The sequence below is a fragment of the Massilibacterium senegalense genome, from assembly GCF_001375675.1.
In the GTDB taxonomy this organism is placed as follows: Bacteria; Bacillota; Bacilli; order Bacillales; family Massilibacteriaceae; genus Massilibacterium; species Massilibacterium senegalense.
Map to the genome: position 1 here is coordinate 122,159 of NZ_LN831786.1, position 230,686 is coordinate 352,844.

The following is a 230,686-nucleotide window of genomic DNA, read 5'->3' on the forward strand; positions in this document are numbered from 1 at the left end:
GTACGAATTATATTCATGCGTTGCAAGCGATGCACCATTTACGTGTGACGGATGAAGACGTCATACTTCACGTTTTACCAATGTTTCATGTAAACGGTTGGGGTTCTCCTTTTTACTATACAGCAAACGGCGCAACTCACGTTTGTTTACGAAAAGCATCAGCTGAACTTATTTTTGAAAAAATCATCAATCATAAAGTAACAGTGATGCATATGGCACCAACTGTTTTAAATAGTTTATTACAACATCACGAAAAGCATCAGCAGCAAATCGAACAAAATGTGCGGGTCGTAATCGCAGGTTCTGCTCCGCCTCCTTCTTTTGTAACGAGAGTGGAAGAAGAATTAGGATGGGAATTTATTCAAGTGTACGGAATGACGGAAACAGCACCAATCATTACGATTTCGCGAGTGCGCTCTACACAAGCAGATCGTTCGAAAGAAGAAAAAGCAAAAATTAAAGCAAAAGCAGGTCATCCAGGCATTACTTCTCTCGTAAAAGTAGTCAATGATTTTGGCGAAGAGGTAGCACACAACGGGAAAGAAGTTGGAGAAGTAATTACACGAAGCAATTGTGTCATGGAAGGATATTGGAAAAACCCTGAAGCGACGATGGAAACAATTCGAAATGGCTGGTTGCATACAGGAGATATGGCTACGATTGATGAAGATGGTAATCTTGATATTGTCGACCGGAAAAAAGATGTGATTATTAGTGGAGGAGAAAATATTTCTTCCATTGAAGTAGAAGGGGTATTATATGAGCATCCGTCCATTTTAGAGGCGGCAGTAGTAGCGGTTCCACATGAAAAGTGGGGAGAAACACCTCATGCGGTTGTAGTGCTTCGGGAAGGTCACTTATTAACAGAAGAAGAAGTAATTGCTTTTTCACGAACGAAGCTAGCTCATTTTAAAGCACCTACATCTGTTACCTTTGTGAATGAATTACCAAAAACAGCGTCCGGAAAAATTCAAAAAGTTCATTTGCGTAATGAATTTTGGAGTAAAAGGGGTCGCCGTGTAAATTAAGTAAATAGAAAAAAGTCGTATCAAATGTGCTTGATACGACTTTTTTTTGTAAAGAGTCGAAAAAAATGAACGTTTTCTCTTTTAGGAACGTTTAAGATAGTGAAGTAGTTGAAAAGGGGGCAAGCGATTGGTACATAATGTGCACGTATGGAAAGTATTTTTGACACCGAGAAAAGAAATTCGTCAAATCCATCAAGCAGATGAAGTAAAAGGATATGTAAGTCGTTTCATCGGTCTTGTGTTATGGGTTAGTTTGTTAGCGGCAGTTAATTTTTACTTAGTGTTATGGAGTACGAATACTACACAAGCTGAGTTGGATGCAATGGGATTTGGGGATATTAATGTACATGAGACTATTTTATTTTTGTCTTTTGTTTTTATGATTATATCAATCGTAGCTAGTCTTTTTGTTTTTGGGCTTTTTTTTCTAACATTGTTTGTTTTTTTTAGAGAAATCAAGACCGTGTATAGTTTCATTATTATTCTTTTCGCACTAACTATTTCAAGTGTGCAATTATTATTTGAAATCCCACTCATTCTTTTATTTGATTACAATCCGCTAGATTACACCGTGTACAGTACATCTGTCATTACTAGGCAGTTTACAGATTCCATAGGAATTAATATATTTGCTAATTATTTTTCTATTTTTACCATTTGGGAAGCTGTTATTTTATTTTTTGGATTACGAGAATTTTCAACGAAACGTACAGGAACGATTATTGTTTTTATTATTGTGATGTATGTTTCTGTCTTTTTTATGATGACGCAATTAGATTTAATGACAATGAAAGCATAAAATGGAGGGAAAAAAATGAAAAAGAAAAAATGGTTGTGGATTACAATTGGGGTTGTTGTATTTATTGTAATTGTAGGATTAGTTGCTACAAAAGCGATGCGTGGTGGAAATACGGCCGCAGGCGATATTAGTCATGTTGAAGTAGCAAAGGTAAAAAATGAAGATGTGTCTGAATCTATTTTAGTAACGGGTGTCGTGGTACCAGAAGATGAACAAAAAGTATATTTAGATCCAGAAAAGGGCGATATTAAGGAATTTAAGGTGCAATTAAACCAAACGGTATCGGCGGGAGATCCACTGTTTGTCTATGACGGAAAAGCTGCTCAATCCGAATTAAACCAAGCAGTGCGCTCAAAAGAACTATTACAATCACAGAATAAATCAGAGCAAGATCAAATCAATCAAATTGCGAGCCAAATTACGCAAACAAAAAATGAAGGACAACCACAAGAAATCATCAATGAATTAATGAACCAAAAGCGTGAAATAGAACGCCAACATCAACAAACAAAAAATGAAATTACAACGACTCAAGAGCAAATTAATGTAGCAAATAGTAAAGTTGCAGACTTAACAGTAAAAAGTAAAATCGATGGAGTAGTTGTAAAAATAACGAAAGATGTAGCAAAAACAGACGGAGCAGGGCAAGAACCAGTTATTCATATCGTTTCGAATAAACCTTTTAAAGTAAAAGGAACTGTATCAGAATCTGATACAACTAGAATTCAACCAGAGCAATTCGTAGAGATTACAACAAAATCACAAAAAGATAAAAAGTGGAATGGAAAAGTAGAATCGATTTCTCAGTTTCCAGAAGAATCAGGAGAGCAAATGACAGAAGGACAAGGAGCAACCAAATATCCATTTACAGTAGCGATGACGGATGATACATCAGAATTACGGCAAGGTTTCCACGTTACGATGAATGTAAAAGTAAATGGAAAACAAAAAGTACTTGCTATTCCAAGCGAATCGATTTTATATGAAGAAGAGGAACAATTTGTTTTTGTTGAGAAAAATAAAAAGTTGGAAAAACGTGCTATAAAATCCGGAGTGATGGGCGACAAATTTGTAGAAATAATCAAGGGGGTTAAAGAAGGGGAACGCGTAGTAATGAACCCAGCGCCAGAAATGTCCGATGGAATGGAAGTGAAGACGGTTGATGAAGTTAAGTAATATTACGAAGGTGTATAAAAATGGACCGTTAGAAGTTCCAGTTCTCCATGGTATTGATTTATCCATTGACGACGGAGAATTTCTCGCTATTATGGGACCATCTGGGTCCGGGAAATCAACGCTAATGAATATCATTGGATTTTTAGATACACCAACAGCTGGAACGTATGTACTAGATGAAAAAGAGATTACGGCTGAATCGGAAAATACGTTAGCAAAGTTACGTAATGAACATATAGGTTTTGTGTTTCAGCAGTTCCATTTGCTTCCCAAATTAACAGCGTTACAAAACGTAGAATTACCGCTTACGTATGCAGGAGTGAGTAAAAGTGAGCGTGTGGAGCGAGCAAAGGAAATGTTGGAAAAAGTAGGGCTACGTGAGCGGATGAATCATTTACCGAATCAATTATCTGGTGGACAAAAGCAACGTGTTGCGATTGCGAGAGCGATGGTCAACCAGCCATCCATCATTTTGGCAGATGAACCGACTGGGGCGCTAGATACGAAAACTAGTGCACAAATTATGGACCTTTTTACTGCTTTAAATGAAGAAGGGAAGACGATTGTGATCGTTACCCATGAATATGAAATTGCCGAATATGCAAAACGAATTGTCGTGATTCGAGACGGAAAAGTCACAGAAGATAGGAGGAATGACGAATGAACATATGGGAAAGTTTTAAAATGTCGTTATCCTCTATTTTAAGCCATAAATTACGCTCTTTTTTAACGATGTTAGGGATTATTATAGGTGTTGGTTCTGTCATTATCGTTGTTGCATTAGGACAAGGTGCAGAAAATGAAATCAAAGAATCTGTCGTTGTAAATGGAAAAAATGTAGTCGATCTTCAATTTACACAAGAAGAATCAGAAGATTCTTTTGGAGGAATGTATGTAGAAATGCCCACACTAACACAAGATGAAATTAATCTTTTAAAGAAGGGTCCACTTGTGAAAAATGTTTTCGGTTCAAATGATATGTGGGGAGAAGCTACCTTTCAAGAAAATAAAATGGACGTGCAAGCTCTTGGGATTACACCCGGATATATGGAAGCACAAAATGTGCAAATGATTTACGGACGTCCATTAACAGAAAAAGATCTTACAAGTACGAACAGAACAGTAATCATCGATGAATATACACAAGAAAAATTATTTAAAAATGAAGAAGAAGTGCTCGGACAAGTCATCGAATTAATGGGAGAACCATTTCGCGTGGTAGGTGTATATAAATCGATTGTTCCTGAAACATTTCGTTTTAACCAAGGACAATTTTTAATGAGTAACGAATTATTATCAGCAGTGTATAATATTCCTGAAATTAATACATTATCTATACAAGCGAAAAATCCAGATGATATGATGACTGCTGGTCAACAAGCTGCTGATCTTTTAAATCGAACAAAAGAAATCGAAGGTGGGTATTTCGAACCGTTTGATATGGGTGAAATTGAAGCAGGTATTCAAAGTGTTACACGGACAATGACGATGCTTATTGGAGGAATTGCAGGTATTTCTTTACTAGTAGGTGGAATTGGTGTCATGAATATTATGCTCGTTTCCGTTACAGAACGGACACGAGAAATCGGGTTGCGTAAAGCACTCGGAGCAACGCGTGGAAAGATTTTATTACAATTTTTAATTGAATCTGCCACCTTAACAACAATTGGTGGAATAATCGGTATTCTTTTTGCTGCAGGAGTTTGTGCACTTATTGCCATTTTTGCTCCGTTTACACCGGTAATTTCCATCCCGGTCATTATCGTTGGTGTATTATTTTCGATGTTCGTTGGAATTGTTTTTGGTGTTATTCCAGCCAATAAAGCTGCAAAATTAAATCCAATTGATGCTCTTCGTTATGAATAAACGAAAAGAAGCTACGATTCTATTAGTAAACAGTTCTTCTTGTGAAGGATGTTTACTAAGGAGGAGGTAGCTTCTTTTTTGATTAGATTGGTAGCAAATTTTTCATGTTCGTAACAAAGACTTGTGTTCCATTTTGTTTTGGTGAAAAGTAGCTAACGATTAAATGTTGTTCTCGTTTCATTTCTTTTGTTTCTAAATAATGAGATAAATCAAATGGAAGAACTTCAATCATCGTATGTTTATGCAATTCTTTTTCGGTTAAATGTAAATTTTCGAACGCTTTTCCTAATAAGGCTGGTTGTTCTGCTAATTGTCGTAAAATATTACTTTGTTCATGTCTTGTTAAGCTAAATGTCCACCATGGTTTTCGTGGTTTGTAGTTTTGACGTATGAAATAATCATATTTCATTAACCCTATTACAAGGTCAAGGTTTGCAAATGACTCGTTATTTAAAAAAGCAAGTAGTCTTGTAAATAAATCCTCTAATTGATGCCCAATTTTTGCCCAACCTTGCTTCTCCCAATATGCTCCGAATGATTGGAAGAAATCAAATGCTGTGTCAAATCCGAATTCGGTTAAATACAAAATGGTTTCATCCATTCTGTGATCATTCCAATATTTTTCTAACACATCTTCTACTTGTTTAATTTTAATAATATCAGCAAAAGATAGGACGTTATTCCCTAATATTTCATAAGGTGCATGGTTCATAAATGTGTAATCATGGTCTTTTGACCGAAGTCGTAAGCCAGTCCCACGTAGCATTTTTAAAAAGCCAAGTTGTAATTCTTCTGGATAAAAGGCAAATACATCATTAAATGTTTTTCTGAAACTTGTATAATCTTCTTCCGGTAAACCGGCAATTAAATCAAGGTGTTGGGTAATTTTACCACCTTCTTTCACCATATTTACTGTCCGAGCTAACTTTGTAAAGTTTTGTTTTCGGTGAACAAGTTCATTCGTATGATCATTGGTAGATTGTACTCCGATTTCAAAGCGAATTAATCCAGCTGGTGCGTGTGTATTTAAATAATCTAGGACTTCAGGACGCATAATATCTGCTGTAATTTCAAATTGAAAAACGACACCAGGACGATGATTTTCAATAATGAATTGAAACATTTCAAGCGCATAATCTCGTTTAATGTTAAACGTTCGGTCGACGAATTTAATCGTTTTTGCACCGTGGTCCATTAAAAATAATAGTTCTTCTTTCATCCGTTCTTTATCAAAGTACCGTACCCCAACTTCAATAGAAGATAAGCAAAACTGACAACTAAACGGACAACCACGACTCGTTTCAATATATTGGATTCTTTTTGGGATAGCCGTTACATCTTCTTCAAATCGAAACGGGGAAGGAATGGTGTTTAAATCTAATTTTTCTTGTGGGGGGCGCATGATCACATTTTCACCGTCGCGGTAATAGATTCCGTTTACTTTTTGCATATTTTTTTCCGTCTGTATTTCCGTTAGTAAATCTTTAAACGTTTTTTCCCCTTCTCCAACAACGATATAGTCAACTTCTGGAATACGTTTCATCCAATCATCGCTATCATAAGAAACTTCCGGTCCTCCTAGAATAATGGTAAGCTCTGGTTTTATTTTTTTTAACATTTCTATGATTGGAATCGTTTGTTCAATGTTCCATATGTAACAACTAAAGCCGATTACATCTGGATTTTTATTGTATAAATCCGATACGATATTCATCACGGGGTCTTTAATTGTATATTCAGCCATTTCTACGTCAAATTCAGGAGCTGCGTAAGCTTTTAAATAACGAAGCGCCAAACAAGTGTGGATATATTTGGCATTTAATGTCGTAACGACCGTTTTCATTTTAAATAAGTCCTTTCTATGATTATTTTTTGCTATCATTGTATCATAATAGTGAAAAACATTGACGGATGCAAACATTTGTTTGTCATCTATTTTTAAAGGAGGAAAAGAATGAAATTATTAACAGTGCAATATAAAGGAGAAACCATCATTGGTGCGTTAGTTGAGGAACACGTGATTGATTTACAAAAATCTAGCGAAATAGTACACTGTGCGTTTCCTTATGACACGTTATTAGAAGGAATAGAAGCGGGAGCTGTTTTTATTAAGCATGTTACTCAATTGCTAAAAGAAGTGGAAGCAAAAGGTGGAGTGACATATCCTGTGTCAGCTATTACCTTTTTAGCTCCTATACCGAAGTGGAAGAAAAATATGATGTGTGTCGGAAAAAATTATGCACTTCATGCGATTGAACTAGGAAGTAAAGACGACATTCCAGAACATATTATGATGTTTACAAAAGCGCCGACCGCTGTCAATGCGCATAATGCAGTCGTACCATTACATGAAAATGTGACGAACATGTTAGATTATGAAGGAGAATTAGCGGTTATCATCGGAAAAACAGTACGGAACGTGTCAGAAGCGGAAGCAATGGACGCTGTCTTTGGGTATACTATCGTAAATGACTTAACAGCAAGAGATTTACAACAACGTCATAAACAATTTTTTATCGGAAAAAGTTTAGATGGAACGGCACCAATGGGACCAGTGATTGTAACAAAAGATGAAATAAAAGACCCACATCATCTCTCGATTCAAACAAAAGTAAACGGGGAGCTTCGTCAAGATGCGAATACGGGACAATTTATTTTTTCGATTCCAACTATCATTTCCACATTATCTAAAGGAATGACATTAGAACCAGGGGATATTATCGCAACTGGAACGCCTGCTGGAGTTGGAAAAGGAATGAATCCTCCTGTGTTCTTACAAGAAGGAGATGTTATAGAAGTGATAATAGAAGGGATTGGAACGTTACGTAACGAAGTGAAATAAAGCGCTCTCATGAATAGTAAGAAAAAATTCCACATCATAGAAATAAGAGTAGGGATGTGCAATAATCCCCACTGATGGGAGATTTCTTTATCTACTATTTAAATCATGATAATATAGAAAAGACGAAAAGGAGGATGATAACATGTTACATGGTCACGTTACAGGTTGGGCATTATTAATCATTTTATTTATTGTCGCTGGTATTTTAGCGAAAAAAGGAAATGAAAAAGGAACAAAAGTTGTGCAAATGATTATGCGTGTGCTCTATTTAGTCGTTATCGCAACAGGAGTTGGAATTATTTTTTCAGCTAATTACGGTAGCTTAATAGCTCCATTAACGACAAAAATTGTGTTAGCGATTGTTTTAATCGGCTTAATGGAAATGACAATTCCAAAAATGAAACGCGGGGAAAATACCGGTTTATTCTGGGTATTATCATTTGTTATTTTTGGGGTCATTTTATATTTAGGATACAACGTCTTACCTTTAACATTTTAATAAAAGACAGCACCATCGAAACACGTTTGGTGCTGTCTTTTATTCAATATTTTACCATTTTAGTATAAAAAAAGAACCAGAGCAGTCCTCTGGCCTTGCCTCATAAAAGAGTCAAATCAAGGGTTTGATATTTGAGAAAATAGAAGAGTTCACTTATACAGACGTATAAGTTGATAAAAAGGTTTCCATTTCATCATAAAAAAGAAACAAATTTTTTTCAACTAATATGACAAAGATTATTTTAAAATTTACAAAAAATATAAAAATGCAATGAAATATTCGAAAATAGTGTGTAGTTGTAAAAAAAAATGGGTAAATAATAGAGAGAAAAATTCATAAGACGAGATGACCTAATAATAAAAATAAAAGGACGGAACACACCGTTGGTCGTTTTATTTCGGGTAATAGATTTACTTCGAAAAAAACGAACCGTATTTTTTTCTATTTTGCCGAAAGAATATGGTAAAATAAAAATATCTTTTTTAACTAAAATATAGGGGTGTGAATGTACGTTGGATGATTTGCCACTGAGTTTGTTTATAATGATGATTGGTGTGTTTGTTTTATTTGCTACTTTTTTTTCAATCGTTGAAGTTGCGATTACACACGCAAATCGTATTCGAATCAGAAATAGGGATGAAAAAGGAAAGTTTAATGAAAAAGCAAATTGGATAATGGAACATCAAGATGTGACCAATATGGCTATCGTAATGCTAAAAACAATCTGTAATACGATTGCTACTACATTATTTGTATTTTTTATGTTGCAACTTTTTTTCCACACAAAAGCATTTATTTTTAGTTTGATTTTTGCGGTATTTATGGTGTTAGTATTTACCGAGTTCATTCCTAAAATAATGGTTAAAAATCATGCGGAAACGATTGTATTAAAAACGAGTACACTAATCTACTGGATGACACAATTCATGCGGCCGATGCTTCTACCGTTTATACGAATAAATGAACGAATGAGAGCACAAAAAGATCCGAATCCTTCTGTGACAGAAGAAGAATTGAAAGAAATGATTGATATGAGTGAAGAAGAAGGAATCATTAACGAACAAGAAAAAGAACTTGTCCAAAGTGCGTTAGAATTTAATGACATCATTGTACAAGAAATTATTAAACCACGGATTGATGTTGTAGCAATCGATGCAAACCAATCTGTTGAAGAAATAAAAGAAGTGTTTTTAAAAGAACGTTTTTCCCGTTTACCTGTGTATGAAGGGGATATTGACCATATTATTGGGGTATTATCAGAACGAGACTTTTTTTCCGCCATTATTCAACAAAAAGAAGTGGATATTCGTTCGCTTTTAATGCAGCCACTTTTTGTTGTCGGTTCACAAAAAATTTCTGTATTACTGCCAGAACTTCAAAGACGTAAAACGCACATGGCAATTGTGATTGATGAATTTGGTGGAACGGAAGGTATTGTCACAATGGAAGACATCCTCGAGCAGTTAGTAGGAGATATTTGGGATGAACATGATGAAACGATAAAAGTGATGACACAATTAAACGAGAATCATTATTTGTTTTTTGCGGATTTTCCAATTGATGATTTTAAACAAGTGTTACAAGTAGAAATTCCAGAGGGAAACTATCATACGTTAGGTGGTTTCATTGTTGAAATGTTAGAGCATATTCCTTTGCAAGGAGAACAATTGCACTTCGGTCCTTTATTTATCACCGTGACAGAAGTTGAAAAACGAAGAATCCGTAAAGTAAGAGTAGAAGTGCAAAAAGAACAGGTTTCTAACGAACAAATGATAGGGAATCCTTCTTTGATAAGTGAGCCTGCAAACGGATAAAATCGTTTGTAGGCTTTTATTATGTGAGCCCAGCATGGGCGATAACTCGGTGGTGAAAGTCCACTACAGGCTTGGCAGTAGGAACTGTTAGCCAATAGCAAGGGAGTCCACCGTGAGGTGGACTCTGAAGGAAACTGGAGGTAAATTCTCAGAAACTATATATAAGGCTGCAGTGGGACGGACGAGTCTGCATATCAAGATAAAGTCCACTACTGCCTGAATCCCATACAGTAAATATAGCAGTTACATGAGAAGAAGGTTATCGCTCTTACCCTGGGAGGCAAAACATGCTCGTTTGAAACAAGATTTATCGTGAGAAGTCAGCAGAGGTCATAGTAGTTTCCACTGGAAATGAAGGAATGAACAATCTTAAATCTTGGAAAACAAGGGGTGTAAGCATCTCGCCTAAGCACAGAATACATCGTGGTATGAACCAAAAGATAGGCTACCTATGAAGAATAGGTTGGAAACCAAAAGGTACATAGGAGTGCGTAGAGATGCAGACATGGATATGAAAAAAAAGATGGTATCAACAATATCAATCTAATCAATAAAGTTATCGCAAACGAGAATCTTTATAGTAACAAAGGTGCTCACGGGATAGATGGAATTACCGTATATCAATTGAAATCACATATGAAAAAGCACTTTTAACCTCTCAGACAGAAACTTATGGGGGGACTTACGAGCCTCAGCCTGTTAAAAGTGTTGCTATTACAAAGTCAGATGGTTCCAGATATCTAGGGATACGATGTGTGTTGGAGAGAGTGGTACAGCAAGCCATTCTCCAAGTAATTGAACCAATCATAGACCCATACTTTTCTGAGAATAGCTTTGGCTTTCGCAAAGGAAGGAATGCCCATCAAGCGATAACAAAAAAAACTCGCAAAGTGGGGATTAAAAGACATTTCCCAACTTTATGAGTTAGGATACTTAAAAGGTTGAACCGCCGTATACGGAACCGTACGTATGGTGGTGTGAGAGGTTGGGGATTATACATGATGAAAGATCCTATCATGATTTTAGCGATAACAATGGGATTATTTTTACTTATGCCGCCGATTGTTAAAAGATTCAAAATGCCAGATTTAATTGGATATTTAATCGCAGGTATTATTATTGGTCCCCATGGCTTTGGACTAATTGATCGAGATCAAACGATTATCTTATTAGGAACAGTAGGATTATTATTGATTATGTTTTTAGCAGGTCTTGAAATTGACTTAGATGGGTTTGCACGTTATAAAAATCGTAGTATTTTATTTGGGTTAACGTCGAATGTTATTCCGTTTATTTTAGGGATTCTTTCGGGTATTATTTTTGGATATAGTATCGCTGCTTCGATCCTACTGGGGGCTATTTTAGCTTCGCATACGCTGTTAGGATACCCAATTGCAAGTAGGTTAGGCATAGTGAAAAATAAAGCCATTACGATGGCTGTTGGAGGAACGATTATTACAGATGTCATAGCTTTGGTCGTGTTAGCAATTGTAGCCGGGGCATCTAAGGGAGAATTTTCGTTTTTCTTTCTTTTTAAATTGTTAGTAAATTTAGCGATTGTTGCATTAATTATTTTAAAAGGGATTCCGATTATCGCTCGTTCTTTTTTTAGAAATGTAAGCGAGGAAGGAGTCGTTCAATTTATTTTTGTGATGAGTACGTTATTTGCTTCGGCACTTCTTGCAGAAATTGCCGGAGTAGAAGCCATTATTGGTGCTTTATTTGCTGGCCTTGCTTTAAATCGATTTATTGTGGAACATGGAACATTAATGAACCGAATAAACTTTACGTCCAATGCTATTTTTGTTCCATTCTTCTTACTTTCTGTTGGGATGCTCGTTGATTTACCCTCTTTAATTGGTAGCATGGAATCGATTTTGTTAGCAGCAGTGTTCATTATTTTTGTTGCTATTGGTAAATCGATACCTGCTATTTTAACAGGAAAAATTTATCATTATACGAAAAACGAAATTATTATGATTTTTGGACTTTCGATTTCGCATGCGTCTGCTACACTTGCCGCTACATTAGTTGGGTACGAAATTGGGATATTAGATCAAACTATGGTAAATGCGATTATTTTAATGATTTTATTTACTTGTATTATCGGTCCATATTATGTAGAAAAATCAGGGCGAGAAATTGCTACGCATGAAGGACAAGTGCCGTATGCTGAAAATGAACGTCCACAACGAATTTTAATTCCAATCGCCAACCCGAAAAATATGGAAGCACTTTTAGACTTTTCAATGATTTTAAGAAGAGAACATTCTACCGAATCGCTTTATCCACTGACGATTGTAAGAGAAGACTTGACGTCCAATGTACCACAAGTGGCGCAAGCGGAAAAAATGCTCGGTCATGCTGTATTATATGCAGCGGGAGCAGAAGTGCCAGTTCGAGTGTTAACAAGGATTGATCAAAGTGTGTCAAATGGGATTTTACGTGCCATTGCCGAAGAACAAATTTCAACGGTAGTTGTTGGATGGAATCCGAAAATGACAGGAAAAGATAAAATTTTTGGTTCGATTCTTGACCAGCTTTTAGATCAAACGTATCATCCTATTTTTGTTACCAACCTTGTGAAACCATTAAATACAACACGACGTGTGGTAATGATTATCCCGAAAAATAGTTTATTGAAACGTTCATTTAAAGCTACAATGAAACGGTTAAAAACAATTGTTAGTCGTTTAGGAGCAACGTTGCACTTAATTATTTTGCGTGATGAGAAAAATCTTCCTTTATATAAAGAAATAATGGATGAATTAGAACCGAAACCCATAACAACATATGAGTTTGTTGAAAGTTACGAAAAGTTGTATGAAGAAGTATTTCCTAATATTAAAGAAAATGATTTAACGATTCTTTTGAGTGCGAGAAAAGGGACCACAGCTTACCGACCACAACTAGAAGAAATACCAAGTCAATTAGCAGAGAAAGTTTCCGAAAACTTCGTTATTTTTTATCCGAAAGAAGAAGAAAATATCGATGAACGAGGAACAACTGGAACAGAATTACCGAAAGAAATTTTATTACCGCGTGATTTTACCTGAAAAAAGAATGACAGCCTTACTCCTAAATGGAGTAAGGCTGTTTGTTTTTATTATTCTTTCACACAAATAAAAGTAAAATTTGTTGATTTTTAAGGAGTTTTGACGCATTTTTTAGAAAATCAATGATTTTTTTTGAGTGTTCATGTTAGAATAAAAACAACTAGTTTTGTTTCGTGAGTTAGGAGAGACAGTATATGACAGAAGAAAAAATAATGTCCCCTTCAAGTATAGAAAGAATTTCTACATTTTTAGATGACCACATTTTCTATTTTCTAGAAGAATGGTTAAAGGTTTCGAAAATTATAAAAGACGATCCCTTTTATGAAGAAGTGAAAAAAAATGGGATTATGACAGTCCGTCTTGTCATTAAATCTTTAACAGGTTCTTATACAAACGTAGTGGAAAAATTAATGAAAAAAGTAGCGAATGAACGGATTCAAGCTAATGTTAATATTAGTGAGTTTGTTTACAATATTAACGTTGGTCGAAAAATTGTGATTGATAAAGTGTTAAGCGAAGATAGTTTTTCGTTTGATGAAAAAATATACACTATTTTGGTAACGAATCGGTTATTTGATGATTATGCGTACCTAGCTGTTCGGGAATATACAAAAATTAAAGATCAAATTATTTTAAATAAAAGTTTGTTTATCCAAGAAATGCATCAAGATCGTTTATCTTTACTTGGACAACTATCGGCTGGATTTGCCCATGAATTCCGTAATCCTTTAACAGCTGTGAAAGGATTTGTTCAGTTGCTTGAGCAACAAGTAACAGACGAAACAACCGAAAAATATTTTGAAATCATTAACCGAGAACTAGATAAGCTACAGGGGAAAATTAATCAATTTTTATATTTTTCAAAAATAGAAGGAATTACGGAAGAAAAGAAAAGTTTTCAATTAGAACCAGCCATTAAGGAAATGATTGATTTACTTTACCCGCGAATTGTAGAAGAAAAAATTGTTGTAACAAAACAAATGGAACAAGACCTTTATGTATGCGGTGTAGAAGAACAATTAAAACAAGTGATTTTAAATATTTTAAACAATGCAGTAGATGAATTGAAAATGACAAAAAAGCAAGAAAAGAATATTCATATTACGGCAACATCGAAAGACGAATGCGTGGAATTGTGCATTTCTAATAATGGCCCTCAGATTCCGCAACATATTATTGACAACATTTTCTCTCCTTTTGTCAGTACAAAACAATTAGGGACTGGAATTGGTTTATCGGTATGTAAAAAAATTATTGATTTACATGACGGACGAGTGGAAGTGTATTCTTCGGAAGAAAAAACGGGTTTTTTGATTCAATTACCGAGATGTCGTGAACATGAAAAATAGAGGGTGCATCACATGCCCCTCTATTTTGTTTTATTTAAAAAGAATAAAGCAATGGTACCTGGACCTGAATGTGCACCAATGGCACAACCGACATAGTAGACAATACATTCTTTAATCGGGAAATGTTGCTCGATATAAGATTTTAGTTCTTCCACACCTTCCATATCATCCCCGTGACTAATGGCGATCGTTTGATTTTCTAATTGAACGCCACGCTCTACCATTACATCCGCCATCCGCTTTAATACTTTTTTTCGACCGCGAATTTTTTCAAGTGGAACTAAAGATCCATCTTCTACATGTAAAAGTGGCTTGATTTTTAACAAGCTACCTACAAAAGCAGAAGTACGACTTACCCGGCCACCGCGTAATAAATATTCCAAATCATCTACGGTAAATAAATGTTCCATATGACTAGTATAAAAATGTGCAGCTTCAATCACTTCTTCATCGCTTTTTCCATTTTTTTGTTCATTAGCTGTTAAGTAAACGGCTAATCCTTGTCCTAAGGATGCACATTTAGAATCCACCATTTCACATTTGAAATCAGGATATTCTTCAACTATTTCGTTTTTCATTAGTTGCGCAGTTTGATACGTTCCTGACAGTTTGGATGAAAATGTTATATATAGGCAATCTTTCTTTTGTTTTGCATATTTCTCGAAAGTTTCCTTTAATAGTAGTGGGGGAACTTGTGATGTTTTAGCAACAGCTCCTTCTCGCATAGCTTCATATAGTTTTTTTGGATGCAACGTTTTCCCGTCTTCATATTGGTGATTATTTAGATCTACCATAAGCGGTAACACATCAATTTCATATTGTTCTATAATATGAGGTGGTAAGTCACAACCTGTGTCTGTAATTATTTGGAGTGCCATATACACACAACCTTTCATCTTTTACTTACTTATACAGTTTAGAAATTCCCGAGATAAAAATCAATGAAACTTTTACAATCATTTTACTTTTCCCTCCTTTGGTTATGCTAATAATAGGGAAAAGGGTAAAAAGGGGCGATACAGATGTTTGAAAAGTTTATAAAAATGGTAGTGATTATTTTAGGCGCGCTCTTAAATGCAGTAGCGTTAAATTTTTTTTTAATTCCAGCGAACGTCTATGCAAGTGGTTTTACAGGGATTGCCCAATTGTTAACAAATTTTCTTCCCTTATCCACAGGAATTCTGTTAGCACTTTTAAATATTCCAGTCGTTATTTTAGCGTGGGTACGAGTAGGGCGTTTTTTTACGATTTTTAGTATTATTAGCATTTTTTTGCTATCTCTATTTTTAGAAGTTATTCCGGTTGAAGCCATTTCAGGTAATGTTTTATTGAATGCTGTGTTTGGTGGTGTAATCGGTGCAATCGGTACTGGGCTAACATTAAAGTACGGAGCTTCTACAGGTGGATTAGATATTATAGCGATGGTATTATCCCGGATTAGTAACCAATCGGTTGGGAATTACTTTTTTATTTTAAATGGGTTAATCGTTTCTGTAACAGGAGTTTTATTTGGATGGGAATTAGCGTTATATACGTTAGTAACATTGTATGTTTCCTCTAGGGTCATTGATGCCATTCATACGAGTAATGTGAAGTTAACTGCCATGATTATGACGAAACATGGAGATGAATTAGTGAGCGCTATTCAGCAAAAGTTAATACGAGGGATTACAGTTGTTCCTGCTACAGGTGGATATACAAAAGAAAATTTAGAAATGCTTGTCATGGTATTAACTCGTTATGAATTATATTATTTAGAAAAGATTATTAAAGAAGTGGATGAAAATGCGTTTGTAAACATCGTACAAACAACAAAAGTGTATGGTTTTTTCAGAAAAGATTTCGAATAAGAAAGGCGTTGAATGAGTGAAAAAACAGTTGTTATTGCTAATTTGTTTTTGTGGTATTTTGTTTAGCTTTGGATGTGCTTCGACTATTCCAGAAGTAAAAACAGAAGAAAAATGGATGGATGAAAAAGAGAATGCACAAAAAGAATTAGTAGAAGGATTTCCGGTACGAGTAACGGCAAAAGAGCAAGCGGATCAAACGATAAAATTGAAAGTATCTGTTACAAATCAAACAAAACAAGATGCAACATTTATTTTTTTAACAGAGAACTTATATTATTTTCAAGTGAAAACAGAAGTTGGAGACGTTTTGTATGATAGTATTGGAAGGAATAAAGAAAATAATTATGTGCGAGAATTAAAAGTGAAGCAAGGAGAAGCATTAGCTTTTGAAGCAATGTGGGATGGAACGGTAAATGGTGCTAAAATATCCAATGGTACGTATGAAGTGACAGGTGGAATATTAGTAAATAAAACAGAAAATATAGAAATAGATGAAAATGGATTATTTGACACGGTTCCTTTAGAAGTAACTACGCATTAATCATAAAAAATCGCCTTAACTCTAGGAAGAGAGAGGCGTTTTTTTGTTTAGAAAGCTACTTATAAAGACATGACTTCTTCTAAATAATGAGCAATGCCATTTTCCATATTTGTTTTTGTAATGTCGTTCGCTACTTCTTTTAGTTCATCAATTGCATTTCCCATTGCAATTCCATGACCAGCATATGTTAACATTTCGATATCATTATCTTCATCTCCAAAGGCAATGATGCGTTCTCTTGGAATTTGGTAGTAATTCGCGATTTTTTCAAGTCCGACGGCTTTGTTCATGCCGGCTTTCACGATTTCAATCATGTTCCAAGGAGGTGCCCATGTGCGATGATTAATCACTTCGGCATGTGCTTCTTTTAATTTTTCGTTAATCGTTCCCATTTGTTCATCTTTTGGCTGAATTAATAAAGAGGTTGGTGAGACGTTCATAATATTTTTTAAATCTCCTGTGTAAATAGAAGGATTTCCTTTGGAAAAGACATCAACAATTGTTCGATCGGGGTGGCGTAAATAAACTTGGTCTTTTACTTCGGCTAAGTAGTTAGGGACAGAATAATGGTCGCAAATTTCAAATACATCTTTTGCAATGGGAAGATCAACAGGTGTGTGATAGGTTCCGAAACTTCCAGTTGGATCGTGCGTAAATGCACCGTTAAAGTTCACAATTGGTGTTTTTAACCCAAGTTCGTGATAGTACGTCGCACTCGCTCGGTAAGGACGACCGGTAGCAATGACAACGATATTTCCTTCGTTTTGAAGGCGATGGATCACATTTTTTGTTTTTGTTGAAATTGTTTTATCATCTTGGAGAAGCGTACCATCTAAATCTAAAGCAATGAGATAAGGATTTGGATTATGCATACAATTCACCTTTTTATCTTTTTTTTTTGAATACTTATATTGTATCAATCGAATGTAAGTATTATGTTAAGTATATTCAAATTTAATGTAAAAAAGACTAGGTTACCACACCCCAGTCTTTTTATTTCTTCCTTATTTGTTAACAAATCCGTACACAGCAAACACTCCAGTACCAATGACTGCTGCTAAAAATAAAATCATTGTTAAGTAAAAGGTAGCTCTGCGCATAAAATACCTCCTCAAATTCCCTCTCTAGTAAATATTATAGGTATAATGACATTTGTTTTAAATTATATCATAAGGGTATCTTTTTTAAAATGTTAAATTTGTGCTTTTTGGTTTCAAATAAAGTACGATAAGAATAATCAAACTATTATGAGGTGAAGAGTAAATGATTGGAATTTTCCATGAATGGGTACACGACATTCCGGTTTTACATATTGTAAAGGGAACAAAGAAAGACGAACAACTTCCGACTGTTATATTTATACACGGTTTTACAAGTGCAAAAGAACATAATTTGCATTATGCTTATTACTTGGCAGAAAAAGGCTTTCGTGTATTATTACCAGAAGCAAAATTTCATGGAGAGCGTGCGGAAGAAGTGCCTTACGCAACATTCCTTCTTTCGTTTTGGGAAATTGTGATTCAAAATATTCAAGATGTAAAGACCATTAAGGAACATTATGAAGAAAAAGGATATATAGATCCGAATCGTATCGGGGTTGCTGGAACGTCAATGGGGGCGATTACGACACTTGGAGCTTTAACGCAATATGACTGGGTTAAAGCGGCCGTTTCGTTAATGGGAGCTCCTGCATATGTAGCGTTAGCAGAAGCGCAAGTCGAGGCAATGAAGCATCATTATGCAGATCATTTTGACAATATTGATATAGATGAACAATTAGGGCGTTTAAAAAAATATGATTTATCGATACATATGCATGCATTGCAAAAACGTCCGCTTTTGTTTTGGCACGGAAAACAAGATACCGTCGTTCCGTTTCAAAATGCATATATTTTTTATGAAGAAGCAAAATCGCATTACGGTGGAGATATAGAAAAGTTGCAATTTATTGCAGATGAAAAAGCGGGGCATAAAGTTTCACGTCAAGGGGTATTACAAACAGTAGCATGGTTTGAAAGATTTTTATAAACAACGATTAAACATATAGAAGGAGTAATACAGAAGCATGACACCTGAAGAAAAAGAAACAATAAAAGGTCATATGATGTCCCAATTAGAATATGTCATGGATCCGGAATTAGGAGTGGATATTGTCAATCTTGGATTAGTGTACGATGTGGACGTTTCCGACGACGGCGTAGCTTTAGTCACAATGACATTAACGTCGATGGGATGCCCAAGTGTGGGTGACATTATCGCTCAACTAAAGGTACATCTAGAAGTTATCCCAGGAGTGGAAAAAGCAGAAGCAAATATTGTTTGGAGCCCACCTTGGACAAAAGATAAAATGAGTCGTTATGCAAAAATTGCATTAGGGGTTCATGAATAAATGAAAGTAAAAGAAGATTCGTAGTATAGGAATCTTCTTTTTTTATTTTAAAAAGTGAAAATAATTGAAATTGTAATAAAATAATATTTATACTATTGATTTTATTTTTATTCATCTTTATAATGTTACTTAATTATTCCATTACAAAGGGGACGACTTAAAAATGAAAGTAGGAATTATCGGAGCAACAGGATACGGAGGAGTAGAATTAATTCGTATTCTTTATTTACATCCAAATGTTTCATCGTTTTCTGTATATTCTTCGTCGATGGAAGGAAAAAAAATAGATGAAAGCTATCCGCATTTTTACGGAATGCCATTAACGTTACAACCAATTGACCCGGAAAAAATCGCAAAAGATGTAGACGTTGTTTTTTGTGCTACTCCATCTGGTGTATCTGCTAAAATTGTACCGGAATTAATCAAGGCGGGTGTGCCAGTGATTGATTTATCAGGAGATTTTCGTTTAAAAGATCGTACACAGTATAAAGAATGGTATAAAAAAGACCCAGTACCACAAAATTATTTAGATAAAGCAATTTATGGATTAACAGAGTGGGTAGAAGAAGATTTGAAAGGTGTACGTTTTATTTCGAATCCTGGCTGTTTCCCAACTGCAACGTTATTAGGGTTAGGGCCACTTTTGAAAAATGATTTAATCGATGTCGATTCTATTATTATTGATGCAAAAACCGGAGTAAGTGGTGCTGGTCGTTCATTAACCATCAAATCACATTTCGGAGAAACAAATGAAAATTTAGCGGTATATAAATTAAATCATCATCAGCACATCCCAGAAATCGAGCAAATGTTACGTCGTTGGAATCCGGATGTGACACCCATTACGTTTAGTACGCATTTAGTTCCAATGACTAGAGGAATTATGGTAACAACATACGCAAAAGCAAAAAAAGCACTAACAGAAAAACAATTACGTGCCATTTATAAAGAAAAATATGATCATCATTATTTCGTTGGTATTCGACCGGAAGGAGTATTTCCAACGACAAAAGAAGTGTATGGCTCAAACTTCTGTGATATTGGGGTTACATATGATGAACGTACAGGAAGAATTACAGTCGTATCTGTCATTGATAATTTAATGAAAGGTGCTGCTGGTCAGGCCGTTCAAAACTTTAATCTGATGTTTGGATTTGATGAAAAAGCAGGGCTTGATTTTATGCCTATTTATCCATAAATTGTTCGGAAAGGATCGTTAGAAATGACAACATCAAAGATAAAAAAACTAGAAAAAGGAACTATCACATCTCCTAAGGGATTTTCAGCAAGTGGAACACATATTGGACTAAAAAAGAAAAAATTAGATTTAGCCGTTCTTTATAGTGAAGCACCAGCTACGGCAGCTGCTGTCTATACATTAAATCAAGTGCAAGCAGCTCCTATTGCAGTGACAAAAGAAGCGATTGCAAAAGAAGAAAAGATTCAAGCTGTTGTTATTAATAGTGGAAATGCGAATGCTTGTACAGGTACACAAGGAATAAAAGATGCAAAAGAAATGCAACAATTGACGGCGGAATTATTTCACATTCCTAGTCATTATGTGGCGGTTTCTTCGACAGGTGTCATTGGTCAATTAATGCCGATGGACGTAGTGCAAAAAGGAATACAAAACGTAACGTTACAAGAAGAAGATGGAGGAAAAAACTTTGCTACGGCTATTTTAACGACAGACACATATACCAAAACATCTGCATATCAACTAGAATTAAATGGAGAAACGATTACTATCGCAGGTGTATGTAAAGGATCAGGGATGATTCATCCAAACATGGCAACGATGCTTGCATTCATTACAACGGATGCGAACATTGAAGCTGCGGCTTTAAAAAAGGCGCTTAGTGAAGTAACGAATCAAACGTTTAACTGTATTACCGTAGATGGAGAAACATCTACAAATGACATGGTATTAGTGTTAGCAAATGGATTAGCATCCACACATACTTTAACGGAAACAGATGAAAACTATTCATTGTTCGTAGAAGCATTACGATTAGTAAGTGAAGATTTAGCGAAAAAAATTGCTCGTGACGGTGAAGGAGCAACAAAACTAATCGAAGTAACCGTAAAAGGTGCTAAAACAAACAAAGAAGCAGGAATTATTGCGAAAAAAATTGCTGGTTCTGATTTAGTGAAAACAGCTGTTTATGGAAAAGATGCTAACTGGGGAAGAATTATTTGTGCAATTGGTCATAGTGAACAACCGATTAATCCGGATACTGTCGATATCGCGATTGGACCGATTAACATGTTAGCACAATCACAGCCGGTTGTATTTGATGAAGAAAAAGCTTCTGAATATTTTGAGAAAAATGAAAAGATTGAAATTTTTGTCGACTTACATGTTGGAGACGGAAGTCAAAAAGCTTGGGGATGCGATTTGACTTATGATTACGTTAAAATCAACGCAAGTTATCGTACATGATGAAAGGTGAAGAAAGAAAATGAATAAAATGATCGTTGTAAAATGTGGTGGAAGTACATTAGATGAGCTTTCACCTTCCTTTTTCAAAGGAATCCATCTATTAAAAGAACAAGGGTACCAACCAATTATCGTCCATGGTGGAGGTCCGGCTATTAAAAGAATGTTAGATACGCTACACATTCACTCAAAATTTATTAATGGGCTTCGCAAAACAACAAAAGAAATGATGGACGTTGTAGAGATGGTACTCGGTGGGAAAGTGAATACATCACTTGTGTTTCAATTACAACAAGCAGGTTCTAAGGCGATTGGATTAAGTGGAGTGGATGGGTTTCTTTTAGAAACGGAAGCAAAAAACATGGGATTATTTGGGTACGTTGGGGAAGTAAAAAAAGTTCATACTCGCGTCATTACCGACGTAATTGAAGCAGGGTATATCCCAGTCATCGCGCCAATAGGCATTAATAAAAATGGGGAACGTTTTAATATTAATGCAGATAGTGCAGCAAGTGCCGTAGCGAACGCATTAAAAGCACAGAGACTTATTTTTGTGACAGATGTACCAGGGATTTTAAAAGATGGAATGTTACTAGAAGAATTAACAGAACAAGAAGTAAAAAGTTTAATAGAAGACGAAACGATTACAGGTGGAATGATTCCAAAAGTAGAAGCTGCTTTACGTAGTTTAGAAGAAGACGTACAAGAAGTAATGATTGTAGATGGAAAGCAAACGAACAGTGTACAAGACGGACAATTATCAGGAACAAAAATTAAAAAAGTAATGGAGGTTATTTAACGTGAGTGCATTATTCCCAACATATAACCGGTGGAATATTGAAGTAAGCCATGCGAAAGGTACAAAATTGTATGATACAGACGGAAAGGAATATTTAGATTTTGTTAGTGGGATTGCAGTTTGTAATTTAGGACACTGTCATCCAAAAGTAACAAAAGCAGTTGAAGAACAACTGCATAAAATTTGGCATGCATCTAACTTATTTCATGTGCCAATTCAAGAAGAAGTTGCACAACTACTCGTACAAAATAGTGCTGGTGACTATGTATTTTTCTGTAATAGTGGAGCAGAAGCGAATGAAGCTGCAATTAAATTAGCTCGTAAACATACACAAAAAACAAAAATTATTACCTTCTATCAATCATTTCACGGTCGAACATTTGCGACAATGGCTGCAACAGGTCAAGAAAAGATTCAAAAAGGGTTCGGACCGCTATTAGAGAAATTTGAATATTTGCCATATAACGATATCGAAGCACTTCAAAATGCTGATTTATCAGATGTAGCGGCTATTATGTTAGAAGTGATTCAAGGAGAAGGTGGCGTTCATCCAGCAACCGAATCCTTTATCGAGCAAGTGAAAGAAGTTTGTGAGAACAATGATTGTTTATTAATGGTGGATGAAGTACAAACAGGAATCGGACGGACAGGAAAACCATTTGCACATCAACATTTCGGGATAGAACCAGACATTTTTACAACCGCAAAAGGGCTTGGAAATGGTCTTCCGGTAGGAGCGATGATTGGGAAAGCTCATTTAAAAGAAGCATTTGGAGCAGGAAGCCACGGATCGACTTTTGGTGGAAACCCCGTTGCAATGGCAGCAGCAAAAGCAACGTTAGAAGAAATTTTTCAGCCAGCATTTTTACAAGATGTAGAAGAAAAAGGACATTTTTTTAAAGAACAACTACAAACAGCACTTGTATCTTCTAGTAGAGTAAAAGAAGTTCGTGGAAAAGGACTTATTTTAGGTATTGAATGTGAAGATGCAGTGGGTGATGTTATTTTACAACTACAAAAAGAAGGGTTGCTCGTATTAGTAGCAGGACCAAATGTTATCCGGTTATTGCCACCATTAATTGTTTCAAAAGAAGAAATTGAAATTGCTGTAAAAAAACTTGCAAATGTTTTAAAATAACGAGATAATATACGAAAGAGAGCATAAAAATACACTCTAAAAAATAAATCTTCCTTCGGCGGCTTTTTTACGATCACCGCTACGAATGATAAGGCCTTTTTAGCCTAATGATACCCTCCACTGAACGATGTAAATCATATCTATGAATGGAAAGTGGGGGGTATTATTGACGGAAGATAAGAATAAATATACAGATTATTAATGGGGAGTGGAAAGATGAAAGGATTTTTATCATTAGCATCAGGAGAAACGTTTGAGGGAACCATCCATCACTTAAAAGAAGAGCAAACGGGTGAATTAGTCGTTTATACAGGTATGAGTGGGTTCCAAGAAGTGATGACGAATCCTGCTTATGCAGGTAAATTGGTCGTTTTTTCATATCCTTTCATCGGACGATGCGGGATTAATGAAGTAAGCGGTGAAAGCGATGAGATTCAAGTAGATGGCGTTATTATGCACGAAGTAAGTGAAAATGCATACCATTATGAAGCAACGAAAACAGTGCGCGATTATTTAGAAGAAAATCAAATTCCATATATGACAAATGTAGATACACGCTCTATCGTCAAAACAATGACCAAAACAGGGGTTCAAACGGCATCAATGAGTGAAAGGAAAAATCCACCGCTCATACAAAAAGAAAAGAAGCATTTTTCCACACCATATACGCAAATTGGGGATGGTTCTATTCATCTAGCGGTTATTGATTTTGGTATTTCCCGTTCGTCTTTACAACTTTTACAACAAGAAAACGTGACGTTAACATTTGTAAAAGCAAACAATGCCCTACAAACAATTCAACGTTTACCAATTGATGGTGTTATGTTTACGAACGGAAGTAGCGAAAGAATACATCCTACCATTCAAAAAGAAGAAATCAAACAGTTGGTGCAAGCGTATCCGACTTTAGCGTTAGGATTAGGGCTACAAGTCATTCTTGAAGCATTCGGCAGTTCGTTTCATCCGCTTCCTTTTGGGCACTTCGGAAATAATTACCCGATGATTGATGAAAAAACAGAAAAAGTGTATATAACATCTCAACACCATTTATACACGTTAGATGAATCAACATTACCAGAATCATTTACGGTACGTTTTCGAAATGGAAACGATCAATCGATAGAAGGGGTAGAGCATGATATGTATTCTTTTCTAGGATTACAATGTCCTATTCAGTCATCTATCCTTTCTGTGATTCAATCATTTATTTTATCGTTACAGGCGAAAGAGGAGGAATGACACGATGCCAAAAGATAATCGGATACAATCTGTCCTTGTGATTGGAAGTGGCCCTATCGTAATCGGGCAAGCAGCAGAGTTTGATTATGCGGGAACGCAAGCATGTATGACATTAAAAGAAGAAGGAATTCGTGTCATTTTAATTAATAATAATCCGGCAACAATCATGACAGACGACACATTTAGTGATGTTGTGTATTTTGAACCGTTGACGGTTGAAAATATTGAAAAAATTATTCAAAAAGAGCGTCCTGATGGTCTATTAGCATCTTTAGGCGGACAGACAGGATTAAATTTAGCATTAGCACTAGATAAGCAAGGTATTTTAGATAAATATGGCGTGCGTTTATTAGGAACGTCGATTGAGGCCATTATTAAAGGGGAAGACCGTGAAGTGTTTCGTTCGTTAATGTATGAATTGAATGAACCAGTTCCGGAAAGTGAAATTGTCTCATCTGTAGAAGAAGCAGTAGCTTTTAGTGAACGGGTTGGGTTCCCTATTATTATTCGACCGGCGTACACGCTAGGTGGTTCTGGCGGTGGAATCGTGTATTCGAAAGATGAGTTGATGGCAACCGTAAAATTCGGTTTAGAATTAAGTCCGATTCATCAATGTTTAATTGAAATGAGCATCGCTGGATATAAAGAAATTGAATATGAAATGATGCGAGATGCAAACGATACGTGTATTGCGATTTGTAATATGGAAAACGTCGATCCAGTAGGAGTACATACAGGTGATTCCATCGTTGTAGCTCCGACCATGACGTTAACACACGAAGAAAATAAGATGCTTCATGAAGCATCCGTCAAAATTATTCGAGCATTGGGGATTATTGGTGGATGTAATATCCAATTTGCTCTTCATCCAGAAAGTAAACAATATTATTTAATTGAAGTAAATCCTCGTGTTAGCCGTTCGAGTGCGTTAGCTTCGAAAGCAACCGGTTATCCAATTGCAAAAATGACAACAAAATTAGCGCTTGGCTATCGATTAGATGAAGTCGTAAACCCTGTAACAGGTTATACGTATGCTGCTTTTGAACCAGCGATTGATTATATTGTGGTCAAGTTTCCACGCTTCCCATTTGATAAATTCCGAGAAGCAGACCGAACACTCGGTACGCAAATGAAAGCTACCGGTGAAGTGATGGCTATTGGGTCTAATTTAACGGGAGCATTTCAAAAAGCAATCCGTTCTTTAGAACTAAAAACCGAGAGTTTTTATTTAAAAGAATTGCAAGATTGGTCGTATGAAGCACTTTGGACAGCGGTAAAACATATTGATGATCGTCGTTTCTTTGCCATTTTAGAATTGTTAAAACGAGGCGAAACAACTGGAAATATTCATCAAGAAACGAAAATTAATTATTTATATTTAGATGCGTTGCATCACCTTGTTCAATTAGAAACAGAAATTCAGACGAAAGACTGGCAAACGATTTCAAAAGAAGTATTTCAGTCGTATAAAGAAAATGGATTTACTGATGTGCAATTAGCAAACTTATGGGGAGTAACGGAGCAAGAAGTGACAAAAAAACGAAAATCTCTCGGCATTATCCCTTCCTATAAAATGGTGGACACTTGTGCGGGAGAATTTACAGCAGAAACACCTTATTTTTACTCTACTTGGAGTGGAGAAAATGAAGCGATTCCAAGTAATAAGAAAAAAGTAGTGATTTTAGGAAGCGGTCCGATCCGTATCGGGCAAGGAATTGAATTTGATTATTGTTCTGTTCATGGCGTTTTTGCGTTAAAACAAGCAGGATATGAAACCATTATGATTAATAATAATCCAGAAACCGTAAGTACGGATTACGTGATTAGCGACCGATTATATTTTGAACCATTAACGATTGAAGATGTGATGGCGATTATTGCATTAGAACAGCCAGAAGGCGTCATCGTTCAATTTGGTGGTCAAACCGCTATTTCTTTAGCAGAACAATTAGAAAAGCGTGGAGTAGCATTATTTGGAACAAAAAGTGCGACCATTGATATGTTAGAAGACCGAGATTTATTTTATCAATTTTTAAATAAAATCAATTTGCCGCATATTCCAGGAAAAATCGGATTAGATGAACAAGATGTATTCATAAAAGCAGAAGAAATCGGGTATCCAGTACTTGTCCGTCCATCGTTTGTAATTGGTGGGCAAGGAATGGCAGTATTAAAAGATGCAGCTGCGATAAAAAATTATTTGCATAAGCAACAGCATGATGGATTATTCCCTATCTTAATTGATGCATATTATCCTGGAAAAGAAATCGAAGTAGATTGTATTACCGACGGACAAACGATTCATATTCCAGCGCTTATTGAACACATTGAACGTGCTGGGGTGCATTCTGGGGACAGTATGGCGTTTATTCCAGCGCAAACATTAACAGAAAAAGAGAAACGAAAAGTATATGCTTACACGAAAAAAATTGCACACAACATGGATTTTAAAGGCTTATTTAATATTCAATTCGTCATTTATCAAGAGGAATTATACGTATTAGAAATTAATCCACGGGCATCAAGAACGGTTCCTGTCCTTAGTAAAATAACCGGCCAACCACTTGTAAAATGGGCCATCAATTGTTTATTAAATAGACCATTACAACCAGTAGAACAAGTTGAATGTAACATGATTACTGTAAAAGCGCCCATTTTTTCTACCTTAAAATTAAAAGGGCTCGATCCATTGCTTGGACCAGAAATGAAATCTACTGGGGAATTAATGGCGATGGCCAAAACGAAAGAAGAAGCATTGCATAAAGTATTTTCTTGGAGCGAGCAACAAAAGCTATCCCTTTATGAAAAAAGCGGGGAATTGTTGATTGATCCAACATCAATAGAAACAGCGCAACTGAAAGAAATAATCGAGGTATGTATAAAAGCACATATTACACCAGTAGTGACGGAATCAATTGCGTTAGAAATACCGGTAAAACGGGTAGAATCTTTTGTACAATGGGTAAATAGCGAGCAGGCATTAGCAGTCTTTAGTATTGCAAATACGGAGTCTAGTAAAAAGCAACGTGTAAAAGCCCTAAGTTTAAATAAGTCTGTCTTTACAGAATGGCCAACGTTACTAGCAGCCATCACTGGCGCACGTGTACAGCATCAAACGGTTACACCAATTCAAGAATGGTTAAATGAATCAAAGAAAGAAGTGATTAAACAATGAGTTATGTAGAAAAAGCGAAAAAAATTGGATTAACAAATAAAGATTGTTTAGCGATGACAGATTTATCGAAAGAACAAATTATTCAACTTGTAGAATTAGCAATAGACTTAAAAAAAATCAAGGCTTCTGGGGAAGTAATAGAGCCTTTAAAAGGGAAAACATTAGGCATGATTTTTGAAAAATCATCAACAAGAACGCGTGTTTCTTTCGAAGCAGGTATGACGCAATTAGGTGGCCATGCACTATTTTTAAGTTCGAATGATTTACAAATTGGTCGCGGTGAAACGATTGCTGATACAGCACACGTATTAAGTGAATTTATTGATGCGATTATGATTCGTACATTTAAACACGAAACAGTGGAAGAAATAGCAGAACACGCTTCTATTCCTGTTATTAACGGCTTAACAGACCTTTCACATCCTTGCCAAGTGTTAGCTGATTTACAAACCATTTATGAACATAAAGGAACGTTTGAAAATATAACACTTGCATACGTAGGAGACGGCAATAATAATATGGCGAACTCGTTGTTAGTAGGTGCTGCAAAAGTGGGGATAAATTGCACGATTGTAACGCATCCAAAATATGAGCCAGAAGCATTTGTGCTTGAAACTGCTCAAGCGATTGCAGCAGAAACAGGCGCTGTGTTAAAAGTGGTAAATGACCCTGTAGAAGGCGTAAAAGATGCTGATTTTATTTATACAGACGTGTGGACGAGTATGGGCTTTGAAGACGAAGCAAAAGTTCGTTTAGAAAAATTAATGCCATATCAAGTGAATACGGAATTAGTATCGCATGCAAAAGACGATTATTTATTTTTACACTGCTTGCCAGCTCATCGCGGCGAAGAAGTAACGGCGGATGTAATTGATGACGAAAAACATTCAGTTGTGTTCCAAGAAGCAGGAAACCGTCTACATGCACAAAAAGCATTGTTATTAGCGTTACTAGCGTAAATAAAATAAAAACGACCATTCCACTCGAAAAGAGGGAAATGGTCGTTTTTTTATGTGTATTATAAGAAAATAAGAACGAGCGGACCCACGATAAAACAATAGATTGCAAAATATTTCAAATTACCACGTTCCATAATCCCCATAAACCATTTTAATGAGAAGTAAGAAGCGATTAAAGAAGCGACAAATGCGATAAGATAAGGAATAGCTAATGTACTTAATTGAGGGTCTGTGATCATATCTTTTCCTTCTAAAATCATCGCCCCCACGCTAACAGGGATATAGAGTAAAAATGAAAAGCGAAGCGCTGTTTCTTGTTTCATTCCTAGTGCCATTGAAGCAACGATTGTCGCACCAGAACGGCTAATACCTGGAATTAATGCGATTGCTTGGGCAAATCCGACAATAATAGCATCTTTGACGGATAAATTTTGGTCGCCTTTTCGTCCACGTAAGTTTCGAATGAGCCACAACGCAAGTCCCGTAATCATTAAGGTTACTCCAATAATGTGAATACCTTTTAGTTTTCCTGAAATAAAATCATTGAATAATAACCCAATCACAGCTGCTGGAATCGTAGCAATAATTAAATATACAATGAACATAAAATCAGCTTTCGTTTCTTCTGTACGTTTTTTATTCATGAAATGATTCCAACCATTGATGATTAATCGAAGTAGATCACTTCGATAAATAATTAAAATAGCAATAAGAGACGCTGTATTAACGAGCACTTCAAAGCTCAGTCCTGGATTTTCGATTTGAAAAATCTCTTGGGCAATGACTAAATGCCCGCTAGAAGAAATCGGAATCGGTTCTGTAAAACCTTGTAATAGACCTAAAAATAAGTAAATCAAAATATTCTCTAACATATGTACCTCCTTGAATAACCAATCACACTATCTATATTACTTGTTATATAGTAAAAGTTTAAGGGGGTTTTTGTAAAAAAGTAAGGAGTTTTCCTTTAATCATGGAAGGGAAAAGAAAGATGAAAGGAATAAATGAAGGTAAAAGAAAGTCAAAAATAGGTGAAAAACAAAGAAAATAATAGATATTAAGAGTATAAGAGAGGTAAAATTATTTTTTGACCAATTTTGACTATTGATAAAACCATACGTTTTTTTCATAATAATGATACAAGGTCAAAGATGGTCAAAGGAGGGGGAAACGTGGAGTTTCAAGATTATTACGCTATCTTAGGTGTTTCGAAACAGGCAACGACACAAGAAATTAAAAAAGCATACCGAAAATTAGCGAAAAAATATCATCCTGATTTGAACAAAGAACCAGGTGCAAGTGAAAAGTTTAAACAAATAAACGAAGCATATGAAGTGTTAAGCGATGAAGAGAAACGGAAACGGTACGACGAATTAGGAGATAATTGGGGAAATTACCAAGGATACAACTCCTCTCCTTTTGGCAATTCGTATCGGACATATTCAACGGGAGATTCATCGTTTAGTGATTTTTTTGATACATTTTTTAAAGATGTTTTTTCCAGTAGTCAAACAAACCCTTTTGAAGAATTTGAATCACGCTCTTCTTATCAAGAAAACTTAGCAGATGAGCAATTAACTTTATTTCTCACACTTGAACAAGTGTATCGCGGCGATAAAGTGATGGTTCGGATGCCAAATGGGGAACGTTTACATGTTAAGATTCCAAAGGGAATCAAGGAAGGGAAAAAAATTCGTATTCCAAACAAAGGAACACGTGGACAAGATGTCTATTTAAAAATTGTGTATCAACCACATCCATACTTTCAAGTAGACGGTGACAATTTAACCGCTCATTTAGTCATTGCTCCGCATCAAGCAGCTTTAGGAGCACAAGGATCTGTTCCATTGCTAAATGGACAAAGTATCGAAGTAAAAATACCAAAAGGAACGCGAACAAACCAAAAGTTACGGATTCGCAATAAAGGGTTAACAGAAAAAGGACATCTCTTTTTACAAATCATCATTGATATTCCGACACCATTAACCAAAAAAGAAGTAGCATTATACGAACAGTTACAACAGGAACGTTCGTTTACGCCATATTTAAAATCATAAGGGGGTTTCCCAAATGGATATGAATAAATTAACGCAAAAATCGCAACAAGCTGTGTTAGAAGCACAAAATAACGCAATCAAATATAAAAACCAAGAAGTCGATGTTGATCATTTGCTGTATGCCATTGTTTCACAAACGGATGGGCTAGGTGCTCATATTTTTTCGAAATTAACGATTGATACGGAAGTATTTTTACGTGAAGTAGATACGATTATTCAGAAAAAACCACAAGTAGATGGTCCGGGGGCATCTGGTAATATTTATATTACTTCTACTATGCAACGATTATTTGTCAAAGCGGAAGAAGAAATGAAAGAAATGCAAGACGAATATATTTCGATTGAGCATTTATTGCTAGCATATACAGATCTTTCATTACCTTCTTCGATCAAGCAGTTGTTTGGCGCGTATCAATTAACAAAAAAACGTTTATTAACGGTAATAAAAGAAATCAGGGGGGCACAACGCGTGGTAACAGATAACCCAGAAGCAACATACGAGGTATTAGAAAAATATGGACGAGACTTAGTGAAAGAAGTAGAATCAGGAAAAGTAGATCCTGTTATTGGGCGGGATAGTGAAATTCGCCGTGTTATTCGAATTTTATCAAGAAAAACAAAAAATAACCCGGTGTTAATCGGAGAACCAGGGGTTGGGAAAACAGCAATTGTAGAAGGACTTGCATGGCGTATCGTACGAAAAGACGTTCCAGAAGGATTGAAAGATAAAACAATCTTTTCTTTAGATATGGGTGCACTTGTGGCAGGAGCTAAATTCCGTGGGGAATTCGAAGAACGTTTAAAAGCTGTGCTACAAGAAGTGAAAAAAAGTGAAGGACGAATAATTTTATTTATCGATGAGCTTCATACAATTGTCGGAGCAGGAAAAGCAGAGGGTTCGATGGATGCCGGCAATATGTTAAAACCAATGCTTGCTCGTGGTGAATTGCATTGTATTGGGGCAACAACGTTAGATGAATATCGTCAATATATTGAAAAAGATCCAGCGCTAGAACGTCGTTTCCAACAAGTGCTCGTGAAAGAACCAGATGTAGAAGATACAATCTCTATTCTAAGGGGATTAAAAGAACGTTTTGAAATTCACCACGGGGTAAAAATTCACGATAACGCCTTAGTAGCAGCAACAACCCTTTCCAATCGTTACATTACAGAACGTTTTTTACCAGATAAAGCGATTGACTTAGTAGACGAAGCGTGTGCGATGATTCGGACAGAAATTGATTCGATGCCGAGTGAATTAGATGAAGTAAACCGGAAAGTGATGCAACTTGAAATTGAAGAAGCTGCTTTAAGTAAAGAAGACGACCGCGCTAGTAAAGAACGGTTAACTGTGCTTCGAAAAGAATTAGCGGACCAAAAAGAAAAATTACAAGTAATGAAAGCACAGTGGGAAAAAGAGAAACATTCGATCCAAGGAGTTCAACAATTACGTGAACAATTAGAACAAAGAAAACGTGAATTAGAACAAGCGGAAAATAAGTATGATTTAAATAAAGCAGCGGAATTACGTCACGGCATTATTCCACAATTACAACATGAATTAGAAGAAGCAGAAGCAACTATTTTAAATGGAGATACAAATCGATTATTACGAGAAGAAGTTACCGAAGAAGAAATTTCAGATATTGTTTCAAAATGGACAGGGATTCCCGTCTCCCGACTCGTAGAAGGGGAACGAGAAAAATTATTACGACTAGAAGAAATTTTACATCGCCGTGTTGTAGGGCAAGATGAAGCCATTCAATTAGTAAGCGATGCGGTACTTCGAGCTCGTGCTGGGATTAAAGATCCGAATCGACCAATTGGTTCGTTCATTTTCTTAGGGCCTACAGGGGTTGGGAAAACAGAACTTGCGAAAGCACTAGCAGAATCATTATTTGATAGCGAAGAGCATATGATTCGGATTGATATGACAGAGTATATGGAAAAACATACAGTTGCACGATTAATCGGTGCACCTCCAGGATATGTTGGATACGAAGAAGGTGGCCAATTAACAGAGGCGGTACGTCGTAGTCCGTATTCGGTTATTTTATTAGATGAAGTAGAAAAAGCACACCCAGATGTCTTTAATATTTTATTGCAAATTTTGGATGATGGGCGATTAACCGATTCACAAGGACGAGTAGTGGATTTTAAAAATACAGTGATTATTATGACATCTAACATCGGCAGTCAGTTTTTATTAGACGGTGTAACAGATGATGGGGCAATTAAAGAAGAAGCACGTACAAATGTGATGAATATGTTAAAAGGTCACTTCCGCCCAGAGTTTTTAAACCGTGTTGATGATATTGTGTTGTTTAAACCGTTAACAATCGAAGAAATAAAAGGAATTGTTTTAAAATTAACAGCACAATTAAGCGAACGATTAAAAGATCGACACATGACTTTAACCATTACAGACGAGGCGCAAAACTTTATTGCGAACGAAGGATTTGACCCTGTCTATGGTGCACGTCCATTAAAACGATTTATTCAAAGAACTATTGAAACGCAGTTAGCTCGTGAAATCATCGCTGGTCATATTACTGATGGTGCGACGATTACGGTAGAAATGAAAGAGGGGCAATTGGTTGTGCATGCATAAAGCAAATGGAGAACATCCCACTTGGGTGTTCTCCATTTGTCATTAATCAGTAATTTTTTTGTTTAAAACGCCGTCGCCTAAAATACCAACGAAAATAGTGAAGATTACTGTTAGAATTAACGCAGTATTAAAGCTATACTCGATAGGATGTTCAGCTGTTGTAGTCATATTTGCAATAACGTAAACCATCATATTGCTAAGTAAAAATGACCAAAATAAAGCCCAGAAGTATTTCATCTTTTTCACCTCATTATGTACACATATTATCTACATTCTAACATAATTTTAAAACGAATGATGCATAAAATCAATGAGATTTCTGCCGGAAGTCGCTGATTGTTTTATTTTTTACATAAATCCATGTTTTTCGTGCATGATTTGTAGTAAAAGGAGCCGTAGGTAAAAAAAGAAAAAGAAGAAGTACCATTTTTTATAATAGACAAATCATTATTTTTCTATTAAAATTAGTACCAAGTACTAATAATTGATAATAAATATTAAGGAGCGATAAAAATGAACGCAGGTATTTTAGGTATCGGTCGCTATGTAGGAGAAAAAATTTTAACAAATAAAGATTTAGAAAAACGAATAGATACATCGGATGAATGGATCCGGACAAGAACAGGGATTGAAGAACGTCGTATTGCAAATGATGATACAACAACTGCAGACATGGCTACTTTTGCTGCAGAAAAGGCATTAAAGATGTCGGGCATTAAACCAGAAGAAATTGAATTAATCGTTGTGGCTACTATTACTCCAGATTATGTATTTCCAACTGTTTCTTGTATTGTACAAGATCGTATTGGTGCAATAAATGCTGCAGCTATGGATATTAGTGCAGCATGTTCTGGTTTTATTTATGGATTATCGGTAGCAAAGCAATATATTGAAAATGGAGAATATAAGCATATCTTAGTCGTTGCTGGGGATAAATTATCGAATATCACAAATTGGGAAGACCGGAATACGGCTGTGTTGTTCGGAGATGGAGCAGGAGCTGCTGTGTTAGGACCAGTGGAAGAAGGGAAAGGTATTTTAGCTGTTGACTTAGGAGCTGATGGTAGCGGAGGAAAATATTTGCATGGTAAACCTAAAATTTGGATGAATGGACGGGAAGTATTTAAATTTGCTGTCCGCAAAATGGGAGAAGCATCAACGAAAATTATTGAAAAAGCAGGATTAACGCAAGAAGATGTGCAATTTTTAATTCCGCATCAAGCAAATATTCGCATTATGGAAGCTTCTCGTCAACGATTAAATTTGCCTGAAGAGAAAATGTCGACTACAATAACTAAATATGGTAATACTTCGGCATCTTCCATTCCAATTGCTATGGTTGAAGAATTAGAAAATGGGAAGATAAAAGATGGAGATGTAATTGTTATGGTAGGATTTGGTGGCGGATTGACTTGGGGTGCCACTATACTAAAATGGGGAAAATAAAAAGGAGAGTAACGGTTATGGAAAATAGACGTGTTGTAATTACAGGAATTGGAGCAGTTTCACCAATTGGTAACGATGCACACACAATGTGGGAAAATGCTATTAAAGGTGTATCTGGTATTGACATTGTTTCACGCGTAAATCCAGAAGACTTTCCAGCAAAAGTAGCAGCTGAAGTAAGAGATGTAAAGATGGAGGAATTTTTAGATCGAAAAGAATTAAATCGGATGGATCGTTTTACACAATTTGGGGTAATTGCGAGTAAAATGGCTGTAGCAGATGCTAACTTAACGATTACAGAAGAAAATGCTTCGCGTGTTGGGGTATGGGTAGGATCTGGTATTGGTGGATTAGAAACATATGAACAACAGCATCTTCAGTTTTTAAAACGTGGATATCGACGTGTAAGTCCTTTTTTTGTTCCAATGATGATTCCAGATATGGCAGCAGGACAAATTTCGATTGCTTTAGGAGCAAAAGGACCAAACTCTTGTACAGTTACTGCTTGTGCTACAGGGACAAATTCAATTGGAGATGCATTTGAAGCCGTTCGGCGCGGGGATGCGGATATTATGATTGCGGGTGGAACGGAAGCACCAATTACAAATATGGCATTTTCAGGATTTTCCACAGCAAAAGCATTAACATTTAACGATGACCCTACAACAGCAAGTCGTCCATTTGATAAAAATAGAGACGGATTTGTGATGGGAGAAGGTGCTGGAATCGTCGTATTAGAAACGTTAGAATCGGCAAAAGCCCGCAGCGCCCATATTTATGCAGAAGTGATTGGATACGGTTCAACTGGAGATGCGTATCATATTACAGCACCAGCACCAGATGGAGAAGGTGCTGCACGTGCGATGAAAATGGCCATCGATAAAGCTGGGATTGCCCCATCCGAAGTCAATTATATTAATGCACATGGTACAAGTACACCGTATAACGATAAATTTGAAACACAAGCGATTAAAACGGTATTTGGTGATCATGCATATAAATTAGCGGTTAGTTCCACAAAATCAATGACAGGTCATCTACTAGGAGCCGCTGGTGGGGTAGAAACGATTTTCTCCGTAAAAGCATTAGAAGAAGGAATCTTACCACCAACGATTAACTATCAAGAAAAAGACGAGGATTGTGATCTTGATTATGTTCCAAATGAAGCGCGTTCAACAGAAATTCAAGTTGCCATGAGCAATTCATTAGGATTTGGTGGCCATAACGCTACGTTACTATTTAGAAAATATAACGGGTAAAAGAAACAGAAGGATTTCCCTTCTGTTTTTTTTTGTTCAATTTTACAAAACTACGACATATATATGAACAACAATGGCTTGACCAATAGGTGATGATTGCGATGATTCGTTTTCTTCTTTTGTTAGTAGGATTTTATATTAGTGTGAGCAGTGCAATAAGTATTTTGGCGTATTTAAGTGTAGCGAGTGCACAAAACAATTTGTCGTTTTTCTTTTATGAGTTTATTAAACGGAAAGATACGTATTTATTTTCCATCGGGTTTTTTACGATTTTTTTATCGCTTTGGTCGATGTTTCCAAAAAAGTGAGAGGTAATTTTTTCTCTTTTTAGAATAAAATAATAAACGAATGCCTATACTGATTGCTAAATAAAAAAAGTGAGGGGTATGTCCATGTTTTTTATGCATGATGTTTGGGTGAATTGGTGTGAAGGAGAAGAAAATGGATACAACATCCATTCCTTTCATGAGTGGAGAAAAAGTGACACGATTGAATTGTTAGAAAAAGTTCCTTTGCTGCATCTTTCAGACGATCTATACATGTATATTGAAAATCAGCTGTATGATTTACCTCAAGAATTATTAAATGATGTGAGCAATCAAGCCATTTTACGAAAAAATCATGAGCGGTTACCATTAGAAAATGCGTTTATTGCAACAGATGGAAAAAATGTATTGGCAGTCGATACGATTGGGTATATGACGCCTATGAAAAAAAGCCGGTTAATTCCAAGACAAGAACAGTTAGCGTTAGAAATTGTTCATGGTACATCTATCAAAAAGTACGCAGTACCAAAAGGATATGAGGAAAAAGAATTTCACATTTTATCTCCACATCCAAAATATATGATTGGGTTAACGCGAAAAGAAAAACAACTAAAACAATTACTATTTATGCAACTAGATCATTTATATGCAGCACGCAATGAAGCGGAAGTGAAATATTGGTACACAGAATGGTCACCAGAAAAGTATGAAATCATTCAGAAAATGACGTTTGAATCAGCATGGAAAGGATTATATGCAGAAGTACAAGAAAATTGGTCAACAAAACATGAATATTTATGTGAACGACTTGCGAAAAATCAAGCCTATTTTGAACAAGTGTATATGCAAGAAACAGAGTCAAAAGATGTCTCTTTTTTATAAGAGACATCTTTTGTATGTGGATTACTTTATTTTTTTCTGTTTCGAGAAAGCCCCATTGCCCGTTCGACTTTACGTAATGTTTTAAGAGCTACTTTATTTGCTTGTTCTGCTCCAGCATCTAAAATATCATCTAACTTGGTGGAGTCGATATAGTCATAATAACGGTCTTGAAGTGGTTGTAATACTTCTACTACTGATTGTGCAACGTCTGTTTTAAATTCACCGTATCCTTTATTCGCATATTCTTCTTCTATTTGTTGTAATGATTTTCCGCTGCAAAGAGAATAAATGCTCATTAAGTTAGATACACCAGGCTTATTTTCTTTGTCAAAACGAATCAATCCATCGGAATCCGTTTGTGCCCGTTTAATTTTTCGTTCAATCGTTTTTGCATCATCGAGTAAAGAAATAAATCCATTTTGGTTTTCATCCGATTTACTCATTTTTTTCATCGGTTCTTGTAGGGACATAATCCGTGCCCCAACCTTAGGAATCGATACTTCTGGAATTGTAAATACTTCCCGATAACGGTTATTAAAACGTTCTGCTAAATCACGTGTTAGTTCTAAATGTTGTTTTTGGTCTTCTCCAACAGGTACAAGATCGGCCTGATAGAGCAAAATATCAGCTGCCATTAATGGTGGATAGGTAAGTAGCCCCGCAGAAACTGCTTCTTTTCCATTTGACTTATCTTTAAATTGTGTCATTCTTTCTAGTTCCCCGATATACGAAATACATTGTAAAATCCATCCTAGTTGTGCGTGCGCGGGAACTTCTGATTGAATGAATAACGTTGATTTAGTTGGATCGATGCCTGCTGCTAAATAAAGGGAAGCTAAGGAACGAATGTTTTTTCGTAAGGTAATCGGATCTTGTGGAACGGTAATCGCATGTTGGTTGACCACGCAAAAGTAACAATCATTATCGTCTTGTAAATCAACAAAATGTTTTAATGCTCCTAAATAATTTCCAAGTGTTAATGTTCCACTCGGTTGAATGCCAGAAAAAATAACAGTCATTTTTTTCACTCCTTCGAATAATTAAACATAAAAAAAGCGACTCTTTTCCCTAAAAAGGGACGAAAGAATCGCGGTACCACCCTAGTTATTCTATCGAAATAGAATCGCTCAGTCCGTACAAACATACGGTGTTCTGTGTAACGGGAGAACAAAAACCCGTCATTTCCTACTGGACATGTTCAGAAATGAATGCTCCAAAGCCCATTCCATACTATTTGCTTACTTGTTTGCACCACCCACAAGCTCTCTAAAAAGAAAATAGCATGTACTTTTCTTTATCATCGCAACATGAATTCACTTTTGCTTCTGGAAAAAGAATAACACAAACCGTGATATTACGCAAAAAAAAAAATCAGAGGTTATCTTTTTGTGTAAAAGATTTTTATTTGCCATACAATTTCAAGTAAAATCCATAGTGTACAATGAATGAAAATTATTTTTAAATAATTAATGCTTTAAAGTAATAAAATTTTAAAATATACTAAGCGATATACTTATATGGATAAATAAAATATTAGAAAAAATTTTCTAATTAATCATAAATGTTTTGATTTTTAGAAAATATAGAATATAAGCGTTTTTATTGTTTGATTTTCTCCTTCATGCTATCATCATTAAATACCCTATATAGTAAATTGATAAATATCATCATGATCAAAAAATTAAAAAAATGAAATTTTTTTAATTTTTAAATATAACGTCCAATTTTTTTAGTTGGATAAATGAATTTTTCTGATATAATATAAAATGTTATAAAACGCATACAAGCTGTTGTATAAAAGAAGTTTGGAATAGCAATTTCTTTTTTCTCTCCATAAATTTTCAGAATCTTCTATATTACGTATGTTATTACTTTTAGGGGGTGATGATTGAAGGAAGAGGGTTGCTATAATTCCAACTATGAATTGAAAAAATGAAGGGGGCAATATGATGAAAAAAAGTTTAACAGTATTAGTTGCTTTAGTAATGTCACTAAGTTTAGTACTAGCAGCATGTGGCGGCGGTTCTAAAACGAGTGAAGACAGTAAAGTTCTTCGTTTAAATCTTGGATCTGAACCACCAACACTCCATCCTGGTTTAGCGAATGATAATATCGCACATACCATATTAACACAAACATTTGAAGGATTAACACGTATCGGGAAAGATGGAAAACCTCACAACGCAATAGCAGAAAAAATAGAAAAATCAGATGATGCAACAAAATATACAATTACATTACGTAAAGATGCAAAATGGTCGAATGGAGACCCTGTTACTGCAAAAGACTTCGAATATGCATGGGAATGGGTACTTACTCCTGAAAACGAAGCAAAATATGCCTATCAATTGTATTACATTAAAAACGGGGAAAAATATTATAACGGGGAAGTCGGCAAAGAAGAAGTTGGAATAAAAGCAACAGATGACTATACGTTAGAAGTAGAGCTTGAACAATCAACACCATTCTTTGAAGAATTATTAGCTTTCTATACTTATTATCCAATAAACAGTAAAATTGCAGAGAAAAATCCGAAATGGGCAAGTGATGCTGGTAAAAACTACACATCAAATGGACCATTTGTATTAGATACTTGGAAACATAGCGATCAATTAATTCTTAAAAAGAATGAAAGCTACTTTGATAAAGATAAAGTAAAATTAGATGAAATTAACTTTACAATGATTGGCGATGCAAATACAGAATTAAACAAATTTAACTCTGGTGAAATCGATTGGGCAGGTACGCCTAACGGTAACTCCATTCCATCAGAAGCAATTAAAAGTTTAGACAAAGAAGGTAAATTGAATATCAAACCAATCGCTGGTGTGTATTGGTTAAAATTCAACACAGAAGTAAAACCGTTTAACAACAAAAAAGTTCGTCAAGCATTAGGCTATGCAATCAATCGGCAAGATATTATCGACAACGTTCTTCAAGGTGGACAACAACCAGCAATGGCAAACGTACCGCCAACCATGATTAAAGATAGTGAAAAAGGTTACTTTAAAGATGGCGATGTAAAAAAAGCAAAACAATTGCTTGAAGAAGGATTAAAAGAAGAAGGATTTACAGGTGTCGATGATCCCAACTTACCAACATTTGAACTTGCATTTAATTCAGAAGGCGACCATAAAAAATTAATGCAAGCAATCCAAGATGTTTGGAGTAAAGAATTAGGCATTAAAACCGAACTTAAAAATGAAGAATGGAAAGTATATATCGAAAAACTACATTCTGGTAACTATCAAATCGGTCGTATGGGATGGGTTGGAGACTTTAACGATCCAATTAACTTCTTAGACCAATTTAAAGAAAAGGAAGGCGGAAATAACGATACGAAATGGGAGAACGAAGAATTTAAATCGTTACTTGATCAATCACAAACAGAACTTGACCACGGAAAACGTTTAGCTTTATTAAAACAAGCTGATCAAATTATTACAGATGAAATGCCAATCGTTCCACTTTATTTCTATACAAATGTATATGTAAAAAATGATAAATTGGATGGTTATTTCCTTACTGGTTTAGGTGCTATTGATTTAAAAGAAGCATATTTTAAAAAATAATGGAATCTAGGAATGAAGTAAGGTATATAGGCGGATATCGTCTATATACCTTATCTTCTGAATAGGATGTAGGAGGTGAAGCTGGTGGCGAAATATATAGGAAAACGACTTTTTTATATTTTCATTTCTTTATGGTTAATTATTTCGATCACCTTTTTTATGATGCGAGCTGCGCCGGGAAGCCCACTTTCTGATGAGAAAAAGTTGCCACCAAAAATTGAAGCGCAGTTAGCAGAACAATACGGATTAAATGATCCGTGGTATGAGCAATATGCAACATACTTAACAAACATTTTAAAGTGGGACTTTGGTACATCGATGAAATATCAAGATCAAAGTGTGAATGATATGATCAATCAAGGTTTCCCCGTTTCTTTAGTATTAGGGTTAGAATCTATCTTTCTAGCAGTTGCAATTGGGATTATTTTAGGAGTAATAGCTGCACTTCGTCATAATAAATGGCAAGATTATATGGCAATGATGATCGCGGTTTTAGGAATTTCGGTACCTAGCTTCATAATTGCTTCGGTGTTACAGTATATTTTCTCGATTCAATTACAATGGACGCCAGTTGCAGGTTGGGATACATTTGCACATACGATTTTACCTGCCATTGCATTAAGTGCTGCGCCGTTAGCTTTTATCGCACGGTTAATGCGTTCTACAATGTTAGAAGTAATGAATCAAGATTATATGAAAACAGCAAAAGCAAAAGGATTATCAGGTCGGGTTATTGTGTATAAACATGGACTGCGCAATGCGTTATTACCAGTTGTTTCTTTTATGGGACCATTAGTAGCAGGGATTTTAACTGGAAGTTTTGTAATTGAAAAAATCTTCGGTATTCCTGGGCTTGGGCAATCGTTCGTAACAAGTATTACGAATCGTGACTATACAACAATTATGGGTGTTACTGTCTTTTATAGTATTTTATTATTATTATCTATTTTAATCGTGGACTTAATTTATGGACTGATTGATCCGCGTATTAAAATTGCAGATAGGAAGGAGAATTAAGGATGGCACAACAACTAGATAAAAAACTGTTTGAGCCTTTGGATACATCACTAGAACAATCCGAACCTTTATCACGACCAAGCTTGTCCTTTTGGAAAGATGCTTGGCGTCGCTTTCGAAAAAATAAGTTAGCAATGTTTGGAGTTGTTCTCCTTGTTTTTCTTTCTATTTTTGCAATTTTTGGTCCGCTAATGACCCCGTATGATTATCATACGAATGATTTAGCAAAAGTAAATGAAACGCCGTCTGGAGAACATTGGTTTGGGACGGATGATTTAGGGCGTGACATATTTGAACGTGTTTGGTACGGGGCACGAATTTCATTATTTATCGGAATTACAGCTGCGCTAATTGATTTAGTCATTGGTGTTCTTTGGGGAGGCATTGCTGGTTATTACGGAAAACGTGTCGATGAAGTGATGATGCGAATTGCTGACGTATTAGCAGCAGTACCTTATTTATTAATGGTTATTTTATTATTAGTTGCGCTTGGACAAGGATTATTTACGATGATTCTTGCGATGACCCTTACCGGTTGGATTAACATGGCACGTATCGTTCGTGGACAAGTGATGCAATTAAAATCACAAGAATTTGTATTAGCAGCGAAAAGTTTAGGTGCTAGCACAAAACGAATTATGTTTAAACATTTAATTCCCAACATGATGGGGCCTATTTTAGTAACCTTAACATTAACGATTCCAAATGCTATTTTTACGGAAGCATTTTTAAGTTATTTAGGATTAGGGGTAAAAGCACCGCTAGCTAGTTGGGGGACAATGGCAAGTGACGGTGTACCAGCTTTAACATATTATCCATGGCGTTTACTATTCCCAGCTATTTTTATTTCTGTTGCAATTTTTGCATTCAATGTTATTGGGGACGGATTACGTGATGCACTTGATCCAAAATTACGTAAATAGGGGTGAAAGGCATGGAGAAATTATTAGAAATAAAAGATTTGGAAATTTCATTTCATACGTATGCAGGGGAAGTAAAGGCGGTTCGTGGTGTGAATTTTCATGTCAATAAAGGAGAAGCAGTAGCCATCGTTGGGGAATCTGGATGCGGGAAATCCGTAACGGCACAATCTATTATGAAACTAATTCCAATTCCACCAGGGGAATATAAAAATGGATTGATTGAATTTTGTGGAGAAGATTTAGTACAAAAATCAGAAGCAGAAATGCAAGGAATCCGCGGAAAAGAAATTAGTATGATTTTCCAAGACCCAATGACTAGTTTAAATCCTACGATGAAAATTGGGATGCAAATTGTGGAAGGATTAGTGAAGCACCAAGGATTATCTAAAAATGAGGCACATACAAAAGCAATTGAAATGCTACGGTTAGTAGGCATTCCGAATCCAGAAAAACGTGCGTTACAATATCCGCATGAATTTAGTGGAGGAATGCGACAACGGGCGATGATTGCCATTGCGTTAGCTTGTGATCCGAAGTTGTTAATTGCCGATGAGCCAACAACGGCATTAGACGTTACGATTCAAGCGCAAATCTTAGATTTAATGAAAGAATTAAAAGAAAAAACTGGTACATCGATTATTATGATTACTCATGATTTAGGGGTAGTGGCACAAATGTGTGACCGAGTAGTAGTGATGTATGCAGGAAAAGTGGTCGAATCAGGAACGTTAAAAGAAATTTTCAAACAACCAAAGCATCCATATACAAAAGGATTACTAGATTCTGTACCTCGATTAGATTTACAACATGACGAACCGTTGCAACCAATTTTAGGTGCACCACCTGATTTAGTAGCTCCGCCAAAAGGATGTGGCTTCTGTAATCGCTGTAAATACGCATTAAAGGTATGTAAAGACCATGACCCAGAGCTACAAGTAGTGGGAGAAAATAATCATCAAGCAGCATGTTGGTTACATCATCAAGATGCAGAACCGTATTTGAAAAAGTTTTTAGCAGATAAATCGTTCTAGAAAGGAGGGATGTTTCATGAGTGGACAAAAAGAGAAGTTAGTAGAAATTAAACATTTAAAGAAATATTTTAATACTGGTGGCGGAACGTTAAAAGCAGTCGATGATATTTCATTTGATATTTTTAAAGGAGAAACATTAGGCGTTGTTGGAGAGTCAGGATGCGGGAAATCAACAGCTGGCCGTACGATTCTTCGCCTATATGAGCCCACCGATGGAGAAGTACGATTTGAAGGAAAAAATATTTACGATATATCTACAAAAGAGCTCAAATCATTACGTCGGGATATACAAATGATTTTCCAAGACCCTTATGCTTCTTTAAACCCCCGGATGACGATAGAAGACATTATTGGGGAAGCGTTAGATATTCATGGCTTAGCAAAAGGAGCAAAACGGAAAGAAAGAATTGCGGAATTATTAGAGCTAGTTGGTCTAAACCCAAGTTATATGACAAGATTTGCCCATGAGTTTAGTGGTGGACAAAGACAACGGATTGGGATTGCTCGAGCATTAGCGGTAGAGCCTAAATTTATCATTGCGGATGAACCAATTTCTGCATTAGACGTTTCAGTTCAAGCGCAAGTTGTGAATTTACTAAAAGAATTGCAAGAAAAAATGGGACTAACATATCTATTTATTGCCCACGATTTATCGATGGTGAAGTATATTAGCGACCGTGTAGCGGTAATGTATTTAGGAAAAGTAGTAGAAATTACGACGAGTGATAAGCTATATGAAGATCCATTACATCCTTATACAAAGGCGTTATTATCCGCTATTCCAATTCCTGATCCAGAAATTGAAAAACAACGGGAACGAATTGTGTTAGAAGGGGACGTGCCAAGTCCGATTGACCCACCAAGCGGATGCCGATTTAGAACGAGATGTGCATTTGCAACCGAAAAATGTGCACAAGAAGAACCTGTTTTTAAAGAAGTAAAAGAAGGACATTTTACAGCTTGTCATTTATACGATGAATAAAAAAATGCTTAATCACCATAAAACTTGGGTGGTTAAGCATTTTTTCTTTCTTTTGTAAAAAGTTTTTTACGAGTTTGGTATGCGTTTCTTTTTTACTAATTGAATAACATGAATAATGTATACAACAATTGTTGCTCCAAGAATTCCCTTTAGTACGATATCGTTTTGGTACACATCAAAAAAGTTTAAAAGGGAAAATACAATTAATAAAATAGCTAAAATAGATAGTAATATACGAATAAACATTAGTTCCTCCTACAAGTTAGAATCCCTTTGGGAAGTATTCTTTCCAGCGGTTATCTACCAATTTTACAATATCTTCTCGTGGTTCGACAGCATCTGGATAAAAGGGTTTCATTCTCGCGTCAATGACGATTGGACCTTGATAACGGATATTATTTCGGACGATTTCTCTTTGTGCATATAAATCGTAAGACGGGTCAAAGCGCGTAAATGTAGACCATAAAAATGATTGTTGGGACATCACAATATCCGCATCATCGACTAAAAAGACAAGTTGAAAATCTTTCAATTGTTCTTGTGAATGGTCGACAAGTGCTTGAGCGAATTCAGGTTCATCTTCAAAAGAAGGACCACTAATACATAAACACCCCCCGCAGTAAGGACGAATTTTATCGACATGTCGAATATCTCCGCTGTTATAACTGTATGTGAGTTTACGCACTGGTTCCCCTAAACCAGTCATAATCGCTTTACTTCCTACATTAAACTTACGACCTGTATAATCTAATGTATCCATGGAAGTGTCGTTTAAAATTAATAAGTCACGCTCTGGAATAAAACGTTCTAACGTCGCTTCAAGTAACTCTTTAAAGTTATATAAATTCACCACTTTACTTGTTACAATTAAAAATTTCGTTAAGGTAAGTTGTCCTTCACCCATAATGCGAAGTGCATACGATAGTCCTTCTTTATAATAACTTTCCCGAACTACCGCTCCAGCTAATGCATGAAATCCACTTTCTCCGTATGTCCATAAACTATGCACACCGTTTAGTACCACAGGGAAAATAGGTCCCATTAAACGTTGCAAATATTCCCCGATAAAATAGTCTTCTTGGCGTGGTTTTCCGACAACTGTTGCAGGGTAAATAGCATCTTTTCGTTTCCACATATGTTGTAATTGATATACTGGGAAGTCATGTTGTAACGAATAATAACCAAAGTGATCGCCAAATGGGCCTTCTGGTTCCCGAACGTGCGGAGGAACGTATCCACCAAAAGCAAATTCGGCTTCTGCAATTAACGGATGTGGATATCCTTTTACACGTGTTAAATGTACTTTATCTTGCATCAGAAGGGATGTAAATAATAATTCCGGCACTTGTTCTGGAAGCGGAGCAATCGCTGAAATCGTTAAAGCTGGTGGTCCGCCAATCGTTAATGTTACAGGTAATTTTTCATTTCGTTGCTCTGCTAAATAATGGTGATAGCCGCCACCTTTATGAATTTGCCAATGGATACCTGTTTTTGCAGGTTCCCGAACTTCGATTCGATACATCCCGACATTTTGCTCTCCTGTTTCAGGATTTTCCGTATACACAAGCGGAAGTGTAATAAAAGGATTGCTGTCTAGATGGTAGCTAGTTAATGCAGGGAGTTGCGTAATATCTACTTTTTTCGTATGTTTTTGTAAAATTGGTGCTTTTGATTTTGAAACTTCTTTTGTACCTAAAGATAGTACTTGTTTGATTATATCTCTTCTTTTCCATAAAGAAGGAAGTTGTGGCGGCATGAGTTCATCAAGCATATGTACTAAATTTTGAACGAGTTGTTCGGGCTTTGGACCAAATGTCAAATCAACGCGACGTTCTGTACCGAAAAGATTCGTTACAACCGGAATGTCGCTGCCTTCTACATTCGTAAATAATATTGCTGGTCCACCTTCATCGATGACGCGACGATGAATTTCAGGAATTTCTAAATACGGTGAAACTGGTGCTGATATTTCAATAATCTCATTTTCTTTTTTTAATGTTTCCAAAAACGATCGTAAGTTTGTATGCATGAAGACACCTCATTATAAGTATTCTCTTCTTCATTATAAAGAATGTAGAAGAAAAATGCATAGAAAATCCCTTTGCTTTTGCAAAGGGTAAAATGTTTCGTATCTTTTGTCCGTCAATGAGGGAAGGAAGAAAATCTTCACTGACGGAAGATTTCTTTATTGTTTTTTTCCACCAACCGGCTTCCAACCCACTTGTGTTGCTTCAGACTGATGTACTTGATACATTTTTCGTTTTCCACTAAATAAATATCCGATTCCTGTACCAATCGGTCCCATAAAAGCAGAAATACCAATTAATACAACTGCAAAAAGAATAAGGTCAATAATGTAGCTTGCCATACGAAAACCTCCTTGAAATAATAGTGTATTATGAATGAACCAACAGCACTTAGAACAGAAAAAAGGAAAAAAGAAGAAACTATTCATTCAATTCCGATTGGTACAACTTATCATAAACGAATAAAAATTCCATAAGTAGAAGTTTCATGTTGATGAAAAAAGAATACATTATAAGTTGTACATTACTCTTATTGTAAGCGATTTCTTTTGAAAAAGAAAGGTGATTTAGTAGCAAATAGTAGGGGAAAGGCAAAGAGAAGGCAAGTATGCTATAATATTCGTACAAGATGAGTAAAAGAAAAGAGGTTTTAATGTGAGTTGGTATGACTTACTAAATAGTTATTTTCCTGCTGAAGAAATGAAAGATAAACGTCATTTTGAAGTGCTGTTACACGAAAAAGGTGATATTTATAAAAAATTAGAAAAAGATGATTACGTTGTGCTATATGCTGAGTTTCCTGATTTTTTATTTATTGACTATTTAATCATAAAAGAACAAGCTCGTGGAAAAGGATTAGGGAAAACAATTATTAATAAATTTAAAAAATACGGAAAGCCAATATTGATTGAAGTAGAGCCACCGACAGAAGAAAATCCAGATACGTTAAAACGGATGCGTTTTTATACTCGCCATCATTTTGAAACGGTGCCTTCTATTCAATATTATTTACGTTCTCCATATTCACCGCAAAAACAATATATGAATATTATGTATTGGGCACCTGAAAAGTATTCCGATCAATTCATTTATGACAAAATGAGAAAAATGTATCAAGAAATTTATCAATATAAAGATCAAGAAATTTACGGAAGTGGCTTTGATGATGTGAAAGATGTATTTACGTTTACGTATAACACCAATTCTTTGTCATTTATGAATACAGACAAGGACAGATAGTTTGTCTAATGTATGATAGGATAACAAATCGATTCGTGCTATACTAAAATGAAAGAATGATTCTTGGTTGGAGATAATGGTATCTATTTCATTCTGTGAGGATGATGATGTATGAAAGGTAGACAAAAAAAGAAAAAAAAGAGAGCACGTTTAAAAGAACTTATTCAGAAACAATTAAAACAATTAAATCCAGTACCAAATCGAGAACCGAATTCACCAGCAAATATGAAATATGAACACGAGTGAGAGCTACAATAAGGTAGCTCTTTTTGTTTGTGCAAAAGTTGTACAAGGGAACGATAGAAAAAATTCAATTTTTTGTTATTCTCTGAACATAAAGGGGTAAATATAAACGAATAACTATCTAGATACCGAACGGGTGCTTTCTTATTTTTTTCAATTGAAAGGGATTACATTGAGAAAAAGAACAAATGTGATTTTAAATGAAAGCCTTATCATGAAAAGAAAGGCAGGTGTAACAACCTATTTACCTACCCTTTACAAAAATTATTAATTTAAAAAAATTATAAAAAAGGGTACACTATTTTTAGGTTATGGTTTATAATAATAAATAGATAAAGAAAACAAATTTCTTTACTTTTGGGAGGAGCTGAATCCTTTATGGTTACTTTATATACATCACCTAGTTGTACATCTTGTAGAAAGGCAAAAGCTTGGTTAGAAGAACATGAGATTTCTTTTGCAGAGCGAAATATTTTTTCAGAGCCTTTAACGATGGAAGAAGTGAAACAAATTTTACGGATGACAGAGGATGGAACAGATGAAATTATTTCTACTCGTTCGAAAGCATTTCAAGAGTTAAATGTTAATTTAGATACGATGCCACTTCAAGATCTTTATAATGTGATTATTGAAAATCCAGGTTTGCTTCGTAGACCAATTATTATCGATGAAAAACGTTTACAAGTTGGTTATAATGAAGATGAAATTCGTCGTTTCTTACCAAGAAAAGTACGTACATTCCAATTACTTGAAGCACAAAAAATGGTTAACTAATAAAGAGGAACCTCCAGTAACGGAGGTTTTTTTCGTATCTAAAATAAGAAAAGGTTCCTACTTTTCTTAGTAGAAACCTTTCTCTTATGCTGTTTTATTTTGTTTATCATTCACATATTTTCCGATGACAATAATTAATACAATGATTAATAAGTTGAAAAACCAATGATAGGAATCGTATGGTTCGAGATATGGATGAATTTTTTCATCATTCCACATCATTTTAGAAGCGGTAAAACCTAAAATAGCAGAACCGATATAAATAATAATTGGAAAACGCTCCATCCATTTTAAAATAATTTTACTACCCCAGACGATAATTGGTACAGATACGAGTAATCCAATAACGACTAAGTAAATATTTCCGTTTGCAGCACCAGCGATGGCTAACACGTTATCTAACGCCATGACGACATCCGCTAATACAATAGTTCGAATGGCTTGTCCTAAGCTTTTTGCTGCTTTAATGTCACCGTGTTCACTTTTCTTCTCCACGAGTAAACTGTATGCAATATAAACAAGAAATAAACCACCGATAAATTGTAAGTACGGAATCATTAATAAATAAACGGCTACTACTGTTAGTAAAATCCGAATCACAATGGCTAACCCTGTTCCGATAAAAATTGCTTTATTGCGTTGTTTTTCTGGAAGATTACGGCTTGCAAGTGCAATAACAACAGCGTTATCGCCACCAAGTAGAATATCTAACGCAATGATCACTAATAATCCTGTAATAAATTCCATGAAAATAAATGCCTCCTCACACATTAGCGATTCGCTATATGTATATTCTATTATGAAAGGATAAAGGGGATAGTTCAATAAAAAAATCAATATTTCAAAAAAATAGACGCTTTTTTATTTCCATTCTCCGTATATTTATCATAAAATAAGAATACAATCAATTTTATTTAAATTGGTTGCAATATTATGATGGTAAGATATAATTTTGTACACCATCATGTAGATTAGTTAGGAAGATGCCCTTCCTTTCTAGTGAAAAAGAAGGGAGTTGTCGAAATGGATATTGAAAGAGTGAATGAATTTACAATTAAGTTTTTTATCTCTTATAAAGATATTGAAGCTAGAGGATATACGCGTGATGAAATTTGGTATAATCGCGAACGTGGGGAAGACTTATTTTGGGAATTGATGGATGAAGCCAATCATTCACAGGAATTTCCACTCGAAGGCCCACTATGGATTCAAGTACAAGCACTAAATTCTGGTTTAGAAATTGTCGTGACAAAAGCGCAATTTTCAAAAGATGGAGATAAATTAAAAATCCCTAATGGTGATCAAAAAGCGCTTGAGATTTCGGTTGATGAAGATAAAATTGAATCATTATTAGATAAACATTTTAAACGAAAAGAAGAAATAGATGATGATGACGAGTTTAACGATTATTTAGAAGATGACGGGCCAACAACAGATACGGATTATGTGTTAGTATTTGACGATTTTGAAAATGTTATTTCTCTCAGTCATGGAGTAGCATCTTCGACGATGTTTGATACCACATTATATGCCTTTGAAGATAAATACTATTTGTACGTTGTATTTAAAGATTATACGACACAAACCGAGCAAAAAAATACACTCAGTCAATTTTTGGAATACGGAAAACAAACAGATGTCACAATTTATCGCTTAGAGGAATATGGAAAATTCATTGTGACAGATGCTTTGGCACAATTGAAAACAATGTTTAACAAAAGAGGTTGACTCCAAGAAGGGGTCACCTTTTTTTATCCCTCATTAACAAGCAGGGAGCCCCTCGTTTCAAAATGTTAAGGTAGGTCTGTAAAACGGTAAGTGGGAATCAAACTGACCGAATCTAGCTTCTAACGACTTCTACTATAAATAAAAGCCCTACAGAAGCAAAAAAAACGTTTCTTCGGGTCTTCACCTTATAGCTCCGTCGTTGAACGAGCACCCTCCGTTTTTTTTGCCAGTCCAGCTCCGGGCGCTAGTGGCTCGCGTCATAAGATGACGGTCCCATGAGGAAAAAAAGCCTCATTCTACCATCCATCTTATGCCTGTCGCCACTGAACGAGCGCCCTTCGCTTTTTTTTGCAGGAAAGTTATTTTTTTTGTTGAAATGATATGAAACGACAAAAAGATAGGTGATGCGATTGTTTTGGGCAGTTGATCAAGATGGTAATCCCGTTATTTTATCGAAACGTGTCTCAAAGCGAATCTTGGATAGAATCATTCATGGTAAGCAATTTTTTTGTCCTGTTTGTCGACAAGAAGTCATCCTACGAAAAGGAACGATGCGTCCATATCATTTCGCCCATCGCAAAAAAACGACGTGTGCCGATCAAATAGGAGAATCCATGTATCATTTTTATGGAAAAAAACGTCTTCATGAGCTATTTAACACTTCTTATCTGTGTCAATTAGAACCCCGTTTATCTTCGATTAATCAAATCCCTGATGTTCTCATTCAAACAAACACTCATACTATCGCATTAGAATATCAATGTGCAGATTTACATGCCGAAACATGGAAATTACGCACAAATGGATTCAAAACGGTTCAGCTGCAACCATTTTGGATTTTAGGTGGTAATCGAATGAACCGTCTATCTAAACATACGATTCGAATGAAGCAATTAGAATGGTTATCTTTAAGGAAAAAACATACGTCTCCTTATCTGTTATTTTATTGCCCCATTTCTCGATTATTTTGTATTGTTTCTATTATTTCCCCTTTTTACACGTCTACTTGCCTTGTTTCTTTTACTTTTATAAAAGAAAAAGAATTTTCTTTTCACCTGTTGCAACAACTGAGACCACAATTCTCTGCTTCTCACCATAAAGAATGGCAAAAGCTTAAAAAAAATTGGCGCTTGAAATCTATTCATTATCAAAGTATCGAACAGTCGTATGTTCATCAATTATTTCTTCAAGCTTCTACCACGCTCCAGTTTACCCCGTCCTTTTGTGGAATTCCTTTACCTACGAATGTATCTATTCAAACAGCTCCTATCCTATGGCAATCTTGGCTATTTATAAAATTTTTATCTCATCCGAAACCAGATGTTTGGGTGATGCGTGCACAAGTAATTCGGGAGTTTAACAAACTAGTGTCCAATCGTATTTTTCGTATTCGCTTTGAAAAAGAGCATAGTCAACGGGCGATTATTGGCTATTTAAATTATTTGAAAAAAAAAGGAGTTATCATTCAGAGAGAAGAACAAGTTTTTCAAACGCTACCGTCTATTCTTTGGCCAAAATCATTGGATCAATTGTTAAAAATGGATAATTTATTTTGAAAGCGATACAATAGTATCACTAAATCATTTGAGGAGGGGTAATATGCAAAAATCATTACCAAAACGACAAGAAGTAGAAGAAAAATATAAATGGCGGTTAGAAGACATTTTTTCATCAGATGACGATTGGGAAAAAGAATTTGAAGCAATCCAACAATTTATCCCACAAGTAGAACAATTTCAACAAAAATTAGGAGAATCTGCTGAGACGTTATATCGTGCATTACAAACAAAAGATGAACTTTCGATGCGACTTGGCAAATTATATGTGTATTCCCATATGCGTAATGACGAAGATACAGGGAACAATTACTACCAAGCATTGCATGATCGTGCGGCATTACTTGCAACAGAAATCAGTAGTAAATTAAGTTTCTTTCTACCAGAATTATTAGCGATTCCAGAAGAAACGTTGGCTACATATGTAGAAAGTCACGAAGGATTACAATTATATCGTCAAGCTTTTAAGGAAATCAATGAACAAAGACCGCACGTGTTAGAAGCAAAACAAGAAAAAATCTTAGCAGAAGCAGGAGATGTGATTCGTTCTTCTAGTAATACGTTTGGAATGTTAAATAATGCAGATCTTACATTCCCGACCATTAAAGATGTGGACGGGGAAGAAGTAGAGGTGACACACGGTCGCTATACTCGATTAATGGAAAGCGAAGACCGTCGTGTACGCCATGATGCGTTTAAAGCAATGTATGACACATATGGAGCGTTTAAAAATACGTTTTCTAGCACGTTAAGCGGAACTATAAAAAAAGATAACTTTTATGCAAAAGTACGGAAATATCATTCTGCACGCCATGCTGCATTATCCAATAATCATATTCCAGAAAAAGTGTACGATCAATTAATCGAAGTCATTCATGAACGAATGGATTTAATGTATCGTTATGTGGCGCTTCGTAAAAAAGCATTAGGGCTAGATGAACTGCATATGTATGATTTATATACACCGATGGTAAAAGAAGTGGAGTATAAAGTAACATACGAAGAAGCGAAAGAGATTATTTTAAAAGGATTACACCCACTAGGGGAAGAATACCGTCAAATTTTAACCGAAGCATTTGAAAACGGTTGGATAGACGTTGTTGAGAATGTAGGGAAACGAAGTGGTGCTTATTCTTCTGGCACATACGGAACAAACCCATATATTTTACTAAACTGGCAAGATAATGTAAATAATTTATTTACGTTGGCACATGAATTAGGGCATTCTGTTCATAGCTATTATACGAGAAAATTCCAGCCGTATCCGTACGGAGATTATAGTATTTTTGTTGCCGAAGTAGCATCGACATGTAACGAAGCGCTTTTAAATGACTACTTATTAAAAACAGAAACAGATAAAAAGAAAAAATTATATTTATTAAACCACTATTTAGAAACATTTAGAGCGACTGTTTATCGGCAAACAATGTTTGCAGAGTTTGAGCATTTGATGCATGAACAAGCGGCAAATGGTACACCGTTAACAGCTGAAAAGTTAACAGAGATGTACTACGATTTAAATAAATCGTATTTTGGAAAAGATATTGTGATTGACAAAGAAATTGGTTTAGAATGGGCACGTATTCCGCATTTTTATTACAATTATTACGTATACCAATATGCGACAGGTTTTAGCGCAGCTACGGCTTTATCAAATCAAATTTTAACAGAAGGAGAACCGGCTGTTCACCGTTATATTAATCACTTCTTAAAAGCGGGTAGTTCGGATTATCCGATTGAAGTGTTAAAACGAGCTGGCGTCGATATGACAGCAAAAGAACCGATTCAACAAGCACTTGATGTGTTTGAACAACGATTAAATGAAATGGAACAGCTTTTAGGACAATGAAAATAAAACAGGGAAATTTATTGTCCCTGTTTTATTTATGTCTTTGAAAACGATACCGTTCATTATAACAGGTTATTAGAAATAAGAGGGACAAGAAGAATAAAAAACCATTTATTAATTTTGGACCCATATTCATTAAGGAGATAAAATAAAAAGAAAAACTAGTACACACAAAAATAACACTTAACACAAATAGAAAACGAATCATCATACCCTCCTTTCCTTATTAACCCTATGTATGAAGGAAAAGAATATGAATAATTTGTGAAAACTTATACAAGTCCCTTGTAAAATGATAACACAGTTGATACAATTAAATCGTGAAAGATTTCACAAAGCAGTGCCCCTTTATAAAAGCGTAATCTTTCTCCCATACCCCTTGTCGAAAAAAATAGATGAAGCGACAAAAAAAGATAGGACGATGATTCGTCCTATCTTTTTTTGTGTTACGATTTTTCTATTCTTCGTATGGAAGTGTTTTTTAAATAACGCCAAAAAACACCGTGCACACTTTCAATCCGTTGTACGAGTTGTTGTAGTTGCATTTGTTTCATAATCCGTTCTACTTCTTGTTGTTGGAGATTAAAAATAGTACTGATTTCTTTCATGCTAACAATTTCAAAATGTTGTACAAACTGAAGTAAATGACCGACAGGACGTTTTTTAATTGGCTCCCCAATCATTTCTTCTAAAATTTGTGTGTAAATCTCGTACGCATATTGACCGGGTATTTTAATTCCTTCTTCTTCTATATTTGCATTAAATAAAATAATGGTTGGATATTGATCTACTTCCATTTCAAAATTGAAACGAACATCACATTGAAATGCTTTATGTGCACTTTGAGAGTAAACGTCTCGTTCAAATTCTCTAAAATCTAAATTTACTTCTTTCGCACATTGATAGATGAGTTCAGACGTTAGTGATACATTGTTTAAAAAGAGGTGTTCGCGCAACTTTTGTAAATATCGTATCCCAACTCGTTTTCCTTGTAATTCTGCTGCTTTAATCGCAATAAAGGCTAAATAAGGTGGTTCGATGATTGGAGGGTGGTATAATTCCCCATCACATTGTATACTGTTACGGCTAATGGTTTTAGAAAAGGAATGAAAAGTTCCTTTATTATTTTGTGTGCCATGTACACGTTGTTTATAAGCATTCCATGATTCTAAACGTCCTCCAATGACGTAGCGAATCATAAAATAATGCCCATATTCCATGTACAATTTTTTGATAATTGGTTCAAACGCCCAACTTTCATAGCTGAGCGGATCGATAAAAAGATATATTTCAATGGGCTTATTGACATGCTGATAGGAATCTTTTTCGTGATCTGGCCCGCAAAACCCCTTCTGTCCATCACAATTTGCCTCAGACTGAAAAGATTTCAATGCTATTCCCCTTTCTGTATATCGGTCTCTTGATAGGTGTTAATCATATGATGAGCGACTTTTTCAAGATGTCCATAGAAGAAAGTTTTCATTGGCTCCTCTAATTTTACTTCTTCCATTGCTTCTCGCATACAAGAAAGCCATGCAGTTGCACGCTTTGGAGTTATTTCAAATGGGAGATGACGAGCACGTAACATTGGATGCCCATGTTCTTCTGAATAAATAGGAGGCCCCCCTAAAAATTGCGTTAAAAATTGATTTTGTTTTCTAGCTGTTTCGGTTAAGTCATCTGGAAAAATTGGTTTTAAATCCGGATGCATATGGACCCTTTTATAAAAGGCGTTTACTAACTCCCATAATTTCTCTTTTCCAATCATTTCGTAAGGCGTCTTCTGTTCCATTTTCAAACTCCTTTATTCTCTAAACTAAAATGTAGTTTTATTGTAACTAAGTTCATACATTCCCGCAAACATTCTGTTTTCTTGTAACCAATAGAAAAAACTACCGAGAAGGTATCGATAGTTTTTATAACGAACGTAAAGTAGTTAAAATTTTTGTAATGTAATTTTGTGTTTCTTTAAAAGGTGGAATGCCACCATATTTTTTTACATTGCCAGGACCAGCATTATAAGCAGCAAGAGCTAACTCCATATTTCCTTGAAAACGGTCTAGCATTTGTCGTAAATATTTCGTTCCCGCTTCAATATTTTGTTTCGGATCAAAAGGATCTGTCACACCTAAACTCCGTGCTGTTGCCGGCATTAACTGCATGAGACCAGAAGCACCACTTCCACTTTTTGCAAAAGGATTAAAGTTTGATTCTTGTTTAATGACGGATTTAATGAGATTCACATCGACTCCAAACTTACTACTTGCTTCTTTAATGAAAGCATCAAAAGGGCTCGATAACGCACCAGATGAAGCAGTGGCTACTGGTGGTTGCTTTGCTTTTATTTGACTTACGCTAGCAGGGAAGGATGAAAGAAGTGTTGACTTGCTAGGGTCTAAGAAAGCAAATTGGTATAACCCTTGTTTTGCTAATACAGGTGCAGAAGGTTTCTGTTGATTCAGAATATCATTTAGTTGTTCTTTTAGTAGAGTAGAAAATAACGATTTCCCATCTCCTTCGGCTAACGGGGAAGGGGGAGGGGATGATTGATTTAATTGTTGTAAAGCTGTTAATTCATAAAAATAGTTCATGAGATCAACTCGCATAAATTATAACTCCTTTTTGTTCTGTTCGGTAATCCGCATTTTTTCTTCAAAAAACCGTTGGATTTTATTTTTCGTCGTTCGTTTCGGTATGTTAAATTGCGACAATAAGTCTAAAAAGATAGATTCCCCTTTTTGAAAATCAGAAACCTCATATTCGACCTCATAATCTTCACATTGTAGGTATGTACTTACATCTAAGACGAGCAGTCCGTCTTTAAAAGGAATGTGCGCTCTTTTCGTTGACAGTTCTCCTAATAGGACAAGCGGATTTTGTTGAGTGATTGGAAAAATACCTTTTTTCACTGATCCTTCTGGCAGCTTGCCTTCTACACGTAGCGTTTGTGCTTCTTGTTCGTTTAGGAGTTGGTGTGTTTCTAACAGTCCTTCTTTATATGGTTCTTTTAATGTCAACACCTGTTTTCCATGTTTTCGGCGAATTCGTAGTGCACATGTATGGTCTTTTAAATGAAATTGTCTTGTATCAAAATAAGCGTTTTGTTGAATGAAAAAATCCTTTCCCGTTAATTGGAAATGGTGAAGGAGCTTGTAAAATTCCGTTTTCGTTAGTAAATTTTTAAATTCAATTTCATATTCTTGCATCGTTTCCCCATATTTCTTTATTTTCTTCTTCTTATTATGACAAAACAAAGAAAACTCTACAAGGTAAATTATGAAAAGTGATATCCGCAAAAGACAAAATTATGTGATAAACTATAGGTGTAGAAGAGATAGTAAAAAAACAATCATGAGCGGAATAGATTGTTGAACGTGGTCTTTTTAATCGTAAAAAGCTTAAAGGTGTCATGCCCAAAAAAGTGGGGATATCATTTGAGCTTATTAAGTAATATGGTCGGTGGTGAGGAAAATGGAAAATTGGGATGTGTTTTTAGCTCCATATAAGCAAGCAGTGAATGAATTAAAAATCAAGTTAAAAGGAATTAGGGAACAATATGAACAAGTCGCCCAACATTCACCGATAGAATTTGTTACTGGTCGAGTGAAACCAGTGAATAGTATTATTGCAAAAGCAACGCGAAAAGGAATTTCACTTGAACAGATCGAAACTTCTATTCAAGATATTGCTGGTATTCGAGTAATGTGTCAATTTGTAGAAGATATTCAAATGGTATTACATTTACTTCGTAACCGGAATGATTTTCGAATTGTCGAAGAAAGGGATTATGTCAATCGGACAAAACCAAGTGGATATCGTTCCTATCATGTTGTCATTGAATATCCAGTGCAAACGATTGCAGGAGAAAAAATTATTTTATCTGAAATTCAAATTCGAACATTGGCGATGAACTTTTGGGCAACGATTGAACATTCTCTCCGGTATAAATACCATGATAAAATTCCAACGGATATACAAGAACGCTTATTAAGGGCAAGTGAAGCGGCTTTTCAATTAGATGAAGAAATGTCGCAAATTCGCGAGGAGATTCGGGAAGCGCAAGAAGCATTCCACCGAAAAAGTGAAGAAAAACACACGACAAAATAAAGAGGTGCAAAAAGATGAAATTTGCTACTACATCTCGAGGAGATGAACTTTCAAATTCATTACAAGAAAAAATTCGAACATATTTGTTAGAATTCGAATTAGAGCATGATGAAGAACAACCGGATATTGTGATTTCGGTTGGGGGAGACGGAACGCTTCTCCATGCTTTTCATAAATACCAACATCGTTTAGAAGAAACTGCATTCGTTGGGATACATACTGGACATTTAGGTTTCTATGCAGACTGGGTACCAAGTGAAGTAGAAAAACTAGTCATTCATATTGCCAAAACACCATTTCGAATTGTGGAATACCCCTTATTAGAAGTAACGGTACGTCATTTTGATGGAGAAAAATCAGCACAATACTTAGCGTTAAACGAATGTACGGTAAAAAGTATGGAAGGCTCGTTAGTGATGGATGTGGAGATTAAAGGGGAGCCATTTGAAACATTCCGCGGAGACGGTCTTTGTATTTCTACCCCATCTGGAAGTACAGCTTATAATAAGGCGCTGGGGGGAGCTATTTTACACCCAAGTTTAGAATCTATTCAAATTTCGGAAATGGCATCGATTAATAACCGTGTATTCCGTACGATTGGTTCGCCTTTAGTGTTACCAAAACATCATACGTGTTTATTAAAGCCAGTGAATGATGTAGATTTTAAAATTACGATTGATCATTTGTTTTTAGTGCATAAAAAAGTGAAATCTATTCAGTGCCGAGTAGCAGAACAAAAAGTTCGCTTTGCTCGTTTTCGCCCATTTCCGTTTTGGAAACGTGTGCGTGAATCATTCATCGTGGAATAAGGCGGGATGAAACGTGGCTTTTCAATTAACATGGAAAGTAGAAAAAGAGCAAAAGGGAATGCTACTTCGTGATTATTTACGAACAGAAAAACAAATTTCTAGGCGACTATTGACCGATATCAAATTTTCAGGTGGAGCGATTTTTTGTAATCAACAAGAAGTAAACGTTCGTTATCTCCTTCAAGAAGGAGATATGATTACCATTGTTTTTCCGAATGAAATAAAAAGCGGTATGATGCAAAGTACGGAAATGGACTTGTCGATTTTATATGAGGATGAAGCGCTTATCGTTGTCGATAAACCTGCTGGAATGCCAACGATTCCATCAAGACTTCATCCCTCTCATTCATTAGCAAATGGACTGTTATTTTATTATGAAACAAAAAGAATCCCATCGACGATTCATATTGTGAATCGATTAGATCGGGATACAACTGGTCTCGTGTTAATAGCAAAACATCGCTTTATTCATTCTATTTTATCGGAACAACAAAAAAACAATGAACTTCAACGAACGTACGAAGCATTTGTGGAAGGAAATGTAACAAAAGACAATGGAACGATCGACTTACCAATCGCAAGAAAAGAATCTAGTATTATCGAGCGTACGGTTGATCCTTCTGGTCGACGGGCCATTACGCATTTTCAAGTCGTCAAACGATATGATGATTTTACCCATATGCGCTTTTCACTCGAAACAGGACGAACCCATCAAATTCGCGTGCATATGCAAGCGGTTGGTCATCCGCTTTTGGGAGACGAACTGTATGGCGGAAAAACAACGTATATGAAGCGTCAAGCGTTACATAGTCAGGGAGCGACATTGATTCATCCATTAACGCAACAAAAAATGACGTTCGTTGCGCCGTTGCCGGAAGATATGCAACAAATGATAAAAAACAGGTAATGCTTTTTTTACGCATTACCTGTTTTTTATTCTAACGTTCGTAACTTTTTTTGTACGAGTGGCATCGAAGACGGAACAGAGACGAGTGTCTTTTCTGGATAACGTAATGCTGTTAATTTCCCGCCAAACACACAACCTGTATCAATGTTGTACGTGTTATTTATCACATAAGGTTCTAGCATAGGTGTATGACCATAGACAATGGTTCGTTTTCCAGTATACTGTTTTGCCCAATTTCTACGAACAGGGTTTCCTTTTTCATCAAATTTTCCTGTAATATCCCCATAAAAAACAAATGTTTCTACTCGTTTATCGTACCGACCAATCCATTCTTCCCGAATACCTGCATGACAGACAATTAACTGATCTTCATCTAATCGTAAGTATAAGGGAGCTTGTTCGTATAAAGACATAAATGTACGGTGTATTGTTTGTTGTTCTATTTCCGGTAACGCCTTGTATTCTGCAACCGTTGTTTCTAGACCGTGTGTTTGTTTGACGTTCCGTCCGCGGAAGAATCGATACAATTTATTGCAATGATTTCCTGGAACATATTTTGCAACGTTTTGACGGACCATGTTCGATACAAGGGTGATCATCTTTAATGAATCTGGGCCGCGGTCTGTAATGTCACCAACAAATACAACCGTTCGATTTTCTGGATGAGTTGGCACTTCTTTTGATATATCGTATCCTAATTTGTTTAACAAATGAAGACATTCATCATAGCACCCATGAACATCCCCGATAATATCATAAGACATAATGGTCACACCCTTTAATCAAACATAAATTTTCGGGTTCTCGATCGAACATTTAATACTAGTCCGATAGCTAACATTGAAGTAAGCAAAGAAGACCCACCGTAACTTAAAAATGGAAGTGGTATTCCAGTTATCGGTAATAATTGTATACCCATTCCGATGTTTTCAAAAATTTGGAATGTAATCATTCCGACAATACCAGCAGATAAGTAACTACCAAAAGGGTCATTACTTTCAATTGCAATGTGAATCATGCGATAAATTAAAATGAAAAATAACGAAATAACCAAACTAGCTCCGATAAAGCCAAATTCTTCGGCAATCACACCAAAAATAAAGTCTGTATGTGCTTCTGGTAACCCAACAATTCCAGCTTCATAACCTCGTCCATATAAGCCACCTGACCCGACAGCTTGCAATGATTTTACGAGTTGAAACCCGATTGTTCCTTCGTATTCGTATGGATCAAACCAGCTAATAATCCGATTTGATTGGTATTTTTCCAATGGAAAAAATTGTGGAAAAACAAAATAGATATAGGTAAGCACTGCAATGAATAAAATTGCGGATAATACCATCGTTATAATGATCTTCCAATTCACTCCAGACACCAAAATAAGTGTGAAAATAATCGCTACTAACACTAATGTTGTTCCTAAATCTGGTTGTTTTAAAATTAGTGCAAGTGGTAAGAGAGAAGCTAGTGCAATTTTCCCTACTAATAACAAGTCTTCCCGAATCGTTCGAATCGGATACGTTTCATTATGTTTTGCAATAATATGACTTAACGTAATAATTAAAAATAATTTCATTAATTCTGACGGTTGAAATTCACCGAAGCCAGGGATATTATACCAACTTGTAGCCCCTTTTCTCGTTACCGTTCCCGGCACACCTAGTGAAAGTCCGAGTAACAGGGCAACTCCAATTCCATAAATGTACCATGTTACGTGTCGCAAGCGGTCATAATCGATAATCATTACCGCGACAATTCCTAACGCACCAACTGCATACCACATAATTTGTTTAATGTGGAAATTAGCTGTTTTAAAGTGAGCAGGTAATGGTGCACTATAAATAGCAACCGCGCTGATAATCATCAGTAAAATTAAAACGAACACAATTGTATAATCAATTTTACTTCGTTGTTGATTTTTATCCATTGATTTATCTACCTCATTTAAAATGAACTGTATATAAAAAACACTATTCTTATCTTAGCAAAAAATGAGAGCGTATGGGAATAATTTAATGTTTCGTTCATAAGAAATATTTCTTCCAATTGTTTTATCATGTTACAATAAGGAAAGTCCATGATAGATATTCGTATTATATTTTAGGAAACGGGGGGGAGACGAACGTGGAAAAAGGAAAGGATTATAAATTAGCCACTATTTTTTACACGATTCGAAAAGCGGTTCAAACAGAAGATATCGATACGTTTCGTAGGGAATTTACGAATCTTCATCCGTATGAACAAGCCACCTTTTTTGTCACTCAAAATGAAGAATTACGTCGGATTATCTATTCTTTTTTGTCTCCCGATGAAATGTCTAGTATTTTTGAAAATCTCGAAAAAGAAGAACAAACCGACTTTATTACTGAAATGTATCCTAGCTATGCAGCGATGATGTTATCAAACATGTTCGTTGATGATGCTGTCGATGTATTAAATGAACTTCCTTCTGAACAAATTGCTAGTTTTTTAGCGCTTATGGATAAAGAAACGGCAGATGAAATTAAATCACTTCTTCATTATGAAGAAAAAACAGCCGGAAGTATTATGACGACGGAGTATGTAGAAGTTAAAGACCATTTAACCATTGGTGAAGCAATCCAAGTGTTAAAAAAAGAAGCAAAAGAAGCGGAAACGATTTACTATATTTTTATTACTGATGCTAATCAAAAATTATCGGGAATTATTTCGCTTAGAGAATTGATTGTAGCCCCGGATGATGGATATGTAAAAGATTATATGGTAGACCGAGTCGTTTCCGTATATGTGGAAGAAAACCAAGAAGAAGTAGCTAAAAAAATGAGTGATTATGACTTTGTAGCTCTTCCGGTTGTCGATCATCAAAATCATTTATTAGGGATTATTACCGTTGATGATATTATCGACGTATTAGAAGAAGAGGCTTCCGATGATTATTCGAAATTAGCCGGGGTAACGGATATGGAGACAAATCCAAGCGCTTGGCAGGCAGCAAAAAAACGATTACCATGGCTTATCGTATTGCTGTTTATGGGAATGGCGACAGCTAGTTTAATTAGTGTATTTGAGGATACGTTAACTAAAATCTCTATTTTGGCGATGTTTATTCCATTAATTGCAGGGATGGCTGGTAATACAGGGACGCAAGCATTAGCTGTAAGTGTTCGCGGAATTGCTACGGGGGAATTAGATAAACAAAGTCATTTTTCAATGCTAGTAAAAGAAGCAGGTACTGGTCTTCTAATTGGTGGCGTATGTGGAAGTTTAGTAACAGCTATCGTATTTATTTGGAAACAGCAATTCTTTTTAGGGTTATTAATTGGGTTTTCGTTATTTTGTACGTTAATCGTCGCTACGATTGCAGGAGCCTTTATTCCACTTGTGATGGAAAAATTGAATGTGGACCCAGCAGTAGCAAGTGGCCCGTTTATTTCTACTATCAATGATTTAATTAGTATTTTAATTTATTTTGGAATGGCAACTGTATTTATGGAATATTTATTATGAAAATATCTGCAAAAGGAAGAGTGTATCCCTCTTCCTTTTTTTTGTGTTAAAAAAGAATTCTCCATGATAGATGGAAAAAAGAAGTGCGTCTTATTTTTTTGTATGTTATAATTATATGACCAGGTACTAATAATAAGTAATAATCTTTCTGAGGAGGAACCGAAATGACAGATTTATTAAAAGATAAAACGATTGTCGTTATGGGAGTAGCAAATAAACGTAGTATTGCATGGGGGATTGCCCGTTCTTTAAGTGATGCAGGTGCTCGTTTAATTTTTACATATGCAGGGGAACGTTTAGAAAAAAATGTTCGTGATTTAGCAGCTACATTAGATCGAGATGATTCGATTATTTTACCGTGTGATATTACGAATGATGAAGAGATGAAAGAAACATTCCAAAAAATCAAAGAAGAAGTAGGCGTTATTCACGGCTTAGCACATTGTATTGCGTTTGCAAAAAAAGAGGAATTGGAAGGAGAATATTTAAATACAACTCGCGATGGCTTTTTATTAGCACAAAATATTAGTAGTTACTCATTAACAGCAGTTGTAAAAGAAGCTCGACCACTAATGACAGAAGGTGGCAGCATTGTTTCGATGACATATTTAGGTGGAGAACGTGTCGTTGAAAACTATAACGTAATGGGTGTAGCAAAAGCATCACTTGACGCAAGTGTTCGTTACTTAGCAGCTGATTTGGGAAAACAAGGAATTCGTGTCAATGCAATTTCTGCAGGTCCAATTCGTACACTAGCCGCAAAGGGAATTTCAGGATTCAATTCCATTTTAAATGAAATTGAAAAAAAAGCACCGCTTCGTAAAAATACAACACCAGAAGAAGTCGGAGATACAGCGTTATTTTTAATGAGCCACTTATCACGTGGTATTACGGGAGAAATCATTCACGTAGATAATGGATTTAACATTTTAGGATAATGCATGTGCATGATAAAGAAATCTTTCATTAGTGTGGTGCTAGTAGTGATGAATAGGTTTTTAAAAATTGGCATAGTCTAAATGCTTTAGGCTATGCCTTTTACCTTGCTTTCTACATCCATTTATTTCCACTTCAGGTGGACGCTTTCCGCGGGCATGGCTTGAGCCTCCTCGGAAGAAGTTCACTTCCTGCGGGGTCTCAAGACTCATGCTTTTCCCGCTGGAGTCGCCACCTTACGTTCCAATCAACTAGGTTACATCTACTTACTTGGTATGGTTTCAATTGCTCCTATACAGTTGTAGTAAATTTTAATGCGTTGCTCTTGTTTTCCATTTACCTTTTCAGCTTGATAAACAATAATTTTATCGACAAACTCTCGTATTAATTCAGGACTGATTGTACTGATTTCCGTATGCCCTTTCACTAATTGTAGAAATTGTTTTGTGTTGATGATGTTTTCTCTCGCTTTATTTAACTCAGCCTGTAATTGATGCATTTTAACTTTTAATTCAGATTGCTCTGCCTCATAACCTTCAGATATTTTATGGAAGCTGCCATCAGATATTTTACCGAATACATTATCTTCATACAGTTTTTCAATAATCGTATCGAGTGATTTCATTCTTGCTTTCACTTCCTCAAATGTTCGTTCATCTTTCCGTTGTTTTTGAGATAAGTCACGTTCAAATTGCTGAAGAACAACTTGTGTAAATTCTTCTTCGTGATTTCTCGCAAAAGCTGTAATGCGTTTTAAATCTTCCAGTAACAGTTGTTCTACGACTTCATTTCGAATGCGATGTGAAGTACACATTCCTTTTTGTTTTCGGTAGGTTGCACAGACAAAGTATTCTAAGTGCTTAGGAATTCGCTTCCCGCGTACTTGATAAAGTTTTGCTCCGCAATCTGCACAAAACATCATCCCAGATAATACACTCATCGGTCCCAGTTTTGCTGGTCTCCGTTTTCCTTCTCGTATCTTTTGCACGACTTTCCATGTTTCTTCATCAATGATTGCTTCATGGGTATTTTTGAATACTACCCAATCTTCAGGGTCATTCCATATCTTCTTATTCGTTTTATAGGATTGTTTGCGTGTTTTAAAGTTTATCGTATGCCCTAAATATTCCTGTTTTTCTAAAATGTTTGCAACTGATCGTCCTTGCCAGGCAAAGGGATTACTTGGTTTTCGTGCAGCAATATTAATGCCTTTATTCCGAAAGTGAACACTTGGCACGATAATTTCTTTTTTCTTAAGTTCCCTTGCAATTTGCGTTGGACCAAGTCCAGAAATACACAGTTTGAAAATTAAGCGAACAACTTTCGCTGCTTCTTCATCGACAATCCATTTCGTATTATCATCGGGATGTTTTAAATACCCGTAAGGTGCAGTTGTAGATAAAGATTTGCCTGATTGTCCTTTTGATTGAAAGCTTGCTCTAATCTTCTTACTTGTGTCTTTGGCATACCATTTATTGATTATATTTAAGAATGGTGTGAAATCACTGTCTTGCTGATTGGTGCTGTCGATTCCGTTATTAATGGCAATAAATCTTACGTCTGCTTCAGGAAATACAACTTCTGTATAATAACCAACTTTCAAATAATCTCTCCCGAATCGTGACATATCTTTAATAATGACAGTATCGACAACACCTGCTTGTACATCAGCAATCATACGATTAAAGTCGGGACGATCAAATGTTGTTCCACTAAAGCCATCATCGACATAAAACTGCGTCGGATAAAACCCATTTTCTTCTGCATATTTCTGTAAGATAGCCTTTTGATTCACAATACTATTTGAATCACCCGCAAGTTCATCATCTCTTGATAATCTACAATAAAGTGCTGTTACCTTTTCTGAATCAGTACGAATCGCTGAATAATGATTGATTGGTTGTTTCATCATGGACTGTCTAAACATTTTTACCTTCCTTTCCGACAGTCTTCAAGCGGTTTCGTACTGTGTATATTACCGTACTACCTTGAAGAAGTCGACTTATTCTCGCTATAATTAACACAATATAAAGCTTGATGTGATGCTTGTTTAGCATCGTTTTCTATGCGCCTTTTCAGTTTTTGAAAAACGGTTTCTCTTGCTGTATCACTTTCTTTTACTTCTATTAAATACGTGATTTTATCAATCTTCTTTTCTATGAATCGAATAGGTGGTTTTTCTACCATAATATTTGCTCCTTTTTTCGCTGAGTAAATTCACTCCACTAAGCCCAATATTGGACTAAGCGAATAGTATTGATGCACAGACCCCAAAAGTGGGGTCAGCAATAGTTGTTTATTTTATCTGTAATAGTTGAATGGCGTCTGGATGAATCAGCTGTCCATCTACTCGTTCATGCGCTAGATATCCAAATTCATTTGTTCGGCTATATAATTCCGTTAAAGCTTTCATAGCGATTGGTTGACGTTCAACTACCCAAAAGTATGACAAGTCACCAAACAGAATGGCTTTCTTTCCTGTCTCCACCGTTGGCATATAAGCTGAAATGTGTACAGGCTTACCGAAGATGGTATTATTACTATCGTTGAAAAGAGGAAGTCCATTTTCGTCTTTTAACTTGCGCAAGTTCATGGCTGTTTCATCGCTCATGATAAACACAGATTTTTTACGATAGTGTACATCTACACTAAAATATAAATCGACCAAATCGTCATAACTAATTGTTCCAGCGTCATTTGTAGTAACAGATGCATCCTTTTGTAAAAGACCTTGCGGCTCTGTCAGACCATTTCCATTTAAGAACTTATTTTCTTCTGCTCGTCCGAATCGTTTCGCAAAGTCCGTGCATAAATATTTCTCTAAATCGAATTGCGTGTCTAGAATAAATGACTTTTTCAGTCTTGTAATATTAGCAAATTTAAAGGTATTGATTTTAAAGGGGTGAATCGTGTCATTATTTTCTGAGATACTTTCACCTTCCGCAACAATTTCTGCTTCACCCGTTGAAGTGACCGCATGAATGACACCATCTTGACTTTCTGTTTGAATAACTGTTTCTAATTGACGAAAGATGTTTTCTTCTTTCATTGTTTCATTGACTTATTTTAGTGATGGTGACGGTAAAGCTGAACTTCCATTTTCAGTGATAGATGCTAACACACTTCAATCGTTTTCTTTTCCTTTCATGGCATTCCAAAAGTTTGTGTATATTTCATTTTCTAATGTAAACATAGTTTATTTTCCTCCTAATAATTTTAATTATTTATTTGATAGGGATAAGCAACAGATAAGTATGCCTTTATCGGAAGGGTGTCGATTAAAACGACACCCATATACCCACCCCACCTATATACCCTGTTTGAAATCGCGACTTTTTGTATGACGTTCCTCGCCCGTTGTAGACGAACCATTTCTTTCGTTCAGGAATATAGCGGGCAACCGACTTGTAGTAGTCAGCAAACAGATTACTATTACCAATATCTGTACAAGTGTAATGATTGTTTTTAAATGGTTGCATGGCTTGAAGTCGTTCGAGTTCATCTTCTGTAAAATCATCTTGCGCTGAACTAATGCCATATGGTTTATAAGTTGTAAACACATTTCGTCTTGCGGTTTCTAAGGTGATTTGACCGTAAGTTGTACCACTCTGTTTACGATCCCATTTATCCCGCATTAAACCACTCTGGCGAAAAAGTCTGTCCATCTGCTTAATATCTCGACCACACCAAAAAGCTAAAATACTAGCAAGTGATAAATCGACTTCACTTCGTGATTCATAATCGGAAATATCACCATTCCACAGCTTTTTAAATTTCTCACCATTTGATGAGTTGCTCGCCTTTTAAATGACCGATTCTTCCGATAAATACGACACCGCTTTATCTAAATCATTTTGAGTCACGATCGACGGACGTTTCATAAAGGTTTCTAAAAACTGTGGTAATGTATCCGTCATATCTTCTAGCTTTTCATCTTGAAACACATCGCCTGTCAGTGTTAGAAAATGTTTTGTCACCCCAGCAATATAGACTTCAATATCAAGTTTTCGGTTATTGATATAGTAGGTGGCTGTATCGTACGTATAATTAGATGCTTTAAAGTAAATATGAAGGCCTCTTCCAGATGGACTTTTCTCGATATAGCAGTTTGAAAAATAATCGATCACATTTTGTGCAATTTCATTTAACTCACCCACTTCATTTACACAATCATCTAAGTCAATTGCGCAAATGACATGGCTGACGATAAAACCAATCCCATCATATTGATGCATGACTTTTACCGCTTCATGATAAGAACAAAAGGTGCTTAAATCATTCGGTCTAGCATAACTTCCTGTCCTAGCGTTATATGGTGCTTTTGTTTTCTTTCCATTTCGTCTTTCTTCTTTCCAGCAACAAAATATATCGTGCTGTTTCATTTCCACTGGAATGTTTTCAATGTCACTCACAGAAAATATACACCTCCTTTGGCAGCAAATTTTTAAAGCTATTCAGTTGTCAAAGAACAAAGAGAGAGAATATCAATCTGTGTATTTGTTTTATGTGCTTTTCACTTATGAACAGTTACAACAATTTTCACAGTTGTATTCAGCCCCTCACCTATATGCGAAAAATCCGACTGATTCGAACCCCTTATAATAAAAAATGGTTGAATTTATCTTTAAGAAATAAAAGATGAGGAATAACTCTCTTACTCATAAGCGAATAAAAGTCTAAAACCGAACCTTTTACTATGAAACAAGTGAAAATATCACGATTAAATGATAAAATAGAAATGTCATTTATCTTTGAGGGAGGAATGTTAAATGGCTGTTTCCTATAAAAAATTTTTTCATTTACTAGTGGATAGAAATATTTCAAATAGTGAATTACAAAAGATGGCTGGTTTTTCAGGAAATATAATGACTCGAATGAAACGAGAGCAGTACATTTCATTAGAAAGTGTTGAAAAGATATGTAACGTTTTAGATTGTAAAATGGATGATATTCTAGAATTTACATCCGATAAATAGAAAGGATGAAATAAAGAAATGATTAAGGATACATGGGAAAAGAATGAAAATGCAACGACAAACAAAAAAGAAATAACTGTATTAAAAGAACATTTTCCAGCTTGTTTTAAAGAAGATGGATCGTTTGATTTAGAAAGATTTAAAGAATATTTAAGCGAAGATATTAATGTAGTAAATGAAGGTTATGAATTGAAATTTCTTGGGAAAAATTATGCGAGGTTACTAGTAACATTAGAAACCGAAACAGTCATTGTGCCTAATGAAGAACATAATCAAAAAGAAGAAAATAAAGATAGTGAAAACATATATATTACTGGAGATAATTTAGATGGATTAAAGCATTTATTAAAATCTTATGCTGGTAAGGTGAAGTGTATATACATTGACCCGCCATATAACACGGGATCAGATGGCTTTGTTTATAATGACAACTTTAATTTTACAATTGAAGATTTAACTGAAAAATTAAGTATAGGTGAGGAACAGGCAAAAAGGATTTTAGATTTAACAAAACGAGGCTCAGCTTCACATTCTGCTTGGTTAATGTTTATGTATCCTAGATTACAACTTGCTAGAGATTTATTGTCTAATGATGGTGTGATTTTTATTTCGATTGATGATAATGAATTATCAAACTTAAAACTTTTAAGTGATGATATTTTTGGCGAGGAGCATTTTATTGCACAGATTACAACCTTGAATAATCCTAGGGGACGATCTCAAGATAAATACTTTGCAACCAATCATGAATACATTCTAGTATATTCAAAAACAGAATTACCTAATAGGGCTTTATCTATTGCAAAAGAAAACAATCAAATTGAAAAAGAATACCCTGAAATTGATCATGAAAATAGAAGGTATAGATTAATTGAATTAAGGAATACCCATAGAGAGTTCGGCAAACATAATCGTTCAAATTTATACTATCCAATTTATTATAATAAAAAAGAAGATTTGATATCCTTGAAAGAGAAAGAGGGCTTTTTCCCAATTTTCCCTAATTGGAATGATGGATTTGAGGGTTGTTGGACATGGGATATAAAAAAAGCAGAGAAAGATTTGGAACACTTGCAAGTTAAGGAGGTTAACGGGGCGTGGAAAGTTTATAGAAAAAACTATGGTAAGGGTTCCATGAAAATGCTTAAAACAATCTTTGATGATAAATCATTTTATACAGATAAAGGTCAAGCTGCAGTATCAAAATTATTTAATACTAAATTAAAAGTATTCGAATTTCCAAAAGCTGTAGAATTAATTAAGCAGGTTATAAAAACCTGCTGTAAAGAAAATAATGATATAGTTTTGGATTTCTTCTCTGGTTCAGGAACAGCGGCACATGCATTATTAGAACTAAATGTAGAGGATAAAATTAATAGAAATTTTATTATGGTTCAATTGCCCGAAAAAATTAATAAAGGCAGTGTTGGTTATAATGAAGGTTTTTCAACAATTGATGAAATTGGTCGAGAACGTATTATTAAAGCTGCAAACAAAATTAAGGAAGAAAATCCCGACACTAACATTGATTTAGGGTTTAAACATATTACTTTAAAAGAGCCTACAAACGAAACTGTAAATAAATTGGTAGAATTTAATCCGGATGAAAATAAATTATTTTCCGATAAAACATTGCTAGACGAATTTGGTGTTCCAACAGTTATCACCACATGGTTAAACAATGATGGTTATGGGTTGACGACTGAAGCAGAAAAATTGGTATTTGCAGGTTATGACACGTATTACAAAGATAAGCATTTATATTTAGTCCACCCTGAATTACCAAATGAATCCATTGAAGAAATTGTTGTAAAATATGAAACAGATGGGAACTTTAATCCAGAAAATATTGTGTTATTTGGCTACAGTTTTACATGGACAGAACTAGAATCACTGAAAACAAACTTAAAGCGCCTACAAGATACAGAGAAAAATTTACGTATTAATTTTGATGTACGTTATTAAAAAGAGGGATATCATTGGAACTAATATTACAACGTAATTTGCCTCATCAACAGAAAGCAGTTGATGCTGTAAATGCTGTTTTTAATGGTGTTCAAATTGAGCCTCCTAAGCAGTATTTTGAAAACCCATCAATCAATTTAACAGATGAGAAAATTAAACATAATATCACAAATATTCAAGCTGATTTACCAACTGAATATCGTGGCTTTACACCTCCGACTAACCATTTAAGTATAGATATTAAGATGGAAACAGGAACAGGTAAAACCTATGTTTATACACACATGATGTATGAACTGCATAAAAGATATGGCATTAATAAATTTATTATTGCAGTACCTTCCTTGGCAATAAAGGCTGGGACTGCTCATTTTCTTCAAGATGAATATGTGAAAAAACATTTCACCGATGTATGTGGATATGGAACGGAAATAGAAGTTGGTGTGCTAGAGTCTCTAAAAAGTTGTAAAAAAGGAAGAACATACTTTCCTAGTGTTGTAAGCGATTTTGTTCGGGGTTCTTCACAAAACACAAAGAAAATTCATGTATTACTTGTTAATATGCAACTACTAGCAGTTCGTAAAAACGGTCTTCTTAGTCGTGATGATTATGATTACGGTGCAGAAGGATTTTATCGTCCGTTTGATGCCTTAAAAGCTACAAAACCGTTTGTCATTATTGATGAACCACATCGTTTCTCACGTGATCAGAAGGCATATCAGGTTATTGAGGAAGAAATACAACCACAAAGTATTATTCGTTTTGGAGCTACATATTCCGACATTACAAGTGGTCGTGGAAAGAACAAAACTACGAGAAAAGATTATCAAAATTTATTATATGATTTAAACGCATGCTATTCTTTTAATTTAAATTTAATTAAAGGTGTTGCAAAAGAGCATTTTGAACCAATCTCTAAACAAGCAGAAAAAGTTAAAATAACAACGATAAAAAGAAATGACTATGTAAACTTTCAATATAAAAAGAAAGATGAACCGAATAAAACATTTACACTTAAAAAGGATGATTCACTCTCCGTTATCCATCAAGCATTTGAAGGAATTACGATTGATGCAATCGAAGGATCATTTGTCGTATTTTCCAATGGAATAGAGAAACAAACAGGCGAAGAGCTTGATGTGGATATTTATATGACTTCATACCAAGAACAAATGATGCGCTTAGCATTAGAAAGACATTTTGAAACTGAGCGAGAAAATTTTACAGAACGTAACTTTAAAATAAAAACATTAGCATTATTTTTCATTGATGATATTGCTTCATACCGGGATAGTGAAGATGGTAAAGTTCCTTATTTGAAAAACACATTTGAACAATTATTAAAAGAACGAATTGAAAAGGAACTATCTACACTAACAGAATATGAATCGGAATATAAAGAATATCTAGAAGCCAGTTTAGTAGATATTAGTGCATGTCATGCGGGGTATTTTTCACAAGATAACAGTGATTTAGACGAAGATATTGCAAATGAAGTTGAAACAATATTACATGGCAAGAAACAATTATTATCGTTTAAGAAAAAAGACGGTACACCAAACACATTACGATTCTTATTTTCAAAATGGACCTTAAAAGAAGGATGGGACAACCCTAACGTATTTACAATCGCTAAACTACGTTCAAGTGGTAGTGAAAATAGTAAACTTCAAGAAGTAGGACGTGGACTCAGACTCCCAGTTGATGAACATGGTAACCGAATTTCAAATGAGGAATTTCAACTTAATTACATAGTTGATTTTACTGAGGCAGACTTTGCAGAACGACTTGTTGAACAAATTAATGGGGAAATTCCACAAGCTGCAGTCATTACAGAAGAACAACTTGCTAAAGTTGCATCTAAACTTGGCATAACTTCCGATGATTTATTTGATATTTTATATGATAAAAAGTATATCGATCGCAAAATGAATATTAATATAGAAACACGAGATGAGTTCTTTGCTGAATTCCCGGATTTTGAACTGGGCTTATCATCAGGAAAAGTTAAAGATAGAAATAAAAACAAACCAAAACCAGTTAGAATTCGTAAAGGTGCTTATAATGAAATACGTGAGTTATGGGAAAAAATAAATCAACGTTACCTACTCTTTTATGATAGAGATTTAGATAAAGATATGAAGGATGTTGTTTTGTCCATCTTGGAAGAACCAGGTGTGTTTACAGATGTTGTAATGACAAGCTCACGTGAAATTATTCAAAGTGATGGAACGTCCATGACCATTGCAGATAAAACAGGTTTACAATATGTTGTTTCTAGAACGATTCCGTATAATGAATTTTTATTAAGAATTATGAGAGGTACAAATATTCCAATTGAAACGATGCATCAGTCGATGTGTGAATACGTTGAAAAAAATGGGGACATTGATTCGAAATATATAAATGAAAGTTCTGTTAGTGTCATTATTCAAAAGTTTAACGAATGGAAGAACACAAATTTACAAGGACGTTTCCATTATGCTAAAAGTGAAACACCAGTTACATCAACAGCACTTTCATACGAAGATGGAAGTCCACGAGAAACAATCTCACAAGGTAGAATTGGAACAAAAATTGCTCCTGGTACACCGAGCGATAAATATTTGTATGACGCTTTTGCTTATGATTCACCGCTGGAACAGAAGAATATTTCTACTGATATAGAAGAAGTAATTGTGTACGGAAAAATACCAAGAAATAGTATCGCAATTCCAACGATTACAGGTGGAATGTATAGCCCTGACTTTATGTATGTTGTAAGACGAGCAACAGGTGAAAAAGAATTAAATATAGTCGTTGAAACAAAAGATGTTGAAGATAAGACCAATATACGTGGCACAGAAAATGCAAAAATAGAATGTGCAAAGGTATTTTTCAATGTGTTATCTGAAGATGGTTATAAAGTTTACTTCCATGATCAATTAAACAATAAACAAATGGCGCAGATAATTAAAGAGGTTTTGCGGGATAACAATGACTAAGGTATTAACAATAATATTTAAAGACCAGATTTATCAATCAAATATCTAAAAAATTAGGGGGAAGGCATGAAAACTATACCTATCACAATTAGAGATATGAAATATCCACAAATGATTGATATGAACAATACATTGCATTCATTTATAAAAGAACACAAAAATAATCTTTCATTTACTTTTGATTTTAATAATTTGAAATGGATTGACCCATCGGGTGCAGTTATTTTTTTGGAAACGATTAAAAATTTAGAAGAAGAAAATATTAAACTAGAATATATTGACTTAGATTTGACATCTTCCCCTGTACAATACGGTTTGAACATAGAAATATTCCAAGAGTTGGGGATTTCGGAATTAGGTAGTAATGAAGAAGGGTTGACTTATTTAGCGCCAAAAAAAGTTTATAAAAATGAAGTTTATGATTATATAAAAAATCATGACTATAGTATGGAAAACTTTTTTGATATCCTATCAGAAAAAATCACTAATAAAGTTATTAGGCAGTCAAATATGACGAATGATAAATTAACAAGTCTTTTCAGTTATGTTGTTAGAGAATTAATAAGAAACATATTTGATCATTCTAAAAGTGAATATTTTTACTATGGTTCACAATACTTACCAAACAAAAAGATTGTAGAACTGGTAATATCGGATAGAGGTGTTGGTTTAAAAAATACAATTCCATTTGATACAGAAGAAAAATGGCTTGATTTAGATACTACTGAAAATGCAATACAAAAGGCATTTACACCAGGAGTAACCGCTGCAAGTAATCACAGCTATGCACCACAGGATTATTGGAATTCAGGATTTGGGTTGGCTATGGTAAAAAGTCTTGTATCAGCAGCAGATGGTACTCTTAGCATAGCTACATCTGATAAAGCCATTACCTATAATTAAACTGAAGAATGGTATGATTGTTATATAAAGGGTACAATTTTAAGATTAAGAGTTGACTTGGACAAACTAATTCTAGTAGATTTTGATAAACAGTTAAACAAGGTTACTAAAGAAGCGCAATTGTTAAATGAGAATTTTATTCCTTCAAGAAAGTCTCAAATATTATAAATGTAGGTTAAAAAGCCGAGTAACGAACATATATCATTCGTTACTCGGTTTTCATCTCCGCTTAAAGCCTGTCATTCCGCTACTTAACTGTTTTTTAGCGCTACTTCCTCATTTTGAAGTGGCGGTCTTTCTGTACGTTAATGATGGATAAATAGGCTTTACATAGAGAAAAGACGGACAAGGTTCTTTGTTTAGAGAATGAGCCATCACGTCTGATCCTCTATGTAAGCCTATTTTTTTTGAGTGCTATTAAGTAGGCTAATTATTTTATTACTGTTCTCATACTAGATAATAACCGGTTTTAGTAGAATGATTTTTCTTGCATTTGTTCCTCAGGCATTTAAACGGGTTCATTATATTTTTCTCCATACAGTCATTCTTTTGGAAGCATAAAAGGGTACCAGATCCATCAGACATATAATATCCGATGGCCCTTCTAGTATTCATTATTTTGTTAAACTTCTAGTGTTTTTTTCTATTCAGGTCCCATTCATTTTAGGAGAATGTCGCTTTTTTCCCATGCAAAAGCATCAAAATAATCAGCTTGTACTTCAAAATACTCTAAAAATCAGAACGTCTTATGATGAAGGTACATTTTTTCTCAAATAAAAGATGATTTTTTCCATTCATACCGCCCATAGTCTTAATAAAAAGTTAACTTAAAAGGAAGTAGTAATCTTCTACTATTCTATTATCCACCATAATAATAGTACTAATATAATATGAAAAATAAATTATAAATTTACTATTTTTAAAAATTCAAAAAAATAATAGTGATAAAAATACCATGATTAAATACCTATTTTTCTTGAGGGAAGAAAAAACAACTAGAAACAAAGATACTAAAAACCTCCTCATATAGTAAATTCTATAGAGAAAAAGACTTGTTTTTAACTAGAAATATTGTTAAATATAACCTTTCGTGTATAATGAATCATGAGCTCAAAAAGAAGGAGGTGTTACAGGATGAAAGTAGTTAAAAAAGGTGAACAAGTTCGTTCTCAATCTTGCACAGCGAATATTTTCATGTAATGTTTTACCCATTAACGAAAGCCTATGTTTTTTCATAGGCTTTCCCTTATTTATGATTTTTTCCTGTATTTCTATGAAATGTATAACAAGAAAAAACATTCATAGTATAACGAAATAGACGGGAGTGAAAGAATTTGGGTAACAACCAATTTGTTGTTCATACTTCAGTAGAAATTTATAGTGAAAAAGAAAAAGTGATTCACTTTTTACTTGGAAATCAAAATCGACATATTACCTATGAATATGATCCAGCGTTTTTACAACTAGCTTTATTTTTATCCAAACCTCATACAGTGCAAGAAACGGTAGAGGAATTACAAAAACAACATTTTCATGTCAATGAAGAAGAGGTTAAGCAAGCTATTTTTTTATTATTTAGTGATTCGATTTTAAAAATAGTTAATTCAGACAATAACGCAGCTACAATGTCTACTATTTACAACCGACAACTTGATTTTTTTGAAGAGTTTACAGATGGACAGAAAAGTGCGACACAATTTCAACAAAGACTTCATGATGCAAAGGTTGTTATTTTGGGATTAGGTGGAATTGGGTCGTGGATTGCTTACTCTCTTGTTCAATCCGGAGTCAGACAACTTACGCTAGTGGATGGAGATAGGGTAGAAGAAAGTAATTTAACGCGGCAAGCTGGATATCGTGTACAAGATATTGGACGATTAAAAGTAGATGCATTAGCAGACTTTCTACAACAAATAAACCCAACCATATCGCTTCAAACACATGCTATTCATTGTAAGGAGACTACTGATTTTATTAGCATTTGTGAAGGGAAAGATTTAATCATTAGTTGTATGGATGAACCAAATTCTGTAATACCTGGTCGTTGGATTCATCAAGTGGGGCATACATTACATATTCCGCATATGATTAGTGGTGGATACCGTGGTCATTTAGGGTTGATTGGACCTACCATTATTCCTGGTAAATCCGTTTGTTATGAATGTATCGTAAAAGCAATTGAAGAGGAATACCGAGATTGGAAACTTCTAAAACCAGCGGGAAAAGTAGGAACAATCGGTGCATTGTCAGCGGTAATTGCCAATCTACATGCATTTGAAGCTATTCGCGTGTTAACTCATATTTCTGAGCCAGCGATGCTGAATAAAAAAGGAGAATTTGACTTTTTACATAATCAATTTGTATTACGGGAATACAAGGCACAACAAAATTGTCCGTATTGCCGGAAAAAGGGTGACGAAAATGAATAAAGAGATGACAAGGTATTTAGAAGGATTTTTTAATGTATTAGCACCACTTGAAGTACATGAAACATTTAAAAATATGGCATTGCTACCGCCAACGCAACTTTTTTCTTTTATGAAGGCCGTGCGTACAAAAGAAATGGAACAACTGTTAGAAACTGATTTTTGGAAACATCATCGACAAATTATTCAACAAAACGTATCTTTTGTCCAAGCAGAATCACTTTTTACGGAGCATGAGATAGATGATTTGATGAAATATTTATTTGTCGATTGTAACATTTGGGTTCTTTTTTTAGCTATCCAAATACAAAATGAATCATTTGTTCAAAATCACCTTTCGTTCCATCATGAAGAACGAGTAATAAAAGCACTCGAAGAAGGAAATGGTGTCATATTAGGCCAATTACATTGGGGCCCTTTTCAATTGTTGGCACCAGCTATGTTATATAAAGGATACTCGGTGTTTCAATTTTTCGGCGAAAAAAATGCAGAAAAATTAATGAGAAATTTAGTTTCCGTTTATTTTCCTGAAGAACAAAGCAAAGCATTTAAAACAGTAACCGTACCGGAAAATGGATTTTTGTTTAAGGCAATTAAAGCATTAAAACGTAATGAACTCGTTTCTATTCCGCTCGAAGTAAGTGGTTCTGATATAAAACCGAAGCAAGTTGTCTCTTTTTTAGGAGAAAAAGTGTATGCACCAGAGGGAGCGTGTGCAATGGCGCACCTTTCAAAAGCACCTATTATCATGGTACGAGTGGAAAGCGAAGAAGATCATCTTCATATTTATTTTGATCCTCCAGTGTATGTAGGGCAAAAAAGTGAAATAGAAGAGAAAAATAAATTTCTTTTTGCGAAAGCAGAGGCATATGTGAAGGAAAAGCCGGAACAATGGCGAGGGTGGTCCTTTTTAGAGCAAATGCTTGTAAAAAAGTGAAATAGGCTTTTATCGTCGTGACATTTATTCCTTACTTTCATAGTATGTAGTGAACCGAAACTCTATGAAAGAAAGAAGGGAAACAGTCATGTCTTGTTCAAACTGTCATCAATCGATCAAAAAAGCGACGAATAGTTTACAAGAAGAGTGTATTCGTGTGCAAAAAGTGTATGATTGGGTAACAGACGCGCTTTCCGTTACTCGGGAAGTTCGATTTACAAGCCAACAATTAGAAGCAATTCGCAATGCGATGAATGATCCAAATCGTCGACCGCTTCGTTTTGTTTGTCAGACACAACAAGTGCGGGAAACATTTCGGATAGAAGAAGGAGTCGCATGCCAAAACCAAGGAACAACGTGTGACCAAGTCGGAGAAAAACAAACGGTAACGGTGCCTGTTGGCGGGAAGTTAGTAGAAGCACAATTAGTCGATTTAGTGTTTAAAACAGACGTTGTCTTAAAAGTGCTCGATCGTTTAGGAAATGTTGTGACGAGTATTCCGTTAAATGTTACTGCTTTTCAGTCGTTCGTTCTTTGTTATCCGGATGGAACCGATTTATTTTGTAAAGTAACGAAAGTCATTTGTCGTATTCCGAGTGGTACGGTTTTAGTGAATAATCCGGTTTCAGAATCGATTCAATTAGAAGTTATTTTCTGTGTCGATATCCAAGTAGAAGCGGAAGTAAAATTAGAAGTGTTAGCTAAATTCTGTGCACCTCGTGAAAATGATATTGAAGTACCAATTGTAACAGAAGTATGTCCAGAACCAGAGTTTCCACCACAATGTCCAGCCATTTTCCCGCGTCCAAATTGTGATTGCCAAGCAAGTGGAAATGTCACTGGCCAAACATCGCAACAAGCAACAGAAATTGGCATCGCATCTGTTGACTTTGATATTTGTCCAAATTGCCATATTAAAAATAGCCGTTTACTCTTTACATTTAAAGATGAAGATTTTTCAGATGGAGCAAAAGATTTTACATTCCAAGCAACATCGTTTGATCAAAGCACTTTAAAATGTGAAAAATCACAAGGTGGCTTACGATTAACAGTCAGTGGAACAGGGGAATTTACAAACGGAAAATTAGCGAATTTTACGCTAACACTTTGGGAACGAAAAGGTGGCGGCGGTCAACAATTCGAAATTACACTTACACGTTTTCATGCGCAACAAAATCCAATCTTCACAACTGGGCGAGTGAATGTGACGTCAGGTTCCTTTACAATAGAAGATTGTGTTACTTTTGAAGATATCAAATTAAAGAAATCACCGTAAGAAGCAGGGAGTGCCTTGCTTCTTTTTTGTTTTCTTCTTTCATATGAATGAAGAAAAAGGAAGGTGAAGAAAATGAGTGAACAAATAGAAGAATTGTATGAGACGTTAAAAGAAAAAAAGGATTATTATCAACAAAAGGCGTTAAAGCTAGAACGAAAACTGTTGTTTGCAGAAGAACGAATAAAAGAAATAGAACACAACGAACAAAGATTCGCTCAATTTTTACAACGAGAAAAAAAATTGCAATTAGAAATAAAAGCATTGCAAGAAAAAATGAAAGAACCACGAACGGAACCAGCCAAGTTTGAACAGTACGAATCGTTATTAAAGCGGATGGGAGAAGAACTAAACGAAAAAGAATCGAAATTAGAATTTTATAGAAGAAAAATTCAAACGTTGCAAGAACAAGTCCAGCAAAAAACGTTAATTCAAACAAAACGGTTGCATCAAAAGGATGAATTCCCGGTCCGGAGTTATTTTGATTACACGATTATTTTACGAAAAGCGCCAATTATAAAGGGAAATTTTTATTTGGAAAATGATGGAGAGACAGTTATTCAAAATCCGATTATTTGTTTTCGCATGCAACCAGGCCATATTTTTTCTTTACGTGGGAAGCAACTTATTTATGAAAAAAATACCGTGGACGCAAAAGATGGGCAATGGCTTATCGTACCGTCCGAAGAAGGAAAAGAAGGGGAGCGCTGGTTGATGCCGCTTTACACGTTACAATTAGCACCCAAAATGCACGTCTCCATAGATGATGTTGAAATCACGATTCCACAAGAAGCAGATGGATTTATTCAAATAGAAGCGTTTGTGTTCGATGAACAGCAAAAAATAGCAAGGAAGGCAGAAAACCAAATTCGCTTATCGATTCCGTGATAATGACCTAGACACTTTTTAAATCACGGCATACATTATAGTGAGGATAGAAAGAAACAAAGGAGTGTGAACGATGACAAACGAAAAAAAGTCACGTGAAATTCATGTCGATCAATTAGTCATTCATGCAAAAGAAGTTCGTCTTGTTGATGCAGAAGGAAGAGAGTGGAATCGTCCGAGATCCCCGTTTGGTATGTTTTCACCACCACCAGTAGAGGAAGAAATGGCTACGCGCGAAGAACAGCAACAAGCAGAAGGAAAAGAAGATAACGATGAACGCCCTCGTCCTCCATTTTCATGGATTTAAAATAGAGCCTTTTTTAGGCTCTATTTTTTCAATTGGGAGATAAACAAGCTTCGTTGTGCTGCTTCTGTTTGATAATGGGACAGCACCGATAAAAATAGTTTTGTCCGGGCACGAGTCATTGCAACATAGAGCAATCGACGTTCTTCTTCGATAAACGAAGCATCTTTGTCTTTTTTATATAGGTCTAAGGCAAAATCATGCGGAAGCAGGCCTTGATTGACACCGAGCACGAACACTTCATCAAATTCTAACCCTTTTGATTGATGAATCGATAACACATGGACATTCGATGGTTCGTTTTTTAACATTTTTTCGCGAATGATTAATTCCTCTAGATAATCTAACCATTCTCGAATAGATGTAAAAGGTCGGAACGCAACATGTAACTGTTTTAAATCATCTTTTGCTCCGTCAAATCGATTGTTCTCATCGCTACGTTTTTTTATGTAATCGTTTAACCCTACATCATGTTCGAGATACACGAGTGCTCGTTTTGGTGTGATGTCTTTGATTTTTGGTAATAACGTGGCGATTGTTTCTAATCGTTTTTTTTGAAATGCTGGAAGTCCTTCTGCAAATCGAAGTGCTTCAATTAACGATACATCGTGTAATACACTTTGTGCGCGAATTTCATTCACAAACGATTGTTTAATAAATAAACTTGGAAGAATTCCTTTTAATGCGGTTTCATCATCTGGATTCACAGCTAATGCAAAATAGCTACGGACAATTTTCGGAATCGGTCGATTGTAATATTGTTCCACCGTTTTCGCTGCAGCGAGCGAGCAATTGTGATGGAGCGATTGTTCGAGTAAGGCTCTTGATTGCGCATGTGTTCGACATAAAATCGCAATCGTTTTGTCCGGATGTAACCGTTTCGCTTTTTCTACATAATTTGCAATAAAAAATGCTTCCTCTTCTTCATCAAAAGGAAAAAAGAGAATTGGCCCTTTTTTCGTAGAAAACGTCGCATGTAGCTTTTTGGGCACTCGTTTATAGTTGTGTTGAATAAGACGTTTTGATGCTTCGACAATTTCGTGACTAGACCTATAATTAGTCGATAATACAATCGTTTCTAATCCAGCTACTTTTTCTTTCATTTCTAGTAAAAATGATGGGCTGCTCCCACGAAAGGAATAAATAGTCTGATCGTCATCGCCAACGACACATAGATTACTAGATGTACTTAGCAATTGGATTAATTCGTATTGTACCCAGTTAATATCTTGAAACTCATCAATCATAATATAACGAAAACGTTGTTGATAGTTTGCTAGAATAGGAAGGTTTTCACGGAAAAATTGTAAACAACCGAGCAACATATCATCAAAATCAAATAGCCCTTCGTCTCGTTTCAACGTTTCATAGGCTTGAAATAATTGCTCCGTCATTCCATTTGGCTCTGTTTTTAAGATATCATCTGGTGTTTTTCCTTGGTTTTTATAAAAACTAAACGTTTGTAACATTTCATCAAATACGATTTCTTGTTCACTAATTCCAAGTGATTTAGCTGCTTGTCTAAGAAGTACTTCTTTTTTCCATTCATGGGAAAGTAGCTTTGCCGCATCCCAGCGTATCGGTTCGTGATAACGTAAAATCCGGTAAAACACACTATGAAATGTCCCGCACACGATGCGATTCAGGATGTTAGAAGGAAATAATTGATACGATTGTAGTCGTTCTTTTAATTCTGTCGCTGCTTTTTTTGTAAAGGATATGAGCATTAATTCATTTGGATTCGTGTTCGTTTCTTGTAAAATGTATGCAACCCGAGCGGTTAATACGCGTGTTTTTCCACTTCCAGGACCAGCGGCAATTAGTAACGGTGTATCAATCGTTGTTACTCCTTTCCATTGTTCGGTATTAAGTGGATAGCCGCATGCTTTTAAATGATGATAAAGCGGATGATTTGTTGGTTGTGCTGGCTGCATATTTTCAAAAGGTTCGGTTACTTTTAATCGCTTGGCCTGGTAATATGATGGCGATGGTTCATCTGTTTCATCAGGACAATCGGACGGTACGAGATGAATGAAAGATGGAGTTTTGAAAATGGTATGAACAAACACAACTGGTTTCGAGCAAGTTGGGCATAACAGTTGATGTGTGTTTGAAGCATCGCGAAGTTTATACCAATCTTTTCTTGGAAATGTGGATAATTCAATTAGTTGCTGATGGAAATGGGCACTGAACAAGAGGTATCCCCATCCTTTCTATACATACAAAAATCTTCTGTTTTCTCTTGATGTATAGTATACTATAAAGTAGAAGGGAGGGAATAACAATGGTATATGCTCCTCCGATGATACAAGATCAATATGTGCAATACGTAAAGCGAACCGAGCGAAAAGGTCCAACTGCCTTAGAAACGACCAAAGTAAGAAAGATTACGCTTAATCCAGAGGAAGAAAGGTGGAAAAGACAAGGAATCATCCCGCTTCATCCAGCAAAGAATCTCCGAAGAAGACAAGTGATTTTTAAACGAAAAGAACGAAATGAACAAGTCGAACACATGATTCAAGAAGTGACACAAAAAGGTTTAGTCATTAATGAAGTAGTGTAGAAAGGAAGCAAACATGATTGAACAACAGACAGATTAATCCCTGTTTCTTATGTAGAAAGAGCCATAAGAAACGGGGATTATTTTTTTTGCACGTATAGTCCTTCCCCTTCTGTCCATTCCGCAAAAAGTACTTCTTTTATATTGTGAATCCCATGTACTTTTAATTGCCCATCTAACCATTCTTTCGTTAGATTTTGTTCACGAATATTTTCCCAAATAATGTCCCCATCGCTAATGAACATAACAGGTAGTACGACTTTTTCCTCTTGTGCTTGCACATCTTTTCGCGTAGCGTTTTGTTGCAGTGATTTTTTTAACACATTGACGACTCCATTCGTTTCTAACACCGCATATTCAACGTCTTTCATGGAAAACACATCTTTATCCCGGAGCAAATGTTGTAGTTGGTTTAGGTCTAACCGATTTTTCTTTAACGCTTGAAAATTCACTTGTCCTTTATAAATAACAATGGACGGTTCTCCTTCTAGCCAAGTGCGTGTTTTGCGGAGTTTTTGTGTGATGAACTCAATGGAAGCGACGAGCACTCCCCACAAAAGTACCGCATATAGTATGTACCATATATGAATATCCTTATCGTAAATGGCATTCCCAACAAGTTCCCCCAATACGAGTGCTGAAATAAAATCAAATGGGGTAATTTGGGTGATTTGCGTTTTTCCTAATGCCTTTGTGACAAGCATTAACGCAAAAAAACCAATAATTAATTCTAGTGATAAATGTAAAAATTGCATTTGACCATACCTCCCGTAGTAGTATGTGCAAATGCATAATAGTTATACAGATTTTCTCATTTCCACATGAGGAATTCCTGCATCCATGAATGTTTCTTTTGAAATGTTCGTGTATCCAAGCTTTTCGTAAAACGGCATGGCTTGTACTTGTGCATTCAATTTAAAGGTGTTATATCCTTTTTGTTGTGCTTCTTGTTCGATTGTTTCCATTAAGTGACGACCAACATTTTTCCCACGATACGATGGCAAAATACAAATTCGTTCCACCTTTGCCATCCCGTCGACAAAGCGAAGTCGTCCAGCACCGACTGGTTTGTCTCCATCATAGGTGACAAAATGAACAGCGGTTTGTTCAAATTCATCATATTCTAAATCTGTAGGAACGTGCTGTTCTTTTATAAAAACGACTTTTCGAATGAAAAAAGCATCTTCTTGTTCTTTTGGTGTTTGTACAACTTTGGTAATCATTGTTGATTCCTCCTTGTTTTTCTCATTATACAATGGTTCTTTTTAGTAGTAAATACATTAAAAGTTCGATATAATGTAAAAATTGTGTACCAATACCGCTACATATAAGGAGGGATTTTCATGCCAAAAACAAAAGTATTTATTCCAACTTCACACATTAAGTCATTAGCAATTGAATTACTAGAAGAACGAGGTGTTGAAGTAGAAGATATCGCAAAAATAGTGTACGATTTACAAAAAAAGTATAACGACATTACGATGGAGCAGTGCATTGAAAATGTTTATGCGGTATTAGATAAGCGCGAGCTTCTGTATGCATTATTAGTAGGAATTGAGTTAGATAAATTAACCGAACAAAAGAAACTATCTGAACCGTTACAAGAAATACTAGAAGCAGATGAAAGTTTATTCGGAATTGATGAAACACTCGCACTCGGTTCTGTGTTTGGATATGGTAGTATTGCTATTACAAACTATGGATATCTCGATAAAGTGAAACCACATATTATCGGAAACCTAGATACGAATGAACATCAAGTGCATACGTTTTTAGATGATCTCGTCGCAGCTATTGCATCTGGTGCTGCAGCAAGACTTGCTCATCGCACTCGTGATTCATTAGAAAACGGGTATGCCTAGAAGCATTTCTTTCATAGAAATGCTTTTTTTGTTTGAAAAATGAAAGAAAAGGGAATTTTATGTATTAGTAGAATAGGACGGAAAGGGTGAAAGCGAATGAACATTTTAGAATTAAAAATGGCAAGCGAAAATCCAAAAACTATTCAAAAGATTATGGAAAGTAAAGATATTACGATTACCCAAGTGATGTTACAGAAAGGGCAAGTAATCGAAGAACATGTACAAGATGTCACGGTTTATATTATCGTGCAACAAGGAGAAGTAGTGTTTATGATTACAGGTGAAAAAGTGGTGCTAACCGAATCGAAAATATTACAATTAAATCCACATGAACGCCATGCCGTAACAGCAGAAACAGATTGTTCATTTTTAATCGTAAAAGTGGGCGAACCGAAAAATGAAAAATTACACCCACCAGTAACAGGGAAGTAATCTCGTTTCAAAAGAAGCGAGATTTTTTTGTGGAAGAGAGAGGGTTACGTTTTTTGGCATTCAATATTATAATGAACGTATACATACGAAAAAAGGATGGTATTGACATGGTAAAAGCAGTCTTTTTTGATTTAGATGACACGTTGCTATGGGATAAACAAAGTATCCAACTAGCGTTTGATAAAACGTGTAAAGAAGCGCAAGAAAAATATGACGTAGACGCAAAAGCGTTAGAAGAGGCAGTGCGCGCAGAAGCAAGAGAATTATATGCATCATATGACACGTGGGACTTTACTCAAATGATTGGCATCAATCCATTTGAAGGGCTTTGGGGAGATTTTACGGATAAAATTAACGTTCATTTCAGAAAAATGAAAGAAATCGTTCCAACGTATCGGAAAGAAGCATGGACACGCGGGCTGAAACGATTAGGAATTGACGATGCTGCATTCGGCGCTCATTTAGGCGAACGCTTCCCAGCAAACCGAAGAGTATCTCCTTGTTTATATGACGACACATTTGCGGTACTAGATAAATTAATTGAAAAAGGATACCGTTTATTATTATTAACAAACGGTGCTCCAACGTTACAAAACGAAAAACTAGACATCACACCAGAACTAGTTCCGTATTTTGAACATATTGTTATTTCAGGAAACTTCGGTCGCGGCAAACCAGATCCAAGCATTTTCGAACATGCCTTATTTTTAATGGGACTTTCAAAAGACGAAGCAATCATGGTCGGTGATAACTTAAAAACAGACATTTTAGGATCAAACCGCATCGGCATGAAAAACGTGTGGATTAACCGTGAGAATCATGAAAAAGTAGACGGAATCGAACCTACGTATGAAGTGACTTCTCTAACGAAATTATTTGAATTGGTGGAAAAACTTTAAGTAGAAAAGCTAACGAATTATTTTTCGGTACTGCATCCCAAAAGTTAAGGTTAAATACCAACTTTTGGGATATTTTTATGAAAGAAAACTATTCGCAATTTTTTAGATGAAGCACAAAACTTAGATTATTCCGATCGTTCACCAACGTATAAAATTTTGCGTGAAGGTAGGAAGTTTGGTTGGTCGGGTTGGTTTGCAACTCAAACGTTAAGCAGTCAATTTTCGAAAGACCAACTCGCTAATTTGCAACAAGCATCCGAAAAAATTCACTTCGCACAAGTGGATTCCGAAATACCATCTACAGCAAAAAACATTGCACAATCGACCAGTGACCGAGAATATTGGGAACAAAAAATAAAGGAATTATCGCTTGGGAAATGGATTGTACAAGGACCAATCTTACATGATAATGGTGAATTGGTACACAATCACCCAGTAGTGGTCCAGATTACACCATTAGAAGAAAGAGTGAAACGATTAAAATAAACAAATATCCGTCTTGCTTATAAAGAAGTAAGACGGATATTTTTGTCCTTATGTTCACGAATAACGAGTCATCTGTTTTAGGAAAAAGGGAATTTAGTATACAAAAAGGAGAAAAAAATGAAAAACAAAGGATTGTATCTTGCACTTTGGATGATTATTGGAGCAAGTATTGGTATTTTTGTTAATCAATTTCCCGTTTTTGTAATAGGTGAGTTACTGGTCGGCATATGGTAGAAAGTATTCGTGCAAATAAAGAAGAAGGACGGCGGGTAAAAAGATAGAATAAAGTATTATCCAAACGTCCATAGGGGGGGAAGGCTTGATGAAAAAACGATTAAGCATCATCATGATGTCTGTTTTATTGATGATTAGTGTTGCGGCATGTCAATCGACAAAGGATGCATTAACAACCGATGCACCAATCGATGTACAAAAACTTTTCAACTATAAAGATTCATATGTAGGAGATAATAGTGCTGTTGGAAATATAGTAGTGCTGCTCCCTGGGAATACTTATTATGAAGGGATGGCGCTTTATACGAAACAACGACCATACGGTATAGAAGTGACGTATAGTGCCAACAGTCAAGAACAAATAGAAACATTTGCTGATTATTGGACAAGAGAACAAACGGAAAAAATCATGCTAACGAATGCGACCGTTTTTTGTACACTTATTCCAAACGTGGATGAAGTAATCATTACTATCAAACGTGAAAATGACATAGAAACACGTACGATTACTCGCAGTGAACTCGATTCTTTTTACGGAAAAAGTGTGCGGGAATATGCGGAAAATCCAGAACAGTGGGAAAAAGATATCATTAATGGTACATTATCAAACAAAGAGGACGTTCATCGCTTTTTTCAAAATACGAATGAATAACATATCTATAGAAAGGTAGGGTATCATGGCTCTTTTTGATGCATCAGCAGCAACGTATGATGATTGGTGTAAAATGGAACTAGGTTCTTTCGTTGACCAATTGGAAAAAAAGATAGTGGAGAAATTAGCTGCCCCAGTAAAAGGGGAAAAAACGTTAGACTTAGGAACCGGTACAGGCATTTATGCCTTATGGTTAGTAGAAAAAGGTTTAGATGTTACAGGTGTAGATGTTTCGATGGGAATGTTGGAAAAAGCAAAGATAAAAAATCCACAAGCGACATTTATTTGTAGCGACATTCACGCATTACCTTTTGAAGACGAGACGTTTGACTTAGTCGTATGCAACATTGTGCTTGAATTTGTGACGGATCCGAAAAAGGTAGTAGCGGAAGTATTCCGTGTGCTTAAAAAGAATGGGCGATTTGTTTGTGGATTTATCGGAAAAGAAAGTAGCTGGGGAGAGCAGTACATAAAAAAGGGAAAAGAAAAAGCAGACAGCGCTTTTGCATCTGCCACCTTTTTCACTCCAGATAGTGTGAAACAATTAACGAACGTTCCTCCTGAAAAGATAGAGTATGGATTGTATGTTGGCTCTAGTGAATTTCAAGGAAAAAGCCAGGCTGAACAAGTAGAAAAAGAAAGAGCAGAGACATGGAAAGGGCACCATGCTGGATACTTTGCTGTGAGATGGAGAAAAAAGTGAGAATAAAAGACGCATCATGCTAGGACGAATGCGCCTTTTTTCGTTTTTTCAGATGTATTTTCAATGTATCAAGTAATTCTTTTTCGAATTTGCCATTTCCGTAAAGAAACGACCATTCTTCACATAATTGATTGGCGTTATCTACTTGTTCTTCCGCTTGTTTAAAATCGGATTGCCAAGCAAATTGTAAAAAGGCTAATTTATCACGAGTCAAATCATCTCGAATAACAATCCGGCCTTTGATTGTATCCCACTCTTCTGTTTTTTGATTTAGTAAGTAGCAACTTATTAAATATAACACATCTAGATGGTTCCAAATAAAACTGCGTGTTTTTTTCGTTGGCGCCGCTTTGACAAATGGTTGTAATAATGCTTTTGCTTGTTGACTTTCTTCCTTCACGATATAGTAATAACTTAGCGCTGATGCTAAGGAAGCAGAATGGATTGTATATTGTTCGGATAAAAGAGCTTTTTCTGCTCGTTCTACTAAATTCTTTGGCCATTCGTGAATCGATGTTCTAACTGTTGCATGAATAAGGTGAGTGACGAGAAGTACTTCTTTTTTTGTTGGATCGTGTTTCAATTGATGAAGCACGCCACCATCTGGGATAAAATCTGGGCTTTCTTTCATCAAAAGGTTCATCGGTCCTACGAAAAGATTGATAAGAGAAAAAATAAAAAGAAACATCGAAGAAAAGGCAAACGCACTTATGAGAGAAATCATTCCGACGAGTATGTTTGCTAATCCTCCCCCGAGTATAAAGGAGTACACTTGTTTTTCTAAAGGTGCTCGTGTTTCGTGAATATCCGCACGTAAACTAGCAGCACCTGCTAGTTTTAATCCATGTGATTGAAACGTTATATGCCGTTTTTGTTTATCATCCTTATATATAAACAATGGGCCAAGGAGAAAAAAGTAAAACTCCATCCCTTTCCTTTTCCCAGCTATTACATGCCCTGATTCATGGACGATGATGGCTAAATAGTGGCTGATTATAAAGAAAACTACTAACAAAACAATAGAGAAAAAAGAAACGTTAAATTGAAAATAGTCTAACATCATCCAAATGCTAAAAAAGCCCAAAACGGCTCCTAAAAGCATTTGCAACATAAATTTTATAAATTTCATTAGTTGCCTCCATATGAGTTTTTTAGGATGAAACGATTTTCATTATTAAGACGATTTTGGTTGAGTAGAAGTTTCAACGGAGGGAGACTCTTTTTAGGAGTGTTTATTTTCAAGTTGACTTTTAGTACGTTCTCTTTTACAATTTACCGTATCATATAAATTTTTGATCCGCTGTTCGGTTAGCGGGAGCGGAGATGAGAATTATTTCCCGATTCATCAGCAAGTTTAAATATGGGGCATTAGCTCAGTGGGAGAGCGCTTCGTTGACATCGAAGAGGTCACTGGTTCAATCCCGGTATGCCCCACCATATTTTGCATAACTTTATCTATTAAACTTGTGAAGAGCAAGGAAGTGCTTCTACCAAGTTTTGACTAAAGCACCCCATCTATCCTGCTGTTACAAGTACAGGATAGATGGGGTGCTTTGTTATGTTTAATATATTTTGATGAGTAGAAAAAAGCGATTTTAAAACGCAATAGTGAACATATAGATATCACCTTATTATTGATTTATTTGGCTTTTATATGTTTCTCAGGTTTCTTTGGGAAATTATTTTATTTCCTATCGAATAAGTAAAGAAAATAGGAAATGATACTCCTAATCACACTAAAATAATGTAATAAATAAACGTATAATTAATCGTAACCGAACACTTTCATACACGTTATAAAGTTCTTTGTAGAGTAAAGCCACTTTCCATTATCAAAGTGGCTTTTTCTCGTTAAAACTCTCTTTCTTGATAAAATCGAAGCGAAATAAAGTATGAAATCACTAAAATCACAAAAGCAATGGGAAGCAATAATAACAGCAGCTGTGTTTCTGTACGTTCACTTAAAAAGGTTACGGTATTTTGGATAAATGTCCAGTTAGATAATTGATCTAAATTATTTACCAAAGCTGTTCCACCAAATACTAAAATGAAAAATAGAATTAAGTTTGGTGTTTTGGCTTTTAAATAGCCGTATTTAAAAATCATCGGAAAAGAGATAGCAAAAAATACGGTTATGATAAAAAGCGTGCTAATGATGCCACTTTGTGTAAAGGACATATCAAACGGAATGTGCAATAATTGGACGCCGAAATAAATGATGGCATATAAGAGTATTGCGTAAGTAGCAAATACGTAGACAGAAAGGTATTTTGCTAATACGATTGTTTGTTTTTTTATCGGTAGACTAACTAGGATGATGTCACTTTTATTTTTGTCTTCGGTTGCGCTTGCTCCTAATACGAACATATATGTGACCGTTAAAATTCCAACGATTGTCGCCCCTGGTCCCATCGGGGAAAGTGTAACGGCGAAAAAGAGCATCATGAAGATAGCTAGTGTCACAACTTTTTTTTGGATGAGTATATCTTTTTTAATGAGTGGATACATGGTTCTCTCTCCCTTTTGTAAAAAATATCATGATATCTTCTAGTGTTGGCTTTTCGATAATAACGGAATTGCCAAAGAGTTCGATGACTTCTTTTTTATGGCTACATAAGGCGAGGAATCCAAATTGGTTTTCTTTCACGCCTATGACAATATCTTCGGTTAATTCCGCTAGTTTGTCTTTGCTTCCGCGGACGATGCAGTATTCTTCGAGCAGTTCGTCTTTTGTTTTACTGATGATAATTTCTCCGTTATGAATCAACGTGATGAAGTCTGCTACTTTATCTAAGTCAGATGTAATATGTGTTGAAAAAAGGACTGATGTTTTTCCATCACTAATCACCGTTTGAAGAATATCTAACAGTTCACTTCTGACGATTGGATCTAATCCAGAAGTGGGCTCATCCATGATTAATAGTTCGGCATGATGAGATAAGGCAATGGCTAAAGAAAATTTCATTTTCATTCCTTTGGATAACTGTTTGATTGGTTTGTTTTTTGGTAAGTGGAAGTCTTGGATATATGTTTGGAATGTTTGTTCATCCCACTTGCTATAAAAAGGACGAATGATGTTTTTCATTTCTTCAATCGTTAGTTCGTCATAAAAATAGTTTTCATCGTATACAAATCCAATTCGTTCTTTAATCGGGATAGTGTGCTTTTCGTGATTTAGTCCGAAAATACGGATGTCACCGCTATCTTTTTTTATTAAATTCATGATCAATTTCATTGTCGTACTTTTCCCAGCTCCGTTTGCTCCGATGAAGCCCATAATATAGCCTTTTTTTAAGGAAAAGGATATGTTTTTTAACGAAAAATCGTCGTAATTTTTCGATACGTTGACTAGTTCTAGCATATTTTCCATGCTACTCACTCCTCATACATCAATTTTAGTAAGTCTTGCAATTCTTTTAGTGAAAGCCCCACTAGTTTGGCTGTAGCTACCGCTTCGGTTAAGTGTTCTTCGATATGTTTCATTTTTGTTTCGCGAATCATTTCTTTGTTAATAGGCGCTACGTATGAACCTTTACTAGAAATGGTGATGATAAACCCTTCTTTTTCTAATTCGTCATATGCACGCTTTGTTGTCATCACGCTAATGCCGAGTTCTTTTGCTAAATTGCGGATAGACGGAAGGGGATCCATTTCGAAAAGCTCTTCCTTTAAAATTTGTTCTTTTAATTGATGGACGATTTGTGCATAAATCGGCTCATCTGATGAATTGGAAATAATAATATTCACATTAACATCCCACCATTTGTTCTAACTGTATATGTTCAGTATATACAGTTAGAACGGTTATGTCAATATCGAAAAGAAATGGTTCTACTATTATTTATGTACATGATGCATTCATTTGGGAAACATAAGCATAGAATCACGGGGACAATTCATTATCGTTGATAAGCAACTATGGACAGGCTAGATTGATAGTGAATAAATTGGATAAGCATGATTATTAAGATGACAATTGGGGGTAAGAAAGATGCATATACGGGATTTTGAACGTTTGATTAATGGAAATACACAACCAGTAGAAGAAGTAAAAGCTTTTTGGAATGGGAGAGCACGTACGTTTTATGAAACGCAAAAAAAGAGTACGGATACGATTGGGGAAAAGGTAACTCGCTTGTTAGTAGAGAAAAACATTATCGATAGTGATACGACGATTCTAGATATTGGCGCTGGAAGTGGGAGATATACAATTCCGATGGCGATGCATGCGAAGGAAGTAACTGCGTTGGATCTGTCGGAATCGATGCTGCATTTTTTACAATATGAAGTGAAGACTTTAGGGGTATCCAATGTGAAAACCCTTCATTCTCCTTGGGTAGCAGACGTTGGTTCAAATGCTTATACGGTCACATTCGCAGCGATGTGCCCAGCGTTACAATCGGTAGAATCGCTAGAAGCAATGTCCAAGGCTTCTAGTCGTTATGGTGTGATTGTTCGGTATATTAAAACAACCGATGAAGTATTAGAGGAGTACCAAAAAGGTTCAGGAAATGACGCTTTATATAAAGGCGGTCCACACAATAGCAAAGAAACGGTGCAAGCGTATTTTAATATTTTATGGATGTTGGGATATGAACCGAAAATCGAATATGTGGATCATTATGTCGATACGGTCATTTCGAAAGAACAATTGCTCGCTAATTATTCAAAAAAAGCTACCATTCCAGCGGATGATTTACACTTGTTAAAAGAGATGATAGATAAAAAATCAAGGGAAGAGAGTATGACACTTCGCAAAATATATAAATTAGCTATTTTATATTGGGATACAAAGATAGATTAACCATCATTACGCGCGGTTTTAAAGGCTATGTGAGGTACGGATTGTTCTTGAAAAAAGACATGCCATAGTCAAAATTAGCTGTTTAAAAGCGGGATTTTTCTCTTAGAAAAAATTAAAGTTGATGAAATCGCTTATTTTTACTAAAATAAGGGGTAGACTTCAACGGAAAGAGAGTGTTCTTGATGGGACGTAAGTGGAATAACATTAAAGAAAAAAAGGCGTCAAAAGACGCGAATACTAGCCGGATTTATGCAAAATTCGGACGTGAAATTTATGTTGCAGCGAAGCAAGGGGAACCAGACCCAGAAGCCAACCAAGCGCTAAAGGTCGTATTAGAACGTGCGAAAACGTATAGTGTACCGAAAACGATTATCGAACGGGCAATTGAAAAAGCAAAAGGTGGTTCTGAAGAAAACTACGATGAACTTCGCTACGAAGGATTTGGCCCGAACGGCTCGATGATTATCGTGGATGCGTTAACGAATAACGTAAACCGTACTGCTTCTGACGTACGTGCGACATTTGGGAAAAATGGCGGAAACATGGGAGTAAGTGGTTCCGTTGCGTACATGTTTGACCATACTGCTGTGTTCGGAATCGAAGGAAAAACAGCAGAAGAAGTGTTAGAACTACTAATGGAAGCAGACATTGATCCACGTGACATTTTAGAAGAAGATGACACTGTCATTGTATATGCAGAACCAGATCAATTTCATGCGGTACAAGAAGCTTGTAAAGAAGCGGGAATTACAGAATTTACAGTAGCGGAATTAACGATGATTGCACAAAACGAGGTAACACTTCCAGAGGATGCACAAGCACAATTTGAAAAATTAATAGATGCATTAGAAGACTTAGAAGACGTGCAACAAGTGTATCACAACGTTGATTTCGGTGAATAAAAGAAAAAGCAGACTTTTTTCGAAAAGTCTGCTTTTTCTTTGTAAGAACAAATGCACCTTCAAGTTACATCTATATTTTCAATGTATCATGTTGAATATCTGAAGTTTCTATTTGAATCGTTGTATGTTCTATGTGAAATGACGTTTGGATTAGGTTAATCGCTTTTTGCAATATTTCTTGGCTATTTTCACCATCTTCTATTAAAAGATGACAGCTTAATGAATCTAATCCAGAAGTAATCGTCCAAATATGAAGGTCATGTACATTGATGACCCCATCTATTGTTTCAAGTGCTATCTTCACTTCTTCTTGATTAATCGTCATTGGAGTTCCTTCCATTAAAATATGAACGGAATGATGAATGATTCCCCAAGCGCTTTTCAAAATGAGCAGTGCGACTAAAACAGAAATGATGGGGTCTGCTACGTACCAATCGAATACGAACATCAGTACCCCAGCAACAATAGCACCAACAGACCCTAACGCATCCCCGAGTACGTGAAGATAGGCACTTCGTAAGTTGACATTATGCTTCACGTCCCCTTTATGCATTAACGACCAAGCACTTAGTACATTCGCAATTAATCCGATAAAGGCGATGAGCATCATTGATCCACTTGCGACTGTAGGGGGTTCGACAAAGCGTCCGTATGCTTCCCAGACGATAAAGCCTGCGATGACGAATAAAGTAACCCCATTAAACAATGCCGCTAAAATTTCAAAACGGTAAAAGCCGTATGTTTTATGAGGAGAAGCAGGTTTTGCTGCAAAGCCAATTGCTACTAAGCTTAATAATAAAGAGCTGGCGTCACTAAGCATATGTCCAGAATCAGATAAAAGTGCTAAACTGTTTGTGAATAATCCACCAAAAAATTCTAAAACCATGATTCCTGCAGTAATGAAGAAAGCAATGAGTAAGCCTTTTTTATTTCCATTTCTCGCTTCTTCGAAATGGCTGTGACTGTGCGTGTGTCCATGATGATCATGTCCGTGATGGTGATGGTGTCCCATAAAAAAATCCTCCTTGTATATAGTGTTAGTATAGTTCCAGCAAAAAGTGTCATAAAAATTGTCGTATTTTATTAAAATTACTATATGAACATATATTCATATATATAATAAAAGTTGTGTTTCCCTTTGTCAATAACGCCTTTGCTTAAAATGTTACGATACATTGTTTTTTTGCATAAAATGAACGGGCTAACGCATGATAAAACAGAACGATCAAAGTAGGGGAGGGAATGGTATGGATAACAATCGTCAACTTGCACCACATGAAACGCTAGAAGTACATGAATTGTTAACGTTTAAAAATGTTTGTTGTACGAAAGCTTCAGCAATGGAATCGTTTGTTCAAGATGAAGAATTAAAGAAATTGCTGCAAGCAGATGTACGAAATGGGCAAGAAGAAATAAAGGAATTAAAAGGGCTTTTATTACGAAATAAATTATCGTAAGGAGGTAGTGTGATGGCACTTTTTGAAGATAATCACGTTGGATTAAATGATCAAATGATTGCATCTGATTTACTAATTGGTGCAAAATCAGCAGTGCGTAATTACGCGATGGCGTTAACGGAATCTGTTAGCCCAGATGTGCGTGGGGTATTGAAAAAACAACTAGATACAGCGATTACAGCGCATGAAAATATTTCGACGTATATGATAAATAAAGGGTATTACCATGCTTATAATGTGAACGAACAAGTCCAACAAGATGTAGCGATGGCAAATCGAACGGTTGGAACGACAGAAAATATGTAAAAAGAACCCAAACGATGGTGTCGTTTGGGTCTTTTCATAAAGGAGAAATACATATTTCTTAGCTTTTCCCAAACAGAATGAAATGTCGGATCATATAGTGCTAGTAGAAATTTCATTATGAAAGGAAAAACACGTATTGATTCAACTAGCATTTAAAAAAATAAATAGTGAAGTGTCTTTGTATCATTAGTGTATGTTGTAGAAAGAAAAAAGTGCATAAGTATCTCTCCTTCATGATGAAATTTACTACTATTTAGAAGGAGTCGATGAAGCATGGCATGTTGTTCAAGTTTACCAGAGGGGTGTAATTCGTTAATTCAGCCACCATCTCCACCACAATTATCGACAGACTGTTTTGTTGTGCAATCTCTCGTTTGTACGAAAGAAGTACAAAAGGTTGCTGAATTACGTATTCCAGCAGCTACGTTAGGGGTTATTGTCGATATTACAGGTTCGATTACGCCGTTAATTCAGCTAGTACCAGATTTGAATAACATTGTGACGAATACGATTTTAATTAAAGACAAAGTCATTAATACCGGATTTGTTCCAGCGAATATTACAGTTGCAGGAATTGTGACACCATTTCAGGTAAACTTACCATTCCAACAAGAAACAGATTGTCCAGGTGCTTGCCCAGAAGATACGGTAACAGAAACGCCTTTCCAAGTAGAAGCGATTATTATTCAAGGGATTGCAGCATTAGGTATTGGAATTGCAGAAGTACTCGTAAAAGTCGTCATGAAAACGAACATTACGGTTACTCGTCCTGTAATTGCACAATTTGCAGATGCAACATTAAATCCAATTCAAGATGTTGTACCAAATCGTTGTGGAAATAGTGTGATGAATGCAGGGATGCAACAAAACTTAAATACGTCCACTTTGTTAGGCCAACAAGCAGAAGCAAACGAATAACTTAAAAAAAGTAGTGAGGCTATAAAAAGGCCTCACTACTTTTTTGATTAAAAAGCAATACGATTAGTCCAGTAGCTTTTTGGATCAATTGTTTTTTCGATTTTTCCTGTTTGTTTCAGCCATTGTTGTAAACGGTCATAATAATCTACAGACATCGAAAAATCATGAACAAATTGTGGTAGGGTAGCAGTTAAGATTTCACTTAAAACTGGATCGTTTGCGTCTTGTTTTGTATAATTAAAGTAAATGGATTTTACTTCCTCTTCATGTTGAGAAATATAGTCAATGGACTTTCGAATAACACGGATAAAACGTGTAAGCACTTCTTTTTGTTCTTCCAAAATGGTTGGGGAAGTAATGAAAATTAGTTGCAAGAAATCAGGCACTCCCCAATCTTTAAAAGAGAAAAAATCTACATCTAGTCCACGGTGTTTTGCTTCAATCATTTCTACATTTTGAAAAATAGCGGTTGCTACTTCTGCTTCCTCTTTTTCTAGTGCATCTGTATGATAAAAGCCATAATTAACAGGTTGGAAATCATCGTATGTACACATACCACCGTCTGCTTCTACCATCGTTTTAATAATAGCAAGACCACCTAACCCTGGTGCGCTTGGGTATTGAATTCTTTTTCCAATCATATCTTTTGGTCGACTAATTCCTTTATCTTTTCGGTACATAACCCCACCATTTGAGTGGAAAAAGCGACTAAATCCAACCACAGGTTCACCGTTTGCGCGGTCTTCAACAAGGTGTAATGGTTCCGTAATTGCCATATCCATTGTCCCTTTTTTTACTTCTTCCATAGCATCAAAATGTTTTTCAGGCTCTAGTAACGTAATTTCTAAATTTGCTTCTTTAAACCACCCTTTTTCAATTCCAATCATAAATGGAACGTGGTCAGGATTCATAAACCATTCTAATCCAATTGTTAGTTTATCCATCTGGATGCCTCCTTATATGGTATGTACTTTCTATTTACTATACAGGAAAAAAGAAAAAATAGTAATGATGCTTCTTTAGGTTTATTACTTGATGGAATGGTGAATAAATAGAAGGAGAAGGATAGAACATAACATTAGGTACAATAATGTAAAAGGATAAGCAGGAAAGACATCACTACCTCGAATAAAGAAATTGTGACAATTTATAAAACAATGGTTTTATCCGAGTTAAAGTGCTTGTTTTTATGATGAAAACGATTTATATTTATACCTGTAACCGTATTAATTATGGTTTTTACATTTTAAAGGAGGCTTTTTGATCATGGCATTTCCAGATTTATTAATTACATTAGCAGCACACGAAAGTAACGCGAACAATGTAACGATTGCGTTTACAATGGGAGCAAAGGCAGCAGAGAAAGGACATGACGTTGCTATTTTACTTCTTTCAGAAGCAGTACTTCTAGCAGAAAAAGGCTATGCAGATAAAATCGATATCGGCGCACCATTCCAAGCAATTAAAGACATTCTACCTGTTTACTTAGAAAAAGGTGGTACGATTAAAGTTTGCTCAGCATGTATGCAACATAACGGCGTATCAGCTGATAACTTAATCGACGGCGTAGAAGTAATCGGCGCAGATGATGTAGTGGATTACATTATGAACTCAACAAAAACATTACAATTAAACTAATAAAGAAAGGAAAACCTAGGAAAAACCTAGTGTTTTCCTTTTTTTTGATGCGAAATGATAACGATGATACCTGAAAACAGTTATACTGTTCATAATGATGAAAAAGACAAGAGGAGGGGACGGATGAATAAAAAAATTATTTTGCTTGTCGCATTTGCTGCATTTCTTGGACCACTTACTCAAAATATTTATGTGCCACTTCTTCCAGGCTTACAGCAACAGTTCCATACATCGACGTTATGGATCAATGCGACGTTATCGATTTATACGATGATGATGGCGATTATGCAAATGGTATATGGACCGATTGTCGATACGAAAGGCCGAAAAAAAATATTAATCGTTGGCCTGATTATTTATATCATGGCGACGATTGGGTGTATTTTATCGGATTCGATTACGATGTTCCTGTTATTTCGGGGGATGCAGGCAGTTGGAATTGCAGCAGGAACAATCGTAGGAATTACAGTTATTGGCGATTTATTTGAAGGGCCAGCGCGGGGAAAAGCGATGAGTATTTTCCAAATGCTCGTTTCACTCGGACCAGCAGTAGGACCAATTATTGGGGGATGGATTGGTCAAAGATATGGTCACTCTGTTGTATTTCTAGTGTTAGCACTTGTTGGTTCAACGATGCTATTATTAAACCTACTATTTTTAAAAGAAACAAAACCAAAACATTTACCGTCCGTTTCATTTGAATGGAAAAATTACTTACTAGCGTTCAAAAATCCAGTGAGCTTCTCGATTATCGGATTAGGTTCGTTACAATTTTTCGTTTTTCACAATTACTTAGCTTTACTAGCCCAAATCGTCCAACGACAATACGACATCACACCATCGCAAACAGGCTTCGTCTTTTTTTCATTAGCAATTATGATGGTGATCGGAACGTATATGGGCGGGGAAGTATTACGACGTTTTAACGCTAGAAAAATATTACTCGTAACGGCAACATTGCACGTATTAAGCGTGGCGTTGTTCGTCTTTACAGCACTATCTTCTTTCTGGCTCATGCTCGTGTCCCTTATTTTATTCGGACTTTGTCTCGGATTATCCGGCCCTGTTCAAACGATATTACTAATCGAACCATTTCCGAATAACCGGGCAACCGTCGTTGGAACGTATAACTTTATGCGCTTTATCGGGATGGCGTTAGGACCGATCGTTGGTAGTTTCTTATTTACAGAAACAAATATGGTATTGCCGTTTATCGTGGCGGGAGGATTATTTGCAGTATTCGTAGCTTGGATGTGGTGGTTTATGGCGAAAGTAAAAAAACAAGAAAAGAACATCGTGCAACATACAGCAGGATGAAGAAAAAACATCTATCTTTAGGACAAGCCTTTGGATAGATGTTTTTTAAAAAGATTTGAAAAGGATATTTTATGTCCATGTAAACATTTATAATATAAGATAGATAGTAGAATAGAAAAAATTAGGTGAAAGGATGAATAACATGATTACATACAATAAATTAGTACGTGATAACATCCCTACTATTATCGAAGAAGATAATAAAACTTGCCGTACAAAAATACTTACGAATGAACAGTTTGAACAGGAAGCTAAGAAAAAATTATTTGAAGAATTAGATGAATATATGAATGCCACAAATAATAAAGAGTCATTAGAAGAACTTGCGGATATTCTTGAACTGATTCACGCTTTAACTGGAGTTCACGATGCTAGTTTTGAAGAATTAGAAGCGATTCGTGTAAAGAAAAAAGAAAAGCGTGGCGGTTTTGACGATCACGTTTTTTTGATTGATGTCGATGAGTGACGTTAGGCTTGTTACCACATTTTTAAAAAGTGAACTACTAGAAGCGATTGAAAAAAGTTCAGGAATTTATTTACTCCCATCCTTTTTAATGAAGTCAGGGGTGGAATTATTATTGCCATCCCTTAAGAAAGCAGAAGAACATGGTGCGGATATTCAAATCTGTACAGGTGATTATTTATATGTGACACAACCAGATGCTTTAGCATTATTGTTAAAAGAATTAAAAAGTGCAAAGATTCGATTGTGGCAAAGTAATGGGATTTCGTTTCATCCAAAAGCATATTTATTTTCAAGTGAAAAAGAAAAGCTAGCATTTGTTGGTTCTTCTAATTTTTCTCGTTCAGCGATGACGACAGGTGTGGAGTGGAACGTAAAGGTAGAAAAGTCAAAGGATTTTTTTGCAGAAGCAGTAGATGAATTTTCAAAATTAATGTATCACGAACGAACAATTCCATTAAATGAAGAGACATTGAAAAATTACGCAAAATCATACCATCATTATCATCAAAAATATCCACAACTCGTACGACAATGGACGAAACAGGAAGAAATTGAATTAACGTTACCGACCGCGGAAGAAAAAACAATTATTTTAGATAAAAGATTGTCTTATGGTGAAATAACTCCTCGCCTAGCACAACAAGAAGCATTAGAAGAATTAGAAAAAACGTTTGATGAAGGGTATAACAAAGCAATGGTTGTGATGGCGACGGGGCTTGGGAAAACGTATTTAGCTGCTTTTTTTGCGAAACGATTTAAAAAGGTGTTGTTTGTTGCTCATCGTGAAGAAATATTAAAACAAGCGGAAACCTCTTTTTTACACGTTATGCCAAAACGAACAACAGGGTTGTATTATGGCAAAGAAAAAACTAGCAATGCTGATTGTGTTTTTGCCTCTATTTTTACGCTAGCGTTAAAAGAAAACTTAGAAGCATTTGCAAAACAAACATTTGATTTAATCATTATTGACGAATTTCATCATGCAGCAGCGGATTCGTATGAGCGTGTCATTAACTATTTTGAACCACAATTTTTATTAGGCATCACCGCAACACCGTACCGAATGGACGGAAAAGATGTTTTTGCAATTTGTGATGGAAATGTTGCGTATCAGCTTCATTTTATCGAAGCAATTCAAAAAAATTGGTTAACACCATTCCAATATTATGGCGTGTATGATGACATTGATTATTCTTCGATTCGCTGGATTGGAACAAAATATGATAGTGAACAATTATTAGATAAACAATTGCAAGAAGAACATGCACAGAAAATTTTTGATGCTTGGAAAAAATACAAACAAACTAGAACACTAGTATTCTGTTCATCCATTCGACAGGCCGACTTTTTACAAGATTATTTTCAAAAGCAAAGTGTACAAGGAGTTAGTCTCCACTCGAAAAGTATCATTTCACGTGAAGAAGCGATTCAACAATTAAAACAAGCGGAAATCGAATTGATTTTTACCGTTGACTTATTTAATGAAGGAGTAGACATACCAGAAGTAGATACCTTGTTATTTGTACGGCCAACAGAGTCATTAGCAATTTTCACGCAACAAGTTGGGCGTGGATTACGTCTTCATGATGGAAAAACACATTGTACCATTATTGATTTAATCGGTAATTATCGAAATGCAGATGTAAAATTGCAGTTATTTGATACAACTGTTCAACAAGGAACAAAAAAAGAAATAGAACCAGTTGTACCAACAAATTGCGGATTGTATTTGGACACAAAAGTCATTGATTTGCTTGGCGAATTACATAAAAAACGTCAACCACGAAAAGAAAAACTTCGTCAAGCGTTTGAGCAGTTAAAAGAAGAATTGGGCAGACGTCCAACATATTTAGAAATGCATTTAAAAGGCGAAGGAAATGCGCGGGAATTTCGTCAAGAATTTAAATCATATGTTGGATTTTTATACTGGGCGGGAGAATTAATGGAAGCCGAACAGTCGGTTTTTTTAACATATGAAAAATGGCTGCAAGAAGTCGAGAAAACATCGATGACTAAATCGTATAAAATGGTCGTGTTAAAAGCTATGCTAGAACGAGATCCAGAAAAGTGGTATGCACCGATTTCTTCTATTGAAGTTTCCCCTTTTTTCCATCAATACTACATGGAAAAAGAATATCGGAAACGGATTGATTTTTCGGATAAAGCATCGAAAAAATTATGGGATTATGATCAAGAAAAAGTGGCAAAATTAATTGAACGAATGCCGATGACTAAATGGAGTGGCAGTTCGAAAGGATTACTTCAGTTAGAAGGGAATGTTTTATCATTTTCATTTGATGTGGATGAAAAAGATAGTCGTATTTTGTTTGAATGGACGAAGGAAATATGTGATTATCGACTGGAAGAGTATTTTGAACGGAAAGAAAACAAGTAAGATGAAAAAACTTCATCGCTCTCCTTTTGATGAAATTATCTAAGTTTGTCCTATCTTAAATTCTTATTAAAGAGGTTTTCTTTTATGAATATGCACAGGAAAAGAAAATTGTATTCTATTTTTTACAGATACCCAATGGGAAGATGATGACAACTATCGTTTTATGGAAGAAGTATCAGAATACATTGGTGTAGAAATTACATATCGGATTGACGGGCGTACTCCGGAAGAAGTGTTCTATGATTATCGATTTTTAGGTAATTCCAGAATGGCAAAGTGTTCTGAAGAACTAAAAGTAAAACAAACTCTTATCTTTTTAGAAGAACTTCGTGATGAGCATAATTTAGAACCAATTTTATATTTTGGAATTGGACCGCATGAAACACATCGTTCAGATAGATTAAAAGAGTTTTATGTACACAATCCATTAGAACCAATTGAAACTCGATTCCCTATGATTGAAAAATTCGTTCCAGATGAAGAAATAAAAGATATTATTGAAAATGGTTGGAGTATTAAGTTACCGAGAATGTATGAACTTGGTTTTACCCATGCTAATTGCGGTGGAAGATGTGTTCGTGGTGGATTTGAACACTACGCGCAATTATACAAAATTTGGCCTCATCAATATCAAGAACAAGAAGAAATGGAAGAACGATTTAGAAGCCATTTCGAAAAAAATGTGTCCATTTTAAAAGCGGAAGGAAAACCATTTACATTACGGGAATATCGAGAATTAATGGAACGTGTCGGTGTAGATAATGTCATTCAAAATGGAATTACAAAATATTTACGTGTACGGGATGAAGAACGAGAAAGCATTCCATGTGTATGTACTACTTTTTAATTGAAGAGATAAAGTGAAAAAATGTCGTCGACCTCCCATCGTGCAGAAAACCCGGGACATCGACGCCATTTTATTTTTAAGCTTAAATGATGAAAAACATTGATATAATAAGTCTTTTTGCAAAAAAGTTTGAAAAATGTTGGATATTACCAGCCTTTTTGGTAGTATAAATAATATAGAAGAAATGTTATTATATCAACACTTTTTAGGGATTTGTATCGTACCTATGAGGAAAATGTTTTTTTAATATGAAGAAAATACAACTTTAACTATCTACAACTCAATAATTATTTTTCCGGAGGCTAACATGATTGGGGAAGTTTTTGTTTTTTTACGCCCCATTGCATATGTCCTACTCATTCTACTTATCTTCAATTTTACTTATTTACTGTTTTTCCAACAAAAAATGAAACCAGATATGTACATCATTACAAATTCTCTTATTCTAACAATTATCTCAGCTTTGTTGTTATTTCAAGAAGGTATCATTGTCGATGAATTAGCTTTAGACGGAGATGCTGTTACTTTTTATATCGTGGCTTTCACGGTGATTGTTTTTTTCGTAGGATTAGTCGTGTATTTATTTAAAACCAGCAAACATTAATCGTGGGTTCAACATTTTTTCTGTATATGTAGGACTGAAAAGAGGGAATAGTTGAATAGGAGGGACTTGTGTGTTCCTTTCTATTAGGTAATTATCCATGTTCTTAAGAATAGAGGAAAATTATTTTTAAAATAAATTATCGGAAAATTCTCATTATTTATGAGGTGGTGATTAGGGTGGATAAGAAAAAAGATGATTTGTTTGATCGGGCATTATTTGGTAGCCCTAGTATAATGATTGCTATTATTATTGGGATTATTGTAATTAGTTTCATCGTAAATGCATGGAAATAAGCGGACAACAAAACAATGGGTCTTACATTCTTTCAACGCATAGGAAAGGATTGCATGAACACTATGTGCATGGTAAAATACTATAAATCGTAATCATTACGATTTATAGTATTTTTTTATGAAAACACATTACTTTCTACATTATTGATATCGATAGGAGCGTGACTAAATGACGTTATTAGAAAATATGTTGACGTTTAATAAGCAGTTTGTGGAAAACAAAGAATATGAACCATATCAAACGACGAAGCTTCCGAATAAAAAGCTTGTCATTTTATCATGTATGGATACTCGTTTAGTCGAGTTGTTACCGCGTGCGTTAAATGTGCGTAATGGGGATGTGAAAATCATTAAAAATGCGGGTGCAGTTGTGTCTCATCCGTTCGGTAGTATGATGCGTAGTATTCTTGTTGCGGTGTATGAATTACAAGCAGAAGAAGTGTGCGTCATTGGGCATTACGATTGCGGGATGAGTAAAGTAAATCCGGATGCGATGATAGAATCAATGCGTGCGAGAGGAATTTCAGAAGATAAGTTACGTACGTTAGAGCAGGCAGGAATTGATGTGCCGAAATGGTTAGAAGGGTTTAATAGTGTAGAAGAGAGTGTGAAAAATAGCGTTTCAATGATTAAAAAACATCCGCTCGTTCCAAAAGATGTGCCAGTGCATGGTTTGGCGATTGATCCAAGTACGGGAAAATTAGATTTAATTGTGAACGGATATGAGCATCTTGAACAGAAAGAAAGTGTGCAAGTATGACGAAAAAAATTCCAGTAACTGTGTTAAGTGGATACTTAGGATCGGGAAAAACGACGTTATTAAATCATATCTTACAAAATCGGGAAGGACTAAAAGTGGCGGTTATTGTGAACGATATGAGCGAAGTGAATATTGACGCTGCTTTAGTGAAGCAAGGCGGGGGCTTATCTAGAACTGATGAAAAGTTAGTCGAATTATCGAATGGTTGTATTTGTTGTACGCTTCGGGAAGATTTATTAGTAGAAGTCGAACGATTAGCAACACAAGGCGATATTGATTATATCGTGATTGAATCAACAGGCATTAGTGAACCGATTCCCGTTGCGCAAACATTTTCGTATATCGATGAACAACTTGGCATTGATTTAACACAATTTTGTACGTTAGATACGATGGTGACGGTTGTAGATGCAAATCGTTTTTGGAAAGATTTTCAGTCTGGTGATTCGCTATTAGATCGAAAAGAAGCAGTTGGGGAAGACGATACGCGTGACATTGCCGATTTATTATTAGACCAAGTCGAGTTTTGTGACGTATTAATGATAAATAAATGTGATTTAGTAGAAGAAACAGAGCTAAAAAAATTAGAAAATGTGTTGCGGACGTTGCAACCAGGGGCGAAAATGATTCGATCCGTTCATGGACAAGTCGACCCACGTGAAATTTTACATACCGGTTTATTTGACTTTGACAAAGCTAGTGAATCGGCTGGTTGGCTACGGGAATTAATGGCAGGGGGACATGAAACGCACACACCGGAAACAGAAGAATACGGTATTGCTTCTTTCGTTTACGCACGAAAAAAACCATTTCATTCTGCGCGATTTGATGAATGGATTCATACGCAAATGCCAGACAATATCGTTCGGGCGAAAGGAATCGCTTGGTGTGCCACACAAAATGACGTATCGATTTTAATGTCACAAGCTGGTCCATCGGTAACGGTAGAACCGGTAGCCTATTGGGTTGCTTCGCTTCCGAAAGCAGAACAAGAAGCCATTATCAAAGAAAATCCGTATTTACTAGAGGAATGGGATGCGACATACGGGGATCGGCATACGAAGTTAGTCTTTATTGGCATTGATTTACCGCAAGAGAGTATTGTGAACGAATTAGATGCGTGTCTGTTAACGGATGCGGAAATGGAACAAGATTGGGCAACGTTTACAGACCCATTTGGTTGGGAAATTTCAAAAGCAGAGTAGGGATACGATGATTTTATCAGGGAAAACAATTCAAGCAAAAATTAATACAAACGAACTATCGATTTCACCAATCACACCGGAACAAATCCAACCAGCTTCCGTTGACTTACGGTTAGGGGACCATTTTTTAGTCATTGATGAGCATGCGAACACGCAAATTTCGTTAGAAGAAAATGCGATATACCGTGATGTAACGGTGCGTGACGGAAAAGTAGTCATTTCGCCCCACTCCTTTTTACTAGCAACGACAAAAGAAACGGTGACATTACCGAACGATTTAACAGCATTTGTCGAAGGACGAAGCTCGATTGGACGGCTCGGGTTATTTATTCAAAATGCCGGCTGGGTTGACCCAGGGTTTTCTGGACAAATTACGCTTGAGCTTTATAATGCCAACAGCGTCCCGATTACATTAATAGTTGGCAGAAGAATATGCCAGCTCGTCATTGCAAAAGTGGACCAAGAAGCAACACCGTATCAAGGAAAGTATTTACACCAAGCGGGAGCTACTCAAAGTCGGATATTTGACGATGTCGAAGTGAAACGGTCAAAATAAAACAACTAAAAAGGCTACCACACACGGTAGCCTTTTAGTACTTATTCTTTTGAAAATGTTAATTTTGCATACGCGTCGTGTAAATGAATCGATTCTTCGTTGCGACATTCGATTTGAAACCCTTTTACCCAGTCTAACTCATACAAATCCGCTGCAATTAAACGAATTAAATCTTCGACAAAGCGTGGATTTTCATACGCTTGTTCGGTTACTTTTTTCTCGTCTGGTCGTTTTAAAATCGGATGAAGCATCGCACTCGCATTTGTTTCCGCCGCATCTAATAAGTCTTTTTTAAAGTCTTCTGGCCAAGCACCTGGATACATATCGACGTTCATTGTCACAATACCGCGTTGGTTATGGGCGCTATATTCACTAATTTCTTTCGAACATGGGCAAAGTGTTGTCACCGCTACGCGTAACCCGACGCTCGTTTTCCATCCTTCTCGTTCATGATAACTCGTCGTAATCGTCGCTTGGGAATGGTTTAAGCCAACTTTTTCTGTTTTTGGTGCGAAGCGTTCATAATACCACGGAAATTGAACAGACAATGTCGCTGCTTTTTGTTCCATTTTTTCTGCTAAATCTTTCGTAAAGTTTTGCAATGTATCGACATCTAGCTTCCAATTGTTTTCATGGTACGTATGTAATAATTCTGTTAAACGACTCATATTAATGCCTTTACGGTCTTGCACAAGGCTAGTCGTTAACGTAAATGTACCGATGGTCGTTTGAGTAGTAGGAGAAAGACTAGAAGTAACTGTCACTGGGTGAGAAACGTTCGAAATCCCAACGTGGTCAATCGGAAAATAAAAGTCTTTCGGTGTATTTTGTAAATCAGCCATACATTCTTTTTCTGTCGGTTTCGTTCCAATAATTGGATCGACCGAACCGAAATGACGATGGCGTTCCTGTTTAGAAGGTAAGTGTACCTTATTTTTCATCATGTAGTCTCCTTTTTAAATCGTAATGATTACTATTTATTATAAAGACTGATAGAGGTAAATCAAGTTATTAGCATTTTAATAGTGAAAATAAGGGGGGAAAAGAAATGGATTTAAATCATCTATATCGACAAATTGTCATGGACCATGCGAAAAATCGTCGCAATCACCGCGAATTAGACCAATACACGCATAAAATGCATTATAAAAATCCAACGTGTGGTGACGTGATGACGATGTATGCACGAATGAACGATGACCGCATTGAAGCGTTAACATTTGTAGGGGATGGCTGTTTTATTAGTATGGCATCTTCTTCTATGTTTACTACGATTGCGAACGGAAAAACAATCACAGAAGTGCAAGCACTTTCAGAAAAAGTAGAAGATATGATTCGAAATGGAACAAAAATAGAAGACGAAGCGTTAGAAGAAGTCATGAGTTTAGAAAATGTCCATCAATTACCAGCACGATATAACTGTGCACTCATGCCGTATCAAGCATTTGCGAAATTATTTCGTACAAGTTCGTAACGTTGATTTTTGTGTACCAGTATGGTTAAATAAGATTATAATCGTAATCATTACGATTTATGTGAAAAAGGAGGGCCATACATGGCGAAAAAATCAAAAATCGCGAAAGAAAGACAACGGGAAGCATTAGTCGCAAAGTATGCATACCTAAGACGAGAGTTGAAAGCAAAAGGTGATTATGAAGCATTACGAAAGTTGCCGAGAGACTCTTCGCCAACCCGTTTAACAAATCGTTGCCAAGTAACAGGACGACCACGTGGAGTCATTCGGAAGTTTAAACTTTCTCGGATTGTATTTCGTGAGCTAGCGCATAAAGGGCAAATACCCGGCGTGAAAAAATCTAGTTGGTAAACGTTCATATTCATACAAAAAAACAGGTTCCTATAATAGGAGCCTGTTTTATCGTTGTAGTTCCTGGAGAAAAGTCCGAAAGGCGGCAGTTTTTATACCTTCTGTTTTATAAATAAACGATGTTGGGATGGTGCCAATGTCACTTGGAAGCAAATAGCGGGTGAGTTCGTGCTTTTTGTCTAATTGGTCCATTACGGATTTTGTTAACATGGCAATACCTAGTCCGCTTCGTACACAACCGACAATGCCTTCTAACGTATTCAATTCCATTTTACGAGTAGGAACAATCCCCCTTTTTAGTAACCACGATTCCAATACATTTCGATAAAAGCAACCGGATTTAAAAACGATGATTGTTTCGTTTTTTAAGTCGTCCCAATCTATTGTCTTATTGGCAATACAGATTAATTCTTCTTCGACAACTTTTATAGCAGACAGGGCAGGGTGCTGTGGATGTCCAGCAATAAATGCCCCTTCTAATTCATCGTTAACTACTTGCTTGATTAATGCGTTCGTATGATTTGTTTGTAACGACAAATTCACTTTTGGATATTGTTTTACGTAGGAAGATAAAATCAATGGTAATCGAACGGCCGCAGTAGTTTCCATGGAACCGATTCGTAATGTTCCGCTTGGTTCATTTGTATACATAATTTCTGTTTTAGAATCCTCGACTAATTGTAAAATTTGTTCTGCATATACAAGTAACGTTCGACCGTGTGGTGTTAACGTCACACCGCGTGGATGCCGAAAGAAAAGAGGTGTTTCATATGCTTTTTCTAACCGTTTTATTTTGGCAGTCACGTTTGATTGAACGAAATGAAGTGTTTTTGCTGCTTTCGAGATACTTCCTTCTTGGGCCACTATTTTAAACGTATATAAGTCTTCGAGATGCATCTTTTCCTCCTATCATTATTTTTGTTAGCTTCTATCAAAAACAATCACTTTTTTTTATAACTCTCTTTCTTTATACTAAAAGAAATAGTAAAAATTGTATAGGGAGGGCGAGAATATGTGGCCACAGCCGGAATGGATGAAACGACTGAATATGACGTATCCGATTATTCAAGCACCGATGGCAGGCGGAGTGACGACGACGGAATTAGTGGTAGGAGTGTCGGAGGAAGGTGGGCTTGGTAATATTGGTGCTGGATATATGTCTAGCGAAGCACTTGCGAAACAAATTCAAGAAGTGAAAAAAAGAACAACCAAACCGTTTGGTGTAAATGTATTTGTTCCAGCAACAGTCGAAGAAAATGAACAAGGAACAAAACGTGCTTTCGAACTATTACAGCCATTTCACGAGATGTTAGAAATACAACCAGTATGTCCATCTATTCCAGAGAATGCCGATGAAACATTCCTTCAACAGATAGAAGTACTAATTGCAGAAAAAGTTCCCGTTTGTTCGTTTACATTTGGAATTCCAAGTACAGACATCATGAAACAGTTACAGGAGAATGGGACAGTCGTTATCGGAACAGCAACAACAGTAGAAGAAGCAAAAAGGGTGGAGCAAAGCGGGATGGATGCCGTTGTGTTGCAAGGAAGTGAAGCGGGCGGTCATCGCGGGACTTTTTCAAAAACACCTGGGATGATTGGGTTAATGTCACTTATTCCTCAAGTGGTAGATGTTGTCCATATTCCGGTTATTGCTTCCGGTGGGATTATGGATAGTCGGGGGATTGTCGCATCTTTTGTGCTCGGTGCTACCGCCGTACAAATGGGGACGGCGTTTTTAGTGACGGAAGAAAGCGGGGCACAACAAGCGCATAAACATGCGGTGGTACAAGCAACCGAAGACGAAACGGTTATCACGAAGGCCTTTTCCGGAAAAGAAGCAAGAGGCATTGCGAATACATTTATCGAAAAAATGGCACCAATGGAAGACACTTTGCCACCATATCCGGTGCAACACCTCTTAACGACAGCCATGCGAAAAGAAGCAGCAGTGAAACAAAACCCAGCTTATTTATCACTTTGGTGTGGCCAAAGTCCACGATTAAGTAAACAACAGTCGGTTCGAGAATTGATGAAACAATTACGGATAGACGTTGATTCTTTGTTAAAGAAATAAATTAAACCAGTATCGTGTAGATACTGGTTTAATTTTTGATGTCAACACCACCGAAAACCGCCGTACAATTGATTTGCAATAATGGATCATTCGGATCTTTCGAAGTAGGAAGGTGTGTTTTATCTTCCCAAGCGCCAAAAATCGGTGTTCCCGTAATTTGAATACGTACATTTTCTGGAACGTATAGCTCGATTCCACCAAATAATACTGTTAAATGCACGACTGCACCTTCTTTTGCTACCGTTACTTGACGTAAATCAATTTCTGCTCCACCAAAAATAGCAGTAGCTGTTCCACCTTCAAAATGATTTGTTTCCGACCGTACTTTTGCGCCAGTAAAGATAGCAGTTGTATATAACGCATCTTCCGATAAAGTCGGAACTTTTGAGCGATTCATGAAAAAAGAGACGCCAATCAAAATTAAAATGATCGGGAGTAAAAAGGACATCAATGAAACATCCAATAATTCATTTGCTAATAAAAATAGTCCAATAATGATAAAAATAATAGCAGCAATTTTGGATGATCCTTTATTTGTGAGCTGCACAATCCCAATGAACACAAAAATAAGTGGCCACCACGATGCGAAAACTCCCCAAAAATCTAGGATATTCACTGCATCTAAAAAGACACCAATCCCAAGTAAAATAAATAACACGCCAACTAAATAGCGACTTTTCACTTTTTCCACATCCTTTCTAATAGGTATCCATACGTTCTACTGTTTCGTACTTACCATACTATTTCCCTTGTTCTATTTGCGTAAACTGTTTTACCTAATGTATCACGCATAATTCATAAAAAAGTTTAATTTACTAATTTTTTAATAAATTTCGTTTGCCATATTCTAAATCCAATGATTGCACCCAACATGTTGAGAATAAAGTCATCAATATCAAAACTTCCTCTTTTCGTAACCAATTGTATGATTTCGAAAACAAATAATAAGATAATTATCGAAATAGAAAATGCACTTATGTTATTTATTTTTTTGATAAAGTAATGTAGATAAATTCTCATCGGAAAAAACGGAAGAATGTTACCACCCAAGTTTTTAATTGGTATATCGATATTCATACTATCGTCAAACATTGCTTTCATATATGTATGGATTGTTTTAAATGGAACAAAATTTGAAAACCTCTTGATGTATTCGATAAAGGATACTCCTGCTAATATATATCTTCTAGAATTGATAAATAATAGCATTGCTAATGCAACTAAATAAATTACGAGCTTATGGTGAAGGTTCTTTTCATTTTTTCCTCCTCATGCCGAAATTATGGTAACATTTTACTGGTTAAGTTAGCATATTCCTATTTTGTGAAATTAAATAGTAGGAGGATAGCATAACAAAACCTTGTGCCATCTAATTGTTAGATGGCACAAGGTTTTGTGTCTTATTCTTCACGTTTCGATAAACATTGTTCACATTCCATAAAGTGTGACTCGCGGTGTTCATGTACGAAGCTTCCACACTCCGGACAAATTTTTTTCGTTTTTTGATGTTGTTCTGTTTGATTCATCGTAATCCCTCCTATTATTGATATAAAACAATAAATCATCAATCTCTAATTGTTATATAACAGTATATGCTACCGGGATGTTTTTGTACAGTATTTTTTAAGAGTTTTCAGAAAATTGTTTTTTCGGCAAAATAAATATTGATAATAGTAGTAACAGGAAGGGAGTATACGGTATCGGATTTGTCGATAATTTTAAATACCTTTTTCATTGCATCAAAATAGTGAACATAGCCAGTAATCGTTTGTACTTTTTCTTGTACAATAGCCGTGAAGACGAGTAGACGGTGATATTCTAATGCTTCTTGGACGATTTCTTCAAATTCTTGTAACTTTTGTTCATCTAATATCGGTTTTTCAACTTCCTCTTCTTCCTTCCATTTCTTTAATAATTCCACATGTTCAGGAATCATCATTCCACGCCATTTTTTCATTCCACGATCTATATACATGCTGTTCCCACCTTTTTTCTATCTATCTATATTATGAGAACAAATGTTCTTAAAATCAAGAGGATGTTCACAAAATTTCCGAAAGATTGATGGGAAAACTGGATAAAGATTGGTATAAAATAAAAGCAGGGATATTTTTGTGCGTGTGTAAGTAAGTATTATCAAATTTTCATGGAAGGGGTATACAAATGGTTATATATAATAAACTTGTTCGAGATAAGATTCCAGCAATTATTGAAAAGGACGGTTTGGTGTGTAAAACGAAACAATTAAATGAAGAGCAATTTAGAAAAGAAGTAGTATTAAAATTTTATGAAGAACTAGAAGAATACACGCGAGCACATACGGAAGAAGAAGCAAAAGAAGAACTAGCAGATGTCATGGAATTAGTGCAGACCTTAATGGAACTGCATCAAATTAACCCAGAGCAACTAGATATCATCCGACAACAAAAAAATGAAAAATGTGGATCCTTCGAACAAAAAGTATTTTTAGTAGAAGTGACAGATTAAAAAACAATAAGACTTTTCTATTTTTTTGATGACAAAAAGGTAGAAAAGTTTTTTTGTAAATAGGAAAAATAGTGACTGGAAAAATAGGAAAAAATAATGGTGAATTAGAATGTATATGGAATTAGGGGGGGCGAAGAGTAAAAACTATAGTATGTGAGTAGAGTCAAGGGTTTTGAAAAAAATATATAAAGAGAAATCATCAACGTATCAGCTTTATCAAATGCCAAATTTTTTCCTATTTATATTGCCCGGGAAAGCTCTAGATATGACACTAGAATCCATTCTCGCCAAGACTCTGTATGGGATTCTCTATTGTGGGGTGATCAATATACGACACGCTATAACTACAATTTTATTTACTACTAAATTTAACTGACATTTTGTATTCCTTTATTTTTTGGGGATATGTGACAATGAGGAAGGCGTTGACATGAAAATGAATAAATGGTTGTTTATGACCCACATGGTACACTCTCTAGGTTTTCAGTTTTGATTCAACGGCTACTTATGCCTATCTTTTTCGAGATACGTACAAGGAACATCGGTGGTCAGCTTTTGGTACAGCTCATCTTTTATCAAAGATTCATGGAAGTTTGTGGAACTATTGTCGTCCCATCAGGAACAGATAACCTCCAATATCCACGTACTATAGGTCGGGATTTACTACCTCCTGGAAACTATACGATAAATACTTCAGATCCGGTTCAAGTAAATCATGTCATCGACCTATTCTATCAGATGGGATTTGTTCCTCAAGTGAACAAAAGGATTCCGTTATTTACATATTTCATTGATAATCCATTGATTGTAATCACTACACTTTTTCTGGTCATGGGTCATCTCTGCATCGTCCTTGACTGGTTTCTTTACAATCAGGAACGTGAACGGGAATTCGGTATTCGCAGGCGTTACGGAGCCTTGTCAACTGATCTCGTCCGAGAGAATCTAATAGTTGGGATACCTGGCCTTTTGGTAGGTAGTGCTATAGGGGGAGTCCTATCAAATTTACTGATAGCAGGAATCAGTCAAACGAATATGGAGCTAACTAACTTCCAGATACTTACCAGTGCTATCATCTTATTTGCCATAGTCATCCTGACATGGTCTTTGATCCTTTATGTGGCTATTAAAACAAGGAAGGAGGTACATATTGATGCGTGAGATTTGAGCGGGGATTGTGATTGCCTGTCGGCGATGGCAGGCGATGTTAGGAATTTCAGAGATGATTGCCACAGCCTGCGTTGTACTTGCCCTGTCCTTAGAGGAGGTTGTCTCTCAGGTTGCGTAACGAAATAACAAAGTCTTGATAAAGACTTTTTAAAAAAATTGTAGCATATCCGATTTGAACTTTTCTACTAGTTTAGATTTATCCATTCTTAAAAAGAATTTTTTTGTTTTTCAGTAAGTTTATGATCACTAAAACTCTCTTAACGTTGTGTAAATTCGAATTTTCCTGATGGATCACTCTCCGCTTTTTATGTAATTTAGCTCCAAGGGACTAACGACTGTTGTATGTAATAAGGCAACTGACTACAGAGGAAAAAGTGCGCCTCTTCCGCTGGTCGCCTTATTACTCTGTCGTGAAGCGAGTCTCTTATAATGATAATCGAAATTTTATGAAGTCTTCGGGAACGGAAAAGGTGGATGCTAAGTCGTTGATAGAGCTTGTTTGAGTGAGTAAGGGAGAGAGAAAGGTAGATGGAATGAGTAAAAAGGCAGCTAATGTTTTAGCTTGTCGTTCTAATTTCATTGTCCAAAGTGGGGAAATCGTTAATTCATTGACGGAGTGGAGATAAAGATGGGAAAATTCTTCCGCTAACACAACATTCCGTTTGAACGGTGAGAAATGAGTGGAAATAAAAATCATTTGTTTACGTTTCAGTGGGATGGCAAATGCAATGGGGGGGTGAGTGGTTAGAGGATGAATCGTAATATCGTAATATTCGCATAAAATATCCATCGATAGGTCAAACGGATGGTGGATTTGAAGTGGTTGTAACAGTTTTTGTGCGAGTATATCCATTTCTTGTGAAGCAGACAAGAGGATCCTCCTTTATATAAATAGTGTTGATTATTTCTCTGTTTTAGTAGTAGAATCCTCTTTTTCTTCGATTTGTTTTTTGATGAAATCCCATACGTTAATTAATTGTTTTACTTTTTTCTCTGGATTGTCTGCTAGGTCATGAAAGAGGATAGGGTGTTTTTTCATTTCTTCAAACACGCTAAATTCTTCTGGTGTCAGGGAAATTATTTCACCAGCCACGTGTACTTCATGGTGTTGTTCTAAATAATACGGAGTAGGAGAATCTGTTAAGCCTAACAAATAGTCGGTGGAAACCTGAAAGAAACGGGCAATTTTTTGGAGTGTTTCAAAGTCTGGTTCACGTGATCCTTGTTCGTAGTTAGCAATTTGTCCGCGTGAAAAACCAAGTGCATTAGCTAATTCGTATTGGGTCAATCCTTTTTGTTTACGTAAAGAAGCGAGTCGTTTCCCGAACATAATATCCCTCCCGTTTGTTTCATGTTTTCATTATAAGAAACAAATAGTTTCTATTCCACAAAGGAAACGAATGGTTTCAAGGGGAATATTGACAGAAACGTTTTGTTTCTTTAAAATGGAAGTATCATTGAAAAGAATGGAGGCTCACTTTTGCGACGTGTAAAACTCGTTCAATTAAGGGGAAATGAAAGTCAGCGAAAGATTTCTAGTAAATTAGGGATTACACCACAAATGTTAGGTGCGATTGAGCGCGGAGAGCGAACACCATCTTTAGGATTAGCAAAAAAAATTGCCGATTATTACGACTCGTCGATTGAAGAACTTTTTTTTGATGAAAATGAAACAAATTGTGTCTAAAAATAACTGTAGTTACCCAGTGAAGGGTGCTGCAGTTATTTTTTCTGTAACTTGAATCGATAAAAACGAATCTGTTAAGATGAAAAAAAGGACGGTGACAACATCATGAACTCAATTACCACCCTGATTTTATATTTACTCATTGGTTTATGGTTTACGCTTTATTTTTTCCGTACTTTTAACCGTAATTTAGCAGAAATAAAAGAAGAGGCATTAACGAATAAGGAAATAGAAGAGCAAATCAGTGATTCTTATTATGAAGAAATAGAGGAACTAAAACAAAAATATGGGCATTATCCGTTTTTTCTTCTTTTACTTTTAGGTATGATTGGTTGGTTGCCGATTATCCTTTATGTTATGTGGAAACGACGGAATAAACAATAACGATGGAGAACATACTAGTAGTAGGTGAGAGTATGTTTCAACCATCGTTTCTTTCTTTTTTACAAGAGGTTGCTTCTTTTTCTTCCCACGTCCAACACCAAAATGCTTGGTTTCGTGGGCAACATCGTTATCATCAAACAGCATCGCTACATGCTGGATTATTTCGGATGGAAAAAAAGACACTCCAAGCGTATACGAAGTGGGAAAAAGAAGTATATCGTGAATTTTTGTATAATGGCTTACGAATTCATCAGTTATCGTCGTGGGAGTTGCTGTACGCGATGCAACATTACGGCGTAAAAACACGTTTATTAGATTGGACAGAATCCTTTCTTATTGCACTTTATTTTGTATTTGAAGGGTGGGCGTACCGTCAAAAAGAAGATGCAGTTATTTGGATGCTTGATCCATATCGGTTAAACGAAAAACATCCATTATGGAAAAAGCCTGTCTTATGCACAACCGACGATATGAAAAACTTGCTTGGAAAAGATTATCCTGATTGCATAAATGAATCGTTTACCAATAGCCTTGCACTATTTCCAGAACGTCAGCTAGAGCGAATAATCGTTCAAAAAAGTGTATTTACGCTCCAAGCAAATCAAGTTCCGTTAGAAAAAGAGTATGATGGCCAATTACTCCAACAAGGCATTTTGAAAAAAGTCGTGTTGCCATTTGAGTTAGCAGTAGATGTGGAACGGTTTTTAGTACTGTGCGGTGTCGATTCGTTTATGATTTATCCTGATTTACATGGGCTTGCACAAAAAGTAAATCAAATGAAATAAGGGCAAGAGACCATGCCAATATCCCTTTTTTGCATACGATGTAAGGAAAAGATGAAAAGGGGTGAAGAGAATGTCAGGATGTGGATTTGGAGCTAGAGGTGGATATGGAGCAGGATTTGGGGGATTTTCATTTATCGTTGTGTTGTTTATTTTGTTAGTGATCGTTGGTTGTTCTTGTCGCAGCTGGTGCTAACTAAAAAAGCTGCTCTTTTAAACGGAAATCTTTGTCAAGGGCACTATAAAAAAGAGAGTAAATAACTAGAAGATGATTCCTATATTGAATAGGGGTCATCTTTTTAAGTTCCATTGATATCGATAGTAGTGATGGTAAACCAGATCATGATTTATTTTTGCCTTTCGTTCTTTTTATCTTTTACAGGATGTATCATCCACTTCGTCTTTTAAATGATTAAAGAAAGCTTATGGAGGGGCATTATCCCAACAGTTCTCTCAAGACTTTAAAATCTTGAGACAATAAAAATCTCTAATCGAGCAAGGCGACAACAAATAATGCTGACTGTTTCGCAGAAAACAACAGCATTTATTTATAAAGGTTGTAGGAACATTTCACCAATACACAAGCGAAGGGCATGCCACACGTAGCTTGTCATTTTGTTTCACCAATGCAACCAGTCGGACGAATCTAAATATTTTAGCCCACTATAAAATTATTTTTACAAAATAGATAATAAATGGTAATTTATAAAGAGGGAGGGGGAATTGGATTTTGAAGAGAATATTTTCTATATTGGTTGCTTTTTGTGTTTTTGTAGGGATTGGTAATCATTATGTTTTTGCTGTAAGTAACTCTGTAATTTATTCAAACAATGAGGATGGTTTAAGAAATGAAAATAATCAACAGTTTGTACCATTACTTAATGAGCGGGTTGTAAACGTCTTGGAGAAAAACAATATTGATTTTCACATTGAAAATGGTTATATAATTAAACTTAATCAACCTTCTCCAGAGCTTATTGATCATGTAAATGTTCTACTTGCTAATAGTATGGATTCAGAATTTCAACAAAGAAGTATGAGGTTAGCTGCTTCTAAATATCCGACATCCTGGGTTTACATGAAACAATATGACAGAGTTACTTCTAAAAAGTTTACTAAGGCTACCAAAACAGCTTTTGTCACGGCTGTTACAGCATGGCTAACTGGAGTTACTGGTGGGGCTGCTGCTTTGGCAAGGGCAGCTGGTGCCGGATTTGGTGGTTATTATTTTGTAGAGAGTGATACTCAAAATGTCTATGTTTTTATGAAGTATTACTATAGGGAACTAGGTCCTGGAAAGGTTGGCCCAACAGGCTCTTACATGGGGAATTATGAAATCAAAAAAGTGGAGAGAGTTACTAAATCTTCAAAAGGATCTGGTGGACAGGTTAACACTAGATATAAGAAATCTACTATTGTGGAACCATTTTTCTAAAAATATTATTTTATAAAAATGAGATGGTGAGATGAAGAAGAACATATTGTTTTTTGTAGTTTTATTAATGATTACTTATTTTGTTTTAGATTTCACTTTTGTTAAGGCTAGTTTGTTTTCAATTCTTATGTTGATTATTGTTAGTTTCATTACTTTCTTTGATAAGCACAAAAGAAAGTAGAAATATAGGTTAGGAATAAACCGGAAGTTTTGTCAAGGATACTATAAAAAAAGAAAGTAAGTAACTAGAAGATGATTCCTATATGGAATAGGGGTCATCTTTTTAAGTTCCATTGATATCGGTAGTAGTGATAGTAAATCATATCATGATTTATTTTTGCCTTTCGTTCTTTTCATGTTTTAATGGAAGATTTTTTTTTCATTAAGTGTAAAGGTTAGCTTCTTATTCCCCATGTCTTGAATTTCTATGGTTACCTGTAGGTTAAACACTCTTTTTTCAAGTGTCTTAACTACAGGTACCATATTACGTTAAGTCAGCCTTTTTTCCATTCTTTTAATTCTTGCAAGGAATAAGTTGTTCTGCGCCAAACAATCCCGCCCCGATAAATCATAAGTCCAATTGCCCGAATAATCGTATAAATGAACAAAAGGGAGGAGACTGGGAATAAAATGGTCGTCCAGCGTGAAAACGGTGTAAAAAGGTTAATAATTTGTACATAAATGAACAGCATCAAGACAATACTCATTACATTAAACCAAAACGTAGCCCCGCTCGTGAACAATAATGCTAGAAAAGGAAACGTCTGCGAAATAAATACGCCAAAAATTGCAACGAACACCATGTAATACCGAAAATGAAGCCCAGCAAACATATTTTTTTCTAATCCAATTATCGCTTCTTTTAGAGAAGGGTACCATTCCACACGAATGTCCCCGATTCCTGTCACAAAACGTTGTTTCAAGCCATTTTTTTTGATTTGGATACCGATTTGTAAATCATCATCTGGTCGAAAGCGAATCTGTTCGTGGGTTCCGATTGCCTCGTATGCTTCTTTTCGAAGTAAATTAAACGCGCCAACACCCATTGCAACAGAAGAACGGTCGTCATTTGCACGATGTGGACGTTTAAAGTAATGAAAGCCAAATAAAAAGAATCCAATGAAAGCTTGCAGCATAAAAGATTTTGCTTGTAATGTTGGGGAAATCGTTACATGGTCAACATTTTCTGTTTGCAACATGGCGACGCTTCGTTTCAACACATCGGTTCGCTCGAAGATAACGTCCGCGTCGGTAAACAAAATCAATTCCCCGGAAGCTTGTTTGTATCCTTTGTATAAGGCATGGTTTTTCCCTAACCAACCTTCTGGCAATTCCTCGATAGAAAGAACGGTAATTCGCTCATCTTTTGCAGCCAGTTGTTTCATGATAGAAAGTGTGCCATCAGAAGAGCGATCGTCTACCAAAACCCATTCTACGTTTGGATAATCTTGTTTTAGTTGAGACGAAATGCTTTCGCGAATCGCTTTTTCTTCATCTTTTGCTGCAACAATAATAGATAAAGATGGATACTTGGTACGTGTTGTTTCTGGTAATGTTGGAATGTGCCGAATGCTGAACGTAGTACCAACGGCAACGACAAGCCAAAAAAGAGCGGTAATTATACTAAGAAAAAGCAACACCGTATCAATCATCATCGCCTCCCTTTTTACTCATCGTACCGACTTTTGTCAAAAAATGCGAGTAAAAAGCAAGCTGTTGATTTTGAACAGCTTGCTTTCATTTGTTTATCTATGAGCGAGGGGTGTAATAGTCTATGAGAAAAAAACGCTTCATTCCGCCACCCATCTTATGTTTGTCGCCCCATCCGCTTTTATTCTTCTACTCCGTGTCCTTGTTTTTTAATCATTGGTAAGACTTCTGGGAAGTAGGAGAAGCGGTAGTATTGCATGATTGATTCACTCCAAGTTCTTGCTTCTTGTCCGTTTGTTCGTTCGCTAATATAGTTTTTAAAACGTTCGTCGTATTCATCAATGAGTGGACGAAGGTTCGCGTTGTATGTTTCTTCGTGGCATACTGCTTCTCGTTTGAAGCGTGGCTTTAACCCTGGATTCTGGTCAGGATAACCGATAGCTAAGCCGACAATAGGAACAACGTATGCTGGTAATTGTAATAATTCAATCACATCGATTGGATTTTGGCGAATACCACCGATTGGCACGACACCAAGTCCCATTGATTCACTTGCAGCCATAGCGTTTCCTAAGGCAATCCCAACATCTGTTGCTCCAACTAATAAGCTTTCAATAGAATCAGTAATTTTTAATGGTACATCTTGTTTTTCTGCTGCTAATTTTGCACGGTAAAAGTCACTACAAAAGACGAGGAATACAGGTGCTTCTTCAATCCATGTTTGATTTCCACTGTATGCCGCTAATGTTTTTTTGCGTTCCTTATCTTTCACGACAATAACGGATACTTGTTGTCCATTAATCGATGTTGGCGCTCGTTGAATGCTATCTAAAATCGCCACTAATTGTTCTTCTTGTAACGGTGTATCTTTATACTTTCGAATAGATTGGTGGTTTGTTAACGTTTGAATCGTTTCGTTCATAAAAATTACCTCCTTCTTTTATTGCTTTTTCATTCTAACAAAAAGAAAGTAACTGAATCAAATAATGTGACTTATTATCTTGTGAAAAATTTCAATAAGTGATATCATAATAATATAATAAAGATATGCAAGTGGAGGCGGTAACATGGTAGAGAAAAAAGCGTGGAAAATGAATGGCTTCATTGGAATCGGGCTTGTATTTGGATTACTGGCAGTAGCTTTTTTGGGAGTCATGAATGAACAAGTAGTCGTGACGATTATTAGTGTGTTGGTAGCGGTTGTTCTTTTAAGTGGGATTGTCATTGTACAGCCAAATGAATCCAAAGTCGTCCTCTTTTTTGGAAAATATTTAGGAACGATTCGGGAAGAGGGCTTCTTTTTAACAGTTCCCTTTAGTGTACGAAAACATGTCTCTTTACGGGTACGAAATTTTAATAGTGCGAAATTAAAAGTAAACGATATTGATGGAAATCCGATTGAAATTGCAGCAGTGATTGTTTTTAAAGTAGTGGATACAGCGAAAGCCATGTTTGATGTTGATGATTATGATGATTTTGTAGAAATTCAAAGTGAAACAGCCCTTCGTCACGTTGGAACGAAGTATCCGTACGATGTTTATGAGGAAAATGTCATTTCGTTACGTGGAAATTCTTCAGAAGTAGTAGAAGAGTTAATTCGGGAATTACAAGAACGATTACAAGTAGCGGGTGTAGAAGTGCTTGAAGCACGATTGACACACCTTGCGTATTCAGCAGAAATTGCTAGTGCGATGTTGCAACGTCAGCAGGCGCAAGCAATTGTTGCAGCACGAAAACAAATTGTCGACGGAGCTGTTGGCATGGTGCAATCTGCCATTGAACAATTGCAAAAAGACGGTGTCATTGACTTAGATGAAGAAAGAAAAGCGCAAATGGTTTCCAATTTGCTCGTAGCTGTTGTATCCGATCGAGGAGCACAACCGGTCATTAATGCGGGGAGCTTATATTAAAAAATGGCCCAAAAAAAGAGTTTCCCACTTCGAATCGACCCTGCGTTGTACGAAGTGATTAAAAAATGGGCCGATGATGAATTTCGAAGTGTGAATGCTCACATTGAATTTGTTTTACGTGATGCAGTGAAAAAAGCTGGAAGACTCGATCGGAAAAAAAACGAAGAATAATAAAACGCTTCTTGTCCTTTGGATGGGAAGCGTTTTTTAGGTATTCGTACAAAATACCGCCAAAAAGAAAAAAAATGCTTGTTTAACAGGCAAGTGCCCACGATTTTTTGCGCCTACAGACATATGGTATTGATGAAGAGAGCTAGTTGGCTCTCACATAAAATGAATGGAGGGATTGTGATGGGCTACTATTACGGAGGCGGTTTTGCGTTAATCGTTGTATTGTTCATTTTACTAATCATTATTGGATGTTCTTGCTACCGTTACTAATGAAAGTAAAAGTGCCACCACTAGGAGGGTTTCTCCTGTGGTGGTTTGTTTACTGTTTTAAAATTGTCATAACGAATCCAGCAATCGATAAAACAAGTAAAATTACAGCATAAAAATATAAAAGACTCATTTGCTTTTTCTTTCCATATGTAAAAAATACAAGTGAGAAAATAAAGGCGATAATCGATAATTCAAACATAAACATTCTCCTTTCTATACGCAAGATGGATAATGAGTGAAAATTTGTACAAAGAATGGGTAAAAAGAACTTATTGTCCCTATTTAATTAATGGTAAAATAGAAAAAGATGATGGATGACGAAGGAGAACGCCAATGAAACAAATAAATTTAACTTGGAGACGCAATCAATTAATGCTTATTTTTATGTGGGCAATGTATATTTTAGATGTGCTTTTACACATTCAGTTATATCCACGTTTAGAGCGTTTAGATGTTATTTGGCCACCAATTGCGCCTGTATTACTTGTTATTTTAACGTATTTAGTCATAAAACGAAAATACCCAACGATTATTCCATACGCATTAACAACGACATATTATATTTATTTATTTTATTTAAATGTAGTCTCTCCCCATTACATTCATTATTTGTTTTTATTTATCGGAATTATATTTAGTACATACATAAAAGATTTACGTGTAACCATTTATTCAGGTGTTTTATCGGTTACTGGTTTGTTGTTGTTTTTTGAAAATCGTTTTTATCCATCCATTAAACAAATGGTATTTGCAGATGTTTGGTACTTCGTGTTATTTGCTGTTTTTTTAATCTTGTATTTTGTGTTAGAAATCCGAGTGATGAACGCTTTGCTTCAAGAAGCCGACCGAAGTGAGAAACAAGTAAAGAAAGAATTATTTTCGACACAACAACATTATAAATCATTTTTTAATGATACTAAAGATGCGATTGTTGTCTATGATTTAGATGGAAAAGTCATGAATGTAAATCCTGCCTTTGAACAAATGTATGGGTGGGAAAAAAAGGAAATAATCAATCGGATGATGCCTATTTTAATAGAAACGGATTATGAGGTGGTAAAAGAACGTTGGCATGCTGCGGTGCAAGGAGAAAAAGTGGCAGGATTAGAAGTGAAGCACGTGCATCGGGACGGGAAAGTGTTAGATGTTGCGATTACGATTTCTCCGATTCATTCTATCAATCAACAAATTATCGTGTTATCGGCAATTTCGCGAGATATTACTGAGCAAAAAAAGACAGAAGAATTATTAATTCGTTCGGAAAAATTAGCGATGGTAGGAGAAATGGCGGCTGGTGTTGCGCATGAAGTGAAAAATCCATTAACCGTCATTTCTGGATTTGTGCAAATGATACAACAAGATAAAACGTATGAACAATATGCAAATTACATGTTAACAGAATTACACCGAATTAATTTAATTATGAGTGAATTTTTAGTTTTAGCAAAACCACAAGCAATTAAATTTCAATCTGTGCAACTAAAAACGTTATTTGATGAATTATTTGTGTTATATGATTCTCAATATATGTATTCGAACGTCAAAATGAATGTTATAATTGAAGACAATTTACCAAATGTTCGATGTGAACCAAACCAATTAAAGCAAGTATTAATTAATTTAATGAAAAATGCGATGGAAGCGATTCAAGAAAATGGGACGATTCAAATTCAAATTTCGGCTACTGGGAAGTGGATGGAGATTCAAGTGAAAGATGATGGGTGTGGAATACCAGCACACGTTTTAAAACAAGTGTATGATCCATTCTTTACTACGAAAGATGACGGAACAGGCCTTGGATTAATGGTAACACAGCGCATTATTGATAATCATCAAGGTCATTTAGAAATTATCAGTAAAGAAAAGGTAGGGACGACGGTAAAAATATTTTTACCAATTCTAACGGATGAGACGACAGTGTGACACTGTCGTCTTTTTTTGTAAGAAAAAAATCTTCCCTTTTCAAGGAGGCTAATTACCTATGCATAACAAACAATAAGAAGAATGGAGAAACGATGAATACCATCTATTACTTTTTTATTTTTTGGTACATAAACGGACTAATTTTAGTAGGCTTTAACGTATTACCACCGTGGTTATAATGGTCGAATGCTGTGTTTTTATATATTACCGGGGATACTATTATGAATTTATATGAAGAAAATTAGGAGTAAAGCTAGGGGATTTTTACAGCATTTTCGTTCTTTGTTTATCGATGTTTAGAGAATGGTTAGGGGTCGATATGGTATTTTATTCGAAAAGTATACATATGACGATGTGCTTGGATTGAAGTTATTTAATGTTCTGTTAACTATCAGATTTGCTGGTTGGTGGTGCTTGCAACGGGTCATGCAATTCTCTAAAACTATTGTCTATCTCCATTTCCCGATCCTTGTGGCGAATCATACAACGTACTCTCACTGGAACTCTTCTATTTTTCCATACAACGAATTAGGTGGACTTGTAGCAATACAAGGGGAAATTGTCGATGATGTGACATTGCTCGAGAAATAAAAAAGTGGGACATAAAGTAACGTTGCTTAATGTGACAAGGGGTATTACGTGTTATATGTACGATTCGAATCGAGAAATATGGGAAGGACTTGCAAAAAATGTGTACAGTGGGTTGAACCTCTCTATTTTGTTTGTTGTATCGTTCCCAATTTTTTATAGTGTTAGCTTTGTATTGCCGTTGTTTTTAGCGATGTACGGGATATTTACCGGAATCTTTTTCGCTATTCACAATTTGGTTGTAGCGGCTATTCGGTGACTTAGCGTCAAAACAATACGGTTTTTCCTTTTTGTATCAGCCATTACGTTACGAAATGCAGGATTAGAAGTAATTGTTTGTGAAAAAAATGCTCATTTTGGTGGACAAATGAGACCATATTAATTAGAAAAGTATGCGTTTGATTTTGGACCCAATATGATCACAATGCCAGAAGTATTTCAGCATGTGATTGCCCCAACAGGAGAAAATACTGATGATTATTTCCAATTTAAAAAATTATCGGTTCATACCTGAAATCAATTTGCAGACGGGTGTTCTTTCTCCTTTTCTTCGAACCATGAGACGATGAAAATAGATTCGGAGCGAGCGAATAGTATGATGCGTACGTAAAAGAAGTGAAACGAATCTATGATATTTCAAAACAGCATTTTTTATCACGTGTGTTTACGAGTATAATCGATTATGCATCGCCATCTTTAGGATTAGCGATGTTCATTTGAAACGATGTACCATTTTCATCAGCGATATTTTCAAGACCATCGCGTTATGAGACATACGTTGGTTCTTCTCTATATCAGATGCCAGCCACGTTTTCGATGATTGCCCACTTAGAACTAAATGATGGTGTGTATTATACGAAAGGTGGCAACGTATCGATTGTCAAAGAATTTGAACAATTAGCGTGAAAAATGGATGTAACGTTAATGGCAGAAGCCGGAGTGACGGAGTTCATCGTTCGAGAACGATGAGTAGAAGCAGGAAAATCGCATCTGGACAAGAAATTCAGTGTGACGCGGTTTTTGTGAATGGTGATGTGTTGGGTGCCTTTCCGAAAATGGTAAACGAACAACATCGTTCCATTTTTTCAGATGCTGTGAACACATATGGACCATTGATTTCTGCTTTTGTTAGTATGGTTGGGTTATCCAAACGGTTACCTTGCTGGCAGCATCATAATGTGTTTTTTTCTGATGATTACGTGCAAGAATTTATTGACTTATTTCAAACGAAAACATTTCGTAAGAAGCCAACAATCATGTGTACAACTCAGCAGTGACCGATGAAACAAAAGCATTCGTGGATGATTTATTCATTTTAGTGAATGCTCCGAGTATTACCTGTACACAAACCGAACAATATGAGAGGTATAAAGAACTTATTTATGCAAAAGTAGCAGATGACGGTTTTAATATTCGTCCGTTTATTGTAAAAGACAAAGTAGTGGGACCAGTTCAGATTGAACAAGATTACTATGCTTATGCAGGAGCCCTGTACGGTCCTTCTAGTAATACGCGGAAAACAAGTTTTTTTATCCAAGAAATAAAAGCAACGATTTAAAAATTGTTTATTTTGTCGGCGTTTCCACCAATCTGGGAGGTGGTTCGCCAATGGTGACAACAAGCGGATTACTCATTGCAAAGCACTTTCTGGAGAAAACTCTCTAAAAATGGAGTTTTTTTATTTTGTTGAAAATGCTCTTGCCTGTTTATTTGTATTAGTGTACTATTTGGTTAATACACTAATACAAGGGAGTGAGAAGTATGGCTGCTTGGTTTCAATCAGTTAAAAAAGATGCGTATTTATTACGAAAAGAGGCAATCATTATGGCAATCATTATTGTTAGTATGTTTGGTATTGGATTTGGCTTATTACAAACAATCTCAAAAGATATTTGGATGACGTTACAATTGTTTTTTACAACGGGAGTTTTATTTGTTGCATTGTCTTCCTTTCTAGTGAGTGCGATTCAATGGGAATGGAAATATGATGATGTTTGGTTGCAACAAGAACAATCTGCTTTTTTTCTTTTATCAAGTAAGTGGATGGCTAGTTTTCTCATTTGGCTGTTGTTATTTGTAAGTACCATTTTTTTATTTTCACCGTATCTAATGACTGATTTTCCGTTAGTTTCGTTTATCGTTGGAACCATTTTTTTAAGTGTAGTCGTATCGATTGTTGTACTGTTATGTACGCTCGTATATTACTACGGAAAAAGTCGGGCGAATGTTTGGGTGGAAGTGTTAACGCTTTTCTTGTTTTTCGGTAGTCTTGTGTTGATTGCAAAGTTATTGACGTTTCCTTTCTTTTGGGAAAGGGTGCTGCAAATTCCATATGGTGCGTCTTTTACGGTTGGTCCAGAGGATGAATCGTTTCAATTATTTTTGGCTGATGTTAGCGGTGACGCACTTTTACTAATTGGTCTTTTATTAATTATGTTTGTGAAAATAGCATGTTTTTTGTTAGATAAAAAAATAGAGGTGTCATGATGAAAGAGTTTGATACACAAAAGGCGATTTATTTGCAAATTTATGAATGGATTTGCAAACAAATGATTCAAGGAACGTATCGGCATGGTGAAAAACTGCCGTCTGTCAGGGAAATGGCACTCACTTGTGGAGTGAATCCAAATACGATTCAACGTGCGTATCGGGAATTAGAAGAGCATCATCTTGCGTTTACGAAACGCGGGCAAGGAACGTTTGTAACGGAAGAAGAAAGTGAGATTATCAAAATGAAAAACGAGATGATTACGACAGAACTGAACTTATTTATTGCTCAGATGAACGAGTTAGGTGTAACCGGAGAGGAACTAATTGAGCGGGTAAAACAAGCGATGAAAGAAGGTGGAAAGTAAGATGAAGGTGGAGAATGTATCAAAATGGTATAGCAAAAAGCGAGTACTAGAAAACTGTTCGTGGACCGTTCCGATGGGAGAAATCATTGGGCTTGTTGGCAAAAATGGAGTAGGAAAAACGACTTTGCTCCAACTAATGGCTGGTTTAAAGAAGCCAAATCAAGGGACGTTGTCGATTAATGGAAAAGCGATAGACAGAACGAGTGGTGCATCAGTTCGGTACGTTTCGAAAGAATCGTCTTTTTATCCATTTATGTCAGTAGAAAAATGGATCGACTATTATCGTTTGCAACATCCGAGCTTTAACGATGCAAAGTGGATGGAACTGAAGAAATGGATACCAATCGTTAAAGGACAAAGGATGGGGCAATGTTCGAAAGGGGAACAAAAGGTGATTAATCTTGCTTTAGCATTAGCGTGCGATGTTCCGTATTTATTATTAGATGAGCCCCTTTCTGGTTTAGACCAACATATTCGTCAAGCGTGGATCAATAGTATCATTGCGATATTCGAACCTGAGAAACAAACCATTATTATCGCTACCCATGACGTACTCGAGCTTGAACCATTGTTTGATTGTTTAGTATTGTTACGAGATGGAAAAATAGAAAAAAACGTTCGCGTAGAAAAGCTGCAAAATGACGGATATACGTGCGGTACATGGCTTCGTCAAGAACTCGCTCCATTAAAAAAAGAATTGTAGAAAAATAGGTCAAAAGATTGATTTCAAAAATATGGTTGCAAATGACTGTTATGAATGTTATGATGGTGGCGAAGTTAATATCGTGTACTACTAGGGGTGTCTATGAGTATAGACTGAGATTGAAACATGTTTGACGTTTCTAAACCCTTTGGACCTGATCTGGATCATACCAGCGTAGGAAAGTAGTGTAACAATAGACAATCGTCTATTTTACATTGGCGTCTATAAGCGGGTCTCATAAAATGAGGGTCGTTTTTTTTATGTATTCGCCTGGTATCCGCGGTCTCGGTAGTAGTCACATTAAATATAGGAGGCTACATAAACATGGAAAAAGAACAAATCATTCAACCGTTTCCAAGCAGTAAAAAAGTATATGTAAAAGGTTCGCGTGAAGACATTCAAGTTCCATTTCGTGAAATTGCACTTTCACCAACGGTCAATGACCAAGGTGAGACACCAAATGAGCCAATTCGTGTCTATGATACGAGCGGTGCGTATACCGATGAAAGTTGCGAGATTAATATTTATGAAGGGTTGACAAAATTACGTGCTTCTTGGATTGAAGAACGCGGGGATGTAGAACGTTATGAAGGTCGTAAAGTACTTCCGGTTGATAACGGATTTACGACAGAAGAACATTTAAAAAACACAGAAGAATTCAAATATTCAAACGAACATCCACTTCGTGCGAAAGCAGGAAAAAATGTAACCCAAATGCATTATGCAAAAAAAGGAATGATTACACCTGAAATAGAGTATATCGCCATTCGTGAAGGGATGGATCCTGAATTTGTTCGTTCAGAAGTTGCGGCAGGACGTGCGATTATTCCAGCAAATATTAACCACCCTGAAATAGAACCGATGATTATCGGGCGTAATTTCCATACGAAAATTAATGCAAACATTGGAAACTCAGCTGTAACGTCATCTATTTTTGAAGAAGTAGAAAAAATGACATGGGCAGTACGTTGGGGCTCTGATACGATTATGGATTTATCAACAGGTAAAAATATTCATACAACACGTGAATGGATTATTCGTAACTCTCCAGTTCCTGTAGGGACAGTACCGATTTATCAAGCATTAGAAAAAGTAAACGGGGTAGCAGAAGACCTTTCGTGGGAAGTGTACCGTGATACGTTAATTGAACAGGCAGAGCAGGGTGTGGACTACTTTACCATTCATGCTGGTGTGTTAATGCGTTATATTCCGATGACAACGGCACGTACAACAGGAATTGTATCACGCGGTGGTTCGATTATGGCTGCTTGGTGTTTAGCACATCACGAAGAAAATTTCTTATACACTCACTTTGAAGATATTTGTGACATTTTAAAACAGTACGATATTTCTGTTTCACTAGGTGACGGGTTACGTCCAGGTTCTATTGCGGATGCAAACGATGAAGCGCAATTTGCAGAATTACGTACATTAGGAGAATTAACAGAAATCGCATGGAAACATGACGTACAAGTGATGATTGAAGGTCCAGGTCACGTACCTATGCATAAAATTAAAGAAAATATCGACTTAGAACGTGAAATTTGTCACGATGCACCGTTCTATACATTAGGTCCATTAACAACAGACATCGCACCAGGCTATGACCATATTACATCTGCTATTGGAGCAGCAATGATTGCTTGGCACGGCACTGCTATGCTTTGTTACGTAACACCGAAAGAACATTTAGGATTACCAAATAAACATGATGTACGCGAAGGGGTTATTGCATATAAAATCGCAGCGCATGCAGCAGACCTTGCAAAAGGATTACCAAATGCACAAGTACGCGATGACGCATTATCAAAAGCACGTTTCGAATTCCGTTGGCGCGACCAATTCAATTTAGCACTAGATCCGGAACGTGCTATTGAATACCACGATGAAACATTACCAGCAGAAGGAGCAAAAACAGCTCATTTTTGTTCGATGTGTGGACCAAAATTCTGTAGCATGAAAATTACACAAGACATTCGCAAATACGCAGATGAAAATAAAATTACCTTAGACGAAGCAATTGAAGAAGGAATGAAAGAAAAGTCAGAAGAATTCGTTAAAAAAGGAGCAAACATCTACTCGTAATAATAAAAAATGGACAAAGGCGATAGCAATCAGCTATCGCCTTTGTTGTGAAAAAATAGTGTAAAATAGACGATAAGTGGGAAAAGACGAGGGAACGCAACACTACTTGTTAAGATAAGAGAACTAGACCAAGGGGGGGTTGAACATTCAAACGGCATTTATTCCAATGAGTGACAAGCATGAATTATTTACGGTTCATTGGTCGAGCGATACGCCAAATCCAAAAGGGATTATTATTCTTTTTCACGGAATGGCAGAACATATTTTGCGTTATTCACCATTTGCGACGTTTTTAACCAAGCAAGGATATGAAGTGTATGGTCATGACCAACGAGGACATGGGCAAACAGCAAAACGGAATGGAGTATATGGTTTTTTTGCAGAAGTAGGAGGGTTTGAACGTGTCGTGCAAGACGGATATGAACGGATGAAATCAATGAAGGAAATACATCCCGGTGTACCCGTCACCATTTTTGGACATAGTATGGGGTCGTTTATTGTAAGAAGATTAATGGAACTATATAGCAAAGAGATGGATGCTGTTATCCTCTCTGGAACAGGCGGAAATCCGAAGTGGCAAGGAGATGTTGGTCGGATTATTGCAAAAAAAGAAATAAAACGAAAAGGGAAACAAACGCCAAGTCCTTTGCTAAATCAACTTTCGTTTGGTTCGTTTAACAAAAAGTTTCGTCCGAATAGGACAGATTTTGATTGGTTATCGAGTGATGATAAACAAGTGGATGTATATATGGACGATGATATGTGCGGAGGAATTTGTACGACGCAATTTTACTATGATTTATTTACTGGGATCAAACAATTGTACAAAAAGAAAGAAATTCAAAAGATTCGTCCAGATTTACCGATTTTGTTCGTTAGTGGTGCAGAAGACCCGGTTGGTAATTTTGGAAAAGGGGTACAAGAAGCGGTAGATAGTTACGTACAAAATGGCATCAATCATGTAACTGTAAAGCTATATGAACGAGCGCGACATGAACTTTTACAAGAATCGAATAAAGAACAAGTATACGCAGATATCGTTGCCTGGCTAGAAAAAAATAACCGTTGCGAGTAAGCAACGGTTATTTTTGCAATTCTGTTTCTGAAATTTGAATGCCGTAGTAAGACAAATAAGATAAGACACCGACAAGTGCAATGTATAAGAAAAAGTATGTCCATTTTGTTTTTTTATCGGTCACGTAGTACGTGCGTAACGATTCTTGATGTTTTTCGTTTTCCGTTATTTCATGAGACAATTGACGACTTAACTCAATAAAATCTTCGTAGGCAATTTGGTCACTTTTTATATAATGCAACAATTGACGTAATCGTTCTATTTTATATCTTCGTATTTCTTGAGCTACTTTTTCATTGTCTTGGAAAAATGGCCAATAAAATCTCTTTTTTAGTTGAAATTGTTCTTCGAGCGCTTTGATGTCGCGATCAATTTCTACTCCTAAATAAATCCGCAATCCACTTTCCGTAAAATATGTCCGATTTTCATCATCAATAACTTGTTGAAATGCTTCTCGTTTTAAGGTGGAAATACGGTCAATCATTTCATGGTTCACGTCATTTTGAGCAGATAATAGCTGTACTTGGTAATCTTCACGCATCCGTCCCCAAAGAGAAAAGATACCAAAAAGTAAAATGAGTAAAGCAATGGGACTGCCAGTAAAAAAGACGTATCCGATGATTAATAAAATGCCGAAAAACCAAGCCTTTGTCGATAAGACGGCGATAATTCGTCCGCCATCTAGCGGCGAAACAGGCATTAAGTTAAATAAATTAATAAATGCGCCTAAATAGATAAACATTGCCCATAACGGATCGCCAGTTTGCATATAAAGTGGAATAAACGGCAAAAAGCTGAGTAAACCAAACAAAGGACCACCATAAGCGACGAACGCTTCTGTTTTAACATCTTCTGGCCGTTTATGGGCAATGACTGCTCCCATAAATGGTAAGAAAATAGCCGGTGATGTTTTTAATCCTTTTATTTTAGCAAATAGAAGGTGCCCCATTTCATGAATAAAAATTAAATATACAATTGCAATGGCAAATTTCCAACCAAAAAGAACGGCGTATGCCCATAGAGAAACAATCATCGAGATAAAGGTTGCGCCGAATTTTGAAAATTTAAGTAAGCCAATGACCCATTTTAATTTAGATAATAGAAGAATCCCAATGGCAGTGAGTATACCAATCCCACTTTTTTTCGCCGTTTTTGTTTCATTGGTCACATTCGTTCACCTCATTCTTTTCCTTTGCTATTTATTTCGTCAACAACAATAGCAATTGCTCCGTCTCCTGTAACATTACATGCAGTTCCAAAACTATCTTGTGCAATATAAAGTGCAATCATAAGAGAGATTAATGTGCCGTTAAAGTGAAGCATGGAATCAAGTAATCCAACGGCCGCCATCACAGCACCACCAGGAATTCCAGGTGCTGCAATCATCGTTATCCCAAGCATTAAAATAAAGGGGAATAGATGTAAAAAATTAATGCTCATATCGTGTAACATCATGACTGCTAGGGAACAACTGACAAGGGTAATCGTACTACCCGATAAATGAATTGTTGCACTTAGTGGAACAACAAAATTTGCGATGCTTTCTTTTACACCATTTTTCTTCGTTTGCGCTAATGTTACGGGAATCGTCGCTGCAGAAGATTGTGTACCTAAAGCCGTAAAATAAGCAGGAAGCATCGTTTTAATTAACTGGAATGGATTTTGTTTTGAAAAAGCACCAGCTACGGAATATTGTAAAAGTAAATATAAAATATGAAGTCCAATGACAATTAAAAATACTTTTGCAAAAACAGATAAAATAATCGCAACTTCTCCTGCATAGGTCATATTGGCGAAAATCCCTAAAATATGAACAGGGAGTAAAGGAATAATCACATTTTTAATTAGTTTTCCAATAATTTCTCCAAATTCTTCTGTCACTTTTAAAAGTTGAGAATTTTTAATTGTTGCCATTCCTAATCCTAACGTAAATGATAAGAGAAGGGCTGGCATAATTCCGATAATAGGATCCAACTCCATGTTAAAAAATGGTTTCGCTAGTGATTCTTCTGGATTTTTTCCGCTAATCGCTAAGCTTCCTACTTCTAAAAAACTCGGAAAAATAGAAGTTGCAGTTAAAAACGCAAGACTTCCAGCAAGGATAGTCGATACATAAGCAACAATTGTCGTCATTCCTAACAATTTTCCAGCCCTTTGGCCAAGTTGCCCGATACCAGGTGTTACAAATCCAAGAATAATGAGTGGAACGACGAATGATAAAAATTTTCCAAAAATCTCATTAAACGTAGCTAACGTTCGTAACACCTCTTTTGGGCTAAACGAACCGATGATAATTCCTAGTACAATCGCTATGATAATAGCGGGAAGTAAACCTAATTTAAACCGTTTCATACAAACCTCCGAATTTAAAAATCTTTTTTCATCTCTTTCCAAACAGCATCAGCCACTATTTCATAGCCATTGTCATTTGGATGAAATTGATCATCTTCACTTACGACAGCTTCTTTGCTGTTTGAAAAATCATCAAAAACAGAAACGTAACGAATGTTATCGTAATCTTTTGTCGCAGATTTTGCAACTTCATTGTATGACTCAATAATGGTTCCGATTTCTGGAACTTCGCTTAACGTTTTTTCGAAAGGATTATATAATCCGATATAATAAATAGGTGCTTTTTTATTTAATGAACGAAGCTTTTTAAAAATAAGGTGTAGCTGATGATCATATTCTCTCTTTGCTTTGTCAAAATCTTTCATTTTTAACGATAGTATATTTTTTCGAACCGTTTTCATCATATCGTTCCCACCGATTGTTAACACAATAAAATTAGCATTTTTAATCGATATTTGTACTTCTTTTTCTTCTAAACGATTCATTAATTGTTCCGTTCGATTGCCGACAATGGCATAGTTATCAACCGTCACTTTTTGAACACCTGGTTGTTCGTTCAACTTTTCTTCAAGAAGCTCAACATATCCACCATTTGTTCCTTTTAGTCCAACGGTTAACGAATCGCCAACAGCAACTAGATGAACGTTTCGTTTTTCAACTTTTTTCTCTTTTGGTTCTTTCGTAGTGGTACATCCTATTAAACTAGTAAAAAGTAAAAAAATAATGATACTAATAAGCGATATTTTTTTCACTCATTCATCTTCTTTCCTAAGGATGATTAAAAAAAGATTTTTTGCAAAAGAAAGGAACGGGACGTAGGAAAATCTTAGCTGTTCCTTTTGCAAAAATCATCTTATGTGACAGAGACATACGGATTATTCGTTTCATAAAAGCGATATAAATAATGCTTTGCTTCTTCCGCGTAGTCAATGTTGATTCGTTTCGCAGTCGTGAATGTTACTGGTTCTGTTTTCGATAACAAATAAAACGAGTGTTGATTGGGATTACACAGGTCAAATCCATTCCATTCGCGCGTAATTGAGAGAGCTTGGCACAGTTTTCCTGGTCCATTCGTTAATTGTTTTTGTTTGGCAGGTGGTAGAATGTGAAAGGGTGTTTGAAATCTTGCATTGGCCATTTCATCGACTCCTTCGATTGGTTGTACGGCACGGATTAACACTGCTTCTGGTTCGTTTTCTGTTTTGGTAACAATGTTCAATAAATCATACATGCCATAAATTAAATACACGTATGCATGACCTGCTTTTCCGTACATTACTTCGGTTCGAGGCGTTCTTCTGTTACCGTATGCATGGGATGCTTTATCTGTAATACCAGTGTATGCTTCCGTTTCAACGATTTTTCCGATTCGAATGGTATCTTTCACTTGCCGAACGATGTAGGTGCCGATTAAGTCTTTTGCGACGCTAACCGTGTCACGTTCAAAAAACGAGCGTTGTAGCCGTTGCACAGTATCACTCCTTCGTTATTGCACAAACAGTAGCTTGACGAATCTGAATCAACTCATCTGGAGTTACGATAACTTGATGTCCACGTGCCCCGGCTGAAATTGATATTTTTTCTTTCATCCGTACTTCTTCACTTATATAGAGCGGATAGTCTTTTTTGCATCCGATAGGAGACACACCACCGCGAATATAGCCAGTTAACGGAAGTACTTCTTTTAACGAAACAGACTCTACTTTTTTATTATGGCTTGCTTTCGCTAATTTTTTCATATCTACTTCTAAATGACCAGGAATGCATGCTAACAATACACCCGTTTTATCGCCACGACAAACAATCGTTTTATAGAGTATGTCAATCGGCATGCCGCTTAAATCGGCAATATGTTGAGCAGAAAGATCGCTTTCATCGACTTCGTATTCTAACGTTTCGTGCGGGATATGACGTTGTTCTAAAAAACGGATGACGTTCGTTTTCGCTCCCTTTTTCACGATGGTCACTCCTTCAAGTCTTCCCATTGGTTATAAGAAATAAGGGATTCTAAAGGTAAACGTTCCCGCCAATGAGAAGTTTCGAGAATTGGTTTTTCTGGGTAATCATTAGTATACCCAAGCGATAATAAAGCGACAGGCTCAACATGAGGCGGAATGTGTAAAATATCACGCACGTCATTTTTTTTATAAAAACTAACCCAGCCCATTGCAATTCCTTCTGCATATGAGGCAAGCCACATATTTTCAATCGCACAAGCAGTCGATAAAATATCGGTTTCTGGAATGGAATTTCGTCCTAGGACGTGGGATCCACCCCTTGTTGGGTCACATGTAATACAGATGGTAACCGGTGATTCTTGGATGCCTGCAATTTTTAACGCTAAAAAGTTTTCTTTTTTCTTATCTTCATAATGAATAGCTAATGCTTTTCTTTCTTTTTCACAGGCCCATGCTAATTTGTTTTTTACGTCGTCGTTGTCGATAATAATAAAATTCCACGGTTGCATGAATCCAACAGAAGGACCGTGGTGTCCAGCTTCGATAATACGTTGAAGTGCATCTTCTGGGATGGGTTCTTGTAAAAATGTTCGAATATCGCGGCGATTTAAAATCGCTGTATATACTCCTTGTTTTTCTTCTGGATTTAACATGTTTTTTTCCTCCTTATTTGATCATTGTCAGTAAATCAAAGACGTTATCTAAAATGAAGTCTGCACGGTTTTCAAAATCAGGACGAGCTTTTTTACCAGAAAGCCCAGTTAACACAGCAGCAAATTGACACCCAACCGTTTTTGCTGCCATGTAATCAGCTAACGAATCACCGATTACAAGTACTTGTTCTTTGTTTTCAATCGGAAGCGGGTACGTAATAGCAGTCATCACTGGGGTTTCTTTCCCGAGCATTCCCTGCACGTAAGCGTAAGGTTGTGGTTTTGCTAACGGTGCATATTCAGGATATTGCCGTTCTGCATGTAATACATCCGTTGCCGTCAAAATACGGTTTTCATCAAAAAATGATAATACTCCAAGCGTTTTTAATGGTTCTAACGTCTCGATTTTCGGACGTCCTGTTCCGATACCTAAATGATATCCTTTTTCTTTTAACGTGGAAAAAAGTTCTATCATTTGTTCTTTAGAAATGATTGGAATTTCGTCTTGCAGAAACCCTTTTTTTCCTGACTCTTTCGGTTTTCCAAGGACAGACGGTTCTACATATCGATCGCCTAAGTACCATTCCTGGAACGTTTCTTGGCAAACATCCCATAGCGTACTTTGTCGTTTGAAAATAGTAGTAGAAACCGAAAGACGTTTTTGGCAAATAGTATTTAAATAAAGAAAGAGAGCTTGTTTCTCTTCGGTACTTTCTTTAAAATCATCTATAAATTGCGCATAATTTGGTTGAAAAGAGACAGATAAATCGTTGCTTTTTTCTTGTGCTTCTTTGAGAGACTCATATGTAATTTCTTTTTGTACAAGTTGTTCCACAAAGGCTGGGTCTTTTTGATGGATTTTTTCTAACAATAAAATGAGTTGATAGGAAAAAGCTAAGTAAACCATATCCCAGTTAGAATTGATTCCACGAGACTTCATGAATGATAAAACCGTATCATCATGAAAGACTTCTTTTCGAATGCGGCGAATCTGTGGTTCTTCTAAATTGACAGAAAAAAAAGCAGTTTGTTGACCTAGGTAGAGATTGCTATGGATTAGTTCCCAAACGGTTAATGCAGTTGCATCAAAATAGCGTTCTTCACTTAACAGAACACCATCAATGTCAAAAAGTAATGTTTGCCATGTCATATATATGAAACCTCCATCAATGGTTTTAGAAAAGGATAAAATGCACCTTTCATTTTATCATAATACATGATTAAAAAATTGTCTTTTCAAGAAGAGATACATTTGTCTCAAGTTAGGAATAAAATGGGTAGAAATACACATTGAAAAATGGTACGATAGTATTGGAATAAAAAGGGGGAAATAGTTGTGCTAGAATCAGTAGATTTAAGGAAAAAGCTAACAGATAAAGACGAATACAATGATATGTTGAAAGAATACCAACTGCGTTTTTTACGGATGCAACGTGAATTACAACAATCTAGTCGTTCTTTAGTAATTGTTGTAGAAGGCTGGGACGCTGGCGGAAAAGGTGGAGCAATTCGCCGTTTTACGCAACGGTTAGACCCACGTGGATTTAATGTATATGCAACCGCTGCACCAGAAGGGCATGAAAAAAATGAACACTATTTAAAACGATTTTGGAAACGGATTCCAGAACACGGAAAAATTGCGGTATTCGATCGTTCTTGGTATGGACGAGTACTAGTAGAAAGAGTAGAAGGATTTGCAACGAAAAAAGAGTGGAAACGAGCATATGAAGAAATCAATCAATTCGAAAAAGTACTTGCAGATGACGGAACAATTATCATTAAGTTTTGGTTACATATTTCCAAAGACGAGCAATTACGTCGATTTGAGGAAAGACAAAACAATCCATTTAAACGCTGGAAAATTACCGATGAGGATTGGCGAAATCGTGAAAAATGGGATGACTATGTGGAAGCAGTAGAAGAGATGTTTAAAAAAACAAGTACCGATTACGCTCCGTGGCATATTATTAGCGGTGAACATAAATGGAATGGTCGAATTGAAGTCATTAAAAGAATAGTTGAAACATTAGAGAAAGAAATGAGATAATGAAAACAGTATCCTCAAGTAGGAAGGGGATACTGTTTTTTAGGATGATAGATAGGATGTGTGGGTTTGATGGAGAGACCATTTTATAATGTATTAGAAGAAATTATTCCGACATTAGTAAATGTGATGCTCTACAGTGTTGATTTTCAAATATATTGTAGTTGCGAAGATTGTCGAATGAGAATTGTCGTCCAAACATTAAATGCACTACCACCACGATACGTGCTGAACGAAGGTCAACGTACTATTTTTATTGATTTATATAATAAATCGTATATGAGAGAAAAATTAAATCAAGAAATTATTCGTTCTATCCATAGAGTGGGAAAGAGAAAAGAAGAGTGTATGAATTGTTGTTCATGAAGTTGTTTCGTATATGAAACAACTTTTTTATTTGTACCAACTTACTTCTTCGGAAAATACTTTACAAAAAAAAGGTTATTATTTATGCTTGTTTAGCAGGTTTTTTAATTATTTTTGTAGAATAATTAGAGATATTTACAAGAAAAAAGATGTTGATTTTTTGGTAGAAAGAAGTGAGAAAAATGAAGAAACTAGGAAAAACGGTTGCGCAACTTATCGTCATATGTTTCTTTTATCAACTAGGGGTTTGGATTCAACAAGCATTTCATTTGTTTATTCCAGGTAGCATTATTGGGATGTTTTTGCTGTTTCTTTTACTTATGACAAATATTCTTCGTTTAGAATGGATAGAAGACGGAAGTCATGTATTACTACGGCATTTACCGCTGTTATTTTTGCCAGCTACGATTGGAATTATTAATTATAAATCATTAGCCTCTTTTTACGGTTTGCAACTTATTTTTATTGTTATTGTAAGCAGTATAATGGTGTTTGTTATTTCTGGGAAGACAGCACAATATTTTGCGAAAAAACAACAGAAAAGAGGAGAACAACATGTTTGATGCGATACTTATAATTATATTAACCATTTCTGTTTTTTTTATGATGGAAAAACTGTATATTCGTTTACCAAATCCTATTTTATTACCTGCATTAACGAGTACTATTTTACTTGCTAGTGTTCTCGTTATGTTTCATATTCCATATGAAACATATATGCTTGGAGGAGAATGGATTAATAAACTATTAGGTCCAGCGGTTGTTGCTTTAGCGATTCCATTATATAAACAGCGTCTAACATTAAAAAAGTACTTATTACCAATTTTGGCAGGGGTGTCACTTGGTGCTTTTGTTGGGATTCTTTCTGGAACAGGATTTGCAAAATGGATCGGAATGGATAAGGAAATGATTTATACGATTCTTCCTAAGTCGGTTACCACGCCTGTTGCAATTGAAATTGCTAGTTCTCTTGGTGGGATTCCGACACTTGCTGCAGTATTTGTCATTTTTGCTGGATTAGTGGGGGCAATAGGTGGTCCATATTTAATTCGGTTGTTTCGTATTGATGGTCCATTAGCAAAAGGGATAGGATTTGGAACGGCATCTCATGCATTTGGGACGGTTAAGGCGCTTGAACAAGGTGAATTAGAAGGAGCGATTAGTTCGGTAGCAATGACGCTTTGTGCATTAATTACTTCTGTTATAAGTTCAATAGTAATGACAGCATTAGGGTGGTAAGCTCATCTTCTTAAGAAGATGAGCTTTTTGGGCATTCCTCATATTCACAAAAGGAACAATCAGGATTATTATTAACAACCTGTACTGCATTTGTAAGGGCACAAATAATATCTGTTTTATATTGATCAGTCATCATTTGTGCTTTCACAAATGCATGACCTCTGACATTAGAAACATACTTTGGTTCAAGACGATTGAGCGCAAAAGCAAGTACATCGTTTTTACATTTTTCACATGGGAACTTTAGCCCAAGTTCGGAGATGTTTTCGTGCAAATAGTTCTTCGCTAAAATTTCCATGACATTCTTGACGTTGTTTGACATATCTGTTCTACAACTAAAAAAGATAGGTCACCTATAAAATGGGGACTTTCGTCCGCATGGAACGAATCATCTTTTTGTTAGAAGTAGATTCACCTCTCTTTCGTAAGCATATCCATTATTTTTACATAATAGTTAATTGGTTATTTCTTTCTATTATGAATCTTCCTTTTTTATATATTTCCTAAACATAATTTGTAAGTAAGGTATAAGTTTTCCGTTTTTTTATTTTTCAGAATAATAGTATTATTTCTTCTTGTTATTTATATTCTTGACAAAAGAATAGAAAACGAATAATCTTTTTATTAGTCTATTATATAACAGTATTGTTATTTTACAAAAATATAGTACATGAACGAATGAAGGGAGTAAAAAAATGTTACAACAAGAAGCGACTACGATGTGGAATAAACTTTGGAAAATGCATCGCGAAACAAAAGCGTTATTAACGTTTTTTGCAAAGCCAAAAGATGTACAAAAAAAGGTACTAGAACGTCAAGATGGAAAGAATGAAAAAGGACCAAATGGGCCATTGCCCAGCTATCAAAATCGTCAATGGATTGGTCTTATTTTAGGCCCGCTTTTATTTATTCTCACTTTATTTTTCTTCCATCCAGAAGGCATGACAAATGAAGCGCGTGGGGTATTAGCTTCTACGTTATGGATTGCTACATGGTGGATTACAGAAGCAATTCCAATTCCAGTAACTTCTTTATTGCCGATTGTTTTGTTACCGCTTACTGGCGCATTAGAAATTGGTAGTGTTACCTCTGCATACGGGGATGGAACGATTTTCTTATTTTTAGGTGGATTTATTTTAGCCATTGCAATGGAAAAATGGGGGCTTCATAAACGAATAGCTTTATCGATTATTTTATTAATTGGGACAAGCACAAAACGAATTATTTTAGGATTTATGGTGGCAACAGGATTTTTATCTATGTGGATTTCTAATACGGCAACAGCAATGATGATGATGCCAATCGGTCTTGCGATTATTTATCAAGTACGTCAAGCGATGAAATCATCAGAGAAAGAAGAAGATCAAGGTTTCGGAAAAGCAATCATGCTAGGTATTGCTTACTCTGCTTCAATCGGTGGCTTAGGTACATTAATTGGTACACCACCAAACTCTATCTTTGCTGCAACCGTGAATAAATTATACGGCATTCAAATTTCATTTGCCGAATGGATGTTATTTGGTGTTCCAATTGCTGCTTTTCTTCTTATTTTAGCATGGGTATATTTGGTGCAAATTGCTTATCCATTAAAAATGAAATCATTACCTGGTGGGCGCAAAGTAGTACAACAAGAATTACGTCAGTTAGGAAATATGTCTTTTGAAGAAAAACTAGTACTAATTGTTTTCTCTTTAACAGCAATCAGTTGGATTACACGAACATTTGTGATTCAAAAATTTATTCCAACAATCGATGATACAATCATTGCCATTATAGCTGGTATTATTTTATTCTTGTTACCAACGAAACATCAAACGAAAGTTCGTATTTTAGATTGGAACGATGCAAAAAATTTACCTTGGGGTATTTTATTATTGTTCGGTGGCGGTCTTGCGATTGCTGCTGGATTTAAAGAAACAGGATTAGCATTATGGATTGGGGAACAATTAACGGTATTAAATGGTTTACACTTATTAGTTGTATTATTTATCGTAGCAACAATTGTTTTATTCTTAACAGAGATAACATCTAATACAGCAACTGCTACAATGTTATTTCCAGTAATGGCATCACTAGCTTTAGCATTAGACGTACATCCATATGCGTTAATGATTGCAGCAGGTATTGCATCTTCTTGTGCTTTTATGTTACCAGTTGCAACACCACCAAATGCCGTTGTATTTGGTTCTGGTTACTTGAAAATCGGGGATATGGTGAAAGCAGGTTTTTGGATTAATCTGATTTGTATTCTTCTTATTCCATTAATGATTTATTACTTCTTACCAGTTGTTTGGGATATTGACTTATTCCAATTCCCGAAAAATTTCAAATAATTAAAAAGCCATCGCGTTGTAAAAGCGATGGCTTTTTACTGTGCACCCTGCATGGGCGAATACTCGGTGGTGAAAGTGAAGTTCCTAGGATCTTGTCTATCGACAACTAGAAGTGGTGTCAAGATTCGACCACATCAAAAGGCGAAGCTCACTGTAAAGCGAGAGTTGAAGAAAATAACAAAGCGGAACAGAGGGAAAAACATTAGGGCCCTTTTCGAGCAAATCAAGAAGCTCATGGCGGGGTGGATAAACTACTACGGCATGAGTGAAATGAAAGGCTTTATAAATAACTTAGACGGTTGGCTGAAACGACGAATGAGGCAATACATTTGGAAGTAGTGGAAAAATCCACAAAATAAATGTAGAAATCTCATTCAAATGGGTATCGAAAAGCAAAAAGCGTATGAATGATCAAATACCCGAAAAGGTTACTGGATGGAGAATTTCCGCCAGTTGCATCCTTCATAGGTCTTTAACAGATGAAAAGCTGGTACAACACGGATAGATGGATATAGCCGCGAAGTACCACAATCATTGAACCGCTGTACGGGTCCGTACGTACGATGGTGTGAGAGGGGCGAAAAGTTATATTTAACTTTTCCCTCTACTCGATTCGATTTATAAAAGAAGAAAGATGTTTTTTATGTTTTTGATTGGTACGGTAAAAGAAAACGATGGTAATAAATGATACAACACCACTTCCAATCATCCAGTAAAGTGATAAAAACAACATCGAAGTAATAAAAAGTCCAACAAATAATAAAGAAAAAATAAAATGAAACCACTTTTGCTGGACAAAATATTGTTGTTTTTCTTTGTGTAATAACAGTTTTTCTTCAAAGGCACGTTGTCTTTCTGGTTCTTCTACCCATTGTGTTGGAAGAGAAAGGAGTGGACGTACCGAATTTATGAGCATACTTGGAATCGAGGTGCTCGTATCTTTCTGTTCTTTTAACCATTTCATTACGATTGGTTTTCCGTACACGAGTAAATCAATTTCAGGGTCTACTAAACTTAAAACGCCCACTAATGTTGACGCAGCTCTTCCTAAAAAGGCAAATTTTGCAGGCATTTGAATGGGTTGTTCGTTGACGAATTTTTGTAAGTCTTCGAGAATAGATTCCATCATATCGAATTGTAAGCTCGAGAAGTGTTCATTAAAATAAAGGTCTGTTCCTCGTTTTAAAATCGATACTAACAATGAACGGTCACTGTTTGGAAGTAAAAAGTGAAGATCATCTAAACTATCGACAACCATTTCAAAGTTTCCAAGTGTAAAACCAGTCACTAGTTTCCGTAAGTGAACGGCATCTTGACTCGTTAATTCTCCTACCATTCCAAAATCAATTAAAACAATCGTCCCGTCTTCTTTAATTAAAATATTTCCTTGGTGCGGGTCTGCATGAAATTTTCCGTCAAAGAGTAGTTGGCTTACAAATGCTTCAAATAAATTTTTTGCCACTTCTTTTCGATTGATAGGATGTTTTTCAAAAAAACGATTATCTGAAATTTTACTTCCTTCAATCCATTCCATTACAAGAATCCGTTTAGTTGTATAATCTCGATAATATTGTGGAATTTTGATTGCATCATTAGTGTGATACTTCGCTTGAAAGTATTCCCCGTTTTCTAGTTCTTTCAAAAAGTCTAGTTCATTGCCGATAATCGTTAAAATTTCATTGTATAAAGCTGGTAAATCAGATTTTTTCCCCATAGTGGTTAGTTTTCGTGCTAAGAAAAAGACGATTTTTAATGCTTTAAAATCTGTTTGAATAATACGTTCAATATTAGGGCGTTGTACTTTTACAGCGACTTGTTCACCAGAAGATAACGTTGCTTTGTACACCTGTCCGATACTAGCAGAAGCAATAGCTGTTTCGCTTTCAAAATGAATAAATGAGTTGTATTGTTCTCCCCATTCACTTTTTAACACTTGTGGAATTTTTTCATGTGGAACAGGGGGAACTCGGTCGACTAAGTCGCCTAGTTCATCTAAAAATACTTCTGGCAATAAGTCTGCACGAGTACTTAAAAATTGCCCTAGTTTAATAAGTAAACCTTCTAATTTTAAAGCATTTCGTTTATATTCCCTTGCTTGACGAAGTAAAAGTTCATTCCACTTCTCTACGTGTGTCGGGTTCGTTAATTGGTGTCTTTTATGAAAAAAGTAAACTTGTAAAAAAAACTTTATGGACATCGAAACAATAATAAAAATACGGTAAAAAGAATTATTTTTCATGATTTCCCCTTTACTTTATGTCAATTTTAGTTTGTTTTAACATACATCTATAGAAAGGGAGATAAATAACCCCAATGGAAGATAAAAGAAATGAAAGATTGTATTTTTTAGAAAAAAGTTTCCTTTATTATAACAGGAATAAGAGGAAAATCATTGAAACTTGCTTACAGGAAAAGTCTGTTAAGAAGGTAGAGTGAAAATATGGTATAATAATGAAAACGCTTTTATTTCGAATTTAATAGGGTAGGGAGATGGTTACATGTCAATAGCGCAACAACCGATATTCTCGATACAGGATTTAATGATTGAATCAGATAAAGTGGCGCACGTTCAATTAAACAATCCGCTCGAACATGCATTATTAGTGCTTGTAAAATCGGGATATTCAGCTGTTCCAGTGTTAGATCCATCATATAGGTTGCACGGGATTATTAGTAAAACAATGATATTAGATGCATTGTTAGGAATGGAACGAATCGAATTTGAAAAATTAGATGATTTGCTAGTTTCGGATGTTATGAATGCATCGATTCCGCGTCTAACATCGCAATCATCTCTATCAAATGTATTGGAATCGGTCGTCGATTATCCGTTCGTTTGTGTAGAAGATGAAGAAAAACGATTGACCGGAATTGTCACCCGGCGCAATATTTTGTTAAAATTAAGAAATGAATGGTGGATTAGAGGGAAATGAACCTATTCGCTTTAGCGAATGGGTTTTTATATTCAATTTGGAAAAGTCGGTGATGAAATGGAGAAGGTGTTACAACAAAAAAAAGTAACAAAACGACCATTTGTTTTAATAGCAATTATGATTGCTATGTTTATGTCAGCTGTAGAGGCAACGATTGTTTCTACTGCGATGCCAAAGATAGTGGCTGAGTTGGGGAAGTTTTCCCTTTATAGTTGGGTATTTTCTTCCTATTTATTAATGCAAACCGTTACAATTTTAATTTACGGAAAACTGTCAGACTTATTTGGAAGAAAGCCTGTATTTACATTTGGAGTAATTGTGTTTATACTTGGTTCTTTATTGTGCGGATTATCGACTTCGATGGAAATGCTTATTTTATTTCGTTTTATTCAAGGCTTTGGAGCAGGTGCGGTTCAACCGATTGCAACGACTATTGTCGGGGATATGTATTCAAAAGAAGAGCGAGCAAAAATCCAAGGTTATTTATCGAGTGTATGGGGAATCTCTTCGATTTTAGGACCTGCGCTTGGTGGCTTTTTTGTCATGTATGCAAGTTGGTCGTACGTTTTCTGGCTGAACATTCCACTCGGTATTTTATCGCTAATCGGCGTTTGGTTCTTTTTCCATGAAAATATGGACAAGCAAAAACAATCGATCGATTATCTCGGTTCTGCGTTCGTTTTTATCGGAATCAGTGCTCTTATGCTTGTGTTAGTAGAAGGTGGCGTTCGATATGCATGGCTTTCGACAGAAATGCTCAGTTTAATGTCTGTTAGTATTCTGTTCTTTGTTTTGTTTATCTGGCAAGAGAAACGATCGAAAAATCCAACGATGCCTTTTGAAATGTGGCGAAATCGACTTATTTTGACGTCTAATTTAACGTCATTAACGACAGGAATGATTTTAATTGGTGTATCTAGTTACTTGCCGGCATTCGTACAAGGAGTAATGGGAAAATCGGCGTTAGTAGCTGGTTTTTCCTTAACGACGATGTCGATTGGTTGGCCAATTGCTTCTACATTAGCAGGGAAGCTCGTGTTAAAATACCATTACCGCAATGTTTCGATTGTTGGCGGAATCTTTTTAATTATCGGTGCGATTATTTTTTCTTTGTTAACGCCAGTGTTAGGTCCTTGGTGGGCAGCACTCGGTTCTTTTATTATCGGGATAGGCATGGGGCTTACATCGACGACCTTTATTATCGCAATTCAAACGACCGTCGATTGGAGTAAACGTGGCATTGCAACAGCAACGAATTTATTTATGCGTTCGTTAGGTAGTACGGTCGGTGCTGCTTTTTTAGGTGGAATTTTAAATAGCCAATTAAAACGAGAAATTGAACAAGCCGGTCTATCTACAGAACGGGTATCGGTAGATATGACGAATGTATTGCTAGATCCGATTTTGCGGGGAGAAATGAGTAGTAAGATGATTAACGTGTTAGAAAAAGGATTAACGACTGGTCTTCATACTGTTTACATGACGCTTGTTTTGTTAAGTGTCATTAGTTTTTTCTTTATTATGAAAATGCCGAAGAAAAATAGGGAATAAGAAAGGGGGGAGAAGGTGCAAGTTTCGGAATATAAAATATTACAAGTATTAGCAGAAGAAATGAATATGCGGAAAGCAGCAGAGCGACTTTATATTTCTCAACCCGCATTAAGTCAACGTTTACAAACGATTGAACGACAATGGGGCATGACGATTTTTATTCGTTCTCAAAAAGGGTTAACATTAACACCGGCAGGCGAAAAAATTATTGATTATGTAAATGAAACGTTAAAACAGAAAGAACGTGTCAAAGATGAAATTATGTCCATGCATTCAGAAGTGCATGGAACATTAAAGCTAGCCGTTGCTTCGATTATCGGGCAATATTGGCTACCGCAAGTGTTAAAAGAATACGTGCATCGATATCCGCATGTGAAAATTTCACTCGTAACAGGTTGGAGTAGCGAAATGTTGCGACACTTGCATGACGACCATTTTCACTTAGGGATGATTCGTGGGAATCCCGAGTGGAAAGGGAAGAAAGAACATTTGTTTTCAGACTCCCTTTATTTAGTGGATACAGAGATAACGTCTGTAGATCAACTGCAATCAACAACGAAGCCATTCATTATGTTCCGTAGTGACTCGACTTATTTTCAAGAAATTCAAAAATGGTGGAGAGAACAATTTGCCACAAAACCGAAACGAACTATTGTCGTAGACCAAATTGAAACATGTAAACAGATGGCGTATCACGGGATCGGCTATGCCATTTTACCGTCGATTACATTGCTTCATCAATCGGAATTACTTCATAAAATACCGATTACATTAAACAATCGCCCGGTAACGCGTGATACGTGGCTGTTAAGTTACGAAGCTGCAACGGAATTGAAACATGTTCGAGCATTTATTGATTTAGTAGACGAGTATATTCAACAACAACCGTTTGCTTTTTAAAGAGGGGATGAACCGTGGAAGTTTTTAAGTTAATCATTATTATTTTATTAATTGCCATTACTGCATTTTTTGTTGCTGCTGAGTTTTCTATTGTAAAAGTTCGGAAATCAAGAATTGAACAATTAGTAAGAGAAGGGAACAAAAAAGCAATATCGGTCCAAAAAATCGTGGATCATTTAGATAGCTATTTATCTGCTACTCAACTAGGAATTACGATGACTTCACTTGGACTAGGGTGGCTTGGACAACCAACCGTTGAATTTTACATTCGGAAAATGCTACATCCATTTTCCTTAAACGAACATGTGATGAGTACGTTAGCGTTTATTATTGCATTTTCTATTATTACATTTTTCAACGTCGTACTCGGGGAATTAGCACCAAAAACAATTGCTATTCAACGAGCGGAACAAATTGTGTTTAAAATTTCGACGCCTCTGATTATTTTTAATAAGATGATGTATCCATTTATTTGGTTATTAAACCAATCGGCATGGATGTTTACTCGTTTACTTGGATTTAAACGTCAAGAAGAGGAACAAGCATTGTCTGAAGAAGAATTACGTCATTTGCTTTCTCAAAGTTATCTTGGCGGGGAAATTAATCAATCGGAATATCAATTTGTGAATAAAATTTTTGAATTTGACAATCGGACTGCAAAAGAAGTAATGGTACCAAGAACGGAAATGGTTTGTATTGACCACTCTGTCAACGTCGAAGAAGCTTTAGAAGTGATGAAAAAAGAACGATACTCTCGATATCCTGTTATGGAAGAAGATAAAGACCATATTGTCGGTGTGATTCATTTAAAACATTTTTTACAAGAAGAAAATCTTGATTTTCAAGGTTCATTAGATGACTATATTCATCCGATTATCGTTGTTTTTGAATCGATTCATATCCATGATTTGCTCGTTCAAATGCAAAAAGAACGGATTCATATGGCAGTGTTAGTAGATGAATATGGCGGAACTGCAGGGCTTGTAACTGTAGAAGACATCATTGAAGAAATTGTTGGAGAAATTCGTGATGAGTTCGATATCGATGAACAACCGATGATTCGTCGGATTAAACCAAATGAACTCGTCTTAAATGGGAAAGTTTTAATTCAAGATGTCAATAAAGTGTTACGTATTAACATTGAATCAGATGAAATTGATACGATTGGCGGTTGGATGTTAACAGAAGACATTAATCTTGGTGTTGGGAGCTCTCTCCTTGTTGAAGGATATGAATTTCAAGTAGTGGAAATGGACGGACATACTGTGAAAAAAATAAAAGTTGTCAAACAAGCTGAATAAAGCATACTTTTTATACAAAAGGGTAAGATATATTATGGTGAGGATTTTTTCTATTGATTCATCATAAACACGAATCCATCGGTAAATCCTGCGCTTTTTTCATTTAATATTTTTATTACACACATTTATATACAATGTAGGAGGGTATTCAAATGGCAGAACGTATGGTAGGGAAACAAGCACCGACTTTTGAAATGCAAGCGGTGTTACCAAATAAAATGTTTGGTAAAGTAAGTTTGAAAGAAAACATGAAAGCTGGAAAATGGACAGTGTTATTTTTTTATCCTGCCGATTTTACTTTTGTTTGTCCCACGGAAATTGTTGGATATAACGATAAAATTGAAAAATTTGAACAGTTAAATGCAGTCGTAATCGGTGCATCAACAGATACTGTACATACACATAAAGCGTGGATTAACACACCTGTATCGGAAGGTGGGATTGGAGACTTGGCATTTCCTTTAGCAGCAGATCACACCCAAGTAGTTGCACGGAAATATGGTATTTTAATCGAAGAAGAAGGACTTGCACTTCGTGGGTTATTCATTATTAATCCAGAAGGAGAACTTCAATATTCTGTCGTCCACCATAACAACATTGGACGAAATGTAGACGAAACACTTCGCGTGTTAGAAGCACTTCAATCAGGTGGATTGTGTCCGGTAAACTGGAATCCTGGTGAAGCTTTGCTACAACCAAAGTAAATGAGTATTGTAACGAATGAATAAAAGACAAGAACTCTTTTCTTAATGAGGAGAGTTCTTTTTTGTGCGATGAATGTCATACTTTTTATGGTTAGTTGCTTGCTTTTTGATAAAATAGAATATGTACTCTCTATTTATGGTGAAAAGTAGAAAAGGCAGAATGGAAATTCCATCGAAAAAATAAACTTTTTTTTAGAAAAAAGCTAAAATATATACTATAATTTCAAGAGTATGATAACCCATAAGGGGATGGTAATTTGGATTTTGAAGTTTTTTTAGTGGCATTATTATGGCTTAGTTTATATGGATATTTGATTGTAGCGTCTATTGATTTTGGTGCGGGGATGTATTTGTATTATGGGTATACGACACATCAAAATTCCGCAGTTATTCGGCAAATACGCGCACATCTTTCTCCTATATGGGAATTATCCAATATCTTTTTTAGTATTTTTCTTTTAGGGATGGTGTTTTTATTTCCGTTAGCGACGTATCATTATAGTCGTGTGTTATTAATACCCGGAGGAATAGCATTATTATTAATCTTGTATCGGGGTATTTTTTATACGACTGGTCAAACAAAAACATATACGCCTGTTTTTACGTTCCTTTACGGCGTATCTGGGATTTTGATTCCTGTGTTATTGTCGCTTGCTTTAACGATTTCAGAAGGTGGGTTTCTTATAAAGGAGGGACATCATTTAAACATTCAATGGGTAAGCTTTTTTACGAATATGTACGCCTTATCGGTTATCGTATTAGCAGTCGTATCGGTTTTGTTTATTAGTGCTACTTATTTAACGTATTATGCATCAAAATCGAACGATGAACGTTCCTTACAAGAAGTTCGGAAGTATGCGTTGTTTTGGGGGATTCCAACTATTTTTGCCAGTTTATTTGTCTTCTTTTCCTTGCAACGTCATAACCCTTTTCATTTCGAAAAAATGATTAGTAGTGCCTGGATGTTTATTATGTCTTTTCTCTTTTTTTCTATCGCAATTACGTTATTGTTATCAAGAAAGTACTATGGTTGGGCATTTCTTTCTGTAATGGGGCAGTTTTTCTTTGCCTTTTTCGGATACGGACGGACGCATTTACCGTATTTATTATACCCTCACATGACGATTTACACGAATAAAAATGTCGCAGTACCAGCGGAAATAACATGGATTGCGCTTGGAATTATTGTCTTTTTATTTATTCCATCCGTATATTTGCTGATTCGTTATGTCTTTAAAAAGCAAAATCGATGAACGAAACAGAAATAACCACTTTAGTCTCAAGATAGTTTTTGTTAAGATAATATCATGGAAAAAAAGATAAAGGGCGTGTAGCAATTGGCGAAGAAAAAAGAGTTTGCCGTGATTGGTTTAGGTCGATTTGGTAGTAGTATATGTGAAGCGTTAGCAAATGAAGGAATGGAAGTATTAGCAATCGATACAGATGAAGATAAAATTAATGAATATGCCAATATTGTGACGCATGCAGTTGTAGCAGATGCCACGGATGAAAATGTATTAAAAAGTCTAGGGATTCGAAACTTTGATCACGTCATTGTTGCTATCGGAGATGATTTACAAGCCAGTATTTTAATCACGTTACTATTAAAAGAATTAGGCGTGAAACAAGTAACAGCAAAAGCCCAAAATGATTATCACCAAAAGGTATTAGAAAAAATTGGAGCGGACCATATCGTGCATCCAGAGCGGGATATGGGAAAACGGATTGCTCATTATGCCGTTTCCAACAGTATTTTAGATTATATCGAACTATCAGATGAGTACAGTATTGTAGAAGTTATTGCGAGCCAGCAAATGAATAACCAAACACTTATTGATTTGGATATTCGTGCAAAGTACGGAATTAATATTGTAGCCATTAAACGGGGGAACGATGTCGTTGTTTCTCCATTAGCAGAACAACGTATTCATCAAGGAGATATTTTAATCGTTATTGGGTCTGTTGCTAATATTAAAAAGCTAGAAAAACAATTAATGTTGGAAGAAACATAAAAAAACCACTGAAATCATTTTCTTGATTTCAGTGGTTTTTTGGATGAATCAAACGGCAAGAGGCTACAGACTAGTGATAGAGTAAGTCAACTACCATTTCCTTTTGAGCGCCTTATTACTCTGGCGCTAATCGAGCCGCTCTCCGCTTTTTATATTTCCATGATGATTGGTAGGATCATTGGGCGGCGTTTTGTTCGTTCGAATAAAAATGGGCCAAGTGTGTCGGTGATTTCATTTTTGATTTCAGACCATTGTGTTGTTTTGCGTTCCATTACTTTGTTTAAATGTTTGGTAATTAACGCTTGTCCTTCGTTGATTAACTGTTCTGATTCGCGCATATAGACGAAACCACGTGAAATGATGTCAGGTCCCGCTTCAATTTTAAATTCTTTCATATTGATGCTAACAACGACGATTACTAATCCTTCTTCGGATAAAATTTTACGGTCGCGTAATACGATGTTTCCGATATCTCCAATTCCGCTACCGTCTACAAAAACAGCTCCTGAAGGGACTCTTCCAACTACTTGTGCTTCATTCTCACTTACCGCTAATACATCTCCATTGTCCACGATAAAACAATTTTCTGGTGGAATGCCACAATCTTGACCGAGTTGAGCGTGAGCGTTTAACATGCGATATTCGCCGTGAATCGGCATAAAGTATTTCGGTTTAATGAGTCGAAGCATTAATTTTTGTTCTTCTTGTCCACCATGCCCGGATGTGTGAATGTTGCTTAATTTTCCGTGAATAACGTCTGCACCAGCACGATATAATTTGTTAATAATTTTATTTACGCTAATGGTATTTCCTGGAATTGGGGAAGAAGAAAAGACTACTGTATCGCCAGGATTAATTTGAATTTGGCGATGCGTACCGTTAGCAATCCGACTAAGTGCTGCCATCGGCTCCCCTTGAGAACCAGTACATAAAATAACTACTTCGTCCGCAGGTAAGCGGTTGATTTGTTGTGCTTCAACAAACGTATTTTTCGGAGCATTGATATAGCCTAATTCTTGCCCAATTGTGATGGCAGATTCCATACTACGCCCGAAAACGGCTATTTTTCGATTGTCTTCTACCGCTGCTTCTACTACTTGTTGGAGACGATGGATATTCGAAGCAAATGTTGCAAAAATAATCCGACCTTCCACTTTACGGAAAATTTCTTCAATGCTTTCCCCGACTTTACGTTCAGACATCGTGAAATGAGGTACTTCACTATTTGTGCTATCTGACAATAAGCAAAGGACACCTTCTTTCCCAATCTCCGCCATTTTTGTTAAGTTGGCAGGTTCTCCAACTGGTGTAAAATCAAATTTAAAGTCCCCAGTATGGACGATATTTCCTGAAGGTGTTTGGATAACAATACCGAACGAATCAGGAATACTATGTGTAGTTCGGAAAAAACGGACGGACATATGATTAAACGAAATAACATCGTCTTCTTCAATAATATTCATTTTTGTTCTACGAAGTAGCCCGTGTTCTTCTAATTTGTTTTTCATTAATCCTACTGCCAATTTTCCTCCGTAAATCGGAACGTTTAACTCGCGAAGTAAGTAGGGGACTCCTCCGATATGGTCTTCATGTCCGTGCGTAATAAAAACCCCTTTTACTTTATCACGGTTGCGAACTAAATACGTATAGTCAGGAATTACGTAATCGATTCCTAATAACTCATCTTCAGGAAATTTGATTCCTGCATCGATGACGATAATTTCATCCTGGAATTGTACGACATAAGTGTTTTTGCCAATTTCGCCTAAGCCGCCAAGTGCAAAAACAGCGGTTTGATGACTTTTTAAAAATTTCATAATTTATACATTCTCCAATTTAAAAATTTCATTTTGTTGTTCAAATTCTAGAAATTTACCTGTTAACGGTTGAATAAATTCAATTAAAATGTTCCGGCCTTTTAATTTTTGACGTACATCCCGCACAGTATCCGCTTCTACGTATAAAGCTTTTGTATGTTCGCGTAACGCAACTTCTTCAGGGTTTTCTTGATATAAAACTTTAAAAATCATACGTATCTCTCCTTTAAACAATATGTCTCTTCGTACCATTATATATAATTTCCTATTATATTTCATGTTTTTTTTATTAAAGATAAGGAAAACAAAACCATCTTTTGAAAAGATGGCTTTGTATCATTTTAAAAAAGGAAGAAATAAGACAACGAAAAAAGACACTTTTCCCCTTTATCCACCCTTATCATGCAATGTGTCCATTACTCATTCATGGGGGATAAAAAAGGGTACGATAAAAGGAGTTCGCGCCATTTCTTTTTTAATCGTTTTAATACGCGATTACTCATAGAAAAATCCCTCCTTTACCCGTTAGTATGTGTTAGAGATGAAATATTATGAGGAAGGTGAATAATTGACAGTTGATAGAAAAATCGATACGTTTGATACAAAGAAAAATAAAAGGAGAATAAATCATATGGAAAAAAGACGATTGGGAACAAGTAATATTGAAGCATCCATTATCGGTTTTGGTACATGGGCTGCTGGCGGACGCGGCTGGGGAAATGTACAAAAAGAAGAAGTAAAAAAAACGTTCGTGCAAGCTGTAGAATATGGGGTGAACTTTTTTGATACAGCACCGATTTATGGACGTGGAGAGTCGGAGCGTGTAGTAGGAGAAGCTTTGAAACCGTACCGAGATCAAATTTACATAGCGACAAAATGTGGATTAGTATGGGACAATAATGGAAAGATGCGTAAGCATAATGGAAAAGAAAGTATTTTACGTGAAATCGATGAAAGTTTACGCCGTCTCCAAACGGATTACGTCGACTTATATCAAGTGCATTGGCCAGACCCAGAAACGCCTATTGAAGAAACGATGGAAGCATTAAATCTTATTTTAGAATCTGGGAAGGCTCGGTATGTTGGTGTATCCAATTTTTCGAAAGATTTAATAGAACAATCATTAAAATTAGCACCAATTGTTTCGTTACAATCGCTTTATAATATTTTAGAACGAAAAGTAGAAAAAGAAGAGTTACCATTTGTCAACGAGCAGGAGATGGGATTTATTCCATACAGTCCACTTGCTCAAGGCTTATTAACAGGTAAATTTGATGCATCACACCAAATCGATGAAAAAGATGTTCGCGCAATGAATCCATTATTTCAACTGGAAAACTTACCACGTAATGTTGCGCTTGTAGGGCAATTAAAAGAAATTGCAAAAGAATACAATCGTCCAGTAAGTCAGGTAGCAATTAATTGGTTATTAAAAAAACAAGGAGTATCAACTGTTATTTGTGGTGCAAAAACAGTAGAGCAGTTACAAGAAAACGTAAAGGCGAGTGAATGGGAGTTAGCAAATGAACACGTGCAACAAATTGATTCACTCATTAAAGAGGGATAGTATGGCAAAAAAATTAGTACTTTTTGATATTGATGGGACACTGTTAGATCGGAATAAACAACTTCCTTCTTCGGCGAAGGAAGCTATTTTTGCCCTTCATGAAAAAGATATTGATGTGGCAATAGCAACCGGAAGAGCGCCATTTATGTTTCAATCGATTCGAGAGGAATTGAAGATTGATACATTTATTAGTGTGAACGGTCAATATGTCGTGTATAAAGGTGAGATCATTTATGAAAATCCGTTGCATCAATCGGAACTCGATAAGTTAGAGCAATTTTCCAATGAGCGTCAACATCCGATGGTCTTTTTAGATGAGAAAAAAATGGTAGCGAATTGTTCGTATCATCCGTTTGTTGAAGAAAGTATTGCATCGTTAAAAATGCCGCATCCGCCACACATTGCAAATTTTCACCAAGAAAATGTTGTTTATCAGGCACTCGTTTGTTGTGAACAAGAAGCGCAACGGATGTATGAACAAACATTTCCTAAATTTGATTTTATTCGTTGGCACGAATATTCGATCGATGTGTTACCAAAAGGACAATCAAAGGCAAAAGGGATTGTGCGCCTACTTGATCAACTTCAAATCAATTTGAAAGATGTGTATGCTTTTGGGGACGGGTTAAATGATATTGAAATGATGAAAACGGTCGGGGTAGCAGTTGCGATGGAAAACGGTAAAGAAGAAACGAAGTGCCACGCAGATTTTATTACCGATACACCCGAAAACGATGGTATTTATAAAGGGCTAAAAAAGTTAGCTTTAATTTAAAAGAAACCCAAGAATCGCATGTGATTCTTGGGTTTCTTTCATAGAAAAGATTATTACGAAATAGGTACGGCGTTTTCAATTGCTTGAAAAGGATCTTTTTTATTAATGTGATCAAAAAATAAAATACCATTTAAATGATCAATTTCATGTTGAAAAACAATCGCAGGAAGTCCTTTTAAGCGAAGTTTTACAGGTTCATTTTTTTCGTTAATCCCAGTCACTGTAATGCGTGCATAACGCGGTACGTATCCAGGAACTTCACGGTCGACACTTAAACAACCTTCGCCACCAGCTAAATATGTTTGTTCCACAGAGTGACTCACAATTTTGGGATTAAATAAAGTATGACGGTATTCTCGACCTTTTTCATCTTCTACTAATACGGCAATGAGCTGTTTCGAAACAGCAATTTGCGGTGCTGCAAGACCAATGCCAGGACGTAAATCATATTTTTTACATAATTCAGGGTCTTGGCTTGCTTCTAAAAACTCCATCATTTTTTTCGCTAATGCTTTATCTTCATCCGTTAATGGTAAATGAAACGGCTCGGCAACTTGACGTAGAACGGGATGATCTTCACGAATAACATCTTTCATTGTAATCAAACTCATCAAACCTCCTTTAACTATGCTATATTTTATCATAATTTTTGCGAATAATTAACTTTTTCGATCATTGCGTCTTGTTGTTGGAGACAGAAACAATTAAACGGATAACAGGAATTAGGGAATGTATTTGTTTCGAAGAAAAAGGAATACTATTTTTGATAATGGGTAAGGAATTAAGAAGCGAAAAATAAATGAAACAGATTAATACAGGTGTTTAATTTGTGTTAATACAGAATCGTTGATAAAAAATATAAAGTAGAGAAAAATGCATTAAAACATAGTGAAATTCAATTGACCGATTATTTTTTTTATAGTAAACTCAATTTAACAACTAGTTGTACTATTAAAAAATAAAAACAAACTAATACAGTTTGATGTTTTTTTGCTCGATAGATAAACAAAAAAAGAAAGGAATGATTACGATGGTAAAGGAATTGTTACAACAATTTGACGCAAATGAAGTGAAAACATTTCAATTATTGAACGAACATGGAGAAGTTCAAAACGAAGCGTTTCTTCCTAATATAACAGATGAACAATTAAAAGAACTGATGAGACGGATGGTGTATACACGAGTTTGGGATCAACGAGCGATTTCATTAAATCGCCAAGGTCGATTAGGCTTTTATGCACCGGTTGCAGGACAAGAAGCTTCGATGATTGGATCGGAATTCGCATTAGAAAAAGAAGATTGGGTGTTACCTTCTTATCGTGATATTCCGCAAATGGTTTGGCATGGTCTTCCATTATATAAAGCATTCTTATATTCTCGCGGTCATTTAGAAGGTGGGCAAATAGATGAAGGCGTAAACGTTTTAATGCCACAAATCATTATTGCTGCGCAATGTACCCAAAATGCGGGAGTAGCTTTAGGATTGAAAAAACGTGGGAAAAGGAATGTTTCTTTAACGTATTTTGGAGACGGAGCAACGAGTCAAGGGGATTTTTATGAAGGACTAAACTTTGCTGGAGCGTATCAAGCACCTGCTATCTTTATTTCCCAAAATAACCGTTTTGCGATTTCTGTTCCCGTTGAAAAACAAACAGCAGCCAAAACATTGGCGCAAAAAGCAGTCGCAGCAGGGATTCGTGGCATTCAAGTCGATGGCATGGACGTATTAGCTGTATATGCAGCTGTGCAAGCAGCGCGAGAGGCGGCAATTAATGGAGAAGGTCCAACCTTTATCGAAACGTTAACGTATCGTTACGGTCCGCATACAATGGCAGGCGACGATCCAACACGTTACCGTACAAAAGAATTAGACAATGAATGGGAAGTAAAAGACCCACTTATTCGTTTTCGAAACTATTTAGAGAAAAAAGGGCTGTGGACAGAAGAAGATGAACAACGTACGGTAGAACAAGCAAAACAAAATATTAAAGAAGCGATGAAAAAAGCAGATGAAGCACCGAAACAAAAAGTGACTGATTTAATTGAAAATATGTTTGAAACATTACCACAACCTTTACAAGAGCAATTAGCAGAATATAAAAGAAAGGAGTCGAACTAAACGATGGCACAAATGACGATGATTCAAGCGATTACAGACGCGATGCGTACCGAGTTAAGAAGAGATGAAAATGTTCTTGTCTTTGGGGAAGACGTAGGTAAAAACGGAGGCGTGTTTCGAGCGACAGATGGATTACAAGCTGAATTTGGTGAAGAGCGAGTATTCGATACACCATTAGCAGAATCAGGAATTGGTGGTTTAGCTGTTGGGTTAGGGTTACAACAATTTCGTCCGGTTATGGAGATTCAGTTTTTTGGCTTTGTATTTGAAGTAATGGATGCAGTCGCTTCGCAAATGGCCAGAATGCGCTATCGCTCAGGCGGACGTTATCATTCTCCAATTACGATTCGTTCCCCATTTGGCGGAGGGGTGAAAACACCCGAATTGCATGCCGATAGTTTAGAAGGATTATTTGCACAAACACCAGGGGTAAAAGTAGTAATCCCGTCGACACCATACGATGCAAAAGGGCTGTTAATTTCTGCTATTCGTGATAATGATCCAGTCATCTTTTTAGAGCATATGAAATTATATCGTTCTTTCCGCGGAGAAGTACCAGAAGGAGAATATACGATTCCGTTGGGAAAAGCAGATATAAAACGAGAAGGAAAAGACGTGACGATTGTTACATACGGAGCAATGGTTCACTCGTCTTTGAAAGCAGCAGAAAAACTAGCAGAAGAAGGTATTGAGTGTGAGGTAATTGACTTACGTACTGTAAGCCCGTTAGATGTTGATACAATCGTGGAGTCTGTGAAGAAAACGAATCGTGCCGTCGTGGTACAAGAAGCACAAAAACAAGCGGGAGTTGCAGCAAATGTCATTGCTGAAATTAATGATCGGGCGATTTTACATTTAGAAGCTCCCGTAATGCGTGTAACGGCTCCGGATACTGTTTTTCCATTTGCGTTAGCAGAAGATATTTGGTTACCAGATTATAAAGATATTATCGAAAAAGTACATGCTGTTTTATATTTCTAAGTAAAAGGAGGAACTCTAATGGCATTTCTATTTAAACTCCCTGACATTGGGGAAGGAATTCACGAAGGTGAAATTGTGAAATGGTTCGTGAAATCAGGAGACGAAGTAAAAGAAGATGACATTTTATTAGAAGTACAAAATGATAAAGCGGTTGTGGAAATTCCTTCACCTGTAGACGGGATAATAATGGAGATTAAAGTAGAAGAAGGAACCGTTGCAATTGTTGGGGACGTATTAGTAACCATTGAGGCGGAAGGATATGAAGAAGAGCTTGTGCTAGAAGAAACGAAAGAAGCGAAAAAAGAGACGCCAGTACAAGCACAAGAAAATATACGAGTAGAAGAAGTGAAACCTTCCCCATATGTAATTGCGATGCCTTCTGTTCGGAAGTATGCGCGTGAACAAGGAATCGACATTACGAAAGTAGTTGGTAGTGGAGCGAACGGTCGAATTTTAAAAGAAGATATTGATTGTTTCCACACAGGTGGCTTGGTAGAAGCAGAGGCACCAATCAAAGCAACGCAAGAGGTTGAAGTAGTAGAGAAACAAAAAGAAGCAGCACGCGTATCTACTCCATCATTCGCTCGTGAATTAGAAACGAGAGAAAAAATTCGTGGAGTGCGGAAAGTTATTTCCCAAGCAATGATTCGTTCTAAACATACAGCACCGCACGTAACGATTATGGACGAAGTGGATGTGGCAGATTTAGTCGCACATCGCAATCGTTTTAAAGAGCAAGCAAAAGAAAAAGGAATTAAATTAACGTACTTAGCATATGTAGCAAAAGCTTTTGTAGCGGTGTTACGTGAATTCCCAATTTTAAATGCTTCGGTTGATGATGCAAATGAAGAAATCATTTATAAGCATTATTACAATATTGGAATTGCCACAGATACGGAAAAAGGATTAATGGTTCCTGTTGTGAAAGATGCTGACAGAAAGGCCATTTATCAAATTGCATCTGAAATTGCACAATTAGCAGAAAAAGCACGGGAAGGAAAAATAGCGCCGGATGAATTAAAAGGAAGTACATGTACGATTACGAATATCGGTTCTGCAGGTGGTCAGTGGTTTACACCAGTCATTAACTATCCGGAAGTAGCAATTTTAGGATTAGGTCGTATTTCTGAAAAGCCAGTAGTTCGAGATGGGGAAATTGTCGTAGCACCTGTTATTGCATTGTCGTTAAGCTTCGATCATCGTGTCATTGACGGGGCAACAGCGCAACATGCGTTAAATAAATTAAAACGGTTATTAAACGATCCGCAATTATTAATTATGGAGGCGTAAACGTATGGTAGTGGGAGAATTTACAACAGAAGTAGATACACTCGTTATCGGTGCTGGTCCAGGTGGATATGTCGCAGCAATTCGCGCAGCACAACTGGGTCAAAAAGTGGCGATTGTCGATAAAGGAAATGTAGGCGGTGTTTGTTTGAATGTCGGATGCATTCCATCAAAGGCGCTGATTACAGCTAGTCATAAATATGTTGATGCAACGTCTGGTGTTGCGATGGGGATTCAAGCAGAAAATGTAACGGTTGATTTTTCGAAAGTACAACAGTGGAAACAAAACATCGTGTCACAATTGACAGGTGGGGTAGAAGGATTATTAAAAGGAAATAACGTGGAAATTTTGAAAGGGCAAGCACTTTTTGTGAATGAAAAAGAAGTTCGTGTATTGAATGGATATGAAGTAAATCGGTACCGATTTGAACATTGTATCATCGCCACTGGTTCTAGTCCAATTGAACTGAGAGATTTTCCGTATTCCAAACGTGTCATCCATTCGACAGGTGCTTTAATGCTAGAAGAGATTCCGAAAAAGATGGTCGTAATTGGTGGTGGCTACATCGGAATCGAATTAGGAACAACATACGCTAATTTTGGAACAGAAGTAACGATTTTAGAAGGTGGCGCGCAAATTTTACCGGGATTTGAAAAGCAAATGAGTCAACTTGTTTCGCGCCGATTAAAGAAAAAAGGCAATGTAACAATTCATACGAAAGCACTGGCAAAAGGTGTAGAGGAAACAGAAAACGGAGTATATGTAACAGCGGAAATCAAAGGAGAAGAACAAAAGATAGAAGCGGATTACGTGCTTGTGACTGTTGGACGGAAACCAAATACGGATGAGCTCGGATTAGATATGGCAAATATCGAAGTCGATGATCGTGGCCTCATCAAAGTAGATCGCCAATGCCGTACGTCTAATGATCGCGTGTTTGCGATTGGAGATGCGGTGAGTGGCCCTTCGCTAGCTCATAAAGCTTCATATGAAGGGAAAATTGCAGCAGAAGCTATTTCTGGTCAAAAAAGTGAAGTAGATTATGTAGGCATTCCTGCAGTGGTGTTCTCGGAACCAGAACTTGCAACGGTTGGATATACAGAGGCACAAGCAAAAGAAGAAGGGATAGACTATACAGTTGCTAAATTTCCATTTGCAGCGAATGGTCGTGCGTTAACATTAAATGAAACGGACGGATTTATGAAGCTGATTACACGAAAAACAGACGGAGTTGTGATCGGTGCACAAGTAGCAGGTGGACACGCTTCCGATATTATTAGTGAACTATCGTTAGCGGTAGAGTGTAGTGTTACCGCAGCAGACATTGCATTAACGATTCATGCCCATCCAACGTTAGGGGAAATGACGATGGAAACAGCGGAAGTTGCGTTAGGAAATCCGATTCATATTTTGACCAAATAAACAAGCTTGCAAAAAGAGAAGGGACCTATCCCTTCTCTTGGCAAGCTTGTTATTTTTTATTGTAATAATACATGACTCGTCCGTTGAATAAGTGCAATTCTCCAGACAATTTTTTAGCAAAAAACTTTGCAAATTCATTTGCCTTATTTTTATCTGCGTATGTAGCCTGGTCAGGTAACACAATTTGAATATACGATTGCGTATTTTCATCTTCTGTTGTTTCGGTGCCAACTCCCATCAAGATGTGTGTGTATAATGTGTCGTCTTTTCCTTTTAAAGAAAGCCATTTCATGTCTCCCTCTCTTTTTTCAGAAAGAATATAAGGGAAGGCGTGTGCTTCATACTCCCATGAAAGTTGGTCGCCAGTTTTTGTTGTAATATCTCGGTAATAAGTAAGAAGATTTTCTACTTCAGCTAATGTAATCGTTGTTTGCGTAGAAGCAGGTACTAACTTAATAAAAGCACTTTGTGCCAATGTCATCACGCTCCTTTAAAACGTTTTCATTTTCATTTCTTTTCTCATAGTAGCATTATTAATTCCATCATCGCAACCGTTTAACTGAAAAGTTAAACTACTTTTACAAATAGTTAGATGTTTTTTAAAAAAAGAAAAAACCTTATCCTATCGTAGGATAAGGTTGGAACGATTATTTTTGCGTGTAAAAGGATTGTGCGTTCGTTAATTCTTTTCCTTTACTGCTTGTAATCGTTACTTTTACCGTAAAGTTTTTATTAAAATCTTCTTCTGGAATACGTATAATCATCGTTTCTTGCCCTTTTTCACTAGGTTTTACGATAATAGTTTCTGGTAGTTTTGTTACCCAATTATCTTTTATTCCTTCATACGTAATTGTGTACGTTTCTTCTTCTTCTTGGTAATTTTCCACTTGAATATTATATGTGTATAATAGTTGTCCTTCTACAGGTAAGCCTTTTGCTGTTGAACGAACTTCTGCATTAAATCCTTTTGCCCCCATTGCTGTATAAATAAGTGTTGCGGTTAAAAGTACCATAATAATAAGTAAAAATAAGTTAATTCCTTTAAATAAATGTTTAATACCTTTTTTCGGTTTCTTATCGCTAAATAACATTTGTAGTTTTCCATATGGACAAACGGTACGGCAAAATTGGAATTTTAATACGTGAATGAAAACGAAAAATACACCAGTTGTCGCTAAGTAAGAGCCACCTAATCCATTAAAGAAGTCCGCACGTAAAATTAAATCTAGTAAATCTTTTGGATCATAAAAATAAGCATATAAAGAGAAAGCAATGACAGGAGCAGCGATGAGTGACAAAATAAAGTCAACTACTTTTGCTAACTTTGGTCGTTTCTTTAAAAACTTAATTTTTGTCGTAATTTTTACTAGATAGCCACTAAATGTACTGTGTGGACACATCCAACCACAAAATTGACGCCCAAACCACTTGGTAATCGAAACAAAAAACAACACTAAAAATAAAATAGAAAGTAATAATACGACGCCTTCATGTAACGAAAAGCGTTTTGTAAATAAATAAAATCCCCCGTTTACAATATCCATTCTGAAAATATCAAAAATAGGGACTAAAAAGTATGCAATCAGAATAAATAAGTTCGTAAAATCTTTTAACTTAATTTTTTTTTGCTTCTTCGCCAAATCTAAAACACCTTCTTCGTTATATTTCGCACATATTTCTATTCTACTATATTTAATCTAGAAAGAAAAAAGATGAGGGTAGCATTTGTGAACATTTCGTGAAAGGAGAAATTGTAAGGCTTTGATATTGAAAAAAAGATAATAAATAGTAAAAAAATAGATGAAAATACTTGATTTTATACATTTTTTTGAATTATAATAATAATATGAAAATTCTGAAGGAGGGGTTTTATGGAGTACTTTGAAAAGTTATATGATGAATATGAAAACCCAAAAGTAAGATTTGTAGGATTTCATACAGATGATTTGCGATATGATTTCGGGATTATTTATACATCAAAATTTTTCGGGAAACCGTTAGTTGTATGTATGCAATCTGGTCGTTCGACGTTATTAGATATGGAAGATATTAAAAATACACAATATTTAAAAGAGATATTTTTATTAAAAACAGAAAAAGAAGCGGAAGATTTATCGGAGTTTTTAAACGGAGCGATTCCAACGATTCCGTTATCCCCACAATATGAGTAATAAAAAAATCGTAAGGATTCCTTACGATTTTTTTATTCGTTATTTTATAGCTTTATATTCTTTAATGACACGTAATGTTTGCAGCGCATGGTCTTCTGGTCCTTGTACTGGAAGTCCGGCTTTTTGGTTTTTTATAATATAATCCAAGTTTTCCTTCGTAATAATTTCTCCAGGAATTAAGATTGGAATACCTGGTGGATACACCATGATAAATTCTGCGATAATGCGGTCAACCGATTCAGAAAAAGGGACTACTTCCGTTTCGCTATAAAAGGCATCGCGAGGAGATAAAGCAAGTAGTGGAATTTCCGGTACTTCTACAGTCACTTCTCGCTTCATGCGTCCTTCTTTTAGAAAACATCCCGATAACGCTCGTAACGCTTGTAATAAAACTTGAATCGTTTCTTCGTTATCACCGAGTGTGATAATGCATAAAATATTATATAAATCGGATAATTCTACTTCGAGATTGTATTGTTCACGTAGCCAAATCTCTGCTTCGTATCCGGTAATTCCTACTTCACGTACGGAAATGAGAATTTTTGTTGGATCTAGGTCATACGTTGATTCGGCATGTAAAATTTCTTTTCCTGGACAATACAACCCTTGAATTTTATTCACTTCTTGGCGGACATATTGACTATGTTGAATCGTTTTTTCTAGTAATGCATGTCCTTTTGTTGCTAATTGTTTTCTTGCTGCATCTAAAGAAGCAAGTAGCAAATAAGAAGTAGAAGTAGTCGTTAGCATGCTTAAAATGGATTGGACACGTTCTGGTGACACATGACTAGTACGTACATTTAAAATAGAACTTTGCGTAAGGGAACCGCCTAGTTTATGCACGCTTGTTGCGGCCATATCAGCTCCTGCTTCCATCGCGGACATCGGTAATTTTTCGTGAAAGTGGATATGCACTCCGTGTGCTTCATCAACGAGAACAGGCACGTTGTAAGCATGAGCAACATCGACAATTTCTTTTAAATCTGCAACAATCCCAAAATAGGTTGGATTAATCACTAATACCGCTTTTGCATCTGGATGTACTTCCAATGCTTTCTTTACTGCTTTTGTTGTAATCCCGTGAGAAATTCCTAATGTATGATCAATTTCTGGATGAATAAATACCGGTGTTGCACCTGAAAATACAATGGCGCTCATGACAGACTTATGGACGTTACGGGGAACGATAATCTTTTCTCCTGGTCCACACGTTGCCATAATCATCGCCATAATTGCACCGCTCGTTCCTTGAACAGAAAAAAAGGTGTAATCAGCACCAAAGGCTTCTGCTGCAAGTGCTTGAGCTTCTTGAATAATGCCATGTGGGGCATGCAGGTCATCTAAAGGGCTAATATTAATTAAATCAATCGACAACGCATTTAGTCCGATAAATTCTGCGAATGTTCGTTCTACCCCGGCTCCTTTTTTATGACCTGGAATATGAAATGGAATTGGATTTTGTTGCGCATGTTTTAGTAAGCCATTAAATAATGGCATTTCATTTTGTGACAATGCAATCACCCCTTTAAAAATAAGGATTTAATCATCATTGATGAATGTAGTGTTTGATTCATAAAAAAAACAAGAAAATCTAAAAAACAAGAAAAGTATAGCAAACAGACGAAAGGAAATAAAGAAGTATTTTCATATTATTTTGTCTGAATAAAAGGATTTTTTCCCTTATTTATCGAATATTTAGTTAAAGAAGACTTTAGTAAAAGAAAGGAAGTGGATGATCATATTTGAAACGCGTATTTCTACATTATTAAGCATTGAGTATCCCATTATTCAAGGAGGACTTGCTTATTTAGCTTATTCGGAGCTTGCGGCAGCTGTTTCTAATGCAGGTGGTTTAGGACAAATTACAGCGATGACGTGCGCATCACCTGAAGATTTACGTCAAGAAATTAAAAAAGTACGTGAAAAAACGTCGAATCCATTCGGAGTAAACTTTGCGATTGGACAACATGGTCGTCCATTTGAACATATGCTAGAAGTAGCAATTGAAGAAAATGTGCCCGTTATTTCGATGACAGGTGGAAATCCGGCTCCAATTTTTGATATGTTAAAAGGGACAGATTGTAAAAAACTCGTGTTAGTAGCAGCGAAACGCCAAGCAGTAAAAGCAGAAGAACTAGGTGCAGATGCGGTAATGGTTGTTGGACAAGAAGGCGGAGGACATTTAGGAAGGGATGACCTTGGAACGATGGTGCTCGTCCCGCAAGTGGTCGATAGCGTGAAGATTCCAGTTATTGCCTCAGGTGGAATTGGCGATGGACGTGGCTTTTTAGCTGCATTAGCGCTTGGGGCAGAAGGAATCGAAATGGGTACTCGCTTTATTGCTACAAAAGAGTGTGTACACGCTAGTGAGGCGTATAAGAAGCGTTTACTTGAAGCGGATGAAAGTGATACAGTTATTATTAAACGTTCGATAGGAGCGCCAGCACGGGCGTTAAAAAGTGTATTTACCGAAAAAATTTTAGAATTAGAAGAGCGGTTTGGAACATATGAAGCGTTAAAAGAATACATTAGTGGAAAAGCAAATCGCCGTTATATTTATGACGGGGAAGAAACAGAAGGGTTTGGTTGGGCAGGTCAAGTTACCGGACGCATCCATGACATCCCATCTGTAGAAGTATTAATAAACCGAATGATTCAAGAAGCATCGGACCAATTAAATAAAATCAACCGCTTGTAAAAAATATTGATTTTTCCTTTCGTTTTGATATGATGAGAAAGCGAAAGAAGAATGAAAGCAGGTGTCTTCCGTGAGTTATCAATATCCTATAGATATCGATTGGACGAAAGAAGAAGTTATTAAAGTTATCACCTTTTTTCAACATGTAGAAAAAGCATATGAAACAGGTGTAAAAAAAGATGATTTTATGATCAAATATAAAGGATTTAAACAAGTAGTTCCTGGAAAAGGCGATGAAAAGCAAATTTGTCAACAATTTGATGAAGAATCTGGTTATTCTTGTTACCATGCCATTCAAGAAGCAAAGAAAACACCAGATGGACAGAAAATTCAATTAAAACCAAACACGAAAAAAAGGTACTGAGCCGTTCAGTACCTTTTTTTAGATTCTAGAAGCTAACGTATAAAGTGGTAAAAGAGTCGTAAACGTTTCGTCCACTTTTTCAACAAACTGTTCTGGGGTTTGTAAAATAGGATCTTGCCGGTTTATATGCATGCCGCAAAGTAATTCCGCTTTTTTTACGTTTTGCAAACGATTCGCCATTTCTGTTAATTTTTCTTCCGTTACTGTATGATGAGCAATCGCTTCTGGCTTCATATGATCAATCGACCAAACAAAGTCTTGTGGAATGTGAGAAAGAATGTCCTCTACGTGTTCTTTCACTGTGCTACCGTACTGTTTTTTAATGGGTGCTTCATAAATAATCGCAAACCAAATAAAGACGTGCGTTTCAAATAAACCAATTTGAAAATGAGGTAAAGCTTTATAGCCCCGTTTATTTGTACTAAAAGCGACCCACGTATCGTTAGGTGGATTTACTTTTCTACGAGCATGTTTTGCGACGTGATAATACATCGTCTCATTCGTTTTTTCAGTTAAACGTTTTGCAAAAATTTCCCCTAGTGCTTCTAAATTTGGACGAATGTCTGATTTAATCGCTGCCATTCGTTCATCTAATCCATCCATTGTGAAAATTTGAAAATCAGTTGGTGAAAATCCCGTAAAGTTCATATTTATCCCTCTTTTTTTGAAAGTTTTCTTTTTTTTAGTGTATCATAAAATGTGACTTATTCTAAAATGTTTACCAAGTAAGGAAAAGTGGAAAAAGCATAGTAGGGGAAATTTCCTTCCATAAACAAGAATACTTTCCTTCTGTTCTTTTTCACAAATAAAGGTGCTAAAAAGTTGCATTCTTCCTACGTTTGCAATATTATATTAATAAAGATTCAGAAAATTTAGCATTTTTATTTTTAATAGTGGAAAAAGGAGTTTACTAGTGAGAAAGCAACAGGATGTACATGGACCTTGGACTAGTTATTCTCCTATTTATCTTAATGAAAAATCAAAGGGGTGTAGGTCAAATGAAACAAGTACTTGATATCTTAAAAAGAACAGATGCAGAAGATAGAATTCGAGTTCTCCGTTTAGAAATTGATTATGAGTTATTAACCCTACACGACGCGATGATTGCAGAAGATATAGAGACTATAAACGAAACAAAGTATCGATTACAACAATTAAGTCAAGAGTTAATGAGACTAGAAGCATAATCCCTTACAAAGGCGAACCTTTTCAAATGGGTTCGTTTTTTGTATGATATTGTAAATAGACAACAAAAAGGAGCAGGACCATGGAATTTAACAAAGAAGAGATTCACCTTCAAGCGCTTGAGTGGATGAAAGAAGCGGGAGTAATGTTACGAGCATCCTTTAAAGATCAAATTAAAATTGATTTTAAATCGAACCCACACGATTTAGTAACGAACATGGATAAAAAAATCGAACAATTTTTTATGGAACAAATTAAATTGAAGTTTCCTCACCACCACATGTTAGGAGAAGAAGGATTCGGTGATACAGAAGTAATCAAAGAAGGAGTCGTTTGGTTAGTAGATCCCATTGATGGAACGATGAATTTTGTTCATCAACATCGTAATTTTGCGATTTCAATCGGGGTATATGTAAACGGAATTGGGAAAGTCGGATATATTTATGATGTGATGGGGGACGAATTATTTTATGCCATTGAAAATGAAGGAGCGTTTTTGAATGACAAACCGCTACCAAAATTACCGAAAGTTCAAGTGCCAGAAGCAATGATTTCGTTAAATCCTTCTTGGGTAGTCGAAAATCCGCATGTCCATCCACACGTATTAGCGAATTTAGTCCGTGATATGAGAGGAACTCGTGCGTACGGTTCTGCAGCGTTAGAATTAGCGTATGTAGCAGCTGGAAGGCTAGATGGGTACATGTCGATGCGACTTGCACCGTGGGATTATTCTGCTGGTCTTGTGATATTAAAAGAAGTGGGAGCGGTCGTTTCTACTGTTCATGGAAAAGAATTAATTTTTCACCCGAGTACAAGTTTATTTGCTGCAAAGCCAGGATTACATGAAGAAGTCGTAGAACGCTATTTAAAAAAAGGGATAAAAAAGTAAGGGAAGCGTGTAGCGACCCTTACCTTTTACATTTCACCGCGTTCTCTGCGTTTTTTTCGACGAACAAATCCCATGCCAATTACCCCAACACCAGCAAGTAAAGATAAGATGATTCCGATGATACTTTGTTCTGCAATAAATACACCGATTAGCACAAAACATGTAACCCCTAAAATAGCGATAGCTAAATTAATAAAATCGATTTTGTTTGTTTCGTTCATTATGTTCCTCCTTGTCACCCTTGTATATTTCATTCTATCTAAAAAATAATAAAATAAAAAGTAATACCTTTTAAAACATTCGGACTGAGTTTATGTTATAATTAACAACGCTAAATTTTTTTTACTAAGGGGCGGTCTTTCACATGACGAAATTTCGTGAGAATATCCGAAATATTGCAATTATTGCCCATGTTGACCATGGGAAAACAACATTAGTCGATCAGTTATTACATCAATCAGGTACGTTTCGTTCCAATGAACAAGTACAAGAACGCGCAATGGATTCCAATGATATTGAAAAAGAACGTGGTATTACTATTTTAGCAAAAACAACAGCTATTAATTATAAAGATCATCGGATTAATATTGTGGATACACCAGGACATGCGGATTTTGGTGGAGAAGTAGAACGAATTATGAAAATGGTTGATGGTGTATTATTAGTAGTTGATTCTTTTGAAGGTACGATGCCGCAAACTCGCTTCGTATTGAAAAAAGCATTAGAACAAAAATTAACACCAATCGTTGTTGTAAATAAAATTGATAAACCGATGGCACGACCAGAACAAGTTATTGACGAAGTAATTGATTTATTTATCGATTTAGGAGCGGATGAAGATCAACTGGAATTCCCAGTTATTTATGCATCAGGATTAAATGGAACAGCAAGTCTTTCTCCAGATCCAAGCGACCAAGAAGAAAACATGCAAGTCCTATTTAATCAAGTGTTAGAAACGATTCCTGCGCCAATCGACAACATTGATGAGCCGCTACAATTTCAAGTGACCATGCTTGATTATAACGACTATTTAGGACGAATCGGGATTGGACGTGTCTTCCGCGGAAAAATTAAAGTAGGCGATCAAGTATCGTTAATGAAATTGGACGGTTCAGTGCGTAATTTCCGCGTAACAAAATTATTCGGTTTTCTTGGTTTAAAACGAATTGAAATTAACGAAGCAGAGGCGGGTGACATCGTTGCTGTTTCTGGAATGGAACAAATCAATGTTGGAGAAACAATCTGTCCTCCGGATCATTTAGATGCTCTTCAAGCACTTCACATTGATGAACCAACGCTACAAATGACATTTGTTACAAATAACAGTCCTTTTGCAGGTCGAGAAGGGAAATTTATTACTAGTCGTAAAATCGAAGAACGGTTAAAAGCGGAACTAGAAACGGACGTTAGTTTACGAGTAGAAAATACGGAGTCTCCAGATATGTGGGTTGTTTCTGGACGCGGAGAACTTCATTTATCCATCTTAATTGAAACGATGCGCCGGGAAGGCTATGAAATCCAACTCTCTAAACCAGAAGTTATCGTAAAAGAAATAGATGGTGTGAAATGTGAACCGTTTGAACGGGTGCAAATTGATGTACCAGATGAATATACAGGTGGCGTTATGGAATCACTAGGGTATCGTAAAGGTGAAATGTTAAACATGGTGCATAGTGATACAGGACAAGTTCGTTTAGAATTTTTAATTCCATCGCGTGGATTGATTGGATATAGTTCAGAATTCATGGCACAAACAAAAGGATATGGGATTTTAAACCATACATTTGAGTGCTACAAACCAATGATTCCAGGAAGTCTTGGCGGACGTCGTCAAGGTGTACTAGTTGCTTTAGAAAGCGGAAAAGTAACCGCATATGCGATTCAACAATTAGAAGATCGTGGAATTATTTTCGTAGAACCAGGTACAGATGTGTACGAAGGAATGATTATCGGGGAACATAACCGCGAAAATGACTTAACTGTAAACATTACGAAACAAAAACAATTAACAAACATGCGTGCTTCTGCTAAAGATTCTACGGTAACGATTAAACGTCCTAGAGTGATGTCACTAGAAGAAGCGTTATCGTATTTAAATGAAGACGAATATTGTGAAGTAACACCAGAATCGATTCGTTTACGTAAAAAAATATTAAATAAAAATGCACGTGAAAAAGCAGCAAAACGTACGACAAAATAATAGGCGGTTCGTGTATTAGACGGTATAATAAAGAAAGATGTCTTCATTCTGTAGTGGATGAAGTGGAAAACAAATGTAGCTTTTTACGCTAGCTCTGTTTTACGGGCAGTTGTTCTCTTCCATAAGAAAGGGAATTGCTGCCCATTTATCTATTGTAAAGGAGGAATGTATCCATGACGGATAATCAAGTGGAATCCATGCTGTCCTTTTCGGCAAAGTTAGTTGGGTTTCCAGAAAATGGGCAAATTAGTTTTTGGTTATTGTTTGGAATCATCACGATTTTATCAATTATCGTGTATAAGTTAGGATTTGCAAAAAAACTAACGCTTGGAAAAAACTTAATTATTTATTTCCTTCTCGCTATCGGATGTTTTCCAATTACCCTTTTTGGAATTAAATATCCAGTAGCTGAAGTGTTAGCTATTTCGGTTGTAGTATTGGCGATTTATAAAATTCGTTTACATCAGTCTAAAAAACAGAAAACATCACCTGAAGGGGAAGTGACTCGTCCATGAACCTTCAAGATATGATTTATAATTGGCTAACGATTGACGTAGTGTTGAAAGCAAGACCAGACGACGATGCTGCACGAGAAACGATGCAATTGTTTATAAATATGTTGCAAGAAGAGCATCGTGTTCAACATGTTTCGTATGAAAAAAAGGAAGAATGGTATGAAGTGTCGTTTATGCAAGGAGAAAAAGAACGTTCGTATCGATTTCCAAATGAAATGATTGAACAATTATTAGTAGAAATCGAAGCGAATCCAAAAATGTATACCATTAAAAACAGCGACGATTAACCTAACCGTCGCTGTTTTTACTATGTACGTGGCGATATTTTAAATAACCTATGCTAATACTATAAAGAAAGTGCCCGATAACCCAATCGAAAAAAGCAGTGAAGTCCGTTGGGGGCAGGTACTTCTTTTGGCGTCCAAGCGGTTAAAGGGAAGTACAATAAAAAAGCGGGAAATATTAATAAAAAGGCAGTTAGTTGCAAGGCGAAAAAAGCTGTTGCTTTCAAAAAGTGAACGACACAAACAAAGGTAATCGCAATTGCCTAGGACACAATGAGATGGAAGAAAAACTCCACATACCTGGAAAAGATATCGTTCCTAAAATAGGAATAAAATCTACGTTTAACAATAAGGTGAATAGTTTAATATCCATTACTTTTTCTATTAGATAAAAGATCAATCCTAATAAAAATCCAGTAATGGTACCGTAAATAAATCCACGTTTCGTCATCGTTACCACCAATCAGAAGGTTGTTTTTTAGGTGTATATAATTTAAAATTTCCACTTTCATGATGTGCGATTGTCTTTTTGGCAATACGGTCTGTACATTCTTGACACATATACGTATGAACGGGTCTATTTCTTAATTTTTTCGCTACGCTTGATTCGCTATCAATATTTTCGATTTTGTCACATAATACACATTTTACTCTCATCTTATCACCTCTTCATAAAATCCCGCTGAAACGGGACATACTATCATACAAAATTACGGAAAAATCATTAGGAAATAGGGAGAAGTGGGGTAGATGAACTTGTCTACCCTATCTATTAAAAAAGCTTATAAAGGTAGTATAACAAAAAAGAAAGAGATACTCATAAAATAACATTTTGTGTTTATATTTTGTAAAAGAAAGGAATAGTAATTTTAGAAAGAGAAAGGAGCGTTTATGATGCACAATCGATCAGAAAACAGATTGTCTGAAAGTTTACTGTCCATCTTACAAAAAGAGCGCTACGTTTTACTTGCAAGTATCGACTTTGAAACGAAAGGACCATGTCTGCATGCTATTAGTTGGGTGTATGCACCAAACTCTACTACTGTTTATTTCGTGATTGATATGCGTTCACGCTTAATTCGCAATATTAAACAAGAGAAAAAAGTCGCCATTACGGTGATTGGAGATGACTCCACTTATTCGATATATGGAAATGCTTCTATTTCGATGGAGCGATTAAAAGAGGTACCGTTATTGTTATCGCTTGTGAAAGTAGATGTGACTCAAGTTCGCGATGTGATGTTTTATGGAGGAAAAATATCTTCTCCTCCCGAATATGAAAAGACATATGATAAAAACGCAGCAGATAAACTTGATGCACAGGTAATGGAAGCAATGAAAAAGCTTAGTTTGTCTTAAACTAAGTTTCTTTTGCAAGGAAAAAGAAAGTTTGCTGTTCGTTTAGGAAAAATAATACAACTCGTCGATGAAACTTCAAAAAAGTGGAGATGGCTACCAATGCACCCGCTCAATCATGAGTATGGGGAGGTTGACGAACATAAAAGAGAAATATGAGCATACGATGATGAAAAGGGGAATTGTAGGATGTGCAGGAGGTCGTACATTGAAAAAAATATATGTGCTCGATACCAATGTATTATTGCAAGACCCGTATTCCATTTTTGCTTTTGAAGATAATGATGTTATTATCCCAGCAGTTGTATTAGAAGAAGTGGACTCTAAAAAACGCAATATGGATGAAGTGGGCTATAATGCCCGTCAGTTTTCGCGCATCATTGATGAATTGCGCTTACAAGGAAATTTGCATGAATGTACGAAATTATCGAATGGTGGGACACTAAGAATAGAATTAAATCATCGTTCAATGGATACGTTAGAACAAATTTTTATTGAAAAAACGAATGACAATCGAATTTTAGCTATTGCATTAAATTTACAAAAAGAGCAAGGAGCAACGAAAGAAAACAAACCTGTCATTTTAGTAAGTAAAGATGCACTCGTACGTGTGAAAGCTGATGCACTAGGAATACCATCCGAAGATTATTTAAGCGATCGGGTAATTGAAAAAAGTACGAGTATTTATCCTGGTTTTTTAGAAATGTATGTACCAAGGCACTTGTTAGAAAGTTTTTATCAAGACGAAAGTTTGCCGACAACCGCTATTGCGCAGCATCCTTTTTATCCAAATCAATTTGTTATTTTAAAGGATGCACTCGGAAGTTCTGCTTCTGCTGTTGGGATGGTAGATGAAACAGGTGAAATGATTAAAAAATGCCATACGGATACCCATGAAATATGGGGAATTAAACCGCGCAACGTGCAACAAAAAATGGCACTCGAGTTATTGTTACGCCAAGACATCCCACTTGTAACGATGATTGGTAAAGCAGGGACGGGTAAAACGTTGCTTGCTTTAGCCGCGAGTTTGTTACAAACAGAAGATTTAAATTGGTATAAACGTCTAGTTGTACTACGCCCAATCGTTCCGCTTGGAAAAGATATCGGATATTTACCTGGGGAAAAAGAAGAAAAGTTACGCCCATGGATGCAGCCGATTTATGATAACTTAGAATATTTATTTGATGTGAAAAATCCTGGAGAAATCGATCGTATTTTATCTGGAATGCATTCCATTCAAGTAGAAGCTCTTACATATATTCGTGGACGAAGTATTCCAGAACAATTTATTATTATTGATGAGGCGCAAAATTTAACAAAGCATGAAGTGAAAACGATTTTAACACGTGTAGGAGAGAATAGTAAAATCGTGTTAATGGGTGACCCTGCACAAATTGATCACCCGTACCTCGATCAATATAATAATGGACTTACGTATGTCGTGGAAAAATTCAAACAAGAATCGATTAGTGGACATGTCCAATTAATAAAAGGAGAACGAAGCAAATTAGCGCAATTAGCAGCTGATTTATTATAACAACAAGAAGGTCGCACCTTGTAGAGTGCGACCTTCTTATTTTACGTGCGCATTGCATGGGCGAAAACTTGGTGGTGAAAGTCCACTAAAGGCCTAGCGGTAGGAACTGTTAGCGAAAGGCAAGGTAGCGTAGTGGATGAAGGAAGCTGGACGCAAACTCCTGAACTGACGAACAGAAATTAGATAGAAGGCTGAATTAGGTCGGATAAATCTACGTAACAAGATAAAGTCCGATACTGCCCGAAACCTATACAGTAAATCTAACAGTTACATGGGAGGAAAGTTTTTACTCTTACCAGGGGGTCTTGTGAGGGTGCAGTGGGAAGTTCTTTGAAACGCAAGTTTCTTGGCTTCTGTCTACTAGCCACAAAGAATGGAGTTAAAATTCGTCTTCCTAACAAAGCGAAGGCGACCGTCAATGAGAAACTCAAGCGAATCACCAAACGCAATCGTGGACGGAATTTTGAAGTGATTTTAAAAGAAATCCAGCAACTTATGACAGGGTGGATAAACTACTACGGTATAGGGGAAATGAAAGGGTTTATGAAAAATCTCAATGGTTGGTTGAAGCGAAGAATGAGACAATATATTTGGAAGCAATGGAAAAATCCACGTACGAAAAGAAGAAATCTAATTGGCTTAGGTATCGATAAACATAAAGCTTACGAATGGTCGAATACAAGAAAAAGCTATTGGACTCTATCCAAAAGCCATGTCCTTCACTGTTCACTAACAGATAAAGAACTGGCATCAAGAGGTTATAAAGACATCGCTCTTCAATACCAGTTCGTACACTCAAACTATTGAACCACCGTATACGAAACCGTACGTACGGTGGCGTGAGAGGGGCGAAAAGTTACTTAACTTTTCCCTCTATTCGATTTCAATTTCTATAATATTTGTAAAAGGAGTATCTTTGTTGGAGCCATCGCCAAAATAAAAATAAATGGGACCATCTTCTTGCAATGGTTTTCCGTTTTCTGAAAATTGAACGACTCCATCTAATAATTGTTGTAATGTAATTTTAAATGTTTCGCCTTTTTCCGTTTTTAGAACGGCTTTACTTGCGCTATCTAACACTTCAGCATTGATAATGAACGGTTTTAATTTCATTCCGTATGTACCTTTTAAAATTTTTTCTTTTTCAAAATGTTTGACACTTTTGTTAATAGGAGGAAATAGCGCACCTTCTGTTAATTCTCGGTCCCAATGGGCAGAAACGTTTTTCGTGTATTCTTCGAGATGGTTATCCCCTTCTTTGTGCTTTCCATTAAAATAATCCGTTAAATCAATTTTTCGATCATCAAAAATCCATACACTTGGATCTAATGTTAAGGAATGTTTTAATTGGCCGACTAGAGCTATTGTTTTTATCATATGAGCACCTCCTCACTCTCTTTAACTTTATTTATAAGTATAAAGAAAAGATTCTTATTTGTCACTTTCATACGGTTGGACGAACTTTCTATTTAATGCTTTTTTGGACGGGGAGGAGCAAAAGTGTGATGGCGAGAAGGAGAAGTTGCGTTTGAAGAGAAGATAACAAGACAGAATGAGAATGATTAGCATTTGGTAGTTGCAAAATATAGTTGAAAGCGATAAGATTTAAACAAGATATTAGCTTGAGCGGAGGGGTATACATGAGCACGAAAACAAATACTGCCATCAACAAAGAAGCCTTTGATTTGTTAACAGCAGATGCATATAAAATTATTAATTTAATTGAGGTTCAATTAAACAATTTAACGATGCCAAAGTGTCCGTTGTATGAAGAAGTATTAGATACACAAATGTTTGGATTATCGCGCGAAATTGATTTTGCTGTTCGTCTAAGTTTAATTCGTGAAGAGGATGGGAAACAGTTGTTAGATAATGTTGAAAAAAAATTGTCAGCATTATATGAAGAACGATCTACATCAATGAAAGGTAGCCAGCAAAATCATAGGAAGAACATGAAAAAACATAAAAGATAGCGGAAGAATCAGTTGTTTCATTTACGTAAATTGCATTCCACTTTTTTTGAGGATGATAAAATGAAAAGAATCGTTCAAAACATTAAGTATTTTGATTACACCATTTTAATTGCCGTTTTACTACTCGTTAGTTTTGGTTTAATTATGGTGTATAGTTCTAGTATGTCTGTGTCTATTTTGGAATACGGGGGAAAAAGTACGGATTTTTTTAAAAAGCAACTCATTGTTGCAATTGGGAGCTTGTTTGCAATGGTTATTGTGATGAATATTCCGTATGAAAAGTATTTGAAATGGATTATGATTTTAGTAATTGGGATTTTTGTTGTTTTATTTTTCATTTTAATTGCTGGTCACAGCGCTAATAACGCCCAAAGTTGGTTTCGACTCGGAATTTTCGCTATTCAACCTGCTGAATTTGCAAAAATCATTACGATTTTGTATTTATCTGCTATTTACTCGAAACGGCAAAGCCGAATTAATCAATTTAGTGAAGCTATTTTACCACCATTAATATTAGTTGGGGGTATCTTTTTTCTCGTTTATTTACAACCTGACTTAGGAACAGGTGTGTTAATTTTATTTATTGCACTTGTCTTAACATTTTATTCTGGTATGCCCTTAAAACAATTTTGGCTTATGTTTTTTGGATTATTACTCATTGCGGTGCTCGTGGTGTTATTTGTGGGTGACAAGGTGCTTTCAGAACAGCAACTTTCGCGATTTGCCGCTTCTTATAATGCCTTTGAAGCAGAAAATGGATATCAAGTGAAATATTCATTGATTGCGATTGCTTCTGGTGGTGTGTTTGGAAGAGGATTAGGGGAATCAATTTTAAAATTTGGTTATTTACCAGAGCCACATACCGATATGATTATTTCGATTGTGGCAGAAGAACTCGGAATATTTGGTGTCGCTTTCGTGTTGTTATTAATTGCTTATATTGTAATTCGTGGTTATGTTATTGCTTTTTATTGTCGTGATTTATTTGGAAGTTTATTAGTTTTAGGGATTGTGACATTACTAGGATTTCAGACCATTGTAAATGTTGGCGTGGCAGTTGGCTTGTTACCAGTCACTGGGGTTACGTTGCCTTTTATTAGTTACGGAGGTTCATCATTATTAGCAACGTTAATTTCGATGGGGATTGTTTTAAATGTTTCTGCTGCTGTAAATCGAAATAGGCAAAAGCAATCATAAAAAAGACTGCACAATAATCAAAATAGTTGACAGAACGCTTCATTCCACTCACTCTAAATATGAGGTGAATAAGGATGGAGCGTTTTGTTGCAGTTTGGCTAAAAAGGGACTTTAGGCTACATGATCATCACGCGCTTTTTGAAGCAATACAGTCGTGTAAAAAGACAAACAGTAAATGGATCATGTTTGTCCATCTAACTAACGATCAAATGACGAAACATACATATGAAAATGAATATTATCTTCAGACTGTTGTGCAATTTAAAAAAGGAATGGAAAAACATGAGATGCCAGTCCATCTCCTTTCTGGGGATGAAGCAGACGTTATTTCTCAACTACAAGCAACATTTCCGTCACTAGCCACTATTTATACGAATACAAGTGAAGTTGGAGAAGAAGCGAAGCGAGAAAAGCGGGTAAAAGAGGTGGTGCAAAAAAACGGCATTGCTTTTCAGTCTTTTTTAGATGCGCACCTTCATCGTGCAGAAGATGTAAAAAAGTCAGATGGTACATTTTATAAAATATATTCTTCGTATTATAAAGCGTGGGTAAAACTAGAAAAACCACCAGTATATAAAATTAATAACGAAGAGTTAAAAGCATTTTCTTACTGGCACTCGGCTGTAGATGAAAAAACAGAAAAAGCCGTTCAACTATTTATTCAAAAAACGAAAAAAACAGTTTATCCTATTGGCGAGAAAAAAGCAGTGCAGTCGTTTCAAACTTTTGTGAAAGAAACGTTATTAAGATATAGTAAAGTTCGGGATTATCCCATACTAGATGCAACTAGTCACATGTCTCCTTATTTGCGAGTAGGAGCGATCTCTCCGCGAAGTATGTACTATATCGTAAAACGAGTATTTGATCAAACTGGCAGTCACGAAGCAGAAAGTTTTCTAAAAGAATTAGCATGGCGAGAATTTTTTCATATGATTTATTATTACTACCCTCAGTCAGAAAAAGAAGCAATTGAAGAAAAATATCGTTCATTACAATGGAGTACGAATGAAGAATGGTTGACGCGGTGGAAAGAAGGAAAAACAGGATATCCATTTGTAGATGCTGGGATGCGTCAATTAAAAAAAGAGGGCTTTATGCACAATCGGGTTCGAATGGTGGTCGCGAATTTTTTAACGAAAGATTATGGAATTGATTGGCAACTTGGGAAACAGTATTTTAAAGACATGTTAATTGATTATGACCCAGCTCAGAATACTGGGAATTGGCAATGGGCAGCTTCTGTTGGTATGGATGCAGTTCCTTATTTTCGAATTTTTAATCCAACGTCACAAGGAGAAAAATTTGATGAAGAAGGACAGTATATTCGAACGTATGTCGAAGAATTAAAAAACGTCGATACGAAATATATCCATACACCGCATAAAATGAATGAAGCGGAACAAGCAAGAGTTGGGTGTATCATTGGGAAAGACTATCCATATCCCACTGTCAATCATAAAGAGCAGCGTCAAAAAGTATTAGCTTTCTTTAAAGGAGAACAATAATTTTGTTTTTTAGGAATATGTTAGAATAAGAACGGGAATGAGAGTAAAAGAAGGTCGTTTCCTAGTAAAAAAATACGCTGAACTTTATCAATCGTTGTATTTGTAGATGAAAAGAGGAAAAGTGTAAACGGTACACGAATAAAGGGATAAAGAGTAAATGTTTAGGCCGAACGAAGAAAGGTAGTGAAAAAATGATTGAACAACAATTACCTAATGGACAATTAATAATTAACGATAATGTGATTAGTTTAATTGCAGCATATTCCATTAATGATGTAGAAGGAATTGCAAACACGGTAGCAGATTTAAAAGAAAACTTAATTAGTGTCGTGACGAATCGCGGAGAGCAAAAAGGAATTAACGTAAAAAGTGTGGAAAATGAAGTGGTGCTACAAGTAAAAATCGCCGTTCATTTTGGTGTTAAAATCCATGAAGTATGTAAAAACTTACAAAAACATATTAAAGAGCAAGTGGAAATGATGACAGGAGTTACGGTGAATGAAGTGAATGTCATGGTGACACAAGTAAAGTTCTCGCAAGAAGAAGCAAAATAAAAACGCATGAGTGACTCATGCGTTTTTATTATTCGCCGTGCGTAAGGTGTTTATTTAGTTCTGCTAATACTTTTTTACAGCTTTCTACAAGTGCTTCTGGAAATTCTTCATCGTATTCTACCCCATGTGGATAGTAATGTTTTCCTAGATAAGGTGTCATTAATTTTACGATTGCTGAAGTTTGTTCGATTTCACCGCGTACTGCCACACCTGGAACGCGTAAATAATAAACATCACCATTTGAAGTGTCTTCATATTTATAGTCATAAGTGACACGCTCGTAATCCCAATGACCACCGCGATTAAAACCTGCATGTTCCATTACTTCTTCTAGTTCCCCAAAAAGAAGCTCTTTGTTTTCAATGCCAGTTCCCTCAAAACGCATTATGTACATTCCCTCCTTAAAAAAGCTATTCTACCTTTTAATCATAGTAGAAAACGAAAAATTATGCAATTATCATTTCTTTATTTTCTGTGAAGTTGTCATAAATAAATTGTCCATAAGTGGAGGTTTTACTCCTTGTTCATGTGGGATAAAACAAGCATAGTTGGTTATTCTAAAAACGAAAACACGAAAAGGAGGAAAACAATGAGGACTGTAAAAGATGTCATGACACATGAAATTGATTGTTGTTATCCAGAAGATAACGTATTTGAAGTAGCTACAAAAATGAAAGAATTAAATGTTGGTGCCATTCCAATTTGTGATCAGAAACAACAAATTATGGGGATGATTACAGATCGTGACATTGTTGTTCGTGGGGTAGCAGAGAAAAAACCAAACGCAACACAAGTAACGGATATTATGACGAATGAGCTGATTACGGTTACGCCAGATACAAATGTACAAGAAGCAACAAATATAATGGCTCAACATCAAATCCGTCGTTTACCTGTAGTAGAAAATAAACAACTTATTGGGATTGTTTCACTTGGTGATTTTGCTGTACGCAACGAAACAGATCAATCTGCAGGAGTGGCTTTAAGTAGTATTAGTGAAACATATTAATGTGCATCTTTTTGATGCACTTTTTTTGTTTTGGTGGTATATAATACATTTAGGGAAAAAGGAGGGGATGGAAGTGCGTTTTTTAAAAATTTTATTATACATCGTATTGCTACTGTTATTATTCGGGGGATATGAATTATTAGGCAACATATGGAACGATATGGAAGAATCCAAGGAAGTAAAGACAGAATCCACGAATCAAGCAGCCGTTGTATCAGAAGATAGTGTACTATCATTAATGGGACTTTCAGCTGATGAAGTGAAACAAAAATATGGTTCCCCAGCACGAATTGATCCATCCCGTTACGGATATGAATGGTGGGTATATAACCAAACGGAAGACACGTATTTTCAAGTTGGCATAAAAAATAAAAAAGTAGTAACAGTGTATGCTATGGGAGATGCCGTTAATATGTCTCCTTTTTATATGAAACAAAGGACAACGGAAATTGTAAAACAGCATACGATACAACCGCACATTAGCGTACGTGATGAACAAACAAAATATGAGTTCGAAGTACCGGAAAAAGAAATGTATACAAACCCTTTAGTTCCATTTGAAGAAGGGTATTATGCAATATTATATTTAGACCAGTTTTTAAATGAATTATCTAGTGTACGTGTTGTCGATGTGGAAACACTTTTAATGCTTCGACCGTATTCAGTTGTTTATCAGGGACCGTTAAAAGAAGTTCCTAATGTAAATCTAGAAAAACAATTGGCCATTGATGAAGCGAATAAAAAACAAATATTTGACCAAACGAATATTATCCGAAAACGACATGGACTAAACACATTAAAATGGAATGAAGGAGTCGCGAAAGTTGCTTTAGGACATAGTGAAGATATGAAAAACAACCACTATTTTGACCACGTCTCCCCGACAAAAGGAGATTTATCGATGCGACTAAATAATGGAAATGTGAAATATCGTATGGCGGGGGAAAATATTGCTGCCAAATATATTGACGCACCGGCAGCAGTAAATGGTTGGTTAAACAGTGAAGGGCACCGAAAAGCAATGCTTAGCCCTGATTTTGAAGAACTTGGAGTAGGAGTAGATGATTTATATTACACGCAAAACTTTATTACAAAATGAAAAAATAATGGTTCTCGGCATAGATATTATCCCTTCTTCTTATATTTTGAAAGGAAGGGCTTCCTTTTTTAGAGTTGGCGATAAAAAAGCACCTCTTTTTTAAAGAATGAATATAGTAACGATAGATAAAGCTAAAAGAGGTGATGAGCATGAAAGCGCGACATTCTGTAGAAGAGTTCCGTGATTTTGTTAAACGTCATCCTAAATTAAGAGAGGAAGTGTTGAACGGGAAAAAATCATGGCAAGAGATTTATGAAGATTGGGTTATATTAGGCGAAGATAACAGTCGATTTGAACCTTATAAAGCCCAACAACGAGAATGGATTCAACAGATGGTAGGCATGTGGAAAAATGTAAATTTTGAAGAAGTTCAAAATCATCTTAGTCAATTAGATAAAACATTAAGCCAACTGCAACAATTGTTTGATCATTTCCAAGGAAATCAAGGGACGAATAAACGACCAATTTCTTATCGGAAAGATTAGGTGATACAATGAATCGATATATTCAACAAATCGTTTTTTCTAACCCAAAATATTACCAATATATGAGGGAAAATCCAGACTGGTATCGAATTTTAAGTCGTACCCCAGAAAAAATACAAGACTTTAAAACTGATGTCTCCTTTTATCATATTGAGAAAAGGGCAAATCAAATCCGTCCCATTTTACAGCTATTATCATTATTTGAAAAGAAGGCATAACGCCTTCTTTTTATCCACTATGCGCAGGTTGAAATCTTTTTATTGATAGAAAGATTTTTGGGTACATTAAACATTAAAAGTTGAAAAAGAAAAACAAACAATGCTACGATAGGTCTGGAGGGATTAGAATGATTGCAACAATAGAAAAGGTTCATATACTAGATAAAGCAGAAGAAATGGTGCAGATGATTACTGAATCAGACGTGTATGAACGTTATGTATATACAAAGCAACAAATTAAAAATGATGAAAAAATCCAGCAAATGATTAAGGAATTTGTAAAAATGAAAGATGTGTATGCAGAAGTACAACGTTTTGGAAAATTTCATCCTGATTATGAAAAAGTAACGACAGAAATTCGTCAATTGAAAAGAAAAATGGATTTACATGAAACGATTGCAGCTTTTAAAAAAACAGAAGACGAATTAAATACGTTACTTGTGAGCATCGCGGAAATCGTTGCTGGCTCTGTTTCTACGCATATAAAGGTGCCAACCGGCAATCCATATTTTGATCAACTTCCGTCTTGTGGATGCGGAAGTGGTGGCGGATGTGGGTGCAAGACAAAGAAATAAGATTGAATTTTTTTCTTTTTATGTGCTAGACTACTAGTAACAAGTACTGGGGGAGTTTAGGAATATGATGCAAAAACGACGGGGGTTAATTGTTTGGCTTTCTTCCTTAAAATATGCGAAACAATTACGGAAATTTGGGAATGTACTATATGTATCCAAAAAAATGAAATACGCAGTAGTGTATACGGATGAAGAAATAATAGAGCGATTAAAAGAACAACTAGAGTCGCTTTATTTTGTAAAAAAAGTGGACATGTCATTAAAACCAGATTTAAAAACGGAATATCAAAATGCTAAACCGGATAAGGCAAAAGAATATGATTATAAAATGAATTAAGGAGGGTCGAATGACACCTCCTTTTTTTTGTCACTTCAGGGAGCACACGCAACTTTGTATAATCCAATTTCGATGAGCTAACGACCTCCGCTTTTTTATTTCATAGGAGAGATCAAGTGGTTCATTCTTAGGACGCCGATGAGGTATTGGAAGTATAGAGTTGTTTCTGGGAAGGAATTAGATGGTTGAACGGTTAGTGGAATGACTTTTGTTCCTAAGTTTTCTGCTAATTCTTCAAATAAAACAAGTCGTTTTGATTTTTTTTCTTCTGAATAAGGGATTCCTTCTCGACAAATATATAGAGGTTGAAAATCCGCTTCTTCTGTTGGTTTTAAGACAACGACAAATGATAAAACGTGTTTTCCTTCTTTTTCTGCTAACAGAGAAAGCATTTTGTGAAGGCGATGTTGATTTGCTTTTGCGATTTCAAATAGTTCGTAAAGATCAGAATATCCTTCTCCTAATTCTATAAAACGTTGCACCATTGTAATTCTTCCTTTCTGTTATTGACAAAATAAAAAAATATTGTTTCGATAGTTTTTGAAATGGTGTTTAATTAAGGTAAACTCTAGACGATATTATAACAAAACAATGCGAAAGCTGAAAGTCAGAGTGGACTGTTACAAAAAAAAGAATAGCAGATAGTACATAGAGTGTAATAGGTTGTGAAACAGGATAAAAAAATGGTATTGTAATAATTATACAGTAAAGTGTCAGAATGGAGTTTCATCATGAAAAAAATCATTAATGGATTAGTAATACTAGTTTTCTTTAGTTTAGCTTTTTTAGGGTATACATTGTATGATAATCAATTTGTTCCTTCTTTTAAAAAACAAACGTTGACGATTGATATAGCAATGAAACATGAAAATGGAAAATTGGTTGTTACCGAAACGGTTACTCCTCTTGATAACGGTCAGGCGGTGTTACTCATGCCTAATCATCTTGATACGCTTTTTATTAAAAAAGGAGATGAATATATCCCGTATAAAGAAAAGAGCATTTCTTTTAAAAAAAACGAGCCAATTGAATTTTTCTATGAATATTCAGTTCCGTGTCAACATTGTATTTTAGATCAGTATGCGCTTCGCTTTTCAGATGGAGAGACGGTGTTTGATGCAAACTATCGAGTGGCGATTTCAGAACCAAATCGAGCAACGACTTGGTTGAGTGGAAGTGTAGCGTATGAAACGTTGCAAGGGGAATTTTACAAACTTTATTCATGGAAAGAAGAAAAGAAAACAAACGTTCCGTTGTTCTTCACTCAGGCTTCTATTCAAGCAGCGAAGGAAACAGAGAAACTATCTTTGTTTTTGGAAGAAGGAAAATCTGTAGCTGTTGATGAATCTTTTTTAATGGATTACTCCAAAAACAACCATATAACGGTCTTATTAACGAATGCTCCGCTTCAATATAGTGAGGAAGGATTGCTCGTTTTTTCTAAAGATACACGTGAGAAAGACTATAAACGCTTGTTTTTACAATCGCTTTATTCCGAAAAACAATTTGAAAAGCCGTTGCTACAATCGTTGTTCATGTCTATTATTTTAGATTTGCCAGCGTCCAAAGCGGAAGAAGCGTATTTTTCAGAACTAAAAAAGACATTACAGTCGGAAGGTTGGTTATTATTTCAAGAACAAGTAGCACGATTATATCGAACAGAATCGATGTTTACGTATAAACAATTAGATGCTATATTACAAAGTCAAATAGGGAAAAAAACGACTTTTTTTCAAACTAATAAAGATGTAGACGTTTTGACGCAGTCATTGTATTTTGTAGAAACACAAGATGCTTTTGTGAATGAAAATAAAATAAATAGTCATTGGAATGTCATTGTGTATGAAAATCAATATTATGTACCAGTTAAAGAAGTAGCAGATTCTTTTGATTTTTATGTGGAAGAATTAACAAATTCTAATACGATCTATTTTTCTAAAGGGGATAAGATGATTTATTTGCCGTTAGACGAAGAATATGAAGCTGTCAAACCTGTTTCGTATGAAGTGAAGATATTTGAAGACCGTGCGTATGTATCCGAAAAAACATTAAAATTATTATTTGATATTTCATTACATAAGAAAAATAATCAATTTTATTTTACGAGTCCGTAATTTTTTCATGTAACGAAAATAGGATTCTAAAAAAAATTCCATGAGTAGGTGCGTACTATTCTTTTAAAAAGGATAAAAAACCCCCGTTTTATGCAAACGGGGACGCCTAAAAAATGAAGGCAAGCATACTGGAGAGGAGAAATCGGAGGAAGAACTTTGGGGAATAAAAGTGCTTCTCCGTCGGATAACCAAATCGGTTACCGTCACTATTTAGTGTAATCAGATGGAAAGATTTTATACATTTATTTAAAAATTTGTTCTATTCATGATAAAATAAACAAAATTGAAGGAATAAAGAGGGTTAAATCATGCGGGTGATTTCAGGTACTCATAAAGGTAGACGGTTAAAGGCCGTTCCAGGAATGAAAACAAGACCAACGACAGATAAGGTGAAAGAATCATTATTTAATATGATTGGTCCATATTTTGATGGTGGTATTGGTTTAGATTTATTTGCCGGTAGTGGTGGTTTAGGCATTGAAGGGTTAAGCCGGGGCCTAGATCGAGTAATTTTTGTTGATAAAAGTCCACAAGCAATTGCTACGATACATGAAAATGTAAATCAATTATCGTTCACAGAGCGTTCGGAAGTATATCGCAATGATGCTAAAAGGGCACTGCAAATTTTAGCAAAACGAAAGCTTCCATTTACATATATATTTTTAGATCCACCTTATTATAAGCAAGAGTTAATTCAGCTATTAGAAATGATTTCGAATCATCAGTTGCTAACAGAGGATGGATTAATCATTGTGGAACATGCACAGGATGTTACGTTACCTGATTGCATTGTAAAACTTATAAGAACGCGAACAGAACCATACGGGGTAACAAAAATATCTTTTTATCAATGGGATGAGGAGAAGGAGTGAAAGGGATGGCCAGCATTGCAGTATGTCCAGGAAGTTTTGATCCGGTGACATATGGACATTTAGACATTATTACACGAGCATCAAAAGTATTTGATACAGTAGTAGTTGCAGTATTAAACAATCAAAGCAAGAATCCTTTATTTACCGTTCAAGAGCGCCTTGATTTACTAAAAGAAGTAACGAAAGATTTAAAAAACGTCGAAGTCGATTATTTTAATGGATTGCTTATTGATTATGCAACAGAAAAAAAAGCAAATGCCATCGTTCGTGGTTTGCGTGCAGTTTCTGATTTTGAATACGAATTACAGATTGCATCGATGAACCGAAAAATAAACGAAGATGTGGAAACGTTTTTTATTATGACAAATAATAAATATTCGTTTTTAAGTTCCAGTATTGTCCGTGAAATTGCAAAATATAATGGGCCTGTGACAGATTTAGTGCCATGTGCCGTAGAAAAAGCATTAAAAGATAAATTCGGATATCCCCGCGATTAACGTGGGGATATTTTTTTAATTCGCACGTAAAGGAAGGAAATGAGCACAAAAAATGTAATCCAGCCACCGAATTGAACGAACCAATAATAAAGAGCAGCAAAGAATGAGGTATCCTGTTGAGATAATCCCGACGTAAAGGATGTATCGTTTAAGGAAATGAAAAAAGGAAAAATAAGATAACAAATACCGCTCGATAATAGCCCGTGTACGATTCTAGCAAAGAAAAAAGGGGAAAATCGGATATCTGTTTTTGCTAAAATGCTTGCTACTTGCGCATGGACGGAAAAACCATTGAAGCCGAGTAAAAAGCTAATCATTAACAGTTGATGGAATAAAGGGACATTGGTTAATTCACTCACTTTTTGACTGCCTAGTGTGACTTCTAAAAGACCAGAAATAAATGGTGCACTTAATTCATGATGAAACGGAAGAAATGAAAAAATAAGCTGAAAAAGTAAAGCAAACGCGGTTGTTATGTGAAGTAACGAAAGTATTTCATGAATTACAGAAAATAACATAATAAATCCACCAATCATGAATAACGTTCGAATGGAAGAATAGACTGCATTCCCTAACAGTTCACCGAGCGGTTTTAATTCGGAATAAAAAAATTGCCCATCATTAGCGGGACCCTCAGTGGATGTATCATCATATTTAGGTTGATAAAATCTCATGAAAAATCCGACAAAAAGGTTTCCAACATAATGACTAATGGCAAGTATAATACCTAATGATTCGTTATGAAAAAAGCCAACAGCCACCGCGCCAAAAATAAAAAGCGGATTAGAAGAGTTAGAAAATGACACGAGTCGTTCTGCTTCTGTTCGCGTTAAAATTTGTTCTTTTCGTAAATGGGCTGTTAATTTTGCGCCTGCAGGAAATCCAGATGCCATTCCTAAAGCAATGACAAAGGCTCCGCTTCCTGGAACTTTAAATAATGGACGCATAAATGGTTCTAAAAATTTTCCAATCATTCGAACGACACCGACATGAATTAATAAATCTGCTATGATAAAAAAAGGAAGCAACGATGGAAAAACGATATTCCACCATATGCTCATCCCTCTGACAGAAGCTTCATACGTATGTTGCGGAAATACAATAAAGCTTAACGCAAAAAACAAGGAAAAAAAAGCGTAAATAATAAAACGGGTTTCTAACGATTTCATTCTTTTTCCCCTTTATCGCAAAATAACTGTACCGATATTTTAAGCATTTTTTTGTTCTATCCCTTGTCCAGTTACTTAACTATATGAACGAATCGTGAAAAATTGAACCAAAAAGAATAGACGAGTGTTTCAAAGTGGCAATTCATCGATAATCCGTTTAAAATAAAAAGGTGGAAAGAAAGGAGGATATAGTGTTGTATCATCAAACAGAACAAAAGCAGCTCTATCGCTTTTTATTTATATTTTTATTTTCATTTTCCTTAATGGTAGGTCTTGTTTTTATTCGAGTTCCGTACTATGTTTCTAGCCCGGGAAATGCGAAAGATTTATCGGAAATGGTAAAAGTAGAAGATGGATATCAAGAAGAGGGAAGTTTTATGCTAACGACTGTTCGAATGAACAAAGCCAGTATTTCTGATTACGTAGTGGCAAAATTCGATCAATATAAACATTTATATCCAATCCAAACGATAAAAGCACAAGGTGAATCTGATCGCGAGTATACAGTGAGACAAGGGGACATGATGGAAATTTCCAAAGATGCCGCTACATTTGTTGCTTATGGAAAAGCAGGGAAAAAGGTAGAATTACAAAATGAATACGTTATGATTGGCAATGTTATCCCCAATACTCCTGCTGAAAAAATGTTAAAACGGGAAGATCGTATTCGACAAGTAGATGGACAACGGATTGATTCAGCAGAAGAGTTGTTAGATCGATTAAAAGATAAACAAGCAGGTGATCAAGTGACGTTATTAATTGAACGAGATGGAAAAGAAAAAGAAGTAACCCTTTCCCTAGCAAATATAGAAGGGGCGCATGGTCGAGCAATCATTGGGATTCGTCCTTTTACCGTTCGTAAATTAGTGACAGATCCAGAACTGTTAATCAAAACGGATCATATCGGAGGCCCTTCAGCGGGGTTAATGTTTTCGTTAGAAATTTATAATCAATTAACGAAAGAAGACTATACACATGGCAAAAAGATTGCTGGTACTGGTACGATTGATATTGATGGTAATGTTGGTCCAATTGGAGGAGTCGATCAAAAAGTCATTGCGGCTCATGAAGCAGGGGCAGAAATCTTTTTTGCTCCAAATGAAAACGGAGCAGAAAATTCCGATTACAAACGTGCAGTAGAAACTGCGAAAAATATTAAAACGAATATGAAAATTGTTCCTGTTGACACATTTGATGATGCGCTTACTTATTTAAATACATTAAAGTGAGGCTGGGACAAAACCCTTCTGAAATAAGAAAACCGCATGAATCGATTTTTTAAAAAAACTGACTTCATGCGGTTTTCTTTTCAGAAACGTGATTTAAATTAATTAATTTTCCCAGTCTCATTTCTTTTTTAAGATGACAGGTGGTCGTTTGTATTCCATTTCCATCATGCGTTTTTGCTGATTGACGGGATATCCCATACTGTGGGTAAGATGAGCACGTTCTTCGATGTCGAGAAGCAAATGATGATGGTTAGCTCTTTTTGTAATGAGTGGAACCGGCATATCTTTTTTTATCTGGTTTAAATATTGTCTTCCTTTTTCATTCATCCCGAGCAGGCGAACATAAGGTGTTTCAGCTGGAAGTGTGGTGATTTCTTCCTTTGTTGTATTTGTTAAAATATGTGTACAAAAACGTTGTAATCGATTTTGTGTATAGCGTTTTGTTTTAAACGCTTCGATAAAGGATGAAAAGTCAGGAAATGAATGAATCAACGATTGAATCCGATATTCTAATCCTTCTTCTGCTTCTAAAATAGTAGCTAGCTGGGGAATAGAAGATGTCTTGACGCGATATTTTAAATACGGAAATAGCTGTTCCCATGAAATAAACGGACTGAGCGTGTCGTATTTTTGAATAATGTTGTAAGATGCCTTGGGCAGTGTTTGTTTAATCATTTCAAGTGGTTTTTTCGCAAGAAGATGATGGCGAATACTAGTAGCGCTAGCAATAGATTGTTCGATTGTTTCACTATGATAATCTGTTGTGCGTTGGATAGTAAATGGTTTAATCGGGTAATGATAAGCAAGAATAGCTTTGACATATTGCAACCCTAAAATGTTATTTGGTTTAGAAAGATCTAATGGGAGTTTGAACGCTTCGAGTGCTTTTGCATAAGCTGTAGGATAATTCATGCCTTGTTTTAAATATTGCGTAAGAGTCTTGTTTTTTTTTCGTTCTTCTTGTAACATAATCGTTGCTGACTGAAAAAAAGCGTCTATTTCTCCGGATTCGCTTCCGAAACAAAGAGATTCTACGTTTAGAGAAGCTAAAATGGAAAGTGCGCCTTTTGAAAATAAATCAGCATGTTGACAAGCATACGCATACGGCAATTCTACAACAAGGTCGACACCGTGGTGTAACGCCATTTCGGCACGTTCCCATTTCGGTAATAAGGCAGGAATCCCCCGTTGTAGGAAAGAGCTGCTCATGACCGCAACAATAACATCAGCATCTGAAAGCTGTCTTGCTTTTGTTGCATGATAGGAATGACCGTTATGAAAAGGATTGTATTCCACAATAATTCCGGTTGCTTTCATTTTTTCACACCTTTATAAGACAAACAAAATAAATTTTGATACTATTATAGTGTAAAGAAAAAATATTGACAAATGTATTTTGGCTCGATATAATACCCTTGTTACCTTTGAGGTGATTCATATGAAATGGACAATTCCTGAATTAAATCGCTTGAAAAAGCAAAGAACTTTTTCATTTCACGAAAAAATAGACGTGAGTGATAGTAGAAAGCAAAATCCAGAAATTCGTCGTATTTCTGAAGTGGATGTAAATGGGGTTGGGGAATTTTCCTATAACCAAGTGACATTTACACTTCACATAACGGCAACAGTTGTGTTACCGTGTGCGATGACGTTAGAAGATGTTCCGTATCCACTTTCAATCGATACGGTAGAAATGTTTCAATTATCCACACAAGAAGTGAGAGAAGATGGAGATATTCATCCGATTGTTGGAGAAGTGCTTGATTTAACTCCGTATATTAAGGAGAACATTCTTTTAGCGCTACCGATGCGTGTTGTTAGTGAACATGCTTCAGAAACGATGCAAAAATCAGGAGAAGGTTGGGAAGTTGTAACAGAAGAATCCCAAAAGAATAAAATTGATCCTCGATTGGCGGATTTAGCAAAGTTTTTTGAAAATAAGGAATGAGTGTAATCGGAGATAAGGATAACAGACTATTTGAAAAGATAGATGTTTCACTTTCTCTTTATTAACTAGATTTAAGGAGGTGTCAAACATGGCAGTACCTTTTAGAAGAACTTCTAAAACTCGTAAAAATAAACGTCGTACTCACTTTAAATTACAAGTGCCTGGTATGGTAGAATGCCCAAATTGCGGAGAAATGAAATTAGCTCACCGTGTATGTAAAGCATGTGGCACATACAAAGGAGAACAAGTAGTAAACAAATAATTTGTTTGCGAAAAAAAGCAAGAACTTATTAAAAAAGTTCTTGCTTTTTTTAATTCCTCCTAAACGGAAAGTAAGACTGAATTAATGGAAGATTTTTTTATATTCTTGTAATTTTATCAAAGTTTTATAAAATGAAAGAAGGAATTGTCATACAATGTATGGAACAATAGTACATATAGAAACTAACAAGGGGGAGCAACAATTGGGGAAATTAACGCTAAACGTTGAAAATGGTATCGCATGGGTGACGATTAATCGTCCTGAAAAAAGAAATGCAATCGATTTTGACGTCATTCAAATGTTGGATGCTTATTTAGACGAAATTGAAAAAAACAATGAGGCAAAACTTTTAGTTATCACAGGTGCTGGAGATAAAGCATTTTGTTCTGGTGGAGATTTATCTGCTTTTCATGGCTTAAAAACTAGCGAACAAGCTTTTGAAATGCTTTATAGTATGGGCCGCGTATTATATCGTTTATGTACATTTGAAAAACCAACAGTGGCGTTATTAAATGGAACTGCCGTTGGAGGCGGATGTGAAATTGCAACTGCTTGTGATTTCCGTCTAGCTAGTGAAAATGCAAAACTAGGTTTTATTCAAGGTTCTTTAGGAATCACTACTGGATGGGGCGGAGGAACGATGCTTTATGAGCGTCTAGAGTCTCCACATGCAATGCATTTATTAATGACATCTAAGCTAATTACAGCTAGTGAAGGAAAGAAGATAGGATATATCCAACATACGTTTACTCCTGTTTGTTTAAAAGAACAAGCAGTAGAATATTTAAAACCATATACATCTCAACATTTAACGGTTCTACGTGCATACAAACAAGCGTTTGTTGAAAAACTAGTAGAATCCAATTTAAAAACAAGAATGCGTAAAGAAATGGAACGTTGCGCACATCTTTGGGATAGTAAAGAACACCATGAAGCAGTCGATCGTTTCCTTGAAAAGAAAAAGTCTTAAGGAGGAATGATGCATGTCAACGGTTCGTCAAGATGCTTGGAATCATGATGATGATGTTTTGTTAGCAGAAGTAATTCTTCGCCATATTAGGGAAGGAAGTACTCAATTAAAAGCGTTTGAAGAAGTAGGAGAAAGGTTAAACCGAACAACCGCAGCATGTGGATTTCGCTGGAATGCTTTAATCCGACAAAAATATAAAACTGCTATTGAGTTAGCAAAACAAGAAAGAAAAGAATATAAAAAGAAAAATAAAAAAGTCCAACCATTACCGATGAAGCAAGCATTGACAGAACAAGGAGAATCTAATAGTAGCCAGGAGCATGATCTTTCTATTGACTCTATTATTCGTTATTTACGTGACATGCGACCGATTGAAAAAGAATATGTAAAGTTACAAAAAGAAAATCAATTGCTAAAAGAACAAGCAGAAGAAATAGAAGCAGAAAAACAATCCATTCAACAAAAATATGAGGCGCTTAAACAAAAGTACGAAAATATCGATGAAGATTATAATGTCTTAATGGACATTATGAATCGAGCGCGTAAAATGGTTGTTTTACCAGAAAAAGAACACCAAATGAAATTCAAAATGGAGCCGAATGGAAATCTTCAACGAATTGATTCATAACAAAATCCCTCTTCAAACGAAGAGGGATTTTTATTGTAAACAAATGAGTGAAAAAAGAAAAAATCATAGGAATATTCCTATGATTTATTTTAGCAAACCAGTGAATCCGATGTACTACTTGATTGATAATCTGGTTTCCAATAAAAACATTCCGTTGTTTTGTCGTAGTAGAAGTTCATTTTTAACCAAAAATGAGTAGAGAAGTTAAGTGGTTTTGTTTGAATAGGCAGTTGAAATTGTTTTAAGAAATCAATAAATGTACTTCCTAACCCACGGAAACGAAATTCTGGTAATACTTCAATCGAACCAATCCATAAAACAGGACTTCCTTCGTTTGCATTTTCGTATCTTTTTTCCACATACATCCGACCGGCTAAACGATCCCCGTAATAAACGCCTAAATAAGGTGAATCATGTCGATCTTCAAGCAAACGTTCTCGAAGGTCGGTCACAAATGAAAACCCTTTCAAATCATTGCATTGAAATGATTCAAATTCTTCTAATGTCTTATAATTTACTGGGAGTTGTTGAATTTTTAACTGCTGTTGCAATGTCGTCTCCTCCTTGCAAAACAATTATTTGTATACCATTATACAATATTTCCTACTAAAAAGCTGTTAAAGAGCATATTTATCAGGAAACAAATATAATTTAAAATTTTCAGAAGATAATATTGTGTTAATCTGTTTCAAAAACGAATAGTAGTATTACTATATATTTATGGTATGATAAAAAAAGAATTGTCTGTAGAGAGGAGATTTCAATGAATATTCACATTATTGGAAGTGGCTCTATTGGCTTACTATTGGCAGCTTATTTGTCCGAGCAACATGACGTGACAGTATATACAAACCGAATGGAACAAAAAGAAAAACTATTCTCCGAATCTCTATGTTTAGAGAAAGAAAAACAAAAAATATTTCTTTCGAATTTATCGTTTCAAACGTTCGATACATATACAAATCGTGAAAATAGTCAAGCAGATCTTGTGTTTATTGCCGTGAAACAATATCATTTGCAGGTGATGATGCCAACTTTACAAACGATACAATCACCATGTGTTTTTTTGCAAAATGGGATGGGGCATCTCGCTTTACTTGAACACCTTACTTGTGGAACAATAGGGGTTGGGGTAATTACGCATGGTGCCTTACGTAAAAATGATACAACAGTTGTGCATACAGGAATGGGGAATATTAAAGTAGGTGCTGTTCGGGGAGATAGCAAAACGCTACATCAGTTAGTAGATGCTTGTTTTAGCGAAATATTTCCAATCACGTATGAAGAAGATATTTTACCATTTGTGTATGAAAAACTTTTTATGAATGCAATCATTAATCCATTAACTGCATTATACCGAGTGAAAAATGGGGAACTAGTAAAGAATCCCTTTTTTACGCAAAGTTCTCGTCAATTGTATGAAGAATTAAAACGAGTCTTTCCTTTTATCGAAAAACAAGTACCAATGGAACATATTTTTTTACTATGTGAACGTACAAGTGAAAATCAATCATCGATGTTAAAGGATATCGACGAAAAAAGAAAAACGGAAATCGATGCAATTGTTGGGTATGTATTACAAGAAGCAAACAAACAAGCACTGGATTTGCCATGTTTTCAATTTGTTTATTCAAGTATAAAAGGCTTAGAAGTTTGAATTAATAGGGGGATTTAAAGCAGTGATTAGTATTGCGGTATTGTTTATTATATGGAGCGCCCTACCTCCGGTGCTAGGTTTAACCGTTTACGTTTTTTTTAAGTACATACCAAGAACACAACATCGAGCTTTTCATATTGCCGTTGATATAACGACTATTTTTCTTATTTTTGCGGTATATTTTTTAATGATTCAACTTTTTCAATTCTCAGGTTTTTCCTATATTGTTTTAATTATTTTACTCGTTGGATTAGTGATGACGATTATTCATTATAAAAAGTTTGAATATATCCGATTTAAAAAGTTAATCAAAAGTACGTGGAGATTTTGTTTTTTAATTTTTTTCCTTGGATTTATCGGATTGGTAACGTACGGAATATTTACGTTAGTCAATTAAAGTAATGGTTTCGTTAGTGTTACATCGCCCCTTAACAAACTAGAGAGGGGCTTTTGTTCATGATGTGGGAAAGCATTTAGAAATAAAAGAGAAGCAATGAAAAGAAAGGACGAAACATGTTATGGTGATACATGAGCGGAAATTTAAACAAAGTGGGCCGTTTGCTCAAGATTTTGTCGATGATTTTTCAAAAGTAGCGGCGTTTTTTTCATATGATGTAAAGCAAGAAACGACGTTTGAAAAGCGGAAAACTTTTATCGAACAAAGAACGTATCATCGAGAAGCGTTAGTAGAGACGTTGGTCCGATTTAATGAAAAATACAATGGGACAGAAAAGGTTCGTTCGAATATTGAAAAGTTAAGAAGGAATGATGCACTCGTTGTAGTAGGCGGACAACAAGCGGGAGTATTAACGGGACCAGCTCTTGTAATATATAAAGCGATTTCTATTCTACGATTAGCAAAAGAGCAAGAAGAAAAATTAGGTGTTCCTGTTATTCCTGTGTTTTGGATTGCAGGGGAAGACCATGACTTTGATGAAGTGAATCATATCTTTTTATCAAAGGAACAAGAAATAGTGAAACATTCACTGGAACATTTATATAATAATCGCCAAGCAGTATCAACTCTCTTGTTGCCAAAAGAAAAAATGGTTGATTATATTGATGAAGCTCTCTTTTCTTATGGAGAAAGAGAATATACAAAAGAGCTCCGAGAAATGTTGCTGCAAGCTACGGACCAATCTGTAACGTATACAGACTTTTTTGCACATTTGATGATGCACTTATTTGGAGAGCATGGATTAGTGTTGCTAGATGCGAATGATCCACATATTCGTGCATTAGAGCGTGGTTTTTTTAGAGAAATTATCGAAAAAAATGAATCTTTACATGAAGCAGTGTATAAAAAATTAGAAATGATGGAACGCATGGGATATCCATTACCTTTTGAAAAGAAACGAGATCAAGCAAACTTATTTATGTTTTTGAATGGAGAACGATATTTGTTAGAGCGAGTCGACGGTGCTTTTCAATTAAAAAATACAGATATTCGTTGGTCGAAAGAACAATTATTAGATAAATTAGAAACAGAACCAGCGTTATTCAGTAATAATGTCGTGACGCGACCTTTAATGCAAGAATATGTATTGCCTACTTTGGCGTTCATTGGGGGACCAGGCGAAATTCATTATTGGGGAACATTAAAAGAAGCATTTGAAGTATTTTCATTTGAAATGCCCCCTGTTTGTATGCGGTTATCGTATTCGATTATCGAGCGCCATATTGCAAAGTGGATGGAAGAGCTTCAGATAACGGAAGAACTTTTGGCGGAAAAAAATATTCAACATCAAAAAGATGCGTTTATTTCTTCCGTCCAATCGGTAGAAACAGAAACGACTTTAAATGACTTGCAACAAGCGATTCAAAAAAGCAAAGAACAATTACAACAAGTAGGGGGGGAGGTAGACCCTACACTCATTCCGTTTATTGAGCATGCATCTCAGAAAATGTGGCGAGAAGCGGAAGGGATAAAACGAAGAATAAAACAACAAGAATTACGTCAGCACGAACAAGTGATACAAAAATATCATGCAATCGAAAAATCGTTACTTCCACAAAACATCTACCAAGAACGTTTTTGGTCGATTTGGTATTATATCAATGCTTACGGATTGGATTTAGTCGACCGTTTAGTACATGTACCTGTAACGTTTGATGAATTACATAAAATAGTTTATGTATAAATTTCTAATTGATAAGAGGAAAGTATGAAATCCTGCAAATAAGCAGGATTTTTTTTATGGAAATTGAAATATTAAGTGGTAACAAGTGGGGGATTGTGGTAAGTTATAAATGAAAGTGGGAGGGAAACCGTGTTTTTAGGAGAATACGATCACAATCTCGATGAAAAAAATAGATTAATTATCCCAAGGAAGTTTCGTGAAACGGTAAATGGGGAATTTATAGTTACTCGTGGAATCGATTACTGTTTGTTTGCGTTTCCGCTTTTTGAATGGGAAATTATTGAGCGAAAATTAAAAGCATTACCAGTAACAAAAAAAGATGCACGTGCTTTTACACGCTTTTTCTTTTCTAGTGCAACGGAAGTTTCTTGTGATAAACAAGGACGGATTTTAATTCCACCGTTATTAAAAGAATATGCAAATTTAGAAAAAGAATGCGTGTTAATTGGTGTATCGAATCGATTTGAAATATGGGATAAAAATTGCTGGGTCCAATATACTTTGCGTTCTGAAGAAACATTTAATGAATTTGCAGAAGACCTACTTGATTTCCATTTATAACCTTAAAAAGAAGGTGTGTTTTGTTTGTTTAATCATATTACCGTATTAAAAAAAGAAGCAGTAGAAGGTTTACATATAAAAGAAGATGGTATTTATGTTGATTGTACACTAGGTGGTGCTGGACATAGTGAGGAAATATTGAAACAGTTAACAACTGGTCATTTATTTGCATTTGACCAAGATGAAACAGCAATTCGCCATGCGAAAGATCGTTTACAATCATATGAAGGAAAATTTACGATTATTAAAAGTAATTTTCGTTATTTAAAAGAAGAATTACAAAAAAAAGGAATAGTAAAAGTGGATGGAGTATTGTTTGATTTAGGTGTTTCTTCCCCTCAACTCGATGAGCCAGAACGAGGATTTAGTTACAACTATGATGCACCGCTCGATATGCGAATGGACCAAACATCCTCTTACACCGCTTACAATGTCGTGAATGAATCAGATTTTCAAACGCTTTTTCGATTAATTTCTCGATACGGGGAAGAAAAATTTGCAAAGCAAATTGCCCGTACGATTGAAAAAAGAAGAGCAGAAAAACCAATTGAAACGACGTTCGAATTAGTCGATCTTATTAAAGATGCCATCCCTGCTCCTGCGCGTAGAACAGGTGGTCACCCAGCAAAACGAACATTCCAGGCCATTCGCATTGCTGTAAATGATGAGTTGAATGTGTTTGAAGAGGCATTAAAAGACGCGATTGATCTTCTCGAAAAACAAGGCCGAATTAGTGTCATTACGTTTCATTCGTTAGAAGATAGAATTTGTAAAACAATTTTTAGGGAATATGCAAAAGGTCCTGATCTTCCTCCTGGCTTACCGATTATCCCTGAAGGTATGGAGCCAACGTTAAAACTTATTACGAAAAAACCAATTTTACCATCTGAAGAAGAAGTGGCGCACAATAACAGAGCGCGGTCAGCGAAATTAAGAATAGCAGAGAAAAATTAAAGGAGGAGTAATTCGTGGGAAACTTAGCGGTGAAAGTTCGGGAACAACAAGAACATCCAAGAAAACGAAAAAGAAGAATCATTGTTAAAAAAACAGAACAACCTGCTAAACAGATACATACAGAAGGTAAACGTACACTCGGCGAAAAAATTCTTTGGTTAAGTCTGTTATCCGTCGTAACGGTGATGACATTGTTTTTAGTGCACAATGTAACGCAAATGTATGCGTTAAATCGAGACATCCATACGTTACGAGCAGAAGTAGATGGTCAAAATAAAACAGTGGATCAACTAAAAGTAGAAGTGTCACAATTAAGCCAACCAGAACGAATTATTACGATAGCAACAGAACAGCTTGGAATGGTGCTAAACAATGAAAAAGTAAAAGTAGTTGAAAAAGAAAGTAAAAAATAAACGAGAGTGATGCCGATGTATAGTCGAAATAAGCTGATAAAAAGAGCAATTTTACCAGGAATCCTTTTAACCCTGGTATTTTTTGCGTTACTTGGTCGATTTTTATATATTGAAGTGGCACAAAAAGCACAAGGCCATTCCTTAAAAGGACTTGCAGAAGAAAGAGCGACGAAAGAAGAAGTCTTAACGGCAAGTCGCGGGAATATTTATGACCGACAAGGCCGTTTAGTAGCACAAGACGTGCCTACCTACTCGATTTATGCCATTTTAAAAAAGAGTAAGGATGGCGACTACGTGAAAGATCCAGAAAAAGCAGCGATGCAATTAGCTCCTTTTTTAGGATTTGATGAAAAAGAATTATACAAACGGTTATCAACAAAAAATGTTTACCAAGTAGAATTTGGTACAAGAGGGAAAAACTTAAACCAGGAAGTAAAAGATCAAATTGACGCTTTAAACATCAAGGGGATTCATTTTACGAGAGAGTCTAAACGATTATACCGATATAACGATTTTGCTTCTTATGTGATCGGTTATACGCACAAAAATGATGAATCAGGAAAGCTTCAAGGTGTAATGGGGGTCGAGAAACAGTATAATGACCTGCTAAAACCAAAAGATGGATTGCTCCGTTATCAAGGAGATCGTTATAATCAACAATTACCAAGTGATAAAGAAGTAATCAAACAGCCGCAAAACGGAAAAAATATCTATTTAACGATTGACCCAAATATTCAAAATACGTTAGAGACGACGATGAATCAAGTGAATGAAGCATTTGAACCGAAGCGAATCATGGCAATTGCCGTTCACCCTAAAACAGGAGCGATTCTAGCAATGTCCTCTCGTCCAAGTTTTGATCCAAATTTACGCAATTTAGAATCCTTTACGAATGATGTGATTTCCTCTCGTTATGAACCAGGTTCTACGATGAAAATTTTTACGTTAGCTGCTGCGATTGAATCTGGTGTTTATAATGGACAAAGTTCTTTTCCATCAGGTCAATATAAAGTGCCGGGCGGCGTAATTCGTGACCATAATAGTGGGAGAGGTTGGGGCTCGATTACGTTTGATGAAGGTATAGAGCGTTCGTCAAACGTTGCAGTATCGATATTAGCTCGTGAGAAAATGGGGCTTGATACATTTTATGATTATTTATCTAAATTTGGATTAGACAAAAAAACAAATGTTGATTTACCAGGTGAAATAAATAGTCAGCTTGGTCAAACATACGAAATTGAACGGGTTACAACTGCTTTTGGTCAAGGTTCTGCATTTACGCCGATTCAACTTATACGAGCTGGAACGGCAATTGCGAATGATGGAAAAATGATGGAACCGTATATTGTAGAAAAAGTAGTGGATGAATCGACTGGTAAAGTAGTAAAAGAGCATAAACCTACGGTTGCTGGTACGCCTATTTCAGAACAAACGTCTAAACAAGTTAGAGATGTGTTAGAACGCGTTGTGTATGGGGAATACGGAACAGGAAAAATGTATCAACTAGAAGGTACGCAAGTTGTCGGGAAGACTGGTACAGCCCAAGTGCCAGAAGAAAACGGTCGTGGATATATGACGGGACATGGAAATTACGTCTACTCCTTTTTAGGGATGGCACCAAAAGATGCCCCGGAAATGCTCCTTTATGTTGTAGTAGATCGCCCTAAGTTAGAAGATGGTAAAACTGGGGAAATGGCAGTTTCTACAATTTTTAACGAAGTGATGAAAAGTGGATTAAAATATTTAGAAATTGATTCTAAACAAGGGTCGGAAGAAGCAAAAGCAGAAATGATTACGGTGCCAAATGTGGAAGGATTGGCGATTGCAGATGCGCAAAAAGTATTGACAGACTCAGGATTAGCATCCGTTGTTGTTAGTCAAGGAACGACCGTTCAAAAACAAATTCCAGCAGCTGGAGAAAAGGTGTTGGTAAACGAACGAATCTTGTTACAAGCACAATTACAATTAATGATGCCTGATATGACAGGATGGGCATTGCGTGATGTGTTAAAATTCACACAATTAATGGATGTAAAACCAGAAATGATTGGTACGGGATATGTCATTAGTCAAAATATTCCTGCTCACACAGAAGTGAAAAAAGGAGAGTTTCTTTCGATAGAATTAAGGCCGCCAGATGCGAAGAAGTGATAGAAGAAAAGTTCTAATCGTTTACGTACAAGCATACGCTTCAAATAAGTCCGGAGGTGACGAAGGTGCGTATTTCAAAAAGCGATGTACGTAAACGATTATTTTTTGTTTTAACGTGTACAGTTTTTCTTTTTCTTATATTAATTGCCCGTCTTGGCTACGTTCAATTTTACTTAGGGGACGACTTATATGAAAAAGCAGAAGAGTTATGGAGTCGAAATATCCCTTTTGAACCGAAGCGCGGAGAAATTATTGATCGAAACGGAGAAGTCATTGCGACGAATATTAGTGCTCCATCCGTTTTAGTCGTACCAAGACAAATCGAGCATCCTCAACAAGTGTCAGAAACCCTAGCACCTCTCTTAGAAATGGATGCAAAAAAAGTATATGAATACGTGACAAAGCGTTCTTCGATTGTACGGATACATCCTGAAGGAAGAAAAATGTCTCCGGAAAAAGCAAAACAAATTCAAAGCTTAAAGTTACCTGGCGTGTATGTAGCGGAAGATTCCATTCGTCATTACCCGTACGGTGATGATTTGAGCCATGTTATTGGTTTTAGTGGAATTGATAACCAGGGATTAATGGGAATTGAAAAATATTATGATGAGTTATTGAGTGGAAAAAAAGGCTACGTTCGTTTCTTTTCAGATGCAAAAGGGAAACGGATGCCTAAAATGGCAGATGATTATACATCCCCACTCACTGGCTACGATTTAAAGTTAACAATCGATATGGACGTCCAAACGATTGTTGAACGTGAGCTTGATTTGGCGGAGGCTACGTATCATCCAGATGGAGCGATTGCGATTGCGATGGATCCGAATTCTGGAGAACTATTAGCGATGAGCAGTCGTCCAAATTTTTATCCAGAGCGTTATAAGGAATACCAACCAGAAGTATATAATCGGAATTTACCGATTTGGAGTCAATATGAGCCAGGTTCGACTTTTAAAATTATTACGTTAGCTGCCGCACTAGAAGAAAAGAAAGTAAATTTGCACAATGAGCACTTTTTTGATCCCGGATATGCAGAAGTAGCTGGTGCGCGCTTACGCTGTTGGAAAAAAGGTGGACACGGGGACCAGACATTTTTAGAAGTAGTAGAAAATTCATGCAACCCCGGCTTTGTTGAACTCGGACAACGATTAGGAAAAGACAAACTCTTTTCGTATATTCGCGATTTTGGTTTTGGTTCGAAAACAGGTATTGACTTAGAAGGAGAGGGAACAGGTATTTTGTTTAAATTAGATCGTGTCGGACCAGTAGAGTTAGCAACAACGGCATTTGGACAAGGTGTTTCTGTGACACCCCTTCAACAAGTTACCGCTGTTAGTGCAGCGGTGAATGGCGGAATTTTGTATCAACCATATGTAGCAAAAGAATGGATAGATGCTGATACGAAAGAAACGGTATTACGCCAAGTACCGATTCGAAAACGTCGTGTCATTAGCGAAGACACATCGAAAGAAGTAAGGGAAGCGCTCGAATCTGTCGTAGCAAAAGGAACAGGAAAAGGGGCTTTTGTAGATGGATACCGTGTCGGTGGAAAAACAGGAACGGCTCAAAAAGCGCAGAATGGTGTTTATTTGAAAAATAACCATATCGTATCGTTTATTGGGTTTGCACCAGCAGATGACCCGAAAATTGTCGTGTACGTTGCCATTGATAACCCAAAAGATACGTTGCAATTTGGAGGGGTCGTGGCAGCTCCCATCGTAGGAAAAATTATTGATGATAGTTTACGTGCATTAAAAGAGGAAAAACGGACAGAACAACTAGAAAAAGAACGAACATTTTTAGACGAAGAATATATAGAAGTACCAGATTTGATTGGCCAGACGTATCGGGATGTGTTAGAAGACTCGCATCGACTAAAATTAGATATCACAGGGGAAGGTGAATATATTGTGGAACAATCACCAAAACCTGGGGCGAAAGTGAAAGTTGGCTCGACAATTCGACTATTAATGGATGACAAAGTGATAGAAGAGGATTAAAATAAATAACGGACATAAAAGCCAAGTGGAAGCTTGGCTTCTTTTCATGAGGATATTACTTTTTTGATATACTATGAAAGAATACGTTGATGTATGGACGAAGGAAGGATCGATTACGATGAAATTAAAACGTTTATTAGACGCCTTGTGGATGTACGAATGTGAGGGCAATCAAGCTATTTCGATTCAGTCTGTGGAGATGGATTCAAGACTCGTAAAACAAGGTAGTTTATTTATTTGTATTGAGGGATATACGACAGATGGTCATGAATATATTGAACAAGCGGTCGCAAATGGTGCTGTTGCCATTGTAGCGCAAAAAGAAGTGAAACAGACAAGTGTACCAGTCATTTATGTACCGGATACGAAACGGGCGATGGCCATTATCGCTAATACTTTTTATGGACATCCGACGAAACAAATGAAACTTATCGGGGTAACAGGAACAAATGGTAAAACAACTGTTACCAATATGATTGATACGATTTTAAGAGACCATTGTCATCGAACAGGATTGATTGGTACGATTGAAATGCGTATTGCAGATGAAGTGTTAGAAACAAAAAATACAACACCAGAATCTATTACATTACAAAAAGTATTTGCTAAAATGGTCGAGAAAAATGTAGATACGGCGATTATGGAAGTTTCCTCCCATGCGCTGGATTTAGGACGCGTTCGTGGATGTGATTTTGATATTGCTGTGTTTACTAATTTAACACAAGATCATTTAGATTATCATCATACAATGGAAGAATATCAACAAGCAAAAGGGCTATTATTTAGCCAATTAGGGAATACGTATGACGGTGAAAAAAAGGTAGCGGTTTTAAATGTGGATGATTCTGCTTCGAAAGTGTATGAAAAAATGACAGCTGCACATGTGTTAACGTATGGGATTGACCAAGATGCAGATGTGCGGGCAACGAACATTCAAATGACAGCAAAAGGAACGACCTTTGACGTAACGACGCCATTTGGGCAACAACAAGTATCGATAAAATTAATTGGAAAATTTAATGTTTATAATACGCTAGCGGCCATTGCTGCGACATTAAGTTACGGGCTTCCCCTTTCTGATATTGTTGCTTCATTAGCAAACATAAAAGGTGTTAGTGGCCGGTTTGAAGTAGTCGATGAACAGACGCCGTATACAGTTATTGTTGATTATGCACATACACCAGACAGTTTATTAAATGTGCTAAAAACGGCTCGGCAAATTGTTCATGGCGAATTGTCTGTCGTCGTGGGTTGCGGCGGAGATAGAGACCGTACGAAACGTCCAAAAATGGCGCAAATTGCTGTGAAAGAAGCGGATGTTCGAATTTTTACATCCGATAATCCACGTACAGAAAATCCAGAACAAATATTACGCGATATGGAAGCGGGAGTTGTGGGAGAAGAGTATACCACGATTGTGAATCGGAAAGAGGCGATTTTTCGCGCGGTTCATCTTGCACAACCTGGTGATGTGATTATCATTGCGGGAAAAGGGCATGAAGATTATCAAATTATTGGAAAAGAAGTCCATCATTTTGACGATCGAGAAGTAGCGCGCGCGGCGATAAAGGAGAAGACAAATGCAAATAACTAGCACTTTTATTCAAACTGCCTATCCGTCTTATACAGGAACAGAAGAAATAACGTTTACTTCTGTTTTTACAGATAGTCGTAAACAAGTGGAACAGGGGTTATTTGTTCCACTTGTTGGCGAACATTTTGACGGGCATTCATTTATTCAAAAAGCAGTCGCAAGCGGTGCCGTTGCATCGTTATGGCAAACAGATCATCCAGTACCAGAAGGTGTATCGATTCCGCTTTTTCTTGTAGAAGATACGTTACTAACATTACAAACGATTGCAAAAATGTATGTCCAAAAATGCAAACCAACCGTTATTGGCGTTACAGGAAGTAATGGGAAAACGACAACGAAAGATATGATAGAAGCAGTTTGTCAAACGACCTATAAAACGTACAAAACACAAGGGAATTTTAATAACCATATTGGGTTACCACTTACCATTCTTTCGATGCCAGAAGAGACAGAAGTGCTCATTTTAGAAATGGGAATGAGTGGATTTGGTGAAATTTCTTTGCTAACGAAGATTGCGAATCCTTCCATCGCAGTAATTACCAATATTGGGGATTCACATTTAGAACAATTAAAATCTAGAGAAAACATTGCGAAAGCAAAACTCGAGATTACAGAAGGATTAACAGCTGATGGCGTTTTAATTATAGATGGAGATGAACCTTTGTTAAACCAAGAAAAAGACAAGATGCGGACGATTTCTTGTGGATGGACAAAAAAAAATAATTGGTTCGTTCATCATATAGAAGAAAAAAATCACGGTCTTTCTTTTCAATTAAATGATACGGTTGATTCGTATTATATTCCTTATTTAGGTGAGCATAATGTTAAAAATGCGACATATGCCATTGCTGTTGGACATCGTCTGACTATTCCAGTTGAACAAATAAAAGAAGGATTAGCAAAATTGGTGTTAACGGGGATGCGTTTTGAAACGGTGCAAGACAACAGAAGCGGGGCATTACTGATTAATGATGCATACAATGCAAGCCCGACATCGATGAAAGCAGCATTAACGACTTTTTCGCAAATAAAAGGGTATCCGAAAAAAATTGCTGTATTAGGAGATATGTATGAGCTAGGAGCGAATGAAAAACAAATGCATGAATCGGTTGTAGAAACAATCGGTGAATCAGTAACGTTCGTTTTAACTGTTGGAGAAAAGTCGAAATGGATTCACGACAAGGTACGTCGTGTTAAACCAAATGTTGCAACGCAGCATGTTCAAACAAAAGAAGAAGCAGTAAACATTGTAAAAGAAAAATTAGATGCAAAGACAGTCGTATTGTTTAAAGCAAGTCGTGGCATGGCATTAGAAACAATCATCGATGGATTAATAAAGGAGGAACACGATCATGAGTAATTCCATTTTTATTATGACTTTATTTGTAGCATTTATTATCGCAATTGTAATTTCTCCTTTTTTTATCCCATTTTTACAGCGTTTAAAATTTGGTCAAAGCATTCGGAAAGAAGGACCAAGTTGGCATCAAAGTAAATCAGGTACTCCAACAATGGGGGGAATCGTGATTTTGTTATCCGTCGTTCTTGCAACAATTGGAATCGGCATTTTCTTTGATGTGATGAACGTAGAAACCTATTTATTGTTATTTGTTTTGTTAGGGTATGGATTAATTGGATTTTTAGATGATTTTATTAAAGTAGTAATGAAACGGAATTTAGGGTTAACGTCTAAACAAAAATTATTCGGTCAATTGCTCATCGCCATCATTTTCTTTTTTGTTTTAAAACAAACAGAATACGAAACGACCGTTGCCATACCAGGTACAGACATTCATTTTGATTTAGGGTGGATGTACGTTATCTTTTTAATTTTTATGTTAGTGGGAGCATCAAATGCGGTTAATTTAACAGATGGATTAGATGGTTTGTTATCTGGAACAGCAGCCATTGCTTTTGGTACATATGCCGTATTAGCCTACAACTTAGAACAATATGAAGTGGCTATTTTTTCTATTGCTATTGTTGGTGCTGTATTAGGGTTTTTAGTATTTAACGCTCACCCGGCGAAAGTATTTATGGGGGATACTGGTTCTCTTGCGTTAGGTGGAGCGATTGCAGCCATTGCGATTTTAACTAAAATGGAATTGTTATTAATTTTAATTGGTGGCGTGTTTGTGTTAGAAACGTTATCCGTTATTATTCAAGTGACTTCCTTTAAACTAACGGGAAAACGAGTGTTTAAAATGAGTCCACTGCACCATCATTTTGAAATGAGCGGGTGGAGTGAATGGCGTGTAGTGATTACTTTTTGGCTAGTCGGATTGTTATTTGCAGGATTAGCTATTTATATGGAGGTGTGGATGTAAATGAAAAAGGATAGTCAAATAGAAAATAAAAAAGTGTTCGTATTAGGATTAGCAAAAAGCGGTGCAGCCGTTAGCCGAGTCCTTCACAATGTCGGTTGTTCTTTGCTTGTGAATGATTTAAAACGGTATGAAGAAAATGAAGAAGCACAACAATTAGAACAACTAGGTATTTCAGTTATTTGTGGCCGACATGCAGAAAAAGAGCTGGACGAATCTTTTGATGTATTAGTGAAAAATCCAGGGATTCCGTATACAAATCCGATTGTAGAAAAAGCAATCGCTTTACATATTCCAGTCGTCACTGAAGTGGAAATTGCCTCACTCATTAGCGAGGCACCAATCATCGGGATTACCGGTTCCAATGGAAAAACGACGACTACCACGTTAATTTATGAAATATTAAAAGCAAGTCAGAAACATCCGTTAATTGCTGGAAATATTGGAACAGTGGCGAGTTCGGTAGCTGAAAAAGCAAAATCATATGAAGTGATGGTGACGGAATTATCTAGCTTTCAATTACAAGGAACGCTTCAGTTTCATCCCAAAATTGCGGTATTATTAAATTTATTTGATGCTCATTTAGATTACCATGGAACGAAAGAAGCCTATATTAAAGCAAAAGCTAATATTTTTGCCGATCAAACGAAAGAAGATTATGCCGTTTTAAATATGGATGATGAAACGGTTTGGTCTTTACGTCATCAAATAAACAGTACCATTGTGCCATTTTCTCAAACGAAAGAAGCAAAAGATGGTGCATATGTGCACGAACAAATGATTTATTTTAAAGAACAACCTATTATCGCTATCAAAGACATTGCATTACCAGGAAATCATAACATTGAGAACATTTTAGCAGCAGTTGCAACGACTAAATTGTATGGTGCAACGAATGAAGCGATTGTGCACGTATTAAAAGCGTTCCCAGGAGTGGAGCATCGGTTGCAATATGTGACAGAAAAAAAAGGACGAAAGTTTTATAATGATTCGAAAGCAACGAATATGTTAGCGACACAAAAAGCACTTTCAGCTTTTACACAACCGATTGTCTTGATTGCTGGTGGATTAGATAGAGGGAACGGGTTTGATGATTTGATTCCATATTTTTCACATGTCCGTGCTTTAGTCACATATGGGGAAACAAAACATAAATTAAAAGATTCCGCAGAAAAAGCGGGAGTAAAAAAAATTTTTGTCGTAGAAACGTTAGAAGAAGCAGTAGGTGATGCATGGAACGCCTCAGAAGAAGGAGATATTGTTTTATTATCACCTGCTTGTGCGAGTTGGGATCAATTTAAAACGTTTGAACAACGTGGTGACATGTTTGTCCATTTTGTGCATACATTACTATAAAGAAAGTGGGAGATGGTCCGTTAACTAAGAGCATCGAAAACTACGTCTTTGTTTTGATATGGAATAAAAATGGATGAGGTGAAAGGGCATGTCGCTTCAAAAAAAAACAATGCCAGACGTTATCTTAATGGTAGTCACTTTTTTATTGCTTACTATCGGAATGATTATGGTATATAGTTCGAGTGCGATTTGGGCAAACTACAAATTTGAGGACCCTTTTTACTTTTTGAAGCGGCAATTGTTATTCACATTATTCGGGATTGTTTTCATGATCGGAATGATGAATATTCCGTATCTCTTTTGGAAAACGAAAGCGAAATTTTTATTGCTTATTTGTTTTAGTTTATTACTGATTGTCTTGATTCCGGGTGTTGGTTTAGTTCGTGGTGGAGCAAGAAGTTGGCTAGGAATTGGTGCTTTTTCGATTCAGCCATCAGAATTTATGAAATTAGCCATGATTTTCTTTTTGGCATATTATTTGTCCATATCGCAACAAAAAATACAATCTTTTTATAAAGGATTATTTCCACCATTAGCGATTCTTTTTTTTGCATTTGGGTTAATTATGTTACAACCAGATTTAGGCACCGGTGCCGTGATGGTCATGACGTGTATGCTGATGCTATATATTGGTGGGGCGAAAACAAGCCACTTTATGGTGTTGATTGGGATAGGTGTGGCTGGATTTATCGGGCTCATTTTATCTGCTCCATACCGGATTAAACGAATCACTTCCTTTTTAGATCCATGGCAAGATCCGTTAGGAAGTGGTTTTCAAATCATTCAATCGTTGTACGCCATTGGGCCTGGTGGATTACTTGGCCTTGGACTTGGTCAAAGTCGACAAAAGTTTTATTACTTGCCAGAGCCACAGACTGACTTTATTTTTGCCATTGTGTCCGAAGAACTTGGCTTTATCGGGGGAGCATTCGTCCTGTTGTTATTTGCCATTCTTTTTATTCGAGGAATGCGAATAGCCCTTTTAGCACCAGATTCATTTGGTACTTTTTTGGCCATCGGAATTATTTCGATGGTTGCGATTCAAGTAATTATTAACATAGGAGTTGTAACAGGCCTTTTTCCTGTAACAGGTATCACGTTGCCCTTAATGAGTTATGGTGGATCTTCGTTAACGCTAATGCTTGGTGCAATAGGGATTCTATTAAATATTAGTCGATATGCAAAAGTGTAAATTTTTATTTGACAATCCTTCTGTTTCGTTCTAATCTAACTAAAGAATGAACCCTATTAATAGGGTTCATTCTTATTTAAGGAGGAACTTATACGATGAAAGTAATTGTGAGCGGTGGAGGTACCGGTGGCCATATTTATCCAGCATTAAGTATTATTCACGAAATAAAAAAACAAGAGCCTGATGCAGAATTTTTATACATCGGAACACGCAAAGGATTAGAGTTTGAAATTGTTCAAAAAGAAGGAATACCTTTTAAAGCAATAGATATAACTGGTTTTAAACGTAGTCTTTCGGTTGATAATATAAAAACAATTATTCGTTTTTTACGGGCCAATCAAAAGGCAAAAAGAATGATTAAAAGTTTTCAACCGGATGTCGTCATTGGAACAGGGGGGTATGTGTGTGGGCCAGTTGTGTACGCAGCAGCAAAATTACACATCCCAACATTTATTCATGAACAAAATAGTGTACCAGGATTAACAAATAAATTTTTGAGTCGATATGTAGATAAAATTTTTGTTCAATTTGAAGAATCCGTAAATATGTTTCCAAAAGAAAAAACCATCGTTGTCGGTAATCCACGAGCAAGTGTCGTTGTTGGAGCAGATGGAGACAAAGGACGACAATCGCTCATGATTCCGAAAGAAAAAAAGATTGCGTTAATTGTTGGAGGAAGCAGGGGTGCTCGACCAATTAATGGAGCGGTGTTATCAATGTTATCGGAATTAAAAAATAGAGAATACCATGTCGTTTATGTGACGGGAACTGTTCATTATGACAAAGTAAAAGAAGAAATGGATCGAATCGAAGATGTACATAACGTAACGGTCGTGCCGTTTATTCATAATATGCAAGAAGTATTGAATAGCATTCATTTAATCGTAAGTAGAGCAGGGGCAACGACTTTGGCGGAAATAAGCGTGTTAGGAATTCCGTCTATTTTGATTCCAAGTCCGTACGTTACTAATAATCATCAAGAAAAAAATGCTCGCTCATTAGAGCAACACGAAGCAGCGGTTGTTCTTTTAGAACAAAAATTAACAGGAGAACGATTACTTAATGAAATGGATCGTATTATGTTGAATAAAGATGTTTGGGAAACGATGCATAAAGCTTCTGAAAAATTAGGGAAAAAAGAAGCTGGTTATACCATATATAAAGTAATGAAAGCGTATGTAAAAGGAAAGTAGGTGAAGACAACATGGAAAAAGCGTATCAACGTTTAAAACAATTACAAGTGGGGAATGTACAAAAAGGGGAAATTCTTTCGAATCATACAACGATGCGAATAGGAGGCCCTGCTGAACTCTTTATTCAACCTAATAGTATAGAACATTTACAAATGACCGTTACAGTGCTGAAAGAAGAAAATATTCCATGGCGTGTGATTGGGCGAGGGTCTAATTTGTTAATTCCAGACGAAGGATTAAAAGGAGCCGTGATTAACTTAGGTCAAGGACTAGAACACCTTGAAATAAATGGAGAAGAAATAAAAGTTGGTGGCGGATATCCTTTAGTAAAACTTTCTGCTGTTATTAGCAAAAAAGGTTTAAGTGGACTAGAGTTTGCAGGTGGTATACCAGCTTCTGTTGGCGGAGCTGTATATATGAATGCAGGAGCCCATGGTTCGGATATGTCAAAAATTTTAAAAAAGGCTCATATTTTATTTGAAGATGGATCTTTCATATGGTTATCGAAGGAAAAAATGGAATTTTCTTATCGAACGAGTATATTGCAACGAAAAAAAGGCATTTGTGTAGAAGCTGTTTTTCAACTTAAAAAAGGCAATACAGAAGAAATTGTAAATCGAATGAAATATTATAAAGAGTACAGAAAAGATACTCAGCCGTGGGACTATCCGTGTGCCGGAAGTATTTTTCGTAATCCACTGCCAAAATATGCGGGACAATTAATCGAAGAACTCGGTTTAAAAGGAAAACAAATAGGTGGAGCGCAAATTTCTCCGAAACACGCTAACTTTATCGTTAATACAGGAAAAGCAACTGCTCATGATGTAGAAGCTTTAATTCGATACGTTCAAGATGAAATTTATCAACATTATCAAATAAAAATAGAAACGGAAATCGAACGAATCGAAACGAAAAAAGACGAATGAAAGACGGCATCTTTAGTATGCCGTTTTCCTTTTTTACATAAGTTTTTTTAACCCCTTATGAACGGGCAGTAAGTCCCCCAATTTATAGGAGATTTCTATTTTTACCTTTATTTAAATAAGGTAGTAGGGAAGAATAAAACATTCATTCGTCCTAGTCAACGGAAAAATATACATAATACTGTACGAAACATGTAAGGTATACAAAAAAATTAATGCCCGAGTGGTCAAAAGATTGAATGAAAAGAAATACTATTTAATTATTTGAAAAGTAGGGATGAAGAGATGAGTTCGGAACAAAATAAAATTGTGAATATTGAGGATCGTATTCCGAAGTTAAAAGAGCATCGAAAAAAGAAGGCCAATCGTCGGTTATTATTATACATGTCCATTTTTTTTCTGCTCATTTTATTAACCATTTATCTCCAATCTCCTTATAGTGAAATTAAAAAAATTACAATTAAGGGAAATTATTATGTAAATGAGGGATTGATCATTCAAAAAAGCGGACTTCATTCTGGGAAAAATATGTGGGGCTTTCAAGCGACGTTTATCGAAAAAAGAGTGAATGAAATTCCCTACATTGAAACAACCACGGTTTCAAGAAAACTGCCGAATGAAATTCGTATTATTGTAAAAGAATTTGAACCTACAGCGTACATAAAAGGTGACAAAGGTTTTATACCCGTTTTACAAAACGGGGAAACGTTGCCATCTATTTCTAATCGATCCTTGAAGTTAGACGCCCCTATTATTGTCGGGTTCAACGAAAAAAAAGAAGACGTTCCATTAGTTGCGGAACAAATTACAAAATTACCAACGACAATTAATAGACGTGTATCTGAAATTCATCGAATAGAAGTGAACGGGCAAGTGTTATTAAAAGTGTATACAACCGATCAATTGATAGTAATCGCTCCTTTTTCCGACTTTGCTGAAAAAATGATGTTATATCCATCGATTATTAAACAAATTACACCAGGGGAAAAAGGGATTATTCATTTAGAAGTCAGTCCTTATTTTGAAGCAATTCCTCCTGAAGGTAGTGAAAATGAATGAAGGTAAAAGAACGTCATTTATGGCTCTCTATTGTACTATTTGTTTTTGGCTTTATGGTTGCTATTTCCTATCAATATGCACAAAAAACAAAAAAAGCACAAGATTTTTTGTGGGAAAGAGAGTCTAATTTACAATCAGAACTTATTGCAGCAGAAGAAAAAAGTTTGAAATATGAACAAAGATTACGTGTATTAAAAGAGGAAGTAGAACAAGAAGAGCAAAAAAAACAATCAAAGGAAGCGGATACTGCAAATATTGTGCAAAAAATTAATGAATACCGATTAATCACTGGTGAAAAAGATGTTTCAGGACCTGGAGTAGTTGTTACGTTATCTGATTCACAATATGAATTAGGGAAAGTAAATCCTAATGATTACATTGTTCATGAGCGTCACATTCGCCAAGTTATTTCAGAATTAAATGTCGCAGGAGCAGAAGCGATTAGTGTCAATGGTCAAAGGTTAACAAATCGTTCGTATATTTCATGTATTGGCCCAGTTATATTAGTCGATGGGAAAGAGTTTCCTGCTCCTTTTACAATTGAAGCAATAGGTAATCAAACGACATTACATAAAGCTTTAACGTTAAAAGGAAGTTTGGTGGATCAGCTCGTACAAGATGGCATTGAAGTGAAAATAGAAACAAAAGATAAGCTTGAAATGAGAGCTGTATATGGTAGGGAAGGAGCTATCAAATGACTTCTCGGTCCGTTATTTTTGCTATTATTACGTTTATCATAGGCTTGATGATAGCTGTTCAAATTCAAACAATGCGTCAGCCGCTAAAACGTGAAACAACAGACAGCATTGAAATACGAAAAAAAATTGATTTTGAAAAGAAACATCAACATCAATTATTGTCGGATATTCGGAATTATGAACAATTGTTAAGTGATTATAAACAAGGAGATAAAAAAGAAAGCGAAGAAGCATTAGAAAAAACATGGATGCAACTAAAAGAAAAAGCGGGAGAAACCGATGTGACAGGGAAAGGATTAACTATTACGTTACAACCTTTGTTTTCCAAAGAGATGCTCGGGGAAGAACAGGTAACATTATCTCCTTCCTTACTATCAGAATTATTAAACCAAGTGTACGTATATGGTGCCTCCGCTATCGCTGTTGGAAATGAACGAATGATTAGTACGAGTTCTATTCGGGAAGTGAACAAGAAATTATATGTCAATCAAACTGATATTGGTGATTTACCGGTAACGATTACGATTGTAAGTAAAGACCCAGAACGATTATGGAATAAACTACTCGCAACAGATCTTGCAGATTATTTTGCAGTTGATAACGTAGAATTAGTAGTATCAGACATACAAGATGTAACAGTCCCCAAATATACAAAACCATTAAAAGTAGAATATTTGAAATGAGAGCATATATTCATTTGTTCTATTTAATTTTCTTTTGCGAGTGATATTGAGATGAGGATTACCTTTCATAAAGGAGAAATGTATATGTGGTTACCACTTCTCGCGCTTATTTTAGGCGTCGTGATAGGGTTATTATCGAATGTATCGATTCCTGCAGAATACACCAATTATTTATCCATTTCTATTTTAGCTGCATTTGATACACTTTTTGGTGGAATTCGTGCACAATTGGAGAAAAATTTTGATACACTAGTATTTGTATCAGGTTTTTTCTTTAATATTATTTTAGCTGCAGGCTTAGCTTTTCTTGGTGTTCATCTTGGTGTAGACTTATATTTGGCAGCAGTTTTTGCATTTGGTGTTCGATTATTTCAAAATATTGCTGTTATTAGACGGATATTATTAGTAAAATGGAGAATAACAAGAAAAAAATAAAGGGAACGATTCTTTCGTTGAAGAAGTATTCTAATAGTTTAGAAAATGAAAAATCCCTAAGTGAATTCATAATAGATAACTAATTTTTAAGGGAGGTGTCAGGGGTGAAATCGAGTGGAATATATGTAGGTCTTGATATCGGGACATCTAGTGTAAAAGTCATTGTCGGGGAAATGATTGATAAATCTTTAAATATTATCGGCGTTGGGACTTCCGAAACGTATGGAATACGCAAAGGAGTCGTTGTAGACATTGATGAAGTAGTTCAATCTATTCAAGAAGCGGTTACAGAAGCCGAAAATATGGTTGGGATTAAAATTAATCAAGTCCTACTAGGAATCCCTAGTCATCAAGTTCAAATTCATCCTTGTAACGGTGTCGTAACAGTAGCTAATGAAGATCGTGAAATTACTGATCATGAAATAGACCGGGTAATTGATGCAGCGCAATCTGTCATTATTCCACCGGATCAAGAAATGGTTAATCTTTTGCCTCATGATTTTATTTTAGATGGATATAAAGTTACAGACCCAAGAGGAATGATCGGGGTAAGATTAGAATTAGAAGCATCTTTAATCACGGGGCCAATGACCTTGATTTATAATTTAATTCGTTGTGTAGAAAAAGCAGGATTACAAATTAATGATGTATGTTTGCAATCCGTAGCGAGTGGTTCTGTCGCCTTATCGAAAGATGAAAAAGATTTAGGGGTAGCACTTGTTGATTTAGGAGCTGGTACAACAACTGTTTCTGTCTTTGAGCATGGCATTCTTCAACATTCGGTGTTATTATCCATTGGTGGGGAAAATATTTCAAAAGATCTATCTATTGTGTTAAGAACAAGTTTAGAAGATGCGGAAAAAGTAAAATTAGAATATGGATATGCTCATCCAGCATACGTATCGGATGAAGAAACATTTACGATACCTATTATCGGAAGTGATGAATATGGTGAATTTTCACACCGATTTGTTGCTGAAATTATTGAACCGCGCGTAGAAGAAATTTTTCTAATGGTAAAAGAAACATTAGTGGAATTAGGCTATGAAGACTTAGCGGGCGGAATCGTTTTAACAGGAGGGGCATCTTCTCTTCCGGGAATTTTAGAAGTGGCGAAACGATTAATACATTCAAATGTTCGAATAGCTATCCCAGATTACATAGGCGTTCGTGATCCTAAATTCACAACAAGTGTTGGGATTATTCAATTTATGGACGAACAATATGAAATTTTAGGTGTGGAACCTTCTGAATTTCCACTAGAAGAAATAAAAGCGGATCGGCAAGAATATGCAGAAGAACCTGCCCCGAAAAACTCAAAAGTAAAATTGCCGAAACCGCCTAAAAAAGAAGAAGAAACAATTTCTAATAAAGTGAAAAGAATTATCGGCATGCTATTTGATTGAAAAATAAAAGAATAAGTTTAAGAAATGGTAGGGAGGAAAAGGTCATGTTGGAGTTTGATACAAATGAACCAATTGCAACGATAAAAGTTATTGGAGTTGGCGGAGGCGGAAATAATGCCGTTAATCGAATGATTGAACACGGTGTTCAAGGGGTTGAATTTATTGCTGTCAATACGGATTCACAAGCGTTAAACTTGTCAAAAGCATCAACAAAATTGCAAATTGGTGAAAAATTAACGCGCGGACTTGGCGCAGGAGCAAATCCTGAAGTAGGAAAAAAAGCAGCAGAAGAGAGTAAAGAACAAATTCAAGAAGCTCTAAAAGGAGCGGATATGGTATTTGTTACAGCGGGAATGGGTGGAGGAACAGGCACAGGTGCTGCTCCGGTAATAGCAGAAACAGCCCGTGAATTAGGAGCTTTAACAGTAGGTGTAGTGACGCGTCCTTTTACATTTGAAGGAAGAAAACGTCAAGGACAAGCTGCTAATGGAATTATGGACTTAAAAGAAAAAGTAGATACATTAATTGTGATTCCAAATGATCGTCTATTAGAAATAGTGGATAAAAATACGCCAATGCTTGAAGCATTCCGTGAAGCAGATAATGTTTTAAGACAAGGTGTTCAAGGCATTTCTGATTTAATTGCTGTCCCTGGTTTAATTAACCTTGACTTTGCAGACGTGAAAACGATTATGTCCGACCGTGGTTCTGCGTTAATGGGAATTGGGATTGCAACTGGCGAAAACCGTGCAGCAGAGGCTGCGAAAAAAGCGATTTCTTCCCCATTACTTGAAACAAGTATTGATGGAGCACAAGGTGTGTTAATGAACATCACGGGTGGTATGAATTTAAGTTTATTTGAAGTAAACGAGGCTGCAGAAATTGTAGCGTCTGCAGCGGATCAAGATGTCAATATGATTTTCGGTTCTGTTATTAATGAGGATTTAAAAGACGAAATTATCGTTACGGTTATTGCAACAGGATTCGACGATCAAGCTATTTTAAATCCAACGAGCCAAATCGGGAAAGGTGTTTCACAAAAGCATGTTCGTCCAACACAACAAACTGGAAATCAAGCTCCACAAGCAACACAATCAGCGGATAAAATTATTTCACAACAAGAACAAGAAATCCAACGAGTAACACCAGTAAGCAATGATGAATTAGATGTACCAGCATTTATTCGCAATCGTAATCGCTCTCGTTCTTAAATTTTTTTGAAATATTTTGAAAAGAATTATATTAAGTCATTAAGTAAAAAGAAGTTAACATTCTTCATAGAGAATGATTAGCTTCTTTTTTTTCCTCATTAATGGGCAGTAAACCCTCGCTACCAGAGGAAAAAAGACGCTTCTTCCATCGAGCGCCTTATTATTCTGTCGGTAAGCAAGCGCCCTCCGCTTTTTTATAATCCAGCTCTGGGCGCTATAGGCTCGAGTCATAAGTTGTATGGCTCCATGAGGAAAGATTGCCTCATTCCGCCCTCCATCTTATGCTTGTCGCCTATAAGCAAGCGCCCTCCGCTTTTTTTGCATTCTTAGATAAAAATAGTTGTTTTTCGCACTGTTAATCCGACAGACATTTTGTTTGAGGACTTGTATACTCTAGTTAAAACGATAGAGACAGGTGATTATTGGTTGACCGTTTATTTGGATATGTTGTACGTGTTAAATGTATTAATTGATTATTTGCTTTTAACATTAACTGCTCGCATTTTAAACATTCCATATAAAAAGCGACGTATTTTATTAGCTGCATGTGTTGGAGGATTGATTGTGATTTTTTTATTTACACCGATGGCATCTTTTTTTTATCATCCACTTTTTAAAATCTGCCTATCATTTATGATGGTGTATATTGCTTTTTCTTATACGTCAATAGGTCGCTTTTTACATCATGTTCTTACCTTTTATTTCATGACATTTATTGTTGGGGGAGGGATGATTGCACTTCATTTTTTATTGCAAACGGAATTTCAATTGGTAGATGGAATCTTTCAAACGAAAACAAGTGGAATGGGAAATCCAGTAAGTTGGTTATTTGTATGCATATCATTCCCTTTATTATACATCTTCTCCAAAAAAAGAATGAACTTATTATCGTTTCAGATTGGGAGAACAAAGCAAATGGTAGATGTATCAATTACCATCGAAGAAAAGCAATTAGAATGTAGAGGATTGATTGATACAGGTAATCAGTTATACGACCCGTTGACGAATAAGCCAGTTTTGATTCTCTCAAAAAAGGCAGTTGAAACATTATTTACACCAATAAGTGTCTCTTTGTTAAAAAATCAGTCATGGCAAGAATTAATCGAACATAGTCCTTATGCGTTGCGTTTCATTCCTTATACGGTCATTGGAAAAGAAACACAATTATTACCTATAACGAAACCAACTCATCTATTGATTGATGGTCAATTTGTAGATGGATACATAGGCTTAACACACATTCAACTTTCGGAAGCAAATGAATTTCTTTGTATTGTCCATCCAAAAATGATGCAAGAAGTAGGGTAAGGGGGAGAAAGTCCGTGAGAATGATACCGATAAAATGGTCATTATTAATAAATAAAGTGATGAGAAAGTTTCACATGACTTCGAAAGAAATATATTATATTGGTGGTCATGAAGCACTACCACCACCACTTTCAAAAGAAGAAGAAGCAAATTTATTGCAATTATTACCAAATGGTGATGAGAAAGTACGAAGTGTTCTCATTGAAAGAAATTTACGGTTAGTTGTCTACATTGCAAGGAAATTTGAAAATACAGGTATTCATATTGAAGATTTAATTAGCATTGGAACGATTGGATTAATTAAAGCGGTGAATACATTTAATCCAGAAAAAAAGATTAAATTGGCTACCTATGCTTCTAGATGTATTGAAAACGAAATTTTAATGTATTTACGTCGAAATAATAAACGAAAATCAGAAGTGTCGTTTGATGAACCATTAAATATTGATTGGGATGGAAATGAATTGTTACTTTCTGATGTATTGGGGACAGATAATGATTTAACGACACGCGATTTAGAAGCAAATGTGGAAAAGAAATTATTGAACATAGCGTTATATTCCTTAACAGAACGAGAAAAGCAAATTATGGAAATGCGTTTTGGCCTAAAAGATGGACAAGAAAAGACACAAAAAGATGTCGCTGATTTATTAGGAATATCGCAATCGTATATATCTAGATTAGAAAAGCGAATTATTAAACGATTGCGGAAAGAATTTAATAAAATGGTGTAGTGAATATTTCCCCTCCCGAATGTAGATACTTTAAAAGACATCAATTCCCATTGGGAGGGATAGCGTTGAGCCGACATAAAGTTGAAATTTGTGGGGTAGATACTTCTACTCTTCCAGTTTTAAAAAATGAAGTGATGCGGGAGTTATTTCGGAATATGCAAAACGGAGATACCTTCGCGAGGGAAGAATTAGTGTATGGAAATCTTCGACTTGTATTAAGCGTTATTCAACGATTTAATCATCGCGGTGAAAATGTAGACGACCTGTTCCAAGTAGGATGCATTGGGTTAATGAAATCAATTGATAATTTTGACCTAAGTCATAATGTTAGGTTTTCTACTTATGCTGTTCCGATGATTATCGGAGAAATTAGAAGGTATCTTCGGGATAATAATCCTATCCGTGTATCGAGGTCGCTTCGGGATATTGCTTACAAGGCGTTGCAAGTAAGAGACAAGCTCATGAAAAGTAACTCGAAAGAACCGACACCAGAAGAAATTGCAAAAGAATTAGATATCCCGCATGAAGAAATTGTGTTTGCGATGGATGCAATTCAAGACCCTGTTTCATTATTTGAACCGATTTATAATGATGGTGGCGATCCTATTTATGTCATGGATCAAGTAAGTGATGATAAGCATCTTGATGAAACTTGGGTAGAGGAAATTGCTTTAAAAGAAGCGATGCATCGATTAGAAGAAAGAGAAAAAATGATTGTAACGAAACGTTTTTTTCAAGGAAAAACACAAATGGAAGTAGCGGATGAAATTGGTATTTCGCAAGCGCAAGTATCAAGACTTGAAAAAAATGCGATTAAACAAATGAATAAAAGTATTGTAGATCGGTTTGGGTAAACCAAACCTTTTTTTTATGTCTGAATGAAGTTGGGAAACATATACATAAAGTAAAAAGTAAGGTGGGGGTACGATGATTAAAATTTCAAACCTTCAAACAAAAGATGTGATAAATGTTTTAGATGGCAAGAAAGTAGGGTATATAATTGACTTAGATATAGATGTGGATACAGGTAAAATTAATGCTTTTATTTTAGAACCAAATGCATCGGTTTTTAAACGTTTTAAAAAAGAAGAATGGACGGTTTTATGGGAGCAAGTTGAAAAATTCGGTTCTGATGTTATTTTAGTTCGTTTAGAGCGCCCGGTTCAGGAAAATATCGCAAAAAACGACTGAATCATCATGACGTTCGTTCGTTGGTATGATAAAATAATGAAATAAAGATGTAAAAAAGGGTGAATCTTGTTGACTGGAGAAATATTTCAAAAAAAGAACACACATTTTTTATCCATTGCTTCTTGGGAACGCCCAGGTCTTATTGCCGGATTTACGACTCGATGTGGAGGAGTAAGTCAAGCACCTTTTTCTTCATTAAATGTAGGATTACATGTTGGAGATAACCCAGAAGATGTGGTAAAAAATCGAATGATTGTAGCAAATAGTCTCACAACGGATTTGTCTCACTATGTTTTTTGCGAACAAACACACGATGCCACGATTAAAAAAGTAACACCAGCAGATTGTGGAAAAGGAGCATTTGATTATGCAACTGCATTAAAAGCAACAGATGGTGTGTATACAAATGAGAAGGATGTTTTTTTAGCACTCGGATTTGCAGATTGTGTACCAATTTTCTTTTTTGCTCCGAATCATCAATTAGTTGGATTAGTTCATGCTGGTTGGCGAGGAACTGTATTAAAAATTGCGCCAAAGATGGTACATACATGGCACACAGAAGAAAATGTTCCGCTTGAGGACATACAAGTTGTCATTGGACCTTCTGTTGATGTAGCAGATTATGTAGTGGATGATGTTGTCATACAAAAGGTAGAAGAAGTACTGGGAAAAATCGCTACTTCTACGTATGAAGAAATAACAACCGGTCAATATCGTTTAGATTTAAAAAAGGTAAATGTAGAATTGTTAAAACAAGCAGGACTTTCGACAAATTCTATGGAAGTGACTACGTATGCAACGAGAGACCAATCGCTCTTTTTTTCGCATCGTCTTGAAAAAGGACAAACGGGTCGCATGTGCGCGATTATCGGTTGGAAAGGCGGAGAATAAAGGGATATGTTTGTAGCTCAAAATTTAGAAATCATTCAAAAAAATATAGACAAATCATGTAAAAAAGCAGGACGAGATCCGAAAAATATACACATTATTGCCGTCACAAAATATGTTTCAATTGAACGAGCACAAGAAGCGGTAGATGCTGGCATTACACATCTTGGTGAAAATTATACAGATGGATTTAAAGCGAAGTATGAAGCGCTCGGAGAAGATGTAACGTGGCATTTTATCGGAACACTGCAAACGAGAAAAGTAAAAGACATCATTGATGATGTTGATTATATCCATTCGCTCGATCGAATCAGCTTAGCAAAAGAAATAAACAAACGAGCAACGAAAAAAATAAAATGTTTCGTACAAGTAAATGTATCAGAAGAGGAAACGAAGCATGGTTTATCGATAGAGGAAGTAGAAGCATTTTTGACAGAAATAGACGCACTTGAACATGTACAAGTTGTCGGATTTATGACAATGGCTCCTTATGTTGATGATGAAGCAAAAATTCGAACTGTGTTTCAAACGCTCCAGGAATTACGCGATGACGTACAAGGAAAATTTCCGCACCTTTCACTAACAGAATTATCGATGGGGATGAGCAATGACTATCAGATTGCGGTAGAAGAAGGTGCAACGTTTGTTCGAATCGGCTCTTCACTCGTAGGAAACGAACGATAAAGGAGGAAGAAAAGTGGGACTAAAAACAAAGTTTAAAAATTTCTTTGAATTAGATGAAGATGATCAAACATATGATGAGCCACAAAAAGAAGTGGTGTATGAAGAAATTTACGATGAATACGAAGAAGAAGTGACACAAGTTCAACCGAAAAAACGAACTAGAAATGCAATCGAAAACAATGCACCACAAAATATCGTAAATCTTCAAAGTATTCAACAAAAGAAAGTAAAAGTCGTATTATGCGAACCGCGTATTTATGCAGAAGCACAAGAAATTGCTGATCATATTCGTAGCCACCGAGCAGTTGTTATTAACTTGCAACGAGTATCGAATGATCAAGCACGCAGAATTGTCGACTTTTTAAGTGGAACTGTATATGCTTTAGATGGAGATATTCAAAAACTAGGGATGAATACGTTTTTGTGCACACCAGAAAATGTAAATATCACTGGTTCTATCTCTGAAATACTTGATAACAAGAGGTGAATATAGCGTTGGTCATGACAATTGCTAGTATCGTTGCATTATTAATTCGAATCTATACATGGATCATTATCATTTACATTTTAATGTCATGGATTCCGAATGCACGAGGAAGCCAATTTGGAATGGTATTAGAAGAAATTTGCGAACCATTTCTGGCACCGTTCCGAAAAATTATTCCTCCAATTGGTGGTATGTTAGATATTTCGCCAATTATTGCAATTATTGCACTTAACTTAGCGCAAGCAGGTGTATTTGCAATTGCAAATTTATTTTCATAAGTTTAGGTGAAGAAATTTGAATCTTTTTCAACATTTTAGAGAAGAAGAACGTAGCTTTGTCGAAAAGGTGTTAGATGATAAAGCGTATGTGGAAAATCAATATGCACCGAAATTAACGGATTTTCTTGATCCTAGAGAACAACAAATTGTACAAACAATTGTCGGCCAAAAAGACGGAAATTTCGTCCGTTTTTTTGGTGGACATAAAGATAGTGAGCGAAAACGAGCTCTTCTATATCCAGAATATTTTCTTCCGACAGAAACGGATTTCGAAGTTGTATTGTATGAAATACATTATCCGCATAAATTTGTTACCTTAACGCATCGTTCTGTTCTCGGCTCGTTAGTAGGATCAGGGTTAAAGCGTGAAAAATTTGGAGATATTTTAATAGCAGATAAACGTGTCCAATTGTTTGTGACGGAAGATATATCTCAGTACGTGCAAACAAACGTGACGTCGATAGGGAAAACTAGTGTTACGTTGAAATCAACCCCACTTGCGGATGTGATTACTTCTTCAGAACAGTGGATTCAACAATTTTGTACGGTTAGTTCTTTGCGATTAGATGTTATTTTATCGGAAATCTACCATTTATCGAGACAAAAAGTATTACCATACATAAAAAATGGGTATGTAAAAGTGAACCATAAAGTAATGGATAAACCGTCTTTCCTTTGTGAAGAGGGGGATGTTTTTTCTTTACGGGGGCATGGAAGAAGTAAATTCATGGCGTTAGAAGGAAAAACAAAAAAAGATAGATTAAAACTACAAATAGGTATTTTAAAATAGATAAGAGAGGTGGATGTTGATGGCGTTAACACCGTTAGATATTCATAATAAAGAATTTAACCGTGGTTTTAGAGGGTACGTAGAAGATGAAGTAAATGAGTTTTTAAATCAAGTCATTAAAGATTATGAGATTCTTATTCGTGAAAAGAAAGATTTAGAGAAAAAAGTAGAAGAATTAGAAGAAAAAATGACTTACTTCTCTAATATTGAGGAAACGTTAAATAAGTCTATTTTAGTGGCACAAGAAACAGCGGAAGAAGTAAAACGAAATGCCAATAAAGAAGCGCAACTTATTATGAAAGAAGCAGAAAAAAATGCGGACCGGATTATTAATGAAGCGTTATCTCGTTCTAGTAAAATGGCGGTAGAAGTAGAAGAATTAAAGAAACAAGCAAAAGTATATCGGACGCGTTTTAAAATGTTAATAGAAGCACAATTAGAGTTATTAAAAAATGATGATTGGGAAGAACTTGTGCATTCGTTTGATGGGGAGTATGTGGAAGAATAAACACACCTTGACGAATGAGCAATTATTTCTTATAATTCTAAAAAAATGACCTTTGTAAAAGCGAAGATAGGGAGAGTACTTTTTATTAAAACGTTTCAAGCGAGTTAGGGATAGTGGAAGCCTAATAAACGGAGTAAAAAGGAAAATCACCCTTGAGCTCAGCTAGTGAAAAAAGTAATTAGCTGCGTATTGTTCACGTTACGAATAAAAGTGGATAAATGATTCGTCATTTGTCTAGTAGGGTGGTACCGCGGGTAACCTTCTCGTCCCTTTTGTGCGAGAAGGTTTTTTTATGTTTAGAAACGATTATAATATAAAGGAGCAGTGGAACATGAATTATAAAGACACATTAAATATGCCGAAAACGGATTTTCCAATGCGCGGGAATTTACCGAAACGCGAACCTGAAATGCAAGCAAAATGGGAAACGGAAGACATGTATGCCCAAGTACAAAAAAGAACAGAAGGGCGACCTTTATTTATCCTTCACGATGGCCCTCCATATGCAAATGGTGATATTCATATGGGACATGCATTAAACAAAATTATTAAAGATATGATTGTTCGTTTTAAATCGATGACAGGTTATCATGCACCATATGTTCCAGGGTGGGATACACACGGTCTTCCTATTGAAACGGCATTAACGAAAAATAAAAAAGTTGATCGTAAAAAAATGAGTGTATCTGAATTTCGTACATTATGTGAAGCATACGCGTATGAACAAATCGATCGTCAACGGGATCAATTTAAACGCCTAGGTGTACGTGGGGATTGGGCTAATCCGTACATCACCTTAACAAAAGGATTTGAAGCGGAACAAATTAAAGTATTTGGAGAAATGGCGAAAAAAGGATATATTTATAAAGGAAAAAAACCAGTATACTGGTCTCCTTCTTCGGAATCAGCATTGGCAGAAGCAGAAATCGAATACCAAGATAAACGCTCACCATCTATTTATGTTGCTTTTCCAGTTGTAGATGGAAAAGGTGTATTAGAAAACGACGAAAAAGTAATCATTTGGACAACAACACCTTGGACAATTCCAGCCAACCTAGGAATTGCTGTACATCCTAATTTAGAATATAGCGTTGTTCAAGTAAATGATGCGAAATATGTAGTAGCAAGTGAATTATTAGCACAAGTGGCAGAATTCATTGGATGGGAATCATACGAAGTTGTTCGGACACATAAAGGAACAGATTTTGAACATATCATTTGTAAACATCCGTTCTATGATCGCGATTCTCTTGTCATGTTAGGAGAACATGTGACAACGGATGCAGGTACTGGTTGTGTTCATACAGCACCAGGACACGGGGAAGATGACTTTAACATCGGGAAAAAATATGGTTTAGATGTATTATGTCCAGTTGATGATCAAGGTAAAATGACAAAAGAAGCACCTGGTTTTGAAGGATTATTTTATGATGATGCAAATAAAGCAGTAACAGAAAAATTAGAAGAAGTAGGAGCGTTATTAAAATTAACGTTTATTACCCACTCTTATCCACATGATTGGCGTACGAAAAAACCAGTTATTTTCCGTGCTACTGCTCAATGGTTTGCTTCTATTAAAGATTTCCGTGATGATATTTTACGCGCGATTAAAGAAGTAAACTGGGTACCTGCATGGGGAGAAACTCGTCTTTATAATATGATTAAAGACCGGGAAGATTGGTGTATTTCTCGTCAACGTGCATGGGGTGTACCAATTCCGGTATTTTACGGAGAAGACGGTGAGCCAATTATTACAAGTGAAACAATTGAACACGTGTCTAACTTATTCCGTGAACACGGTTCGAATGTATGGTTTGAACGAGAAGCAAAAGACTTATTACCAGAAGGATTTACTTCTCCGCATAGTCCGAATGGTATTTTTACAAAAGAAACGGACATTATGGACGTTTGGTTTGACTCTGGTTCTTCTCACCAAGGAGTACTAGTAGAACGAGAAGAATTACGTCGTCCAGCAGACCTTTATTTAGAAGGTAGTGACCAATATCGTGGTTGGTTCAACTCTTCCTTATCAACAGCGGTTGCTGTAACAGGGGAGGCTCCTTATAAAGGCGTATTAAGCCATGGGTTTGCTTTAGACGGAAACGGCCGAAAAATGAGTAAATCATTAGGAAATGTCGTAGTGCCAAACAAAGTAATGGAACAACTAGGTGGAGATATTTTACGTCTATGGGTAGCGAGTGTGGATTATCAAGCAGACGTACGTGTTTCAGATAAAATTTTAAAACAAGTAGCAGAAGTATATCGTAAAATCCGTAACACATTCCGTTTCTTATTAGGAAACTTAGATGATTTCCAACCGGAAACAGATAAACGTTCTTACGAAAATCTTCAAGAAGTAGACCGGTATATGTTGGTACGCTTAAATGAGGTCGTAGAAAAAGTACGTAATGGTTATGAAAACTATGATTTTTCTTCTGTATATCAAACGATTCATAATTTCTGTACGATTGATTTAAGTTCATTCTACTTAGACTTTACGAAAGATATTTTATATATCGAATTGAAAGATAATGAAAAACGTCGCTCTATCCAATCTGTCATGTATGAAATGATTGTTGCACTTGCAAAATTAGTATCACCTATTTTACCTCATACGGCAGAAGAGGTTTGGGGATACATTCCAGGAGAAAAAGAAGCATCTTTCGTACAATTAACAGATATGCCAGAAGTAAAAGTGTATGATGAAGCAGCTTCATTAAAAGAAAAATGGACGAAATTCCTTGTGTTCCGAGATGAAGTATTAAAAGCGTTAGAAAACAAACGAAACGAAAAAGTGATTGGAAAATCATTAACGGCACAACTTGCATTGTATCCAACAAAAGAAACGAAAGAACTGTTAGATACAATCGATGATTTACGTATTTTACTTATCGTAAGTGCGCTAGAAATCAAAGGATTAAAAGAAGACGCACCAGCGGAAGCAGAAAGTTTTGATCATACAGCTGTGGTTGTACAACCAGCAGAGGGCGAAACATGTGAACGTTGCTGGATTGTTTCTACAACGGTTGGAGATAATGCAGAACATCCAACACTATGTTCTCATTGCGGAGAGATTGTTTCTATTTTAGAAGCAAAATAATATATGGTACAATAGGAAAAAGGAAGTGAAGAGTCACTTCCTTTTTCTAGGTTTTATTTCAATGAGAGGTGTGAAAAAGTGAGGTATTATTTCTTAGCTTTGTTGATGATTTTACTCGATCAAGGAACAAAATGGTTGATTGTTAGTAAAATGCAATACGGAGAAAGTATAAAAATGATTCAAGATTTTATATATATCACTTCTCACCGAAATCGAGGAGCGGCATTTGGTATTTTACAAGGAAAAATGTGGTTGTTTTTTATTATTACTGCGGTTGTTGTCGTGGCAGTTATTTTTTATTTGCAAAAGTATGGACGAAAAGAGCCACTTTTAGGAACGTCTTTAGCGTTGATTCTAGGCGGGGCGATTGGAAACTTTATTGATCGTCTATTTCGCGGGGAAGTCGTGGATTTTATTGATGTCAAAATCTTTTCATACGATTATCCAATTTTTAATATTGCAGATAGTGCATTAGTGATTGGGGTAATCTTAATGATTATCTATACTATACGAGATGGAAGAGAACAGAAGGAGACTTTTTAAGATGATAGAATTTACATTAACCGTGCAAGAAGAAGGTGTCGGAGAGCGGATAGATAAATGGTTAGCTCTTCAAAATGAAGATTGGACACGGTCGCAAATTCAAGATTGGATTAAACATAACCGAGTGACTGTAAATAGAGCTTCGGTGAAAGGAAATTATCGTCTAAAACTAGACGATGAAGTGAAAATCGAAGTAGAAGAACCGCAACCATTAGATATTCCAGCTGAAAATATTCCAGTGGATATTATTTATGAAGATAAAGACGTGGTCGTTGTGAATAAACCACGTGGCATGGTTGTACACCCCGCACCTGGTCATGGTACTGGAACGTTAGTGAATGCGTTGCTGTATCAATGTGACCATTTATCAGGGATTAATGGGGTAATGCGCCCAGGTATCGTACATCGAATTGATAAAGATACATCAGGAGTTTTAGTCGTTGCCAAAAACGACCGAGCACATCTTTCCTTATCTGAACAGTTACAAAAGAAAATTACATTACGGAAATATGTAGCAATTGTACATGGAGTTATTCCACATGAATTAGGAACGATAGATGCCCCAATTGGTCGGGATACACAAGACCGAAAAAAAATGGCAGTAACGACGGAAAATAGTAAAGAAGCAGTCACACATTTTACAGTGTTAGAACGTTTTCAAAATTATACGTTAGTTGAATGCCAATTAGAAACAGGTCGAACGCATCAAATTCGCGTGCATATGAAATATATTCATCATCCTGTTGCAGGGGATCCGAAATATGGTCCGAAAAAAACATTGCCGATTACCGGACAAGCATTACATGCACAAACACTAGGATTTTACCACCCTACAACGCAAGAGTGGATGGAGTTTTCTGCACCAATTCCAAAAGACATGGAAGATGTTTTAAAAAATTTGCAAAAGACAGTTGACACTAACGACAAACTCTGACATAATAATCAACAGAAAAACAAAATATGCTTCCTTTAACATAAGTCCCGTGAGGCTTAGAAGGAGAAAACGAACATGCATAATAGAAGAAGTGTACCTATTTTTGCTTACGCGTGCTAACCCTCTTGCCAATCGGTGGGAGGGTTTTTTAAATGCCTACTCGGAGGTGAAAGAATGAAACAAAAAGCAGTAATTATGGATGAAAAAGCAATCGGTCGTGCGTTGACGAGAATTAGTCATGAAATCATTGAAAAAAATAAAGGAATTGAAAACTGTGTGTTAGTAGGAATTAAAACACGTGGAATTTATATTGCACAGCGATTAGCAGAGCGAATTGAAAAAATTGAAGGCTCCAAAGTTCCAGTAGGTGAAGTAGATATTACGTTATATCGCGATGATGTTTTAAAAAAGGAAAGCAACAATGAACCTTTATTTGA

At 35.9% G+C, this 230,686-nt stretch carries 245 protein-coding genes, 1 tRNA gene, 1 riboswitch and 2 other annotated features (2 of these 249 cut by a window edge); of the genes, 180 read left to right on the forward strand and 66 right to left on the reverse strand.

The window, feature by feature from the left end; genetic code table 11:
- The 5 genes from BN1372_RS04000 to BN1372_RS04020 form a co-directional block, all read left to right on the forward strand.
- Window positions 1–1,028: the 3' portion of a long-chain-fatty-acid--CoA ligase gene (locus tag BN1372_RS04000; protein ID WP_062197570.1), read on the forward strand. Its footprint begins 559 nt before the window's first position; the window shows 1,028 of its 1,587 coding nt (coding positions 560–1,587); its start codon lies off the left edge, out of view; the stop codon is at window positions 1,026–1,028.
- A gap of 127 nt (window positions 1,029–1,155) precedes the next feature.
- Window positions 1,156–1,827 carry a hypothetical protein gene (locus BN1372_RS04005; protein ID WP_062197571.1) on the forward strand — a complete coding sequence of 224 codons (672 nt, stop codon included), beginning with the start codon at window positions 1,156–1,158 and terminating at the stop codon, window positions 1,825–1,827.
- A 15-nt stretch (window positions 1,828–1,842) separates the two neighbouring features.
- Complete coding sequence (locus BN1372_RS04010) at window positions 1,843–3,003, forward strand: efflux RND transporter periplasmic adaptor subunit (RefSeq protein ID WP_062197572.1); 1,161 nt, start codon at window positions 1,843–1,845, stop codon at window positions 3,001–3,003.
- Complete coding sequence (locus BN1372_RS04015) at window positions 2,987–3,667, forward strand: ABC transporter ATP-binding protein (RefSeq protein ID WP_222704668.1); 681 nt, start codon at window positions 2,987–2,989, stop codon at window positions 3,665–3,667. Before BN1372_RS04010 ends, BN1372_RS04015 begins: the two co-directional genes overlap by 17 nt.
- Complete coding sequence (locus tag BN1372_RS04020; RefSeq protein WP_062197574.1) at window positions 3,664–4,869, forward strand: ABC transporter permease; 1,206 nt, start codon at window positions 3,664–3,666, stop codon at window positions 4,867–4,869. Before BN1372_RS04015 ends, BN1372_RS04020 begins: the two co-directional genes overlap by 4 nt.
- An 82-nt stretch (window positions 4,870–4,951) precedes the next feature.
- Here the strand turns inward: BN1372_RS04020 and BN1372_RS04025 are convergent, their stop codons facing one another.
- Complete coding sequence (locus BN1372_RS04025; protein ID WP_062201080.1) at window positions 4,952–6,712, reverse strand: B12-binding domain-containing radical SAM protein; 1,761 nt, start codon at window positions 6,710–6,712, stop codon at window positions 4,952–4,954.
- 111 nt (window positions 6,713–6,823) lie between these two features.
- On the opposite strand from BN1372_RS04025, the gene BN1372_RS04030 reads away from it, so the two are divergent.
- The 5 genes from BN1372_RS04030 to BN1372_RS04050 all read left to right on the forward strand — a co-directional run bounded on the left by BN1372_RS04030 (window position 6,824) and on the right by BN1372_RS04050 (window position 14,429).
- The gene (locus BN1372_RS04030; protein ID WP_062197575.1) at window positions 6,824–7,711 is read left to right on the forward strand and encodes a fumarylacetoacetate hydrolase family protein; all 888 of its coding nucleotides are present in this window, start codon (window positions 6,824–6,826) and stop codon (window positions 7,709–7,711) included.
- A gap of 142 nt (window positions 7,712–7,853) precedes the next feature.
- Entirely contained in the window at window positions 7,854–8,210 is a 357-nt protein-coding gene (locus BN1372_RS04035) for a DUF1516 family protein (RefSeq protein ID WP_062197576.1), read from the forward strand.
- A gap of 512 nt (window positions 8,211–8,722) precedes the next feature.
- Window positions 8,723–10,024, forward strand: a complete 1,302-nt coding sequence (locus BN1372_RS04040; RefSeq protein WP_062197577.1) for a hemolysin family protein — start codon at window positions 8,723–8,725, stop codon at window positions 10,022–10,024.
- Between the two features lie 998 nt (window positions 10,025–11,022).
- Entirely contained in the window at window positions 11,023–13,080 is a 2,058-nt protein-coding gene (locus tag BN1372_RS04045) for a cation:proton antiporter (RefSeq protein ID WP_062197578.1), read from the forward strand.
- A gap of 194 nt (window positions 13,081–13,274) precedes the next feature.
- Window positions 13,275–14,429, forward strand: coding sequence for a histidine kinase N-terminal domain-containing protein (locus BN1372_RS04050; protein ID WP_062197579.1), 1,155 nt, complete (start codon window positions 13,275–13,277; stop codon window positions 14,427–14,429).
- 20 nt (window positions 14,430–14,449) lie between these two features.
- Here BN1372_RS04050 and BN1372_RS04055 read toward each other — a convergent pair whose 3' ends face one another.
- On the reverse strand, window positions 14,450–15,307 hold the full coding sequence (locus tag BN1372_RS04055; protein WP_062197580.1) for a DegV family protein: 858 nt from the start codon (window positions 15,305–15,307) through the stop codon (window positions 14,450–14,452).
- Window positions 15,308–15,451: 144 nt separating this feature from the next.
- On the opposite strand from BN1372_RS04055, the gene BN1372_RS04060 reads away from it, so the two are divergent.
- The gene (locus BN1372_RS04060; protein WP_062197581.1) at window positions 15,452–16,279 is read left to right on the forward strand and encodes a YitT family protein; all 828 of its coding nucleotides are present in this window, start codon (window positions 15,452–15,454) and stop codon (window positions 16,277–16,279) included.
- 16 nt (window positions 16,280–16,295) lie between these two features.
- Window positions 16,296–16,820 (forward strand): BsuPI-related putative proteinase inhibitor, encoded by a 525-nt coding sequence (locus tag BN1372_RS04065; RefSeq protein ID WP_062197582.1) that lies wholly within the window; start codon window positions 16,296–16,298, stop codon window positions 16,818–16,820.
- 59 nt (window positions 16,821–16,879) lie between these two features.
- Here BN1372_RS04065 and BN1372_RS04070 read toward each other — a convergent pair whose 3' ends face one another.
- Window positions 16,880–17,692, reverse strand: coding sequence for a Cof-type HAD-IIB family hydrolase (locus BN1372_RS04070; protein WP_062197583.1), 813 nt, complete (start codon window positions 17,690–17,692; stop codon window positions 16,880–16,882).
- A 391-nt stretch (window positions 17,693–18,083) separates the two neighbouring features.
- On the opposite strand from BN1372_RS04070, the gene BN1372_RS04075 reads away from it, so the two are divergent.
- The 9 genes from BN1372_RS04075 to argF all read left to right on the forward strand — a co-directional run bounded on the left by BN1372_RS04075 (window position 18,084) and on the right by argF (window position 28,959).
- A complete protein-coding gene (locus BN1372_RS04075; RefSeq protein WP_062197584.1) occupies window positions 18,084–18,848 on the forward strand; it encodes a prolyl oligopeptidase family serine peptidase in 765 nt (254 codons plus the stop codon).
- Between the two features lie 37 nt (window positions 18,849–18,885).
- Window positions 18,886–19,209: a metal-sulfur cluster assembly factor gene (locus tag BN1372_RS04080; RefSeq protein ID WP_062197585.1), complete on the forward strand. Its 324-nt coding sequence runs from the start codon at window positions 18,886–18,888 to the stop codon at window positions 19,207–19,209.
- 163 nt (window positions 19,210–19,372) lie between these two features.
- Window positions 19,373–20,407, forward strand: a complete 1,035-nt coding sequence (gene argC, locus BN1372_RS04085; protein WP_062197586.1) for an N-acetyl-gamma-glutamyl-phosphate reductase — start codon at window positions 19,373–19,375, stop codon at window positions 20,405–20,407.
- Window positions 20,408–20,431: 24 nt separating this feature from the next.
- On the forward strand, window positions 20,432–21,652 hold the full coding sequence (argJ, locus tag BN1372_RS04090) for a bifunctional ornithine acetyltransferase/N-acetylglutamate synthase (protein WP_062197587.1): 1,221 nt from the start codon (window positions 20,432–20,434) through the stop codon (window positions 21,650–21,652).
- A 19-nt stretch (window positions 21,653–21,671) separates the two neighbouring features.
- Complete coding sequence (argB, locus tag BN1372_RS04095; RefSeq protein ID WP_062197588.1) at window positions 21,672–22,448, forward strand: acetylglutamate kinase; 777 nt, start codon at window positions 21,672–21,674, stop codon at window positions 22,446–22,448.
- A 1-nt stretch (window position 22,449) separates the two neighbouring features.
- Window positions 22,450–23,586, forward strand: coding sequence for an acetylornithine transaminase (locus BN1372_RS04100; protein ID WP_062197589.1), 1,137 nt, complete (start codon window positions 22,450–22,452; stop codon window positions 23,584–23,586).
- 216 nt (window positions 23,587–23,802) lie between these two features.
- Window positions 23,803–24,825, forward strand: a complete 1,023-nt coding sequence (locus BN1372_RS04105; RefSeq protein ID WP_062197590.1) for a carbamoyl phosphate synthase small subunit — start codon at window positions 23,803–23,805, stop codon at window positions 24,823–24,825.
- A 4-nt stretch (window positions 24,826–24,829) separates the two neighbouring features.
- Window positions 24,830–28,000, forward strand: coding sequence for a carbamoyl phosphate synthase large subunit (locus tag BN1372_RS04110; RefSeq protein WP_062197591.1), 3,171 nt, complete (start codon window positions 24,830–24,832; stop codon window positions 27,998–28,000).
- Window positions 27,997–28,959: an ornithine carbamoyltransferase gene (gene argF / locus BN1372_RS04115; protein ID WP_062197592.1), complete on the forward strand. Its 963-nt coding sequence runs from the start codon at window positions 27,997–27,999 to the stop codon at window positions 28,957–28,959. Before BN1372_RS04110 ends, argF begins: the two co-directional genes overlap by 4 nt.
- A gap of 59 nt (window positions 28,960–29,018) precedes the next feature.
- Here argF and BN1372_RS04120 read toward each other — a convergent pair whose 3' ends face one another.
- Window positions 29,019–29,831: an undecaprenyl-diphosphate phosphatase gene (locus BN1372_RS04120; RefSeq protein ID WP_062197593.1), complete on the reverse strand. Its 813-nt coding sequence runs from the start codon at window positions 29,829–29,831 to the stop codon at window positions 29,019–29,021.
- A gap of 300 nt (window positions 29,832–30,131) precedes the next feature.
- On the opposite strand from BN1372_RS04120, the gene BN1372_RS04125 reads away from it, so the two are divergent.
- Both BN1372_RS04125 and clpB read left to right on the forward strand, forming a co-directional pair.
- Window positions 30,132–31,016, forward strand: a complete 885-nt coding sequence (locus BN1372_RS04125) for a DnaJ domain-containing protein (RefSeq protein WP_062197594.1) — start codon at window positions 30,132–30,134, stop codon at window positions 31,014–31,016.
- 13 nt (window positions 31,017–31,029) lie between these two features.
- On the forward strand, window positions 31,030–33,627 hold the full coding sequence (gene clpB, locus BN1372_RS04130; protein WP_062197595.1) for an ATP-dependent chaperone ClpB: 2,598 nt from the start codon (window positions 31,030–31,032) through the stop codon (window positions 33,625–33,627).
- Window positions 33,628–33,669: 42 nt separating this feature from the next.
- Here the strand turns inward: clpB and BN1372_RS04135 are convergent, their stop codons facing one another.
- The gene (locus tag BN1372_RS04135) at window positions 33,670–33,864 is read right to left on the reverse strand and encodes a YjzD family protein (RefSeq protein ID WP_062197596.1); all 195 of its coding nucleotides are present in this window, start codon (window positions 33,862–33,864) and stop codon (window positions 33,670–33,672) included.
- 276 nt (window positions 33,865–34,140) lie between these two features.
- On the opposite strand from BN1372_RS04135, the gene BN1372_RS04140 reads away from it, so the two are divergent.
- The 4 genes from BN1372_RS04140 (at window position 34,141) to BN1372_RS04155 (ending at window position 37,480) form a co-directional block, all read left to right on the forward strand.
- The gene (locus BN1372_RS04140) at window positions 34,141–35,073 is read left to right on the forward strand and encodes a beta-ketoacyl-ACP synthase III (RefSeq protein WP_062197597.1); all 933 of its coding nucleotides are present in this window, start codon (window positions 34,141–34,143) and stop codon (window positions 35,071–35,073) included.
- Window positions 35,074–35,090: 17 nt separating this feature from the next.
- Window positions 35,091–36,332, forward strand: coding sequence for a beta-ketoacyl-ACP synthase II (gene fabF, locus BN1372_RS04145; RefSeq protein ID WP_062197598.1), 1,242 nt, complete (start codon window positions 35,091–35,093; stop codon window positions 36,330–36,332).
- Between the two features lie 101 nt (window positions 36,333–36,433).
- Window positions 36,434–36,640: a YuzI family membrane protein gene (locus BN1372_RS04150; protein WP_062197599.1), complete on the forward strand. Its 207-nt coding sequence runs from the start codon at window positions 36,434–36,436 to the stop codon at window positions 36,638–36,640.
- 84 nt (window positions 36,641–36,724) lie between these two features.
- Complete coding sequence (locus BN1372_RS04155) at window positions 36,725–37,480, forward strand: DUF3603 family protein (RefSeq protein ID WP_062197600.1); 756 nt, start codon at window positions 36,725–36,727, stop codon at window positions 37,478–37,480.
- A gap of 26 nt (window positions 37,481–37,506) precedes the next feature.
- On the opposite strand, the gene trpS is transcribed toward BN1372_RS04155, so the two are convergent.
- On the reverse strand, window positions 37,507–38,499 hold the full coding sequence (trpS, locus tag BN1372_RS04160) for a tryptophan--tRNA ligase (protein WP_062197601.1): 993 nt from the start codon (window positions 38,497–38,499) through the stop codon (window positions 37,507–37,509).
- 52 nt (window positions 38,500–38,551) lie between these two features.
- Window positions 38,552–38,790: a binding site (T-box leader), on the reverse strand.
- A gap of 639 nt (window positions 38,791–39,429) precedes the next feature.
- On the opposite strand from trpS, the gene BN1372_RS04165 reads away from it, so the two are divergent.
- The 5 genes from BN1372_RS04165 (at window position 39,430) to BN1372_RS04185 (ending at window position 45,005) form a co-directional block, all read left to right on the forward strand.
- Complete coding sequence (locus BN1372_RS04165) at window positions 39,430–41,052, forward strand: peptide ABC transporter substrate-binding protein (RefSeq protein ID WP_062197602.1); 1,623 nt, start codon at window positions 39,430–39,432, stop codon at window positions 41,050–41,052.
- A gap of 84 nt (window positions 41,053–41,136) precedes the next feature.
- Window positions 41,137–42,069, forward strand: a complete 933-nt coding sequence (locus tag BN1372_RS04170) for an ABC transporter permease (protein ID WP_062197603.1) — start codon at window positions 41,137–41,139, stop codon at window positions 42,067–42,069.
- A 2-nt stretch (window positions 42,070–42,071) separates the two neighbouring features.
- Window positions 42,072–42,992 (forward strand): ABC transporter permease, encoded by a 921-nt coding sequence (locus tag BN1372_RS04175; RefSeq protein WP_062197604.1) that lies wholly within the window; start codon window positions 42,072–42,074, stop codon window positions 42,990–42,992.
- An 11-nt stretch (window positions 42,993–43,003) separates the two neighbouring features.
- A complete protein-coding gene (locus tag BN1372_RS04180) occupies window positions 43,004–44,023 on the forward strand; it encodes an ABC transporter ATP-binding protein (RefSeq protein ID WP_062197605.1) in 1,020 nt (339 codons plus the stop codon).
- 16 nt (window positions 44,024–44,039) lie between these two features.
- Entirely contained in the window at window positions 44,040–45,005 is a 966-nt protein-coding gene (locus BN1372_RS04185) for an ABC transporter ATP-binding protein (RefSeq protein ID WP_062197606.1), read from the forward strand.
- Between the two features lie 66 nt (window positions 45,006–45,071).
- On the opposite strand, the gene BN1372_RS04190 is transcribed toward BN1372_RS04185, so the two are convergent.
- From BN1372_RS04190 to BN1372_RS04200, 3 genes are all read right to left on the reverse strand, one after another.
- Window positions 45,072–45,251, reverse strand: coding sequence for a hypothetical protein (locus tag BN1372_RS04190; RefSeq protein ID WP_062197607.1), 180 nt, complete (start codon window positions 45,249–45,251; stop codon window positions 45,072–45,074).
- A gap of 16 nt (window positions 45,252–45,267) precedes the next feature.
- Window positions 45,268–47,034: a UbiD family decarboxylase gene (locus BN1372_RS04195; RefSeq protein ID WP_062197608.1), complete on the reverse strand. Its 1,767-nt coding sequence runs from the start codon at window positions 47,032–47,034 to the stop codon at window positions 45,268–45,270.
- Window positions 47,035–47,190: 156 nt separating this feature from the next.
- Entirely contained in the window at window positions 47,191–47,373 is a 183-nt protein-coding gene (locus BN1372_RS04200; protein ID WP_062197609.1) for a hypothetical protein, read from the reverse strand.
- A gap of 313 nt (window positions 47,374–47,686) precedes the next feature.
- On the opposite strand from BN1372_RS04200, the gene BN1372_RS04205 reads away from it, so the two are divergent.
- The 3 genes from BN1372_RS04205 (at window position 47,687) to spxA (ending at window position 49,288) form a co-directional block, all read left to right on the forward strand.
- A complete protein-coding gene (locus BN1372_RS04205) occupies window positions 47,687–48,271 on the forward strand; it encodes an N-acetyltransferase (protein WP_062197610.1) in 585 nt (194 codons plus the stop codon).
- Window positions 48,272–48,382: 111 nt separating this feature from the next.
- Window positions 48,383–48,517 (forward strand): hypothetical protein, encoded by a 135-nt coding sequence (locus BN1372_RS15655; RefSeq protein ID WP_267902239.1) that lies wholly within the window; start codon window positions 48,383–48,385, stop codon window positions 48,515–48,517.
- 375 nt (window positions 48,518–48,892) lie between these two features.
- Complete coding sequence (gene spxA, locus BN1372_RS04210) at window positions 48,893–49,288, forward strand: transcriptional regulator SpxA (RefSeq protein ID WP_062197611.1); 396 nt, start codon at window positions 48,893–48,895, stop codon at window positions 49,286–49,288.
- Window positions 49,289–49,372: 84 nt separating this feature from the next.
- On the opposite strand, the gene BN1372_RS04215 is transcribed toward spxA, so the two are convergent.
- Window positions 49,373–50,041, reverse strand: a complete 669-nt coding sequence (locus BN1372_RS04215; RefSeq protein WP_062201082.1) for a TerC family protein — start codon at window positions 50,039–50,041, stop codon at window positions 49,373–49,375.
- A 270-nt stretch (window positions 50,042–50,311) separates the two neighbouring features.
- On the opposite strand from BN1372_RS04215, the gene mecA reads away from it, so the two are divergent.
- From mecA to pepF, 3 genes are all read left to right on the forward strand, one after another.
- A complete protein-coding gene (gene mecA / locus BN1372_RS04220) occupies window positions 50,312–51,016 on the forward strand; it encodes an adaptor protein MecA (protein WP_062197612.1) in 705 nt (234 codons plus the stop codon).
- Between the two features lie 410 nt (window positions 51,017–51,426).
- Window positions 51,427–52,572 (forward strand): competence protein CoiA, encoded by a 1,146-nt coding sequence (locus BN1372_RS04225; protein WP_062197613.1) that lies wholly within the window; start codon window positions 51,427–51,429, stop codon window positions 52,570–52,572.
- A 43-nt stretch (window positions 52,573–52,615) separates the two neighbouring features.
- Window positions 52,616–54,421 (forward strand): oligoendopeptidase F, encoded by a 1,806-nt coding sequence (pepF, locus tag BN1372_RS04230; RefSeq protein WP_062197614.1) that lies wholly within the window; start codon window positions 52,616–52,618, stop codon window positions 54,419–54,421.
- 446 nt (window positions 54,422–54,867) lie between these two features.
- On the opposite strand, the gene BN1372_RS04235 is transcribed toward pepF, so the two are convergent.
- The 4 genes from BN1372_RS04235 to BN1372_RS04250 form a co-directional block, all read right to left on the reverse strand.
- Entirely contained in the window at window positions 54,868–55,812 is a 945-nt protein-coding gene (locus BN1372_RS04235; RefSeq protein WP_062197615.1) for a DsbA family protein, read from the reverse strand.
- A 2-nt stretch (window positions 55,813–55,814) separates the two neighbouring features.
- Window positions 55,815–56,213: a globin domain-containing protein gene (locus BN1372_RS04240; RefSeq protein WP_062197616.1), complete on the reverse strand. Its 399-nt coding sequence runs from the start codon at window positions 56,211–56,213 to the stop codon at window positions 55,815–55,817.
- 124 nt (window positions 56,214–56,337) lie between these two features.
- Window positions 56,338–57,027, reverse strand: coding sequence for a lytic transglycosylase domain-containing protein (locus tag BN1372_RS15660; RefSeq protein WP_062197617.1), 690 nt, complete (start codon window positions 57,025–57,027; stop codon window positions 56,338–56,340).
- A 3-nt stretch (window positions 57,028–57,030) separates the two neighbouring features.
- Window positions 57,031–57,627, reverse strand: a complete 597-nt coding sequence (locus tag BN1372_RS04250; RefSeq protein WP_062197618.1) for a CYTH domain-containing protein — start codon at window positions 57,625–57,627, stop codon at window positions 57,031–57,033.
- A gap of 265 nt (window positions 57,628–57,892) precedes the next feature.
- Between BN1372_RS04250 and BN1372_RS04255 the strand changes: the two genes are divergently transcribed.
- Genes BN1372_RS04255 through BN1372_RS04265 form a run of 3 tightly spaced genes read left to right on the forward strand, consistent with a single transcriptional unit; the run spans window position 57,893 to window position 60,244 of the window.
- A complete protein-coding gene (locus tag BN1372_RS04255; RefSeq protein ID WP_062197619.1) occupies window positions 57,893–58,528 on the forward strand; it encodes a GTP diphosphokinase in 636 nt (211 codons plus the stop codon).
- A 14-nt stretch (window positions 58,529–58,542) separates the two neighbouring features.
- The gene (locus BN1372_RS04260) at window positions 58,543–59,337 is read left to right on the forward strand and encodes an NAD kinase (protein WP_062197620.1); all 795 of its coding nucleotides are present in this window, start codon (window positions 58,543–58,545) and stop codon (window positions 59,335–59,337) included.
- A gap of 58 nt (window positions 59,338–59,395) precedes the next feature.
- Window positions 59,396–60,244, forward strand: a complete 849-nt coding sequence (locus BN1372_RS04265; RefSeq protein WP_062201085.1) for an RluA family pseudouridine synthase — start codon at window positions 59,396–59,398, stop codon at window positions 60,242–60,244.
- 26 nt (window positions 60,245–60,270) lie between these two features.
- Here BN1372_RS04265 and prpE read toward each other — a convergent pair whose 3' ends face one another.
- Both prpE and BN1372_RS04275 read right to left on the reverse strand, forming a co-directional pair.
- A complete protein-coding gene (prpE, locus tag BN1372_RS04270) occupies window positions 60,271–61,008 on the reverse strand; it encodes a bis(5'-nucleosyl)-tetraphosphatase PrpE (RefSeq protein ID WP_062197621.1) in 738 nt (245 codons plus the stop codon).
- A 14-nt stretch (window positions 61,009–61,022) separates the two neighbouring features.
- Window positions 61,023–62,171: an FtsW/RodA/SpoVE family cell cycle protein gene (locus tag BN1372_RS04275; protein WP_062197622.1), complete on the reverse strand. Its 1,149-nt coding sequence runs from the start codon at window positions 62,169–62,171 to the stop codon at window positions 61,023–61,025.
- Window positions 62,172–62,368: 197 nt separating this feature from the next.
- On the opposite strand from BN1372_RS04275, the gene mgtE reads away from it, so the two are divergent.
- Both mgtE and fabI read left to right on the forward strand, forming a co-directional pair.
- Complete coding sequence (gene mgtE, locus BN1372_RS04280) at window positions 62,369–63,730, forward strand: magnesium transporter (protein WP_062197623.1); 1,362 nt, start codon at window positions 62,369–62,371, stop codon at window positions 63,728–63,730.
- A 164-nt stretch (window positions 63,731–63,894) separates the two neighbouring features.
- Complete coding sequence (fabI, locus tag BN1372_RS04285; RefSeq protein WP_062197624.1) at window positions 63,895–64,668, forward strand: enoyl-ACP reductase FabI; 774 nt, start codon at window positions 63,895–63,897, stop codon at window positions 64,666–64,668.
- Between the two features lie 260 nt (window positions 64,669–64,928).
- Here fabI and BN1372_RS04290 read toward each other — a convergent pair whose 3' ends face one another.
- From BN1372_RS04290 to BN1372_RS04310, 5 genes are all read right to left on the reverse strand, one after another.
- The gene (locus BN1372_RS04290; RefSeq protein WP_230198799.1) at window positions 64,929–66,593 is read right to left on the reverse strand and encodes a recombinase family protein; all 1,665 of its coding nucleotides are present in this window, start codon (window positions 66,591–66,593) and stop codon (window positions 64,929–64,931) included.
- A gap of 56 nt (window positions 66,594–66,649) precedes the next feature.
- Entirely contained in the window at window positions 66,650–66,853 is a 204-nt protein-coding gene (locus BN1372_RS04295; protein ID WP_062197625.1) for a transposon-encoded TnpW family protein, read from the reverse strand.
- A 109-nt stretch (window positions 66,854–66,962) separates the two neighbouring features.
- On the reverse strand, window positions 66,963–67,715 hold the full coding sequence (locus BN1372_RS04300; protein ID WP_147515335.1) for a phage major capsid protein: 753 nt from the start codon (window positions 67,713–67,715) through the stop codon (window positions 66,963–66,965).
- Between the two features lie 229 nt (window positions 67,716–67,944).
- On the reverse strand, window positions 67,945–68,430 hold the full coding sequence (locus tag BN1372_RS04305) for a phage NrS-1 polymerase family protein (RefSeq protein ID WP_407656469.1): 486 nt from the start codon (window positions 68,428–68,430) through the stop codon (window positions 67,945–67,947).
- 39 nt (window positions 68,431–68,469) lie between these two features.
- Entirely contained in the window at window positions 68,470–69,078 is a 609-nt protein-coding gene (locus BN1372_RS04310; protein WP_062197627.1) for a hypothetical protein, read from the reverse strand.
- Between the two features lie 357 nt (window positions 69,079–69,435).
- Here BN1372_RS04310 and BN1372_RS04315 point away from each other — a divergent pair, with 357 nt between their 5' ends.
- The 9 genes from BN1372_RS04315 to BN1372_RS04355 all read left to right on the forward strand — a co-directional run bounded on the left by BN1372_RS04315 (window position 69,436) and on the right by BN1372_RS04355 (window position 81,325).
- A complete protein-coding gene (locus tag BN1372_RS04315) occupies window positions 69,436–69,642 on the forward strand; it encodes a helix-turn-helix domain-containing protein (protein WP_062197628.1) in 207 nt (68 codons plus the stop codon).
- A gap of 18 nt (window positions 69,643–69,660) precedes the next feature.
- Entirely contained in the window at window positions 69,661–71,607 is a 1,947-nt protein-coding gene (locus BN1372_RS04320) for a site-specific DNA-methyltransferase (RefSeq protein ID WP_062197629.1), read from the forward strand.
- 14 nt (window positions 71,608–71,621) lie between these two features.
- Complete coding sequence (locus BN1372_RS04325) at window positions 71,622–74,591, forward strand: type III restriction-modification system endonuclease (protein WP_062197630.1); 2,970 nt, start codon at window positions 71,622–71,624, stop codon at window positions 74,589–74,591.
- A gap of 66 nt (window positions 74,592–74,657) precedes the next feature.
- Complete coding sequence (locus BN1372_RS04330; protein ID WP_062197631.1) at window positions 74,658–75,494, forward strand: ATP-binding protein; 837 nt, start codon at window positions 74,658–74,660, stop codon at window positions 75,492–75,494.
- 1,334 nt (window positions 75,495–76,828) lie between these two features.
- The gene (locus BN1372_RS04335) at window positions 76,829–77,923 is read left to right on the forward strand and encodes a HesA/MoeB/ThiF family protein (RefSeq protein WP_062197632.1); all 1,095 of its coding nucleotides are present in this window, start codon (window positions 76,829–76,831) and stop codon (window positions 77,921–77,923) included.
- Window positions 77,916–78,857 carry an LpxL/LpxP family acyltransferase gene (locus BN1372_RS04340; protein ID WP_062197633.1) on the forward strand — a complete coding sequence of 314 codons (942 nt, stop codon included), beginning with the start codon at window positions 77,916–77,918 and terminating at the stop codon, window positions 78,855–78,857. Before BN1372_RS04335 ends, BN1372_RS04340 begins: the two co-directional genes overlap by 8 nt.
- Window positions 78,858–78,945: 88 nt before the next feature.
- Entirely contained in the window at window positions 78,946–80,133 is a 1,188-nt protein-coding gene (locus BN1372_RS04345; protein WP_062197634.1) for a BMQ_0737 family morphogenetic spore coat protein, read from the forward strand.
- 72 nt (window positions 80,134–80,205) lie between these two features.
- Complete coding sequence (locus tag BN1372_RS04350) at window positions 80,206–81,018, forward strand: hypothetical protein (RefSeq protein ID WP_062197635.1); 813 nt, start codon at window positions 80,206–80,208, stop codon at window positions 81,016–81,018.
- A gap of 73 nt (window positions 81,019–81,091) precedes the next feature.
- Window positions 81,092–81,325: a hypothetical protein gene (locus BN1372_RS04355; RefSeq protein ID WP_062197636.1), complete on the forward strand. Its 234-nt coding sequence runs from the start codon at window positions 81,092–81,094 to the stop codon at window positions 81,323–81,325.
- A 20-nt stretch (window positions 81,326–81,345) separates the two neighbouring features.
- On the opposite strand, the gene BN1372_RS04360 is transcribed toward BN1372_RS04355, so the two are convergent.
- A complete protein-coding gene (locus BN1372_RS04360) occupies window positions 81,346–83,517 on the reverse strand; it encodes an ATP-dependent helicase (RefSeq protein ID WP_062197637.1) in 2,172 nt (723 codons plus the stop codon).
- 89 nt (window positions 83,518–83,606) lie between these two features.
- Here BN1372_RS04360 and BN1372_RS04365 point away from each other — a divergent pair, with 89 nt between their 5' ends.
- A complete protein-coding gene (locus BN1372_RS04365) occupies window positions 83,607–83,885 on the forward strand; it encodes a hypothetical protein (RefSeq protein WP_062197638.1) in 279 nt (92 codons plus the stop codon).
- A gap of 77 nt (window positions 83,886–83,962) precedes the next feature.
- On the opposite strand, the gene BN1372_RS04370 is transcribed toward BN1372_RS04365, so the two are convergent.
- Window positions 83,963–84,637 carry a DUF421 domain-containing protein gene (locus tag BN1372_RS04370; protein ID WP_062197639.1) on the reverse strand — a complete coding sequence of 225 codons (675 nt, stop codon included), beginning with the start codon at window positions 84,635–84,637 and terminating at the stop codon, window positions 83,963–83,965.
- Window positions 84,638–84,679: 42 nt separating this feature from the next.
- A complete protein-coding gene (locus BN1372_RS04375) occupies window positions 84,680–85,105 on the reverse strand; it encodes a GNAT family N-acetyltransferase (protein WP_062197640.1) in 426 nt (141 codons plus the stop codon).
- A gap of 120 nt (window positions 85,106–85,225) precedes the next feature.
- Between BN1372_RS04375 and BN1372_RS04380 the strand changes: the two genes are divergently transcribed.
- From BN1372_RS04380 to BN1372_RS04405, 6 genes are all read left to right on the forward strand, one after another.
- A complete protein-coding gene (locus BN1372_RS04380) occupies window positions 85,226–85,744 on the forward strand; it encodes a phosphatidylglycerophosphatase A family protein (protein WP_062197641.1) in 519 nt (172 codons plus the stop codon).
- 96 nt (window positions 85,745–85,840) lie between these two features.
- Window positions 85,841–86,176, forward strand: coding sequence for a cupin domain-containing protein (locus tag BN1372_RS04385; RefSeq protein ID WP_062197642.1), 336 nt, complete (start codon window positions 85,841–85,843; stop codon window positions 86,174–86,176).
- A gap of 107 nt (window positions 86,177–86,283) precedes the next feature.
- On the forward strand, window positions 86,284–87,075 hold the full coding sequence (locus BN1372_RS04390; RefSeq protein ID WP_062197643.1) for an HAD family hydrolase: 792 nt from the start codon (window positions 86,284–86,286) through the stop codon (window positions 87,073–87,075).
- 156 nt (window positions 87,076–87,231) lie between these two features.
- Window positions 87,232–87,561 carry an ATP-binding protein gene (locus BN1372_RS04395; RefSeq protein WP_062197644.1) on the forward strand — a complete coding sequence of 110 codons (330 nt, stop codon included), beginning with the start codon at window positions 87,232–87,234 and terminating at the stop codon, window positions 87,559–87,561.
- Between the two features lie 322 nt (window positions 87,562–87,883).
- On the forward strand, window positions 87,884–88,447 hold the full coding sequence (locus BN1372_RS04400) for a DUF4825 domain-containing protein (protein WP_062197645.1): 564 nt from the start codon (window positions 87,884–87,886) through the stop codon (window positions 88,445–88,447).
- Between the two features lie 25 nt (window positions 88,448–88,472).
- Window positions 88,473–89,150 (forward strand): class I SAM-dependent methyltransferase, encoded by a 678-nt coding sequence (locus BN1372_RS04405; protein ID WP_062197646.1) that lies wholly within the window; start codon window positions 88,473–88,475, stop codon window positions 89,148–89,150.
- 19 nt (window positions 89,151–89,169) lie between these two features.
- On the opposite strand, the gene BN1372_RS04410 is transcribed toward BN1372_RS04405, so the two are convergent.
- The gene (locus BN1372_RS04410) at window positions 89,170–90,279 is read right to left on the reverse strand and encodes a hypothetical protein (RefSeq protein WP_062197647.1); all 1,110 of its coding nucleotides are present in this window, start codon (window positions 90,277–90,279) and stop codon (window positions 89,170–89,172) included.
- Between the two features lie 233 nt (window positions 90,280–90,512).
- On the opposite strand from BN1372_RS04410, the gene BN1372_RS04415 reads away from it, so the two are divergent.
- Window positions 90,513–90,587 (forward strand) — tRNA-Val (locus BN1372_RS04415).
- A 414-nt stretch (window positions 90,588–91,001) separates the two neighbouring features.
- On the opposite strand, the gene BN1372_RS04420 is transcribed toward BN1372_RS04415, so the two are convergent.
- The 3 genes from BN1372_RS04420 to BN1372_RS04430 are packed head-to-tail and all read right to left on the reverse strand — an operon-like array spanning window position 91,002 to window position 92,897.
- Window positions 91,002–91,658, reverse strand: coding sequence for an ABC-2 transporter permease (locus tag BN1372_RS04420; RefSeq protein WP_062197648.1), 657 nt, complete (start codon window positions 91,656–91,658; stop codon window positions 91,002–91,004).
- A complete protein-coding gene (locus BN1372_RS04425; protein WP_187118418.1) occupies window positions 91,642–92,511 on the reverse strand; it encodes an ABC transporter ATP-binding protein in 870 nt (289 codons plus the stop codon). Before BN1372_RS04425 ends, BN1372_RS04420 begins: the two co-directional genes overlap by 17 nt.
- Window positions 92,512–92,525: 14 nt before the next feature.
- Entirely contained in the window at window positions 92,526–92,897 is a 372-nt protein-coding gene (locus BN1372_RS04430) for a GntR family transcriptional regulator (RefSeq protein WP_062197650.1), read from the reverse strand.
- A 244-nt stretch (window positions 92,898–93,141) separates the two neighbouring features.
- On the opposite strand from BN1372_RS04430, the gene BN1372_RS04435 reads away from it, so the two are divergent.
- A complete protein-coding gene (locus BN1372_RS04435) occupies window positions 93,142–93,954 on the forward strand; it encodes a class I SAM-dependent methyltransferase (protein ID WP_062197651.1) in 813 nt (270 codons plus the stop codon).
- A 182-nt stretch (window positions 93,955–94,136) separates the two neighbouring features.
- Window positions 94,137–94,856: a YebC/PmpR family DNA-binding transcriptional regulator gene (locus BN1372_RS04440; RefSeq protein ID WP_062197652.1), complete on the forward strand. Its 720-nt coding sequence runs from the start codon at window positions 94,137–94,139 to the stop codon at window positions 94,854–94,856.
- Window positions 94,857–94,926: 70 nt separating this feature from the next.
- On the opposite strand, the gene BN1372_RS04445 is transcribed toward BN1372_RS04440, so the two are convergent.
- Window positions 94,927–95,868, reverse strand: a complete 942-nt coding sequence (locus BN1372_RS04445; RefSeq protein WP_062197653.1) for a cation diffusion facilitator family transporter — start codon at window positions 95,866–95,868, stop codon at window positions 94,927–94,929.
- 235 nt (window positions 95,869–96,103) lie between these two features.
- On the opposite strand from BN1372_RS04445, the gene BN1372_RS04450 reads away from it, so the two are divergent.
- From BN1372_RS04450 to BN1372_RS04460, 3 genes are all read left to right on the forward strand, one after another.
- On the forward strand, window positions 96,104–96,313 hold the full coding sequence (locus tag BN1372_RS04450) for a hypothetical protein (protein ID WP_062197654.1): 210 nt from the start codon (window positions 96,104–96,106) through the stop codon (window positions 96,311–96,313).
- A 12-nt stretch (window positions 96,314–96,325) separates the two neighbouring features.
- Window positions 96,326–96,619: a spore coat protein gene (locus BN1372_RS04455; RefSeq protein WP_062197655.1), complete on the forward strand. Its 294-nt coding sequence runs from the start codon at window positions 96,326–96,328 to the stop codon at window positions 96,617–96,619.
- Between the two features lie 273 nt (window positions 96,620–96,892).
- Complete coding sequence (locus BN1372_RS04460; protein WP_062197656.1) at window positions 96,893–97,537, forward strand: hypothetical protein; 645 nt, start codon at window positions 96,893–96,895, stop codon at window positions 97,535–97,537.
- A gap of 47 nt (window positions 97,538–97,584) precedes the next feature.
- Here BN1372_RS04460 and BN1372_RS04465 read toward each other — a convergent pair whose 3' ends face one another.
- A complete protein-coding gene (locus BN1372_RS04465; protein ID WP_062197657.1) occupies window positions 97,585–98,481 on the reverse strand; it encodes an ABC transporter substrate-binding protein in 897 nt (298 codons plus the stop codon).
- Window positions 98,482–98,803: 322 nt separating this feature from the next.
- Between BN1372_RS04465 and BN1372_RS04470 the strand changes: the two genes are divergently transcribed.
- From BN1372_RS04470 to dcd, 9 genes are all read left to right on the forward strand, one after another.
- The gene (locus BN1372_RS04470; RefSeq protein ID WP_062197658.1) at window positions 98,804–99,175 is read left to right on the forward strand and encodes a DsrE family protein; all 372 of its coding nucleotides are present in this window, start codon (window positions 98,804–98,806) and stop codon (window positions 99,173–99,175) included.
- 123 nt (window positions 99,176–99,298) lie between these two features.
- Window positions 99,299–100,492 carry an MFS transporter gene (locus BN1372_RS04475; RefSeq protein WP_062197659.1) on the forward strand — a complete coding sequence of 398 codons (1,194 nt, stop codon included), beginning with the start codon at window positions 99,299–99,301 and terminating at the stop codon, window positions 100,490–100,492.
- 142 nt (window positions 100,493–100,634) lie between these two features.
- Entirely contained in the window at window positions 100,635–100,958 is a 324-nt protein-coding gene (locus tag BN1372_RS04480) for a nucleoside triphosphate pyrophosphohydrolase (RefSeq protein ID WP_062197660.1), read from the forward strand.
- A complete protein-coding gene (locus BN1372_RS04485; protein ID WP_062197661.1) occupies window positions 100,951–103,353 on the forward strand; it encodes a DEAD/DEAH box helicase family protein in 2,403 nt (800 codons plus the stop codon). The genes BN1372_RS04480 and BN1372_RS04485 overlap by 8 nt, the downstream gene beginning before the upstream one ends.
- A gap of 163 nt (window positions 103,354–103,516) precedes the next feature.
- Window positions 103,517–104,200: a hypothetical protein gene (locus BN1372_RS04490; RefSeq protein WP_230198800.1), complete on the forward strand. Its 684-nt coding sequence runs from the start codon at window positions 103,517–103,519 to the stop codon at window positions 104,198–104,200.
- 307 nt (window positions 104,201–104,507) lie between these two features.
- Entirely contained in the window at window positions 104,508–104,804 is a 297-nt protein-coding gene (locus BN1372_RS04495) for a hypothetical protein (protein ID WP_062197663.1), read from the forward strand.
- Between the two features lie 462 nt (window positions 104,805–105,266).
- Window positions 105,267–105,857 carry a beta-class carbonic anhydrase gene (locus BN1372_RS04500; protein ID WP_062197664.1) on the forward strand — a complete coding sequence of 197 codons (591 nt, stop codon included), beginning with the start codon at window positions 105,267–105,269 and terminating at the stop codon, window positions 105,855–105,857.
- The gene (locus tag BN1372_RS04505) at window positions 105,854–107,062 is read left to right on the forward strand and encodes a GTP-binding protein (RefSeq protein WP_062197665.1); all 1,209 of its coding nucleotides are present in this window, start codon (window positions 105,854–105,856) and stop codon (window positions 107,060–107,062) included. The genes BN1372_RS04500 and BN1372_RS04505 overlap by 4 nt, the downstream gene beginning before the upstream one ends.
- Before the next feature lie 7 nt (window positions 107,063–107,069).
- Window positions 107,070–107,618: a dCTP deaminase gene (dcd, locus tag BN1372_RS04510; RefSeq protein WP_062197666.1), complete on the forward strand. Its 549-nt coding sequence runs from the start codon at window positions 107,070–107,072 to the stop codon at window positions 107,616–107,618.
- A gap of 41 nt (window positions 107,619–107,659) precedes the next feature.
- Here dcd and folE2 read toward each other — a convergent pair whose 3' ends face one another.
- Complete coding sequence (gene folE2, locus BN1372_RS04515) at window positions 107,660–108,559, reverse strand: GTP cyclohydrolase FolE2 (protein WP_062197667.1); 900 nt, start codon at window positions 108,557–108,559, stop codon at window positions 107,660–107,662.
- Window positions 108,560–108,666: 107 nt separating this feature from the next.
- Here folE2 and sufU point away from each other — a divergent pair, with 107 nt between their 5' ends.
- Both sufU and rpsN read left to right on the forward strand, forming a co-directional pair.
- Window positions 108,667–109,092 (forward strand): Fe-S cluster assembly sulfur transfer protein SufU, encoded by a 426-nt coding sequence (sufU, locus tag BN1372_RS04520; protein ID WP_062197668.1) that lies wholly within the window; start codon window positions 108,667–108,669, stop codon window positions 109,090–109,092.
- An 81-nt stretch (window positions 109,093–109,173) separates the two neighbouring features.
- Window positions 109,174–109,443, forward strand: a complete 270-nt coding sequence (rpsN, locus tag BN1372_RS04525) for a 30S ribosomal protein S14 (RefSeq protein ID WP_062197669.1) — start codon at window positions 109,174–109,176, stop codon at window positions 109,441–109,443.
- 48 nt (window positions 109,444–109,491) lie between these two features.
- Here the strand turns inward: rpsN and BN1372_RS04530 are convergent, their stop codons facing one another.
- Complete coding sequence (locus BN1372_RS04530; RefSeq protein WP_062197670.1) at window positions 109,492–110,340, reverse strand: LysR family transcriptional regulator; 849 nt, start codon at window positions 110,338–110,340, stop codon at window positions 109,492–109,494.
- 115 nt (window positions 110,341–110,455) lie between these two features.
- Between BN1372_RS04530 and BN1372_RS04535 the strand changes: the two genes are divergently transcribed.
- Window positions 110,456–111,520, forward strand: a complete 1,065-nt coding sequence (locus BN1372_RS04535) for an NAD(P)H-dependent flavin oxidoreductase (RefSeq protein ID WP_062197671.1) — start codon at window positions 110,456–110,458, stop codon at window positions 111,518–111,520.
- 28 nt (window positions 111,521–111,548) lie between these two features.
- Here the strand turns inward: BN1372_RS04535 and BN1372_RS04540 are convergent, their stop codons facing one another.
- The 4 genes from BN1372_RS04540 to BN1372_RS04550 form a co-directional block, all read right to left on the reverse strand.
- Window positions 111,549–112,202 carry a LiaF transmembrane domain-containing protein gene (locus tag BN1372_RS04540; RefSeq protein ID WP_062197672.1) on the reverse strand — a complete coding sequence of 218 codons (654 nt, stop codon included), beginning with the start codon at window positions 112,200–112,202 and terminating at the stop codon, window positions 111,549–111,551.
- A gap of 125 nt (window positions 112,203–112,327) precedes the next feature.
- On the reverse strand, window positions 112,328–112,750 hold the full coding sequence (locus BN1372_RS04545; RefSeq protein ID WP_062197673.1) for a VanZ family protein: 423 nt from the start codon (window positions 112,748–112,750) through the stop codon (window positions 112,328–112,330).
- Between the two features lie 170 nt (window positions 112,751–112,920).
- Window positions 112,921–113,046 (reverse strand): protein YhfH, encoded by a 126-nt coding sequence (locus BN1372_RS15135; RefSeq protein ID WP_147515336.1) that lies wholly within the window; start codon window positions 113,044–113,046, stop codon window positions 112,921–112,923.
- Between the two features lie 107 nt (window positions 113,047–113,153).
- Complete coding sequence (locus BN1372_RS04550; protein ID WP_062197674.1) at window positions 113,154–113,495, reverse strand: YolD-like family protein; 342 nt, start codon at window positions 113,493–113,495, stop codon at window positions 113,154–113,156.
- Window positions 113,496–113,683: 188 nt separating this feature from the next.
- Here BN1372_RS04550 and BN1372_RS04555 point away from each other — a divergent pair, with 188 nt between their 5' ends.
- On the forward strand, window positions 113,684–114,007 hold the full coding sequence (locus tag BN1372_RS04555; protein ID WP_062197675.1) for a nucleoside triphosphate pyrophosphohydrolase: 324 nt from the start codon (window positions 113,684–113,686) through the stop codon (window positions 114,005–114,007).
- Between the two features lie 489 nt (window positions 114,008–114,496).
- The gene (locus BN1372_RS04560; protein WP_187118390.1) at window positions 114,497–115,168 is read left to right on the forward strand and encodes an FtsX-like permease family protein; all 672 of its coding nucleotides are present in this window, start codon (window positions 114,497–114,499) and stop codon (window positions 115,166–115,168) included.
- A gap of 433 nt (window positions 115,169–115,601) precedes the next feature.
- Here BN1372_RS04560 and BN1372_RS04565 read toward each other — a convergent pair whose 3' ends face one another.
- Window positions 115,602–116,048, reverse strand: coding sequence for an ImmA/IrrE family metallo-endopeptidase (locus BN1372_RS04565; RefSeq protein ID WP_062197677.1), 447 nt, complete (start codon window positions 116,046–116,048; stop codon window positions 115,602–115,604).
- Between the two features lie 30 nt (window positions 116,049–116,078).
- A complete protein-coding gene (locus BN1372_RS14915) occupies window positions 116,079–116,507 on the reverse strand; it encodes a helix-turn-helix domain-containing protein (protein ID WP_082418948.1) in 429 nt (142 codons plus the stop codon).
- Between the two features lie 150 nt (window positions 116,508–116,657).
- Here BN1372_RS14915 and BN1372_RS04575 point away from each other — a divergent pair, with 150 nt between their 5' ends.
- From BN1372_RS04575 to BN1372_RS04590, 5 genes are all read left to right on the forward strand, one after another.
- Window positions 116,658–116,864: a helix-turn-helix transcriptional regulator gene (locus tag BN1372_RS04575; protein WP_062197678.1), complete on the forward strand. Its 207-nt coding sequence runs from the start codon at window positions 116,658–116,660 to the stop codon at window positions 116,862–116,864.
- A 105-nt stretch (window positions 116,865–116,969) separates the two neighbouring features.
- On the forward strand, window positions 116,970–117,248 hold the full coding sequence (locus BN1372_RS04580; protein ID WP_062197679.1) for a hypothetical protein: 279 nt from the start codon (window positions 116,970–116,972) through the stop codon (window positions 117,246–117,248).
- 32 nt (window positions 117,249–117,280) lie between these two features.
- Entirely contained in the window at window positions 117,281–118,033 is a 753-nt protein-coding gene (locus BN1372_RS04585) for an FRG domain-containing protein (protein WP_062197680.1), read from the forward strand.
- Between the two features lie 70 nt (window positions 118,034–118,103).
- Window positions 118,104–118,226, forward strand: coding sequence for a YjcZ family sporulation protein (locus tag BN1372_RS14520; RefSeq protein ID WP_074018131.1), 123 nt, complete (start codon window positions 118,104–118,106; stop codon window positions 118,224–118,226).
- Window positions 118,227–118,760: 534 nt separating this feature from the next.
- Window positions 118,761–119,465: a hypothetical protein gene (locus BN1372_RS04590; protein ID WP_062197681.1), complete on the forward strand. Its 705-nt coding sequence runs from the start codon at window positions 118,761–118,763 to the stop codon at window positions 119,463–119,465.
- Between the two features lie 494 nt (window positions 119,466–119,959).
- Here the strand turns inward: BN1372_RS04590 and BN1372_RS04595 are convergent, their stop codons facing one another.
- Both BN1372_RS04595 and BN1372_RS04600 read right to left on the reverse strand, forming a co-directional pair.
- Window positions 119,960–121,117: a glycosyltransferase family 2 protein gene (locus BN1372_RS04595; RefSeq protein ID WP_062197682.1), complete on the reverse strand. Its 1,158-nt coding sequence runs from the start codon at window positions 121,115–121,117 to the stop codon at window positions 119,960–119,962.
- Window positions 121,118–121,296: 179 nt separating this feature from the next.
- A complete protein-coding gene (locus BN1372_RS04600) occupies window positions 121,297–122,037 on the reverse strand; it encodes an NADPH-dependent oxidoreductase (RefSeq protein ID WP_062197683.1) in 741 nt (246 codons plus the stop codon).
- A gap of 145 nt (window positions 122,038–122,182) precedes the next feature.
- Here BN1372_RS04600 and BN1372_RS04605 point away from each other — a divergent pair, with 145 nt between their 5' ends.
- From BN1372_RS04605 to BN1372_RS14530, 3 genes are all read left to right on the forward strand, one after another.
- Entirely contained in the window at window positions 122,183–123,025 is an 843-nt protein-coding gene (locus BN1372_RS04605) for an SPFH domain-containing protein (protein ID WP_062197684.1), read from the forward strand.
- Between the two features lie 3 nt (window positions 123,026–123,028).
- The gene (locus BN1372_RS14525; RefSeq protein WP_074018132.1) at window positions 123,029–123,196 is read left to right on the forward strand and encodes a type II toxin-antitoxin system antitoxin; all 168 of its coding nucleotides are present in this window, start codon (window positions 123,029–123,031) and stop codon (window positions 123,194–123,196) included.
- A 180-nt stretch (window positions 123,197–123,376) separates the two neighbouring features.
- Window positions 123,377–123,466: a YjcZ family sporulation protein gene (locus tag BN1372_RS14530; RefSeq protein ID WP_147515337.1), complete on the forward strand. Its 90-nt coding sequence runs from the start codon at window positions 123,377–123,379 to the stop codon at window positions 123,464–123,466.
- Window positions 123,467–123,515: 49 nt separating this feature from the next.
- Here the strand turns inward: BN1372_RS14530 and BN1372_RS15140 are convergent, their stop codons facing one another.
- Window positions 123,516–123,665 (reverse strand): hypothetical protein, encoded by a 150-nt coding sequence (locus tag BN1372_RS15140; RefSeq protein WP_154662972.1) that lies wholly within the window; start codon window positions 123,663–123,665, stop codon window positions 123,516–123,518.
- Between the two features lie 134 nt (window positions 123,666–123,799).
- Between BN1372_RS15140 and BN1372_RS04610 the strand changes: the two genes are divergently transcribed.
- The 10 genes from BN1372_RS04610 (at window position 123,800) to BN1372_RS04655 (ending at window position 132,695) form a co-directional block, all read left to right on the forward strand.
- The gene (locus BN1372_RS04610; RefSeq protein WP_062197685.1) at window positions 123,800–125,389 is read left to right on the forward strand and encodes a PAS domain S-box protein; all 1,590 of its coding nucleotides are present in this window, start codon (window positions 123,800–123,802) and stop codon (window positions 125,387–125,389) included.
- A 303-nt stretch (window positions 125,390–125,692) separates the two neighbouring features.
- The gene (locus tag BN1372_RS04615; RefSeq protein WP_062197686.1) at window positions 125,693–125,980 is read left to right on the forward strand and encodes a hypothetical protein; all 288 of its coding nucleotides are present in this window, start codon (window positions 125,693–125,695) and stop codon (window positions 125,978–125,980) included.
- Window positions 125,981–125,984: 4 nt separating this feature from the next.
- Window positions 125,985–126,236 carry a hypothetical protein gene (locus BN1372_RS04620; RefSeq protein ID WP_147515338.1) on the forward strand — a complete coding sequence of 84 codons (252 nt, stop codon included), beginning with the start codon at window positions 125,985–125,987 and terminating at the stop codon, window positions 126,234–126,236.
- 796 nt (window positions 126,237–127,032) lie between these two features.
- Window positions 127,033–127,254 carry a hypothetical protein gene (locus BN1372_RS14920; protein ID WP_147515339.1) on the forward strand — a complete coding sequence of 74 codons (222 nt, stop codon included), beginning with the start codon at window positions 127,033–127,035 and terminating at the stop codon, window positions 127,252–127,254.
- Window positions 127,236–127,535: a hypothetical protein gene (locus BN1372_RS14925; protein WP_147515340.1), complete on the forward strand. Its 300-nt coding sequence runs from the start codon at window positions 127,236–127,238 to the stop codon at window positions 127,533–127,535. Before BN1372_RS14920 ends, BN1372_RS14925 begins: the two co-directional genes overlap by 19 nt.
- A gap of 203 nt (window positions 127,536–127,738) precedes the next feature.
- Window positions 127,739–128,464, forward strand: a complete 726-nt coding sequence (locus BN1372_RS04635) for a hypothetical protein (protein ID WP_062197690.1) — start codon at window positions 127,739–127,741, stop codon at window positions 128,462–128,464.
- A complete protein-coding gene (locus BN1372_RS04640) occupies window positions 128,464–128,832 on the forward strand; it encodes a GntR family transcriptional regulator (RefSeq protein WP_187118391.1) in 369 nt (122 codons plus the stop codon). Before BN1372_RS04635 ends, BN1372_RS04640 begins: the two co-directional genes overlap by 1 nt.
- Window position 128,833: 1 nt before the next feature.
- On the forward strand, window positions 128,834–129,535 hold the full coding sequence (locus tag BN1372_RS04645) for an ATP-binding cassette domain-containing protein (RefSeq protein ID WP_062197692.1): 702 nt from the start codon (window positions 128,834–128,836) through the stop codon (window positions 129,533–129,535).
- An 82-nt stretch (window positions 129,536–129,617) separates the two neighbouring features.
- Window positions 129,618–129,733, forward strand: a riboswitch (TPP riboswitch).
- A gap of 126 nt (window positions 129,734–129,859) precedes the next feature.
- On the forward strand, window positions 129,860–131,620 hold the full coding sequence (gene thiC / locus BN1372_RS04650) for a phosphomethylpyrimidine synthase ThiC (protein WP_062197693.1): 1,761 nt from the start codon (window positions 129,860–129,862) through the stop codon (window positions 131,618–131,620).
- A 139-nt stretch (window positions 131,621–131,759) separates the two neighbouring features.
- Complete coding sequence (locus tag BN1372_RS04655) at window positions 131,760–132,695, forward strand: alpha/beta hydrolase (RefSeq protein ID WP_074018133.1); 936 nt, start codon at window positions 131,760–131,762, stop codon at window positions 132,693–132,695.
- A gap of 7 nt (window positions 132,696–132,702) precedes the next feature.
- On the opposite strand, the gene BN1372_RS04660 is transcribed toward BN1372_RS04655, so the two are convergent.
- From BN1372_RS04660 to BN1372_RS04690, 7 genes are all read right to left on the reverse strand, one after another.
- The gene (locus BN1372_RS04660) at window positions 132,703–133,863 is read right to left on the reverse strand and encodes a site-2 protease family protein (RefSeq protein WP_062197694.1); all 1,161 of its coding nucleotides are present in this window, start codon (window positions 133,861–133,863) and stop codon (window positions 132,703–132,705) included.
- 11 nt (window positions 133,864–133,874) lie between these two features.
- Window positions 133,875–135,047, reverse strand: a complete 1,173-nt coding sequence (locus BN1372_RS04665; RefSeq protein WP_062197695.1) for a dicarboxylate/amino acid:cation symporter — start codon at window positions 135,045–135,047, stop codon at window positions 133,875–133,877.
- A gap of 14 nt (window positions 135,048–135,061) precedes the next feature.
- Window positions 135,062–135,799 carry a DUF459 domain-containing protein gene (locus BN1372_RS04670; RefSeq protein ID WP_062197696.1) on the reverse strand — a complete coding sequence of 246 codons (738 nt, stop codon included), beginning with the start codon at window positions 135,797–135,799 and terminating at the stop codon, window positions 135,062–135,064.
- A 101-nt stretch (window positions 135,800–135,900) separates the two neighbouring features.
- A complete protein-coding gene (locus tag BN1372_RS04675) occupies window positions 135,901–136,518 on the reverse strand; it encodes a DNA-3-methyladenine glycosylase (protein WP_062197697.1) in 618 nt (205 codons plus the stop codon).
- 4 nt (window positions 136,519–136,522) lie between these two features.
- Window positions 136,523–137,005: a Cys-tRNA(Pro) deacylase gene (gene ybaK / locus BN1372_RS04680; protein WP_230198801.1), complete on the reverse strand. Its 483-nt coding sequence runs from the start codon at window positions 137,003–137,005 to the stop codon at window positions 136,523–136,525.
- Between the two features lie 5 nt (window positions 137,006–137,010).
- Window positions 137,011–137,658 carry a 5,6-dimethylbenzimidazole synthase gene (gene bluB, locus BN1372_RS04685; protein WP_062197699.1) on the reverse strand — a complete coding sequence of 216 codons (648 nt, stop codon included), beginning with the start codon at window positions 137,656–137,658 and terminating at the stop codon, window positions 137,011–137,013.
- 13 nt (window positions 137,659–137,671) lie between these two features.
- Complete coding sequence (locus tag BN1372_RS04690; protein ID WP_062197700.1) at window positions 137,672–138,808, reverse strand: HAD family hydrolase; 1,137 nt, start codon at window positions 138,806–138,808, stop codon at window positions 137,672–137,674.
- A 186-nt stretch (window positions 138,809–138,994) separates the two neighbouring features.
- Between BN1372_RS04690 and BN1372_RS04695 the strand changes: the two genes are divergently transcribed.
- From BN1372_RS04695 to BN1372_RS04710, 4 genes are all read left to right on the forward strand, one after another.
- The gene (locus tag BN1372_RS04695) at window positions 138,995–139,705 is read left to right on the forward strand and encodes a polyphosphate kinase 2 family protein (RefSeq protein WP_267902241.1); all 711 of its coding nucleotides are present in this window, start codon (window positions 138,995–138,997) and stop codon (window positions 139,703–139,705) included.
- 69 nt (window positions 139,706–139,774) lie between these two features.
- Window positions 139,775–140,068 (forward strand): late competence development ComFB family protein, encoded by a 294-nt coding sequence (locus BN1372_RS04700; RefSeq protein WP_062197702.1) that lies wholly within the window; start codon window positions 139,775–139,777, stop codon window positions 140,066–140,068.
- Window positions 140,069–140,250: 182 nt separating this feature from the next.
- Window positions 140,251–140,631 carry a CidA/LrgA family holin-like protein gene (locus BN1372_RS04705; protein WP_062197703.1) on the forward strand — a complete coding sequence of 127 codons (381 nt, stop codon included), beginning with the start codon at window positions 140,251–140,253 and terminating at the stop codon, window positions 140,629–140,631.
- Window positions 140,624–141,307: an LrgB family protein gene (locus BN1372_RS04710; RefSeq protein WP_062197704.1), complete on the forward strand. Its 684-nt coding sequence runs from the start codon at window positions 140,624–140,626 to the stop codon at window positions 141,305–141,307. The genes BN1372_RS04705 and BN1372_RS04710 overlap by 8 nt, the downstream gene beginning before the upstream one ends.
- Window positions 141,308–141,317: 10 nt before the next feature.
- Here BN1372_RS04710 and BN1372_RS04715 read toward each other — a convergent pair whose 3' ends face one another.
- Window positions 141,318–141,605, reverse strand: a complete 288-nt coding sequence (locus BN1372_RS04715; RefSeq protein WP_187118392.1) for a late competence development ComFB family protein — start codon at window positions 141,603–141,605, stop codon at window positions 141,318–141,320.
- 397 nt (window positions 141,606–142,002) lie between these two features.
- Between BN1372_RS04715 and BN1372_RS04720 the strand changes: the two genes are divergently transcribed.
- Both BN1372_RS04720 and BN1372_RS15825 read left to right on the forward strand, forming a co-directional pair.
- Complete coding sequence (locus BN1372_RS04720; protein WP_062197706.1) at window positions 142,003–143,640, forward strand: SLC13 family permease; 1,638 nt, start codon at window positions 142,003–142,005, stop codon at window positions 143,638–143,640.
- Window positions 143,641–143,691: 51 nt separating this feature from the next.
- Window positions 143,692–143,979, forward strand: coding sequence for a group II intron maturase-specific domain-containing protein (locus tag BN1372_RS15825; RefSeq protein ID WP_407656470.1), 288 nt, complete (start codon window positions 143,692–143,694; stop codon window positions 143,977–143,979).
- 265 nt (window positions 143,980–144,244) lie between these two features.
- Here the strand turns inward: BN1372_RS15825 and BN1372_RS04730 are convergent, their stop codons facing one another.
- Window positions 144,245–145,879 carry an ABC1 kinase family protein gene (locus BN1372_RS04730; protein WP_062197708.1) on the reverse strand — a complete coding sequence of 545 codons (1,635 nt, stop codon included), beginning with the start codon at window positions 145,877–145,879 and terminating at the stop codon, window positions 144,245–144,247.
- 259 nt (window positions 145,880–146,138) lie between these two features.
- Here BN1372_RS04730 and cbpB point away from each other — a divergent pair, with 259 nt between their 5' ends.
- The 7 genes from cbpB to BN1372_RS04765 all read left to right on the forward strand — a co-directional run bounded on the left by cbpB (window position 146,139) and on the right by BN1372_RS04765 (window position 153,041).
- On the forward strand, window positions 146,139–146,573 hold the full coding sequence (gene cbpB, locus BN1372_RS04735) for a cyclic-di-AMP-binding protein CbpB (protein ID WP_062197709.1): 435 nt from the start codon (window positions 146,139–146,141) through the stop codon (window positions 146,571–146,573).
- A gap of 57 nt (window positions 146,574–146,630) precedes the next feature.
- Entirely contained in the window at window positions 146,631–148,124 is a 1,494-nt protein-coding gene (locus tag BN1372_RS04740; RefSeq protein WP_062201093.1) for an MDR family MFS transporter, read from the forward strand.
- Window positions 148,125–148,139: 15 nt separating this feature from the next.
- Window positions 148,140–149,024, forward strand: a complete 885-nt coding sequence (locus tag BN1372_RS04745) for a LysR family transcriptional regulator (protein ID WP_062197710.1) — start codon at window positions 148,140–148,142, stop codon at window positions 149,022–149,024.
- 14 nt (window positions 149,025–149,038) lie between these two features.
- A complete protein-coding gene (locus BN1372_RS04750; RefSeq protein WP_062197711.1) occupies window positions 149,039–150,325 on the forward strand; it encodes a hemolysin family protein in 1,287 nt (428 codons plus the stop codon).
- 152 nt (window positions 150,326–150,477) lie between these two features.
- Window positions 150,478–151,029, forward strand: coding sequence for a peroxiredoxin (locus tag BN1372_RS04755; RefSeq protein WP_062197712.1), 552 nt, complete (start codon window positions 150,478–150,480; stop codon window positions 151,027–151,029).
- A gap of 257 nt (window positions 151,030–151,286) precedes the next feature.
- Window positions 151,287–152,282: a cytochrome d ubiquinol oxidase subunit II gene (locus BN1372_RS04760; RefSeq protein ID WP_062197713.1), complete on the forward strand. Its 996-nt coding sequence runs from the start codon at window positions 151,287–151,289 to the stop codon at window positions 152,280–152,282.
- A gap of 84 nt (window positions 152,283–152,366) precedes the next feature.
- On the forward strand, window positions 152,367–153,041 hold the full coding sequence (locus tag BN1372_RS04765) for a potassium channel family protein (RefSeq protein WP_062197714.1): 675 nt from the start codon (window positions 152,367–152,369) through the stop codon (window positions 153,039–153,041).
- A gap of 149 nt (window positions 153,042–153,190) precedes the next feature.
- Here BN1372_RS04765 and rnjA read toward each other — a convergent pair whose 3' ends face one another.
- Together rnjA and BN1372_RS04775 are read right to left on the reverse strand one after the other, a co-directional pair.
- Window positions 153,191–154,858, reverse strand: a complete 1,668-nt coding sequence (gene rnjA / locus BN1372_RS04770; protein WP_062197715.1) for a ribonuclease J1 — start codon at window positions 154,856–154,858, stop codon at window positions 153,191–153,193.
- A 3-nt stretch (window positions 154,859–154,861) separates the two neighbouring features.
- Window positions 154,862–155,071, reverse strand: a complete 210-nt coding sequence (locus BN1372_RS04775) for a DNA-dependent RNA polymerase subunit epsilon (protein WP_062197716.1) — start codon at window positions 155,069–155,071, stop codon at window positions 154,862–154,864.
- Between the two features lie 355 nt (window positions 155,072–155,426).
- Here BN1372_RS04775 and BN1372_RS04780 point away from each other — a divergent pair, with 355 nt between their 5' ends.
- On the forward strand, window positions 155,427–156,425 hold the full coding sequence (locus tag BN1372_RS04780; RefSeq protein ID WP_230198802.1) for an aldo/keto reductase: 999 nt from the start codon (window positions 155,427–155,429) through the stop codon (window positions 156,423–156,425).
- A 1-nt stretch (window position 156,426) separates the two neighbouring features.
- Window positions 156,427–157,200: a Cof-type HAD-IIB family hydrolase gene (locus BN1372_RS04785; RefSeq protein ID WP_062197718.1), complete on the forward strand. Its 774-nt coding sequence runs from the start codon at window positions 156,427–156,429 to the stop codon at window positions 157,198–157,200.
- Between the two features lie 53 nt (window positions 157,201–157,253).
- On the opposite strand, the gene def is transcribed toward BN1372_RS04785, so the two are convergent.
- Window positions 157,254–157,805 (reverse strand): peptide deformylase, encoded by a 552-nt coding sequence (gene def / locus BN1372_RS04790; protein ID WP_187118419.1) that lies wholly within the window; start codon window positions 157,803–157,805, stop codon window positions 157,254–157,256.
- Window positions 157,806–158,230: 425 nt separating this feature from the next.
- On the opposite strand from def, the gene pdhA reads away from it, so the two are divergent.
- From pdhA to lpdA, 4 genes are read left to right on the forward strand one after another with little or no spacing between them, the layout of a single operon-like run.
- The gene (gene pdhA / locus BN1372_RS04795) at window positions 158,231–159,319 is read left to right on the forward strand and encodes a pyruvate dehydrogenase (acetyl-transferring) E1 component subunit alpha (RefSeq protein ID WP_062197720.1); all 1,089 of its coding nucleotides are present in this window, start codon (window positions 158,231–158,233) and stop codon (window positions 159,317–159,319) included.
- Between the two features lie 3 nt (window positions 159,320–159,322).
- A complete protein-coding gene (locus BN1372_RS04800) occupies window positions 159,323–160,300 on the forward strand; it encodes an alpha-ketoacid dehydrogenase subunit beta (protein WP_062197721.1) in 978 nt (325 codons plus the stop codon).
- An 18-nt stretch (window positions 160,301–160,318) separates the two neighbouring features.
- Window positions 160,319–161,590 (forward strand): dihydrolipoamide acetyltransferase family protein, encoded by a 1,272-nt coding sequence (locus tag BN1372_RS04805; protein WP_062197722.1) that lies wholly within the window; start codon window positions 160,319–160,321, stop codon window positions 161,588–161,590.
- A 4-nt stretch (window positions 161,591–161,594) separates the two neighbouring features.
- Entirely contained in the window at window positions 161,595–163,010 is a 1,416-nt protein-coding gene (gene lpdA, locus BN1372_RS04810) for a dihydrolipoyl dehydrogenase (protein ID WP_062197723.1), read from the forward strand.
- Window positions 163,011–163,059: 49 nt separating this feature from the next.
- On the opposite strand, the gene BN1372_RS04815 is transcribed toward lpdA, so the two are convergent.
- Together BN1372_RS04815 and BN1372_RS04820 are read right to left on the reverse strand one after the other, a co-directional pair.
- Window positions 163,060–163,491: a DUF1885 family protein gene (locus tag BN1372_RS04815; RefSeq protein ID WP_325062693.1), complete on the reverse strand. Its 432-nt coding sequence runs from the start codon at window positions 163,489–163,491 to the stop codon at window positions 163,060–163,062.
- 166 nt (window positions 163,492–163,657) lie between these two features.
- Entirely contained in the window at window positions 163,658–164,650 is a 993-nt protein-coding gene (locus BN1372_RS04820) for a 4Fe-4S binding protein (RefSeq protein ID WP_062197725.1), read from the reverse strand.
- Window positions 164,651–164,881: 231 nt separating this feature from the next.
- Between BN1372_RS04820 and BN1372_RS04825 the strand changes: the two genes are divergently transcribed.
- Window positions 164,882–165,181, forward strand: coding sequence for a DUF3055 domain-containing protein (locus BN1372_RS04825; protein ID WP_062197726.1), 300 nt, complete (start codon window positions 164,882–164,884; stop codon window positions 165,179–165,181).
- 39 nt (window positions 165,182–165,220) lie between these two features.
- Here BN1372_RS04825 and BN1372_RS04830 read toward each other — a convergent pair whose 3' ends face one another.
- Window positions 165,221–166,693: an aminotransferase class I/II-fold pyridoxal phosphate-dependent enzyme gene (locus BN1372_RS04830; protein ID WP_062197727.1), complete on the reverse strand. Its 1,473-nt coding sequence runs from the start codon at window positions 166,691–166,693 to the stop codon at window positions 165,221–165,223.
- 220 nt (window positions 166,694–166,913) lie between these two features.
- Between BN1372_RS04830 and BN1372_RS04835 the strand changes: the two genes are divergently transcribed.
- Together BN1372_RS04835 and BN1372_RS04840 are read left to right on the forward strand one after the other, a co-directional pair.
- Window positions 166,914–167,879: an NAD(P)H-dependent flavin oxidoreductase gene (locus tag BN1372_RS04835; protein WP_407656436.1), complete on the forward strand. Its 966-nt coding sequence runs from the start codon at window positions 166,914–166,916 to the stop codon at window positions 167,877–167,879.
- A 70-nt stretch (window positions 167,880–167,949) separates the two neighbouring features.
- Window positions 167,950–168,243 carry a UPF0223 family protein gene (locus BN1372_RS04840; protein WP_062197728.1) on the forward strand — a complete coding sequence of 98 codons (294 nt, stop codon included), beginning with the start codon at window positions 167,950–167,952 and terminating at the stop codon, window positions 168,241–168,243.
- A gap of 18 nt (window positions 168,244–168,261) precedes the next feature.
- Here the strand turns inward: BN1372_RS04840 and BN1372_RS04845 are convergent, their stop codons facing one another.
- Window positions 168,262–168,891, reverse strand: coding sequence for a YktB family protein (locus BN1372_RS04845; RefSeq protein ID WP_062197729.1), 630 nt, complete (start codon window positions 168,889–168,891; stop codon window positions 168,262–168,264).
- 350 nt (window positions 168,892–169,241) lie between these two features.
- Between BN1372_RS04845 and BN1372_RS04850 the strand changes: the two genes are divergently transcribed.
- Window positions 169,242–169,430, forward strand: a complete 189-nt coding sequence (locus BN1372_RS04850; RefSeq protein ID WP_062201098.1) for a hypothetical protein — start codon at window positions 169,242–169,244, stop codon at window positions 169,428–169,430.
- Between the two features lie 80 nt (window positions 169,431–169,510).
- The gene (locus BN1372_RS04855; protein ID WP_062197730.1) at window positions 169,511–170,317 is read left to right on the forward strand and encodes an inositol monophosphatase family protein; all 807 of its coding nucleotides are present in this window, start codon (window positions 169,511–169,513) and stop codon (window positions 170,315–170,317) included.
- Window positions 170,318–170,343: 26 nt separating this feature from the next.
- Here the strand turns inward: BN1372_RS04855 and BN1372_RS04860 are convergent, their stop codons facing one another.
- Window positions 170,344–170,538 carry a DUF5325 family protein gene (locus tag BN1372_RS04860; RefSeq protein ID WP_062197731.1) on the reverse strand — a complete coding sequence of 65 codons (195 nt, stop codon included), beginning with the start codon at window positions 170,536–170,538 and terminating at the stop codon, window positions 170,344–170,346.
- 143 nt (window positions 170,539–170,681) lie between these two features.
- On the opposite strand from BN1372_RS04860, the gene typA reads away from it, so the two are divergent.
- From typA to BN1372_RS04875, 3 genes are all read left to right on the forward strand, one after another.
- Window positions 170,682–172,517, forward strand: coding sequence for a translational GTPase TypA (typA, locus tag BN1372_RS04865; protein WP_062197732.1), 1,836 nt, complete (start codon window positions 170,682–170,684; stop codon window positions 172,515–172,517).
- A gap of 173 nt (window positions 172,518–172,690) precedes the next feature.
- A complete protein-coding gene (locus BN1372_RS04870) occupies window positions 172,691–173,032 on the forward strand; it encodes a YlaH-like family protein (RefSeq protein ID WP_062197733.1) in 342 nt (113 codons plus the stop codon).
- Window positions 173,029–173,319: a hypothetical protein gene (locus BN1372_RS04875; RefSeq protein WP_062197734.1), complete on the forward strand. Its 291-nt coding sequence runs from the start codon at window positions 173,029–173,031 to the stop codon at window positions 173,317–173,319. The genes BN1372_RS04870 and BN1372_RS04875 overlap by 4 nt, the downstream gene beginning before the upstream one ends.
- A 220-nt stretch (window positions 173,320–173,539) precedes the next feature.
- Here BN1372_RS04875 and BN1372_RS14930 read toward each other — a convergent pair whose 3' ends face one another.
- Together BN1372_RS14930 and BN1372_RS04885 are read right to left on the reverse strand one after the other, a co-directional pair.
- Window positions 173,540–173,767, reverse strand: coding sequence for a hypothetical protein (locus BN1372_RS14930; protein ID WP_062197735.1), 228 nt, complete (start codon window positions 173,765–173,767; stop codon window positions 173,540–173,542).
- A 2-nt stretch (window positions 173,768–173,769) separates the two neighbouring features.
- Entirely contained in the window at window positions 173,770–173,973 is a 204-nt protein-coding gene (locus BN1372_RS04885; protein WP_062197736.1) for a YlaI family protein, read from the reverse strand.
- Window positions 173,974–174,210: 237 nt separating this feature from the next.
- On the opposite strand from BN1372_RS04885, the gene BN1372_RS04890 reads away from it, so the two are divergent.
- The 3 genes from BN1372_RS04890 to BN1372_RS04900 all read left to right on the forward strand — a co-directional run bounded on the left by BN1372_RS04890 (window position 174,211) and on the right by BN1372_RS04900 (window position 177,019).
- Window positions 174,211–174,675 (forward strand): pyridoxamine 5'-phosphate oxidase family protein, encoded by a 465-nt coding sequence (locus BN1372_RS04890; RefSeq protein WP_062197737.1) that lies wholly within the window; start codon window positions 174,211–174,213, stop codon window positions 174,673–174,675.
- A gap of 166 nt (window positions 174,676–174,841) precedes the next feature.
- The gene (locus tag BN1372_RS04895) at window positions 174,842–176,212 is read left to right on the forward strand and encodes a PhoH family protein (protein ID WP_062201101.1); all 1,371 of its coding nucleotides are present in this window, start codon (window positions 174,842–174,844) and stop codon (window positions 176,210–176,212) included.
- Between the two features lie 330 nt (window positions 176,213–176,542).
- Window positions 176,543–177,019, forward strand: a complete 477-nt coding sequence (locus BN1372_RS04900; RefSeq protein WP_222704670.1) for a group II intron maturase-specific domain-containing protein — start codon at window positions 176,543–176,545, stop codon at window positions 177,017–177,019.
- A 66-nt stretch (window positions 177,020–177,085) separates the two neighbouring features.
- On the opposite strand, the gene BN1372_RS04905 is transcribed toward BN1372_RS04900, so the two are convergent.
- Window positions 177,086–177,589, reverse strand: coding sequence for a hypothetical protein (locus BN1372_RS04905; protein WP_062197738.1), 504 nt, complete (start codon window positions 177,587–177,589; stop codon window positions 177,086–177,088).
- Between the two features lie 263 nt (window positions 177,590–177,852).
- Here BN1372_RS04905 and BN1372_RS04910 point away from each other — a divergent pair, with 263 nt between their 5' ends.
- The 4 genes from BN1372_RS04910 to BN1372_RS04925 all read left to right on the forward strand — a co-directional run bounded on the left by BN1372_RS04910 (window position 177,853) and on the right by BN1372_RS04925 (window position 181,441).
- Window positions 177,853–178,185, forward strand: coding sequence for an Fpa/YlaN family protein (locus BN1372_RS04910; protein ID WP_074018134.1), 333 nt, complete (start codon window positions 177,853–177,855; stop codon window positions 178,183–178,185).
- Window positions 178,186–178,245: 60 nt separating this feature from the next.
- On the forward strand, window positions 178,246–179,382 hold the full coding sequence (ftsW, locus tag BN1372_RS04915) for a putative lipid II flippase FtsW (protein WP_062197739.1): 1,137 nt from the start codon (window positions 178,246–178,248) through the stop codon (window positions 179,380–179,382).
- Between the two features lie 74 nt (window positions 179,383–179,456).
- The gene (locus BN1372_RS04920) at window positions 179,457–180,887 is read left to right on the forward strand and encodes a cryptochrome/photolyase family protein (protein ID WP_062197740.1); all 1,431 of its coding nucleotides are present in this window, start codon (window positions 179,457–179,459) and stop codon (window positions 180,885–180,887) included.
- A 191-nt stretch (window positions 180,888–181,078) separates the two neighbouring features.
- Complete coding sequence (locus tag BN1372_RS04925) at window positions 181,079–181,441, forward strand: Asp23/Gls24 family envelope stress response protein (RefSeq protein WP_062197741.1); 363 nt, start codon at window positions 181,079–181,081, stop codon at window positions 181,439–181,441.
- Window positions 181,442–181,469: 28 nt separating this feature from the next.
- Here BN1372_RS04925 and BN1372_RS04930 read toward each other — a convergent pair whose 3' ends face one another.
- The gene (locus BN1372_RS04930) at window positions 181,470–181,826 is read right to left on the reverse strand and encodes a YugN family protein (protein ID WP_062197742.1); all 357 of its coding nucleotides are present in this window, start codon (window positions 181,824–181,826) and stop codon (window positions 181,470–181,472) included.
- 204 nt (window positions 181,827–182,030) lie between these two features.
- Between BN1372_RS04930 and BN1372_RS04935 the strand changes: the two genes are divergently transcribed.
- From BN1372_RS04935 to BN1372_RS04960, 6 genes are all read left to right on the forward strand, one after another.
- Window positions 182,031–182,450, forward strand: a complete 420-nt coding sequence (locus BN1372_RS04935; protein ID WP_062197743.1) for a CBS domain-containing protein — start codon at window positions 182,031–182,033, stop codon at window positions 182,448–182,450.
- A 73-nt stretch (window positions 182,451–182,523) separates the two neighbouring features.
- A complete protein-coding gene (locus BN1372_RS04940) occupies window positions 182,524–183,549 on the forward strand; it encodes a CAP domain-containing protein (RefSeq protein ID WP_230198803.1) in 1,026 nt (341 codons plus the stop codon).
- Between the two features lie 149 nt (window positions 183,550–183,698).
- Complete coding sequence (gene ylbD / locus BN1372_RS04945) at window positions 183,699–184,034, forward strand: spore coat protein YlbD (protein ID WP_062197744.1); 336 nt, start codon at window positions 183,699–183,701, stop codon at window positions 184,032–184,034.
- A gap of 8 nt (window positions 184,035–184,042) precedes the next feature.
- Window positions 184,043–184,252 carry a YlbE-like family protein gene (locus BN1372_RS04950; protein WP_062197745.1) on the forward strand — a complete coding sequence of 70 codons (210 nt, stop codon included), beginning with the start codon at window positions 184,043–184,045 and terminating at the stop codon, window positions 184,250–184,252.
- Window positions 184,253–184,380: 128 nt separating this feature from the next.
- Window positions 184,381–184,827 (forward strand): YlbF/YmcA family competence regulator, encoded by a 447-nt coding sequence (locus tag BN1372_RS04955; RefSeq protein ID WP_062197746.1) that lies wholly within the window; start codon window positions 184,381–184,383, stop codon window positions 184,825–184,827.
- 64 nt (window positions 184,828–184,891) lie between these two features.
- Window positions 184,892–185,164, forward strand: a complete 273-nt coding sequence (locus BN1372_RS04960; RefSeq protein WP_062197747.1) for a YlbG family protein — start codon at window positions 184,892–184,894, stop codon at window positions 185,162–185,164.
- A 95-nt stretch (window positions 185,165–185,259) separates the two neighbouring features.
- Here the strand turns inward: BN1372_RS04960 and BN1372_RS04965 are convergent, their stop codons facing one another.
- Entirely contained in the window at window positions 185,260–185,649 is a 390-nt protein-coding gene (locus BN1372_RS04965) for a DUF7147 family protein (protein WP_062197748.1), read from the reverse strand.
- 246 nt (window positions 185,650–185,895) lie between these two features.
- On the opposite strand from BN1372_RS04965, the gene BN1372_RS04970 reads away from it, so the two are divergent.
- The 3 genes from BN1372_RS04970 (at window position 185,896) to coaD (ending at window position 188,647) form a co-directional block, all read left to right on the forward strand.
- The gene (locus BN1372_RS04970) at window positions 185,896–187,278 is read left to right on the forward strand and encodes a stalk domain-containing protein (protein ID WP_062197749.1); all 1,383 of its coding nucleotides are present in this window, start codon (window positions 185,896–185,898) and stop codon (window positions 187,276–187,278) included.
- A 308-nt stretch (window positions 187,279–187,586) separates the two neighbouring features.
- The gene (gene rsmD, locus BN1372_RS04975; protein ID WP_062197750.1) at window positions 187,587–188,150 is read left to right on the forward strand and encodes a 16S rRNA (guanine(966)-N(2))-methyltransferase RsmD; all 564 of its coding nucleotides are present in this window, start codon (window positions 187,587–187,589) and stop codon (window positions 188,148–188,150) included.
- A 5-nt stretch (window positions 188,151–188,155) separates the two neighbouring features.
- Window positions 188,156–188,647: a pantetheine-phosphate adenylyltransferase gene (gene coaD / locus BN1372_RS04980; protein WP_062197751.1), complete on the forward strand. Its 492-nt coding sequence runs from the start codon at window positions 188,156–188,158 to the stop codon at window positions 188,645–188,647.
- Here the strand turns inward: coaD and ylbJ are convergent.
- Window positions 188,644–189,816 (reverse strand): sporulation integral membrane protein YlbJ, encoded by a 1,173-nt coding sequence (gene ylbJ / locus BN1372_RS04985; RefSeq protein ID WP_062197752.1) that lies wholly within the window; start codon window positions 189,814–189,816, stop codon window positions 188,644–188,646. The genes coaD and ylbJ overlap by 4 nt on opposite strands.
- Before the next feature lie 191 nt (window positions 189,817–190,007).
- Between ylbJ and BN1372_RS04990 the strand changes: the two genes are divergently transcribed.
- Window positions 190,008–191,045, forward strand: coding sequence for a SepM family pheromone-processing serine protease (locus BN1372_RS04990; RefSeq protein WP_325062678.1), 1,038 nt, complete (start codon window positions 190,008–190,010; stop codon window positions 191,043–191,045).
- 117 nt (window positions 191,046–191,162) lie between these two features.
- Here the strand turns inward: BN1372_RS04990 and BN1372_RS04995 are convergent, their stop codons facing one another.
- Window positions 191,163–192,362, reverse strand: a complete 1,200-nt coding sequence (locus tag BN1372_RS04995) for a nucleotidyltransferase (RefSeq protein WP_062197753.1) — start codon at window positions 192,360–192,362, stop codon at window positions 191,163–191,165.
- A 121-nt stretch (window positions 192,363–192,483) separates the two neighbouring features.
- Here BN1372_RS04995 and BN1372_RS05000 point away from each other — a divergent pair, with 121 nt between their 5' ends.
- The 4 genes from BN1372_RS05000 to BN1372_RS05015 all read left to right on the forward strand — a co-directional run bounded on the left by BN1372_RS05000 (window position 192,484) and on the right by BN1372_RS05015 (window position 194,853).
- Window positions 192,484–192,993, forward strand: a complete 510-nt coding sequence (locus BN1372_RS05000; RefSeq protein ID WP_062197754.1) for a YceD family protein — start codon at window positions 192,484–192,486, stop codon at window positions 192,991–192,993.
- 88 nt (window positions 192,994–193,081) lie between these two features.
- Complete coding sequence (rpmF, locus tag BN1372_RS05005) at window positions 193,082–193,255, forward strand: 50S ribosomal protein L32 (RefSeq protein ID WP_062197755.1); 174 nt, start codon at window positions 193,082–193,084, stop codon at window positions 193,253–193,255.
- 202 nt (window positions 193,256–193,457) lie between these two features.
- Complete coding sequence (locus BN1372_RS05010; protein WP_062197756.1) at window positions 193,458–194,225, forward strand: enoyl-CoA hydratase/isomerase family protein; 768 nt, start codon at window positions 193,458–193,460, stop codon at window positions 194,223–194,225.
- Window positions 194,226–194,238: 13 nt separating this feature from the next.
- Window positions 194,239–194,853: an RsfA family transcriptional regulator gene (locus BN1372_RS05015; RefSeq protein ID WP_062197757.1), complete on the forward strand. Its 615-nt coding sequence runs from the start codon at window positions 194,239–194,241 to the stop codon at window positions 194,851–194,853.
- 89 nt (window positions 194,854–194,942) lie between these two features.
- Here BN1372_RS05015 and BN1372_RS05020 read toward each other — a convergent pair whose 3' ends face one another.
- A complete protein-coding gene (locus BN1372_RS05020) occupies window positions 194,943–195,404 on the reverse strand; it encodes a GNAT family N-acetyltransferase (protein ID WP_062197758.1) in 462 nt (153 codons plus the stop codon).
- Window positions 195,405–195,616: 212 nt separating this feature from the next.
- Here BN1372_RS05020 and BN1372_RS05025 point away from each other — a divergent pair, with 212 nt between their 5' ends.
- From BN1372_RS05025 to pyrR, 35 genes are all read left to right on the forward strand, one after another.
- Entirely contained in the window at window positions 195,617–196,510 is an 894-nt protein-coding gene (locus BN1372_RS05025) for a 2-dehydropantoate 2-reductase (protein ID WP_062197759.1), read from the forward strand.
- A gap of 22 nt (window positions 196,511–196,532) precedes the next feature.
- Window positions 196,533–196,907, forward strand: a complete 375-nt coding sequence (locus BN1372_RS05030) for a DUF3397 domain-containing protein (protein ID WP_062197760.1) — start codon at window positions 196,533–196,535, stop codon at window positions 196,905–196,907.
- A 121-nt stretch (window positions 196,908–197,028) separates the two neighbouring features.
- Window positions 197,029–198,651 carry a bacillithiol biosynthesis cysteine-adding enzyme BshC gene (gene bshC / locus BN1372_RS05035; RefSeq protein WP_062197761.1) on the forward strand — a complete coding sequence of 541 codons (1,623 nt, stop codon included), beginning with the start codon at window positions 197,029–197,031 and terminating at the stop codon, window positions 198,649–198,651.
- 129 nt (window positions 198,652–198,780) lie between these two features.
- Window positions 198,781–199,212 carry a division/cell wall cluster transcriptional repressor MraZ gene (mraZ, locus tag BN1372_RS05040; RefSeq protein ID WP_062197762.1) on the forward strand — a complete coding sequence of 144 codons (432 nt, stop codon included), beginning with the start codon at window positions 198,781–198,783 and terminating at the stop codon, window positions 199,210–199,212.
- Between the two features lie 24 nt (window positions 199,213–199,236).
- Window positions 199,237–200,166, forward strand: coding sequence for a 16S rRNA (cytosine(1402)-N(4))-methyltransferase RsmH (rsmH, locus tag BN1372_RS05045; protein ID WP_062197763.1), 930 nt, complete (start codon window positions 199,237–199,239; stop codon window positions 200,164–200,166).
- Between the two features lie 14 nt (window positions 200,167–200,180).
- On the forward strand, window positions 200,181–200,579 hold the full coding sequence (gene ftsL, locus BN1372_RS05050; RefSeq protein ID WP_062197764.1) for a cell division protein FtsL: 399 nt from the start codon (window positions 200,181–200,183) through the stop codon (window positions 200,577–200,579).
- Window positions 200,580–200,594: 15 nt separating this feature from the next.
- Complete coding sequence (locus BN1372_RS05055) at window positions 200,595–202,730, forward strand: penicillin-binding protein (RefSeq protein WP_187118394.1); 2,136 nt, start codon at window positions 200,595–200,597, stop codon at window positions 202,728–202,730.
- Window positions 202,731–202,795: 65 nt separating this feature from the next.
- On the forward strand, window positions 202,796–204,730 hold the full coding sequence (locus tag BN1372_RS05060) for a stage V sporulation protein D (protein ID WP_062197766.1): 1,935 nt from the start codon (window positions 202,796–202,798) through the stop codon (window positions 204,728–204,730).
- Window positions 204,731–204,848: 118 nt separating this feature from the next.
- Window positions 204,849–206,324: a UDP-N-acetylmuramoyl-L-alanyl-D-glutamate--2,6-diaminopimelate ligase gene (locus tag BN1372_RS05065; RefSeq protein WP_062201109.1), complete on the forward strand. Its 1,476-nt coding sequence runs from the start codon at window positions 204,849–204,851 to the stop codon at window positions 206,322–206,324.
- Window positions 206,311–207,684, forward strand: coding sequence for a UDP-N-acetylmuramoyl-tripeptide--D-alanyl-D-alanine ligase (locus BN1372_RS05070; protein ID WP_062197767.1), 1,374 nt, complete (start codon window positions 206,311–206,313; stop codon window positions 207,682–207,684). Before BN1372_RS05065 ends, BN1372_RS05070 begins: the two co-directional genes overlap by 14 nt.
- Complete coding sequence (mraY, locus tag BN1372_RS05075; RefSeq protein WP_062197768.1) at window positions 207,677–208,651, forward strand: phospho-N-acetylmuramoyl-pentapeptide-transferase; 975 nt, start codon at window positions 207,677–207,679, stop codon at window positions 208,649–208,651. Before BN1372_RS05070 ends, mraY begins: the two co-directional genes overlap by 8 nt.
- Complete coding sequence (gene murD, locus BN1372_RS05080) at window positions 208,652–210,004, forward strand: UDP-N-acetylmuramoyl-L-alanine--D-glutamate ligase (protein ID WP_062197769.1); 1,353 nt, start codon at window positions 208,652–208,654, stop codon at window positions 210,002–210,004.
- A gap of 88 nt (window positions 210,005–210,092) precedes the next feature.
- Window positions 210,093–211,196 (forward strand): stage V sporulation protein E, encoded by a 1,104-nt coding sequence (gene spoVE, locus BN1372_RS05085; RefSeq protein ID WP_062197770.1) that lies wholly within the window; start codon window positions 210,093–210,095, stop codon window positions 211,194–211,196.
- A 95-nt stretch (window positions 211,197–211,291) separates the two neighbouring features.
- The gene (gene murG, locus BN1372_RS05090) at window positions 211,292–212,389 is read left to right on the forward strand and encodes an undecaprenyldiphospho-muramoylpentapeptide beta-N-acetylglucosaminyltransferase (RefSeq protein ID WP_062197771.1); all 1,098 of its coding nucleotides are present in this window, start codon (window positions 211,292–211,294) and stop codon (window positions 212,387–212,389) included.
- An 11-nt stretch (window positions 212,390–212,400) separates the two neighbouring features.
- Window positions 212,401–213,315: a UDP-N-acetylmuramate dehydrogenase gene (murB, locus tag BN1372_RS05095; protein ID WP_062197772.1), complete on the forward strand. Its 915-nt coding sequence runs from the start codon at window positions 212,401–212,403 to the stop codon at window positions 213,313–213,315.
- A 282-nt stretch (window positions 213,316–213,597) separates the two neighbouring features.
- Window positions 213,598–214,371, forward strand: coding sequence for a cell division protein FtsQ/DivIB (locus BN1372_RS05100; protein WP_062197773.1), 774 nt, complete (start codon window positions 213,598–213,600; stop codon window positions 214,369–214,371).
- A complete protein-coding gene (locus tag BN1372_RS05105; RefSeq protein WP_062197774.1) occupies window positions 214,368–215,069 on the forward strand; it encodes a DUF881 domain-containing protein in 702 nt (233 codons plus the stop codon). The genes BN1372_RS05100 and BN1372_RS05105 overlap by 4 nt, the downstream gene beginning before the upstream one ends.
- Window positions 215,066–215,752, forward strand: a complete 687-nt coding sequence (locus BN1372_RS05110) for a DUF881 domain-containing protein (RefSeq protein ID WP_062197775.1) — start codon at window positions 215,066–215,068, stop codon at window positions 215,750–215,752. Before BN1372_RS05105 ends, BN1372_RS05110 begins: the two co-directional genes overlap by 4 nt.
- An 84-nt stretch (window positions 215,753–215,836) precedes the next feature.
- Window positions 215,837–216,187 (forward strand): small basic family protein, encoded by a 351-nt coding sequence (locus tag BN1372_RS05115; RefSeq protein ID WP_062197776.1) that lies wholly within the window; start codon window positions 215,837–215,839, stop codon window positions 216,185–216,187.
- A 104-nt stretch (window positions 216,188–216,291) separates the two neighbouring features.
- Complete coding sequence (gene ftsA / locus BN1372_RS05120; RefSeq protein WP_062197777.1) at window positions 216,292–217,593, forward strand: cell division protein FtsA; 1,302 nt, start codon at window positions 216,292–216,294, stop codon at window positions 217,591–217,593.
- A gap of 44 nt (window positions 217,594–217,637) precedes the next feature.
- Entirely contained in the window at window positions 217,638–218,804 is a 1,167-nt protein-coding gene (gene ftsZ, locus BN1372_RS05125) for a cell division protein FtsZ (protein ID WP_062197778.1), read from the forward strand.
- 426 nt (window positions 218,805–219,230) lie between these two features.
- Window positions 219,231–220,112: a sigma-E processing peptidase SpoIIGA gene (spoIIGA, locus tag BN1372_RS05130; RefSeq protein ID WP_062197779.1), complete on the forward strand. Its 882-nt coding sequence runs from the start codon at window positions 219,231–219,233 to the stop codon at window positions 220,110–220,112.
- 20 nt (window positions 220,113–220,132) lie between these two features.
- A complete protein-coding gene (sigE, locus tag BN1372_RS05135; RefSeq protein ID WP_062201111.1) occupies window positions 220,133–220,846 on the forward strand; it encodes an RNA polymerase sporulation sigma factor SigE in 714 nt (237 codons plus the stop codon).
- On the forward strand, window positions 220,846–221,700 hold the full coding sequence (sigG, locus tag BN1372_RS05140) for an RNA polymerase sporulation sigma factor SigG (RefSeq protein ID WP_407656437.1): 855 nt from the start codon (window positions 220,846–220,848) through the stop codon (window positions 221,698–221,700). Before sigE ends, sigG begins: the two co-directional genes overlap by 1 nt.
- A 73-nt stretch (window positions 221,701–221,773) precedes the next feature.
- Window positions 221,774–222,037 carry a YlmC/YmxH family sporulation protein gene (locus BN1372_RS05145; RefSeq protein WP_062197781.1) on the forward strand — a complete coding sequence of 88 codons (264 nt, stop codon included), beginning with the start codon at window positions 221,774–221,776 and terminating at the stop codon, window positions 222,035–222,037.
- A gap of 69 nt (window positions 222,038–222,106) precedes the next feature.
- A complete protein-coding gene (pgeF, locus tag BN1372_RS05150) occupies window positions 222,107–222,928 on the forward strand; it encodes a peptidoglycan editing factor PgeF (protein WP_082418956.1) in 822 nt (273 codons plus the stop codon).
- Between the two features lie 6 nt (window positions 222,929–222,934).
- On the forward strand, window positions 222,935–223,609 hold the full coding sequence (locus BN1372_RS05155) for a YggS family pyridoxal phosphate-dependent enzyme (protein ID WP_062197782.1): 675 nt from the start codon (window positions 222,935–222,937) through the stop codon (window positions 223,607–223,609).
- A gap of 13 nt (window positions 223,610–223,622) precedes the next feature.
- Window positions 223,623–224,096 (forward strand): cell division protein SepF, encoded by a 474-nt coding sequence (locus BN1372_RS05160; protein WP_062197783.1) that lies wholly within the window; start codon window positions 223,623–223,625, stop codon window positions 224,094–224,096.
- A 14-nt stretch (window positions 224,097–224,110) separates the two neighbouring features.
- A complete protein-coding gene (locus BN1372_RS05165) occupies window positions 224,111–224,374 on the forward strand; it encodes a YggT family protein (protein ID WP_062201118.1) in 264 nt (87 codons plus the stop codon).
- A 16-nt stretch (window positions 224,375–224,390) separates the two neighbouring features.
- Window positions 224,391–225,164 carry a YlmH family RNA-binding protein gene (locus tag BN1372_RS05170; protein ID WP_062197784.1) on the forward strand — a complete coding sequence of 258 codons (774 nt, stop codon included), beginning with the start codon at window positions 224,391–224,393 and terminating at the stop codon, window positions 225,162–225,164.
- A gap of 19 nt (window positions 225,165–225,183) precedes the next feature.
- Window positions 225,184–225,672 carry a DivIVA domain-containing protein gene (locus BN1372_RS05175; RefSeq protein ID WP_062197785.1) on the forward strand — a complete coding sequence of 163 codons (489 nt, stop codon included), beginning with the start codon at window positions 225,184–225,186 and terminating at the stop codon, window positions 225,670–225,672.
- Window positions 225,673–225,726: 54 nt separating this feature from the next.
- Window positions 225,727–225,946, forward strand: a binding site (T-box leader).
- A 57-nt stretch (window positions 225,947–226,003) separates the two neighbouring features.
- On the forward strand, window positions 226,004–228,772 hold the full coding sequence (ileS, locus tag BN1372_RS05180) for an isoleucine--tRNA ligase (RefSeq protein WP_062197786.1): 2,769 nt from the start codon (window positions 226,004–226,006) through the stop codon (window positions 228,770–228,772).
- Window positions 228,773–228,877: 105 nt separating this feature from the next.
- The gene (gene lspA / locus BN1372_RS05185; protein ID WP_407656471.1) at window positions 228,878–229,315 is read left to right on the forward strand and encodes a signal peptidase II; all 438 of its coding nucleotides are present in this window, start codon (window positions 228,878–228,880) and stop codon (window positions 229,313–229,315) included.
- Window position 229,316: 1 nt separating this feature from the next.
- Complete coding sequence (locus tag BN1372_RS05190; protein ID WP_062197788.1) at window positions 229,317–230,249, forward strand: RluA family pseudouridine synthase; 933 nt, start codon at window positions 229,317–229,319, stop codon at window positions 230,247–230,249.
- Between the two features lie 174 nt (window positions 230,250–230,423).
- A protein-coding gene (gene pyrR / locus BN1372_RS05195; RefSeq protein ID WP_062197789.1) for a bifunctional pyr operon transcriptional regulator/uracil phosphoribosyltransferase PyrR crosses the window boundary here: on the forward strand, window positions 230,424–230,686 show its start. The gene runs 289 nt beyond the window's last position; only the first 263 of its 552 coding nucleotides appear in the window; its start codon is at window positions 230,424–230,426; the stop codon falls past the right edge of the window.

Excerpts from the sequence above, each read along its gene's own strand:
- BN1372_RS04495 (WP_062197663.1), top strand. The coding sequence starts at position 104,508 with ATGATTGGGGAAGTTTTTGTTTTTTTACGCCCCATTGCATATGTCCTA.
- BN1372_RS15660 (WP_062197617.1), bottom strand. The coding sequence starts at position 57,027 with ATGCGAGTTGATCTCATGAACTATTTTTATGAATTAACAGCTTTACAA.
- spoVE (WP_062197770.1), top strand. The coding sequence starts at position 210,093 with ATGTCGCTTCAAAAAAAAACAATGCCAGACGTTATCTTAATGGTAGTC.
- BN1372_RS04375 (WP_062197640.1), bottom strand. The coding sequence starts at position 85,105 with ATGATTACCAAAGTTGTACAAACACCAAAAGAACAAGAAGATGCTTTT.
- BN1372_RS04135 (WP_062197596.1), bottom strand. The coding sequence starts at position 33,864 with ATGAAATACTTCTGGGCTTTATTTTGGTCATTTTTACTTAGCAATATG.
- BN1372_RS04200 (WP_062197609.1), bottom strand. The coding sequence starts at position 47,373 with ATGGCAAGCTACATTATTGACCTTATTCTTTTTGCAGTTGTATTAATT.
- BN1372_RS04265 (WP_062201085.1), top strand. The coding sequence starts at position 59,396 with ATGCTACTTCGTGATTATTTACGAACAGAAAAACAAATTTCTAGGCGA.
- BN1372_RS04890 (WP_062197737.1), top strand. The coding sequence starts at position 174,211 with ATGCACAATCGATCAGAAAACAGATTGTCTGAAAGTTTACTGTCCATC.
- BN1372_RS04290 (WP_230198799.1), bottom strand. The coding sequence starts at position 66,593 with ATGTTTAGACAGTCCATGATGAAACAACCAATCAATCATTATTCAGCG.
- BN1372_RS04645 (WP_062197692.1), top strand. The coding sequence starts at position 128,834 with ATGAAGGTGGAGAATGTATCAAAATGGTATAGCAAAAAGCGAGTACTA.
- BN1372_RS04690 (WP_062197700.1), bottom strand. The coding sequence starts at position 138,808 with ATGACATGGCAAACATTACTTTTTGACATTGATGGTGTTCTGTTAAGT.
- BN1372_RS04455 (WP_062197655.1), top strand. The coding sequence starts at position 96,326 with ATGGCACTTTTTGAAGATAATCACGTTGGATTAAATGATCAAATGATT.
- BN1372_RS04350 (WP_062197635.1), top strand. The coding sequence starts at position 80,206 with ATGAGTGAACAAATAGAAGAATTGTATGAGACGTTAAAAGAAAAAAAG.
- BN1372_RS04460 (WP_062197656.1), top strand. The coding sequence starts at position 96,893 with ATGGCATGTTGTTCAAGTTTACCAGAGGGGTGTAATTCGTTAATTCAG.
- ylbJ (WP_062197752.1), bottom strand. The coding sequence starts at position 189,816 with ATGAAATCGTTAGAAACCCGTTTTATTATTTACGCTTTTTTTTCCTTG.
- BN1372_RS04435 (WP_062197651.1), top strand. The coding sequence starts at position 93,142 with ATGCATATACGGGATTTTGAACGTTTGATTAATGGAAATACACAACCA.
- BN1372_RS15135 (WP_147515336.1), bottom strand. The coding sequence starts at position 113,046 with ATGAATCAAACAGAACAACATCAAAAAACGAAAAAAATTTGTCCGGAG.
- BN1372_RS04400 (WP_062197645.1), top strand. The coding sequence starts at position 87,884 with ATGAAAAAACGATTAAGCATCATCATGATGTCTGTTTTATTGATGATT.
- BN1372_RS04610 (WP_062197685.1), top strand. The coding sequence starts at position 123,800 with ATGAAACAAATAAATTTAACTTGGAGACGCAATCAATTAATGCTTATT.
- BN1372_RS04345 (WP_062197634.1), top strand. The coding sequence starts at position 78,946 with ATGTCTTGTTCAAACTGTCATCAATCGATCAAAAAAGCGACGAATAGT.
- BN1372_RS04585 (WP_062197680.1), top strand. The coding sequence starts at position 117,281 with ATGTTTCAACCATCGTTTCTTTCTTTTTTACAAGAGGTTGCTTCTTTT.
- BN1372_RS04870 (WP_062197733.1), top strand. The coding sequence starts at position 172,691 with ATGACGGATAATCAAGTGGAATCCATGCTGTCCTTTTCGGCAAAGTTA.
- BN1372_RS04490 (WP_230198800.1), top strand. The coding sequence starts at position 103,517 with ATGGAAGAAGTATCAGAATACATTGGTGTAGAAATTACATATCGGATT.
- BN1372_RS04365 (WP_062197638.1), top strand. The coding sequence starts at position 83,607 with ATGGTATATGCTCCTCCGATGATACAAGATCAATATGTGCAATACGTA.
- BN1372_RS04425 (WP_187118418.1), bottom strand. The coding sequence starts at position 92,511 with ATGCTAGAACTAGTCAACGTATCGAAAAATTACGACGATTTTTCGTTA.
- BN1372_RS04710 (WP_062197704.1), top strand. The coding sequence starts at position 140,624 with ATGTTTGATGCGATACTTATAATTATATTAACCATTTCTGTTTTTTTT.
- BN1372_RS04935 (WP_062197743.1), top strand. The coding sequence starts at position 182,031 with ATGAGGACTGTAAAAGATGTCATGACACATGAAATTGATTGTTGTTAT.
- mraY (WP_062197768.1), top strand. The coding sequence starts at position 207,677 with ATGAGTAATTCCATTTTTATTATGACTTTATTTGTAGCATTTATTATC.
- BN1372_RS04255 (WP_062197619.1), top strand. The coding sequence starts at position 57,893 with ATGGAAAATTGGGATGTGTTTTTAGCTCCATATAAGCAAGCAGTGAAT.
- BN1372_RS04475 (WP_062197659.1), top strand. The coding sequence starts at position 99,299 with ATGAATAAAAAAATTATTTTGCTTGTCGCATTTGCTGCATTTCTTGGA.
- BN1372_RS04580 (WP_062197679.1), top strand. The coding sequence starts at position 116,970 with ATGAACTCAATTACCACCCTGATTTTATATTTACTCATTGGTTTATGG.
- BN1372_RS04970 (WP_062197749.1), top strand. The coding sequence starts at position 185,896 with ATGAAAAAAATCATTAATGGATTAGTAATACTAGTTTTCTTTAGTTTA.
- BN1372_RS04800 (WP_062197721.1), top strand. The coding sequence starts at position 159,323 with ATGGCACAAATGACGATGATTCAAGCGATTACAGACGCGATGCGTACC.
- BN1372_RS04595 (WP_062197682.1), bottom strand. The coding sequence starts at position 121,117 with ATGATTGATACGGTGTTGCTTTTTCTTAGTATAATTACCGCTCTTTTT.
- BN1372_RS04860 (WP_062197731.1), bottom strand. The coding sequence starts at position 170,538 with ATGAACGAAACAAACAAAATCGATTTTATTAATTTAGCTATCGCTATT.
- ylbD (WP_062197744.1), top strand. The coding sequence starts at position 183,699 with ATGAAAGCGCGACATTCTGTAGAAGAGTTCCGTGATTTTGTTAAACGT.
- BN1372_RS04465 (WP_062197657.1), bottom strand. The coding sequence starts at position 98,481 with ATGGATAAACTAACAATTGGATTAGAATGGTTTATGAATCCTGACCAC.
- trpS (WP_062197601.1), bottom strand. The coding sequence starts at position 38,499 with ATGACTGTTATTTTTTCTGGCATTCAACCGAGTGGAACATTAACACTT.
- BN1372_RS14915 (WP_082418948.1), bottom strand. The coding sequence starts at position 116,507 with ATGTTCGGGAAACGACTCGCTTCTTTACGTAAACAAAAAGGATTGACC.
- BN1372_RS04960 (WP_062197747.1), top strand. The coding sequence starts at position 184,892 with ATGATGCAAAAACGACGGGGGTTAATTGTTTGGCTTTCTTCCTTAAAA.
- BN1372_RS04195 (WP_062197608.1), bottom strand. The coding sequence starts at position 47,034 with ATGCATACAAACTTACGATCGTTTTTGGAAACATTAAAAAAAGAAAAT.
- BN1372_RS04535 (WP_062197671.1), top strand. The coding sequence starts at position 110,456 with ATGTGGCCACAGCCGGAATGGATGAAACGACTGAATATGACGTATCCG.
- BN1372_RS04275 (WP_062197622.1), bottom strand. The coding sequence starts at position 62,171 with ATGGATAAAAATCAACAACGAAGTAAAATTGATTATACAATTGTGTTC.
- BN1372_RS15655 (WP_267902239.1), top strand. The coding sequence starts at position 48,383 with ATGAAAGGTAGACAAAAAAAGAAAAAAAAGAGAGCACGTTTAAAAGAA.
- BN1372_RS04895 (WP_062201101.1), top strand. The coding sequence starts at position 174,842 with ATGAAAAGGGGAATTGTAGGATGTGCAGGAGGTCGTACATTGAAAAAA.
- BN1372_RS04855 (WP_062197730.1), top strand. The coding sequence starts at position 169,511 with ATGGAATTTAACAAAGAAGAGATTCACCTTCAAGCGCTTGAGTGGATG.
- murB (WP_062197772.1), top strand. The coding sequence starts at position 212,401 with ATGGAAAAAGCGTATCAACGTTTAAAACAATTACAAGTGGGGAATGTA.
- BN1372_RS04355 (WP_062197636.1), top strand. The coding sequence starts at position 81,092 with ATGACAAACGAAAAAAAGTCACGTGAAATTCATGTCGATCAATTAGTC.
- BN1372_RS04320 (WP_062197629.1), top strand. The coding sequence starts at position 69,661 with ATGATTAAGGATACATGGGAAAAGAATGAAAATGCAACGACAAACAAA.
- BN1372_RS04965 (WP_062197748.1), bottom strand. The coding sequence starts at position 185,649 with ATGGTGCAACGTTTTATAGAATTAGGAGAAGGATATTCTGATCTTTAC.
- BN1372_RS04120 (WP_062197593.1), bottom strand. The coding sequence starts at position 29,831 with ATGTTAGAGAATATTTTGATTTACTTATTTTTAGGTCTATTACAAGGT.
- BN1372_RS04035 (WP_062197576.1), top strand. The coding sequence starts at position 7,854 with ATGTTACATGGTCACGTTACAGGTTGGGCATTATTAATCATTTTATTT.
- BN1372_RS04140 (WP_062197597.1), top strand. The coding sequence starts at position 34,141 with ATGAACGCAGGTATTTTAGGTATCGGTCGCTATGTAGGAGAAAAAATT.
- BN1372_RS05155 (WP_062197782.1), top strand. The coding sequence starts at position 222,935 with ATGTTTGTAGCTCAAAATTTAGAAATCATTCAAAAAAATATAGACAAA.
- BN1372_RS14520 (WP_074018131.1), top strand. The coding sequence starts at position 118,104 with ATGTCAGGATGTGGATTTGGAGCTAGAGGTGGATATGGAGCAGGATTT.
- BN1372_RS05065 (WP_062201109.1), top strand. The coding sequence starts at position 204,849 with ATGAAATTAAAACGTTTATTAGACGCCTTGTGGATGTACGAATGTGAG.
- sufU (WP_062197668.1), top strand. The coding sequence starts at position 108,667 with ATGGATTTAAATCATCTATATCGACAAATTGTCATGGACCATGCGAAA.
- BN1372_RS04825 (WP_062197726.1), top strand. The coding sequence starts at position 164,882 with ATGGAGTACTTTGAAAAGTTATATGATGAATATGAAAACCCAAAAGTA.
- BN1372_RS04165 (WP_062197602.1), top strand. The coding sequence starts at position 39,430 with ATGAAAAAAAGTTTAACAGTATTAGTTGCTTTAGTAATGTCACTAAGT.
- BN1372_RS04995 (WP_062197753.1), bottom strand. The coding sequence starts at position 192,362 with ATGAAAGCAACCGGAATTATTGTGGAATACAATCCTTTTCATAACGGT.
- cbpB (WP_062197709.1), top strand. The coding sequence starts at position 146,139 with ATGTCAATAGCGCAACAACCGATATTCTCGATACAGGATTTAATGATT.
- BN1372_RS04080 (WP_062197585.1), top strand. The coding sequence starts at position 18,886 with ATGACACCTGAAGAAAAAGAAACAATAAAAGGTCATATGATGTCCCAA.
- BN1372_RS04950 (WP_062197745.1), top strand. The coding sequence starts at position 184,043 with ATGAATCGATATATTCAACAAATCGTTTTTTCTAACCCAAAATATTAC.
- BN1372_RS04845 (WP_062197729.1), bottom strand. The coding sequence starts at position 168,891 with ATGAACTTTACGGGATTTTCACCAACTGATTTTCAAATTTTCACAATG.
- BN1372_RS04835 (WP_407656436.1), top strand. The coding sequence starts at position 166,914 with ATGATCATATTTGAAACGCGTATTTCTACATTATTAAGCATTGAGTAT.
- BN1372_RS05100 (WP_062197773.1), top strand. The coding sequence starts at position 213,598 with ATGAGTTCGGAACAAAATAAAATTGTGAATATTGAGGATCGTATTCCG.
- BN1372_RS04300 (WP_147515335.1), bottom strand. The coding sequence starts at position 67,715 with ATGAAAGAAGAAAACATCTTTCGTCAATTAGAAACAGTTATTCAAACA.
- BN1372_RS04405 (WP_062197646.1), top strand. The coding sequence starts at position 88,473 with ATGGCTCTTTTTGATGCATCAGCAGCAACGTATGATGATTGGTGTAAA.
- BN1372_RS05105 (WP_062197774.1), top strand. The coding sequence starts at position 214,368 with ATGAAGGTAAAAGAACGTCATTTATGGCTCTCTATTGTACTATTTGTT.
- BN1372_RS04930 (WP_062197742.1), bottom strand. The coding sequence starts at position 181,826 with ATGCGTTTTGAGGGAACTGGCATTGAAAACAAAGAGCTTCTTTTTGGG.
- BN1372_RS04450 (WP_062197654.1), top strand. The coding sequence starts at position 96,104 with ATGGATAACAATCGTCAACTTGCACCACATGAAACGCTAGAAGTACAT.
- coaD (WP_062197751.1), top strand. The coding sequence starts at position 188,156 with ATGGCCAGCATTGCAGTATGTCCAGGAAGTTTTGATCCGGTGACATAT.
- BN1372_RS04605 (WP_062197684.1), top strand. The coding sequence starts at position 122,183 with ATGGTAGAGAAAAAAGCGTGGAAAATGAATGGCTTCATTGGAATCGGG.
- BN1372_RS04805 (WP_062197722.1), top strand. The coding sequence starts at position 160,319 with ATGGCATTTCTATTTAAACTCCCTGACATTGGGGAAGGAATTCACGAA.
- BN1372_RS04050 (WP_062197579.1), top strand. The coding sequence starts at position 13,275 with ATGACAGAAGAAAAAATAATGTCCCCTTCAAGTATAGAAAGAATTTCT.
- BN1372_RS05190 (WP_062197788.1), top strand. The coding sequence starts at position 229,317 with ATGATAGAATTTACATTAACCGTGCAAGAAGAAGGTGTCGGAGAGCGG.
- BN1372_RS04240 (WP_062197616.1), bottom strand. The coding sequence starts at position 56,213 with ATGGAACAGAAGACGCCTTACGAAATGATTGGAAAAGAGAAATTATGG.
- BN1372_RS04110 (WP_062197591.1), top strand. The coding sequence starts at position 24,830 with ATGCCAAAAGATAATCGGATACAATCTGTCCTTGTGATTGGAAGTGGC.
- BN1372_RS05000 (WP_062197754.1), top strand. The coding sequence starts at position 192,484 with ATGAAATGGACAATTCCTGAATTAAATCGCTTGAAAAAGCAAAGAACT.
- BN1372_RS04030 (WP_062197575.1), top strand. The coding sequence starts at position 6,824 with ATGAAATTATTAACAGTGCAATATAAAGGAGAAACCATCATTGGTGCG.
- BN1372_RS15825 (WP_407656470.1), top strand. The coding sequence starts at position 143,692 with ATGGGCGAATACTCGGTGGTGAAAGTGAAGTTCCTAGGATCTTGTCTA.
- BN1372_RS04555 (WP_062197675.1), top strand. The coding sequence starts at position 113,684 with ATGGTTATATATAATAAACTTGTTCGAGATAAGATTCCAGCAATTATT.
- BN1372_RS04070 (WP_062197583.1), bottom strand. The coding sequence starts at position 17,692 with ATGCATAATCCAAATCCTTATCTCATTGCTTTAGATTTAGATGGTACG.
- BN1372_RS05015 (WP_062197757.1), top strand. The coding sequence starts at position 194,239 with ATGTCAACGGTTCGTCAAGATGCTTGGAATCATGATGATGATGTTTTG.
- murD (WP_062197769.1), top strand. The coding sequence starts at position 208,652 with ATGAAAAAGGATAGTCAAATAGAAAATAAAAAAGTGTTCGTATTAGGA.
- BN1372_RS04180 (WP_062197605.1), top strand. The coding sequence starts at position 43,004 with ATGGAGAAATTATTAGAAATAAAAGATTTGGAAATTTCATTTCATACG.
- mecA (WP_062197612.1), top strand. The coding sequence starts at position 50,312 with ATGGATATTGAAAGAGTGAATGAATTTACAATTAAGTTTTTTATCTCT.
- BN1372_RS04485 (WP_062197661.1), top strand. The coding sequence starts at position 100,951 with ATGAGTGACGTTAGGCTTGTTACCACATTTTTAAAAAGTGAACTACTA.
- BN1372_RS04815 (WP_325062693.1), bottom strand. The coding sequence starts at position 163,491 with ATGACATTGGCACAAAGTGCTTTTATTAAGTTAGTACCTGCTTCTACG.
- BN1372_RS04505 (WP_062197665.1), top strand. The coding sequence starts at position 105,854 with ATGACGAAAAAAATTCCAGTAACTGTGTTAAGTGGATACTTAGGATCG.
- BN1372_RS05175 (WP_062197785.1), top strand. The coding sequence starts at position 225,184 with ATGGCGTTAACACCGTTAGATATTCATAATAAAGAATTTAACCGTGGT.
- thiC (WP_062197693.1), top strand. The coding sequence starts at position 129,860 with ATGGAAAAAGAACAAATCATTCAACCGTTTCCAAGCAGTAAAAAAGTA.
- BN1372_RS04905 (WP_062197738.1), bottom strand. The coding sequence starts at position 177,589 with ATGATAAAAACAATAGCTCTAGTCGGCCAATTAAAACATTCCTTAACA.
- lspA (WP_407656471.1), top strand. The coding sequence starts at position 228,878 with ATGATTTTACTCGATCAAGGAACAAAATGGTTGATTGTTAGTAAAATG.
- BN1372_RS04720 (WP_062197706.1), top strand. The coding sequence starts at position 142,003 with ATGTTACAACAAGAAGCGACTACGATGTGGAATAAACTTTGGAAAATG.
- clpB (WP_062197595.1), top strand. The coding sequence starts at position 31,030 with ATGGATATGAATAAATTAACGCAAAAATCGCAACAAGCTGTGTTAGAA.
- argB (WP_062197588.1), top strand. The coding sequence starts at position 21,672 with ATGAATAAAATGATCGTTGTAAAATGTGGTGGAAGTACATTAGATGAG.
- BN1372_RS05145 (WP_062197781.1), top strand. The coding sequence starts at position 221,774 with ATGATTAAAATTTCAAACCTTCAAACAAAAGATGTGATAAATGTTTTA.
- rsmD (WP_062197750.1), top strand. The coding sequence starts at position 187,587 with ATGCGGGTGATTTCAGGTACTCATAAAGGTAGACGGTTAAAGGCCGTT.
- spxA (WP_062197611.1), top strand. The coding sequence starts at position 48,893 with ATGGTTACTTTATATACATCACCTAGTTGTACATCTTGTAGAAAGGCA.
- BN1372_RS04640 (WP_187118391.1), top strand. The coding sequence starts at position 128,464 with ATGAAAGAGTTTGATACACAAAAGGCGATTTATTTGCAAATTTATGAA.
- BN1372_RS05165 (WP_062201118.1), top strand. The coding sequence starts at position 224,111 with ATGACAATTGCTAGTATCGTTGCATTATTAATTCGAATCTATACATGG.
- BN1372_RS04665 (WP_062197695.1), bottom strand. The coding sequence starts at position 135,047 with ATGAAACGGTTTAAATTAGGTTTACTTCCCGCTATTATCATAGCGATT.
- BN1372_RS04470 (WP_062197658.1), top strand. The coding sequence starts at position 98,804 with ATGGCATTTCCAGATTTATTAATTACATTAGCAGCACACGAAAGTAAC.
- BN1372_RS05070 (WP_062197767.1), top strand. The coding sequence starts at position 206,311 with ATGCAAATAACTAGCACTTTTATTCAAACTGCCTATCCGTCTTATACA.
- BN1372_RS14525 (WP_074018132.1), top strand. The coding sequence starts at position 123,029 with ATGGCCCAAAAAAAGAGTTTCCCACTTCGAATCGACCCTGCGTTGTAC.
- BN1372_RS05115 (WP_062197776.1), top strand. The coding sequence starts at position 215,837 with ATGTGGTTACCACTTCTCGCGCTTATTTTAGGCGTCGTGATAGGGTTA.
- BN1372_RS04875 (WP_062197734.1), top strand. The coding sequence starts at position 173,029 with ATGAACCTTCAAGATATGATTTATAATTGGCTAACGATTGACGTAGTG.
- BN1372_RS04635 (WP_062197690.1), top strand. The coding sequence starts at position 127,739 with ATGGCTGCTTGGTTTCAATCAGTTAAAAAAGATGCGTATTTATTACGA.
- BN1372_RS04700 (WP_062197702.1), top strand. The coding sequence starts at position 139,775 with ATGGAGAGACCATTTTATAATGTATTAGAAGAAATTATTCCGACATTA.
- BN1372_RS04105 (WP_062197590.1), top strand. The coding sequence starts at position 23,803 with ATGAAAGGATTTTTATCATTAGCATCAGGAGAAACGTTTGAGGGAACC.
- BN1372_RS04150 (WP_062197599.1), top strand. The coding sequence starts at position 36,434 with ATGATTCGTTTTCTTCTTTTGTTAGTAGGATTTTATATTAGTGTGAGC.
- BN1372_RS04055 (WP_062197580.1), bottom strand. The coding sequence starts at position 15,307 with ATGGCACTCCAAATAATTACAGACACAGGTTGTGACTTACCACCTCAT.
- fabF (WP_062197598.1), top strand. The coding sequence starts at position 35,091 with ATGGAAAATAGACGTGTTGTAATTACAGGAATTGGAGCAGTTTCACCA.
- bluB (WP_062197699.1), bottom strand. The coding sequence starts at position 137,658 with ATGTTAAATCCAGAAGAAAAACAAGGAGTATATACAGCGATTTTAAAT.
- BN1372_RS04850 (WP_062201098.1), top strand. The coding sequence starts at position 169,242 with ATGAAACAAGTACTTGATATCTTAAAAAGAACAGATGCAGAAGATAGA.
- BN1372_RS04910 (WP_074018134.1), top strand. The coding sequence starts at position 177,853 with ATGAGCACGAAAACAAATACTGCCATCAACAAAGAAGCCTTTGATTTG.
- murG (WP_062197771.1), top strand. The coding sequence starts at position 211,292 with ATGAAAGTAATTGTGAGCGGTGGAGGTACCGGTGGCCATATTTATCCA.
- BN1372_RS04420 (WP_062197648.1), bottom strand. The coding sequence starts at position 91,658 with ATGTATCCACTCATTAAAAAAGATATACTCATCCAAAAAAAAGTTGTG.
- BN1372_RS04045 (WP_062197578.1), top strand. The coding sequence starts at position 11,023 with ATGATGAAAGATCCTATCATGATTTTAGCGATAACAATGGGATTATTT.
- pepF (WP_062197614.1), top strand. The coding sequence starts at position 52,616 with ATGCAAAAATCATTACCAAAACGACAAGAAGTAGAAGAAAAATATAAA.
- BN1372_RS04615 (WP_062197686.1), top strand. The coding sequence starts at position 125,693 with ATGGTTAGGGGTCGATATGGTATTTTATTCGAAAAGTATACATATGAC.
- BN1372_RS04330 (WP_062197631.1), top strand. The coding sequence starts at position 74,658 with ATGAAAACTATACCTATCACAATTAGAGATATGAAATATCCACAAATG.
- prpE (WP_062197621.1), bottom strand. The coding sequence starts at position 61,008 with ATGTCTTATGATATTATCGGGGATGTTCATGGGTGCTATGATGAATGT.
- rpmF (WP_062197755.1), top strand. The coding sequence starts at position 193,082 with ATGGCAGTACCTTTTAGAAGAACTTCTAAAACTCGTAAAAATAAACGT.
- BN1372_RS04410 (WP_062197647.1), bottom strand. The coding sequence starts at position 90,279 with ATGAAATTTATAAAATTTATGTTGCAAATGCTTTTAGGAGCCGTTTTG.
- BN1372_RS04385 (WP_062197642.1), top strand. The coding sequence starts at position 85,841 with ATGAACATTTTAGAATTAAAAATGGCAAGCGAAAATCCAAAAACTATT.
- BN1372_RS14530 (WP_147515337.1), top strand. The coding sequence starts at position 123,377 with ATGGGCTACTATTACGGAGGCGGTTTTGCGTTAATCGTTGTATTGTTC.
- BN1372_RS04500 (WP_062197664.1), top strand. The coding sequence starts at position 105,267 with ATGACGTTATTAGAAAATATGTTGACGTTTAATAAGCAGTTTGTGGAA.
- argC (WP_062197586.1), top strand. The coding sequence starts at position 19,373 with ATGAAAGTAGGAATTATCGGAGCAACAGGATACGGAGGAGTAGAATTA.
- typA (WP_062197732.1), top strand. The coding sequence starts at position 170,682 with ATGACGAAATTTCGTGAGAATATCCGAAATATTGCAATTATTGCCCAT.
- BN1372_RS04315 (WP_062197628.1), top strand. The coding sequence starts at position 69,436 with ATGGCTGTTTCCTATAAAAAATTTTTTCATTTACTAGTGGATAGAAAT.
- ftsW (WP_062197739.1), top strand. The coding sequence starts at position 178,246 with ATGAAAAGAATCGTTCAAAACATTAAGTATTTTGATTACACCATTTTA.
- BN1372_RS04530 (WP_062197670.1), bottom strand. The coding sequence starts at position 110,340 with ATGCATCTCGAAGACTTATATACGTTTAAAATAGTGGCCCAAGAAGGA.
- argJ (WP_062197587.1), top strand. The coding sequence starts at position 20,432 with ATGACAACATCAAAGATAAAAAAACTAGAAAAAGGAACTATCACATCT.
- BN1372_RS14930 (WP_062197735.1), bottom strand. The coding sequence starts at position 173,767 with ATGACGAAACGTGGATTTATTTACGGTACCATTACTGGATTTTTATTA.
- BN1372_RS04730 (WP_062197708.1), bottom strand. The coding sequence starts at position 145,879 with ATGAAAAATAATTCTTTTTACCGTATTTTTATTATTGTTTCGATGTCC.
- BN1372_RS04060 (WP_062197581.1), top strand. The coding sequence starts at position 15,452 with ATGTTTGAAAAGTTTATAAAAATGGTAGTGATTATTTTAGGCGCGCTC.
- lpdA (WP_062197723.1), top strand. The coding sequence starts at position 161,595 with ATGGTAGTGGGAGAATTTACAACAGAAGTAGATACACTCGTTATCGGT.
- BN1372_RS04155 (WP_062197600.1), top strand. The coding sequence starts at position 36,725 with ATGTTTTTTATGCATGATGTTTGGGTGAATTGGTGTGAAGGAGAAGAA.
- BN1372_RS04380 (WP_062197641.1), top strand. The coding sequence starts at position 85,226 with ATGCCAAAAACAAAAGTATTTATTCCAACTTCACACATTAAGTCATTA.
- BN1372_RS04925 (WP_062197741.1), top strand. The coding sequence starts at position 181,079 with ATGATTGAACAACAATTACCTAATGGACAATTAATAATTAACGATAAT.
- argF (WP_062197592.1), top strand. The coding sequence starts at position 27,997 with ATGAGTTATGTAGAAAAAGCGAAAAAAATTGGATTAACAAATAAAGAT.
- BN1372_RS04775 (WP_062197716.1), bottom strand. The coding sequence starts at position 155,071 with ATGATTTTTAAAGTTTTATATCAAGAAAACCCTGAAGAAGTTGCGTTA.
- BN1372_RS04370 (WP_062197639.1), bottom strand. The coding sequence starts at position 84,637 with ATGCAATTTTTACATTTATCACTAGAATTAATTATTGGTTTTTTTGCG.
- rpsN (WP_062197669.1), top strand. The coding sequence starts at position 109,174 with ATGGCGAAAAAATCAAAAATCGCGAAAGAAAGACAACGGGAAGCATTA.
- BN1372_RS04295 (WP_062197625.1), bottom strand. The coding sequence starts at position 66,853 with ATGGTAGAAAAACCACCTATTCGATTCATAGAAAAGAAGATTGATAAA.
- BN1372_RS04390 (WP_062197643.1), top strand. The coding sequence starts at position 86,284 with ATGGTAAAAGCAGTCTTTTTTGATTTAGATGACACGTTGCTATGGGAT.
- BN1372_RS04020 (WP_062197574.1), top strand. The coding sequence starts at position 3,664 with ATGAACATATGGGAAAGTTTTAAAATGTCGTTATCCTCTATTTTAAGC.
- BN1372_RS04250 (WP_062197618.1), bottom strand. The coding sequence starts at position 57,627 with ATGCAAGAATATGAAATTGAATTTAAAAATTTACTAACGAAAACGGAA.
- BN1372_RS04600 (WP_062197683.1), bottom strand. The coding sequence starts at position 122,037 with ATGAACGAAACGATTCAAACGTTAACAAACCACCAATCTATTCGAAAG.
- BN1372_RS04185 (WP_062197606.1), top strand. The coding sequence starts at position 44,040 with ATGAGTGGACAAAAAGAGAAGTTAGTAGAAATTAAACATTTAAAGAAA.
- BN1372_RS04260 (WP_062197620.1), top strand. The coding sequence starts at position 58,543 with ATGAAATTTGCTACTACATCTCGAGGAGATGAACTTTCAAATTCATTA.
- BN1372_RS04955 (WP_062197746.1), top strand. The coding sequence starts at position 184,381 with ATGATTGCAACAATAGAAAAGGTTCATATACTAGATAAAGCAGAAGAA.
- BN1372_RS04075 (WP_062197584.1), top strand. The coding sequence starts at position 18,084 with ATGATTGGAATTTTCCATGAATGGGTACACGACATTCCGGTTTTACAT.
- BN1372_RS04175 (WP_062197604.1), top strand. The coding sequence starts at position 42,072 with ATGGCACAACAACTAGATAAAAAACTGTTTGAGCCTTTGGATACATCA.
- BN1372_RS15140 (WP_154662972.1), bottom strand. The coding sequence starts at position 123,665 with ATGTTTGAATTATCGATTATCGCCTTTATTTTCTCACTTGTATTTTTT.
- rnjA (WP_062197715.1), bottom strand. The coding sequence starts at position 154,858 with ATGAAATTTTTAAAAAGTCATCAAACCGCTGTTTTTGCACTTGGCGGC.
- BN1372_RS04010 (WP_062197572.1), top strand. The coding sequence starts at position 1,843 with ATGAAAAAGAAAAAATGGTTGTGGATTACAATTGGGGTTGTTGTATTT.
- bshC (WP_062197761.1), top strand. The coding sequence starts at position 197,029 with ATGGTGATACATGAGCGGAAATTTAAACAAAGTGGGCCGTTTGCTCAA.
- BN1372_RS04550 (WP_062197674.1), bottom strand. The coding sequence starts at position 113,495 with ATGTATATAGATCGTGGAATGAAAAAATGGCGTGGAATGATGATTCCT.
- pdhA (WP_062197720.1), top strand. The coding sequence starts at position 158,231 with ATGGTAAAGGAATTGTTACAACAATTTGACGCAAATGAAGTGAAAACA.
- BN1372_RS04705 (WP_062197703.1), top strand. The coding sequence starts at position 140,251 with ATGAAGAAACTAGGAAAAACGGTTGCGCAACTTATCGTCATATGTTTC.
- sigE (WP_062201111.1), top strand. The coding sequence starts at position 220,133 with ATGATACCGATAAAATGGTCATTATTAATAAATAAAGTGATGAGAAAG.
- BN1372_RS04920 (WP_062197740.1), top strand. The coding sequence starts at position 179,457 with ATGGAGCGTTTTGTTGCAGTTTGGCTAAAAAGGGACTTTAGGCTACAT.
- BN1372_RS04190 (WP_062197607.1), bottom strand. The coding sequence starts at position 45,251 with ATGTTTATTCGTATATTACTATCTATTTTAGCTATTTTATTAATTGTA.
- BN1372_RS04885 (WP_062197736.1), bottom strand. The coding sequence starts at position 173,973 with ATGAGAGTAAAATGTGTATTATGTGACAAAATCGAAAATATTGATAGC.
- folE2 (WP_062197667.1), bottom strand. The coding sequence starts at position 108,559 with ATGAAAAATAAGGTACACTTACCTTCTAAACAGGAACGCCATCGTCAT.
- ileS (WP_062197786.1), top strand. The coding sequence starts at position 226,004 with ATGAATTATAAAGACACATTAAATATGCCGAAAACGGATTTTCCAATG.
- BN1372_RS05055 (WP_187118394.1), top strand. The coding sequence starts at position 200,595 with ATGTATAGTCGAAATAAGCTGATAAAAAGAGCAATTTTACCAGGAATC.
- BN1372_RS14920 (WP_147515339.1), top strand. The coding sequence starts at position 127,033 with ATGGTAAACGAACAACATCGTTCCATTTTTTCAGATGCTGTGAACACA.
- BN1372_RS04440 (WP_062197652.1), top strand. The coding sequence starts at position 94,137 with ATGGGACGTAAGTGGAATAACATTAAAGAAAAAAAGGCGTCAAAAGAC.
- BN1372_RS04025 (WP_062201080.1), bottom strand. The coding sequence starts at position 6,712 with ATGAAAACGGTCGTTACGACATTAAATGCCAAATATATCCACACTTGT.
- BN1372_RS04785 (WP_062197718.1), top strand. The coding sequence starts at position 156,427 with ATGGCAAAAAAATTAGTACTTTTTGATATTGATGGGACACTGTTAGAT.
- BN1372_RS05110 (WP_062197775.1), top strand. The coding sequence starts at position 215,066 with ATGACTTCTCGGTCCGTTATTTTTGCTATTATTACGTTTATCATAGGC.
- ftsZ (WP_062197778.1), top strand. The coding sequence starts at position 217,638 with ATGTTGGAGTTTGATACAAATGAACCAATTGCAACGATAAAAGTTATT.
- BN1372_RS04755 (WP_062197712.1), top strand. The coding sequence starts at position 150,478 with ATGGCAGAACGTATGGTAGGGAAACAAGCACCGACTTTTGAAATGCAA.
- BN1372_RS04480 (WP_062197660.1), top strand. The coding sequence starts at position 100,635 with ATGATTACATACAATAAATTAGTACGTGATAACATCCCTACTATTATC.
- BN1372_RS04715 (WP_187118392.1), bottom strand. The coding sequence starts at position 141,605 with ATGGAAATTTTAGCGAAGAACTATTTGCACGAAAACATCTCCGAACTT.
- BN1372_RS04340 (WP_062197633.1), top strand. The coding sequence starts at position 77,916 with ATGAATAAAGAGATGACAAGGTATTTAGAAGGATTTTTTAATGTATTA.
- BN1372_RS05025 (WP_062197759.1), top strand. The coding sequence starts at position 195,617 with ATGAATATTCACATTATTGGAAGTGGCTCTATTGGCTTACTATTGGCA.
- dcd (WP_062197666.1), top strand. The coding sequence starts at position 107,070 with ATGATTTTATCAGGGAAAACAATTCAAGCAAAAATTAATACAAACGAA.
- BN1372_RS04445 (WP_062197653.1), bottom strand. The coding sequence starts at position 95,868 with ATGGGACACCATCACCATCACGGACATGATCATCATGGACACACGCAC.
- fabI (WP_062197624.1), top strand. The coding sequence starts at position 63,895 with ATGACAGATTTATTAAAAGATAAAACGATTGTCGTTATGGGAGTAGCA.
- BN1372_RS04740 (WP_062201093.1), top strand. The coding sequence starts at position 146,631 with ATGGAGAAGGTGTTACAACAAAAAAAAGTAACAAAACGACCATTTGTT.